The 230,686-nt window shown below is 43.0% G+C and carries 187 protein-coding genes, 1 tRNA gene and 8 pseudogenes (1 of these 196 cut by a window edge); 126 read left to right on the top strand and 70 right to left on the bottom strand.

What is annotated here, in order from left to right; translation table 11 throughout:
* The first annotated feature begins 13 nt into the window (after positions 1–13).
* The 37 genes and pseudogenes from C9991_RS10245 (at position 14) to C9991_RS10065 (ending at position 42,099) form a co-directional block, all read left to right on the top strand.
* Positions 14–4,630, top strand: a complete 4,617-nt coding sequence (locus C9991_RS10245) for an Eco57I restriction-modification methylase domain-containing protein (RefSeq protein ID WP_106812421.1) — start codon at positions 14–16, stop codon at positions 4,628–4,630.
* Positions 4,631–4,707: 77 nt separating this feature from the next.
* Positions 4,708–5,145 (top strand): DUF6078 family protein, encoded by a 438-nt coding sequence (locus tag C9991_RS10240; RefSeq protein ID WP_106812420.1) that lies wholly within the window; start codon positions 4,708–4,710, stop codon positions 5,143–5,145.
* A gap of 161 nt (positions 5,146–5,306) precedes the next feature.
* The gene (fic, locus tag C9991_RS10235) at positions 5,307–6,197 is read left to right on the top strand and encodes a protein adenylyltransferase Fic (RefSeq protein ID WP_106812419.1); all 891 of its coding nucleotides are present in this window, start codon (positions 5,307–5,309) and stop codon (positions 6,195–6,197) included.
* 3 nt (positions 6,198–6,200) lie between these two features.
* Entirely contained in the window at positions 6,201–6,992 is a 792-nt protein-coding gene (locus C9991_RS16890) for an HNH endonuclease (RefSeq protein ID WP_198643785.1), read from the top strand.
* A 6-nt stretch (positions 6,993–6,998) separates the two neighbouring features.
* Positions 6,999–8,432, top strand: a complete 1,434-nt coding sequence (locus C9991_RS10225) for an RNA-binding domain-containing protein (protein ID WP_106812418.1) — start codon at positions 6,999–7,001, stop codon at positions 8,430–8,432.
* 32 nt (positions 8,433–8,464) lie between these two features.
* Positions 8,465–11,443, top strand: a complete 2,979-nt coding sequence (locus C9991_RS10220; RefSeq protein WP_157949441.1) for a hypothetical protein — start codon at positions 8,465–8,467, stop codon at positions 11,441–11,443.
* A gap of 11 nt (positions 11,444–11,454) precedes the next feature.
* Positions 11,455–17,850: a DEAD/DEAH box helicase gene (locus C9991_RS10215; protein WP_106812416.1), complete on the top strand. Its 6,396-nt coding sequence runs from the start codon at positions 11,455–11,457 to the stop codon at positions 17,848–17,850.
* On the top strand, positions 17,847–19,853 hold the full coding sequence (locus C9991_RS10210) for an McrB family protein (protein ID WP_106812415.1): 2,007 nt from the start codon (positions 17,847–17,849) through the stop codon (positions 19,851–19,853). The genes C9991_RS10215 and C9991_RS10210 overlap by 4 nt, the downstream gene beginning before the upstream one ends.
* The gene (locus C9991_RS10205; protein WP_106812414.1) at positions 19,843–21,171 is read left to right on the top strand and encodes an McrC family protein; all 1,329 of its coding nucleotides are present in this window, start codon (positions 19,843–19,845) and stop codon (positions 21,169–21,171) included. Before C9991_RS10210 ends, C9991_RS10205 begins: the two co-directional genes overlap by 11 nt.
* A 147-nt stretch (positions 21,172–21,318) precedes the next feature.
* On the top strand, positions 21,319–21,567 hold the full coding sequence (locus C9991_RS16885) for a hypothetical protein (protein WP_198643784.1): 249 nt from the start codon (positions 21,319–21,321) through the stop codon (positions 21,565–21,567).
* A 52-nt stretch (positions 21,568–21,619) separates the two neighbouring features.
* Complete coding sequence (locus tag C9991_RS10195) at positions 21,620–21,844, top strand: hypothetical protein (protein ID WP_106812412.1); 225 nt, start codon at positions 21,620–21,622, stop codon at positions 21,842–21,844.
* A 317-nt stretch (positions 21,845–22,161) separates the two neighbouring features.
* A complete protein-coding gene (locus C9991_RS10190) occupies positions 22,162–22,770 on the top strand; it encodes a YqiA/YcfP family alpha/beta fold hydrolase (protein WP_106812411.1) in 609 nt (202 codons plus the stop codon).
* Positions 22,767–23,045: a DUF1294 domain-containing protein gene (locus C9991_RS10185; protein ID WP_106812410.1), complete on the top strand. Its 279-nt coding sequence runs from the start codon at positions 22,767–22,769 to the stop codon at positions 23,043–23,045. The genes C9991_RS10190 and C9991_RS10185 overlap by 4 nt, the downstream gene beginning before the upstream one ends.
* A 28-nt stretch (positions 23,046–23,073) precedes the next feature.
* On the top strand, positions 23,074–23,307 hold the full coding sequence (locus C9991_RS10180; RefSeq protein ID WP_106812810.1) for a hypothetical protein: 234 nt from the start codon (positions 23,074–23,076) through the stop codon (positions 23,305–23,307).
* Positions 23,308–23,319: 12 nt separating this feature from the next.
* A complete protein-coding gene (locus C9991_RS10175; protein WP_106812409.1) occupies positions 23,320–23,988 on the top strand; it encodes an AlkZ-related protein in 669 nt (222 codons plus the stop codon).
* 2 nt (positions 23,989–23,990) lie between these two features.
* Positions 23,991–24,506: a pyridoxamine 5'-phosphate oxidase family protein gene (locus C9991_RS10170; RefSeq protein WP_106812408.1), complete on the top strand. Its 516-nt coding sequence runs from the start codon at positions 23,991–23,993 to the stop codon at positions 24,504–24,506.
* Positions 24,507–24,668: 162 nt separating this feature from the next.
* A complete protein-coding gene (locus C9991_RS10165) occupies positions 24,669–25,559 on the top strand; it encodes a helix-turn-helix domain-containing protein (RefSeq protein ID WP_106812407.1) in 891 nt (296 codons plus the stop codon).
* Positions 25,560–25,568: 9 nt separating this feature from the next.
* Positions 25,569–25,667, top strand: a pseudogene (locus C9991_RS17085) (carboxymuconolactone decarboxylase family protein); the annotation flags it as partial.
* A 21-nt stretch (positions 25,668–25,688) separates the two neighbouring features.
* Complete coding sequence (locus tag C9991_RS10155) at positions 25,689–26,549, top strand: aldo/keto reductase (RefSeq protein WP_106812406.1); 861 nt, start codon at positions 25,689–25,691, stop codon at positions 26,547–26,549.
* 45 nt (positions 26,550–26,594) lie between these two features.
* The gene (locus C9991_RS10150) at positions 26,595–27,341 is read left to right on the top strand and encodes a DNA alkylation repair protein (protein ID WP_232823305.1); all 747 of its coding nucleotides are present in this window, start codon (positions 26,595–26,597) and stop codon (positions 27,339–27,341) included.
* A gap of 293 nt (positions 27,342–27,634) precedes the next feature.
* Complete coding sequence (locus C9991_RS10145) at positions 27,635–28,153, top strand: GNAT family N-acetyltransferase (protein ID WP_106812405.1); 519 nt, start codon at positions 27,635–27,637, stop codon at positions 28,151–28,153.
* Between the two features lie 81 nt (positions 28,154–28,234).
* The gene (locus C9991_RS10140) at positions 28,235–28,999 is read left to right on the top strand and encodes a YaaA family protein (RefSeq protein WP_106812404.1); all 765 of its coding nucleotides are present in this window, start codon (positions 28,235–28,237) and stop codon (positions 28,997–28,999) included.
* Between the two features lie 5 nt (positions 29,000–29,004).
* Entirely contained in the window at positions 29,005–29,244 is a 240-nt protein-coding gene (locus C9991_RS10135; protein WP_106812403.1) for a VOC family protein, read from the top strand.
* Positions 29,245–29,851: 607 nt separating this feature from the next.
* On the top strand, positions 29,852–30,085 hold the full coding sequence (locus C9991_RS10130) for a hypothetical protein (RefSeq protein WP_157949440.1): 234 nt from the start codon (positions 29,852–29,854) through the stop codon (positions 30,083–30,085).
* 99 nt (positions 30,086–30,184) lie between these two features.
* On the top strand, positions 30,185–31,063 hold the full coding sequence (locus tag C9991_RS10125) for a YeeR family protein (RefSeq protein WP_106812401.1): 879 nt from the start codon (positions 30,185–30,187) through the stop codon (positions 31,061–31,063).
* Complete coding sequence (locus C9991_RS10120; protein WP_157949439.1) at positions 30,994–31,314, top strand: glycine zipper domain-containing protein; 321 nt, start codon at positions 30,994–30,996, stop codon at positions 31,312–31,314. The genes C9991_RS10125 and C9991_RS10120 overlap by 70 nt, the downstream gene beginning before the upstream one ends.
* Positions 31,315–31,344: 30 nt before the next feature.
* Complete coding sequence (locus C9991_RS10115; protein ID WP_106812399.1) at positions 31,345–31,977, top strand: hypothetical protein; 633 nt, start codon at positions 31,345–31,347, stop codon at positions 31,975–31,977.
* A 151-nt stretch (positions 31,978–32,128) separates the two neighbouring features.
* Positions 32,129–32,791, top strand: a complete 663-nt coding sequence (locus C9991_RS10110; protein WP_106812398.1) for a hypothetical protein — start codon at positions 32,129–32,131, stop codon at positions 32,789–32,791.
* 10 nt (positions 32,792–32,801) lie between these two features.
* Entirely contained in the window at positions 32,802–33,971 is a 1,170-nt protein-coding gene (locus C9991_RS10105) for a hypothetical protein (protein ID WP_106812397.1), read from the top strand.
* Between the two features lie 17 nt (positions 33,972–33,988).
* A complete protein-coding gene (locus C9991_RS10100; RefSeq protein WP_106812809.1) occupies positions 33,989–35,089 on the top strand; it encodes a helix-turn-helix transcriptional regulator in 1,101 nt (366 codons plus the stop codon).
* A 288-nt stretch (positions 35,090–35,377) separates the two neighbouring features.
* Entirely contained in the window at positions 35,378–35,563 is a 186-nt protein-coding gene (locus tag C9991_RS10095) for a hypothetical protein (protein WP_106812396.1), read from the top strand.
* Positions 35,564–35,671: 108 nt separating this feature from the next.
* A complete protein-coding gene (locus C9991_RS10090) occupies positions 35,672–36,802 on the top strand; it encodes a YeeR family protein (RefSeq protein ID WP_106812395.1) in 1,131 nt (376 codons plus the stop codon).
* Positions 36,803–36,863: 61 nt separating this feature from the next.
* Positions 36,864–37,727, top strand: a complete 864-nt coding sequence (locus C9991_RS10085; RefSeq protein ID WP_106812394.1) for a hypothetical protein — start codon at positions 36,864–36,866, stop codon at positions 37,725–37,727.
* Positions 37,728–37,764: 37 nt separating this feature from the next.
* Positions 37,765–38,397: a hypothetical protein gene (locus tag C9991_RS10080; RefSeq protein WP_106812393.1), complete on the top strand. Its 633-nt coding sequence runs from the start codon at positions 37,765–37,767 to the stop codon at positions 38,395–38,397.
* Positions 38,398–38,420: 23 nt separating this feature from the next.
* Complete coding sequence (locus C9991_RS10075; protein WP_232823304.1) at positions 38,421–39,026, top strand: DUF4112 domain-containing protein; 606 nt, start codon at positions 38,421–38,423, stop codon at positions 39,024–39,026.
* Positions 39,027–39,081: 55 nt separating this feature from the next.
* A complete protein-coding gene (locus C9991_RS10070) occupies positions 39,082–40,086 on the top strand; it encodes a WYL domain-containing protein (protein WP_106812392.1) in 1,005 nt (334 codons plus the stop codon).
* 285 nt (positions 40,087–40,371) lie between these two features.
* Complete coding sequence (locus C9991_RS10065; RefSeq protein ID WP_106812391.1) at positions 40,372–42,099, top strand: alpha-amylase family glycosyl hydrolase; 1,728 nt, start codon at positions 40,372–40,374, stop codon at positions 42,097–42,099.
* Positions 42,100–42,289: 190 nt separating this feature from the next.
* On the opposite strand, the gene C9991_RS10060 is transcribed toward C9991_RS10065, so the two are convergent.
* Positions 42,290–43,621, bottom strand: a complete 1,332-nt coding sequence (locus tag C9991_RS10060) for an MATE family efflux transporter (protein ID WP_106812807.1) — start codon at positions 43,619–43,621, stop codon at positions 42,290–42,292.
* A gap of 153 nt (positions 43,622–43,774) precedes the next feature.
* Here C9991_RS10060 and C9991_RS10055 point away from each other — a divergent pair, with 153 nt between their 5' ends.
* On the top strand, positions 43,775–44,464 hold the full coding sequence (locus C9991_RS10055) for a DUF2461 domain-containing protein (RefSeq protein WP_106812390.1): 690 nt from the start codon (positions 43,775–43,777) through the stop codon (positions 44,462–44,464).
* A gap of 32 nt (positions 44,465–44,496) precedes the next feature.
* On the opposite strand, the gene C9991_RS10050 is transcribed toward C9991_RS10055, so the two are convergent.
* On the bottom strand, positions 44,497–45,636 hold the full coding sequence (locus tag C9991_RS10050) for a site-specific integrase (protein ID WP_106812389.1): 1,140 nt from the start codon (positions 45,634–45,636) through the stop codon (positions 44,497–44,499).
* A gap of 1,105 nt (positions 45,637–46,741) precedes the next feature.
* Between C9991_RS10050 and C9991_RS10045 the strand changes: the two genes are divergently transcribed.
* From C9991_RS10045 to C9991_RS09975, 15 genes are all read left to right on the top strand, one after another.
* A complete protein-coding gene (locus C9991_RS10045) occupies positions 46,742–46,981 on the top strand; it encodes a helix-turn-helix domain-containing protein (protein WP_232823302.1) in 240 nt (79 codons plus the stop codon).
* Positions 46,982–47,063: 82 nt separating this feature from the next.
* On the top strand, positions 47,064–50,204 hold the full coding sequence (dnaG, locus tag C9991_RS10040) for a DNA primase (protein WP_106812388.1): 3,141 nt from the start codon (positions 47,064–47,066) through the stop codon (positions 50,202–50,204).
* Positions 50,205–51,163: 959 nt separating this feature from the next.
* Positions 51,164–51,757 carry an antirestriction protein ArdA gene (locus C9991_RS10035; protein WP_106812387.1) on the top strand — a complete coding sequence of 198 codons (594 nt, stop codon included), beginning with the start codon at positions 51,164–51,166 and terminating at the stop codon, positions 51,755–51,757.
* A 295-nt stretch (positions 51,758–52,052) separates the two neighbouring features.
* Complete coding sequence (locus C9991_RS10030; protein ID WP_157949438.1) at positions 52,053–52,496, top strand: hypothetical protein; 444 nt, start codon at positions 52,053–52,055, stop codon at positions 52,494–52,496.
* 1 nt (position 52,497) lies between these two features.
* The gene (locus C9991_RS10025; RefSeq protein ID WP_106812386.1) at positions 52,498–52,911 is read left to right on the top strand and encodes a hypothetical protein; all 414 of its coding nucleotides are present in this window, start codon (positions 52,498–52,500) and stop codon (positions 52,909–52,911) included.
* 373 nt (positions 52,912–53,284) lie between these two features.
* Positions 53,285–54,349: an ATP-dependent Clp protease proteolytic subunit gene (locus C9991_RS10020; RefSeq protein ID WP_106812385.1), complete on the top strand. Its 1,065-nt coding sequence runs from the start codon at positions 53,285–53,287 to the stop codon at positions 54,347–54,349.
* 33 nt (positions 54,350–54,382) lie between these two features.
* Entirely contained in the window at positions 54,383–55,345 is a 963-nt protein-coding gene (locus C9991_RS10015; protein WP_106812384.1) for a hypothetical protein, read from the top strand.
* A gap of 23 nt (positions 55,346–55,368) precedes the next feature.
* Positions 55,369–55,935, top strand: coding sequence for a hypothetical protein (locus tag C9991_RS10010; protein WP_094881873.1), 567 nt, complete (start codon positions 55,369–55,371; stop codon positions 55,933–55,935).
* A gap of 30 nt (positions 55,936–55,965) precedes the next feature.
* Positions 55,966–56,613 carry a phosphoribosyltransferase gene (locus C9991_RS10005; protein ID WP_106812383.1) on the top strand — a complete coding sequence of 216 codons (648 nt, stop codon included), beginning with the start codon at positions 55,966–55,968 and terminating at the stop codon, positions 56,611–56,613.
* Positions 56,614–56,618: 5 nt separating this feature from the next.
* Positions 56,619–57,299: a hypothetical protein gene (locus C9991_RS10000; protein WP_106812382.1), complete on the top strand. Its 681-nt coding sequence runs from the start codon at positions 56,619–56,621 to the stop codon at positions 57,297–57,299.
* Positions 57,299–57,835 carry a C4-dicarboxylate ABC transporter gene (locus C9991_RS09995; protein ID WP_106812381.1) on the top strand — a complete coding sequence of 179 codons (537 nt, stop codon included), beginning with the start codon at positions 57,299–57,301 and terminating at the stop codon, positions 57,833–57,835. The genes C9991_RS10000 and C9991_RS09995 overlap by 1 nt, the downstream gene beginning before the upstream one ends.
* A gap of 66 nt (positions 57,836–57,901) precedes the next feature.
* Entirely contained in the window at positions 57,902–58,177 is a 276-nt protein-coding gene (locus C9991_RS09990) for a hypothetical protein (RefSeq protein WP_106812380.1), read from the top strand.
* Between the two features lie 92 nt (positions 58,178–58,269).
* Positions 58,270–58,890, top strand: coding sequence for a hypothetical protein (locus C9991_RS09985; protein WP_106812379.1), 621 nt, complete (start codon positions 58,270–58,272; stop codon positions 58,888–58,890).
* Positions 58,874–60,598, top strand: a complete 1,725-nt coding sequence (locus C9991_RS09980) for a hypothetical protein (protein WP_232823301.1) — start codon at positions 58,874–58,876, stop codon at positions 60,596–60,598. The genes C9991_RS09985 and C9991_RS09980 overlap by 17 nt, the downstream gene beginning before the upstream one ends.
* An 84-nt stretch (positions 60,599–60,682) precedes the next feature.
* Positions 60,683–61,636 carry an Abi family protein gene (locus tag C9991_RS09975; RefSeq protein ID WP_106812378.1) on the top strand — a complete coding sequence of 318 codons (954 nt, stop codon included), beginning with the start codon at positions 60,683–60,685 and terminating at the stop codon, positions 61,634–61,636.
* A gap of 525 nt (positions 61,637–62,161) precedes the next feature.
* Here C9991_RS09975 and C9991_RS16730 read toward each other — a convergent pair.
* Positions 62,162–62,341 (bottom strand): hypothetical protein, encoded by a 180-nt coding sequence (locus C9991_RS16730; protein ID WP_157949437.1) that lies wholly within the window; start codon positions 62,339–62,341, stop codon positions 62,162–62,164.
* A 366-nt stretch (positions 62,342–62,707) separates the two neighbouring features.
* Here C9991_RS16730 and C9991_RS09970 point away from each other — a divergent pair, with 366 nt between their 5' ends.
* The 3 genes from C9991_RS09970 (at position 62,708) to C9991_RS09960 (ending at position 64,540) form a co-directional block, all read left to right on the top strand.
* Entirely contained in the window at positions 62,708–62,935 is a 228-nt protein-coding gene (locus C9991_RS09970; RefSeq protein ID WP_007901489.1) for a hypothetical protein, read from the top strand.
* Positions 62,936–62,967: 32 nt separating this feature from the next.
* Positions 62,968–63,297 carry a hypothetical protein gene (locus C9991_RS09965; RefSeq protein ID WP_157949436.1) on the top strand — a complete coding sequence of 110 codons (330 nt, stop codon included), beginning with the start codon at positions 62,968–62,970 and terminating at the stop codon, positions 63,295–63,297.
* 190 nt (positions 63,298–63,487) lie between these two features.
* A complete protein-coding gene (locus C9991_RS09960) occupies positions 63,488–64,540 on the top strand; it encodes a hypothetical protein (protein WP_106812376.1) in 1,053 nt (350 codons plus the stop codon).
* Between the two features lie 245 nt (positions 64,541–64,785).
* On the opposite strand, the gene C9991_RS09950 is transcribed toward C9991_RS09960, so the two are convergent.
* The 8 genes from C9991_RS09950 to C9991_RS09915 all read right to left on the bottom strand — a co-directional run bounded on the left by C9991_RS09950 (position 64,786) and on the right by C9991_RS09915 (position 74,329).
* On the bottom strand, positions 64,786–65,289 hold the full coding sequence (locus C9991_RS09950) for a hypothetical protein (protein ID WP_106812374.1): 504 nt from the start codon (positions 65,287–65,289) through the stop codon (positions 64,786–64,788).
* Positions 65,282–66,487, bottom strand: a complete 1,206-nt coding sequence (locus C9991_RS09945; RefSeq protein ID WP_106812373.1) for an ImmA/IrrE family metallo-endopeptidase — start codon at positions 66,485–66,487, stop codon at positions 65,282–65,284. Before C9991_RS09945 ends, C9991_RS09950 begins: the two co-directional genes overlap by 8 nt.
* A 108-nt stretch (positions 66,488–66,595) precedes the next feature.
* Positions 66,596–67,621 (bottom strand): virulence RhuM family protein, encoded by a 1,026-nt coding sequence (locus C9991_RS09940; protein WP_106812372.1) that lies wholly within the window; start codon positions 67,619–67,621, stop codon positions 66,596–66,598.
* 4 nt (positions 67,622–67,625) lie between these two features.
* Entirely contained in the window at positions 67,626–70,016 is a 2,391-nt protein-coding gene (locus C9991_RS09935; RefSeq protein WP_106812371.1) for a restriction endonuclease, read from the bottom strand.
* 4 nt (positions 70,017–70,020) lie between these two features.
* Positions 70,021–72,321 carry a hypothetical protein gene (locus C9991_RS17080; RefSeq protein WP_232823300.1) on the bottom strand — a complete coding sequence of 767 codons (2,301 nt, stop codon included), beginning with the start codon at positions 72,319–72,321 and terminating at the stop codon, positions 70,021–70,023.
* Positions 72,318–73,367 carry a DNA cytosine methyltransferase gene (locus C9991_RS09925; protein ID WP_106812370.1) on the bottom strand — a complete coding sequence of 350 codons (1,050 nt, stop codon included), beginning with the start codon at positions 73,365–73,367 and terminating at the stop codon, positions 72,318–72,320. Before C9991_RS09925 ends, C9991_RS17080 begins: the two co-directional genes overlap by 4 nt.
* Entirely contained in the window at positions 73,364–74,056 is a 693-nt protein-coding gene (locus C9991_RS09920) for a DNA-methyltransferase (protein WP_232823299.1), read from the bottom strand. Before C9991_RS09920 ends, C9991_RS09925 begins: the two co-directional genes overlap by 4 nt.
* Before the next feature lie 69 nt (positions 74,057–74,125).
* Positions 74,126–74,329 (bottom strand): helix-turn-helix transcriptional regulator, encoded by a 204-nt coding sequence (locus C9991_RS09915; protein WP_198643810.1) that lies wholly within the window; start codon positions 74,327–74,329, stop codon positions 74,126–74,128.
* A 167-nt stretch (positions 74,330–74,496) separates the two neighbouring features.
* On the opposite strand from C9991_RS09915, the gene C9991_RS09910 reads away from it, so the two are divergent.
* From C9991_RS09910 to C9991_RS09890, 5 genes are all read left to right on the top strand, one after another.
* Entirely contained in the window at positions 74,497–75,816 is a 1,320-nt protein-coding gene (locus C9991_RS09910) for a hypothetical protein (protein WP_232823298.1), read from the top strand.
* A complete protein-coding gene (locus tag C9991_RS09905) occupies positions 75,797–76,651 on the top strand; it encodes a DUF6712 family protein (protein WP_106812368.1) in 855 nt (284 codons plus the stop codon). Before C9991_RS09910 ends, C9991_RS09905 begins: the two co-directional genes overlap by 20 nt.
* 73 nt (positions 76,652–76,724) lie before the next feature.
* On the top strand, positions 76,725–77,171 hold the full coding sequence (locus C9991_RS09900; RefSeq protein ID WP_232823297.1) for a DUF4097 family beta strand repeat-containing protein: 447 nt from the start codon (positions 76,725–76,727) through the stop codon (positions 77,169–77,171).
* 145 nt (positions 77,172–77,316) lie between these two features.
* Complete coding sequence (locus tag C9991_RS09895) at positions 77,317–77,973, top strand: hypothetical protein (protein WP_106812367.1); 657 nt, start codon at positions 77,317–77,319, stop codon at positions 77,971–77,973.
* Entirely contained in the window at positions 77,970–78,467 is a 498-nt protein-coding gene (locus C9991_RS09890; RefSeq protein WP_106812366.1) for a hypothetical protein, read from the top strand. The genes C9991_RS09895 and C9991_RS09890 overlap by 4 nt, the downstream gene beginning before the upstream one ends.
* A 2-nt stretch (positions 78,468–78,469) precedes the next feature.
* On the opposite strand, the gene C9991_RS09885 is transcribed toward C9991_RS09890, so the two are convergent.
* On the bottom strand, positions 78,470–79,426 hold the full coding sequence (locus C9991_RS09885) for a hypothetical protein (RefSeq protein WP_106812365.1): 957 nt from the start codon (positions 79,424–79,426) through the stop codon (positions 78,470–78,472).
* 258 nt (positions 79,427–79,684) lie between these two features.
* Here C9991_RS09885 and C9991_RS09880 point away from each other — a divergent pair, with 258 nt between their 5' ends.
* From C9991_RS09880 to C9991_RS09860, 5 genes are all read left to right on the top strand, one after another.
* Positions 79,685–80,116: a hypothetical protein gene (locus C9991_RS09880; RefSeq protein WP_106812364.1), complete on the top strand. Its 432-nt coding sequence runs from the start codon at positions 79,685–79,687 to the stop codon at positions 80,114–80,116.
* A gap of 57 nt (positions 80,117–80,173) precedes the next feature.
* Complete coding sequence (locus tag C9991_RS09875) at positions 80,174–81,325, top strand: hypothetical protein (protein WP_106812363.1); 1,152 nt, start codon at positions 80,174–80,176, stop codon at positions 81,323–81,325.
* Between the two features lie 157 nt (positions 81,326–81,482).
* Positions 81,483–81,752 carry a hypothetical protein gene (locus tag C9991_RS09870; RefSeq protein ID WP_157949435.1) on the top strand — a complete coding sequence of 90 codons (270 nt, stop codon included), beginning with the start codon at positions 81,483–81,485 and terminating at the stop codon, positions 81,750–81,752.
* A gap of 77 nt (positions 81,753–81,829) precedes the next feature.
* A complete protein-coding gene (locus tag C9991_RS09865; protein WP_106812361.1) occupies positions 81,830–82,240 on the top strand; it encodes an N-acetylmuramoyl-L-alanine amidase in 411 nt (136 codons plus the stop codon).
* 10 nt (positions 82,241–82,250) lie between these two features.
* Positions 82,251–82,910: a membrane protein FAM174 family protein gene (locus C9991_RS09860; protein ID WP_106812360.1), complete on the top strand. Its 660-nt coding sequence runs from the start codon at positions 82,251–82,253 to the stop codon at positions 82,908–82,910.
* Between the two features lie 170 nt (positions 82,911–83,080).
* Here C9991_RS09860 and C9991_RS16880 read toward each other — a convergent pair whose 3' ends face one another.
* Both C9991_RS16880 and C9991_RS16725 read right to left on the bottom strand, forming a co-directional pair.
* On the bottom strand, positions 83,081–83,269 hold the full coding sequence (locus C9991_RS16880; protein ID WP_198643783.1) for a hypothetical protein: 189 nt from the start codon (positions 83,267–83,269) through the stop codon (positions 83,081–83,083).
* A 100-nt stretch (positions 83,270–83,369) separates the two neighbouring features.
* Positions 83,370–83,513 (bottom strand): hypothetical protein, encoded by a 144-nt coding sequence (locus tag C9991_RS16725; RefSeq protein WP_157949434.1) that lies wholly within the window; start codon positions 83,511–83,513, stop codon positions 83,370–83,372.
* A gap of 317 nt (positions 83,514–83,830) precedes the next feature.
* Here C9991_RS16725 and C9991_RS16720 point away from each other — a divergent pair, with 317 nt between their 5' ends.
* From C9991_RS16720 to C9991_RS09850, 3 genes are all read left to right on the top strand, one after another.
* Complete coding sequence (locus C9991_RS16720; RefSeq protein ID WP_157949433.1) at positions 83,831–84,415, top strand: hypothetical protein; 585 nt, start codon at positions 83,831–83,833, stop codon at positions 84,413–84,415.
* A 280-nt stretch (positions 84,416–84,695) separates the two neighbouring features.
* Positions 84,696–88,793: a phage tail tape measure protein gene (locus tag C9991_RS09855; RefSeq protein WP_106812359.1), complete on the top strand. Its 4,098-nt coding sequence runs from the start codon at positions 84,696–84,698 to the stop codon at positions 88,791–88,793.
* Positions 88,793–90,718: a hypothetical protein gene (locus tag C9991_RS09850; RefSeq protein WP_106812358.1), complete on the top strand. Its 1,926-nt coding sequence runs from the start codon at positions 88,793–88,795 to the stop codon at positions 90,716–90,718. Before C9991_RS09855 ends, C9991_RS09850 begins: the two co-directional genes overlap by 1 nt.
* Here the strand turns inward: C9991_RS09850 and C9991_RS09845 are convergent.
* From C9991_RS09845 to C9991_RS09835, 3 genes are all read right to left on the bottom strand, one after another.
* Positions 90,707–91,861: a site-specific integrase gene (locus C9991_RS09845; protein WP_106812357.1), complete on the bottom strand. Its 1,155-nt coding sequence runs from the start codon at positions 91,859–91,861 to the stop codon at positions 90,707–90,709. The two genes, C9991_RS09850 and C9991_RS09845, sit on opposite strands and share 12 nt — an antisense overlap.
* Positions 91,862–92,251: 390 nt before the next feature.
* Positions 92,252–92,326 (bottom strand) — tRNA-Arg (locus C9991_RS09840).
* 66 nt (positions 92,327–92,392) lie between these two features.
* Positions 92,393–93,859: a PepSY-associated TM helix domain-containing protein gene (locus C9991_RS09835; RefSeq protein ID WP_106812356.1), complete on the bottom strand. Its 1,467-nt coding sequence runs from the start codon at positions 93,857–93,859 to the stop codon at positions 92,393–92,395.
* A 287-nt stretch (positions 93,860–94,146) separates the two neighbouring features.
* Between C9991_RS09835 and C9991_RS09830 the strand changes: the two genes are divergently transcribed.
* The 4 genes from C9991_RS09830 (at position 94,147) to C9991_RS09815 (ending at position 101,287) form a co-directional block, all read left to right on the top strand.
* Entirely contained in the window at positions 94,147–99,240 is a 5,094-nt protein-coding gene (locus tag C9991_RS09830; RefSeq protein ID WP_106812355.1) for an FG-GAP repeat domain-containing protein, read from the top strand.
* 176 nt (positions 99,241–99,416) lie between these two features.
* The gene (locus tag C9991_RS09825) at positions 99,417–99,851 is read left to right on the top strand and encodes a DUF6078 family protein (protein ID WP_106812354.1); all 435 of its coding nucleotides are present in this window, start codon (positions 99,417–99,419) and stop codon (positions 99,849–99,851) included.
* 146 nt (positions 99,852–99,997) lie between these two features.
* Complete coding sequence (locus C9991_RS09820; RefSeq protein WP_106812353.1) at positions 99,998–100,207, top strand: hypothetical protein; 210 nt, start codon at positions 99,998–100,000, stop codon at positions 100,205–100,207.
* A gap of 669 nt (positions 100,208–100,876) precedes the next feature.
* Positions 100,877–101,287, top strand: coding sequence for a GxxExxY protein (locus C9991_RS09815; protein ID WP_106812352.1), 411 nt, complete (start codon positions 100,877–100,879; stop codon positions 101,285–101,287).
* Positions 101,288–102,106: 819 nt separating this feature from the next.
* Here the strand turns inward: C9991_RS09815 and tsaA are convergent.
* Both tsaA and C9991_RS09805 read right to left on the bottom strand, forming a co-directional pair.
* Complete coding sequence (gene tsaA / locus C9991_RS09810) at positions 102,107–102,772, bottom strand: tRNA (N6-threonylcarbamoyladenosine(37)-N6)-methyltransferase TrmO (RefSeq protein WP_106812351.1); 666 nt, start codon at positions 102,770–102,772, stop codon at positions 102,107–102,109.
* Between the two features lie 34 nt (positions 102,773–102,806).
* The gene (locus C9991_RS09805) at positions 102,807–104,090 is read right to left on the bottom strand and encodes a DUF3078 domain-containing protein (RefSeq protein ID WP_106812350.1); all 1,284 of its coding nucleotides are present in this window, start codon (positions 104,088–104,090) and stop codon (positions 102,807–102,809) included.
* 139 nt (positions 104,091–104,229) lie between these two features.
* Between C9991_RS09805 and pyrG the strand changes: the two genes are divergently transcribed.
* The 4 genes from pyrG to C9991_RS09785 all read left to right on the top strand — a co-directional run bounded on the left by pyrG (position 104,230) and on the right by C9991_RS09785 (position 111,620).
* Positions 104,230–105,840 carry a CTP synthase gene (pyrG, locus tag C9991_RS09800; protein WP_106812349.1) on the top strand — a complete coding sequence of 537 codons (1,611 nt, stop codon included), beginning with the start codon at positions 104,230–104,232 and terminating at the stop codon, positions 105,838–105,840.
* A 122-nt stretch (positions 105,841–105,962) separates the two neighbouring features.
* Complete coding sequence (yidC, locus tag C9991_RS09795) at positions 105,963–107,861, top strand: membrane protein insertase YidC (protein ID WP_106812348.1); 1,899 nt, start codon at positions 105,963–105,965, stop codon at positions 107,859–107,861.
* Positions 107,862–108,005: 144 nt separating this feature from the next.
* Entirely contained in the window at positions 108,006–110,174 is a 2,169-nt protein-coding gene (gene dpp5 / locus C9991_RS09790; protein WP_106812347.1) for a dipeptidyl-peptidase Dpp5, read from the top strand.
* A gap of 30 nt (positions 110,175–110,204) precedes the next feature.
* Entirely contained in the window at positions 110,205–111,620 is a 1,416-nt protein-coding gene (locus C9991_RS09785) for an MFS transporter (RefSeq protein ID WP_198643782.1), read from the top strand.
* 207 nt (positions 111,621–111,827) lie between these two features.
* Here the strand turns inward: C9991_RS09785 and C9991_RS09780 are convergent, their stop codons facing one another.
* The gene (locus C9991_RS09780; protein ID WP_106812346.1) at positions 111,828–112,955 is read right to left on the bottom strand and encodes a hypothetical protein; all 1,128 of its coding nucleotides are present in this window, start codon (positions 112,953–112,955) and stop codon (positions 111,828–111,830) included.
* A 186-nt stretch (positions 112,956–113,141) separates the two neighbouring features.
* On the opposite strand from C9991_RS09780, the gene C9991_RS09775 reads away from it, so the two are divergent.
* From C9991_RS09775 to C9991_RS16875, 11 genes are all read left to right on the top strand, one after another.
* On the top strand, positions 113,142–114,407 hold the full coding sequence (locus C9991_RS09775) for a sugar MFS transporter (RefSeq protein WP_106812345.1): 1,266 nt from the start codon (positions 113,142–113,144) through the stop codon (positions 114,405–114,407).
* A gap of 208 nt (positions 114,408–114,615) precedes the next feature.
* Positions 114,616–115,803, top strand: a complete 1,188-nt coding sequence (locus tag C9991_RS09770; protein ID WP_106812344.1) for an ATP-binding protein — start codon at positions 114,616–114,618, stop codon at positions 115,801–115,803.
* A 112-nt stretch (positions 115,804–115,915) separates the two neighbouring features.
* A complete protein-coding gene (nifJ, locus tag C9991_RS09765) occupies positions 115,916–119,512 on the top strand; it encodes a pyruvate:ferredoxin (flavodoxin) oxidoreductase (RefSeq protein ID WP_106812343.1) in 3,597 nt (1,198 codons plus the stop codon).
* 209 nt (positions 119,513–119,721) lie between these two features.
* The gene (gene greA / locus C9991_RS09760; protein WP_106812342.1) at positions 119,722–120,186 is read left to right on the top strand and encodes a transcription elongation factor GreA; all 465 of its coding nucleotides are present in this window, start codon (positions 119,722–119,724) and stop codon (positions 120,184–120,186) included.
* A gap of 48 nt (positions 120,187–120,234) precedes the next feature.
* A complete protein-coding gene (locus C9991_RS09755; protein ID WP_106812341.1) occupies positions 120,235–121,527 on the top strand; it encodes an alpha/beta hydrolase family protein in 1,293 nt (430 codons plus the stop codon).
* A 141-nt stretch (positions 121,528–121,668) separates the two neighbouring features.
* Complete coding sequence (locus C9991_RS09750) at positions 121,669–122,145, top strand: RNA polymerase sigma factor (RefSeq protein WP_106812340.1); 477 nt, start codon at positions 121,669–121,671, stop codon at positions 122,143–122,145.
* Positions 122,146–122,237: 92 nt separating this feature from the next.
* Positions 122,238–122,846 (top strand): hypothetical protein, encoded by a 609-nt coding sequence (locus C9991_RS09745; protein WP_106812339.1) that lies wholly within the window; start codon positions 122,238–122,240, stop codon positions 122,844–122,846.
* Between the two features lie 161 nt (positions 122,847–123,007).
* Entirely contained in the window at positions 123,008–123,547 is a 540-nt protein-coding gene (locus C9991_RS09740) for an LOG family protein (protein WP_106812338.1), read from the top strand.
* Between the two features lie 38 nt (positions 123,548–123,585).
* Positions 123,586–124,746 (top strand): hypothetical protein, encoded by a 1,161-nt coding sequence (locus C9991_RS09735; RefSeq protein ID WP_106812337.1) that lies wholly within the window; start codon positions 123,586–123,588, stop codon positions 124,744–124,746.
* Positions 124,747–125,126: 380 nt separating this feature from the next.
* Positions 125,127–125,267, top strand: a complete 141-nt coding sequence (locus C9991_RS16715; RefSeq protein WP_157949432.1) for a hypothetical protein — start codon at positions 125,127–125,129, stop codon at positions 125,265–125,267.
* A 154-nt stretch (positions 125,268–125,421) separates the two neighbouring features.
* Positions 125,422–126,159: a hypothetical protein gene (locus C9991_RS16875; protein ID WP_198643781.1), complete on the top strand. Its 738-nt coding sequence runs from the start codon at positions 125,422–125,424 to the stop codon at positions 126,157–126,159.
* 54 nt (positions 126,160–126,213) lie between these two features.
* On the opposite strand, the gene C9991_RS09725 is transcribed toward C9991_RS16875, so the two are convergent.
* The 4 genes from C9991_RS09725 to C9991_RS09710 form a co-directional block, all read right to left on the bottom strand.
* Positions 126,214–126,903, bottom strand: a complete 690-nt coding sequence (locus C9991_RS09725) for a putative polyvalent protein kinase domain-containing protein (protein ID WP_106812336.1) — start codon at positions 126,901–126,903, stop codon at positions 126,214–126,216.
* Positions 126,904–127,011: 108 nt separating this feature from the next.
* The gene (locus tag C9991_RS09720; protein ID WP_106812335.1) at positions 127,012–127,614 is read right to left on the bottom strand and encodes an HU family DNA-binding protein; all 603 of its coding nucleotides are present in this window, start codon (positions 127,612–127,614) and stop codon (positions 127,012–127,014) included.
* A gap of 399 nt (positions 127,615–128,013) precedes the next feature.
* Complete coding sequence (locus C9991_RS09715; RefSeq protein WP_106812334.1) at positions 128,014–128,433, bottom strand: putative toxin-antitoxin system toxin component, PIN family; 420 nt, start codon at positions 128,431–128,433, stop codon at positions 128,014–128,016.
* The gene (locus C9991_RS09710; protein ID WP_106812333.1) at positions 128,426–128,644 is read right to left on the bottom strand and encodes a DUF8507 family protein; all 219 of its coding nucleotides are present in this window, start codon (positions 128,642–128,644) and stop codon (positions 128,426–128,428) included. The genes C9991_RS09715 and C9991_RS09710 overlap by 8 nt, the downstream gene beginning before the upstream one ends.
* Positions 128,645–128,887: 243 nt before the next feature.
* On the opposite strand from C9991_RS09710, the gene C9991_RS09705 reads away from it, so the two are divergent.
* Positions 128,888–129,673 (top strand): AAA family ATPase, encoded by a 786-nt coding sequence (locus C9991_RS09705; RefSeq protein ID WP_198643780.1) that lies wholly within the window; start codon positions 128,888–128,890, stop codon positions 129,671–129,673.
* Here C9991_RS09705 and C9991_RS16870 read toward each other — a convergent pair.
* The gene (locus C9991_RS16870; RefSeq protein WP_198643779.1) at positions 129,657–129,896 is read right to left on the bottom strand and encodes a hypothetical protein; all 240 of its coding nucleotides are present in this window, start codon (positions 129,894–129,896) and stop codon (positions 129,657–129,659) included. The genes C9991_RS09705 and C9991_RS16870 overlap by 17 nt on opposite strands.
* Positions 129,897–129,901: 5 nt before the next feature.
* Positions 129,902–131,408, bottom strand: a pseudogene (locus C9991_RS09700) (RNA/DNA-binding domain-containing protein).
* Positions 131,409–131,710: 302 nt separating this feature from the next.
* Between C9991_RS09700 and C9991_RS09690 the strand changes: the two are divergent.
* Genes C9991_RS09690 through C9991_RS09680 form a run of 3 tightly spaced genes read left to right on the top strand, consistent with a single transcriptional unit; the run spans position 131,711 to position 137,737 of the window.
* The gene (locus C9991_RS09690) at positions 131,711–132,970 is read left to right on the top strand and encodes a DUF6361 family protein (RefSeq protein WP_157949431.1); all 1,260 of its coding nucleotides are present in this window, start codon (positions 131,711–131,713) and stop codon (positions 132,968–132,970) included.
* Between the two features lie 3 nt (positions 132,971–132,973).
* Positions 132,974–134,722 carry a phospholipase D-like domain-containing protein gene (locus C9991_RS09685; RefSeq protein WP_106812330.1) on the top strand — a complete coding sequence of 583 codons (1,749 nt, stop codon included), beginning with the start codon at positions 132,974–132,976 and terminating at the stop codon, positions 134,720–134,722.
* A 12-nt stretch (positions 134,723–134,734) separates the two neighbouring features.
* Entirely contained in the window at positions 134,735–137,737 is a 3,003-nt protein-coding gene (locus C9991_RS09680; protein ID WP_106812329.1) for a helicase-related protein, read from the top strand.
* Positions 137,738–137,800: 63 nt separating this feature from the next.
* Here C9991_RS09680 and C9991_RS09675 read toward each other — a convergent pair whose 3' ends face one another.
* The 5 genes from C9991_RS09675 to fabD all read right to left on the bottom strand — a co-directional run bounded on the left by C9991_RS09675 (position 137,801) and on the right by fabD (position 142,942).
* The gene (locus C9991_RS09675) at positions 137,801–138,223 is read right to left on the bottom strand and encodes a hypothetical protein (RefSeq protein WP_157949430.1); all 423 of its coding nucleotides are present in this window, start codon (positions 138,221–138,223) and stop codon (positions 137,801–137,803) included.
* A 187-nt stretch (positions 138,224–138,410) separates the two neighbouring features.
* A complete protein-coding gene (gene pdxT, locus C9991_RS09670; RefSeq protein ID WP_106812327.1) occupies positions 138,411–138,977 on the bottom strand; it encodes a pyridoxal 5'-phosphate synthase glutaminase subunit PdxT in 567 nt (188 codons plus the stop codon).
* A gap of 20 nt (positions 138,978–138,997) precedes the next feature.
* The gene (gene pdxS, locus C9991_RS09665; protein ID WP_106812326.1) at positions 138,998–139,873 is read right to left on the bottom strand and encodes a pyridoxal 5'-phosphate synthase lyase subunit PdxS; all 876 of its coding nucleotides are present in this window, start codon (positions 139,871–139,873) and stop codon (positions 138,998–139,000) included.
* Between the two features lie 38 nt (positions 139,874–139,911).
* Entirely contained in the window at positions 139,912–142,047 is a 2,136-nt protein-coding gene (locus C9991_RS09660) for an alpha-amylase family glycosyl hydrolase (RefSeq protein WP_106812325.1), read from the bottom strand.
* Positions 142,048–142,054: 7 nt separating this feature from the next.
* Positions 142,055–142,942 (bottom strand): ACP S-malonyltransferase, encoded by an 888-nt coding sequence (gene fabD, locus C9991_RS09655; protein WP_106812324.1) that lies wholly within the window; start codon positions 142,940–142,942, stop codon positions 142,055–142,057.
* 186 nt (positions 142,943–143,128) lie between these two features.
* Here fabD and C9991_RS09650 point away from each other — a divergent pair, with 186 nt between their 5' ends.
* A complete protein-coding gene (locus tag C9991_RS09650) occupies positions 143,129–144,013 on the top strand; it encodes a glucosaminidase domain-containing protein (RefSeq protein ID WP_106812323.1) in 885 nt (294 codons plus the stop codon).
* Positions 144,014–144,151: 138 nt separating this feature from the next.
* On the opposite strand, the gene C9991_RS09645 is transcribed toward C9991_RS09650, so the two are convergent.
* The 3 genes from C9991_RS09645 to C9991_RS09635 all read right to left on the bottom strand — a co-directional run bounded on the left by C9991_RS09645 (position 144,152) and on the right by C9991_RS09635 (position 148,233).
* Positions 144,152–146,578: an ATP-dependent helicase gene (locus C9991_RS09645; RefSeq protein ID WP_438269198.1), complete on the bottom strand. Its 2,427-nt coding sequence runs from the start codon at positions 146,576–146,578 to the stop codon at positions 144,152–144,154.
* 57 nt (positions 146,579–146,635) lie between these two features.
* Positions 146,636–147,376, bottom strand: a complete 741-nt coding sequence (gene mtgA / locus C9991_RS09640) for a monofunctional biosynthetic peptidoglycan transglycosylase (RefSeq protein WP_106812322.1) — start codon at positions 147,374–147,376, stop codon at positions 146,636–146,638.
* A 182-nt stretch (positions 147,377–147,558) separates the two neighbouring features.
* Positions 147,559–148,233, bottom strand: coding sequence for a YiaD family glycine zipper/OmpA-like lipoprotein (locus C9991_RS09635; protein WP_106812321.1), 675 nt, complete (start codon positions 148,231–148,233; stop codon positions 147,559–147,561).
* Positions 148,234–148,434: 201 nt separating this feature from the next.
* Between C9991_RS09635 and proS the strand changes: the two genes are divergently transcribed.
* Together proS and C9991_RS09625 are read left to right on the top strand one after the other, a co-directional pair.
* Positions 148,435–149,916, top strand: a complete 1,482-nt coding sequence (gene proS / locus C9991_RS09630; RefSeq protein ID WP_106812320.1) for a proline--tRNA ligase — start codon at positions 148,435–148,437, stop codon at positions 149,914–149,916.
* A gap of 168 nt (positions 149,917–150,084) precedes the next feature.
* On the top strand, positions 150,085–151,782 hold the full coding sequence (locus C9991_RS09625) for a putative transporter (RefSeq protein WP_106812319.1): 1,698 nt from the start codon (positions 150,085–150,087) through the stop codon (positions 151,780–151,782).
* A gap of 77 nt (positions 151,783–151,859) precedes the next feature.
* Here C9991_RS09625 and C9991_RS09620 read toward each other — a convergent pair whose 3' ends face one another.
* Both C9991_RS09620 and C9991_RS09615 read right to left on the bottom strand, forming a co-directional pair.
* Positions 151,860–152,585: a 16S rRNA (uracil(1498)-N(3))-methyltransferase gene (locus C9991_RS09620; protein ID WP_106812318.1), complete on the bottom strand. Its 726-nt coding sequence runs from the start codon at positions 152,583–152,585 to the stop codon at positions 151,860–151,862.
* 16 nt (positions 152,586–152,601) lie between these two features.
* Positions 152,602–153,870, bottom strand: a complete 1,269-nt coding sequence (locus tag C9991_RS09615) for an MFS transporter (RefSeq protein ID WP_106812317.1) — start codon at positions 153,868–153,870, stop codon at positions 152,602–152,604.
* A gap of 267 nt (positions 153,871–154,137) precedes the next feature.
* Between C9991_RS09615 and C9991_RS09610 the strand changes: the two genes are divergently transcribed.
* The 4 genes from C9991_RS09610 to C9991_RS09595 all read left to right on the top strand — a co-directional run bounded on the left by C9991_RS09610 (position 154,138) and on the right by C9991_RS09595 (position 157,456).
* Positions 154,138–155,010: a sigma-70 family RNA polymerase sigma factor gene (locus tag C9991_RS09610; RefSeq protein ID WP_106812316.1), complete on the top strand. Its 873-nt coding sequence runs from the start codon at positions 154,138–154,140 to the stop codon at positions 155,008–155,010.
* A gap of 234 nt (positions 155,011–155,244) precedes the next feature.
* Positions 155,245–155,691 (top strand): PepSY-like domain-containing protein, encoded by a 447-nt coding sequence (locus C9991_RS09605; protein WP_198643777.1) that lies wholly within the window; start codon positions 155,245–155,247, stop codon positions 155,689–155,691.
* Between the two features lie 213 nt (positions 155,692–155,904).
* The gene (locus C9991_RS09600) at positions 155,905–156,930 is read left to right on the top strand and encodes a CNNM domain-containing protein (protein ID WP_106812315.1); all 1,026 of its coding nucleotides are present in this window, start codon (positions 155,905–155,907) and stop codon (positions 156,928–156,930) included.
* A gap of 7 nt (positions 156,931–156,937) precedes the next feature.
* A complete protein-coding gene (locus C9991_RS09595; RefSeq protein WP_106812314.1) occupies positions 156,938–157,456 on the top strand; it encodes a methylated-DNA--[protein]-cysteine S-methyltransferase in 519 nt (172 codons plus the stop codon).
* 233 nt (positions 157,457–157,689) lie between these two features.
* Here the strand turns inward: C9991_RS09595 and C9991_RS17075 are convergent, their stop codons facing one another.
* The 4 genes and pseudogenes from C9991_RS17075 to C9991_RS09580 all read right to left on the bottom strand — a co-directional run bounded on the left by C9991_RS17075 (position 157,690) and on the right by C9991_RS09580 (position 161,381).
* Positions 157,690–157,983: a phospholipase D-like domain-containing protein gene (locus tag C9991_RS17075; protein ID WP_232823295.1), complete on the bottom strand. Its 294-nt coding sequence runs from the start codon at positions 157,981–157,983 to the stop codon at positions 157,690–157,692.
* A gap of 305 nt (positions 157,984–158,288) precedes the next feature.
* Positions 158,289–159,146, bottom strand: a pseudogene (locus C9991_RS09590) (TOTE conflict system archaeo-eukaryotic primase domain-containing protein); the annotation flags it as partial.
* A complete protein-coding gene (locus C9991_RS09585) occupies positions 159,125–160,036 on the bottom strand; it encodes an Abi family protein (protein ID WP_106812313.1) in 912 nt (303 codons plus the stop codon). The pseudogene C9991_RS09590 and the gene C9991_RS09585, both read right to left, overlap by 22 nt.
* A gap of 529 nt (positions 160,037–160,565) precedes the next feature.
* Positions 160,566–161,381, bottom strand: coding sequence for a DUF6261 family protein (locus C9991_RS09580; protein WP_198643776.1), 816 nt, complete (start codon positions 161,379–161,381; stop codon positions 160,566–160,568).
* Between the two features lie 768 nt (positions 161,382–162,149).
* On the opposite strand from C9991_RS09580, the gene C9991_RS09575 reads away from it, so the two are divergent.
* The 3 genes from C9991_RS09575 (at position 162,150) to C9991_RS09565 (ending at position 165,467) form a co-directional block, all read left to right on the top strand.
* Positions 162,150–162,917, top strand: a complete 768-nt coding sequence (locus C9991_RS09575; RefSeq protein WP_198643775.1) for a leucine-rich repeat domain-containing protein — start codon at positions 162,150–162,152, stop codon at positions 162,915–162,917.
* A gap of 349 nt (positions 162,918–163,266) precedes the next feature.
* Positions 163,267–164,217 carry a helix-turn-helix domain-containing protein gene (locus C9991_RS09570; RefSeq protein ID WP_106812311.1) on the top strand — a complete coding sequence of 317 codons (951 nt, stop codon included), beginning with the start codon at positions 163,267–163,269 and terminating at the stop codon, positions 164,215–164,217.
* Positions 164,218–164,345: 128 nt separating this feature from the next.
* A complete protein-coding gene (locus C9991_RS09565; protein ID WP_106812310.1) occupies positions 164,346–165,467 on the top strand; it encodes a site-specific integrase in 1,122 nt (373 codons plus the stop codon).
* A 339-nt stretch (positions 165,468–165,806) separates the two neighbouring features.
* On the opposite strand, the gene C9991_RS09560 is transcribed toward C9991_RS09565, so the two are convergent.
* Positions 165,807–166,814: a hypothetical protein gene (locus tag C9991_RS09560; protein WP_106812309.1), complete on the bottom strand. Its 1,008-nt coding sequence runs from the start codon at positions 166,812–166,814 to the stop codon at positions 165,807–165,809.
* Positions 166,815–166,820: 6 nt separating this feature from the next.
* Positions 166,821–167,501: a hypothetical protein gene (locus C9991_RS09555; protein WP_106812308.1), complete on the bottom strand. Its 681-nt coding sequence runs from the start codon at positions 167,499–167,501 to the stop codon at positions 166,821–166,823.
* Positions 167,502–167,650: 149 nt separating this feature from the next.
* Between C9991_RS09555 and C9991_RS09550 the strand changes: the two are divergent.
* Positions 167,651–167,923, top strand: a pseudogene (locus tag C9991_RS09550) (IS1380 family transposase); the annotation flags it as partial.
* A 597-nt stretch (positions 167,924–168,520) separates the two neighbouring features.
* Positions 168,521–169,267 carry a hypothetical protein gene (locus C9991_RS09545; protein WP_106812307.1) on the top strand — a complete coding sequence of 249 codons (747 nt, stop codon included), beginning with the start codon at positions 168,521–168,523 and terminating at the stop codon, positions 169,265–169,267.
* A gap of 127 nt (positions 169,268–169,394) precedes the next feature.
* Here the strand turns inward: C9991_RS09545 and C9991_RS09540 are convergent, their stop codons facing one another.
* Positions 169,395–170,015, bottom strand: coding sequence for an HAD family hydrolase (locus C9991_RS09540; RefSeq protein ID WP_106812306.1), 621 nt, complete (start codon positions 170,013–170,015; stop codon positions 169,395–169,397).
* 12 nt (positions 170,016–170,027) lie between these two features.
* A complete protein-coding gene (locus tag C9991_RS09535; RefSeq protein ID WP_007897099.1) occupies positions 170,028–170,654 on the bottom strand; it encodes an NUDIX hydrolase N-terminal domain-containing protein in 627 nt (208 codons plus the stop codon).
* Between the two features lie 256 nt (positions 170,655–170,910).
* Between C9991_RS09535 and C9991_RS09530 the strand changes: the two genes are divergently transcribed.
* The 6 genes from C9991_RS09530 to C9991_RS09505 all read left to right on the top strand — a co-directional run bounded on the left by C9991_RS09530 (position 170,911) and on the right by C9991_RS09505 (position 177,673).
* Positions 170,911–171,282, top strand: coding sequence for a helix-turn-helix domain-containing protein (locus C9991_RS09530; RefSeq protein ID WP_007897100.1), 372 nt, complete (start codon positions 170,911–170,913; stop codon positions 171,280–171,282).
* A gap of 4 nt (positions 171,283–171,286) precedes the next feature.
* A complete protein-coding gene (locus C9991_RS09525) occupies positions 171,287–172,651 on the top strand; it encodes a DUF3987 domain-containing protein (protein ID WP_106812305.1) in 1,365 nt (454 codons plus the stop codon).
* A gap of 122 nt (positions 172,652–172,773) precedes the next feature.
* Positions 172,774–173,796, top strand: coding sequence for a DUF6371 domain-containing protein (locus C9991_RS09520; protein WP_106812304.1), 1,023 nt, complete (start codon positions 172,774–172,776; stop codon positions 173,794–173,796).
* Between the two features lie 189 nt (positions 173,797–173,985).
* A complete protein-coding gene (gene mobV / locus C9991_RS09515; RefSeq protein WP_106812303.1) occupies positions 173,986–176,019 on the top strand; it encodes a MobV family relaxase in 2,034 nt (677 codons plus the stop codon).
* Positions 176,020–176,228: 209 nt separating this feature from the next.
* Positions 176,229–176,813 carry a type IV toxin-antitoxin system AbiEi family antitoxin domain-containing protein gene (locus C9991_RS09510; RefSeq protein WP_106812302.1) on the top strand — a complete coding sequence of 195 codons (585 nt, stop codon included), beginning with the start codon at positions 176,229–176,231 and terminating at the stop codon, positions 176,811–176,813.
* Positions 176,810–177,673 carry a nucleotidyl transferase AbiEii/AbiGii toxin family protein gene (locus C9991_RS09505; protein ID WP_106812301.1) on the top strand — a complete coding sequence of 288 codons (864 nt, stop codon included), beginning with the start codon at positions 176,810–176,812 and terminating at the stop codon, positions 177,671–177,673. The genes C9991_RS09510 and C9991_RS09505 overlap by 4 nt, the downstream gene beginning before the upstream one ends.
* A gap of 187 nt (positions 177,674–177,860) precedes the next feature.
* Here the strand turns inward: C9991_RS09505 and C9991_RS09500 are convergent, their stop codons facing one another.
* Positions 177,861–178,754: a radical SAM protein gene (locus C9991_RS09500; protein ID WP_106812300.1), complete on the bottom strand. Its 894-nt coding sequence runs from the start codon at positions 178,752–178,754 to the stop codon at positions 177,861–177,863.
* A gap of 132 nt (positions 178,755–178,886) precedes the next feature.
* On the opposite strand from C9991_RS09500, the gene C9991_RS09495 reads away from it, so the two are divergent.
* From C9991_RS09495 to C9991_RS09470, 6 genes are all read left to right on the top strand, one after another.
* Positions 178,887–179,234, top strand: a complete 348-nt coding sequence (locus C9991_RS09495) for a winged helix-turn-helix transcriptional regulator (RefSeq protein ID WP_106812299.1) — start codon at positions 178,887–178,889, stop codon at positions 179,232–179,234.
* A 93-nt stretch (positions 179,235–179,327) separates the two neighbouring features.
* Positions 179,328–181,019, top strand: a complete 1,692-nt coding sequence (locus C9991_RS09490) for a sigma-70 family RNA polymerase sigma factor (protein ID WP_106812298.1) — start codon at positions 179,328–179,330, stop codon at positions 181,017–181,019.
* A gap of 76 nt (positions 181,020–181,095) precedes the next feature.
* On the top strand, positions 181,096–181,890 hold the full coding sequence (locus C9991_RS09485; RefSeq protein WP_106812799.1) for a class I SAM-dependent methyltransferase: 795 nt from the start codon (positions 181,096–181,098) through the stop codon (positions 181,888–181,890).
* 475 nt (positions 181,891–182,365) lie between these two features.
* A complete protein-coding gene (locus tag C9991_RS09480; protein WP_106812297.1) occupies positions 182,366–183,622 on the top strand; it encodes a leucine-rich repeat domain-containing protein in 1,257 nt (418 codons plus the stop codon).
* 196 nt (positions 183,623–183,818) lie between these two features.
* Entirely contained in the window at positions 183,819–185,105 is a 1,287-nt protein-coding gene (locus C9991_RS09475; RefSeq protein WP_106811463.1) for an IS1380 family transposase, read from the top strand.
* A 377-nt stretch (positions 185,106–185,482) separates the two neighbouring features.
* Entirely contained in the window at positions 185,483–186,148 is a 666-nt protein-coding gene (locus tag C9991_RS09470; RefSeq protein ID WP_106812296.1) for a DUF3223 domain-containing protein, read from the top strand.
* A 260-nt stretch (positions 186,149–186,408) separates the two neighbouring features.
* Here the strand turns inward: C9991_RS09470 and C9991_RS17070 are convergent.
* The 4 genes and pseudogenes from C9991_RS17070 to C9991_RS09450 form a co-directional block, all read right to left on the bottom strand.
* Positions 186,409–186,857 (bottom strand): annotated as a pseudogene (locus C9991_RS17070) (hypothetical protein); the annotation flags it as partial.
* A gap of 542 nt (positions 186,858–187,399) precedes the next feature.
* A pseudogene (locus C9991_RS09460) lies at positions 187,400–187,678 on the bottom strand (site-specific integrase); the annotation flags it as partial.
* A gap of 103 nt (positions 187,679–187,781) precedes the next feature.
* Positions 187,782–187,890, bottom strand: a pseudogene (locus C9991_RS17345) (DNA-binding protein); the annotation flags it as partial.
* Positions 187,891–188,094: 204 nt separating this feature from the next.
* Positions 188,095–189,615 (bottom strand): DUF4301 family protein, encoded by a 1,521-nt coding sequence (locus C9991_RS09450; protein ID WP_106812295.1) that lies wholly within the window; start codon positions 189,613–189,615, stop codon positions 188,095–188,097.
* A gap of 147 nt (positions 189,616–189,762) precedes the next feature.
* On the opposite strand from C9991_RS09450, the gene C9991_RS09445 reads away from it, so the two are divergent.
* Both C9991_RS09445 and C9991_RS17060 read left to right on the top strand, forming a co-directional pair.
* The gene (locus C9991_RS09445; protein WP_106812294.1) at positions 189,763–191,985 is read left to right on the top strand and encodes a RelA/SpoT family protein; all 2,223 of its coding nucleotides are present in this window, start codon (positions 189,763–189,765) and stop codon (positions 191,983–191,985) included.
* Between the two features lie 419 nt (positions 191,986–192,404).
* Positions 192,405–192,527, top strand: a pseudogene (locus C9991_RS17060) (cupin domain-containing protein); the annotation flags it as partial.
* 109 nt (positions 192,528–192,636) lie between these two features.
* Here C9991_RS17060 and C9991_RS09435 read toward each other — a convergent pair.
* The 8 genes from C9991_RS09435 to ileS all read right to left on the bottom strand — a co-directional run bounded on the left by C9991_RS09435 (position 192,637) and on the right by ileS (position 202,532).
* Positions 192,637–193,920, bottom strand: a complete 1,284-nt coding sequence (locus C9991_RS09435; protein ID WP_497006750.1) for a histidine phosphatase family protein — start codon at positions 193,918–193,920, stop codon at positions 192,637–192,639.
* Positions 193,921–194,025: 105 nt separating this feature from the next.
* Positions 194,026–195,669, bottom strand: coding sequence for a dipeptidase (locus C9991_RS09430; RefSeq protein WP_106812292.1), 1,644 nt, complete (start codon positions 195,667–195,669; stop codon positions 194,026–194,028).
* A 2-nt stretch (positions 195,670–195,671) separates the two neighbouring features.
* The gene (gene nadC, locus C9991_RS09425; RefSeq protein WP_106812291.1) at positions 195,672–196,520 is read right to left on the bottom strand and encodes a carboxylating nicotinate-nucleotide diphosphorylase; all 849 of its coding nucleotides are present in this window, start codon (positions 196,518–196,520) and stop codon (positions 195,672–195,674) included.
* Between the two features lie 26 nt (positions 196,521–196,546).
* Positions 196,547–196,753, bottom strand: coding sequence for a hypothetical protein (locus C9991_RS09420; RefSeq protein WP_106812290.1), 207 nt, complete (start codon positions 196,751–196,753; stop codon positions 196,547–196,549).
* Between the two features lie 24 nt (positions 196,754–196,777).
* Entirely contained in the window at positions 196,778–197,803 is a 1,026-nt protein-coding gene (locus C9991_RS09415) for a DUF4296 domain-containing protein (RefSeq protein ID WP_157949428.1), read from the bottom strand.
* 5 nt (positions 197,804–197,808) lie between these two features.
* Positions 197,809–198,447 carry a lipoprotein signal peptidase gene (locus tag C9991_RS09410; RefSeq protein WP_106812288.1) on the bottom strand — a complete coding sequence of 213 codons (639 nt, stop codon included), beginning with the start codon at positions 198,445–198,447 and terminating at the stop codon, positions 197,809–197,811.
* A gap of 2 nt (positions 198,448–198,449) precedes the next feature.
* Positions 198,450–198,830: a TraR/DksA family transcriptional regulator gene (locus C9991_RS09405; protein ID WP_106812287.1), complete on the bottom strand. Its 381-nt coding sequence runs from the start codon at positions 198,828–198,830 to the stop codon at positions 198,450–198,452.
* Between the two features lie 78 nt (positions 198,831–198,908).
* On the bottom strand, positions 198,909–202,532 hold the full coding sequence (gene ileS, locus C9991_RS09400; protein WP_106812286.1) for an isoleucine--tRNA ligase: 3,624 nt from the start codon (positions 202,530–202,532) through the stop codon (positions 198,909–198,911).
* Positions 202,533–202,804: 272 nt separating this feature from the next.
* Here ileS and C9991_RS09395 point away from each other — a divergent pair, with 272 nt between their 5' ends.
* The 3 genes from C9991_RS09395 to uvrA all read left to right on the top strand — a co-directional run bounded on the left by C9991_RS09395 (position 202,805) and on the right by uvrA (position 210,196).
* A complete protein-coding gene (locus C9991_RS09395; RefSeq protein ID WP_106812285.1) occupies positions 202,805–205,051 on the top strand; it encodes an inorganic phosphate transporter in 2,247 nt (748 codons plus the stop codon).
* Between the two features lie 332 nt (positions 205,052–205,383).
* Positions 205,384–207,381 carry a transcription termination factor Rho gene (gene rho, locus C9991_RS09390; RefSeq protein WP_106812284.1) on the top strand — a complete coding sequence of 666 codons (1,998 nt, stop codon included), beginning with the start codon at positions 205,384–205,386 and terminating at the stop codon, positions 207,379–207,381.
* 1 nt (position 207,382) lies between these two features.
* Positions 207,383–210,196, top strand: coding sequence for an excinuclease ABC subunit UvrA (uvrA, locus tag C9991_RS09385; protein ID WP_106812283.1), 2,814 nt, complete (start codon positions 207,383–207,385; stop codon positions 210,194–210,196).
* Positions 210,197–210,295: 99 nt separating this feature from the next.
* Here uvrA and galK read toward each other — a convergent pair whose 3' ends face one another.
* From galK to C9991_RS09350, 7 genes are all read right to left on the bottom strand, one after another.
* A complete protein-coding gene (gene galK, locus C9991_RS09380) occupies positions 210,296–211,456 on the bottom strand; it encodes a galactokinase (protein ID WP_106812282.1) in 1,161 nt (386 codons plus the stop codon).
* A 90-nt stretch (positions 211,457–211,546) separates the two neighbouring features.
* Positions 211,547–212,848 (bottom strand): MFS transporter, encoded by a 1,302-nt coding sequence (locus C9991_RS09375; protein ID WP_106812281.1) that lies wholly within the window; start codon positions 212,846–212,848, stop codon positions 211,547–211,549.
* 163 nt (positions 212,849–213,011) lie between these two features.
* On the bottom strand, positions 213,012–214,103 hold the full coding sequence (locus C9991_RS09370; protein WP_106812280.1) for an aldose epimerase family protein: 1,092 nt from the start codon (positions 214,101–214,103) through the stop codon (positions 213,012–213,014).
* Between the two features lie 161 nt (positions 214,104–214,264).
* Positions 214,265–215,560, bottom strand: a complete 1,296-nt coding sequence (locus C9991_RS09365) for a bifunctional folylpolyglutamate synthase/dihydrofolate synthase (RefSeq protein WP_106812279.1) — start codon at positions 215,558–215,560, stop codon at positions 214,265–214,267.
* A 140-nt stretch (positions 215,561–215,700) separates the two neighbouring features.
* A complete protein-coding gene (gene dnaJ / locus C9991_RS09360) occupies positions 215,701–216,870 on the bottom strand; it encodes a molecular chaperone DnaJ (protein ID WP_198643774.1) in 1,170 nt (389 codons plus the stop codon).
* An 82-nt stretch (positions 216,871–216,952) separates the two neighbouring features.
* Positions 216,953–217,522, bottom strand: coding sequence for a nucleotide exchange factor GrpE (locus tag C9991_RS09355; RefSeq protein WP_232823292.1), 570 nt, complete (start codon positions 217,520–217,522; stop codon positions 216,953–216,955).
* A gap of 103 nt (positions 217,523–217,625) precedes the next feature.
* Positions 217,626–219,242 carry an ABC-F family ATP-binding cassette domain-containing protein gene (locus C9991_RS09350; RefSeq protein WP_106812276.1) on the bottom strand — a complete coding sequence of 539 codons (1,617 nt, stop codon included), beginning with the start codon at positions 219,240–219,242 and terminating at the stop codon, positions 217,626–217,628.
* A gap of 201 nt (positions 219,243–219,443) precedes the next feature.
* Here C9991_RS09350 and C9991_RS09345 point away from each other — a divergent pair, with 201 nt between their 5' ends.
* Positions 219,444–220,250, top strand: coding sequence for an MBL fold metallo-hydrolase (locus tag C9991_RS09345; protein WP_106812275.1), 807 nt, complete (start codon positions 219,444–219,446; stop codon positions 220,248–220,250).
* Positions 220,251–220,283: 33 nt separating this feature from the next.
* Here the strand turns inward: C9991_RS09345 and C9991_RS09340 are convergent, their stop codons facing one another.
* On the bottom strand, positions 220,284–220,979 hold the full coding sequence (locus C9991_RS09340) for a tetratricopeptide repeat protein (protein ID WP_106812274.1): 696 nt from the start codon (positions 220,977–220,979) through the stop codon (positions 220,284–220,286).
* Between the two features lie 344 nt (positions 220,980–221,323).
* Between C9991_RS09340 and C9991_RS09335 the strand changes: the two genes are divergently transcribed.
* Together C9991_RS09335 and C9991_RS09330 are read left to right on the top strand one after the other, a co-directional pair.
* Positions 221,324–221,557 carry a DUF3791 domain-containing protein gene (locus C9991_RS09335; protein WP_106812798.1) on the top strand — a complete coding sequence of 78 codons (234 nt, stop codon included), beginning with the start codon at positions 221,324–221,326 and terminating at the stop codon, positions 221,555–221,557.
* A complete protein-coding gene (locus C9991_RS09330; RefSeq protein WP_106812273.1) occupies positions 221,554–222,060 on the top strand; it encodes a DUF3990 domain-containing protein in 507 nt (168 codons plus the stop codon). The genes C9991_RS09335 and C9991_RS09330 overlap by 4 nt, the downstream gene beginning before the upstream one ends.
* 374 nt (positions 222,061–222,434) lie before the next feature.
* Here the strand turns inward: C9991_RS09330 and leuB are convergent, their stop codons facing one another.
* The 5 genes from leuB to C9991_RS09300 form a co-directional block, all read right to left on the bottom strand.
* On the bottom strand, positions 222,435–223,496 hold the full coding sequence (gene leuB / locus C9991_RS09320; protein WP_106812271.1) for a 3-isopropylmalate dehydrogenase: 1,062 nt from the start codon (positions 223,494–223,496) through the stop codon (positions 222,435–222,437).
* Between the two features lie 185 nt (positions 223,497–223,681).
* Positions 223,682–225,211, bottom strand: a complete 1,530-nt coding sequence (locus C9991_RS09315) for a hydroxymethylglutaryl-CoA lyase-like TIM-barrel protein (protein ID WP_106812270.1) — start codon at positions 225,209–225,211, stop codon at positions 223,682–223,684.
* Positions 225,193–225,780, bottom strand: a complete 588-nt coding sequence (gene leuD, locus C9991_RS09310) for a 3-isopropylmalate dehydratase small subunit (RefSeq protein WP_106812269.1) — start codon at positions 225,778–225,780, stop codon at positions 225,193–225,195. The genes C9991_RS09315 and leuD overlap by 19 nt, the downstream gene beginning before the upstream one ends.
* A 44-nt stretch (positions 225,781–225,824) precedes the next feature.
* On the bottom strand, positions 225,825–227,219 hold the full coding sequence (leuC, locus tag C9991_RS09305; protein WP_106812268.1) for a 3-isopropylmalate dehydratase large subunit: 1,395 nt from the start codon (positions 227,217–227,219) through the stop codon (positions 225,825–225,827).
* A 39-nt stretch (positions 227,220–227,258) separates the two neighbouring features.
* Positions 227,259–228,761, bottom strand: coding sequence for a 2-isopropylmalate synthase (locus tag C9991_RS09300; RefSeq protein ID WP_106812267.1), 1,503 nt, complete (start codon positions 228,759–228,761; stop codon positions 227,259–227,261).
* A 500-nt stretch (positions 228,762–229,261) separates the two neighbouring features.
* Here C9991_RS09300 and panB point away from each other — a divergent pair, with 500 nt between their 5' ends.
* On the top strand, positions 229,262–230,083 hold the full coding sequence (gene panB, locus C9991_RS09295) for a 3-methyl-2-oxobutanoate hydroxymethyltransferase (protein ID WP_106812266.1): 822 nt from the start codon (positions 229,262–229,264) through the stop codon (positions 230,081–230,083).
* A protein-coding gene (locus C9991_RS09290; protein WP_106812265.1) for an MFS transporter crosses the window boundary here: on the top strand, positions 230,083–230,686 show its 5' portion. 593 nt of this gene lie beyond the right edge of the window; the window shows 604 of its 1,197 coding nt (coding positions 1–604); it begins with the start codon at positions 230,083–230,085; its stop codon lies off the right edge, out of view. The genes panB and C9991_RS09290 overlap by 1 nt, the downstream gene beginning before the upstream one ends.

The following is a 230,686-nucleotide window of genomic DNA, read 5'->3' as shown; positions in this document are numbered from 1 at the left end:
ATATTACGACTAAATGAAATACACTATAACCCAATCACGCCTCCTGTACCTACTCAGCCAGGGCGACAGGAAGCACCAAGGACTTCTCAAAATAGGTGAGGTCTTTGTCGATAATGATATAGCCGATTCCCATAGCAGCCAGGAGTTGGGTAAGGCTGTTCGTGCTGTACTCGATGCTCGTTCTTACATGCAGGGAGTTTCATACCATATAGAATATGTGGAATGTACCACATACGACCAGGACTCCAAATGCTATAAGGCTGATGATGTCTATCGCACCCTGCGTGCCATGGACATTCCTTCAAAGACTCTTGGCAAGTATAAGGATCCAACTACAGGACAGACAGAAGATGCGGACATCTGGTTTGCCTGTACCATCTTTGACATACAGGATGTTATCAGCAAGATAAAGCAAGGCAAGGGTGCTGGACATGGAGCCATCAAGTTTCGCCCGGAGCAGGAAAAGGCTATCCATGACACCGTGGAATACTTTCAGAAAGAGTTCAAAGACCCTAATAAGGGTAAGCACTATCTCTGGAATGCCAAAATGCGCTTTGGCAAGACTCTCTCGGGTCTTGAAGTGGCTAAGCGTTGTGGCTATCGCTCTACGCTCATCATCACCCATCGCCCTGTTGTAGATAAAGGATGGCATGATGACTTTGCTAAGATTTTCCGTACCCCGGAAGCCCTTGCTGACTATCATGCAAAAGGACTTGAACCTGCTTACGGTCGCCGAATGATGGATGACAACGATTCTCAGGGTGATTTCTATACGCTTACCCGCGAGGTGGATGCTGGCAAAAAGATACTCGTATTCTTTGTCAGCATGCAATATCTGCGCCTGTCACAATTTGTTGGTGGTAAGGAGCGCAATTTTGATCCATTGAAACGTGCCATTATGGAGTATGATTGGGACTTCGTAATGGTTGACGAGGCACACGAAGGCATTGATGCTGCTGCCGGTGTGCGTGTAATGAACAAGTTGAAAAAGGAGAATACCCGAATTCTTTCACTTTCGGGAACACCTTTCAACTTGCTCGACAAATATGAGGAGAGTGAAATCTATACTTGGGACTACGTTATGGAACAGCGTGCCAAGCAGTTCTGGGATGAGCATCATTATGGCGACCCTAATCCTTATGCCGACCTGCCACGTATGCAGATACTCACCTTCACGTTGCCTAAGATGCTACGCGACCAAGCCATCGAGAATAATGAGGTCTTCAAGTTCCACGAGTTCTTTCGAGTATATACTGAGGAAGACAAGCTTCGGCTTCAGAAGTTGATAGACAATGAGCCTAATGCTATCAAGAAGGCTGAATATCAGGAAAAATTGAGTGAGGTGGAGATAGACAAGTTCGTACACGAGAAGGCTATCAATCGCTTCCTCGATAAACTTGTTGAAGAATCCGACACAAGTCTCTACCCTTTCTCCACTGAGAATTTCCGTGAGCACTTCCGCCACACCTTCTGGCTCTTGCCTGGTGTGAAAGAAGCTGCTGCTCTCGAACAGCTTCTTCGTAAACATGAGGTATTTAGCGAAATATTCCATATCATCAATGCCGCTGGCGACGGCAATATCGAGGATAAGAATGGTAGTGCTTTGGCTGATGTGCTTGACAATATCCGTGGCAATGCCAAGAAAAACATCACCAAGAAGGATTATACCATCACCCTCTCTTGTGGTAAGCTTACCACGGGTGTAAGTGTTCCTGAATGGACTGCCGTGCTCTGCATGAAAGGCTCTGAGAATACTCCTGCTGCCAACTACATGCAGACCATCTTCCGTGTGCAGACTCATGCTGTACTCGAAGGCCGACAGAAGTCAGACTGCTATGTGTTTGACTTTGCACCGGATCGTGCCCTTACAGCTGTAGCTGAAACTGCAAAGATGGCTGTATATGCGCAGACCGAAAAAGGTAAGAAGCAGATGAAGCTTACCCAAAAGAAGGAGGAAGAGCATCTTGCTGCCTTCATCAAACTCTGTCCTGTCCTCTCTATGGACGAAGGCGAAATGGGCAAGCACTTCTCTGCTAATCAGATATTCGAGAAACTCTCTAATGTATATATTGAGCGTGCCGTGCGTAGTGGCTATGCCGACAACTCGCTTTATAATCCTGACCAGCTGATGAATCTCAGTCCTGAGCAGGAAAAGGCTCTTGGCGATGTACACGACCTTCTTGGTTCTATGCCAAATGCCTGGAAACCAGAGAAAATCAATGTCAACAATAATGGTTTAAGCAATTCTGATGCCGACCATACCAAATATATCTACTATCTTTCTGCAAGCGAAGCTCTTCCTGCTCGCCCTTCTATGGCTGCCGAATTTGATGAAAACGGCAAGCCTACTACCCACGATGATGGATGGGACGATGTGATGTGTGCTCCTTCCGAACTGTTTCCTTATCTATACATTAGCCATAGCCAACTGCTCGAAGGCGAATGGTGTTTGTTCTCCAATCCTGTGCTTTGGAAGAAATGGGAGAACAAAGATAAGGATGATAAGACTGACGAGGCTAAGAAAAAACGTGACGAAGAGAACAAGGAAAAGCGTGCTCGTATGTCTGTGCTCCGTGGTGTGGCTATCCGTATTCCTTTGTTGGTTTATGGAGCAGAAATCAACGATGAGGTTGGCGAAGAGATTACTATCGACAACTTTGCCAGCGAAGAAATCGTTGACCAGGCTTCATGGGAAGAGTTTATGCCTAAGGGCTTTACCAAGCAGACGTTCAACACCTTGAAAGACTGTTTCGATCGTAGCATCTTTACAGGTGCAGCCAAGCGCATACGCCAGATGGTGAAGGAGGCTGACAATCTCAATACCGAGGACCGTATTGCAAAGATTGCCACCATCTTCTCTTACTTCCACAATCCTGACAAGGAGACCGTGCTTACTCCATGGCGTGTGGTCAACATGCACATGAGCGATACTGTGGGTGGCTGGTGCTTCTGGGATGAGGATTTTGTTGCGCCTTATACCGAGGAGAACCAATATGGCGAGAATGTGAATGCAGCTCGCTTCGTCGATCGTGGCGATGTGACAAAGGACGTGTTCACCGATTACAATTCCCGCATTCTTGAAATCAACTCCAAGACGGGTCTCTACCCTCTCTATATGGCTTACTCTCTTTTCAAGGGAGCCAAGGAGCCTAACTATCGCAAAGTGCATCTTACTGGCGAGCGTGGCAAGAGCCTGAATGCAGAGCAATATTATCATCAGGCAGGCGACGACCTCGAAATATGGAAGGATGTGTTGCAGGACAACATCTTTGTGGTTTGCCGTACCAAGATGGCTGTAAGCATCACCAAGCGAACATTGGCAGGTTTCCGCACAGACATCCGCATGAACATTCGTTGCTATGAGCATGATGTACCTGTAACCGACCTTGTGTCTGCTGGTGTACTCAAAGCTGCAGACGAGCATGTAACCAAAGAGGGCAAGACATACTTCTTTAATGGTCACGAGTCGTTGAACTGTGACATGATCAACGTGCTCCGTGCAAAGCCAGAACTATTCCAAAACGACATCGTTCGTGGCAAGGACTTCTGGCATGTATATAATTCTATTCCAAAATCAGAAAACGAAGATATAAATAATATGAAGTTTAAAGCAATTGTGGGAAATCCGCCATATCAGATAGAAGGAGAAAGTACAAGAAAGACTCCTATTTACAATTTGTTTTACGATACAGCCTTTGAATTGTCACCATTGGTAACATTTATTACTCCTGGCAGATTCTTATTTAAGGCTGGACAAACACCTATGGAATGGATGGAGAAGATGTTATCTGATACTCATTTCAAAGTGGTTGATTACTTCCAAAAATCAAGTGACGTATTCCCAACTGTAGACATTAAGGGAGGAGTAGCTATTGGACTAAGAAACGCAAATAAAGAATTTGGAGCAATTGGGTTCTTTTCAGATTATCCAGAATTAAAATCCATAATGGCAAAAGTATTTGCAAACCCTTCATTCCAGTTTGGGCAATTTGCCAGTTTAGTTTCCTCCCAAGGCATTTACCGCTTCTCAGAGAAAGCTTTAAGTGAGTTTCCAAGAATATATGAAGTACAAGGAAAAGGAACAGCTTCAAAGATAACGTCAAATGCTTTTGAAAACTTATCAGAGATATTTGTCAACACAGAAAAAGAGTGCAAAGGTGAAGGTGTTCAAATTATCGGAAGAATAAAGGGCTCTCGAGAAACAAAATGGGTAAATGCATCATATCTTCAGCCATGTGAATATCTTAATTATTATAATGTTCTCGTTCCTGAAGCAAATGGTACTGGTGCTATAGGCGAAGTGCTCAGCACGCCGGTAATCGGCGTGCCGGTAATCGGACATACGGATACCTTCCTAAGCATCGGCAAGTTTGCCGATGCCCAGGAGGCATCCGCATGTTTGAACTACGTCAAGACAAAATTTGCCAGATGTTTATTGGGTACACTCAAAGCAACGCAACATAATCCACGTGATACTTGGGCTAATGTACCTCTTCAAAATTTCACTGCCATCTCAGACATCGACTGGACTCAAAGCATTGCAGACATAGATAAACAACTCTATCGTAAGTATAAACTTGATGAAGATGAGATTGAATTTATCGAGAAGATGATCAAGCCAATGGAATAATCGCATTCATCCCGAACGAATCCCGAAGGCATCCCGAACAAATCTAAAAGAACAACGTTGTCAAAACAAAGTAGATTATGCAAAAGAAAGAATATACATCACTACCAAATGACTATCCAGTATGTGAGCATAGTAGCTGCCCAATGGCAGCAACCTGCTTGCATCATATTGCTTACACCATGATGATGGAGCAGAATGAAGAGTATCTGCGTCTGATCAATCCAACCAGATGCAGCAAGGACGAATCGTGTACATACTATCGCGACAAAAAGCCAGTGATATTCGCTAGAGGATTCACCAACTTCCAAAAGCGGATGTTCCCACAGCAGTATGACCAGTTCATGACTACCCTCATTCTCCACTTCGGACGCAACCAATATTTCAAGCGCAGACGTGGTGACATTCTAATCTCTCCTGAGGAACAAGAAGTGATACGCCAAATGCTCAAAAAGGTAGGACCAGACTCCAAAATGAAGTTCGATAACTACGAGGAGCACATCAATTGGAATGCCTGATTTATGCATATAATGTTTTTGCCAGTACCACATAAGTAACACTCCAGTACCACATAAGTGAAACTCCAGTACCACCTGAGATAAACTCCAGTACCAGTTAGGTGGTACTGAAAGTGGTACTGGGTGTATGGCCGATAAAGAAGTAATCAAAACAGAAAACAATGAGCAATAACAATATACAGAAGGTATCCATCCGTTTCTTCAACGACCGCGAAGTGCGTGCCGTTTGGGACGAGACACTATCCAAATGGTGGTTTTCCGTTTTGGATGTCGTTGGTGTGCTCAACAACCAAGACGATTATACCAAGAACCGCAACTATTGGAAGTATCTGAAAACAAAACTGAAGAAGGAAGGAAACGAGTTGGTTAGTGCCACTAACCAACTGAAACTTCTGGCACAAGATGGTAAACGTTATAAAACTGATGTTCTCGACACAGAAGGCATTCTGCAACTGGCATCCTGTTTTCCTAACACCAAGGCTTCTCGCTTTGTGGCATGGCTCACGAATAGTGAAGAGAGCATCGACGGCAAAAGCAAATCGAAGGCATATGCCTTGTTCGAGAGCAGTATGATAGAGAGCATTGAGGTGGGAACAGTAAAGGGACTGCAACAGATTCACGCTTACCTATTTGGCGGTTTGTACGACTTCGCTGGACATATCCGCACGGTGAATATAGCCAAGGGTGGATTTCAGTTTGCTATGGCTGCCTATTTGCCAGCTACGCTCCGACAGATAGAACTGATGCCCGAAGAAACGTTTGAGCAGATAGCCGACAAATATGTTGAAATGAATGTGGCACATCCTTTCCGTGAGGGCAATGGCAGAAGCACACGTATATGGCTCGACCTCATGCTGAAGAAACATCTCAAGAAATGTATCGACTGGAGCATGGTGAACAAAAAAGACTATTTGGCGGCAATGACCGCCAGCGTAGCTGAAAGCACTCCTATAAAACAGTTGCTGAAAGCAGCATTGACAGACAAGATAAATGATAGAGAAACCTTTATGAAAGGTATCGACTACTCGTATTATTACGAACAGGAAGATTAGAATATGCATAAAAGTGATTTCACATACGAGCAACTTGGCAGAGTATTCCGAAGTTATCTATCGGAACGCTTTGATGGTGATGCCAAAGAAGTAAGTCTGACCGTTGAAACGGCAGAGCGTATTATTCCCAATACGCTCAATGACTACTTTGGCACCAAATACGAGTCTATCTATGATATTACAGAAATAGATGACGTAGAAGAATTTCGCAGAAAGATCAAGACGCACCCTATCTTGAAGAATCTCGACATGAGTGTGGAACCACGATACACAGAGGTTCTGAAATGGTACCGGCTATTCTTGAAAGCCCTGAATGCAAATGCTGTGCCGATGCCGGTATATGGTGAATATGATGATACCAATCATTCTTCTGGAACGAAGACTGCAGAACCGCCTGTTACACCCAAGCCAACGGTAGAAAATACCATATACTTGGAAGGTGAAGCTGGCGAAGCACAACCTGCAGAAATCAGAAAGAGAAACAAGATTCTCCGACAAGCCTGCATCAACTATTACAAGGCTTTACATAGTGGTCACATCTTCTGCGAGTGTTGTGGTTTTGATTTTGCCAAGGCATATGACATAGATGACGAATATATTGAGATTCACCACCTCAAACCATTCTCACAAACAGAAGGAGAACATCCAGTGAACTCTCAAACCGACCTTGTACCACTTTGTGCCAACTGCCATAGGATGATTCATCATGGGCAGGGAGGCAAAGGAAACTGCATGAGTTTGGAGGAACTAAAAAGAATATACAAAGGTATACGTTATAAAAACACCCATAATTAAAAAATAATGACACAAGAAGAATTAAAAGATATTGCCCGTTGTGGTGAGACCACCACAATCCAGTTTAAAGAGCAGTTTACAGGGCAGAAAGAAATCGCCAAGGAGATGATTGCATTTGCCAACACCCTTGGCGGACAGATATTCTTTGGCATTAAAGATAAGACAGGCGAACTGGTAGGCTTGTCTTACGATGAAATACAAACCATCAGCCGAGAACTAGGCAATGCTGCCAACGAACAAGTACGCCCTACCATCTATATCACCACCGATGTGATACGAGCCGATGGCAAGCATTTTCTGGTATGCAGTGTAGCACAAGGAAAGAACAAGCCCTATAAAAATCTGAATGGTGAAATATGGGTAAAACAAGGGGCAGACAAAAGACGCATAACAGAGAACTCTGAAATATTGTCTCTATTTCAAGACTCAGGTAGCTATCAGGCTGATGCAGCAGGGGTTCAGGAAACAAACTTCGATGACCTCGACCGCTATGCACTTAATGATTATCTGAAGAAAGTTTATGCCCTGAATCTTGATAAACTATCTGACAATGCAGAGCAGATGTTAAAGAACATTCACGTGCTCAATCACAATGGAATCCCAACGCTCGCAGGCTATCTCTTTTTCGGTAAACATCCGGAATACTACTGTCCTACATTTATGGTGAAAGCCGTATCATTCTTTGGAAACGAACTTGCCGGTACTCAATATCGTGACACAAAGGAGATTGTCGGTAATATGCCACAGATATATGAAAAAAGCATGGCTTTCTTGAAATCAAATTTACATAACATACAAGAAAAGGGAGCTTCGTTCAACTCGCTCGGTAAATTGGAAATCTCAGAGGAAGTACTGGAGGAAGTATTACAGAATGCGTTGGTACATAGAGACCTACTCCGTTCTGCACCAATAAGAATATTTATCTTTGACAACAGAGTTGAGATTATCAGCCCTGGTGCATTGGCAGGAGGTCTGACCGAGCAGGATATTCGTAATGGAAAAACCTATCAACGTAATCCATATTTGGCAACATTTGCCACCAATGCCTTGCATTATAGAGGCATCGGTTCAGGCATCGTGCGAATATTAGCAGAATATCCAAGAATCGAGATAAATAATGACGCCAATGGTAAAGAATTTAAGGTAACAGTTTGGAGAAAAGAAGATCAGAAAAGTACCCAGAAAGCAGACTATAGTACCCTGATAAGTACCCAGAAAGAAGAAAGAAGTACCCAGAAAGTGGAAAGAAGTACCCAGAAAAGTACCCAGGAACAGATTCTCAACATTCTTAGAATTCATCCACAAACGGGCAGAAAGGAGTTGGCTAAAATTATCGGCATTACCGAAGATGGAATAAAGAAACAATTAGCCAAACTAAAGAAAGAAGGGATGATAGAGCGTATTGGCGCTGATAATGGTGGTTATTGGAAAGTAAAATAGCAATAAAGTGTCAAACAAAATAGGTAAGGATTATGGCAACAACTCCCTATACAGAAGAGGATAAAAAACTGCTGGCATGCCTACCTAAGTGTCAAGAGCAACTTAGGAAGCAAATAGACGTAGGTCGCCCCTACGTCTGGGAGCTCAGACTCTCTTTAGAGCAGTTCTATATCCTTGAAACGGCTATAGCAAATAGCATCTCCTCACATAGCAATGATTATCATCATCTGCTAAGTGAGGATTTCGCCGTTATATTAGTGATGTATCTGGCAGAGTGGTACAAACGTTTTTATAAGGGTGCAGACACCATGGACGACAACAAGGTGATAACCCTTACCACCGATGAATTGAAGATGTTGTACCAACTGGCAAAGATTGATGCTAATACCTTCGTTTATAACGCATCAACTAATCCGGACAAGACCTCTTACCGATGGCTGGAATCATTGCAGGTATTGGGTGGACTGGCTGTACAAGCAGAGCTTAAACGAGATAAGAATGATGCGCTCCTACCCCAGCTTTGCAAGATATTCCATGGTGAAGAAATAGAACTGGATGATTTGAAAGACCGTAACCGTGCTGTTGCCTTCCAAGAGTCAATAGCACGCAAGCATAGTCTCTATGAATACCTAGACTGTATTCTCAGCAAGGAAAAAGAGGCTCCTTTTGCTAAGGAAGACATGAATCGTGAAGAAACCTGCATACCGCAGTTACTCCACAAGATTCTGGAAGCTGACGAGGTGGCAAAGAAAAATAAATTTGACTTTGAATGGGTGATTGCCTATACTGCAAGCAGAAACCAGATGGTTCGCCACCTGAGAGTGAAACTGAAACCTGAAGAGATTGGTGGAGGTAAAAAACAATACATAGGCTACGACAGACTGCAGAAACCGGAATGGGGAATCGAACATCCTGAGGAAGTGGGTAGAATACGCTTTTATCTGCGATTCAAGGATAATGGTCGCTATGTACAGAAATTAGATAAAACGGAGGAACCTCTGTTTAAATATGATAATACAGGAAGTGAAAAGACCGGCTTCTTATCGGTAAACAAAATCGACGAGAATACCTATACCGATATTCCTGTATGCCATTTCGACAAGGTTGAGATGGTGATGAAGTACGACGAAAATCAGGCTGACGGCACAAGTATTGCCGTGACAAGAGTTGTGCAGGAACTGCATGTGGCAGACTATATGCAGGTGTATGCCCTGCCTAAGACAAGCAACAAGTTCAGCACGAGAAAGAATGCACAGGCTGCAACAGCCGTGATATTCTCTTCGGCATATCATCTTGCAGAACCTTACAGAGAGTTGCCAGTGGTGTATGCACATTATAGAAATGGAGAAAAATGCGGTACTGACTATTGCTGGTGTCCTATCAATGATAAGGTGATACTGGTTGGTCCGGATGGCAAGGAGATATTACCACCCTTCTTCAACCGTAATGGACTATACCAGGTTGTTACAAAGAAATATCTGAAGACCATCAAGTATAAGGATAATGTCTTTGTGCTCTACAAGTATATCGATACAGACTACGATGACGAAGAAATGCAGGAAGATAATCTCCCTGTTCTTTTCGGACGCAGTGGTCTGGAAGTACGACATTATGCTACAGGTGCTTCAAAGGAAGGCGAACCTGTAACTGACTATGATCTGGAATGGCTGAAAGGATCACGCTATGTGGATTGGAACGAAGAAGAACCAGAGCAAGGTGCAATTCGCCTAAGAGTGACGGTAAAAGGCATCGTATTCAAACCGCACGTGTATTATGTACCTTTCACTCCTGTCTCTGCCGGACAGCAACCAATCTGGCGAGATTTCGAGCACATGCGTATCTGTACAGCTTTGGAAGGAGTAGATGACATACAAGATAACTTTGAAAAGTTGCTGGGTGTGCGTGAGCCTGATACCAAACAGCTGAAAATAGGAAATGACCAGGCACAAATATTGGTGGACGTATATCGTCCTATCATTATGCGTGAACTATCGCAGAAGGATAGCAATAGGAAAAGTCATATTGTGAGTTACGCTGGCAAAGAAGAGGATATACACATTCCTCTCATCAACTGCAACCAATTCTCTATAAGAGATTTCTCAGAAAATGGCGTGAAGGAATATCAAATCAAAAAGAACAGTAGAATGTTCTATGGTTTCCCTACCTTCAATGACCCTAACCTTTCTGTAGATAACTACAAACTGGAAATGCCGGTAGATGAACTTACAGAAGAGTTTCCTCTGGATTATCTGAAAGTATATATATCGAAGGCTATGGATGCACCGAAAGATTTATATGCATGGAACTACAAGACGGATCCAGTGGCTGTAGCTAACAGCAACGAACTATCAGGTGACGGCATTGTATTCCAAAGCATGAAATTCAATTCGTTTCCACGGCATTATGCCTTACCTTATATAAAAAAGGTAAAGTCTGGTTGGGGAGGTAAGAAATCGCAGATAGTAGTCGATGCATTATATTGCTTTGAAATCGTGGCTGAGCATAAGACATACTTCTTTCTCTTCAATCCACTCATAAAAGTGGTGAAAGCAGGCAGACAAATTGGAGATATATTTCTTCCTCTTGTCAAGAAGCGTGGTTATCAGCTAACCGATACAGACATTGAAAATCTGTATCAGTTTGCCGTAGAGTTCCACTTCGACTGGATGCTTTTACCAAGAGAAGCGTGGATCAGCCAGATTGAAGATTTGGCAGAAGATGCTGACGAGGTAAGCAAGATGAAGGAAGCTGTAACTGAATTCTTTCTGAAGACGCCAAAATGTTCGGATGAACGAGAGGAGAGTTGTCTGAAAGAGTTTCTTAAAAGATACTGGTCTTTTGATGTCTGGCCAAAGATAGAGGAAGATGCAGATAAAGCTCTCAAACTCATACAAGATAACCCAGATGCTTTGGGAAAATATGAAAACTTGAAAGAGTTTCTGATAGACTTTGATGAGTGCAGATATAAATTCAGCGAGATGAATCACGCTATAGTTTCAAATGAAAATTAGAATATCGAGATATGAAGCAAAAATTCAGATTTGCAGAACTATATAAGAATAACCGCACAGCAGTAGAGAAAACTCTTGCAGCCATGTGGTGCGGTGAAGCAAGGAACAAAAGCCAAAAGGGATATATCAATCAGTTGAAGATGATAATCCCTGAGGTATTCGCTCCTAAGGATGCCATGCCATTGGTACAATGCATGAACAGCTACGAGACTGTTTATCCTGAACACGAAGCCGAGGCTAAAGAAATGGTGGGTACACTCTGGCAGAAATGTATGCCTAATGCAGATTCTTACTATCCACCTTATGAGCACCAGTATCAGTGCTGGAAAACTTTGCTGAAGGAGAAGACTCCTGACGGCAAAAATATGAGTATCGTTGTAACAACAGGAACTGGTTCGGGTAAGACTGAGTGTTTCATGCTCCCTCTTGTACAGGATCTGATAGAACATCATATACCTGAACAGGTACAGGCCATCTTCCTCTACCCTCTCAATGCACTGATGGAGGATCAGAAGGCACGTATGGAAAAACTGCTGGCAGGAACAAATCTCACTTTTGCTGTTTACAATGGTGATATGCCAGAGTTTCTGCCTAATGAAGAGGATAAGAACTACAAAAAAGTTCTCCGTAAGATTGATGCCATCCGTGGTATAACCAGGGATGAAGCTGGAAATGTCATTGAAGAAAAATACCCTCATGTCATAGCCACTCGTGCCGAATTGCGTCAACACCCAGCCAACATACTGTTGACAAACCCAACCATGCTGGAGTATATCTTGCTGCGTGATAAGGATAGAAAGCTGATTCATGAAAAGCAGGAAGAGGAAGGCGAAGGCACACTGAGATGGATTGCTTTGGATGAGACTCATACCTATACTGGTGCTGGAGCCGCTGAGATTGCCATGCTGATCAGACGTGTGCTCATGGCCTATGGTGTGACTACTGACGAGGTACGCTTTGCAACGTCATCCGCTACCATCGGCAATGGTAGTGAGAATGCCAAGGAAGAACTGAAGGATTTCATTGCCGGAATTACCGGATTGCAGACTAACCAGGTGAAATATGTGGATGGTAAGCGTAAAGGCATCGATGTCATTCCTGAAGAGGACAAAGAGTATTGGCTTAAGCTTATCAACGATAATCATGACGGATATAGCAAACTCGATGACTTGATAACGGAAGGTGAGACTATCGAGGAGAAGCTGGTGCGACTGGACGAAATGTGCCAAAAAGCAGAAGATATGGGTCTGGAAGACTTACGTGTGAAAGTACATTACTTCTACCGTGTACCAAACCATGGCCTGTATGTTGACCTTGCAGACTCACACTATACCGAGGATGGTAGTTTCCGTGTCTATTTGGAAAACAAATCGGGACAGAGGAGCAAAGACGATGCACCCTTATTGGAAATGAGCCGTTGTAAGCATTGCGGTGAGTATGTTGCCATTGCAGAAGAAGTGAAGTATGATGACGGCATTGGCTATCAACCTATTACTATGGATGATAGCGACATGTTCGATCTTGTCAATACAGAAGATACAGGTAAAACTCTCTACGTATTTGGTACTACAAAAAGTGAGAATGCAGAATATGACAACAATATACCTTATATTATCAAGGGTAACAGACTGCTAAATGTTACAGCAAGCAATCCGGCACCAAAAGGTTGGAGAATCATAGCCAATGCTCATTGCCAATGCCCTTATTGTGGTACGAAGCTGACAAAACAGGCAAAGCAGGACGAAGACAATGCCGATGTGATACAAACTGATGAAGAAGATGCTAAGAAACTTCAGAAGTTCCGTGTTGCTCCAGATTTTATCTCCAGATTGATAGCTCCTTCTACTCTCGACTTGATGACAGAAGGAAAGCCAAAGGATGAATCTAAGATATATCTGCATAAAGGGCAGCAATATATCAGTTTTGTAGATAGTCGCCAGATGGCAGCTCGTAGTACCATTAAGCAGAACTTGGAAGAAGAACGTCTGTGGGTCTATGGCACTTTGTACCATGAGTTATGCAGAATGGCTACTGCTGGCAGTATGACAATGGAAGAGGCTATTAAGCACTTCGAAAATATTTACGATACTACAGGTAGAAAAGACCCTCAGCACAAGGATGCAGAAGAGAAACTGGACATTCTTGAAGGTAGCGATGAAAAAGCTATTCAGGCACTGCTCAATGAGCTGAAGCCTAATCAGTTCTTGTCATGGCAGGACATTTTAGATGTGCTTATCAATGATAGGCTGGCAGATATTTTCTGTCAGCAGTTTGCCGAACGCTCTGAACTGAGCCCAGAACTTGATGAAGATGGCAATATAAAACCAGAGACGAAACGTAAATATATTCTATCCCTCATGGTGGAATATCTGTCTCACAGACCTTTGTCTGCAGCAACTCCAGAAACAATGGGTTTGTTCGCCTCTTACTATGACGACTTACAACCAGCATTGACTTCAAAGTTGCCTGATGCTGTAGAGGAATTCAATGGTAAGCTATCACCTGAAAATCAGATTTCTAAAAAGGATTGGCACGCCTTAATGCAGTTATTCCTGGACTATACTGCTCGTCAGAGTGAGTGTGTATTCTTGACAATGGATGACCAGGACTCTGTTGACATATTCCAAACGGTAAGATTTGCCACCAAAAAAGAAATGCGTCGTCCTGTCCACAAACCAGTCATCAGAGACAAGGCAGCTAATCCATCTCGTATCATCAGATTGTTAGCAAAACTGATTGCAAATGAGAAGCATATTTCAATAGTGAATGCTATCAACAGTTATAAGCAAGACATTCAGGATGTTATAGACTGCATGTGGAATGAGCTGACGTTAAAATACGAATTACTGGAACATGGTAAGCATTATGACACGGAGTTACACAAACAAGTTAAAGACAAAGACGAGGTAAAAGATGGAGTTCATTTTACTCCTTATCGACTCAATCTTGCCAAACTTGGTTTCAAACTCTATGATGATGTATATTTGTGTGACACAAACCAGTCTGGTAGCAGACATCATGTAGAATGTCTGCGTCCCGTAGAGATTACCTTCCATGGTTATTCACCATACGTCATCGGCGGCGAACCAGTAGCTTTGAAAGAAGAGCTTCATGAAAAATGGGTTCCCTACCCTTATCATAACCATAGCATGAATCCAAATCCTGCTGATGAGGTGATAGAAGAATGGGCTAAAGATAATCGAAAGATTCTCTGGAATAATGATTTATGGGGAGAAAACGGTTCGTTCTCAGATCGTCTCCTTCAAATTCATCAATTCCCTCAACTCTTCATTCAGGCTGAGCATACAGCACAGGTGGATAAGATGATTAGTCGTCAGGTACAAGAAGATTTCAAGGATCATAGACTCAACATCCTTGCTTGTTCTACAACAATGGAGATGGGTGTTGACCTCGGTGACTTGGAATTAGTGATGATGACTTCTGTCCCACCAATGCCTTCAAACTATAAACAGAGAGCCGGTCGTAGTGGACGACGCGGCCAGGTTCGTAGTGCCTGTGTTACACTGTGTGGATCTGACGCTGTAGGTATAAGGACATTGCTGAATCCTATGGAGAATGTCATCATGCGCAACGTCAACTCGCCTACTGTTGATCTGAATAGTGCCCAGGTGATTCAACGTCATATTAACTCTTTCCTCATTAGAGAATTTGGCGTTTTTGGAATGGCTGGTGGCAGTATCACTGAGCAAGTAATCAGTTACTATACTAATTATCAGATAGTTCCTGATGGTGAGAGCAACCACTTTAAGGTAAAGAAAAAGGCTGATAATGCTCCTATTAGTCCATTGGATGGATTGGGTGACGAGACTGGTACACCTTATGAAGCATTCAACAATAAATGCAGCGAGTCGCTGAGTGATGATTTGAGAAGAAAGATTCGAATTTTGTTAGACGGCACTATCTTTAGTAGCCGTCCGCCTCAGTATGTCGTTTCCAAAGCTCGTGAAATGAACGAGAAATGCTATTCTGAACTGGAATTGCGCATTCAGGATTATGCAGAACCATACAAGAAGGCAAAGAGTGCAAGACAACAGGCATTCTTTGAAATGAAGTTCATTGAACCATTAGCTTCCCGTTTGATTTCATATTGGGCAACTCATCGCTTTACGCCAAATGCCAATATGCCAGTGAACGTGGTAGAGTTTGATATAAATGCTTCATCACAGACATCATATACATTGGTTACCCCATCGAACCCATCATACCCTCTTCGTACTGCATTGTCTCAATATGCACCGGGCAATCCTATTGCAAGAGACGGTATGGTAAGAATCGTACGTGGAATCAGATACACCAACTTCTTCAAACCAGAAGTAACGTTCAAAAAGCTGTACTTCAACCGTGAACAAGTGGTGATTGATACAAAAGAGGAATTGGACTCTTTAGAGAAATGGAGAGTTAGTGCAAGTACAGAACTCGACCTGTTGCAACCTGCAGAATTTATTCCAGACATGAATGAATCGGCAAGTCGAATTCTTGACCAGAATGTATATACTCGTGTAAGTGCTCAGTTGATTGGAGCTGATGAATGGAAGCAGGATCGTATTGAACCACACCTTTTTGATACCCGTAGCAGTAGAGAAAGTGGCAACGGTCAGATACTGTATTATAATGAAGGTACAGGATTTGGCTATTGTCATTGTACCAAATGCGGAAAGACCGTACTTGAAAGCTGGCCTGCAGCCTCATCAAGTGACCCTGATAAGCTGCCAAACGAAATGAATCCTATCGCATCAAAAGATACGGATAAGCCAGATTATCACTTTGCACTCGTGAAAAAAGGTCCGAAACCGAATAAGTGTTTGGGATGTGGCAGTACTGATTACATCAAGCGAAACGTAGTTTTGGGAGATACCATCCAAACAGATTATACAGAGATTAGAATACGCCATTTCCAGAAAGACTGGATTAACAGTCGTAATGAAGAAGAAGATCTGCTCATCACTCTTGGATTGCTCTTTGCAAGAGCCTTGTCTGAGGAATTGAATGTTGAGCGTACAGACCTCGACTTTACCATTACACCTAATGGACATATTTGCATTTTCGATGCTAATCCTGGTGGTTCCGGCTATTCTAACCAGCTGGCTGCTATGGACTTGATGAAGTCGGCTATAGAACGTGCCTATACAATCATTGAGGCTGCAATACGTTCAGGCAACAAGGAGGCATTGATAGACAAGTTCACACTACACTATATCAATCATATCGATATAGATGCAGCAAAGGCATGGATAGAAGAGGAACGCTCTGCAAGAAAAGTTCTGCCAAATGCTGTATCGAGCGTATTCGGAGAAAGTGCTACAGAAACATCTCTTGCCAAGATGGAACGTACATTTGCATTGTCACAGAACGAGAAGTTCATTTTCGTTGATGATGACTATGCAAGCTGGGAATATGAAGGCACAGACCATTGTTGGAAAGGTCAGTTCTTCAACTATTTTGCTCCTCATGGTCAGCAGACTTCTTTCTGTGTAGTTAAGAATACGGATATAGCTATACCTACACCGGCGATGAGCATGATCCGCTCTGTTAAGGGATGGACAAACGAAGTGATGGAAATAAAGAATCCATTTGCAGGGAATGGGCTTTACCCGTTGGCATACATTGATGGCAGATTGTATTTTACAAACAACCCTAACCATATCACAATGAATGACAAGTGGGGAAATGGTACCATATACTATATCCGTACCAATAACTTCGCATGCAAGGCAAAGTTTATAAAGACGGATATTGTGGATGCTACAACGAAGATATTCAAACTCGTGGATGGTGACCCAACAATCATCAAGACATCTGGGCTTGCCGGTATCATCGACAATAGAGCATCACAGATTGTTCAGGCATTTGTAGCTCATTGTCAGGCTAACAGAGAATCTGTAGTAAATGTGTCTTATCAAGATGAGCACATGAAGAGCATCCTGTCTATCATCTTGTGTTCACAAACTATCAAGTACTTCATTAAGAAGATTGGTTCTCCTTATAACTTGGAGTTCTTGGTTGAGCGATACAATAGTGACAACGGAAAGCGTGATAATCTTGGAGCCAATCAGCCTACATCAGAAGACCGTGACTCATGGCTTGAAAACCTGGCAAACGAATTGGTTGAGGGATTGGAATACGAGGATGGAATAAAAGGTGCTCTCTCCCCTGTCGTATCAGCACCAAGACGTAGTCTAACGCATTGGCGTGTCCTCACATTTGAATGTGCTGGAAAGAAACTATGTATCTATCCTGATGGAGGTTTTATGAACGGATGGTTTATCTACAACGCTCCAGGTGAGCGAAAGATGTACGATCTATCCACTATCACCTACGATACAGAAATAGACATCTGCAGGAACCAGGATATAAAATTTGATATAGCAATAGAAGATACGAAATGAATTTAAGAGATATAGTCACATTATTCAAGAATCACCAAATCCAATATGGGCTAAATGGTGATTCTAATTTAGAAGAATTATATAAATGGGAATTGGTGTCCAAACAAAATGGACACCCAGACCCTAATGCTGTAGATTTTTCTAAAGAGATTAATTCTCTAGAATTTAAGAATCTATGTTTTAGTTCACAGATTACCACAATTAGAAATTTTGTGAAATATGAACCAGAAGAGTATAGAAAACTCTTTAGAGCACTGTTTGATGAAAACATCCTTCTACAAGAAAGAATAGAAAACTTTACTGAAAGCTGCAAAACATTATGGGATGATAAGATCAAAGCAAAGTTTACCAATCATACGAGTGCAATGTGCGATGAGCGACTTATCAGTTGTTTCTTGGCATTCCATAATCCTCAGAAATATACTTTTTATAAAAATGACGTATATAAAAATTTATGCAAGCTTTTAGAAGTTAAGCCACGAAAGGCTGGTCTGAAGCTTGTCCATTTTTACGAATTACTAGATCAATACGTTATTCCAGAGATTGAGAAAGAGAATGAATTGATTTTGTCCATCAATGACGAAATAAAGAATAATGGATGTATTCAAAGTATGCCACTTACAGCCCAAACTGTATTGTGGTACTATAATAGGACATTATTAAAAAATACAGATACTGATAAGGAAGATAATGAAAATGATCTTGTTGAAACAAAAATAGACAGCACTATGATGTATCAAAAATATATTGACTTGCTTAAAGAGAGCAAGAACTTAGTTCTGACTGGTGCTCCTGGTACCGGTAAGACCTTTATGGCTCAGACCATAGCAAGAGAAATGGGATGTGGTAAGGACGAAATGTGCTTTGTGCAGTTTCATCCTTCTTATGACTATACAGATTTTGTAGAAGGGTTCCGACCTATTATGATGTCTGATGGACAGATGGGATTTGAGCGTAAAGATGGCATTTTTAAAGAGTTTTGCAAAAAAGCTATCAAGAATTTGGAGGACAGCAAAAAAACTCTCACTGAGTTATCGGAAGAAAAATCACTGAATGATAAATATAATACAGTTATTGATAAAATTAATAATGGTGATTTGAATGAATTTAAGCTTAAAACAAACGGAAAATCCATGGAGGTGGTTAAGGTTACAGACTTTAATAATATAGAACTGAAAACTCCTGGAACTAGTAGTAATCGTACATATACCGTTTCTTTTGCCAGATTAGCAAAACTTGCAAAAGTATATACTACAACAGAGGCTTTGGACAATATTTCAAACATTAGCGATGCTGTAAAGAATGCTATCGGAAGTTGTCATGCTTATGCGTACTGGGCTGTACTTAAAGAAGTGTACAAACAAAAGAACATTTCAATATTAACAGCAAGTAACGTAGTCAAAAAAGATTTTGTCTTTATCATTGATGAAATCAATCGTGGAGAGGCATCAAAAATATTTGGTGAACTATTCTATGCCATTGACCCTGGTTATAGAGGCAAGAAAGATATACGAGTAAAGACTCAATATCAGAACCTTGTCCCTAAAACAGATGTATTTGCTGAAGGATTTTATATTCCTGAAAACGTATTCATTCTTGGTACAATGAATGATATAGACCGTAGTATCGAGAGCATGGACTTTGCTATGCGTCGCAGATTCACATGGAAGGAAATAAAGCCTGAAGACACACAATCTATGCTCGACACACTCGAATGTGCCACTAAGGCAAAGAATGTAATGGTAAGATTGAATAATGAGATATCCAAGATTGAAGGGCTTGGTCCAGCCTACCAAGTTGGCCCATCATACTTCTTAAAGTTGGGTGATAATGGTGGAAACTTTGAAAAGCTATGGAATATGAATATCGAACCATTGCTTAGAGAATATATACGTGGTTTCCGCAAATCAGACGAAATCATGGAAAAGTTGAGAAATGCTTACTTCGATACCAAAGAAAGCAACTCAAATATTAATGATAATGAATTAGTCGATGAGAATTAACTTAACAGACAATAATATTGGACAGGTGAAAGCTGGGACATTTCTTCGCAAAGATGTTTCAGCTTTATTCCCTATTGCCGACAAGACAATAGCTCAATTATGTCATGAAAATGAAAATCTGCTAGTATTTCCCTTTAGTATAGAGGATTCAGACGACAAAGTCGGTGAAGCTTCAGTTATGACCATTCTAAATACAAGTGACTCTGAAAAGGTACGTATTACCACAGGAAATGTGATGGGGTTTATCGGTGTTGGAAACCTGCAGATAAAAATCAAATCCCGCTTTGACGAAGGACGCGACGACTATCTCTTACATTACATGCTTCAAAAGGTCTTTTCATTCAATCTCTTTGACCTTAATCACAACAACGAAAAAGAGGATGTATTTGACTTTATCATGTTTATGTTCCCTCACTTGCTAAGGAACGCAATGCGCCAGGGCATATACAGAGAGTATCAGAACTTCAAACATAACGACTCAAAATTAAAAGGTACGATTGACTGGGGACGCCATATTGCCCAAAACATTCCGTTTGCAGGAAATGTGGCATACTCCACTCGTGAATATACCTATGACAATGACATGACAGAGTTAATCCGTCATACAATTGAGTTTATGAAGTCAAAGAGATATGGTCAATCCGTATTAGGTTTAGACCAGGAAACTATAGACAATGTAAAATCTATAATTTCACTAACTCCTTCATATAACAAAAATGAGCGTGGTGCAATTATTGGTAAGAACCTTAGACATAAGAGTCATCCTTACTATACGGAATACCAGCCCCTGCAATGCCTTTGCTTACAGATTCTAAGAATGGAAGAAGTAAAGTACGGAGAAACAGATGAGGAGATTTGCGGTATTCTGTTTGATGGAGCCTGGCTTTGGGAAGAGTATCTGTATACCATTCTACAAAAAGAGGGCTTCAAGCATCCAGAAAACAAGAAACATAAAGGTGGCATCTATTTGTTTGAAGATCATAGTGGAATCCGTTATCCAGATTTCTATAAAGATGATATTGTTCTCGATGCAAAATACAAGAAGCTTGAAAGTTATGAAAAAGTTTCAAAAGTAAATCGCAATGACCTTCATCAGTTAATTACATACATCACTAACTTACAGGCCTCGAAAGGAGTTTTTATAGCTCCTTTGTCTGAGAGACAGCAGAAAATTCCAAAATCACGGTTGAAGGACTCATCTGCATCACTATATATATTAGGTATTGAGATTTGTCATACGTCCACTTCTTATGCAGACTTCTGTAAAAAGATGAAAGCAAAAGAAGCATTCTTTGTAGATACATTAAGACAATTATAATTGGTCAAATTACATATATTAAAGCAGGAAGAAACAGTTCTTTCTGCTTTTTTTCTTTCATTTTTGCACATTCTTTTGATTGTGCAGATAGACTGCACAATCAATTCATACCTTTGCACCAGAAGTTAAACATTAATAGAAAAAGGTATGGGACTATTCGATTTTTTATTTTCAAGCGGCGTTTCTAACAGCCAAAAGAAAGCGCATCGCAACGCTGGTAATAATACAACCTCAGACCATGAAAACTATGCTCGTGGCTATGAAGATGGTTATGACGATTGCTGCTGCGACCATGATTGTTCTTATGAAGACTATCATGATAGTAGTTATTGTGATCGTGATGAGTATGAAGGCATCGAGAATGATGGGGGCTATGACGGTAATTGTGGTTGGTAGTCAGCTTCTGAAAATGGATTATTCACATTATTATATTATAAAGATATAGAAAATGAAAAAGATTATTTTAGTTGCACTTGCTGCATTGTTTGTATGCAGTGCTGTCAATGCTCAAATTCTGCGAGCAGAAGAGTTGGAAAAGTACGCAAAAGAAAAGTATGGAGAGAAATGGGTTGATGCAGCAACCAATCTCGGTACCCAGTTGACATTGGATAAGAACAATGCCATCACCTATACTCAGGTAATCCCTGCTGAAGGCAAAACCAAAGAAGTGTGATATAAACGACAATAAGGTTCGTGTTACCTACACAGTACCATTCTATTCTGTCAATGTTGCCGTTGGTGGCGGTTGGATGGGTGCAATGGGAGGCATTATTAACACCTTGCCATCCTTTTTGTTTTCACGACACTATAATCATACTTTATGATATTTTAAGTTTCATACTCTTTATAATATTAATCCATTTCTGAATTTAGTTTGTATCTTTGTAGTTGAAAGCAAAACAAGAGATTTAACCGACGGAGGAGCGAGAACCATCAAGCTCGCTTGAATGGCCGAGTCGCGAAGAAGTAAGGTGAAACTAAGATTAGAGCATGAAGAAGATATTATTCCTACACGGATTCTTCGCCACGGGTAGTTGTCCGATGGCGAGGGCATTGATAGAGGCATTCGAGGGGACGGCGATAGTGCTGACTCCCGACTTGCCATTGCATCCCAAGAAGGCGTTGAATGAAATACGTTCTATTATAGACAAAGAACAACCCGACTTGCTTTTGGGCAACAGTTGCGGAGCTTTCCTTGCCCAAATGCTTGCTCCTACAGTTGGCATCCCAGCCTTGCTGGGCAATCCGTATTTCATGATGACGGAGTTTCTGAAGGAACGCATCGGCGAGCATGAATATAAGGCACCAAGAAGAGACGGCAATCAACGATTGGTTATAGATGAGGCGCTGATTGAGGAGTTTGCGGAGTTGGAAGCCGTGCAGTTTGACCATTGCAACCCATATTATAAGGATCGTGTGTGGGGACTTTTTGGTGAGCAGGACACTCTGGCTCACTTCTCCCCTCTCTTCCTGGAGCATTACAACCAAGCCTTCCATTTCCCAGGCGGTCATACGCCTACAGAGCAAGAGGTGAAGACATGGTACGCTCCCCTTGCCCAGAAAATGTTGATGGAGTTTTCAAGAAAGGAACAAGAATGAACACATTACATAGTTGCCTCGCCTACTATCTCCTTGCCATCAATGCAGTTACATTCATCATGTATGGCATTGACAAATACAAGGCGAAGAAAGCCAAGTGGCGCATTTCCGAAGCCACGCTTTTGTTGCTGGCTGTACTTGGAGGAAGCATCGGGGCATGGATGGGAATGAAAGTCTGGCACCATAAGACGATGCACAAGAAATTCAAATACGGCATTCCTGCCATTCTGCTGATACAGATTGCGCTGATGGCGTATTTGCACATAAATCTTTGAAAACTAATAGTTTGAAGAAAATATGGCAATAACTATTGATACAACAAACCTCTGTTCGCATCTTCAAAAGAAGTTGTTTGAACCTGGGGGAATATATTATCCTATCTGGAAAGACATGCAGAATGATGAGGAGCTGACAGCCGTGGTTCGCTCACGACAGCTTCATATTTATCGTAACGGCAAGAAGATTCTAATTCTCGCTGGCAAGGCTCAGCCGAAGATTATCAGAGAGGATAAACTAAATGAATTGATAAAAATATAAAGAACGAAGCTTATGAATTTTCCAGAAATATATTCAGCAACAGGCATGATGGAGCTGATTCAGAAGATCGGCTTCCTCCCTCTCCTTGATAGTGGCATTGAAGGATTCTCTGCCGAAGACATCGTGGCGGAAGACTGCGGTTACGTAAGACTTCCTGAAGGCGGCTGGGACTGGCCGCTATGGAAATGGAAAGGCGAAATTGTGCAGGAAATGCCGTGTTTGTACGGAAAGTTCTTCAACAAGAAAGCGGGATTTATCAGCCAGGAATGGTGGCCGGATTTCTGCAACTACAGAAGAAGCAAGTTCCCTCGCCCAGATGATGAATCGATAGAAGGAGCCATTCTCAGTACGCTTCAATCATCTGGCAGTCTCATCACAAGAGAACTTCGGGCAGCCTGCGGTTTTACGGGTAAGGGAATGAGAAGCAAATTTGACGGTTATCTCACCCGACTGGAAATGGCGACTTATATCGTGACCGAGGATTTCATCTATCCTCGTGACAAGCATAATCATGAATATGGCTGGGGCTGGTCGCTGCTCAATACTCCCGAAGATCTCTATGGCAGGGAGTCTTGCCAATGCAACCGCACTCCCGAAGAGTCTTATCAGAGGATTTTCGAACATCTGAAAGAAATCCTGCCCGATGCTACGGATAAACAGATCATTAAATTAATTGGATAAAAATGAGAAAGAAATCAAGAGCAATGGATAGCCAATGGGCATTGGAAGTAATGCACAAGGCTCCATATGTAACAGTAAGTTTCATTGACGAAGACGGCAAACCTTACGGTTTACCTCTTTCACTTGCATCAGATGATGATGTGAACTGGTATTTTCATGGTGCCTTGGAAGGCAAGAAGTTGGAGGCAATCAAGGCTCATCCAGAGGTCAGCCTTTCAGCCGTAACCCGTTGTGCGCCTACGATTGGTCCGAAGGACGGCAGTTTCACCCTGCAATTCAAATCAGCCATTGCATTCGGCAAGGCAGAAATCGTGACAGATGAAGCAGAGAAAATTCATGGTCTCCGACTAATCTGTGAGCGTTTCCTTCCTCACCACATGGATGCTTTCGACCAGAGCATCGCCCGTTCCCTATCGCGCACGGCTGTTGTTCGCATCACACTTACTGAGCCGCCAACCGGCAAGCGCAAGCAATATGATAAGGAAGGCGTAGAAATGAAATATGGCAGAATGGAATAAATCTCCGATAATGGTAACATCTTCCGAAAACCAGGTATAAGCTCATTAGGAGAATGTGCGTATCTTTGCAGAAGATAAGCTGCACTCGGCAATTTGAAAGCAAGCTTTCATTGCGCTCATTTGCATTATCTTTGCACCCAAGAAATGTTAAAGCATAGGATTATGAAGGAATTATTCTTTAATACGATACAGGAGTTCAACGACTACATAGGGGTAAAAACGCTTCATCCCTTAGTAAGTGCTGTGCGTGTGGAGAATGCCTCTCCTATACAGGAGGCTGTGCATCACTACGGACTTTACGCCCTCTTTCTGAAGGAAAACAAGGGATGCAAATTGTCATACGGCAGAACAGAATATGATTTTGACGAGATGACCGTAACCTCATTTGCTCCGGGACAGTCGATTAAGGTTGAACCCATTCCAGGTGTTCCGTTTGCCAAATATACGGTATTGGCTTTCCATCCCGACTTGCTCAACCGCACCCAGCTTGGCAAGAACATCTCACGCTATGAGTTCTTCGACTATACAAGCAACGAAGCACTACATCTATCTGCTGCCGAGGTAAACATCTTCCGTGATGTGCTCACAATGATTAAGCAGGAATTGCAGCATCCTATAGACAAGCATTCGCGTGAACTCATCGTTTCAAACATCGAGTTGCTGCTGAACTATTGTCTGCGCTTCTACGACCGTCAGTTTATCACACGCGAGGAGATTAATCATTCGGTGGTAAAGAAGTTCATCACTCTGCTCGATGAATACATTGCCCAGAAGGCGGAGCATGAAGGTCTGCCTACCGTAGCCTACTTTGCCGACAAATGCTGCTATTCTACCAAATATTTCGGTGAATTAGTCAAGACAGAGACAGGCAGAACCGCAAAGAGTCTGATCAACGACCGACTGCTTTCTGCAGCCCGCCAACTACTTGTAGATGAAACCTTAACCATTACGCAAGTCAGCCAGCGCCTCGGCTTTGAATATCCTCAGCACTTCGTCCGCTTTTTCAAGGCTCAGACAGGGAAGACTCCAAGCGAGTATCGCAAAACAGCGTAGATATAATAAAGCATATTTGCCCACCTCGCCTTTGAAATACCTGGCGAGAACACATCCAACGAGTGGCAGGAGGCTGTGAGCGATGAGGAATATAACAAGATAAAATAACAACTATAAGATTTTACAAATATGAAGAAGATAAAGTTAAGCAATGGCGTGGAAATGCCGCAACTGGGATATGGTGTTTATCAGGTGGAACCTGATGAGTGTGAGCGTTGCGTGCTGGATGCTCTCAGCGTGGGCTATCGGATGATAGATACGGCACAGGCTTATCTCAACGAGGAAGCCGTGGGCAACGCATGGAAGAAGAGCGGTGTGAATCGTGATGAGATTTTCCTCGTTTCCAAAGTCTGGCCTTCCAACTATGGCGACGGACAGACTATGAAGAGCATCGATGAGAGTCTGCGCAAACTGCAGACCGACTACATCGACCTGATGCTCCTCCACCAGCCTTACTGCGACCGCTATGGTGCCTATCGTGACTTGGAAAAAGCTTACAAGGCAGGAAAGGTTCGTGCCATCGGAGTGAGCAACTTCTTCCCTGATCATCTTATAGACCTGGCTTCCAACATGGAGATTGCACCGATGGTTAATCAGATGGAGACACACGTGTTCAACCAGCAGCACGAGACCCGAAAATTCATGGATGAGTTTGGCACCAAGCTCATGGCATGGGCTCCTTTGGCAGAAGGACAGAACGGACTGTTCACCAACCCTACCCTCACCCAGATTGGCGAGAAATACGGCAAGACTGCCGCACAGGTAGCCTTGCGCTGGCTGCTACAAAGCGACGTAATCATCATCCCAAAGACTGTTCATAAGGAACGAATGCAGGAGAATCTGAACCTCTTCGACTTCGAACTTGATGCTGAGGACATGCAGGCGATTGCTGCGCTCGACACCACCCACAGTCTTTTCCTCGATCATCATAGCGGAGAAACCACCAAGCAGTTTATGGAATGGAGAGCTGTGGTGAAACCTACAGAATAAAGAGGCAATTACTCCTTCTATGTTGCATTATAAAGCAAAGAACGTATGACTTCACTTCAAGAACGGCTGTTCGCCATGCAGGATAAGCAGTATGCTGCTTTCCAGGCCAAACTGACACCGGGAGTGCCTGTGGAGAGTTTCATAGGCATTCGTGTGCCCGTGCTTCGCAAGTTCGCAAAAGAGTTTACAAAGGAGACAGAATGCGAGGAATTCCTTCAGCTGCTTCCTCACGAATACTACGATGAGAATATGCTTCACGGTCTACTCATTTCCGAGGTGAAGGACTACGAGGAATGCATCCGTCTGACAGACCGCTTCCTGCCATTCGTGGACAACTGGGCGGTTTGCGACATCATGTCTCCGAAGGTATTTGCCAAACACAAGGAGGAGCTGTTGGCGAAGATCAAGACTTGGAGTAAATCATCACACGTCTATACTTGTCGCTTTGGAATAGGAATGCTCATGTCGCATTATCTGGATAAAGACTTCAAGGCAGAATATCTTGAAATTCCAGCCTCTGTAAGGAGCGAAGAGTATTACGTAAAGATGATGGTAGCCTGGTTCTTCGCTACCGCCCTTGCCAAGCAATGGGACCAGGCGATTCCCTACATTGAGCAACGCCGCCTTGCTCCATGGACGCACAACAAAACCATCCAAAAGGCCATCGAGAGCTACAGAATCACGCCCGAGCAGAAGGAATATCTGCGGACATTGAAGGTTTTCGTTAAGCCAAATGAGCAGAGTCAAATTTATTTGAACTCTGCCATGGCGAGAAAACGTGTCACGAAGTGAAAGATAAAATAATTATGACACAAGACACTTCTACATATCCATCCCTATAATCACATTTCTGAATATTTTTTTGTATTTTTGCAGATATATTGCGCTGATGGCGTATTTCATAAGAATTGATAACAAAATAAATAACTAAGTATATGAGCATTAAAAAGAATGGGATATATTGGAAGGGCATCAAGCGCCGGATAGGGAAATTCTTTGAGAAGGTGCACGAATGTATACTTATCTTTACTGATTGGCTGGGGTAAGCGCACATAGTAAATAACTGCAACCATTGATATAATCTGATGGAAACAGAAAGAATTTTACTTCGCCATTGGCAAGAATCGGATGCAGAGGCGCTCTTCAAGTACGCCTCCGACCCTGACGTAGGACCTCGTGCTGGATGGCCTGCACATAAGTCTGTAGAAGAAAGTCTGGAGATTATCCGGACATACTTCCATAATGACACGACATGGGCAATTGTTTTGAAAGAGACAGGCGAGGCTATCGGCTGCATCGGCTACTACACCCATGAAACCAGCAACATCCCTATCGGAGAAAACGATTGCGAGGTGGGCTACTGGGTAGGAAAGCCTTATTGGAACAAGGGAATCTGCACCGAAGCCTTGAAGCTGATGCTTGACTACTGCATCCAAGTAAAGCATTTCGAAAACATCTGGGCAGACCACTTCACCGGAAATCCTGCATCTGGAAAGGTCATGGAGAAATGCGGTTTCTCAGACACCGGAATGCTGAACCGATGCAGTCAACTCGTGGGTGGCGACAAGGATATGGTCAAGATATTTAAGTACAAAGGATTATAAACTGCAATAAAGGTAATATAAGCATTTGGCTTAACTTCTATTATGAAAGAATCTTAAGAAAAAGGTCATCATTTTCTAATCATGCAGATATTATTAGCAAACGCCAAGATAATGTTCGGCAAGACGAACAGAAAGCCCATCTCCACCCCACTCTTCCAGACCGTGGCAGACACCTTGGCTGCGGAAATGGCAAGAATGGACGTGGACGATTTGGCCCGACAGCTTGATTGCAGCCAGAAGATAGCGGCAGAGAACTGGAAACGCTATCAAAACTTTATGGCAACCGAGAAGATGCCTGCCCTGCTTGCCTACAATGGGCAGGCATATAAGCATCTGCGTGCCGACACCTTGAGCGACGAGGCATTGGAGTATGCCCAGAAGCATCTCTGGATAACGTGTTTCCTCTATGGTCTGCTTCGCCCTATGGACGGCATTGTGCCCTATCGTATGGAGCATTGCGTCACGATAGAAGCCACAAACGACAAGCCCATTAATCAGTTCTGGAAAGACCGGCTGACGGATGTGCTAATAGATAGCGTGAAGGCAGACGACGGCATCCTCCTGCATCTATCCACGGAGGAATATGAACATCTGTTCGACTGGAAGAGGGTTTGTAAGGAGGTGACGGTCATTCAGCCTCTCTTCTATGTGCTCCAAAAAGACGGCAGACTGAAGATGCAAGCTGTTTGGGCAAAGTCGTGCCGCGGAGCAATGGTACGCTTCATTCTTAACAACCGCCTCGTCACTCCCGAAGAGCTCTCCGCTTTCAGCTACGAAGGCTTTGAATACGCTCCACAATTAGGCGATGCAAACAATCCGCATTTCGTAAGAGAATATATCAAATAAAATATATGAAACTAAACAAAATACATCATGTAGCCGTGATTTGCTCTGACTATGAGCAATCAAAGCAGTTCTATACAGAAGTGTTGGGCTTGAAGATCGTGAGCGAACATTATCGTGAGAATCGCCAATCATGGAAGGCAGACTGTATGAAAAGTAAAATACATTTAAATTATATTTGCTTGCAATCATATCGACATTTGAAAGCAAGCAAAAATACGTTTGCCAGAAAGCATAGATACGTTTGATAGAAAGCATAGATTGCTCGAAGTATAACTTCGAAAACGAAATAAGATAGTTAACTTGTTGAATGAAAGCTACTTACTTAGTTGCTATACCTATAATTCTTAAATCTGATTCTAATATTGGTTTTTTCTTACGATTATTAAGAAAATCTGCTACAAATACTTTTTTTCTTAGTTATGACACTATTTGTCATCTCTTGGGCTATATCATTTGGCCACTGGATTGGTTCACTGTTCTAAAGAGAAATATAATAGCTCACTGGGGTCATGTCAATTATGGACACCAGTGAGCTATCGTACTATCAAATCGATTTCAACTTCGAATTATTGCTACTGAAATAATATATAGGCAAGTCTTTTGTTATATGGTTGTTGTGAATGGTGCCGAAAATATCTTTAACTGGTACCAATATTATTGTTCGAATGTTTGGTCATTAAAGGATAAATGAGTAATTTTGCATCAGAAATCCAGTCGTAACAGACTGTAGAGTTCTTTGACATATTGAGGATATTCAGAATGGCTGACATTAACGACATCTGTGTTGTATGGATACATGAAACGTTGGGTTCTACTATTTATATTTAATTAATTTTTTCTAACCCGTTGGCAATGAGTGGGTATATATACATGCTTAAGCTGACACAAAACCAACAACTCATGAGAAAGAACAAGAGAAAACAGAGTGTAGTTAACAGTGAGAATGTGATGACAGCCGTGCATGTAGCCTGTGCTTGCGCAGCAGTAGCTAGCGTACTTGTCCCAGCAGTTCCGGCGCTCGGAGGCATTGGTATAGTCTGTACCAAGACTATTCCGTCATTGCTAAGAGGTCACATTTTCTTCTAAGTCATCTTGCATGGCTTCTATGCATGTGTATGCTTGTATGGAAGCTATGTAGATAGATTTTTCATCTTGAATACTTGAATAACTCAATACATTATATATATGGCAAAGAACAACATCAATACAGTGATTAACCGCGCATCTGCTACCAGCAGCGCACAGTCTACTAACAACTATATGCAGTATCCGTGTTACCGCAACAAGCAGGGACATGGATGGGCTGCAGAAGATGCCAATGCTATGGCTGACCGCCTTTCTGGAAAAAGGGTGGATCAAGTAGGCCGTGACAACAGCCTGAACGGTGCAGACCGTATCAGTAACGGCATAGAGATTCAGACGAAGTATTGTGCATCTCCATCAAAGACTATTGGTGCAGCTTTCTCCGACGGGTCATATCGTTATGGAAAGATGAAGCTGGAGGTACCCAAGGAACAATACGATGAGTGCGTTCGGCTGATGGCAGATAAGATACGTTCCGGTGAAGTTCCTGGTGTAAGCGACCCTGCAATGGCGAAAGACATTGTAGTTAGGGGAAACTGTACCTATGACCAAGCTGTTAATATAGCCAAGGCTGGTACGTTGGATTCTGTCAAGTTTGACTTAAAGACACAATCTGTGTCGTGTTCCATCACATGTGGCTTTTCTTTCGCTTTAGGGTATGCCAATGCTTTGCGTAGTGGCAAGAGTCATGCTGAAGCATTGAAGTGTGCTTCTACGCAAATGGTGAAGTCGGGTGCTACCTCATTAGCTGTGGGAGTAGGTACTCAACAGTTGTTGCGTACAACAGTAGGCCGTTCCATAGCTGCTACCGCTACACATTCCGCTCGAACCATAATTGATGCGACTTGTAAGACGCAAGTGGGTCAACAAGTAGTGGAAAGGCAGCCTCTGCTCTTGTTGGTAAGGAGGTTGTGGGACAAGCAGCTAAGAATGTATTGGCTAAGGGAATGCGTACCAACATGGTTACTGGCGGCATTATGATGGCTGCACAAACCATACCTGATGCTGTGAAACTATGCAATGGCAAGATGTCGGCAGGTGAGTTTGTGGAGAACACAACCAACAATGCCGCAGGTATAGGTGGTGGTTATGCCGGAGGAACATTCGGTGCTGCTGTTGGTACAGCGTTACTTCCTGGTGTAGGTACTGTTGTCGGTGGCATGGTAGGCGGTATAGTAGGTGGCATTGCTGGATCGTCAGTTGTACGTGGTATATTCTCATTATTCGATTGAAAGTAAATCTTTCCTAAAACAGACTCAACGATGGAAAACAACATTTTCTTCATGCCTTATATTGGTAAGGATTATGCCAATGGAGGCTTGTTCGGTAAGCGAACAATGATATTGGGCGAGAGCCACTATTGTGACGGAGGTTGCTGCGACTGCGGCAACTGCCGTCTATATAAGCAGTGCGCCAATTTTACTCAGAATGTCCTCTGCGACTTTCTCGATGAGAGTAAGGAGCGCCAGAAATGGATGCGTACTTTCGTGAAGTTCGAACGGTCGCTTGTTGGAGAGAAGACCGATTGGGCGTTGAGACGGAAGATATGGGATTCTGTTATGTTCTATAACTATCTGCAAGTGGCGATGACAGGTCCTCGTAAGGCTGGTACGTCAGCGCAATACAAACAGGCAGCTAATGCTTTCTTTGATGTCATTAATGAGAACGAGCCTGAATGTATTATTGTTTGGGGTAAGCGACTATGGAACAATATGCCAAACGAACGATGGCAGGATGGTGACGACATAGTAGTCGATGGTTACCATGCAGCTACAGGATATTATCTCTTACGCAATGGCAAGCGAGTGAAGGTCGTAGCTGTATACCATCCTTCTGGTGGATATTCCTGGAGTTATTGGTATAGAGTGATAAAACGTCTGCTTTCATCAATCTGACAGACTATTGGTGCTACACATTTGTATGGCATTAATATAAGGATATAATATTTTGTTAGACCGACAAAATGTTATATCTTTGCAATTGACAGAGGTAATAATCTCTGTATGTTATAAACTAACATTACTAAATAAACAACATATATAAGATATGATTAAAGACGAACAGATAGATAAGGAGTTGCAAGGGAAAGGTGTTAAATTCCTACCTTTTGTGGGCGACCAGTATTGGTACGGCATATCCTTTAACGATAATGGCGAGCTTGTGCTTGGGACGAAAGAAAAACCGGGAAAGAGAGTGTTAGTTCTTGGAGAAAGCCACTATTGTGATGAAGATTTAAGTGACGAAGAACTATCATCGTTTACAAGAAAAGTTCTGGATTGCTATTTAAATTCTGAAGAACGGTATAGTTGGATGAGAACCTTCGTTAAGTTTGAACGTGCATTGTCTAATACAGTCACAAAATTTGAAGATAGTAAAAACATTTGGAACCATTTAATGTTCTATAATTATCTCCAACGTCCATTGCGAGGAACACGAATGTCAGGTGATTCGGAAGATTATGAGGAAGCGAAGACTCCCTTCTTTGCCATTTTAAAGCTATATCAACCTGATTATATTATAGTTTGGGGACGTAGGCTTTTTGAGAATTTACCTAATGGAAAGGAAGGTAAATACATGCCTATTATAGGTGGAAATTCTTGGATTTATAGGATAAACGCCAAACAATCTATAAGTGTTTTATCTGTTGCTCATCCTTCTGTTGGTTTCTCTTGGAGATATTGGCATGAAGTTATTGTCGAATTTTTTTAAGTTAACAGTAATGAAACTAACTATTTTTGAAAAAGATTACTTGGGAATAAAAAATAATTCATATGTCATACGCCTATTTCATACACTACTTCAAAAAGTAGAGAGAGATCCTCATAGACAATGGACGCATAAATTGTTGCGTAATTATGTGAATGCTACATATGAGTTATGTACCTTTATAGGTAAGAGGAGTTCTGAACAATTAGGTGATTCATCAATAAATATTTGTGAAGATGATGATAGTGATTTGAAGATTTTTTTTACAGGTTTATATACTTCTGATACATATAATGGATTAAAGAACGGATTGTATTTTGTTGGTAATCCTACGGAAGGTTTTTCTGTTATGACAAGAAAGGATATCTTTGAAACAGCTAGTTCTGATGTAAAAAATGCATTAATGCAGATTAACCATAGAGATTCATTTGAAAATGAGTTGGTTGGTGAAGAGTCTTTGTGTATAAATGCAATAAAACCACCAAAAATAATGGATCCTAAAACAGCAAACTCAATAATAAAAGAACATAGAGCGAAAATAGATAAGATTTCAGAAATACTAGATCGGATTAAACAAAAAGAATCTTTTGATGAGATATTGAAAGAAGATGTTATCAAAGGTGTATTAGAAGAAAATAATAAAAAAATAGATTTATGTAAGAAATCAGAAATTATTGATGTGTTAAAAGAATTTGAAGACACATTAAAAGGAAACAGTTGGCTGCATATATTAAGAGATGGCATAGACAACCTTCCAACAGATTTTGTAAAAAGTTTCTTCAATAAGTCGTATGAAGTTTCAAACCCCCAAGCCATATATGAAAATAGAAAAAAATGGATTGAGGATTGCATAAAAAAATCTGCAGAGGATAGTACGGTTAATAGTTTTAAGTATTATCAAGAAATAATGTTAGAAACGATGCAACTAATGTTAGACGAGTCGAAAATTCATAATTTACCAGTTATGTTTTATAAAAAACAAAGATCGTATAACTATTTGTTGCCCATGTATTTGCAGAATTATGGAAAACCTGACTTTTGTATAGTATTGAAACATAAGAAAGAGAATGGTAAATATACTGGCGACTGGGAACCTGTTACCTCTTTAGACATGGATGAGGTATATTGTGATATTCGAGTGTTTGGAAAGGATGCGATAGAACGTGTCCGTGACTGGTGGTAATTAAAATAGGTGGTGAAATGCGTCAAGTAAAAGGCAATATTTTTAATGGAGATAGTTATAAAGCGATTTTTGCACGGGTAATCTACAAGCGGCTCATGAGTCGTGAGTGGGTTACTCTTGCAGAGATAATGAGTGACTATCATCTTGGAGAACCATGCGAGAATCCATCGAAAGAAGAGCACTATGGAGAGCTTAAAAAAGCTTTCGGCGAGATAAAGAAACTTGTTACTGAAAAAGTGGGTAAAGACAGCATTGAGGTAGAAGGTAACAATCGCAATCAACGTTTTCGATATAAAGGCAATATAGACGATCCCTTGTCCGACTTGTACAATTATGGTAGGGTTATCCGTGATTTGAAAACGTATTGGCAATTCTGTCAAGACTCAGCTGGCTTCTTTCCAATTACATGGTTGGATTATTTCTTTAAAGATAGTCTGGATTTACTGGAGATTAAAGATACGCAGAATAGAGGTCAACAGATATTAGAAGCAAGTGAAGATAGAAATCTCACCAATATAGAGTTGCTTCCATTTCTTTATGAGGCAATAAAAAGGAAGCAAGTTCTTGCTATCTGTTATATACATTATACTGATAGTATTAAGGAAGAACTGTCTTTGATAGTCTCTCCTCATTATTTAAAAGAATTCAATGGTAGGTGGTATTTGTTGGGTCATACAATAAATCATGAGGGAAAGGTATGGCGGCATCATATTGCTCTCGACCGTATTGTTGCTCGACCAAGAGAAATCTCGTCTGGGGTAACTTATGTGGAACCACAGGCTCATTATTATGAAAATTATTTCAAAAATATAGTTGGAGTTACTCATCCCAATAATGCCGAAGTAGTAAATGTGCATGTACGGGCCCACAATCATTATATGTTTATGCTTACGGAGACAAAAAAAATACATCTTAGTCAAAAAGTAGAAATACCTTTTGGTGAGTATATGGATGGTACATATGGAGAGTTTTCTGTTCAAGTCGAAGTGAATGACGAATTTGTAGGGCGCATCTTGCAAATGGGAGCAGGTCTAGAAATAGTTTCTCCACAGAATGTTCGAGAAAAGTTCAAAAGAAGAGTAGAAGCACTTGCAGATTTATATAAAAAACAGAAATAGGCTATAAGAATTGGTTCCTTTCTTCTTGGAACCAATTCTTTTTCATTTTTTCTTGCTAGTTTTGAAAAGTTTGCCCATCTTTGCAGCGCAATTCCAAACATAGGGAGTGCAAAGGTCTTTGACATATTGGAGATATATTCAGAATGGTGGACATGATTTGACATTTGATGTTGTCTAACACATGATGCGTTGTGTATATTATTTATTATTATTTTTTAATTTCATTAACCCGTTGGCGAATGACAGGTAATAATACTTGTTTGCAGCTGACACAAAAAACAACAAGTTATGAAACAGAACAACAGAAAAGAAAGTGTCATCAATGGTAAGAATGTGTTGAGAGCTGTAGCGTTGGCTAGTTCTTGTCTTGCAGTAGCAGCAATGCTTGCACCTGCAACTCCTGTAATCGGAGGAATTGGACTTGTTTGTTCTAAGACAATCCCATCTTGGTTGCGAGGACACGCATTCTTTTAATGCCCTCATTTTGCATCGCTTCTATACAGACGATGTTTGTGTAGAAGCATGCAAAAGATGGTAAGTGAGTTATGTGACATTTTGAAGAATCTTTAAAAAATCAAAGACATGAAAAAAGTAAACGACAAAACAGTAATCAATAGCGCGTCAGCAACTTGTAGCGCTCAGTCAACAAACAACTACATGCAGTACCCAAAGTACCGTAACAAGCAAGGACATGGCTGGGCTGCAGAAGATGCTAATGCAATGGCAGACCGTCTTTCTGGAAAGAAAGTAGAACAGGTTGGTCGTGACAACTGCCTTAACGGTGCAGATCGCATTAGCAATGGTATCGAAATTCAGACGAAGTATTGTTCTTCCCCATCTAAAACTATAGGGGCTGCTTTTTCTGATGGCTCGTATCGCTATGGTGGAATGAAACTTGAAGTTCCAAAGGAGCAGTACGATGAATGTGTTCGATTGATGGCTGATAAGATTCGTTCTGGTCAAGTTCCAGGTATAACAGACCCAGCAGTGGCAAAAGATATAGTCATTAAGGGCAATTGTACCTACAATCAAGCGGTGAACATTGCCAAAGCTGGAACTTTGGATTCTGTTAAGTTTGATGTAAAGACACAATCGGTTTCTTGTTCTATCACCTGTGGCTTTTCCTTTGTGCTTGGATATACTAATGCTATCCGTAGTGGTAAAAGTCATGGTGAAGCACTCAAAACAGCGTCTGTGCAAATGGCCAAGTCTGGAGGAACTTCTTTGGTTGTAGGTGTTGGAACGCAACAGTTACTCCGTACAACAGTTGGTCGATCCATGGCAGCTGCTGCAACAAGCTCTGCCAGGACCATACTTGATGTTGCAACAACAACTCAAGTCGGAAAGACTGTTGTCGAGAAGACGGCTTCGGCGTTAGTTGGCAAGGAAGTCGTTGGACAGGCTGCGAAGAATGTAATCGCTAAGGGTATGCGAACTAACATGATAACAGGTGGAATCATGCTGGCAGCACAGACGATACCTGATGCTGTGAAAATGTGTAAGGGAAAGATGTCGGCTGGCGAGTTTGCCGAAAACACAACAAGTAATGCAGCCGGAATTGGTGCAGGCTATGCTGGTGGAACCTTTGGCGCAGCGTTAGGAACTTTTGTTTGTCCTGGAGTTGGAACAGTTATAGGTGGACTTGTCGGTGGAGTTGCAGGTGGCCTTGCTGGTTCTTCCGTTGTACGTGGAGTATTCTCGCTTTTTAAGTGAGAATACTCGCAGTAAAGCATAAGGTTTTGAGTTTTTTGTAGAACACTTAGAAGGATAAATTATGAGCAAGATAGATTTAGTGAGCATATTAGTAAGACAACTTTGTGAGGAGGATGACCATGAGAGCGATTTGGCGGAAGATGCTTTGTACGATTTTGTAAGTAATCCTAATACATCACTTTCTGAAAAACAAGATGCATTAGCTTTGATAGAACGGAAAATCAAGCATATTGCTGAAGAGATTGGTTTCTTCGAGGAAGAAGATATTACAGTTAGGATAAGTGATAAGGATAAGCTTGCGCTATATTCGCTTCTTGTAGCTCGACGTTATCTGATGGATCAGATGATGGGTGAGCCAAGCAAGGATTACGTGGAACGTGTCTCTTACCAAAGTGATAAGTTGGCAATACTGATGGGCGAATGTTTGAAGCAAGGTACTGAGATGTGGAATGCTGTTAAGAATTCTTCATCTTTTAAGGCGAATGACTATTTGCAATATGGGGAGTATGTCTTAGAATATAAGGCTGATTCTTGTCAGGCGGTATTGGCTTTGGAAGACGATGATGTCTATGGTTCGGCTTTTCCTTTCATACATCGGCTGATTTACACTCTTGGTGAACAGATAAATCTGTTTGACAATAACTTGATGAAGAAAAAACTGATATTGGATGCTCTTGCAGATAAAGGTTGGGCTGCGGAGGATTTGCCATCTGAGGTCACTAGTTGGGATAAAAGTGTACTCTTTACTCCAGCTTTTGAAAAGATCAAGATATGTCCAGCACTACTTGCTTTGCATTCTTCTTTGCCTTACAGTATTCCAGATATTGTGAGAATGAACAACTTTGTTTGCAGAACAGCCATTACGTGCGAGAAAAGCTTTAGTGAAGATACTTACCATGTCAATGATGATATGATTGATATGTAAGTGTTTTGGGAGTAATAACAAATAAAAGATAGAAATTATGGAAAAGAATATCAAGAAAAGAGTATGTAGAGGGGCATTGGTATTGAGTGCCGTGTTGGTGGTAATATCGGGTTATGGGTTCTTCTTTAGCTCAAATGGCTATTGCCACAAGAAGAAGGAGGCTGCCAAGTTGGAATACCGCGAGAAGCAGCTGCTTTGGCGGAAATCGGAGAAGATGACCGAACAAGAGATGTTGAAGGACATGACCTTGATGGCCAATGGCGATACGGTATTAGTGTGTTGGGTCGTAAACATGCCGATAGCAGTATACCGTGACTTTATTCATGGAGCGGCTCAACCGAAAAGGTTCACTTGGGCCTATACGAGGTATTGGTATATGAAATCGCTCAGTGGCGGCAGAGAGTGGATGCGAGAATACACCAAAGACAGAAGCTACAGGGCTTCAATCTTTTGGGACAATGGTCGCTACCTTGTGCAGGAAGATACATTGAAGGACTATCGCAAGGAAAAGCCCATTCAGATTGAAGTGAAACAGAACGCATTGTACCCGGCTTTAGGAAAGCCATCGGATGAGGCTTTCGAGAAGTGGATAAGGGAATATAAATCGGGATTTGCGTTTCCACAGATAAACAATTCCAAACGCTGGATGAAGATACCATTCTTAGAATAACGTATACTCTAAATATTATTACTATGGACAAATTAGAAATATACAAGAACATCAAGACGATTGCTGATGAGCTCTGCAAGGAGGACAAGACGTATCTTCGTGCAGATTTGGCTTTTGAACTGAAGAAAGAACAGTCGAGGGCTGATAAAAAAGCTGCAAAACGTGAGAAGATGATGAACATGCCATCATATCGTCTGATGGTAGGTACGGCGAAGTATATGGACAAGTATTTCCTGGATCCTATTCTTGGCTTCATCCTTCCTGTCGGTATCGGTGATGCTTTGACGAGCGTGTTTGCATTCCCATTCATCTATTACAGTCTTTGCGTGGTTAAGTCTATTCCGCTGACTTTGGCTGTCATCTATAATATCTTGATGGATGTGCTGATTGGAGCCATACCTTTCTATATTGGTGACGTGCTGGATGTATTCAAGCGTTCGTATGTAGAGAACCTGAGATTGGTTACCGGGTATATCGAGGATGATAAGGAGATTATCAATAAGGTGAATAAGAAGGCATTCTGGACGGCTGTGTTCATTGTCGTGCTTTGCTGGTTGATTTATGTGGTAATTTCGTGGGCCATCAGTTTGGGAACCATGGTTTGGGATTGGATAGTTTCATTGTTCTAAAATATGAGCAGTAACATTTACAAAGATTTTTGAAGTAATAAGCAAAGAACGTGCAATGGACAATCGTGTAAAATTCTATAGTTGGCTGATTGGCCACTTGGATTGTAAGCATCTTACCTTTGAGGAGATTGCTGATGAATGGAAGGAGGCCCGTGCTAATCAGAATAATGATGTGCTAGACAAGCGTACCTTCCATCGTTATCGTGATAATATCCAGTCGCAGTTTGGCATTACTGTGAAATGCAACAAGAGCGACGGCTATCGGTATTATCTGAAGCGTGACCCCGTGGAAAATGACGATGTGACGGAATGGATGCTGAGTTCCTTGCGGTTGGCTTCGCTTGGTGATATGCTGAAATTTCACAATAAGGTGATGCTCGATACGCCGCCATACAACACGGAATATCTGGATGATATTCTTGCAGCGATAGATAAGCAATATCTGCTGAAGTTTAAGTATGTTTCGGGGTTCGGGGCAGAGAGCGATATCGTGCTGCAACCGGCTTTCGTGAGATACTTCAAACAACGGTGGTACGTGATTGGAGTGAAGAGTGAAGAACGAAGAGTGAAGAAACAACGTTCGGCGTCAGAAGGGAAAGCCAATTCAAGTGCTGAGGTTGATGAGAAGAAGCTCGTTCGCTGTCTTCCTTTCGACCGCATCAGTTTCCTTAAGCTTATTTGCGAGAAGCATCCGTTGTCGGCAATAATGAAGAAGTTCCTGACTCCAGAGAATTTTTATGAAGATTGCTTTGGCATCTATCGGATGGAAGATGTGCCCGTGGAGAAAATCCGCATCCGTGCCTTCTATCCGGAATACAACTACATCGAGGAGGTTCCGCTGCACGAGAGTCAGCAAAAAGTAAAGGAGTCGAAAGATGGAATGTATCGGGAATATACCCTCACCATTCGTCCCAGCCGTGATTTCCTTCAGGAACTGTTATGGCATGGCAGAAATATCATCGTACTGAAACCCGAGAGTCTGAGGCAGGAGATGATTGGTATCTTAAAGGATATGACGAAGAGTTATGAGACGGGCGAATGCCTGAATGGGGAGGAATAAGGGCTTAATATATGTAAGGAATGATATGGGCAATGACCCACATAGGATGAAGGGTGAAAATGTGGATTGTTTTTTCTGTTAAAGAAGAAAATTGTTTGATAATGAGGTGGTTATTGCGTTTTTTGTCGTTTTTGTTCCACTATTTTATTAATAAGGTTAGGAGATCTTGAAAAAAAACTATTAAATTTGTAATCGCAAAAATGCCAACTTGCACAATAAAATGCAGGATTTTAAGTTGTTATGAAAGAAATTTTTCTTGAATTAATAATAATGCTCATGAAAAGAATGAATAAAATGTTGTTGGTTGCTGCCTTGGCGGCAACCACACTTTCTGTTCAGGCAGAACAGAAGAAGGGACCGGCTTGGTTGAGTGATGCACTTTTCTATCAGATTTATCCATCTTCCTATATGGATACTGATGGCAATGGTATAGGCGACCTGCCTGGTATCACTTCCAAGTTGGATTACATCAAGTCTCTGGGTGTGAACGCCCTCTGGCTCAATCCGATCTTTGAGTCGGGATGGTTTGATGGGGGCTATGATGTCATCGATTTCTACAAGGTGGATCCTCGATTCGGTACCAATACCGATTTGGTTACTTTGGTCAATGAGGCCCATAAGCGTGGGATCAAGGTTTGTCTCGACCTGGTGGCAGGACATTCCAGCACCAAGTGTTCCTGGTTTAAGGAGTCTTCCGAGAAAGATCCTAACCAGCGTTACAGTGATTATTATATCTGGATGAATGATATCCCTGAGAGTGAGAAGAAAGAAATAGAAGCCCGTCATCAGGAGGCAAGTCCGGAGTCTAGTACCCGAGGAAGATATGTGGAGGCTAATGCTCCTCGTGCCAAGTATTATGAGAAGAATTTCTTCGAGTGCCAGCCTGCCTTGAACTATGGTTTTGCTCATCCAGATCCAAATCATCCTTGGGAGCAGGGCGTAGATGCTCCAGGACCACAGGCTGTCCGCAGGGAAATACGTAACATTATGGCTTTCTGGTTTGATAAGGGTGTGGATGGCTTCCGTGTAGATATGGCGTCATCGCTTGTCAAGAACGACCCTGACAAGAAGGAGGTTTCCAAGCTTTGGAATGAGATGCGTGCCTGGAAGGATAAGTATTATCCAGAGACCGTCTTGATTTCAGAGTGGGCTAATCCGCAGCAAGCCATTCCTGCCGGCTTCAACATCGATTTCTACATCCATTTCGGTCTCAAGGGATATGCCTCTCTGTTCTTCGACCGCAAGACTCCATGGGGCAAGTGGGAGCAGAGTTACCAGAACTGCTATTTCGACAGGCAGGGAAAGGGTTCGCTCAAGGAGTTTAGCGAGAACTATACCAAGGCATTCAATGCCACCAAGAATCTCGGCTACATCGCTGTTCCATCTGCCAACCACGATTACCAGCGCCCTAACATCGGTACCCGCAATACGCCAGACCAATTGAAGGTGGCGATGACTTTCTTCCTCACCATGCCAGGTGTTCCGTTTATCTATTATGGTGATGAGATTGGTATGAAGTATCAGATGAATCTCCCTAACAAGGAGGGTAGCAATGAGCGTTCGGGTACCCGTACTCCGATGCAGTGGACCAAGGGCAAGAATGCCGGCTTCTCTACTAGTGCACCTGATAAGCTCTACTTCCCTGTAGATACGGAAAACGGAAAGTTGACCGTTGAGGCTCAGCAGGGTGATCAGAATTCTCTGTTGTCATATACCCGTAAGCTGACCGCTTTGCGTCATTCTGCAAAGGCTCTTGACAATGAGGGAGATTGGAAGCTTCTGAACCAGAAGGGTCAGGAATATCCGATGGTATATGAGCGCACTTTGGGTGAGGAGAAGTATGTTGTTGTCGTGAATCCTGGTGCCAAGGCAGCCTCTCTCAATATCAGCTCCGTTGGTGGTAAGGCTGTTTCTGTTCTTTCCACAGGAAAGGTTGTGTATAAATCAGGAAAAAAGACTGATGTGATTAAAGCTTCTGGCATAAGTGCCGCCATATTCAAGGTGGAAAGATAGAGCTCTATCTCTATGGAAATGCGTCCGTATTGTGCGGGCGCATTTTTGTTTTACGGTCACGAATCATCTTCATCATACAGTTCTTACTACACGTCGTTGACCTACTTTTTACATGATTCTCATAACAAACAAGCAGCCTAAACGTGCCGATCATTACTGGTTTATAAATATGGAATCCGCATTGTGAAGCCTATGCCATATTCATCTCCCTTAAAGCTGTCCACACAATCGGAATGGTCACAACAAGAGAGATAATATCGCTCACAGCCTGGCAAATCTCCACTCCCAACAACCCGAAATAATGAGGAAGGATGATGATGAGAGGGATGAAAAACAATCCCTGACGCGAAGCTGCAAGTATGTTGGCACGTATTGTATTTCTGCACGTCTGCATCATCATGTTTGCCATCATCATAAAACTACATGCAGGGAATACTATCATCTGGTAACGCAACGCTTTAATACCTATAGCTATCACGTCCGGGTCGTTACGGAACAAAGCTACAGCCTCCTCGCTGAAGATGATTAGAACCACAGACCAGAACAAAAGAAATACTGTACCAATCTTTGTACTAAACCAAAATCCTTCCTTTACCCTATCATAGAGTTTGGCACCGTAGCAGAAGCCGCACATAGGTTGAAATCCCTGACCTAAGCCAATAATGACGCTAAAAATAAACATGCCTATACGCGTAACGACACTCATCGCAGCAATGGCAGCATCGCCATAGTTACCGGCAACGCTGTTCAGAGCGATGCTGCTAATACTTGCAAGTCCCTGGCGAGAGATGGAGGGTGTTCCTCCGGCGATTATTTCCTTCACAAATCTTACCTCAAAGGAAATCTTGCGATGACTGTAATGAATCACGCCCTCCTTTCTACTCATAATAAGCAGAATTACAAATCCACAAAACTGACCTATAACAGATGCCAATGCCGCTCCGCGAACGCCCATGGAGAAGCCGAAGATGAAGAGCGGATCCAGCAGACAATTGATGATAGAGCCGCCTACCACCCCATATACCGAATACTTGGCAAATCCCTGAAATCGCATCTGGTTGTTGATACAGAAAGTACCCATGATAAAAGGCGTGCCCAGTAGACTGATGCCCAGATACTGACATGTATAAGGCAGAATGGTGGGTGTACTGCCCAGAAGAATGCTGATAGGTTCAAGGAAAAGTAAGCCTGTCAGCATTATCCCGACGGAAAACACCAATGTGTAAAAGAGCCCCGTACTTGCCATCGTCTCTGCATCCTCCGTATTCTGAGCACCAAGCTGTCGGGAGATATAGTTGCCCGAGCCATTGCCGAAGAAGAAAGAGAACGCCTGTATGAAGAACATCACGCTGAACACTATACCTACGGCTGCTGTTGACTGCGTGTCTATCTGCCCAACAAAAAAAGTGTCGACCAGATTATACACACTGGTCAACAACATAGATATGATTGTAGGAATAGCCATTGCGCCTATCACTCGATGGACTGGCGCATGGGTAAGAAACTGATATTTTTCGTTCATATTGTTTACTCCATTGCTGTTTGTCTTCATAAAACTACTGCAAAGATAAGCACTTTCTTTCATCTAAACAAACAAGAATTTTGTATTGTCTTCGTTTTACACTATCTTTGCACACATGAAGAGTAGAAACGGAATAATAAAAACACATACATCATGAAAGAAATACTGAATTTCCTTCGCGATTTAGAAAAGAACAACAATCGCGTATGGTTTAACACAAATAAAGAGCGATACCAAAAGGTATTAAAGAAATGGAACGCATTCTGCGAAAGCCTCATTACTGAAATCGGACGTTTTGATGCAGACATCGCTCCTCTGACAATCAAAGACTGTACGTATCGCATTTACCGCGACACAAGATTCAGCAAGGACAAGTCACCATACAAAACTCATTTCGGAGTGTTCATGGCAAAAGGGGGTAAGAAGTCAATGCATGCAGGATATTATTTCCATATCGGAACAGGCAATGGCCAAGAATATCCACATGCCCACATGCTTGCTTCAGGCAACTATTGCTACGACAATAAGACTGTCAAGATATTGCGTGAAGATATTAGCGACGAATGGGAAACATTCAGCACCAGCATATTAGGGAAAGCCGACAGCCTGTTTGTTCCTGACATGGAAGGAGCACTAAAGCGCATACCAAGAGAATACGACCCGAATGCGCCATACGCAGATTGGATGCGAATGAAAGCCTATTGTTTGACTGTCAAAACCGACGACAACTTCTTGCTTGAAGATAATCTTGCTCAGCGTGTGGCCGAACTGTTCAAAACCACCAAACCTTTTGTAGATTATATAAACCGTGCCGTTGACTACGTGAAAGAAGAAATAAAATAAGGTAGCGACTATAAAGCCACTACCCAATCATATTAGATTTTATCCTCTAGAGCATCAAAAGCAGAACGAACGTCACGGCTGAGAGTGCGTGCATAGCGTTGAGTCTGACGAAGATTAGTATGCCCGAGAATTTTGGAGATAACATTGATAGGCATACCCTTGGAGAGAAACATGGTGGCAGCTGTAGCTCGTCCCATATGGCTGTGAAGGTTATCAACACCTACCATTGAGCCTATAACCTTAAGAAAGTCGTTGTACTTCTGGTTGCTAATCTGAGGCAGCTTGTTGTTGTACTTATTTAGTATCTCCACTACCTGGGGAAGGAGTTGGAGAACAAAGTCGACATCGGTCTTAACACGGCGGTTGTGATAGAAGAACTTTCCGTCTATAAGGTTGCATTTGCAGAAATCAAATGCCATAAGGTCGGAATAGGCCAAACCGGTGTAACATTGGAATAGAAAGAGGTCGCGTACCTTAGCGAGGTGAGGATTGGTAACAGCGAGTGAACGAATAGACTCGAATTGTTCAATGGTGAGGCAATCGACGTAATGTTTATCGCCGCGAGGTATTTTGAAGCTAAGACGACGATACGGATTGTCTTGCACAAGATTGTCTATTACTGCATCGTTGATGAAAAGTTTAAGAGACTTGTGGTAGTTGTATATAGTAGCCAATCCCATCTTGCGAGTATGCAAGTATTCATCCATGGCACGAATCTTGGCTACGGTAAGGTCTGAGAAAGAGATTATCTTACCCCATGAGCGCAAGAAGCGAGTAAAGACACGATAACGAGTCCTTGTACTTTCTGAGACACAACGTGCTGCTGTACGCTGCTCACAATAGGTAGGGAAATCTATTTTCTTGGCAGGTTCACCCCGGAACATACGAGTAAGTAGGTTAAAGTCAAAGCCATCCTCGTCATCATAGGCTTTGTTTACAATCTTATAAGCTTTGGCCCTGATTGCAGTCAGACATTGGTTTAATTCCATTCTGTCGGGATGGCGAATAACCTTACATTCCTGATAATCCCATTCGTCTGCAAACACCTTAATGCCTGTAGAAAAATACTTCTGTTGGCGATTCATACAAAAACGAACTTCAACATAACCTTGCTTTCCGCTCTTTGTAGCGTGTTTTCTGTCATAAATAATATTAAATCTTAAAATTGCCATAATGTATATAAATTATAAAATGTATGTAATGTTTCCGTAATACACGTATTTGGTAATACATTTTAGACGATTTGATAATACATTAGTAAATTTTTATCAAAAAAAGTTTTTAAAGGTGCAAGAAAGCCGATAAATGCAAGTATACCTGACCTTTGTGACGTAAACTTGTTTATAAATAAGGTATGCAGACTTAACTTATTAATTATCAATGATATGCAAAATAAAACACCGATAAATGCTTGTTAGATAAGCATTTATCGGTATTAATCAAATTTGAAGCATTTTTTCGTTGTGATTCCGTTGGAATCCAAGTGATCCGCTTGGAATCCAAATTCTAACGCCGTTGTAATCCTATGTAAATCACATCATTACAGGGCTTTAGACGGAAATTTTTATCTTCTACAAAACAAACGTCAAAGTAGTTTTTTTCAAAGTGTCACACAAGTGTCACACATTTTACCTACTTACGTGCCTACATACATACTGAAAGCAGACAGACGTTTAGATTTTGAACTATTATTTTAAAGAACTCTTTTTATTGCTTTACTATCGACAAGTATCATTATGTCGCATAGAAAGTGTTAAATAGTAGGTATGTAGGTACAAATAGTTTACATTTTGCGAATTTATCTTTCTTTTTCCTTATAATTTTGCCGACGAAAGTTCGACAAGTGATAAGGCAGGCTGCAAAAATTCGGGTGATGTTCTTCTCGTAGAATATCCTCTATATAACAATGCAAAGATACGAAAAAAGTGCGATATTACCAATGGTTTTCACGCTTTTAACCTTTACTTTGATATAGGTCTAACCCGACATGGAATTCATTACAGACGGACTAATTAATAAAACAGCAAAATTAGTTATCTATGAAAATAGAAAGAGTGACAAATATCACAGAGTGGGTTAATAGTATCAACCCCGGAGAGGTGAAGTCTGCCTACCTCCCTTGTGACAAAGTGCAGTCGTTGAACTGCCTTGCTTCACGTCACAATCAAGGCAGAGGCAAGCAGAGAGGCAAGTTCGTACACTATCATTATTGTTCTGACTTAGAGGTTGCGACAATAATTTGTGAAACAAGAGAAGATTATCTAACAAATAGAGAAAATGGAGAAGAGAACAGTTGGAAGACCCAAATCCCCAAGGATTTCAGATGATGACATGAAGAAGATTGTCATTGACCAGGAAGAGACCGTCATGAGTGTCGCAGCACTGGCTAAAGAGCTTGGCATATCGACACAAGCAGTAAGAAAACGGATTGAGCGAAAACTAATCCCTGCTCATAAAAAGGGTCGCTTATGGTACATTCTGAAGAGTGAATACATAAGCGCTATCAGAGCACTGTAGAATCATCCTCAATATAACTGTTAAGTCCCTATATCCAGTGTCGGGAGACAGCGGATATAGGGCATTATTTCAACACCAAATTATGATACGACAAGAAACCATCGACACCATCTTGGAGCGCACGGACATCGTGTCGCTCATCGGCGAACACGTCCACCTACGGAAGTGTGGCACGCGCTATGTCGGCTGCTGTCCGTTCCACAACGAGAAGACGCCTTCTTTCTATGTTTCTCCACAGACCGGCAGATTCAAGTGCTTCGGCTGTGGTGAGGGTGGCGATGCCATCCACTTCATAGAAAAGGTGGAGAACAAAACATTCATTGAAGCCGTCAAGACGTTGGCACAAAAGGCTAACGTGGAGATTGAGGAGAAGCAGGAATCAGCGGAGGCAAAGCAGAAAAGACTGCATAAAGAGGCTCTATGGATAGCCAACAAGCAGGTAGCCGACTTCTACCGCAAGCAGTTCCTTCAGTCGAAGGAGGCGCAAGCGTATGCCTACAGCCGTTGGGGAAAGGACTACTGCACTCTCAAAGAGATTGGCTATGCGCCAGCTGACGGGCACGCCCTGCAGCAGCTTCCAGTAAAGGCGGACTTCCTGAAGGAGTTGGGGCTTCTCAATCGTGGTGGCTATGACTTCTACCAAAATCGTATCGTTATACAGATACATGACCGTTTCGGGCATGTAATCGGCTTCACCGCTCGCTGCATGGATGAGCAGCAACCCAAATACCTGAACAGCTCGGACTCGCTAATCTTCCACAAGTCTACGGTACTCTTCGGCATCGAGGATGCGTGGAAGACGGCGGCGAAGCAGGATAAGATGTTTCTCGTCGAGGGGGCACCGGATTGTATGCGCCTACAGTCTATCGGCATATACAACACGGTGGCTGCGCTCGGATCGGCGTGGAACGAAACGCATTTCTCCACCATCAAGCGCATCGCAAGCAAGGTGTGTTTCCTTCCTGATGCTGACCCTCCCAAGAACGGAGAACCGTTTGGTCATGGCATACAAGTCGTCATGGAAGCTGGCACACTCGCTATGGAGTCCGGAATGTCGGTGAGCATCAAGGAAATCCCGGACACGGACGACAACAAGAAGCAGGATCCGGACACGTTCTTCAAAAACGCCAATATCTTCAACGGCACGGAGGAGACGGACTTCATTCTTTGGATGGCTGACAAACTTTTTCCGCAGACGAACACCACGGAGGAGCAGCGACTGACCATCAAGAAGATTGCTTATCTCCTGTCGCTGATTGACGATGAGACGGGCGTGTCCATGTATATCGGCAAGCTCACGAAGTATTACCAGGGCAGACGGTTGTGGCTCCAGGCGGTGGATAAGGAGCGTAAGCTGCGTGAGGAGCAGGACAAGAAGCATAAGGAGCAGGACGAGGATGACCTAAACCACAAATACGGCTTTTACATTGACCACGGCTGCTACATGTCCATAACGGAGAAAGGCAGTGTCTACGAGTGGTCGAACTTCACGATGGTTCCGCTGTTCCACATTAAAGATACAACAAATCCTAAACGTCTATATAAAATAAAGAATGCAATGAAACATGAGGAAATCTTGGAACTGAAGCAGGAGGATCTTATCGCTCTCGCTAAGTTCAAGCAGAAAATTGAGGGCTTGGGCAACTTTATCTGGAAAGGAACAGAGAAGGAACTGACAAAGCTGAAGTCTTACCTTTATGAGAAGACGGAGACGGCAACGGAAATCACTCAAATGGGATGGCAACGTGCCGGATTCTACGCTTTTGGCAACGGTGTTTTCCACGACTGTCATTTCATCCCTGCTGATGAATTTGGCATAGTACGGCTGAAGGATAAGGGCAACTTCTATCTGCCATCCAGTTCGACTATCTATAAGAACGACCCGAAGCTCTTTACGTTTGAGAAGCAGTTTGTGCATCTCAATCTTTCTTCGGTCACTCTGAAGGAGTTTACAGAGCAGCTGTTCAAGGTGTATGGGGACAATGGACGTGTTGGCTTCTGTTTCTATCTCGCCACGCTCTTCCGCGACGTGGTGACTTCTACTTCTGCCAACCACTGGTTCCCTATCCTCAATCTATTCGGTCCGAAAGGTAGTGGCAAGTCGGAGCTTGGCCACACGCTGCTTTCGTTGTTCACTATCAGCTACACGGCACCGAATATCCAAAACTCTACGCCATCGGCTCTGAACGACACGGCGGCGCAGTCGGCTAATGCCCTGGCGCATATTGACGAGTACAAGAACGATATCGACCCGAAGATGATTGAGTTCCTGAAGGGTCTGTGGGACGGCACCGGTCGCACTCGCATGAATATGGATCTTGACAAGAAGAAGGAGACGACTGCGGTTGACTCCGGCATCATCCTTTCTGGTCAGGAGATGCCGACATCGGATATCGCTCTCTTCACCCGACTCGTCTTCCTGCAGTTCCCTCGAAGTGAGTTCTCGGACAAGGAGAAGCAGAATTACAAGGTGCTGCTTGAAATGCGCTCGCTGGGACTGACGCACCTGACTCTCGAAATTCTCAAACAGCGCAAGCACTTTGAACAGACGTGGTCGACGGCGTTCCATGACACGCAGAATATCGTCGGCAACGCTCTCGGTGGCGAAAAGGGCGAGGACCGTATCATGAACAACTGGTGTGTGCCGTTGGCTGCGCTTCGGGTGCTCCAAAAGATCATCCCTACGCTGACTTTCGACGAGATGCTGCAGGTCACCATCGAGGGGATAAAGAAGCAGAATGGTGAGTGCAAGACTAACGGTGAACTGGGCAACTTCTGGAACGTGGTGCAGTATCTTGCAAGCGACGGCGAGCTGATTGAGGGTGGCGACTTCTTCATCCGCTATTGCAGCAAGTTCAAGACGGACATCATCAATGCCACTTGGCAGACTGAACGTCCGGTGCTCTTCCTGCAGAAGACGCGTATCTTCAACCTCTACCGCAAGGAGGGACGACAGGCTAACGAGAAGGTGCTACCTACTGATGCACTGAAATACTATCTTCAGAACAGCCGTGCCTATCTGGGCGAAAAGGTGGCGCGATTTGATGTGTATAAGAAGGGCATCATCCAGTACGACCATACCAGGGCTGCTATGGGTAGCACGCCTCCAATTCTTACCATGACACAGCGTGCCTACTGCTTTGACTATGACTTGCTTTGCGAGACGTTTGGCATCAGTCTGTGGACTGCGCCTGACCATTCTGACAGCGACGAGCCATTCTAAAAAGCGGTAGCTTACTACGAATATATTTCTTTTCAATAGGTATCATAATCAGGTGGACTGCCGGGGCGATTGCATCGTCTCGGCGGTTTTTATTTTGCGGAAGACATGGCCATCCTCTGCGATGTACTCCGTTTTTTCAGAGGTCTTGCACACGATTTGTAATCTACCTACATACATATTGGTAGCCCATCACACACTCCAAAAGGCATAAAGTGGTAGTCATTGACTATATATATGGAGAAATCCTCATTGTTTTTGCCCTCATTCATTTTTCAGAAGAGAAATGCTGTAATTGTTGTAACTTAATGTAACTTTCTGTATGTCATTTATTTAGGTAGGCTATTATCTTGTAATTTCTTATAACTTCTTGTAACATTTCATTATGCTTTCTAAATACCAAAAGGGAAATAGGTACTGAAAATCCTTATTTTTAGTTGTAGTCCGGCTTCTCCTCCTCTGCTACTGCTTGCTTTCTAAGCGGTATCGTAAGTGTCACCATGCTTCAGGAGAACGTGCCTGGCACTCGTGAGCCTTTTCGTCATTGTTCTTCTTTGATGTATGTGCCACATGCCAGGCTTTACCCATCGATAATCAAATGAAAGAGGTATTGCTGACTCCTTTTTTATTGCTCCGCTCTTGTGGACATAGGTGATGGATTTCTACTGCATAACATTCAAATTGTCAGACATGCAGCCCTGGTTTCGTTCATGGGATTTTTCCGCGTGCAAAGTTAGCGCAAGCGACATTCTGCAAGGGCACGGTGCAGCCTTAGCTCGAATATTTTTTCAAGATTTTGGGGTGCGGTAGCTCCTGGTCCAAATTCTCGTTCCGCCAAAGGTGAAAAATTATTCGGCTATCTCTTGCCTTAAATGTCTTCTTCTTGCGCTGGGTAAGGCAGCGTAAAAAGTCCTCATTCCGAGGGCTGCATCTAAAAGTCTAACAATTTAAATTTCTAAGTTATGCAAGAAATGGTTTTAACATCACCTAAGTCGGCTCACAAGAGCATGAAGGAGCAGTTTGAGAGTGTCAGCAGCTATATCGTTGATTATCTCTGGGATCAGCCTGCCATCTACTGTGGCACATACAAGAAGTACAATGAAGGCTCACTCTTCGGTGCCTGGCTCGATCTCCGCACGTTTGACTCTTACGAGGAGTTTATCGATGTATGCAAGCAGCTTCACGCTGATGAGGAGGATCCGGAGCTTATGTTTCAGGATTATCAGTGCTTCCCTGCTGAGTGGTATTCAGAAAGCTGTATGGATGAAGAGGTTTTCGACAAGATAATAGCTTTCATCCAAATGGATGATGACAAACAGAAAGCGTTTAAGGCTTATGTTTCCGCCACAGGCGATGACAGCATTTCGGATTTTGAAGATAGTTATGAGGGCGAATATGATTCGGAAGAGGATTTCGCCACACACATCGTCAATGAGAGCTATGATTTGGAGCGCATGATGGGCAATCTCTCATATTACTTCGATTACAAGGCGTTTGCAAGGGATTTGTTCATCTCGGACTACATCTTCGAGGATGGCTACGTCTTCCGCAGATAAAGGTGGAAGCCGGACGAGGCAATCGCCTCGCTCCGGCAGCCCACCTTTTTATGGCGCAACCTTTGAAATATATTCTCCGTAATGGGTGTTCCATCTGAATAGTGTCTATCTATCTACCTACCTACCAAATAACAAACCTTAAACGTTCCATCCTTTCCATACAGCCTACACAAAACTATAGTATCTTTGTGCTCGTAATCAATTTACAAGTATTATGAGCGACTATCACATCTATATCAAAATGCCTTCTTATCTGCGCCAGTGGTTCGTACATCGGCACAGTGGCACGGAACCAGTGCGTCTAAGAAACGGCAGCATCGAGTCAAAACTTATAAAGCTCGCTGTTGTCAAACCGCCTGTTTCTGCTGTTCCTACAAGGCAACGTGAGGATGAAGTCGCCATTTGTATTCCGTATTCCAAGACTCGCGACCCTCGTATTTACAATCATATCACGGACACTGGTAAACGTGCGCTACTGGAAAACGTGAAGAACTCATTTGATGTAGACTGCTGGACGTTCCTGCATGACTTCGGCAGGATCGGCAAACAGCAGAAAGACCTCATTTATCTCTACATGGAGCAACGGGGCATCAAGGAGGACGGCACTTGCTGGGACTCCATCGCGAAAATATACCAACGCTTGCGTAAGAATTATCTTACTAACCAATGCAAGCGAAAAAACAGCACGATAAAAAACGGTAGCAATAACAAGGTTGAAACTGAAGAAATAGTAGAATAATATGCAACGTCTTCCCGGAATCATCAATATATATTACGTGCTTGCCTCGTCGCTCATGGCAAGCATCACACAGAAAGCGTTGGCGGATGCTCCTGTCGGAGTGTTCGCTGACACTTTCCTTGTGCCACATATCGGGGACGCAATTTGTGAAATGGAGACGCAGTTTGACAATAACGACACTTTGGAAAAGGTGAAACTCTCTTTCTCTACTACTTCGCAGCTGCCAACTCATGAGCATCTTGCTTTCGTCATCCAGACGGTGGATGGAAAGCAGTATCTCATCGGCACGGCTGACAAACCTTATCCTGTTATCAAGGTAGACGACTCCACAGGAAAAGTGGATGGTGATTCGGCTGCTACGAAATACACCATATCTTATACAAATAAAGTGGCACTGGTGCCATGCACGGCGTGATGAGCGCTTTTTTTTATGCCTTTTTGTAACATTTTGTATGCAGTTGAAACATTGCCCAAAAACTTAAAACATTGATAATCAACATTTTCTTTCTTTGTTTACAATGTTACAAAAGATACAGCCGAAATCGGTTCAATTTTCAAAATCACGTTTTTTCTTCCTCAGCCAAGTGTATGTTTTTGCCAACAGCAACACAACTCCTATGAAAAGCAATCCAAACATAAGGACTATTGCACTAACGACAAGCAAATATCCTAACGTAAATAATAGTTTCGCCCATGGTTCCATAACTTTACTTTTTTGCAAAGTTACACCTTTTCTGTCTTTCTACCACTATATATAACAATGTATCTTTGCCTAAAAATGAAACATCATGGCAAAGACAAAATACAATCTCCATCTTAAAGGCTACGTCGGTGGTTGGGACTTCGATTCTGACTACGTCGATTTCGTCCTAAACAAGAACACCGACAAGGAGGTTGCTGTTCTCATCGACTCTCTCGGCGGACAGCTCAACACCGCTCTCTCAATATCATCTGCATTCAGGCGACACGGCAATGTTCACGTCCACTTTGTGGGCATGAACGCCAGTGCCGCCACCATCGCGTCTATGGGCGCAAAGCGCATCACCATGGATCACTCGGCTATGTATCTCGTGCACCAATGCTCACAATCGTTCTTCGAGTGGGGCAGCTTGAACGCTACGGATATGCAGAATCTCATCGACAATCTGGAGAAGCAGAAATCTGACCTTAACAAACTGGATGCCAACGTCGCAGAAATGTATGCCGGACGATGCAAGAAGAAATCTGCCGACTTGCTGGAACTCATGAAAATGGGTGGATGGCTGACGGCACAGGAGGCACTGGCTTGGGGATTCGTTGATGAACTCACGGAGTTTGATGATGAGTCGGCTCCAGTTCTTACGGAGGCTATTGCTGCGGACTTTACCGCTCACGGCATACCGCTTCCTAAGATGCTGACCGACACGAAGTCGGAAGACATCACGGCGTTCAGACGATTCCTGCAGGCTTGTGCCTCTGTTTTTCACTCGCAAGAGAAACCAAATAAAATTGTTCCAACCATATCTTCTGAAGAAAAAATGAAAAAGACCTATTCTAACATTTGCAAGACTCTCGCTTGCGACTCGCTGGAAGCTAACGACGACAAGGTTACGCTTACCACGGCACAGCTCGACTCTATCGAGGCGGACATCACAGCGAAATACAAGGAAATCACCACTCTCTCGGCTGACGTTGACCGCCTGACTAAGGCTAACAGCGATTTGGAGGAGAAACTGAAAAAGCTCCCTGCTGACACCACTAACACGGTTGTTGATGACAAGAAGGACGGTGGCACCAATACCGAAAAATCTGACATCGAGAAGTTCTACGACACCACCAACTCCGCCCAGGCACTCTTTGACTCATTACCATAACAACTCAAAAATCATAATTCAAAACTCCATATCATGGCAGGAAAACTACAATTTACCCTACAAGAATACAAGGATGCTGCTCGAAAGTGGCGTTCTGACTTCCTTCGTCTGCCGATTATCGGCTGCGACGAGACTCTTAAGTTTATGACCGGTCGCCCTGGCATCCGCTACAAGGAGAGTGTGGGCACGCTCAACGCTTCGGCCCAGTTCGCTCCTTACTCGCCAACTCGCTCGGAGGACGTGAACTTGCAGCTGGACTTCCGAACGCTTGAAACGTTCTTCGGTTCGGTGGTCGCGAAGTTCGAGCCTAACTCGGCTATCTCTACGCTCCTCGGCACTGGTGCCACTAAGGGCGACGGACAGAAGTCTGTGCCTACGGCTCGCGAGGTGCTTGGACTTATCGCCAAGTCGCTCTCCGAAAAGCTCAATGATGCTATCTGGAGCGGTGTGCGCAACGCAAGCGGTACTACCACCCAGGATCTTTTCGATGGCTTCGACACCATCACAAAGAAGGAGGTTACTTCCGGTGCTCTCGCTAAGGAGAACGGCAATTACCTCAAACTGACGGATGCCATCACCTCTGCCAACGCCGTGGACGTGGCTAAGGAGATTCTGTTCTCGCTCGACCCTCGTCTTCGCTCGCAGACTCTCTTCATGTTCTGCTCGCAGGACTTCGTGGATAAGTATAACGAGGGTTATCTGCTCACACACAGCGGTATTCCATATAACACGCAGTACAATCAGCCTACTGTCGAGGGTTCTAACGGCAAACTCATCTTCTGTCCGCTTGCTAACAAGACGGACTCGAAGTATATCCATATCTCGCCAAAAATCAATATGCTTTATGGATATGACCAGATGGGCGACGTGGAATCTGTTGACGTTGAGCGTTTCGATGCGTTCCTTCTCTCGTACATCGCCACCATGTTCTTCGGTGTACAGTTCGAGTCTATCGACAAGCGACGCTTGAAGGTCGTTGAACTGGCTGGCTTATAGTCTAACTCTTAACAATAGTAATTATGGCAGCATCTAATACAGACGTACAAAAATCTCTTGCATGGGCGATGGGCACACCGGAACTTCCTGGTGTGCGTCGCCGTGTGTATTATACATCCAAGAATGACATTCTTGTTTGGCCTAAACTTCCTCATAACGAGGTCGGACGTGTTACTTCTTCTGTCTATGACGGCTCCTTCACGTTGAAGGAAAACGCTGTATGGAAATACATCGACATCCTTCCTGAGAAGTCGCAACTCACAAGTGAGGCACAGGGTGAACTGCCGTCACAGACGCAGCTCAACAAACTCGTGGCGGTGCATCCATCGGTAAGCGAGGCGGCATCGGCTGCAGCTGCTTACCTCAATAACAACGACAACGTCTTCATCGTCGAGGACATGAAGGGCAAGCATCGTGTCGTGGGTTGTGACAAGTGGACTACCAAGACCACCGTCACGCAGGATCTCGGACAGGGTGCCACTGGCACCACTGGCACCACTATCAACGTGGAGGCATCGGACGAGTGTCCGGCTCCGTTCTACACTGGCACTATCACCACTGAGGACGGCGACATTGATTGCGCAGCGTAACGGCGAGTAAAGTTATAATCATAGTTGACCATGGACAAGCGGACTCCGATAGACATGCAGGAATTCTTGAATGACATTTCCGTGCCGGACTTATCGGGTCCGCTTGATCTGTCTTCACCCACTGCAGCGCATGAACAGAAGGATATATTCGCCATCGAGAAGCGTAAGGCATGGGATAAGTCGGTCGAAGCGCGGTGCGACTTCATCCGACGCGTCCGGCTTACTCGACGGGCGGACACGTTCTTCATCTCTCTATGGCAGAAGTCGCTGTATGGCAGAACGCTGACGGATATCAAGGGCGACGATAGTATGGTGGCGTTCTTTGCTGATAGCATCTCGCCACTTATCCGTGACATCCTCGGTGAGGAGCTGAACACGGGGGCATGGTGTATTGTCACCACTCCCAAACGTCGCCATCTCGTCAAGAACTTCGCCACTCGCATCAGCGAAATGATTGCTTCCCAACTGAACATCCCGTTCTACGAGGATGTTGCTTTCTGCCATTCAAAGCAGCGTATTGGGGCGGTATTCACCATGAACAATCTCCCAAAAGAGCCTAACTGCATCGTCTTCGACGACTTCGTTACTACAGGCTCTACGCTGAAGGCAATGCGCAATGTGCTTACCGAACATCACAAGAATTGTGTGTTCTTTACTGGTATCAATAATAAATTGTAATCATTATGAACAATCTGACTGACAAACTCCAGCAATGGCTCGACACGCCATTTGCTGAGCGTGACTGGAACGAGGGTGCTATCCTCCTTCTCCAACTCACCAATAACACTATAATGTATCGTAATCTCAGCATCAATCCTAAGGGAAAGGCTGAGTTCATCGAAGGCAAGCTCCGTGCCTTCCTCAAAGCTCGCCGTGAGGTCGAAGCCCACGACGAGGTGAACATCATGCAGGAGCAAGTGGATGCTATCGTGGCAAGTCGAACAGAGTTCAAGGAACACAACGAAGCGAAGGACTTTAAGGCTGGCAAGCGTGCGGATCACGACTCGCTGCCTGAGGATATCCAGGCGCTCTATGTCGAGAACCTTGATATCACTCATCGTATGCGTGAACTCCATTTGCGCCTACGCTTGTTGTCGGACTCTACTAAGCAGATGCCGGCTGCAGAACGCAAGCCGTTGCTCGACGAGTTTATAAATCTCGATAAAAAGTTGCACGCAAATTGGGACACTTATGACCATTATGTAACAAAGGCAGAAAGTGCAGCCAATACCGAAACCAACGAAAGCGAAGAGGAGCAGACTAAGGAAACTGAAATTAGTCCATCACCAACGGACCAATTAGCTGAGCAGCCTGAGGATGCCACTCCTTCCAAGCCGAAGTCCAAGTCTAAATCCAAGAAGTAGTGAAGCGCAACATCAATATAGATGACATCCTAAAGCCACTCTCTGAATGTCCGCACCAAGCGTATCTCTCCAATGCTCTTCAGGTGGCGGACGTCTTAGAGTGGATTTTGGGGCAAGTCGGCAAAGCGGAGATTTGGCAGACATCGTTCTCCATCTCCGAGGAGTTCCTGCGTAGGCTCTTCTTCATCGAGAAGTCCGGAAACATATCTGCCTTTAATCTTGTTCTCGACCATAAGGCTACGAACAAGACTCTGAAGCTATGGGCGTTCATCACGCAGACGATGAAGCGTACCTATCTCGCTGACAACCATTCTAAAATCCTTCTCGTGCAAGCGGAGTCTGGAGAACAGGTTAGTGTTGTCACCTCGCAAAACCTCACACGAGGCAACCGCCATGAGTCCACCTTCATATCCACTTCGCCCGACATCTTTAATACTCTTCATGCGTCCGTCATGGATCTTATAAAGAACCATTCCGTTCCGCTAACCGACCTTTTCCAACAGCGCATCACTGCAGCCGGAGGAAATAACTCTTAATTGAATAACTCAAAATCGGCGCAGCCGACAATTCAAAACTCAAAAATCAAAACTCAAAATTCGAGTATGGATTATTCAGAAGAAACCCTCACGCAGATTGAGCAGTATGCTTCAATCTACCTCAAAATAAGCGATATGGCTGTCATTCTTGGCGTACCGCCTGAGACACTACGCCGTGACATCGCAGACCGAAGTACCGCCGTTTCGCAGCGTTACCACCGTGGCAAGGCTGCTTCACGTGTTAAGCTCCTGCATCAGGAGATGCAGCTCGCCTACGTCGGCTCTCCTCTCGCTCTTGAAAACACCCGTAACAACCTCCTCGATATGGAGGATGATGAATAGCTCACCAAAATTGCCCACAAACAGCCCTCATACCCAAGGCTTAAAAAGGCTTAGGAAGGCTTAGTGAGGCTTATCCCATAACATTAACAATCATGTCTCAGCTCAGTATCATCGATATCGCCAAACAGGACCTTTACACCTCCCAATCGGAATTGGAAGGCAAATATCCTGTTCCCCAAATCGAACATCTTCTTCGATTAAGGGACATGGTCACATGGTCAATCGCCAACCCTGACATGAAGGATCGTCAGTTTGTCGATGAGCTGCGCAGTCGCTACGGACTGTCGCAAGTCACGGCGTATGCAGACTTGAAAATCGTAAAGGCGCTGCTCCCGAACCTATCTGAGTGTACGCGCGATTTCCACCGTTGGCGGTATAACGAGATGATTATGGAAACGTACCAGATGGCGAAGAAGCGTAAGGACACGAAGACGATGGAGAAAGCGGCTACTTCTTATGCGAAGTTCAACCGCATTGACATCGAAGACGAGCAATCTGTGCCGTATCACATGATTGTCGTCCAACCGTTCTTCCCGACTACGGACCCTCGTGTTGTGGGTATCACGCCAGTTCCGAACATCGACGACCGCATCCGAAAGCTCACCCAGGAACTTACCTCTTCGCATCCGGACACGGAGAATATCGAATACGAACAAGCGGATCTTGTTCTTGATGACATCTTTAAGCCTGAAGACAATGACGAACAAAGTTGACACTTCCCTTTGGGATATCGAGGCGAAGCAACACTCTAAGCGTGTGTACTTCAACAAACCTCAGCTCCTTACGCAATACATCGGCGCGAAGACTACGGTCATCGTGGCCGGACGACGCACTGGCAAGACGGACTCCATCGCCTCGCCGTTTGTGCTGCGTAACATGCAGCGTATGCCTGGATCTACTGGTGGTATCGTCGTGCCTACGTTTAAGCACGGACTTACCAACACGCTCCCTGGTCTGCTTGCAGCGTGGAAGCGTTGGGGCTATATCAATGGCGTTCACTATGTGGTAGGCAGAAAACCGCCGAAGTCATTCGCGAAGCCAATCACCGAACCGGCTGACTATGAGCATGTAATCACGTTCTATAATGGCTCGGTGGCTATCATCATCAGTCAGGACCGCCCGGGCTCTTCCAACTCGCTTACGCTCTCGTGGCTGCTCATTGACGAGGCGAAGTTCATTGATTATAACAAGCTGAAGGACGAGACTCTGCCTGCTAACGGTGGCATACGCTCGTACTTCGGGCACCACAGCTTTAACCATAGCATGATGGTGCTTTCGGATATGCCTCAGACCACCAAAGGTTCTTGGTTTCTGCACTATGAGGACAAGATGGACACGGAACTGATTGACACCATCAAGGGCACAATCTATAAAATTTGGCAGACGAAGGAGCGCATTGCACAGCTCAAAGAGCAGCGCAAGCCCATTCCGTCATATCTGCCTAACTACCTCAAATGGCTCGACCAGTCGCTTAACAAGATGCGCTCGGTGGCGGTCTACTATAAGGAATACTCCACCCTCGAAAACTTACAGCTTCTCGGTGAAGAGTACATCCGGCAGATGAAGCGCGACCTCACGCCGAAGACTTTCCAGACGTCAATCCTCTGTCAGAAGATAGGCATCTCGCACGATGGATTTTATTCGTCTATGCAGGAATACCACAAATATGATGCATCGGATTTCGACTACCTCGACTCGCTCGGCTACGACAAAATTATCAAGGAGGCGCAGCAGGACTTGTACACCATCCACGCAACTAACCAGTTCTCCACGCTCAACAGCTCGCTCGACTGTCGCACGGACTCGGACATCGACCCTATGCAGCCTCTATGCATCGGTATGGACTACAATGCCAATATCAATTGGATTGTGTGCGGTCAGCCTCGTGCCAACCGCCTGAACATCCTCAAATCGTTCTATGTGAAGTTCGAGCGCAAAATCCCTGCGCTCGTCGCCGACTTCTGCACCTACTACGCCCCGCATCCTAACAAGACGGTCATCTACTACTATGATGCCACCGCCCTCGGCTCTAACTATGCCGTGAACGACCAGGACTTCCACTGGGTGGTAGTCCATGAGTTTGAGCGTCATGGTTGGCAGGTCATTGACGTGTACCTCGGCAACCCGATGCGACACGATGAGAAATACCTTCTCATCAATCAGGGTTTTGCCGGGAAGCAACGCCTGATGCCGTACTTCAACCGCCAAACAACGATGACCTTATCCTCGCCATCCAGTCCGCAGGAGTGGAGCGAGGTCGCAACGGCTTCCGCAAGAACAAGTCTATGGAGAAGCAGCCGGAGTCCGAAGAAGACCTTCTCGAACACCGTACCGACGGCACCGATGCCTTCGACACCCTCTATATCGGCTGCGAGAAGTTCCCACAGCACGATTTATATCCAATTGCGATTGGTGGGGTGAGATAAATAAATGTTGCAGTATTTAGCTTTGAAATAATGAAGTACGCCATTTTTATGTTATCTTTGCAGTCTAAATTTGATTATCATGGTAAAATATAATAAACCGGCCCTAACATTCTCGCAACAAGTGGACTTGCTTATTGCCAGGGGGCTTGTTGTAAACAATAAGAAAAGAGTGGAGAAAACTCTTGCCAACATCAGTTATTACAGACTTAGTGCATATATGCTTCCATTTAAGGAATGTCAAAATGGTGTTGTTATTGACAGATTCGTTCCTGATACCACTTGGGAAATGGTCTATGATTTATATAAATTTGACCGCAAATTGCGTTTGCTTTTATTTGATGCCATTGAACGCATTGAAATAGCAATACGAACCCAAATCGTTAATCAGTTAAGTTTGAAATACGGCTCTCATTGGCAAGACAATCGTAGTATTTTCAAAGGTCCAATAACTCGTAGACGTAGAGATGGATCTACTTTCACTGATGATGTTTTTGCAGATATGCAGCAACATATTAAGGATAGATTGCATAACGACCGCTCTGAAACATTTATCCAACATTATCGTGATACTTATTCAGAACCGGAAAATCCGCCTTCTTGGATGAGTGTCGAAATAATGTATTTCAGCCAGTTGTCTCGTATTTGTGACGGATTAAAGAGACGTGCTGACATTGTTGGCATTGCTAAGTATTTTTCTTTGCCACCGCAAACATTTCTATCGTGGCTTCATGCTTTGAATTTCACAAGAAACTTGTGTGCCCATCATTCAAGAATGTGGAATAGAGATATGAATATTGTGCCAGAGAAACTGGAGTTTTCAAGAAATCTCAAATGGATATCCAACCCAGATACGGCAAAAAGAAACAAGGTGTACTATTCTGTGTGTATGATATACTACCTGTTGCAGACAATAAACCCACGAACGTCATTTAAAAAGCGACTGGTTGATTTGCTCGAAAAATATTCGCACGTAATAAACCTTAATTCAATGGGATTTCCTGCAAATTGGAAAGACGATAATTTTTGGAAATAACATTTTTTTGCTTGAAAAACTTTGTTATCACAAAAACTAATCGTAATTTTGCAGCAGAAAATTTAATAGATAGTTTTTAAACTTAAAGATAATAGGCCTCCCAGGCGAGCTTTCGAGCAGCATACTTGGGGGGCGTTACTTATTTTATAGGGTATAGTCATATAGAGTTACTTTAACTCTGTTGAAGCGGAACACTGCCTAATCACCCTTTCCTATACGCCTTTGTCTTGCGCCCAACGCAGGATGAAGGCTTTTCTTTTTTTCAGCGGTAGACTCCGCCTTCAGCACCTCCTTCGCTATTTGCACCTTTAGCTTTTGCAATCTCTCAGGCGTGAGAGTCAATAACGTAATGTAGCCAATCCCGATTTTCAAAGGAGTAAGGCGTGGCACACCACCTTTCCTGCACTTTGTGCATCTTTCCTATGCTGTTATCTTGATAGCTTGTTCCACCGTCCCTGTCATTGTCTGTGGAGTAATTGGCTTTTGTTCGCCACCAAAATGACAAGTATTCATATTAGCCTTTTCTCATCCGTTCCACACTCTCATTAGTGAATTGGCTTCGATATTACTGATGTCCGTTTCATTATGCAGCAAGCACATCCACCTTTCTGCTTGCCTAAAAGATAGGTATCTGTCTGACACGATTTCATCATGGAAGATGTAGTCATCCCATCCTATGATGACAACAGAGATTGCACAATTCATATCACCAGTCTTCTTCTTTTATTATTCCGGAGTAATATTCTGAAGTGGTGTTTTTCGTACCAAATCATTTTATTTGTTCGACGTGAAGCACTTACCAAATGTAATGCTTATGATTTTTCCTTTGCAAAGTTAGCGCAAGCGGCATTCTGAAAGGGTCGCGCAACACGCTTATCCTAAGATTTTTTCAAAAGTTTTTGGGGCAGGTTTGCCTCATTCCAAAATCTTTCAAGCCCTGAAGGATGAAATAATCTTGGCTATCCCTTGCATTTACATGCCTTCTCCTTGCTGCTACTTGTATGCACGTAAAAATTACAAAAGCACTTCGGTGCTTCACTTTTAAGTCGAACAAATAAAATTTTAAAGATTATGGTACACACCACTTTTAATTCAGAATATCACTTCGGTAAAAGAAGTTCAAGACAGGTTGAATTGTCAAGCAATCTCTATCAGGTTGTCATCAATGGAGAGGATGGCGAGTATATCGAATATGAAATCGAGGCTGACAGCCATTCTGAGGCAAGCGCCAAGGCGGAAGCACTCGCAGCAGACAGCTTTGTAGACATCAGCTATATCGAAGTCTATCTCATTCACTAATCAGATTGTTTCACTCTTAAAATAAGAAAGTTATGAATACTTCAAATGTCATTTTAGCAGCTAAAGCCAATTCCGGCAAGTCCACAAACAATGTATGGGTCGTTTACACAAGCGATAACAGCTCAGATAAGATGTATTGCACAAGTGCATACAAGGCTATGCGCCTCGCCTTCCTCCTCAAAAAGAGGTTGGGATTGAACATCTCTGATAATTGCCTCGCACGCCTCTCGCAAGAGATTGCAAAAGCTAAAGCCCCACAAGGGGCTGCGGTGCAGGAGGTGCAGAAGCCGGAGCCAGCTCCAGTAGAGGAAAAGCCAAAGAAGAAAAGAGGGCGCAAGCCAAAGGCTGAAAAGGCTGCTTAGGCAGTCTTCCACTTCCGCCCGGCTCGAAGGAGTCGGGCTTTCTTCTGTCGCTGCTGCAAGATCGTAGCAAGTCCGCACTTGCCTACACTCCATACTAAAGCCCTTTGTCCTTCGAGCCGTGCAGAGCAACGCTGCGGTTGGGTCTTTTCTTATACAGGCAAAGCCTGTTATCTTTGAAAACAAAAAGGTCATGCTGAAAATCAATTATAATCCTTCTCTCTACGTCTTCACTTGCAACATCCCATCGGAGATAGAAATATCTACTGATGCTGCTTCGGTATATGTCACTATCGCATGTGGTCCTGACACTATCTTTGAAACTACGCTTTACCCTTACAACAACATCGCCATGCTCTATGATGCTCGCTCCATCATCGAGGGTCACTTGTTGGATAAGCAGCGTGTCTTCTCCAACTTCGTCATCACGGCGGACACAAAGACAGAGGAGGCGACCACGCCGGAGCGCCATTTCATTTACTCTCGTCTGAGCCTCGCTACAAATGCCATGGGCTTCGTACAGCTGTTCTTCCTCACCACACGCTCGATGTTCACTATTCCACGCAATTCGTTTCAGGCACTTTCAGCGTTTTACTTGCCTGATGTCACGTTGCAGGGCTACACCGAGTGTCTGGCTCTCTTCGATGGCGAGTCAATACCTCGCATGGTTCGCATCGAGGATGCTAAGGTGGACACCAAGAACTCCACCTTGATACGTAACATTATAAGTCCTATTGCTATAGAAACCCGCATCGGCAGCAAGTGCCGACTGCTCCAGTTTACCGTACATCGTGGCTTTCTTGCCAAGACGTTCTATGTCACTGACCGTACGCCGAACCTCACGCTGCTCGTGCGCAATGAATTCAACTGCGATGAATACATACACCTCACTTGCGTCACCAAGAGCAAGCTCGACCTCGACCGTTCCACTGCCACCTCGCTCGGTGTCACCACCTTCTATGATGACAAGTCAGCCTACGAGTATGACGTAGAGTCCTCGATGCTTACCTTCGAGGAAGCCAAGCACTTCTCCCACCTCCTCCTTTCTCGCCATGTCAACATCGTGGAGAAAGGCGGTGCCGTGGCACCCATCACCATCACTGACATAAACAGTGAAATCTCCGATGCCGACAACGCCACGAACAGCATCAAGTTCAAGTACAAGTACAGCAGCCATCATTTCCCATTCACCATCGACTACGGCAACAACATCTTCGATGATCCTTTCTACCGCACCTTCGACTAATCCACATCGCTATGCAATCAATATACATCACCACACTCCGCAAAATCCTATCCAGTCCCGAACCCATCGACATCCGTCTCTGGACTCGCAGCGGTGAAATCCAGTCCTGGCACCGCTGCATCTCCCTCAAATATGACTTCTACAAAGGCACAAGAAGAATGAAGCTGCTGGACTCCAACGAAATCCGGCAGCTTCGCGATGTGTGTATATTTGAGGTGAATGGAATTGAGGTATATATGTAAAATTTATTTTTCCATATCAGAAACTCCATATCCCTTAGATTTGTTCAAATCTCTAAGTCTATCGTAAAGTCCATAAACATTACGGCTATTAGCAGCCCATTCGCTAAGAATATTAACTAATTCTTTATAGTCAACACTGTAGGCCATACGACTATCAGCATGGCGATATCCTCTTTTATCCTTTCTTTGACCACGCGTTAAATATGTATTAATTTCTTCATAGATGGGCTTTCTGGCCACCTCATTATTTTTACCTTTAGGGAGGTATTTTCTCAAAAGCTTACGTACCACATTGTAATAAAGATCATATTTCTCTTTAGGATTATCTATTGGTTTATCCAATATAGTATCAATTTCATTACGAATTTCTATATTGCCGTCACTCGTGAAGAGAAGTGATTCCTCTTTACTTTCATTTGCTTTTAACAACAACAATTCAATCTCTCTCTCTTTAGCTTGCTCCTTTTTTAAAGCAAGTTCCTCAAGTTCTAATTTTTCTTTACTCATAATTATTTACAATTAAAAGTTTTTTTATTTGTTTTGCGTTTTGGACCAACTCTGAAGACTCAAAAGGATTCATATTTATAGTCTTTAGTGCTTTTGTTGTATTGGGGATATATTTGTTAAATTTAGCCCATGCATCATACTTATAACAATATGTTGAATAAATAATAGACGGATGGATACCCCATTGTTGCGCATAAGATAACACGTTTATATGTGAATTTATATATCCTTCTATAAAATTTAGTTTGTCATCACTCAACAAAATTTGCTGAGCAAAGTAATCTGCTCTATCCTCGTTCGTCAACATTAAGTCGCCATAATCACTGCTTATATGGTAGCATTTTCTGGAAATATCCTCTAAATCATAGAGAACATGATACAATTCATGCATAAGTGAAAACCATAAAGTTGGGTATTTTTTCCCTAAGTCAGATATAACGATACATGGCTTTTCGTTTATGCACAAAGTCGCCCCTCGAACTTGTTCTTTGCTTAAACAAGGTTGATAAATTACCGTAACTCCAATTGAATATAATGCTTTTGCAACTGTTATTAATCCATATTCTTCATTTCTTGAATACGGTTTTATTTTAGGTATTATTTCTATTAATTTTGAACGACTATATTTATTGGGGTTGTCTATTGAAATAAATTGAGTGTAAGCCGAGCGGATCCAAAACTCCCTCATCTTCTCATTTGAGGTCTTCTTTGTCCTACTAAATGCACGTCCTAAATCATCAGATGCAAAATCATACAGGCTTTTTAGATTAAAGAACTTCTTTATTCGAGAAACTATATTTTTGGTACTATTTTCAGATGTTAGAAAGCCACATTTCTTTAATGTCTGCAAATCAAACATCTCTACTAAATATCCAGCATCTCGCGCATCTTGAATTTCGCCAATAACATCAGCGTCCATTGTTGGCAAGTATGATGATGCCAACTGTTCAAACTCAATGCCAATGAAATTCGCTAATTTTATGAAATTAACCAAATTAATTTGTTTCGCCGTTCCCTCAAGAATAGGTTTTAGGCTATTTAATTGAATACCCAATAATTTTTGTATTGCTCTATCAGAAAGCCCAAGCCTGTTTTTCTTTATCTCATATAACTCCTGCAAAGAGTGCGATGCTATATTTTCATCACACTCTCTTATTGCAGGTCGTAATATGGGAGAAAAGTTATTGTCTATTTTCATAACGATTAAAATTTTATGCAAAAATACATATTTATCTTGATTACACCAAATTTCCGCATAAAAATTTAATCGCTTTATCTTAAATAATTCTGTAATTATATAGTAATACTATATTTTGTCACTATCATCAAACGGCAGCAGATTATTGAACTTATCAAAATCTGAGCTGAATAATTTGTCTTGTATAACTCTATATTTTTCAAACTCTGACTCCGCAAAACTCTTTGCAAACTCAGCCGTCACCTTCCCGGCATCATGCAAAACGGCATCACCTCCAGCTTCAAGGATGATGTCTATTCGTTTTGCCCAATCTTCCATTGACATAGGGATATGTCGCTTAGCCATACGTTCTGCCATGTCAAGAACAGAGTTGACGAGTCTGCCCATGTCTTCCAGCTCAACTTGTTTCAGATAATTCTTGGCAATGCTCACATCAGGTTTAACAATCTTTCCATCTGGAGCATTTTCCCATGTCGTCAACCCCATGTGCTCCTTTTCTGCGTTCGCACGCTCAACAATAAGTTCTGCAGCAGTGTGCCCATGAACGGCATAATGCATCTTATTCTGAACTTTCTTATAGAAAAGCCGAGTGGTTGGGGCATCCTTGTTGTAATCAATGGCCGTGGCATATATATCCGTAAGTTTCTGATAAAAGCGACGCTCGCTCAATCTTATCTCACGAATTTCTGCCAACAAGTGCTCAAAGTAATCTTCTCCAATGAATGAGCCGTTCTCCATACGTTTCTTGTCTATGATATATCCACGCAATGAAAATTGGCGGATGACGTATGTACACCATTGACGAAATTGTGTGGCACGTATAGAATTAACGCGATAGCCAACAGAAATGATAGCATCGAGATTATAAAACTGCGTATTGTATTTTTTACCGTCCTCGGCAGTATGTGCAATTTTTGCACATACTGAATCTTGTTGCAGTTCTTTTGTTTCAAAGATGTTTTTCAGGTGCTTGGTTATCACACTTCTATCAACATCAAAGAGTACAGCCATTGCCTTCTGCGTAGCCCATACCGTTTCGTCTTTATACAATACCTGTATTCCCTGTTCCTTACCTTCTGCAACAAAGGTCAGAAACTCTGCCGTACTATTTCTTATTTCAAATTTCTTTGCCATGTCTTTACTTTCTATATTTTATCATTTCACTTCCTTTCAAATATATAGGCATACCCTTGTCATACGCAGCAGACTTTAATTTCTCTGCCTGAATAATTCCGTTTATGTCGAACTCTCCAAGAGTTATTTCCTCGTCAAAGAAATAACAGAAATACCGATCATGTCGAGGATTAACATATCCTTGATTAATCATCTGCTCACGACTCAGTTCACCAGTATTTTTTACACGAAACGCCTTGTACACTTTCTTCTCGCCATCCATATACAGAATAACAAACTTAGCGTGTTTCACATAGTCACGGCTCTTCACAACACCGCCATGGACATCCTTGCCAAGACGCACATTATAGGCATCGTCGCGCTTGCCACCCTTTCGACTGAATATCCAGTGCAAATGGTCAAGTCCGTTTACTATGCCGATAAGAATAGTAGTATATGCGTAGTTCTCCAAATAGTGCATCGTAAGAAACTGTTTGGGAATCTCGTCATGCGACCGTGGTTCCACTATCGGCATGACATCCTCTGGAAGACTCCGAGGGTCCACACCTAACTCACATGGTGCTACATAGAAAGCTTGCTTTAGGTCGAACATCACTTGTTCGTTTTCATCAGCTATTAGCCTACGTGCTTCTTCTGCCCGTATAGCGTCATGCTTCACATTCTTGTAATACTCATATTCTTTATCAGGATTGCGCAAAGCCAAAGAATAATACTGCTGGTCGCTGCCTTCTCTGTTTTCAAACGGATGGAACACCTTGCCGAGCAACAACTGGAAATTGTCTTTTATGTATTCTTCAGCGTTAACATTGGCATGTGCCGTCATAGCATAGAACGCGAAGTTCTTCTTCAGCATCTCCTGTATCTCTTCACGAAACATCATGCGCACCTTCTTTCGCCATTCCGCTTTTCTTACTGTATTGTTCCTGCCGTACAATGACACCACAAACAGAAAGTTGACATCATAATGTGCCAGAAGGAACGTGTCACGGTCGAAGAGACGATTGTCAAACTGACGGCTTAAGTAATATGCTTGCCTCCGTTTATCCTCCGGCTTTGAGCTGTCCAGCAGATGTATGTCGTCATCTGCGCTGAGTACATTCTGGTTGGCAGAAATAAAGAAGTTCGGGATAACATTATATCCCTCAGTGACGTCATCACGCAGTTTAACGTGTCCGTCTTGGTCTTCCTTCTTTCCATCATTAAAGAGGTCAAGGTTCCACTGTATCACATTACGTGCATAAGTAAACTGCTTGTATACACTCTCTACACCGAGAGCATTACCTCGTTTGTAATACTTGGAGTCACCAATATAGTAGATGTTGTCATCGTTATCGTTATTGGTCAACTCTTTGTATTGATACATGTGGTCCACACGCTTGCCGTCGGGCTGATCTTTCAAATCCTTTGGCAGTTGTTTTCTTTGGTCTCCTGCTATCAATTCATCTATGATTGCTTCAAACACTATATGGAAACTCTTGACCAAAAGATATTCCTTCTGGTCTATATTAAGAGTAATGTTTTCAGGACGGTCAAAAAAAGCATAGCACAATTCCCATAACTCCAGTGCTTTGTCTGAAAAATATTTATACTTAATTTGTTTCAGACGACGCTTCCCAAATCCTCTAACATATCGTTTAAACTTTTCACCTCTTATCAAAGGGAAGTTTACATTGATGCGTACGGGGAAACCATACTCGTCCTGCATGTGCTGAAGGATGCTATAGTAAATGACAAGAAGTTCCTCGTCAAAGTTTATCTGACGCTTCTTGTTCACGGGGTTTAGATAGCTAACGTCTTGGCGGCGTGAGCCTCCCGTGCCGTCCTGTATGATGGCTTGGCTTTTCGATATGGTCCGTGTCCAGTTTATCTTGTTCACGCCGGAGTGCAAATTCTTGACCACGAACATCACGAAGCTCTCGTTCTTACGGTTCCATTCCTGCAAGGCAAGCAACACGTCCAAAAAAGTGTTGGCACGGCGCTTTTTCATGTGTCCCATCATCGGGGCTCGCCGATAGAGCACGATGCTTGGCTGATTCTTCGGACTGTCCATGCGGTCGAACTCATGGTCTTTAAAAACGCAGATGGCACGATATATCCAAACGCTCAGATTATAGATGAAGGTATATTCCTCCGTTTTCAGCTCTTTGCTGTCGTCCGCATTTATCAAGTCCTTAGGTTCGATATGACCGAACACCTTTTCATGCCCGAACGCACCCTCAAGCAAGACCTTTGGCAGAATAAACACACAATCGTTAACGTCGGGATCTGGATTGAAGAAGTAGCCCACATAACTCAGACTAACTTTTCCTTCCACGTCCTGAAGCACACCAAGACCCTTGAGAACGTCAGCGACGTCCTCATAGTCATATTGGTATTCTTCGATTAGTATGCGCATATTCCTATTCCGTTTCTTTTTCTACTGACCAACCTTGTTTCTTAGCAAAGTTTATGATGAAATCAATGTTATACTTGTTCCACCAAGTCAGAACTTTATAATTAACACTATCTGAAGAAGTTTGTTCATCGCCAAAGCAATCCTGATAGCTTCCATTTATGTCTTCGACTTTTGCCAAAACACCCTTGTATCTATACTTGTTATCTACACTTTCATCAAAAGCGAGATCTTTCTGAAGCTCTTCAAAAGTTTTGTCAGAATGTTCATTGATGTACTTCATGACAATTTTATATCCGAGGTCTTTCTTTGACAAACGAGTCTCACCGTTGAATGAGTATTTTGTGTAATCTATACCGTTAGAAGGATTACCATCTAAAGATGGTCCTTCTTCGTTTCCGCTCTTAATGTTGTTATCTCCGACTACAGCAACTAAGAACTTGCGGATAGCTTCTATGTTAACGGTGTTATCATCCTTATAGAATGCCTCAAACGTTGCTTCTTCAGTGTCTTCTCCAACTTTAAACAAAGAAGTGTCGCCGTCCTTGAACACGTCATTCCACAAATAGAATAGCACTTTGCCGATAAACTTATCCTCTGATATAATAAACCCTAAAGTGTCAGGCTTGCAGAAGAAATAGCCCAGCTTCTTGTCGTCGCTACTTGTTTCCTTGGCAATCTTCTTGTTTATCTCGGTAACGAAAGTCCACCAGTCACATTCCTCAGAACCGCACTTTATCTTCCAGTCCTTCTTGGCATCCGTAATCTTCACGTATTTCCAGTCCCAACGGCGCTTAAATGCAGAGTCTATTGGGAACAAGCTCTGATCACTTGTATTCATAGTCGCCCAAATATACAAGTTGTTTGGCAATAACAATACTCGGCCTTCTTTTACCGCCTCTGTAATACCTGCGTATCCAGAAACTACACCATCAATATTGAATCCTTCACCAAGAGAAAATTCTCCATCTTCACTGAAAGCTTTGCTTATCTCTGTCTGCAAATCTGTGTCAGACTCTATTGGATATGTGGAAAATCCATTATCTGCACGATCAAGCAGCTGGAATAAGTCGCCGAATATCTGCGCACAGTTACCTCTATTTATCTCCTCAATGATAAGAAACTGTACATCTGTAGTCTCACCGCCAATTGCGAACTTCTGCCATGCAGCAAGGTAAGCTTTCAGAAACGCCTGCTTCACATACTTATACGTAATACGTTCTTCCTTCAGTTTCTTACCATCCTCTATAACCACATGTCCAGACACGTCACGCAAATCCACTTGCGACATTACAGGCTTATATGCTCCCACAAAAGTAGAGTAGTCGCTGTCTGGATGAAACGTGGTACGTATTGCAGAATACGATCTGGTAATTTCGTTTATCTCATACGACTTTCCGGTGCCTGGAGCACCATAGTAAATCTGCTGCAAAGCTAAATGATGGTTAGCATGATCATTGACTTCCAATTCTTTTGAAGCTACTTCATCATTGTTTTCAACTTTGATATCCCTAATACTTAGAGAAGTATTTAATATCTCAGAATACTCCTTAATATTAAAATTATAGTTCTCGTTAACAGTTACTAAAGACTTCTTGTAATTAAGCCAAGGAACAAGATTTTCTCTCAACATACTATTCAGTATCCGTGTTGGCCCAACAATTTCATCTGACTCCAAGGAAACTTCATTGCTAGAAATCAAGCTTTTGTATATTCCCTCAGTCTGGAAATACAAATCATTTTCTCCATGTCTGAGTTTGAACAAATTATTCTCTATACATATATTTAAGAATAGACAAATACGTTGTTCTATATTGTTTCCTATTTGCTCGTTTTGCAGCCATGCTAAAAGCGTTTCTTTAACAGACTCCTCTGAGTTAGAATCAAGAATTAGATCAAAAGTCATCATATTACTTGCAAAATCAATTCTCTTAGGATACCTAACTCCACCAGTACGTTCTTTTGTCATAGACAAAGAACTGTTTTCAAAGCCTAAACGTCCCAAAGCAAACATCAATGTAATGCCAACATACAAAGACTCAATTTGGCTAGTTAACAGAGGGTTTTCATCTATTTTCTCAATAATATCTTTATTATTTAAGAAATTCTGAATAAATGATTTGTATTCTTGCTTTAACACAATTCCATTTCCTTTACTCTCAGCATACAATATTGAAGATTTCTTGTTGTTAGCCAAGTAAAGTAAATATGTAAGTGCTATAACTTTTCGAAGATTGCTAAGTGATGATTTTATCCCTGTTAAGGAATTAATAGCATCTCTTTGTATGTACTCTTTAGGATTTATCATATCTCATTATTTTTAATTACATTTGCAATAGCCTTCGCTAATAATGGAGGAACAGCATTACCTACTTCTTTCATTTGAATAGTTTTAGAACCATAGAAAATGAAGTCATCAGGGAAAGACTGAATTCTAGCTGCTTCTCTTACTGTTAAACATCTATTCAAAAAAGGATGTGTAAATCGTCCAGACGATGGCGTGTCAAAACGAGTAGTAATCGTCGCAGCGACATCATCTTCCAGTAGGCGACAATAAGTTCCACTATAAATGGATTTCGTTCTTTCTTCTTCTGGTAAGACCTTACCGCCTTCGCCAACAGGTACCATAGCCATTCGACGCAAAGCTGTTGCATTATGTTTGGTCGCAACATGGTTATACAGAATTTTACATTCCCCTCTTAATTCTTTTTGATAAGGAGTTATTGCTTCCTTGTCGTAATCTGAAACCTCATGCCCTTCACCCGAGTTAATGAAAGGGAGGTCATAGATTGCATCCTTTATAGTTGTGCGTACCCCTAAAGGCTTAGGCAATTCAATCTCAATATTACCCATTTGCCCAATAAACACAGCTCTATGTCTGTCTTGTGGAACGCCAAAATCTGTGGCTTTAAGAATGCCGTATTTTACTTCATACCCAAGTCTATTGAACGCACCAACTATTTCATCCTTAAAATATCCACTTGATGTTGTTATAATCCCTGGTACATTTTCTAGAACAAAATATTTAGGTCTAAACTCTTCAACAAATCTTACATATTGATGGAATAAGAAGTTTCTAGGGTCGTCAAGACTTAATCGTTTCCCTTTTTGGGAGAATCCTTGACATGGAGGTCCTCCTATTATAACATCTATATGAGGATGTTTTTTATGGAGCTCATTAATATTAACGTCCCTAATATCGCAAGGATACACATCTGTTTCAGGATGATTCTTTTGATAAGCTGATGCAATGTCTTTGTCGAATTCAATTGCAAAAGCAACAGAGAAATCTCCAGCCATTCTAAATCCTTCCGACATACCTCCTACACCAGCAAAAAGGTCTCCTATAATCATTTTGATAATTCTTTTATATTTAATATTCTATCGTTAGCAATTTGGTAATATGATTGGTCAAGTTCAATACCAATGTAACGTCTATTATTGAGGGCAGCAGAAACACATGTAGAACCACTTCCCATAAATGGATCTAAAACAACATCACCAACATTTGTTAACACATTGATTAGTGTATTCAATATGGATAGTGGCTTTTGTGTTGGATGCTTGCCATATTTTTTTTCTGAACTTGGACATACTGATGACTCAAGAAAATCATGCAGCACTTCTCCGTTATTATTGAACGTTCCAGAAGTCCCATTATTGATAAAATATATCCAACATTCTGTTGAATTAACAAAATGTATATTCATATTTCTAGGCATAGGATTGGTCTTATGCCAAATTCCTGTGGTTTTATAATAAAACCCATGTTTTTGAGCAAGCTCTATGATATCTGCCACTTTAAGAACGGACATAAATACTATTAGCGTTCCTCTTTTCTTTAAGACACGCGAACACTGAAAAAGGAACTTATTCATGTTCGTTTTCCATGCCTTATACTCCATATTGTCCCAGCCAGCATAAGCAAACTGGTTATCACGCATTTTCCCCAAATTGGTATTACGCTTATGCATGAAAAGCCCAAGATTATAAGGAGGGTCTGTTATGATACAATCAATAGAACCGTCTGGTAATGTCTTCATAACTTTAAGACAATCACCATTTAACAGTTGTGACTGATTAACGTCTATATTTATTTTTGTTACCATGATTTATTTCTTAGTTGACCACAATAACTCCTTTACGTCAACCTCCAATAATTCTGCAACTTTTTTCAAAGTTGGTAAATCTGGTTGCGAACTATTCGTACACCACTTTGAAACAGTGGCTGGATTCTTACCAAGTTCGTTTGCAAGCCAGCTATTTGTTCTTTTCTTTTCTGCAAGAACAACCTTTAATCTATTTATATCTTCCATTTTTAAAATCATTGCGTTCAACGCAAAATTAATCATTTTATTTTTGAAAACAATGAAACCAACTGTTTATTTTAACTAATTTTTACACAATATCAACTATACATGATGTTATTTGTCTTTTCCGCCTCATTTAATCAACTGTATCTTTGTCTCAAAAACAACATATTATGCCCGATACACTAACATTTACATCCGTCCATACTATCCCCAGAACCCACGCCTCCGCAGCCTTCACCTCCAAGACATCTGAAGTCTTCAAGGAGGAGCACAACATCGCACCAATCATCATCAACGACAAGATGAAGTACATCCCGTGGGGAGGCGACAATCAGATGCCGTACAACATTATCGACCTCATCGAGTCTGACGAGACAATGAGCACTTGCCAGATGTTCAACGCTGAAGTCTGCTATGGCAGCGGACTTGTCTATGACACAGGGCTTGCCACCGCACAAGTCCAGTCGCAAGTTGATGACTTTATGCTTGACAACGACCTCGCAAGTTACTTCCTCGGTGTGTGCCAGGACTTCAAGCACTTCGGATTTTGCGTCAGCGTGATCATCCTCAATGAGGATGCCAGTCGCATTGTCCGTATCGTTCGCAAGCAAGCGTGCTACGTCCGCTTTGCTCCTGCTGACAAATCGGGCGTGATACCTTATATCCTTTATGCCAACTGGCGTAATACGGTCAGTCCGGATGACATCGAGCGCATCGAACTTCTCAATCCACAGTCGCCATTCACCGACCTTCAGAACAGAGGAAAGAAAATCAAGAAGTTCGCTGTCGTCAGCCGTATTCCTACGCCCGACAATACGTATTATCCAATACCGTACTACGCAGCTCTTTTCAAAGGCAAGTGGTTCAACATCAAGCAGCTCATCGGCATCGCCAAGGAAGCGAAGCTCCGAAACTCGGCTCCCATAAAGTACCACATCGAGATTGCCAACTCCTTTTGGAACAACATCTTCAAGGTCGAGGGCATTACTGACCGTGTCAAGCAGCAGGAACGTGTCAACGAGGAGAAGGACAACATCATCAACTTCCTTACTGGCATGGAGAACAGTGGAAAGGTGCTCTTCTCCACGTTCTATGTTTCACCCAATGGTGAGGAGCAGCATGACGTGGTCATCAACAAAATCGAGACGGACAAGGAGGGTGGCGACTGGGCTACGGACATTGTCGAAGCCATCAATATGATGTGCTTTACCATGCGAGTCCACTCCAACCTTGTAGGCTCGGTGCCTGGCAAGTCGCAGACCAATAACTCCGGCAGCGACAAACGCGAGCTTTACACCATCGCCCAGGCTCTGCAAAAGCCTTACCACGACCTTCTTTTTTCCGTTCACCGACTGATCATCCGTTTCAACAAATGGACAGCGGTCAAGCCGGACTGCCCATTCATCCAACTCACCACGCTCGATGAGAATAAGGACGCAAAGCAAGTTTCAATCAATAAATCCAAAGACAATGAGCAATCTGATAAATGACAACGAAACTCTAAGAAAGTACGTTCCCAACACGCTCAAAGCGGTTGCTGGTGAGCTTTCTCTTTTCAACAAGATACAGTATCACCTCTTACAGGCGGAGCAATGGCTTACCGCCACTTTCGTTTCGTCCGACACGATGAGTCGCATCCGCACGTACTCTGACAGCACACCGCTCCTGCATTACTGCCGTATCATCACGGCTGCAGAGGCGATGCTGCACGCCGTGCCACAGCTCGACCTCATCCTTACGCCTAACGGTTTCGGCATTGTCAGCAATCAGAATGTGATACCGGCATCTAAGGAGCGCATCGAGAGGCTTCTTCTTTCTCTTGAAAAACAGCGCGACGATGCGCTTGCCGTTATCCTCACCTTGCTTCCGGATGCTCACCATTGGACGGCTTCGGAGCAGTTCAATTACTTCGCTGCCACGATGTTTTCCACGCTCGACATTGTGCACCAACTGGGCTTCGCTGACCATATTTGGCTGCGATACCAGGACACTCGTGCCAAGTTGCTCGCCATTGAGCACCGCCTCGAAACGGAGTTCTTCAGTCCGGAACTCATGGACATGCTTCGCACGGCCAACGCTCTCAACAAATGGGACATGACTCTCGACACCGCTCAATACAAGCGGATGTATCAGCGCATCTCTGCCATTGAGTTTTCTATTCTCCGCATCGGTGAATATCCGATACCAAGCATCATCGACATAGTGAACAGCATACGTTTAGCCAAAGGCAACGTATTCGCTGAATGGAAACAGTCTGACACCGCCAAACTCTTTGAAGACCATGGATATAAAAATAAAAAAGGAGCAAGTGGGTATTTCTTCTGAAAAAGTTGCATTTTCCAGGCAACATTTAAAGAGGTTGTGCGTTTTATAATTAAAACCATTAAATATATAACAAATGAAAAAGAGACTATTTGCAACCATGTTGCTTTTTACTTGCATCTTGTCTTTAGCTTCATGCAGCAAAGACGATGGTGATTGGGATGCCATGAAATGGGAAAAGAACAATTATGAAGTAGCGCTAACACCAAGTTTTGGCAAGGCTATTGGCGTGCCAAAGTCTGGCGGTACATATACTTTCAAATGCAAGAATTACAAGAATTTTTGGATTGAATACGTTAATGAGTCGGTGGGTGATAAAACTAAAACCATTATAAACGTTCCTGCGTATGATGACAAACTTTATTCCGAAGTTAAAGGCAACTTTACATCTTCAAAGGTGGAAGGAAATACGCTCACTGTTACATTTGCTCCCAACGAAACACAGAATGGACGTTATGTTCGTGTAAACGTTTCTGCAGGTGATATTTTTGATAAAATCATGTTTGTGCAGAAACCAGAATAAACAATTTGTCTTTTCCCCCATACAAATGCTTCCGTACTTTCGCAGTATGGAAGCATTTTTCAATTTATCCCTACCCACTGATTGGCAGTCACTATCTGACAGCCAACTCCAATATTTCTTCACGCAGCTCTCGCATGATCTGCCAATGGAAGAAATACTCACTCTCTGCCTGTTCAAATGGGCAGACCTAAGGGTGTTGTGCAAGACGCATGACGGCAGCTATCTCGTAAAGCACCGCCAAGCACCCAAGCATGAAACAACGCTGACCATCAGACAAGTGCAAGCAGCCACGGCTACATTGGACTTCTTACGACAGTTCGCACCATTGCCGGTTCGCATCTCCAAAATCGGAAGAGCCACTGCCATCGAAGCCGACTTCCAGGGCGTGCCGTTCTCGACGTTCATCTCTGCCGACAACTACTATCAGGGCTTTCTCCACACCAAGAACGATGCCTTATTGAAAGACCTCGCCACGCTTCTGTACCCAAAGGTAAAGTCGCGTCACCTCACAACACCGCTTTTGCTCAACTCTTTCTATTGGTTCTCGTCGCTGAAGCATTACTTCGCCCATCTGTTTCCGCACTTCCTGCAGCCAGTGTCCTGTTCTTCTGAAGACCTACTTGGCTATGCACCGCCCATCGGCGAGGTGCTACGGACTGCCATGAACGCACAGATCCGTGCGCTTACTAGAGGTGACATCACCAAAGAGGAAGCGGTGCTCTCTATGGACACATGGCGAGCACTCACAGAACTCGACGCTAAGGCTAAAGAAGTTGAAGACATCAAACGACAAACGAAATGACAGACAAGAATATCAATTGGGATGCATCATCTTTCTTTGAAAGACTTGCATCCAAAAACAAATTAGCTAAGACAGAAGAATTTCGATTCTGCCGTGTTTCCGGACTGGAAGGATTTGAAGAAGCTATTCAGCATCTCCAATCCACAGCCAACTTTATTGCCGTTTCTGATATATCACAAGGATATACAGAGCTAAACACAACACCGCACACACGAAGAGTAAAAACAGTATTCTTCGCTATGCGCCATGCACTCGACGATATGCAAGCACGCCAGGAGTGCATGGATACTATGCGTGAGCTATTCCGACAATTCATGTCGGTGCTCATACAAGAGAAAACGAGAGTCGAGGAAGAACACATCTACCTCGACCCTCGTATCTCTTTTCAGGAAATAGACAAGTATTTCCTTTCAGGCTGTGCCTGTGCCTTCTTCCAAATAGCTACGGACGTTTATACTGACCTACGCTATAATGAAGAGGAATGGGAATTATAATATTAAAATCCAGCAAATAGATTAAAATCTATCGGGACATCATCATTACTATGCTGATTCTTGAACTCTATAAATCTCATTTTTGTTTCTTCTGGTATTTTATTATATAGTTCCTCTGACATTCCAAAATTTTCGATTTTTGTTGCAAACAAATCTGTAAGCATATAACCTAATGAATTAGCATCTAGATTTCCCCATAACTCTGTATATTTCCGGATGTGGGAATTTACATGATTTTGGGGATATCCAACAATTATATCCAATGTATTCTCACGTGGTATTATATGGATAAACAATATTGATTCTCTAATCATTATTCCATCTGACAAATCATAGTGATCATCTTCTCCATATATTGCTGATGCATAAATATCAAGTTTCGGATAAATATAATGTTTGAAATAAAAGAGCCCACTATTATGGTTTATTTCTTCTGTCAATTCGTCCTTTAATCTACGAAGAAAAGTTCCAGTACATAAAAATTTGTATATATGCTCAGATACCTCATCATTGACAGATATATTTAATTCTTCATTATTCGATATAATTTCTAACCATTGATTAGCGACTATTTCAATTTTTACTAACTCACCACATAATGCTCTATAACTATATAAAAGTTGGTTTCTATAGTTATCAAGATTGAAGTCTTTTACTTCAATACTGCGAAACAATTCTGTGTCATGCTTAGCACAAAATATAGGATATGACAGTGCTTCGTTTATACCTATAGACTTAAACTCCCAATTATTATCATCTGCAAACCAATAGAGAGGATATCTGTATTTTACCTCTCTAAACTTGTGAGAACATGAAATGTTATTTAAAATGCCATGTCTCTGTAGAAGGTGAGAGTTTATTGCAAACTCTGTACATCCAGGACATTGACATTTTATTTCTTTTAATACCTTCCTTTGTATTTTTGCCAATAACGCCAGTTGTTGTTTGGTTGCTGTCATATTTATTATTTTTCAGAAATAAACCTATAATTACCTTTTATTAGAAAGGGTTTCTATTGTTCACATCTTCTGTTTTTATTATAATCTTGATTTATATAATATTAATTGCAAATATAATAAACTCTCATAGAATAACTAAATATTTTCATAATTATCTTTAATCTATATCCTATTTTTGTTACATGTTAGATTACATATGAGAGATTTATAAAACAAATGTCTTTTTATTAATAGATGATTGAAATTTATCTTTGCATTATGAATCAGCAAATTACCGAACAACAAACATTTGAGCAGAGGCAAAAGTTCGTTCTTGCCTTCAACGATACGATGCTCAAAATATGGCGTGAGCAAATGACTCTCCTCGGTGTAATCGACACCGGACGTTTGCTTCACAGCCCCAAGTCCCTACCTGTCCGTGCGGATGGTCGTTTCATTGAGTTAGGACTAAGCCAGTCCTTCCTCGAATATGGCCTTTGGCAGAACTTCGGTACTGGCAAGGAGATTCCAAGAGGTAATCATGGCGACATCGGCCGTGAACGCAAGCGCAAGAAGAAGCCCTGGTTCTCCCGTAAGTACTACGCTTCCGTCATGAACCTCCGCGACTTCCTTTCCGACAACATCGCTCACGAGTTCGTCGGTGTCGTCGCCCAGGCTCTTGACGACAAGTATGTGCGCTATAATCACTAACAATGTCTTTTCTCCATCTAAAAGTCAGCCATACCTTTGCTAAAAACAAGCAAAAGTATGGCTGACATTTCATCTATCACATCTCTCATCACCTCATTTCGCAGCGAGACGCGCGAAGAGGCTATAACGCCCGAAGTTCTGGGCGCACTGTTGCAGAAAATCGCTGACCTTTTGGGCAAAGCTGCTCTGCAGACGGATATGGGTCGCCTTGATAATTGGCGCTCGGATCTTGCACGCATCGGCTATGTGCTGACATCGCTCACCATCGGTTCGGATGACCGCAACAACGTGTATTTCACGTTGGGAAAGGCGAACCTCTCTACTGGCATCAATCAAATTGCAAACAATTCCATTCTCATACGCCAAGCCACTACCGAGCGTGCCGGAGTCATGCGTGCGCAGCAGGTGCAGGACTTGAACAAGTGCAAGGCTGATATCTCCAAGTATTTCTCTTCGCTTTCAACTTTGGAGGAAACAATCTTAAATCTACAAAAGGGTATTGCAAATATCAGTCTCCGTGTTTCCAGAAACACCAAAGCAACCACTGTCAACGCTGAAGATATCCTAAAGATACAGACGGATATCAAATCGCTTGCGTCGCAGATAAAATCGTTGCAAGCTGACATTCTGAAGTTTGCCACGATGAAGCAGGCTACGCAGATGCACATTGAATGTATCATCACTGACAGCACTCTCGTGATACAGGATGCCCACCATTATATCCGGCAAGGGCTTACCCCAGTCATTTTCCGACACTCGGTACGCACAAGTCGCAAACAGAAGGATGAGAATGGTGTGCGTGAGTATCTTCCACGGCGACGTGGCTGGAACCGCTTTTATGACGACCGAAAGATTAGTGTAAATAATGGCGACGAGATTTCTTTCCGTTTTGATAAGGAGGGCGACCCGAACAGAGGTAAGTATTTTACGAAACCTGATGTGTTGTTCAGTGACTGCCGTGCCATCATCGACCCCGAAACGCAACAGCTTTCGGAAGTGCGCATTGACTTTGGCAAACGCTCCTATAACATTCTCGGCATCAACCGCCATTTCCGCTTCGCTATCGGATTTTACAAGAAGTCTAAAGATTATGGTCCGTTCCAGTTCAGCGAACTCCGAACTAACCTCGCTGAGTTCAAGGTTATCGCTAGGGCTGATACATTAGATAGTAGCAACAATTACGAACTCACCTTCAATTTCAGTATGTAAACGAAAAAAGCCATGGTTTCTCCGCAAGGAGTCCACCACAGCTCGGAAGAAAAATGGTGCTCAAGACACCACAATGCAAAAGAGCAATGGTCCAATCGAACCACAACTCAATCGCGAAGATAACAACATTATATTAACTCTCAAAAGACAATTCATTATGACTAAAGAAACTAAGGAAAACGTGCAGATTATCTCTGCCATAGCTATGCTCATCGGTGGATTCCTCCTCGCTGTCGCAGGATTCATCGTACCGCCCACCGGACAAATCCACGAGTCTGTTCTGGGTGTATTCGCTGAGTGTCTAATCTACGCTGGCTCCATCTTCGGTGTCACTATCTACATACAGACTAAGTATGCAGAACTACGCTCGTACCTCGACGACAAACTGAAAGATAAAGAGCGAAAGAAACCAAAACCTCAAGAGTAAAATTCTAACTCAAAATTGAACAATTCAAAATCGGCGTAGCCGACAACTCAAAACTCAAAATTCAAAACTCAAAATTCATGCGCAGCATAAATTTTATAATCGTCCATTGCTCTGCCACGCCTGAAGGCAAGGACTTCACCACGGCAGACATCGACCGCTGGCACCGGCAGCGAGGCTTTGCCTCCATCGGATATCACTTCGTCATCTACCGCGACGGCTCTGTGCATCATGGCAGACCGCTCGCACAAGTGGGAGCGCACTGCCATGGGCACAACGCCCATTCCATAGGAATCTGCTATATCGGTGGTTTGACCGCCGACGGCAAACACCCTAAGGACTCTCGCACGGAAGAGCAGAAATCCGCACTGGTGGCACTTCTTCGTAAACTAAGAGTGCAGTTCCCCAATGCCAAAATCCGAGGACATCGAGATTATGCAGCTAAGGCGTGCCCATCATTCGATGCCACGGCAGAGTATGCAAACATCTAAACCCTACGATATGAAACATATCCTAATCCTAATCCTTATTCTTTGTGCATTTGTACTGGCGTGCAAGAGCACAAAGACAGCATCATCCTCCAATGAAAGTGAGCGAAACGCCGTTTCGCAAGCTCAATGGCGATCCGCTCAGAATCTTTCATTCAGTTCTCTACAGAGGCTTACCGCCCTTTCATTCGATAGCTGCGTCTTCACATTCGGGGGTGTCGACACGTCGGCAACCCCTCAATGTTCCGACCTCAGCTATCCATCGGGCAAGCCCCTGTCCTATGACAAGGCAAAGCCTCCATCTTACCACGGCAAGCCTTCTGCAATAAGTCACGGCAAGCCGTCCTCTCTCAGGCTCTACGGACTTCACCTTTCCCAAGAGGAAAAGGAGGAGTCCGCAGCTGCACAGCAGGTGGAAGACAGCATCGCAATAGCGAAGCAGTCTTCATCCGACAAGTCGCACGACATCATCAAGTCAAGGTCTTCAGTACCTTTCACGGCAAAGCTCGCTATTGCCGTCCTGATGATGATAACGGCAGCAGCCGTCATCTTCTTTATCCGTCGCTATCTCGCCGGCAGACGACGACACTTCGGTCACAGGCTCCCGAATTCATTACCTGGCAGCTCCGGCGGTGCATTGTTCGGTGGCGAGGACAAGCCATTGCATGGCTAAGTGAAATTGTGGGGTGTTCCATTGCGTTCCGTCGCTTTGGGCTTCTGTTGCAAAATAAGTATGCCACTTCCCTGATCCGCACCATGTCTCTTTTTCTCGGATGTGAGGAGGACAAATCGCCTGAAGTCGAATAGTCCTCCATACATTCGAGAAAAGTGCAAGCACACGAGTCACAGTACGGGGTAAGCAACATACACATTTCTCCACGGCAGCCCAAAGCCCCTCCACTTCATTGCACGCCCCACAATTTCACGGCTACGCCAGTCCTCGCCACCGAACAATGCACCACCTACGCACATGATTGACGCATCACCCAGACAAGCAACGCTTGCAGCGAGTTTGTCTGACCTCCTCGTCAATCATCAACACGCAAGCGCCATCCGTCTTCCACGTCATTTCATTCCGTCATTCTTCTCCACATCTGCGATGTCATTCTGTTTTTTAGCACATCAAAGATGTCTATCTATCATCATCAAAGGTGAATAGTGTTGCACACCCTTCACCTTTCTTAATAGGTACGGACACACGCTCCATTGCATTGCGCATAAGTCCGTGCAGCTGCGCTCTATTGTCTATCATCTCGCTATGCTCAATCCCTTTCATTCGCTTCGCTCAATCTTCTCTTCTTCAGCCGAAAGGCAGTGGCTCTCCACTCCCGTATCCGTCCGTTATGTGCCACATCCTTTCGTCCACTATTGCGAAAGGATATTGCGCTACATTCCATTACGTTATCATTCCGGAGTTTCTCTATGACTCTGCGAGCCATGGAGAAGTCCTACATTACCACTTCATTTCATTCCACTTCATATCCATTCGCTTCGGGTAAGGCAGTGCCTTCTGTTTCCTATAAGGCGATGCCTTCATGGTTTGGTAAAGCTGCGCTTTCTATTATCTATCAATGCGAGAAAGCTGTCTGACTTATGGCAATCAAGATTGCTATAAGTCTGACAGCACTCTCGCTTATTCAAATAGGTATGGCAGAGGTATGGGATAGAAAAGGTAGTGCGCCTAATGTCGGGCAAGACCGACAGGCGCATTACCTTTTTATCCCTCACCACTGCCGCATTACCGCCCGATGGGTCGGGCGTGGCGTGGTCGCTCGCCTATATCGCCACATCCGCAAGCCATTGATGCCCATCCGATACCCAATAGCCTTTCGTAGTACGGCAAGACCCTCGGTTTGCTCGGCTTGGAGGCTTAAAGTGCCGAAAATAGAGCATTTGACGCATCCGAAACCCAATATCGTGTCAAAACCCGATACTTTGCCGAAACCTTATGTCGTGCCGAAACTCGGTGCTTTTCCGAAACCTTTTGCTTGTTTCAGCCTTATTTCCCCAATCCGAAACCCTCGCTTTTCGTGGAACTCGGAGCGTTTGTGCATCAGCGTGAAACCTCGGCTCACTTTTGTCATCAGCGAAACTTGCAAGCCTTTTTCGTCACTTTCTGCCTTTTCGCTTTTTGGCGCAACTAAGGCGGTTTTGCGTGTGCGAGAAACTAAATATTAACATTCGTTTACATATTCCGCAAAGGTCGGGCGGTCGCAGCCGTCAGCAAGGACAGGGCGGTCGGGGGGTCTTTATCAAGACGGGTTAAGGGAAAATCCCTTAACAATCCCTTAACGGCTTGATACACAAGCCTTTTGTTTTTCTATCGCTTAAATTTCGTCGGTTTTTGTCGGCGCCAGTGTGCCTAAATCGGGCGAAACTGCCTTATTTCTCGTCTTTTGCGTGGTGTTTGGGCGGTGCTATTTTTGCGTATCATTAAACCATAAAAATTGAAAGACGTATGTCGAATATAAACACCAATGCGACCGTTACGCTTACTGTCAACGGAAAACAGGCGGAAGATATGCTCCTGAAACTGAAATCTCAGGCTGCAAACCTCGAAAAAGCCATTGAGAAAGCGGCAGCAGCAGGAAACAAGCAGCAGCTCACGAAGCTAAAGCGTGAACTGAAGGAAACCAATCGCCAAATCTCGCAGATTGAAAATGCTGCAAAAGGGGTCGAGCATGTTCTGCAACGCCTCGATGAAACTTCGCCAAAGGAACTGAACCGCACGTTGGCACAGCTGAAACGAAACCTTAATGGGCTTGAACGTGGAAGCAACGAGTGGAACCGACAATGTGAGGCGATAAAGCGTGTAAAGGCGGAGATTGCCAAAGTGAACTCGCAGCTGCGAGAGAATGAGAGTCTGTGGGAACGGATGAACCGAAAGTTGAACGACTGGCAGACTGCTCTTGCCGGCATCGCTGCTGCCATCACGGGCATCATCATGGCAGGACGCTCGGCGGTGAACGCTTTTGCGGATATGGACCAGGAGATGGCGAATGTACGCAAATTTACGGGAATGAACGCTTCGGAGGTGGAGCAGCTGAATGAGGACTTCCAGAAGATTGACACCAGAACGGGGCGTGAGGAGTTGAATAAGTTAGCGCAGGAGGCGGGTCGATTGGGCAAAACCTCGCAGGAGGATGTCTTGGGATTTGTGAAAGCTGCCGACCAAATCAATGTGGCTTTGGACGACCTCGGTGATGGGGCTACGCTGACTCTTTCAAAATTGACAAACATCTTCGGTGACGAGGAACGCCTCGGCACTGAGAAGGCTCTGCTTGCCGTGGGTTCTGTGATTAATGAGTTGTCGCAGAACTGCACGGCTTCGGCTCCTTATCTCGCCAACTTCACACAGCGCATGGCTGGCGTTGGTGCCCAGGCGAAGATGACTATCCCGGAAATCATGGGGTTCGCTGCGGTTCTCGATAGTCAGGGACAGGCGGTGGAGATGTCGGCAACTGCTGTTTCCAAAGTCATTATGGATATATTCAAGGAGAACGATAAAATCATCAAGGCTACGGGGCTTAATGCGAAGGAGTTCAACGAAACGCTGAAGAAGAGCACCAACGAGGGACTTCTCATGTTGCTGGATCGTCTTCACGAACTCGGCAACATCGACGTACTGGCACCAGTCTTCAAGGACATGGGCGAGAATGGTGCTCGTGCTGCGCAGGTGATTTCGGCTCTTGCTGGCAACCTCGATATGGTGCGTTGGGAGCAGGAGGAAGCTACTAAGGCGTTTGCGGAGGGTACATCTGTCACGAATGAGTTTAATGTACAGAACACGACGGTACAAGCAGGACTTGACAAGGCTCGCAAGGGTGTGACGGAGATGGCGGTGGCACTCGGTGAGCAGCTGCAGCCGATAATGAAGCATGTCATATCTTCCACAACATTGTTGCTGAAGTTTATGTCTACTTCTATCACGTTCATAAAGGAGAACGCTTTTACTTTGGCTTCGCTGACTGCTGCTTTCATTGCCTATAAGATTGCTGTGAACGCTTCGAACATTGCTTTCAAGGCGCATTATGCGTGGCTTGTTATCTGCAAGACGGCAACGGCTGCGTACAAGACTACGGTGGCTACCTTACATGCTGCGCACTTGCTTCTACAGATGGGACTTGCCAAATTACAGGGCAACTGGGTCCGCCAGTCGTGGCTGATGTCGGACCTCAAAAAGCAGGGTGCTCTGCTCGCATCTGGCTATGGTGCGATAGCAGCCGGAGCCATTGCTCTCGGTGCGGTTCTGTATAAGCTATACAAGAAGATGACGGAGGTGTCGCAAGCAGAGAAGGACTTGCAGGAGATACGCAAGCGTGGGCAGGAGGGCATCATCGACGAGAAGAACAAGATTGATGCGCTTATTGCGGTGGCTCGTGATGAAACGCAGTCACTGAAGGACAGACACACGGCGATTGATGCGCTCAACCGTATCATTCCGGAGTATAATGGACAGTTGGATGATACTACGGGCAAGTATAAGGAGAACAAGAAAGCTCTTGATGATTACTTGAAGTCGTTGACTCGTAAGTATGAGATTGAGGGTGCTAAGGATAAGTTGCGTGATATCGGAAAGCAGCGTGTCGACCTTAATCTGGAAAAGCAGAGGCAGGAGCGTGTCGTTGCTATGGATGAGATGGAGGCAAGGACGGAAACGGTTATGCCTGGTCAGGAGGGAAAGGTGGTGCAGTTGGGTGTCAACTCGTTGCGTGCCTCGAACAAACGTGCGCTTGCCAAGACGAATGAGAAGCTGGCGGAGCTTGACCAGCGTGAGGATAACATCTTAGGAATATATGGCGAAGACATCAAGAAGGATGCTCTCAATGATGCGAAGAAAGAACAGAAGCAGGAACAGCAGACGCAGAACCCTCCTTATACGCCTCCTAAGACGGACAAGAAGACGAAGACAGAGGATGTGCTTAAACCGCAGAAGGACTGGAAGACCAGGGAGCAGGCTCTCAACCGCATTGCGTATGCCAAAGGTGAGAAGGACTTCGAGGAGTACACGAACCGCATGACGGAAATTGATATCGAGTATAATCAGAAGGTCATGGCGAACAAAAAGGCATCAACGGAGCAGAAGATGGAGGCTGAAGCATCGTACTATGAGGCAAAGAAGAAACTCGCTGATGACAAGAACACGCAATCGGCGAAGCAGGAGAACGACTACTATAATGAACTGGTTGCTACAGAGAAACAGCGGTACATTGATGGTAAGGTGGATCAAAAAACGTTTGATGATGCACTCGAACTCATGGAGTTGGAGCATCTGCGCCGTCTGACTAAGGTCTACACGGACGGCTCAAAGGAGCAGCTGCAAGCGCAGAAGAACTACCAGAATAAGCTCGTTGAAAACCAAAAGCGAAATCAGAAGACCATCGAGGACAACGAGAAGAAGCATCAGAAGGAGCTTGCCAAAATAAAAGAGGACTACTTCGGGGATAACAAGTCGGAGAAGAAAGAGAAATACACCAAAGATAGTGCTGCCCTCGATGAGGTTTTCAAACAGGAGATAAAGGCTGCTGGCGACGATGCCAAAGAGAAGTTGCGTATCGAGGAAGCGTATCAAAAGGCAAAGGTAGCACTGGCGAAGAAGTACGGCCAGGAGTACAACGACACGAGCAAGAACTTCCTCGAAAACATGACGGAGGACATCACGGAGTGGCTGAACTCGGACCTCGGACAGGCGGTGCAGGGTTCTTTCGACACGCTCACGTCGGGCATGTCTTCAATATTTTCGGGCATGACTTCACTCATTCAGGCAGAACTGGAGATACAGACTGCTGCCATCGAGAAGCGGTATGACAAGGAGATATCGCAAGCGGAGGGTAACAACTACAAGGTGAAGAAGCTCGAAGAACAGAAGCAGAAGGAGCTGGCAAAGAAAAAGAACGAGGCGAACAAAAAGATGTTTGCCATGCAGGTGATACAAGCGGTGGCGCAGACGGCACAGAACGCCATATCAGCGTATGGCTCGGCAGCGGCCATCCCTCTTGTGGGTTATATTCTGGCACCAGTGGCTGCTGCAATGGCGGTGGCAGCAGGAGCAATTCAGATTTCTGCAATCAAAAAGCAACAGCAAGCGAGTGAAAGCCAGGGCTACGCCAAAGGTGGTTTCACACCTAATGGCAGTAAATATGAGGAGGTGGGCGTGGTTCATGCCGGGGAATGGGTGGCTTCGCAGGAGATGCTTGCCAACCCGGTTGCGCGTCCTATCATCAACGCCCTGGACTATGCGCAGCGGACTAACACCATCGGATCCTTACGAGCCGACGATGTGAGCCGGACTATTGCGCCTGTTGCATATAGCACGCCACAACAGCAACAGCCTATCATCGTGCAGCAGCAGTCGGACGGACTGGCAACAGCTGCAATCGTGCAGAACACAAAGGCAATGCAGAGTTATACCGATACGATGAAGCAGTTGGAGAAGCGGTTGAGTGAGCCGTTTGTCACGGTGAACACGGTCACGGGTGACACTGGCATCAAGCAAGCGCAGGATGAGTATAGTATTTTAATGAGAAACAAAACTCCTAAATCAAGACGTAAGTAATGGAAATTATTATCAATGGCAAACAAGCCTATCTGAAGAAGAACACTTCGTTTGACTTCATCTTCGAGAACCGTCTATTTACGGGTAGCGACAGCTACACCTTGACAATTACGTTCCCACTAAAGGGATGCGCCCGGAACATTGCAATCTTCGGGCACATCCACAGAGCGGATGTTATCAAGGCGAAAGTGGTATTTGACTGCGACATCCGTGACGGTGCCTTCCTGAAGTCTGGCTCCATAACTATCACGGAGATTTCTGACGTGGAGGTGAAGACGCAGTTTCTGGAGGGACGTAGTGAGCAGAACTTTGATGAGACGTTTGACGATATCTATCTCAATGAAATGGATTTGGGTTATCCTACCAAGCGCGATAATCTTATAGCAGCAGAAGCGTTCAAGCCATATCCAACGAACAACTGGGTGCCGTTGCCGTGGGTAAACAACTATTCCGGCAATCTGCAAAATGCTGTTACTACATCTGTCCATTTCATCACAGGTTTCGAGAATGCCAAAAGCACTCTTTCGTTCCAGCCATACTTATTATATATATTGAAGCGTATCTGTTCGCAATTGGGGTATGAGGCGAACTTTGCTGAACTGGAGCAATCGCAATATAAATTTCTATTGATTTGCAATACGCTTCCTGCTGCATGGGCTGCGTGGAACTTTGCCATTGCATTGCCTCATTGGACATTGAACGAGTTTTTTGAGCATCTTGAAAACTTCCTTTTCGGAGATTTTGATATAAACCATAAGGCTAAGCGCATCGAATTCCATTTCTCTAATAGTCTGGCAAAATCGGCAGGAGAGGTAATCTTAAATAAGGTGCTGGACGCTTACACAACGGAGGTGTCGCAAGAAGATGAAAGCAAGTACATCGCTTCGGCTAACTTGAAATACGCTGACAATGATGCGCTTCTGTGGTCATATTACTCGTGCGACTGGTTTATAAGAGCCAACAAGTCAAAGGCTTTGGTCTATGATACATTTCGGGAATTGATAGACAAGGCTATGACGTTGAAGATAAGCGGTTATTACAAGTCCACGGGGCATAGCGGACATGGATACAGCGAGTCTTTCTGCCGTGGCTATCCAGTAGGAAGTGATGGAAACAGACTGTTTTATTGCAAGGAGATTGATACCTATTTTATAATGTACTGCTACAAATCTGAATTTGTCAGCAAGAACAATGATATGAAGTGGTACAAATATTATAACCGTCTGATGCCTGTAAATCAGTTCGGAGATTATTTTGTTGATAATGATGCAGACGATATTGAACTGAAAATCGTTCCTGCATGGATAGAGGGTACTGACGACAAGTATGGCAATTGTATGTTTCTCGACTGCGGAGAGTTGGGCAGTAGAGAAACATGGACTATATCGGAAGACGGTACGGGCTCTTCTGGCTCTGCATCGTCTGGCATATATATTGGACAGCGACCGAGCAATGAAGGCCAATTATCATCGGTACGCTATCACGATGATGTCGACTATGATGCAGGAGACTTGGCACAAGGCACTGCAAGCTATGTGATTGGCAAAGGAGAAACCGAGAAGTCATCTGCATACTTTGATGTTATATATGTCGGCTTTTGGAGTGGACATTATCTTTTCGGCGGTAATCAGCCACATCCTATAATAGATAAGGTGGAGGTTACTGACTCATTTGGGTATAACAGAACTCAATTTACCTTGCGATTGAAAGACGGAATAGCCAATTCTATGCGCTTGTCAATGCACAAAATTGACGGAAAGCAGAAGTTCCATTTCTCTTTCCTCTCTGACACAATACCCAATCCTCGTGCATTGTTCTACATACGTGGCCAAAGGTATATATGCGAAAAAATAACTGCCACCTTCCATGAGTCGGGAAAGTCGCAGTTATTAAAGGGGATATTCTATCGTGTCTTAGCTGATTGAACGCTGCAGGGCTGTGGCATGGCGCTCGATGGTGGTGCGCAGCACTTTGGCGTAAATCTGTGTGGTCTTGATGTCCTGGTGCCCAAGCATACGAGCCACATTCTCTATAGGTACATCGTGAGCCAATGCCATTGTAGCGAAGGAGTGGCGAGCCACGTGGAAAGTCAACTTCTGCCTGAAGTGCAGCTCCATCTGTATCACATGAAGGTAGTCGTTGGCTTTCTGATTGCTTATCTTAGGCAGTTGGTAGTCGTACTTCTCAAGCACCTTCATGGCAGGAGAGAGGATAGGCGTGAAGAACTTCGTTTCGGTCTTGATACGGCTACCATCGATGTAGTACATCTTGCCTTCCTTCTTCGTCATGCTCTCGAAGTCGAAGGTCTGTGTGTCGCAGAACGACAGACCGGTGTAGGCAGCGAAGATGAAGAGGTCACGCACTCTGGCAAGTTTGCCCTCGAACTTGTAGTTGCGCATGAGCTTCAGTTCAAGTTCGGTGAGCGGTTCACGTTCACGGCACTTGCCTCGCTTCAACGTCACCACTTGATAAGGATCCTGTGGAATTTCGCCCATCTGATAAAGCTGACGAACCCACTTGTGGATTTTCTTGTGGTAGCCGTAACACGTCACATCGGTACGGGTGCCATCATGCAGCCAGTTGTCAAAGGCGATGATGTTCTTCGGGGTCAAGTCACCATAGGTGTTGAGTTTCCCGAATGTGCGCACGGTTTCGATAGCACATATCTTGTGCTTGCGTGTACCTTCGCGCAAATCCTCATTGGCAAGCGCTTCCTCCATAAAGTCAAGAAAGCTCTTTTCACTTTTCTCCGGCTCTTTAGGCAGTTCCTCCTTCACTTCCACCTTAGGCTTTTTGTCTTCGCCATTGAAGTGATACATGAAATTGTCGTAGGTACGTTCTTCATCAAGAACGTCCATCGCAGCAATGATTTTCTTACACTTCGCTACCAGAGCTTGTGTTTCGGGCGAAGCTGCTGCTGCTTGCCAGTCGTCGGGTGAATATTTGCCAATCATAATATATTTACGAGTGGCACGTCCAAGATAAACTTGAACTTCCAAAAATCCGTAACCCCTCTTCTCGGAGTTTTTTCTACGGTCGAAGACGACCTCTACCAATTCCTTCTTCATCGTTAAAGTAGGTTTTAGTACAGCGGACAAATAAGTGGAGAAGATGAGAATAATGGGAGTTTAACAATTTTTAATTGGTAGTTTTACCAATTCCAGCTATTTAGTGGCTGAAAGTGTCACACGTTTTTAGAAAGTGTCACACATTTCAGAAAAGTGTCACACAAAGTGTCACACATTTATGTATCGTTGTGTCCCGTTATGTCATCATCAAAGCACCAGGTTCAAATCCGCTGCGTTAATTAGACATTACGCTCGTCCTCTAAATAACTGTCTGAATTTCAAGCTACTCGCTCGTAACTATCTGTATATAAGCAACAAAGAGGATACTACCGAAGTAGAATCCTCTTTGACGTTGTTTTGTTCCGATGTGACCCGCATGGGGTCACAAAGTGATTCCGTTGGGGTTCGAACCCAAGACCCACAGCTTAGAAGGCTGTTGCTCTAATCCAACTGAGCTACGGAACCTCCAAATCGACTGCAAAGGTAGTCTTTTAAATTTAAACTACCAAATTTTTAACAAGCTTTTTTACTTCATTTCCCCTTTTTCTTTGCCAGTCTGATGTTATATCCCGACCATAAGCACCAAATGGCGAGGATTCCCATAACAAATATAAATATGTATGTGGCGATATTTCCGATGAAGAATCTGCCACTATGAATCTCCAGAGCCACATTCCATAGCGACATTGGCAAATAGTTCATGCTTGATGGTTGTGCTATAATAGTTGTTCCATCATAATAATCTGCTATAATAGCAGATCTATTATATGTCATGCTTGCTTCAGATGACTTATGAACAAAGTCCTGACTCATGCCAGCAATAGCCTTCTTTCCAAATGGAGCTCCTGCTTTCTTGGGTGCAGGCTTATGCGTGAAGTAGTCAATAGCCGTACCTTTTTGTCTATCCCAAACGAATAGTCCACTGAACGAGCCGCAGTACCATTTGCCATTTGCGTCTTTTTGCAGCACGTTAAGTCCCATAACGCTTACGGGCGGAGCAGACTCAATCTTTTTCATGGCACCATTGTTGAGCTTTAATGAATAGAAACCTTCTGATGTGGACACAAGCCAATCGTGTTCATCCTTGTCGTATCTAATCATGCGCAGTTTGTCGTTCCATGGATTATCGCTTCGTAGTGTTGTGCCTGGTATTGCCGGAATCTTGTTTAAAACCAATGCTATCATAACAGGTGGACGAAGACACCAACCCGTCAACACTATCAATAGTGTTAAAGCGATAGTATATCTGCCTATCTTGTCGTGCAGTTTCAGCGACAATCTTAGCAACGCCTTCTGCTTTGGTCTTAATGCAAACACAACTCCAGTTATGCAGAGCAATACAAGGATAACTGCAATGAAGTCTACTGCCACTTTTCCTACACTCCCGAACAGCTCACCACTATGCAACAGCCAAATGGTACGGAATAATGTTACTCTTTGCTTGTAATTCTTAGGAGCGCCAAGTTGTATACGTCTGAAGTTTTTATATGGAGGAAGAGAGATGTATGCGTACGATCTGCTTAGCACAACAAGCGTATCGCCATGCGAGGCAATATCCGTCAACTTCTCGTCATCCTCCAAGGGCAACTCCATTTTATGCCAAGTCTCGTGCTTGCCATAATTGTATAGGGCAAAGGGCGAGACTGTCATTATATCTCCGTTATTCGTCTTTATAATGTTTCTTATCTGTCTGTTGTCGGCTCCTTCAGGCAGTCCTTTGTTCAAATCAGCGAAGAACGAAGCCGTTGAGTCAGTCTGCCATATGCCACCATTTCCATACAGCAACACCTTGTTGTCCAAAGCAAGTGTGCCTCTTAGCAATCCCCCACTCCAATTTTCGTATTTATAGTTGCTTGGTAGATATTTTCTGCTTACATCCACATCTTTTATTAGCGACCGATGATTAAGCAAAATCCCCGACACACAAAACATCACTAAGAAGAATGTCATGCCAATACCTATCCACTTATGTTGTTTTCTCCAAGTTCTTTTATTCATATTATACCATTATTTATACAAGAAGTGCAAAGGTACAGATATATGCTTAATTGCGAAATACCTATAAATTAGGATTTTTTATTTACAATTAATGGACTTTTTTATTTGAAATATTGGTTATTTTTTCTAATTTTGCCATTGATAATAAATAATAGATTCGTGTGCGTTAGATACACACAAGAACTTTGTATTAACCATTTAACTATTTTTCTTATGAAAAGTATCTTTTTTACCCCCCCCCACGACGATATTTTCGTAGGTTAGGGATTATTCTATTTCTGTTGTTGATGACAACGGGAATCAAGGCAGACAACATTCCCAATCAAGAGCCGGTAACATTAGCCTCAAGTGTGTCTTATAAGAACAAAAAGTCGGACAACGGATTATATTCGTTGCCTTCCAATGTGCATCCTACCAGTGGTGAGATTACGCACAACAATTATTATGACGTTAACGGAGATGGCATAATGGAGGTTATCGGAACAAGTTCCAACAATGGCAATTACCTCCATCTTGTTTCCACACCTACTGGCAATGTGCTGCAATCTATTTCGAACAAGGAATATCGTGAACTCAAAAAATTTATAAAGTTAGACAACACAGAAGCTGTATATGCTTACACGGGAAATGCAACCTATGGTGCCGTACATTACATTGCTCCGTGGAACAACCTCGCCCAAACAACAGCCATATCTGTAGGAGATTGTGTGTTTGGCGACCTAAATGGTGATGGCTTGATCGACTATATTGATTGGAACGATTACAATTCGTTTGACTCAAAGAAGAATGTTATTAATGCATACATCCGCAAGGCTGATGGCACTTATGAGCAGCAACAGCTTGCCATTACCGATGATGCAAACGAACTGACAACAATAGCTTTGGGCAACTACACTCCTGGCTCAAGACTGCCTTCACTCTCAGACGGAATGTTTGTAAAAACTGGCGAAAGAGAATATATAGACGAAACGGAGGAAACAGATGCTGAAATGTCTTCAATGATGAAGAGCGTTGCATCAGACTCAGAGGGTTACGACTCTGCCGACAAGATATATTTTAAGGACATGAACGGTGATGGGCTGCAAGATATTGTAACCCAGAAATATGTTTTCTATAACCTCGGCAACAACCGCTTCTTCCGTAGCGCTCATGTAGGTAAGATATTTTCTGCCGACGTTAACGGCGATGGCATCAACGATTATGTTGACTTTGGCGCTGGAAAGGTGACACTATATCTCACAAAAGCTGACGGTAGCCTTGGAGATGGCAAAGAGTTGTTTGAGAACTCAGCCATGCAGAACGCCTTTTTCGGCGATTTCGATCGCGATGGCGATGTAGACTTGCTGTTCTTCATACCTAATAAAGACATCACATACATTGTATTCTATCGCAACGACGGCAACGGCGAGTTCAAGCGCAAAGAGACATATATCGACGGCAAGTACACAAGCTACACCTGTAAAGACTACGACGGCGATGGCTTGTATGAAATTATTGCAAGCTTAGCAGATGATAATTATGGTACTTACGACTATCTCTTAAAATGCGACCTAAAGAAAGTAGAGGTTACTGTAACCGCCTTGGACTATGCCAATATCGTTGTAGGCGATTTCAACAACGACGGATTTACCGAGTATGGTTATAGTACTGGTTATCCCTTATATACCTTTGTTTATGGTCCTATACCTAACGCAAAGAAGAACACAGCACCTTCAAAGATGCAGAAGCCTCAAGCGCAATTCTTTGCCGATGCCAACAAGTTGCGCATAACATGGCAACGCGGCTCCGACGCACAAACATCAGCATGCGACCTAACCTACGAGCTACGCATAGGCACACAGCCTGGCAAGGGTGACATTCTTTATGCAAACTCATTGGCAGACGGTAGACGCCGCAACCTTTTCGGTGGCAATATGGGCATGGCATTAAGCTATATGTTCGATGCCGAACGACTTGACGCTGGCAAATATTATATCTCTGTACAAGCAATAGATGCTGGTGGCTTGGGCGGAGCATGGTCAGACGAATGTGTGTATGAGCATAAACAGACTGCACCATCTATTGCACAGTTGCCTGTTAACATCACAGCTGCTGATACTCTGCAGCTACGCGTCAACAATCCACGTTCTGATGCAAAATATACATGGAATGTAGAGAACGGAACCATCATCAGCCAAAGCAACAATGGTAGCACAGCACAAGCCATTCTGCATGCTGCAGGCAACCTAAAGGTAAGTGTTGCAATGGAACTTGGTGGACAGACATACAAGAGCAAAGAAAAGACTCTCAGCGTGTTGCCGTTTACCAAAATCTTTGATTACTACACATTAGAATTTTATAACGTTTTTGATGCCAACCAAGACGGCAAACCTGAGATTTACAATAGAAACAACCCCATCTTCAACTTCAACGCAAAAGGAGAAAAGACAGAGATAAAGAAGAGCTTTAACTCAGATCTATCAGACAGAATGACTCCGTTTGATTACAACTACGACGGCTACCCCGATTTCTTGTTGGACAGAAGTTCAAAGAACGTATATCTCAATAGCGGCGAACAAGACAATGATTTTGAGTATATAACAGACGCTGGAGTATATTCGTCGCCGTCATACCCTGCCACAAAGCCTATATTAGACTACAATAATGACGGAAAAATCGATTTCGTAGGCTATCTTAACACAACTAAAGAAAGCGACACTTCACTGAAAACAACAGAACAAAATTTCGGCTATTATAAGAAATCAGGCACAATATGCGATTTCAACAGAGATGGCTATTGGGACATTGCTTTGGACGAGTATGGGAAGATTAACGTCTATATGAAAACCGCTTCGGCTAATTTCGCTAACGATTATGAGCAGAAGCTGGCAGTGAAAACAATTGACGATGGAAATGGACATCTTGAAGGCATTGCTGACCTGAACAATGACGGCTACCCTGACTTTTTGTTGAAAAATAACAACAACGAGCATGTTGTCATTAAAGGAAAGCCTGTTGACCAATGGCCATGTGACGAAGTGGTGATGACCATTCCTTCATCGTATTCACTAACTGTTTCAAATGATTTGGACAATAACGGCTTTGTTGATTTAGTAACACGTCTTAAGTATCATCCAGTAGGTGGCGATCAAACCCAATATTGTGTTTATCTAATCCAACCCGATTTCAAGTATACAAAGGTAAACTATCCTTATAGTACAGACTTTATTTCCGATCAACTTCTCTGGCAGCCACTATTCTCTGGCGACTACGCCAATGGTCTAAAGTCGAATATCAAGAACGAGGCACCTGCAGTTCCAGATAATCTACGTGTTGGAATTACCGATAAGGGTATGCTATTAAAATGGGACGACGCAAAGGACGACCGCACACCAGCGACACAGATGCGCTATAACGTCAGCGTGAAATATAAGAACAAGAAGGTTGGCGAAAAGAATGCTTTCCTCATCTCACCTCTCAACGGACTCGCAGACGAGGCTACGATATGTTCTAACGTTTTATACCGCAAGGCTACACAAATGTACATCCCGCTCGATGTTCTCAAGTCGGGCGAAAGCTACGAGGTTCAGGTGCAAGCCATTGACCTTATGGGTGCACATTCGCCAATGACCAAGCCCGTAGAGATAAAAGTAAATACCAATGGCTATCTTAGTGCCGCACACGAGATGGTGGCTAAGGGTGAGACTTGCAACGTGCAGTTTGTAGGAACACAGCCTTCTAACTACACCATCAAGGCAGGAACCGACGCCACTATAAACGATAAGGGCAACGGAAAACTTAGCATCTCATGGAGCACCAGTGGCGAGAAAACTATAGATATGATTGCAGACGGCTGCACATTCAGTACCATTGTAAAGGTGTATGCACCCGAAGATTTTGCTCTCGCCATTCCTTCTAAGGTGATGAAAGATACGCCTATAAGCGTGAAACGACCGAAGACCATGTTCGACAACGACATCAGCTACTTCAATGTTAAGGGTGTTACAAAGAGCCAGACAACCAACGATGGCTTTATCCTTACATTAGGAGATGCGGGCTACAATGAAGTTATTTCTTCGGTTGGCTTCAACGACGGAAGCGAATGTACATTCGTCAACAAGACTACTGTAACCGAAGAGACTATGCCTGATGCCAACATTACGGGCGTGCTTGCAGATGGCAACCATTACCGCGTAAACTGGAATACAAGCGTGCCACAAATGGTAGACCGTGTTGAGATATTGCGAGAAACAAACCGTTACAACGAGTTTGAAGTGGTAGCAACAATGCCTGTAAGCCAAGGTTCATGGCTGGACACAACAAGCGACAACCGCATACAGACACAACGTTACCGCATTCGTTTGCTTGCCAATAACAATATACAGACAAGCACATTCTCGGAGACACACAAGCCTCTTCATGTTACAATTTACAAGTCAGCCACAAAGGGCTATAGCCTTGTATGGAATGCTTATGAGGGAATGGATATTGAGAGCTACCGCATCCTGCGTGGCACCTCTACCGACAACCTTACACAGATAGCCGAAGTGGCAGGCAGCCTGCAAAACTATACCGATATCTCGGCTCCTGCAGGAACATGCCTCTATGCCATAGCCTACGTGCCCGCTTCTACACAACAGCTTGCTGAATCGTGTGCAATGCGTAGCAACACGTCAAACGCATACATGCTGTCTAATGCAGTAAGCACAACAGAGGCTACAGAGGCGGTAGCAGCAACAAGCATCGAGATAGGCATACTTGAGAAATACGATTCTAATACTCTATATGGTGGCGATTGTCGCTTCCATCTCACAGCAACGATGCTGCCTACCAATGCTTCTCTGTCGGGCGTTAAATGGTCGATAGTATCGGGCGACAACATTGCCCATCTGTCTTCTGATGGTGTACTCACATCTAAAGGTCTTGACTGGGGTGACGTTGTGGTTAGAGCTGAAGCAACAGATGGTTCAGGTCTATATAGCGAGAAGAAAATCTTCATTAAAGGCACCTACCACTACGAGGACATAGACCTCTACATGCCTAAGACCACCATCGAGGTTGGCGAGAAGATGCAGCTAACACGTGTTGCCTATCCAAGCTATCTGAAGGCTAGCTCCATTCTTGTCAATGCAACGAACAACTGCATCTATATTGACCACGACAACTATGTTGTAACGGGAGTAGAGCCAGGCTCTGGCATTATAGCGTTGACAACACGCGACGGATCAAACATTTCGAAGCAAATTACGCTCAAAGTGGTACAGCCTTCAGGCATTGAACAAATAAGCACAGCAACATCTAACACAACCAGATATTATAATTTGGAAGGTGTGCGTGTGCAGTCGCTTCAAAAGGGACATATCTATATCACAGATAAAGGCAAGAAGATATTTATCAAGTGATAAGCATTAACGTTTGCGGTCAAACAAAATTTTGTTTGGCCGCATTTTTTTATTTGCCATAACACATATTTATCTGTTTTTGGCGATTTTATTGTTATGCAACATGCCTGTTTTTCCAAGAAAAAACATTATTTTTGCATATTAGGAAACTTACAATACCAAAAAACAATAATATTATGCCTATAAAAAACAAGCTAACCGTACCGCACAACTACCCCGTTTGCCTACATCACGACTGCTCCATGGCTGCCTCTTGCCTGCACCACATTGCATTTGACAATCTGATAAAGCAGGAAGAGTTTCTGCGCCTTATCAGTCCTAACAAGTGCACCAAGGACGATGGATGTCCCTACTACCGCTGCTCTAATCCCGTGAGATACGCCCGCGGATTCACCGGATTCCAAAAGCAGATGTTCCCTCAGCAGTATGAACAGTTCATGACAACTCTTGTTATGCAATTCGGACGCAACCAATACTTTGCACGCAGACGTGGCGAAATTATCCTTCCACCCGAGGAGCAACAAATAATACGAACGCTTCTGCAGCAGATAGGAGCCGACCCCTCTATGGACTTCGACAATTATGAGGAACACATCTGCTGGAATGTCTAACCAGTAGCAATTATTCGACACGTCCAAGCCATTTATTCGCCCCGTCCAAATAATATAATATACTTGCCAGTACCAGTAGTAATAAACTGCAGTACCAGTTATATGAAACTCCAGTACCATATATATTAAACTGCAGTACCAGTTATATGGTACTGAAAATCGGTACTGGCAACTTACAAAGATATATAAATATAAAGTTAGGACACAAGTATCTGGGACTTATTTTCTATAACTTCCTATCTGACAATGAGGTGAACTATATTCTGAAGGATATGAAGGAAGCATCGGACGAAGACAATTTACTGAGGAATGAGATTAATCTGTATTCAATAAATAGGGAATATGGATTGTGCTGATTGAACTGAGGAATCAGATGAATCTGGATTCAATTAATAAAGAATACGGATTGTGCTGATTGAACTGAGGAATCAGATTAATCTGATGAATCTATATTCAATTAATAGGGAATACGGATTGTGCTGATTGAACTAAGGAATCAGATGAATCAGATGAATCTATATTCAATTAATAGGGAATACGGATTGTGCTGATTGAACTGAGGAATCAGATTAATCTATATTCAATAAATAGGGAATATGGATTATGCTGATTGAACTGAGGAATCAGAGATATCAGATGTATCTGGATTCAATAAATAAGGAATACGGATTATGCTGATTGAACTGAGAATCAGATTAATCAGATGAATCTATATTCAATAAATAGGGAATACGGATTATGCTGATTGAACTGAAGAATCAGATAAATCTGGATTCAATTAATAAGGAATACGGATTATGCTGATTGAACTGAGAATCAGATGAATCAGATGAATCTATATTCAATAAATAGGGAATACGGATTGTGCTGATTGAACTGAGAATCAGATGAATCAGATGAATCTATATTCAATTAATAAAGAATACGGATTGTGCTGATTGAACTGAGGAATCAGATTAATCTGGATTCAATAAATAGAGAATCAGAAATATAAGATAAATCAATATTCAATAAATAAAAGAGTTATGGAATATATCTACGAAAAAGAAACATATAAGATAAGGGGCTGCATGATGAACCTTTATAATGAACTTGGCAGCGGTTTCCTTGAAAAAGTATATCAAGAGGCTTTGGGTATAGAGTTTAATAATAATGGAATCCCCTTTCAAAGGGAAGCTCCATTAAAAGTCTATTATAAAGGTCAATTATTGCAGCAAGAGTATTTTGCAGATTTCATTTGCTACGATAAAATAATAGTAGAATTGAAAGCTGTATCGGAACTAACAAACTCTCATCGTTCACAGGTGTCAAATTATCTGAAAGCAACGAATTATGAATTGGGGCTGTTGGTAAACTTTGGCGCACCTGAATTGCAGATTGAAAGGCTCTATAATTATCATAAGCATCGAAATAAGAATAAGGATTGTGCTGATTGAACTGAGGTATCAGATTTATCAGTTTAATCTATATTCAATAAATAGGGAATCAGAGATTTCAGATGAATCTATATTCAATTAATAAGGAATACGGATTATGCTGATTGAACTGAGTAATCAGATGAATCAGTTTAATCTATATTCAATTAATATGGAATCAGAGATTTCAGATGAATCTATATTCAATTAATAGGGAATCGGAGATATCAGATGAATCTATATTCAATTAATAAGGAATATGGATTATGCTGATTGAACTGAGGTATCAGATTAATCAGTTTAATCTATATTCAATAAATATGGAATCAGAGATATCAGATGAATCTGTATTCAATTAATAAGGAATACGGATTGTGCTGATTGAACTGAGGAATCAGATTAATCAGTTTAATCTATATTTAATAAATAGGGAATCAGAGATATCAGATAAATCTATATTCAATAAATAGAAAATACGGATTGTGCTGATTGAACTGAGGAATCAGATTTATCAGTTTAATCTATGTTCAATAAATAGGGAATCAGAGATATCAGATGAATCTATATTCAATAAATAGAGAATACGGATTATGCTGATTGAACTGAGTAATCAGATGAATCAGTTTAATCTATATTCAATAAATAGGGAATCAGAGATATCAGATGAATCTATATTCAATTAATAAAGAATACGGATTGTGCTGATTGAACTGAGAATCAGATGAATCTGGATTCAATAAATAAAGAATACACAGATAAAGGAGTAGAAATAGAAAAAGCCGTATATCTGCCAAACTGCATCAAATGGTGCATGTATGGGCAGATATACGGCTTTAGTTTTTAATCCACAACAGTAAGCACCCCGTCGGCAACGCAGAACTTGACGTCTATGCCAGCATACATCATGCCGTAAATCTTTTTAGGGTCGTCGTGATATTGCGGACGCGGATCAAGCTCAAGTACCTTGCGCAAGGCTTCGAGTTCGGAATCATTAAACTTAGACGATACTGACTGTGGAATGATTACCGTAAGACGCCGTATGGCATGCTTGTCAACAAAGCCACTACGAGCGTCGGGATGACAATCGGCATAAGCCACATATGGCTTTATGTCGTATATGGGCGTGCCATCCATAAGGTCGGCACCAAGGACGTGGATAAGTGGACCACGAGTAGTATCGAGCTCTACATTGGCTATACGTACAGAGGAGAGTCCTAAACGATTAGGTCTGAATGGCGAGCGTGTGGCAAACACACCCATCCTAACATTGCCGCCAAGCAAAGGAGGACGTACAACGGGACTGTTTGCCGCATGCTTGTTGGCCGAGAATTCCCATACAAGCCATAGATAATCAAACTCGTCGATGCCGCGCAAAGCATCTGCATTGCGGTATTGAGGCACAAACTCGATTGTACCTTGCAGGCAATCGACAAGTCCACTTTGCTTTGGCACACCAAACTTTGTGGCAAATGGCGAGCGGAAATAGGCTATTGGTTCTATCTGCATAATTCAAAACTATAAACTTGCATTGTGTCATGGACTAAAAACCATAGCTGAATCCGAGCGATATATACTCCTTCATCTGCCAGTAACCAAGATCGCCATCACGTGACACTCCGTCGTCGAAGCGTGGATATAGGAAGAGGTTGCTTGAGATGTACTTGTTGACAACAAAGGTGAATGTATTCTCCCACTCCATTATAGCACGCTTGTATGTGGTGTAACCGTAGAAGCGAGTCTTCCAGCGCACATCCTTTGTAATCTGCCAGTTAAGATCGATAGTTATCTCAGAACCGAAGTCGGACTTTGTATGTTTGCCTGCGTCAATTCCAAATCGGGAGCCCAGATTCTTGTCGCGCACATACGTCAGGTTGTAAGCTATAGGAGCCAAGTGGGCAGAACCCTTAAGCTTGCCTTTAAACCAATTGACATTATAATCCATACCAAGCGAAGGATTGACATAGAGCGGAGCGAGGAACTTGGAATATACATGCGGGTCATTGCTCTTAAGACCGCGCATAAACTGGGTGCTGGCAATGAGCTGAATAGTGTAATACCACTTCTTTGAGGCTTGCAGTCCCACCTTGCCGGTATATCTAATAAGGTCCTCGGAAGCGCGAACTGTGTGTAACGTGTCGCCTTTTGTATTTTGGAAGCCAAGTCGCATCTCGAGCTTGTTGTCCCAACGGAAACGTTGCTTATTGTTGTAGTTGGCCTGAAGTGTTACGGTAGTAAGCATAGAGTAGTTGCTCTCACCACCCTTGTACCAGTTGTCCGAAATGTAATTCTGGAACAGCTGCAAGCTATAGTCGCCGCTGAAGGTCCAGAAGTTAGGTTTTTCCACATATATATTAATAGGTAAGGTCTCGGCCATGTCGTTGACCTTAGGCGACACCTTTTCTATAATATCGATAGATGTATCGACAGTCTCTTGCTTGGGTTTATGTACAGAACCGGCAAGGTCGAGCTGGTTTTGCGTGCCAAGCACAAGGTCGGGGCGATGCAGATATACATCAAGCAGCACCTTGTTGATGTCCCCCATCCTATTGTTGGACGACATACTGAACGCTGAACCCGCAACATCATGATAGAAAGTAAGCGGCACAAAGAGGCGACTATACTTGCCATCGGGTTCGGCTACAGAATCAGCTACATAAACAGAATCAACTCGGGCGCGAGCTACAGCCAGTGAGTCCATATATGACTTTACAAGCACGGGCACCGTGTCGGCAACATGCACCCTGTTGCGACGATAACGTGTTTGCGAATTTGCCGATAAGGCAAATAAAACGAACGAAAATATGATTATACTCCTTATATTCATAATACCTATATATTTTTTTGCCCGACAAAGGTAATAATAAAATTTGTAATTGTTTGTGGATTTCGCATTTTTATACTAACTTTGCAACTTGATTAAGTGGATATCGTAGAATATTAATTCTTTATAATTTTTTATCACCGTGGCTGAAACAAAGTACATATTTGTCACTGGCGGCGTAGTCTCTTCACTTGGTAAAGGTATAATCTCGTCGTCAATCGGTAAACTCTTGCAGGCAAGAGGTTACAACATCACTATCCAAAAATTTGACCCGTACATCAACATTGACCCTGGAACACTAAACCCCTACGAGCACGGCGAATGCTACGTGACTGTAGACGGAATGGAAACAGACCTCGACCTTGGTCACTACGAGCGATTCACTGGAATACAGACAACCAAAGCCAACTCGCTTACAACCGGCCGCATTTACAAGGCTGTTATAGATAAGGAGCGAAGAGGCGACTATCTGGGCAAGACAATTCAGGTTGTGCCTCACATCACAGACGAGATAAAGCGCAACGTAAAATTGCTTGGACAGAAGTATCACTACGATTTCGTTATAACTGAGATTGGCGGAACCATTGGCGATATTGAGAGCGCACCATTTATGGAGGCTATACGACAGCTGAAATGGGAATTGGGAAAGAACGCCATTAACGTTCACTTGACATACGTGCCTTATCTTAAGGCAGCTGGCGAGCTGAAGACCAAACCTACACAACACTCTGTAAAGGAACTGCAAAGTGTGGGTATACAGCCGGATGTGCTGATATTGCGTACAGAGAAGCATCTGGACGAGGGCATACTGAAGAAGGTGGCAAGTTTCTGTAACGTGGATATCGACTGCGTGATACAGAGCGAAGACCTACCAAGCATCTACGAGGTGCCAGTAAACATGCAGAACCAAGGACTCGATACAGCCATTCTGCGCAAAATGGATGAGCCTATTGGCGAAAAGCCTGCACTTGGCCCGTGGAAAACTTTCCTTGACCGCAGAAACAAGGCTACTGAGGTGGTAAACATTGGCATCGTAGGTAAGTATGACTTGCAAGATGCATACAAGAGCATACGCGAGAGTCTGTCGCATGCCGGAACCTACAACGACCACAAGGTGAAGATAACCTTCATCAACTCAGAATTCTTGACAGAAGATAATGTGGCCGAGAAACTTGCAGGACAAGACGGAATACTTATATGCCCGGGATTTGGACAGCGTGGTATTGAGGGCAAGATTGTGGCAGCCCACTACTGCCGTGTACACGACATTCCAACATTCGGCATTTGTCTTGGCATGCAGATGATGGTAATAGAATTTGCACGCAACGTGCTGGGATATGCCGACGCCAACAGCCGCGAGATGGACGAGAAGACTCCACACAACGTGATAGATATCATGGAGGAGCAGAAGAACATAACAAATATGGGTGGCACTATGCGTCTTGGCGCTTATGAGTGTGTACTTAAGCAAGGCTCGCGTGTGTTAGACATATATAAGAAGGAGCACATACAGGAACGCCATCGCCATCGCTATGAGTTTAACAGCGACTTCCAAAAGGAATACGAGCGTGCTGGTATGAAATGCGTAGGACGCAACCCTGAGAGCGGACTTGTAGAGATTGTGGAGATACCAGGTATGAAGTGGTATATAGGAACACAGTTCCACCCAGAATATCAAAGCACGGTATTGCATCCACATCCTCTGTTTGTCGACTTCGTGAAGACGGCAATAGAGAACCAGAAGAAGAAGTAATAGAATAAAAATAATAAGAAGAAAACAATTAGGGAGTTAACGGAAGTTGAAAGATTTTCCGTTAACTCCCGTTTGCGGTAAAAATAAAAATTAAATAACTAACAAATAACAAATTAAAAAAAGTGAACAAAAACAACATCATCGGCTTTGCGCTTATTGCCGCCGTACTGATTGGTTTTGGTATTTGGAATCAGCCGTCTGACGAACAGATTGCTGCACAGAAACACCAAGACTCTATCGAGAACGTGGCACGCCAAAATGCCGAAAATGCTGCAAAATTGGCAGCACAGCAAAAGATTGCACAAGCCAAGGCAGCCGCTGAGGCAGACACTACAGCTCTGTTTCATGCCGCTCTGAAGGGCAACGCTACCAACGTTGTGCTGAAGAACAAAGACTTGGAGCTGACCATTAACTCGAAGGGTGGCGTAGTGAGCAAGGCTGTTATCAAGAATTTTGAGGACCGTAACGGCAACAAGGATGTAACCCTGTTTGACAGTTCTACACAGAGCCTCAACTTTGCCCTGGCTGCAAAGAACGTTAACATCAACACAGCCGACCTTTACTTTACACCATCCAACCAAACAGACTCTACTGTGACTATGACAGCAGAGGCTGGTAAAGGCAAGGCACTTGTTATCAACTATGTTCTTGGCAAGGACTATATGCTCCATACACAGATGCAGGCTGTAGGCATGGCCAACGACTTTGCTCCATCCACATCACAGATGGATGTGCAATGGAAGGACCTTGTACGCCAACAGGAACGTGGCTTTACATTCGAGAACCGCTACGCCTCGCTCACCTATCACAAGACAGATGGTGGCACAGACTATCTATCTGAAGCTAAGAACTTGAAGGACGAGACTATAGAGGACAAGATTGATTGGGTAGCTTTCAAGAACCAGTTCTTCTCGGCTGTGATGATTGCTAAGAATGATTTTGCAGAGAATTCGCAGATGACAAGTATCCCGCAAGAGAAAGGTTCGGGCTATCTTAAGCAGTATGAGGCAAAGATGAAAACATCTTTCGACCCAAGCGGAAAGACTCCTTCGGAGTTTGACTTCTACTTTGGTCCTAACGACTTCCGTCTGTTGAACCGTGTGGAGAAGGAATGCCAGTTCAATAAGGACTTGGAGATGCAACGCCTCGTTTATCTTGGATGGCCGCTCTTCCGCATCATCAACCGTTGGTTTACTATCTATGTGTTCGACTTCCTCACTGGTCTGAACATCAACATGGGTATTGTGCTCATTCTCATCACCCTGCTCCTCAAGCTCATAACATATCCTATGGTGAAGAAGAGCTACATGAGCTCGGCAAAGATGCGCGTGCTGAAACCGAAATTGGAGGAGGCAACAAAGCACCTAAACAAGCCTGAGGACCAAATGCAGAAGCAGCAAGCTATGATGGCAGAATATTCAAAATATGGTGTATCGCCACTATCGGGCTGTCTGCCTATGCTTATACAGATGCCTATCTGGATTGCAATGTTCAACTTTGTGCCTAACGCCATTCAGCTTCGTGGCGAGAGCTTCCTTTGGATAAAGGACCTCTCTACCTACGATCCTATACTTGAGTGGAACACAAATCTATGGCTTATAGGTGACCACCTCTCGCTAACATGTATCCTCTTCTGTGTAGCCAATGTACTATACTCGCTTATGACCATGCGCCAGCAGCGTGACCAGATGGTAGGACAGCAGGCTGAGCAGATGAAGATGATGCAATGGATGATGTTCCTTATGCCGGTAATGTTCTTCTTCATGTTCAACGACTACTCGGCAGGCTTGAACTTCTACTACTTTGTTTCGCTGTTCTTCAGCGCAGCCATCATGTGGACTTTGCGCAAGACTACAAATGACGAGAAGCTTCTGGCAATTCTCGAGAAGAAGTATGAGGAAAACAAGAACAACCCAAAGAAGCTTAGCGGTCTTGCAGCACGCCTTCAGGCTATGCAGGAGCAGCAGATGGAGCTACAACGCAAACGCGAGGAACTTGAGCGCAAGCGCAAGGGATTGTAATTATATAATATAATGTAGAAGGGTGTATCAAGACTTGCAAATTGGGGAAAGCCTTCTTTTGTAGAGTATTGACACACCCTCCTTACGTTTATATTTAATATATACATCTTTTTTATTGTGAATCATTACTCTTAACAATAAACAATGAACAAAACATTAACATTAGCTGTCGCTGCCGCAATAGGTTGCGCCAGCGTCAATGCAGAGGCACAGACTATGATTGGCAAAACTACTGACGTGGCTGCTATCAGCAAGGGCGACCGTATGACAGCCGAAACCCTTTGGGCTATGGGACGTATTGGTGGAGCAACAGCTTCGCCAGACGGTAAGACTATTGCCTATCAAGTGGGCTACTACAGCGTTAAGGAGAACAAGAGTCACCAGATGCTGTACACCGTGTCGGCCGATGGAAAGCTTCAACGTACATTAACAAATACAGCCGCAAGCGAAACTGATGCCGCATGGATTAATGGAGGCAAGCGCATTGCTTTTCTTTCAAAGGGACAGTTGTGGACAATGAATGCCGATGGATCTGACCGCCGTCAGCTTACAAAAAGCGACATAGACATCGAGGGCTTTAAATTCTCGCCAAACGAGAAAAAGGTATTGCTTATCAAGTCGCTACCCTATCATGAGAGTATAAAAAAGAATCCAGACGACCTTCCATTGGCTACAGGTCGAGTTGTTACCGATCTAAACTACCGTCATTGGGACCATTATGTTGAGACAGTTGCCCATCCCTTTGTGGCTAATGTTACAGAGAACGGTGTAGACAACGGTAAAGACATTATCGAGGGTGAGCCATACGAATGTCCAATGGCTCCGTTTGGAGGTGTAGAGCAATTGGCTTGGAGTCCCGACTCAAAGACCATTGCCTATACTTGCCGCAAGAAGACGGGTGTAAACTATGCCATCTCTACCGACTCGGACATATTCCTATATGATGTTGCGGCTGGTTCTACCAAGAATCTTTGCAAGCCCGAAGGCTACAAGGCACCAGAGGTAGATCCTACAACATCTATGAAGAACCAAGCAGTGAACCATCAGGAAGGTGATGTAAACGTAGGATATGACACAAATCCTCAGTTCTCGCCCGACGGCAAATATGTGGCTTGGCAGTCGATGAAGCACGACGGATATGAGAGCGACCGCAATCGCCTTTGCGTATACACATTGGCTACTGACGAGAAGAAATATGTTGCAGAAAAGTTCGACTCGAATGTTGACGCATTCTGTTGGGCAGCCGATTCGAAGACTCTATACTTTATCGGATGCTGGCACGCTTGCGTAAACATGTATCAGACCAACATCAACGGCGAAGTAAAGCAGTTGACAGACGACTGGATGGACTTTGGCTCTATACAGATGCTTGGCAATACTGGCAAGATCCTGGCATCGCGTCACAGCATATCACAGGCCGACGAGCTATATATCGTTACTCCTGGAAAGGACGTAAAGAAAACAAAGGTACAGCAGGTGACATGGGAGAACAAGGCCTTCTACGACCAGCTTGAAATGGGTAAGGTTCAGGAACGCTGGGTAAAGACTACAGACGGCAAGCAGATGTTGGTATGGGTTATACTTCCACCACACTTCGACGAGAACAAGAAATATCCAACATTGTTGTTCTGTGAGGGTGGTCCGCAAAGTCCTGTAAGCCAATTCTGGAGCTATCGTTGGAACTTCCAGATAATGGCAGCACATGACTATATCGTTATTGCTCCAAACCGCCGCGGTTTGCCAGGGTTCGGTTCGGAATGGAATGAATCTATTTCGGGTGACTGGACCGGTCAATGTATGGACGACTATCTATCGGCCATCGACGATGCTGCCAACAATCTGCCTTATGTAGACAAGGACCGCTTGGGATGTGTAGGTGCAAGTTTCGGAGGTTTCTCGGTATACTATCTTGCAGGTCATCACAACAAGCGTTTCAAGGCATTCATTGCACACGACGGAGCATTCAACCTTGAGTCGATGTATACAGATACGGAGGAGGCATGGTTCTCTAACTGGGAGTATGACGACGCCTATTGGAAGTATGTAAAGACAAACCGTGCCAAGCGCACCTATTCGCACTCGCCACACAAATTTGTAGACAAGTGGGATACACCTATCCTTTGCATACACGGCGAGATGGACTACCGTATCAATGCAAACCAAGGTTTTGGAGCCTTTAATGCAGCACGCCTGCGTGGCATACCAGCAGAACTGCTTATCTATCCAGATGAGAACCATTGGGTATTGAAACCACAAAATGGTGTATTGTGGCAGCGCACATTCTTTGGATGGCTAGACAAGTGGCTGAAGTAAATTCAAAAATCAAAATTAAAAACTTATATTATGGTTCAAAAAGTAAATCAACTGTTGAACGATAAGGCATGGGCACGTTGGACAGCCCTTGTACTTATCGCTTCAATGATGTTCTTCGGCTACATGTTTGTCGATGTAATGTCACCAATTCAGGCTCTCATGGAGAGCGAGAAGGGATGGGGTCCTGACACCTTCGGTACCTATGCCGCATCCGAGTATATTGTTAACGTGTTGGGCTTCCTCATCATCGCAGGTGTAATCCTCGACAAGATGGGCGTTCGCTTTACTGGTTTGCTGTCGTCGTCAATGATGTTCATTGGTGCATTAATCAAGTTCATCGGTATTACCGACTGGTTTGCAACAACAGCTTTCTCTCATTGGCTCGACTCATGGTGGGTAACACTTCCTGCAAGTGCCAAGATGGCATGCTTCGGCTTTATGCTCTTCGGATGTGGCTGCGAGATGGCAGGCACAACTGTATCAAAGGCAATAGCTAAATGGTTTAAGGGTAAGGAGATGGCTCTTGCTATGGGTCTTGAGATGGCAATTGCCCGTGTTGGTGTGTTTGCTATCTTCTCAATATCTCCAATTATCGCAAGCCACTTCGGCACAGTTGTAGCTCCAGTTGCATTCTGTACAGTATTGCTGCTCATCGGACTTATTACATTCACCGTGTTCACATTCATGGACAAGGCTCTCGACAAGCAATTGGGCGACACAGAAGAAAGTGGCGAATCGGAGGAAGAGTTCAAGTTCAGCGACCTTGGCAAGATATTCTCTTCACAGGTATTCTGGATTGTAGCCCTCCTCTGCGTGCTATACTACTCGGCTATATTCCCATTCCAGCGTTATGGAGCAAACATGCTACAATGTAATCTCGACGGCATCTCGCCAGAGGATGCAGCCAACATCTTCCGTTGGTTTCCTATCGGAGCTGCTGTAATCACGCCGTTCCTTGGCAACTTCCTTGACCGCAAGGGTAAGGGTGCCACAATGCTTATATTTGGTGCCATGCTCCTTATCTGCTGCCACCTTGTATTTGCCTTTGTATTGCCAGAGACAAAGAGTGCACTTATCGCCTACTCTACCATTGTGCTATTGGGTATCTCTTTCGCTCTCGTACCTGCCGCTTTGTGGCCAAGCGTACCAAAGATTATTGACGAGAAGATACTTGGTTCGGCCTACTGTCTTATCTTCTGGGTACAGAACATTGGTCTTTGCTTCGTGCCGAAACTCATCGGCAACCTCCTTGCATCTACCAACGAAAACAACCCGGCAGTTATCGCAGCCAAAAATGCTGGCGCCGACTTTATCCCTTACGACTACACAGTACCACTCATTGTATTCGCAAGCTTCGGCGTGTTGGCATTGCTCTTCGCCATATATCTGAAGGCTCTTGACAAGAAGAGAGGTTTCGGACTTGAGGAGCCAAATATTAAGAAATAGCAAGTAGAGCAATTATAGAAGTCCTTGCTAAGCATATTATAAAACATAGCAAAAGCAAAATACTTTAGGCTAAACAATCAGCAAATAACTTCTACACTTGCAAGACTTGAATAAACAGAGAAAGCCATAACACAAATCCCAAAACGGATTATGTGTTATGGCTTTCTCTGTTTTATTATGTGTCAATAATTATAGTATTGAAAAAACTTAAGCAAGGCCTGTATTTAGAAGATTGTCGTTAACAGTCTGAATGCGCACACGATACTTGTCTGCATAATAAATGTTCATCAGTCGACGTGCCTCAAATTGTGTAGGTGTTAGCGCCAATGCCACATGTCCCATGGTTCTACGAAGGTTAAGTTCTACACACGGATGCAACCAGAAACCATCTTCACCATCCTTGGCTATCGACATCATGTCAATACCGAAAGGTCCTACATACTTGTCTTTAAACTGATTGGCAAGTATTTTCTTTATCTGACCACAAATCCGGTCGAGTAACTTCAAGTCGACATAATGCGACAACATCTCGCGCTTATCAGACTCGGTAGCACATATGCTACCAGTATAAGCTCCGCCACGAGTGGCAAACAACGACAAACCACAATACTCAATAACGCCTTCGGCTGTGGCATAAAACTCCATACCAAAGTCGTATACCTTTGGATAAAGAGGCTCAACCATTATTCCACCCTGCTGACGCAGAATATTGCGCACCCAACCCAACACATGATCGTCTGGTTGTTTTGCAGGAACATAACGCACACCTCTGCCACTACTGCTCCAAGGCGACTTAAGCACACTTGTGCCATAACGCAACATTACAGCCAATACATCAGCCTCTGTCTCGCAATAACTACTCTCGCCTACAACCTTACAATTGGTGTCGTGCAAGATAGGAAGCAAATGCTCGGAGGCAAAACGTCGGTTGCTAAGCTGTCGCATAATATCGATGGAAGCATCATCTGGCATGAAAGCCTCCAGACGGCTGTCGGCACGCAACAACTGTTCTTTTATGGTGCAATCCCATCCCCATGGCATAATATGTACATGCACATTATCAGATAGCTCAAGTTTCTTTAAGTCGGAAAGCGTTATAAACTCCACCTTATGAGCATTTTTCCTAATATGTCGCACGGCCTCTAATGCAGCCTCAACGTCATCAACAATCACAAAGTCGGAATCATTGGCCCATAAAGCTGGGATAAAGCCAAGGTCAGCACGCATCTGTCTACCAGCATGAGGTGCCGTGAAACGCTTCTGATTGGCAGCAAGGGCAATGTCGTGTTCAGGATTAAACACATGAATACGTATCTCGTTGGAATCTTTCATCATTTAAGCATTTATATTTATAGTACAAAATTACCTATTTTTTCTTATCCACAAGCAATCTTCAACCAAAACCATATAACAGAACTGTAAAAAACAGCCTACTTCAATTAATTTGTTGTACCTTTGCATATGCTTAACGGCACAGACACTGGCTGTGCACATTTATAAATTATTATATTAAAACTAATAATGGAAACCAATAAGAAGCTTTTCAAAGATGCCAAAGGCAGAAACTATCTACTGCCATTCATTCTTATCACTACCTTATTCTTTTTATGGGGATTTGCCCACAGCATACTCGACGTGCTAAACAAGCACTTTCAAGAAACCATGGGCGTAAGCAAAACCGAATCGGCTTTTGTGCAAGCCGTGGTTTACGGAGGCTACTTCCTTATGGCCATACCAGCTGGAATGATAATCAAGCGATTCGGCTATCGAGCCGGTGTTATAACTGGCCTGCTTCTGTACGGAGTTGGTGCTTTGCTGTTTATACCAGGTGGCAAGTTGCTGTCATTCCCGTTCTTCCTATTTTCGCTCTTTGTCATTGGTTGCGGACTGACATGCCTAGAGACCGCAGCCAATCCTTACGTAACAGTACTTGGCAACAAGGATGGAGCCGAACGCCGTATCAACCTTGCCCAATCATTCAATGGTCTTGGATGGATTGTTGGCCCACTTGTAGGCGGATTGCTTCTATTCTCAGACAACAACAGTAACAACAACATCTCTATACCTTATATTATAATAGGTATAGTGGTACTGTGCGTGGCAATGGTGTTCGCTAAAATCAAGTTGCCAGAAATTGGCAATGATCAAAAAAGCTCAGAATCTGCATCCAAAGAGGATTTATCATCTAAAGAGACTCCATCACTTGACAAGACACAAGCAACATCCTTATGGAAAAGCCGTACATTTACTTTCGGGCTTCTTGCCCTATTCCTTTATGTAGCTGCACAAACTGGCATCAATAGCTTCTTCATCAACTACGTAACCGACAATGCAGGCATCAGCAACCGCACTGCTGCATTATTGTTATCGTTTGGAGGCATGGGACTATTTATGGCAGGCAGATTGGGTGGAAGCTGGATAATGGCCCGTATCAAAGCCGAACGCGTGCTTCAACACTGTGCCATGTTAGCAACATTATCCATGGCAATACTACTAACCGGAGCAGGAACACTTGGCATAGTAGCCTTCTTTGTTTGCTATCTTTGCGAGAGCATCATGTTCCCAACAATCTTCGCTATAGCATTACGTGGAGCCGGAGAGCATATAAAGCAAGCATCCTCATATCTTATAATGTCAATTGTTGGCGGAGCAATAGCCCCCGTACTTATGGGATTGATAGCCGACATGACAAATATGAGCAACTCCTTCATTGTTCCCTTATTGTGTTTTGCATGTATAACCGTCTATGCTAAAAAGACAAGGCAAGTATATAATGCAAAAAAATAAAAAAAATAGATATTTTGCAACATAGAGTTTGCAAATAAAGAAATAAATGCTAACTTTGCATAGTTAATAATGAGGGTTAGGCAGTCGTTGTGTATTTGTCTGCAACACATTGGCCATAATACATGTAAAAGACATCGCACATTGACACACAAACCGCCCACATTCAATCATAAATAACAAACTTTAAAAAGAAACAAATCAAAGCGAAATGGAAGCTTTCTTTAAAACACATAAATACCTCGTCGAACACACCGACGCGCCAGTCAGACGTACTTTAATGGACGAAATTGACTGGAGCGACCGTATGATTGGCATCAAAGGTACGCGTGGCATAGGAAAGACCACATTTCTGCTGCAATACGCCAAAGAAAATTTTGATGCCGACAACCACCGTTGTCTCTACATAAATATGAATAACTTCTATTTTCAGGGACGCGGAATAGCCGACTTTGCAGCCGACTTCTACAATCGTGGAGGACGTGTGTTGCTTATCGACCAGGTATTCAAGCAGCCAGATTGGAGCCGTGAATTACGATTGTGCTACGACAAATGTCCAGGACTTAAGATAGTATTCACTGGCTCAAGCGTTATGCGACTGAAAGAAGAGAACCCCGAGCTCTGTGGAATAGTGAAGAGCTACAACCTCAGAGGATTCTCCTTCCGCGAATACCTTAATTTAATGACCGGTAATGACATACCTATATACACCCTCGACGACATCATTAAACGACACGAACAAATTGCCCACTATTTGGCACATAAAGTAGACATACCGCTTCATTTCGAAAACTATCTCAACCACGGATTTTATCCATTCTTCCGAGAGCACCGCAACTTCGAGGAGAACTTACTGAAGACGATGAATATGACTACAGAGGTGGACATACTTTTGATAAAGCAGATAGAGTTGAAATATCTTACAAAGATAAAGAAACTGTTCTACCTACTTGCATTGGAAGGGCCAAAGGCTCCAAATATAAGCAATCTCGCTAACGAGATAGAGACAAGCCGAGCCACTGTAATGAACTACATCAAGTATCTTTCGGATGCTCGCCTGATAAATATGATACACCATGTAGGCGACGAGTTTCCAAAGAAACCATCAAAGATAATGATGTACAATCCCAACTTGATGTATGCCATTTACCCAATCGTGGCAAATACTCAAGACATTATGGAGACATTCTTTGTTAACACCATATGGAAGAACCACAAGGTAAACCAAGGCAACAAGGACGCTTGCTATATTGTTGACGAGAACAAGACATACCGTATCGTCGACTCGCAGCAAACAACAAAACAGCGCTATATGCCAGACTCTATATATGCCGAATACAACTCAACCATCGGTCACGACAACCACATTCCTCTATGGATGTTCGGATTGCTATATTGATACTATGGTTGCTATATTAATAAGGTAAGGAGTCTGTGCTTTTCAACATAGCATTAAAGAAGTAAAAATACTTATTAAGTAAACTATACACTAACATTTTATTTATATCAAAATGGCTAAAGAAAAAAAGTTTATCACATGTGATGGTAACACAGCTGCAGCTCACGTGAGCTACATGTTCACAGAGGTCGCTGCTATCTATCCTATCACTCCGTCATCTCCGATGGCTGAGCACGTAGATGAATGGGCTGCCAAGGGTCGCAAGAACCTCTTCGGTCAGCGAGTTTCTATCCAGGAAATGGAATCAGAGGCTGGTGCTGCTGGCGCATTGCACGGCTCTCTTCAGGCTGGTGCCCTCACTTCAACTTACACTGCTTCACAGGGTCTGTTGTTGATGATTCCTAACATGTACAAGGTTGCAGGCGAGTTGCTGCCATGTGTATTCAATGTTTCAGCACGTACATTGGCTTCACACTCACTCTGTATCTTCGGTGACCACCAGGACGTAATGGCTTGCCGTCAGACTGGTTTCGCTATGTTCTGCTCAGGTTCAGTACAGGAGGTTATGGACCTTTCGGCTGTTCCTCACCTCGCTACACTTGAGACTTCTGTACCTTTCATCAACTTCTTCGATGGTTTCCGTACATCACACGAGTACCACAAGATCGAGGAGATGGATATGGAAGACATCCGTCCATTGGTAAACCCAGAGTATATCAAGCGTTTCCGCGACCGTGCTCTTACACCAGAGCGTCCTGTAACACGCGGTACTGCTGAGAACCCTGAGACATTCTTCACACACCGTGAGGCTAGCAACGAGTACTACGACCGCATCCCTGAGGTAGTGGAGAAGTACTGCCAGGAGATGACTAAGATCACTGGTCGCGAGTATCACCTCTTCAACTACTATGGTGCTGAGGATGCAGAAAACGTAATCATCCTTATGGGTTCGGCTACAGAGCCTGCACGCGAGGCTATCGACTACCTCAACAAGCAGGGCAAGAAGGTTGGTATGGTTGCTGTTCACCTCTACCGTCCGTTCTCTGTTGACTTCTTGAAGAAGACTCTTCCTGCTACTGTTAAGCGCATCGCTGTTCTCGATCGTACTAAGGAACCAGGTGCAGAGGGCGAACCATTGTACCTTGACGTTAAGTCAGCTCTCTACGATGATGAGCGCAAGCCATTGATTGTTGGCGGTCGCTATGGTCTCGGTTCTTCTGATACAACTCCTGCTAAGATCGTTGCTGTATTCAAGAACCTCGAGCTCCCGCAGCCAAAGAACCACTTCACTGTTGGTATCGTTGACGACGTTACATTCACTTCACTTCCTGAGGAAGAGGAGATTCCAATGGGTGGCGACGACTTGTTCGAGGCTAAGTTCTATGGCCTTGGTGCCGATGGTACTGTAGGTGCTAACAAGAACTCTGTACAGATTATCGGTAACAATACTAACAAGTACTGCCAGGCTTACTTCTCTTATGACTCTAAGAAGTCAGGTGGTTTCACTTGCTCACACCTTCGTTTCGGCGATAGCCCAATCCACAGCGCATACCAGGTAAATACTCCTAACTTCGTGGCTTGCCACGTACAGGCTTACCTCCACATGTACGATGTAACACGTGGTTTGCGTAAGAACGGCTTCTTCCTGTTGAACACTATCTTTGATGGTGAGGAGCTCGTTAACTTCATTCCTAACAAGGTAAAGCGTTGCTTCGCTCAGAACAACATCACTGTTTACTATATCAACGCTACTAAGATTGCTCAGGAGATAGGTCTTGGCAACCGTACCAACACTATCCTCCAGTCGGCATTCTTCCGTATCACAGAGGTTATTCCTTTGGATCTCGCTGTAGAGCAGATGAAGGCATTCATCGTTAAGTCTTACTCTAAGAAGGGTCAGGACGTTGTCGACAAGAACTTTGCTGCTGTTGATCGCGGTGGTGAGTACAAGCAGCTTACTGTTGACCCAGCATGGGCTAACCTTGCTGACGAGGAGACTAAGGAGGATAACGCTCCTGCATTCGTTAAGGAGCTCGTTCGTCCTATCAACGGTCAGGCAGGTGACCTCTTGAAGGTTTCTGACTTCGTTAAGCACGACACTGTAGACGGAACATGGCAGAATGGTACTTCAGCATTCGAGAAGCGTGGTGTAGAAGCTTTCGTTCCAGTATGGAATGTTGAGAACTGTATCCAGTGTAACAAGTGTTCATTCGTTTGTCCTCACGCTGCTATCCGTCCGTTCGTTCTTACCGACGACGAGCTTGCTGGCATTGAGGGCTTGGATACTCAGGAAATCAAGGCTCCAGCTGCTCTCAAGGGCATGCACTTCCGTATTGAGACATCTGTACTCGACTGTCTTGGTTGCGGCAACTGTGCCGATGTTTGTCCAGGCAAGAAGAATAAGGAGACCGGTGAGCTCGAGAAGGCTCTCAAGATGGTTCCGTTCAACGTTGACGCTGAGGACATGCAGAAAGAAGCACAGAACTGGGAGTACCTCGTTCACAACGTATCTTCTAAGCAGGATCTCGTAGACATCAAGCAGAGCCCGAAGAACTCTCAGTTCGCTCAGCCTCTGTTCGAGTTCTCAGGTGCTTGCTCTGGTTGTGGTGAGACTCCTTACGTTAAGCTCATATCTCAGCTCTTCGGCGACCGTCAGATGATTGCCAACGCTACTGGTTGCTCTTCTATCTACTCTGCTTCTATCCCTTCAACACCTTACACAAAGAACGCTAAGGGTCAGGGTCCTGCATTCGACAACTCATTGTTCGAGGACTTCTGCGAGTTCGGTCTTGGTATGGTACTCGGTAACAAGAAGATGAAGGAGCGCATCTGCCACCTCCTTGAGGAGGCTAAGGCTGATGAGCATGTTCCTGCTGAGTTTGTAGCTGCTGCTGATAAGTGGATGGCTAACATGAATGATTCTGAGGGTTCTAAGGAGGCTGCTGCCGAGCTTAAGCCACTCATCGCTGCAGGTGCAGAGAAGGGTTGCCCAGTTTGCGCAGAACTCAAGACTCTCGACCATTATCTCGTAAAGCGTAGCCAGTGGATTATCGGTGGCGACGGTGCTTCTTACGATATCGGTTACGGTGGTCTCGACCACGTATTGGCTTCTGGTGAGGACGTTAACATCCTCGTACTCGATACTGAGGTTTACTCTAACACTGGTGGTCAGTCATCTAAGTCTACTCCTCTTGGTGCTATCGCACAGTTCGCTGCTCAGGGCAAGCGTATCCGCAAGAAGGACCTCGGTCTGATGCAGACAACTTACGGTTACATCTACGTAGCTCAGATTGCTATGGGTGCCGACAACGCTCAGACATTGAAGGCTATCCGTGAGGCTGAGGCTTATCCAGGTCCATCACTCATCATCGCTTATGCTCCATGTATCAACCACGGTCTGAAGCGTAAGGGCGGTATGGGTCGCTCACAGAACGAGGAGAAACTCGCTGTTGATTGCGGTTACTGGCACTTGTGGCGTTTCAACCCAATGTTGGCTGATGAGGGCAAGAACCCATTCACACTCGACTCTAAGGCTCCTAAGTGGGAAGACTTCCGCGACTTCCTCCTTGGTGAGGTTCGTTATCTCTCTGTACAGAAGGCATTCCCGAAGGAGGCTGACGAGCTCTTCACTCAGGCAGAAAAGATGGCTAAGCTCCGTTACCAGACTTACGTTCGTAAGAGCCAGGAGGACTGGAGCGAGCAGATCTAATAATCTCTAAAATCATAGAAGGAGGGGTAGCTTGCTCTACCCTATCCATCTAAGATATACAAAACGGCAGCAATAATGTTAAAGCATTACTGTTGCCGTTTTTATTTTATAGACTTAACTACATTTTAATAAACACAAACAGCATAGCTCACATATATTTTTGTACCTTTGCAGATTGAAACGATTATAAACATAATATAATATATAGAATGGAATATATGTCACAAGAGTGCTACGACAATCTCGTAGCCGAACTTCGCCATATGGAGCAGGTGGAACTACCACAAGTGCGCGACGCTATAGCCGAGGCACGCGATAAAGGCGACCTTAGTGAGAACTTTGAATACCATGCAGCTAAACGCGAACAAGGTCGTCTGTTGGGACGCATTAGCTACAAGCAGAAGGTATTGGAGAACGCGCGTGTCATCGACAAAACTCGTCTTAAGAGTGATGTTGTGGGAATATTGAGCAAGGTAAAAATCACCAACCTTAACAACAACCGCAGCATGTCGTACACCATTGTCAGCGCATCCGAAGCCAATGTTGCCGAATGCAAGATTTCTGTCAAGTCGCCTATAGCACAAGCTCTTCTTAACAAGAAGGTTGAAGATGTGGTTGACGTTCGTGTTCCTGCAGGAACAATTAAACTGCGTATCGACAGCATAGAACTTTAACTCGCCCCCTACTACACCTATAGAACATATTACTTAATACATACAATTATGAAAGCTACAAGAATCATCACAACAGCGTTTATTGCGCTTGCCTCACTTGTTGCCAATGCACAGGAAGGAGCATGGAACGGCGAACTAAACGTCATGGGAACAAAGCTCCCATTAGTATTCAACTTCTCTAACGAAGGTTGTACCATGGATTCGCCTTCGCAAGGTGCTAAAGGAATACCAGCCGAGAAGACTATTAAGGACGATGGTACAATAAAAGTTTCGGTTGCGATGATTGGAGCCACATTTGAGGGAAAGATGGAGAATGGCGAAATTAAAGGTACATACACCCAAAATGGTTTCCCCATCCCTCTTACACTAAAGCCCGGCAAACTTGTAGTTAAACGTCCGCAAACTCCGGTTGCTCCATTTCCATATAAGGAAGAGAGCATAAGCTTCACAAATGCAGGATACACTTTCAACGGTACCCTCACCCTACCACAAAACTATTCTAAGCAGACTCCCGTAGTGCTGATGGTTACCGGTAGCGGACAGCAGAACCGCGACGAAGAACTATTTGACCATAAACCCTTTGCCGTAATTGCAGATGCCTTGGCTCGTCAAGGCATTGCTTCCTTACGTTATGACGACCGTGGTTGGAATGATAAGAATATTGATTTCGGTCAATTCACAACAGCCGACTTCCTCCAAGATGCCACATCTGCCTTACCTTTATTGCGCAAGCGCTTCAATAAGGTTGGAATATTAGGACATAGCGAGGGAGGCACAATAGCCATGCTGCTTGCCGCTGAAGGCAAAGCCGACTTCATTGTGTCGCTCGCTGGCATGGCTATATCAGGTAAAGAAACTCTCATGATGCAGAACCGCCAGGCAATGTCATCCTTAGGCCTGCCTAAGGAGATGGTGGATTCCTACTGCAATAAAATATCAAATATTCTCGACGAGATTGCCAATGGCAAGAAGACAAGTGAGATAACCATCGACGGAGTGCCAGACAACTTAAAGCCTATCCTAAAGAGATCATTAGAGCAAGCCAACTCGTCATACATACGCCATTTCATAACTATAGATGCTGGCAAGCAGTTGTCCAAGATTAAATGCCCAGTGTTAGCACTTAACGGCACAAAAGACACTCAAGTGGACTGCGCCGCCAATACAACTATACTTGAAACTGGACTCTCCAACTGCAAGCACACTATAAAGAAGATTGATGGTGTAAACCATATGTTCCAGCATTGCTCAACTGGCAGCATTGTGGAATATCAGCAAATAGAAGAAACCATTGCACCTGAAGTGCTGGAGACAATAGCCAAGTGGATTAACGAACTGTAATAATAATTATAAGTGGGTCGGGCGAAGAGCGCTCGACCCAAACTGTCTATACCTATTAAAAACATTTTTTCTTTTTCATGTAGCAAACCATTCCAACCCTTAGTCTAAAGAGTAAAGGAAATACCAAATAAGACATAAATTATGAAAGAAAACGAACAACAATTCACCGACATTGTTCGTCGCAACCGTAGCACCATATATACCGTGTGCTATATGTTCTCAAAAGACAACGACGAGGTTGCCGACATGTTTCAGGAGGTGCTCATAAGACTGTGGAACGGCATGGAATCGTTTGACGGACGCAGCAACATCAAAACATGGATTTACCGTGTAGCACTTAACACTTGCATCACCATCGACAAACGCAAGAAACGCAACCATAAGGCACAGCTGTCTATGGACGTAGACTATTTCAACAGCCGTGAAGTGAAATCAGAACAGGCTCAGTTTCTGCATCGACGCATAAGCCGCCTGCAACCTCTCGACCGTGCAATAGTGTTGTTATGGCTCGAAGATATCAGCTACGACGAAATTGCTGCTATCATCGGCATTACGCCAAAGAATGTTTCTGTCAGATTGGTGCGCATCCGTGAACAACTGAAACGAATGAAGGAATAACCATTAGCGTTAATATTTTTATCTATTATTCCACAAGATAATGGAATACCTTTATATTATCATCAATATTCAACCTACAAAAATCATTCTATATGGAAAAGATAAACAATAACAACGAACTCGAGATTATGCGTTCGCAGATGGCATCGTTCAAGAAACAACTTGAACAACAAGAGATTATCAACAGCCGTATTATGGCTGAATCGATGAAGAAGAAATTCTCATGGATTAAGAAGATGATCATAGGCGAGATTATTCTCATCCCTATATTTCTATACTTAGCTTTTGCCGCCAAATACTACCTCGACTTGTCTTGGTGGAGCACAAGCACGTTCATCATATTGCTTCTATGTGATGTTTGGTGCGACTACGACATCAATATGCGGGCTATCAAAAACAGCGACTACAGCCGCGACAACCTTGTCAACACAATGGAGAAATTGCTAAGAATGAAACAACGTCGCACTAAGCAAGCCGCCGTAATGTTAATAGCCTTAATAGGCTTAATCATATGGTTCTCAATAGAAATAAGCTTGCACCTCATGTCAATAGATGCCGACACCGGCATGTGGGGTGTATTCTACGGTGGTGTCGTGGGCGGTGTAATAGGAATAGCAGTTTCTTGGTGGATTTATCGCAAGATGCAAAAGACCAATGACGAAATGATAAAGCAGATTGAGGAAATCAGCAAAGAGCAATAAATGAAGCTCAAAAATAAAGATTAATAAATTGAGAGTAGCCTATCACAATAATACCCAATTACCAAGGAGTTTTGGGGATAATTATTTTGTATAAAGACTTTGGCATACTATTTTTTATTTGTAACTTAGCAAATTAAAAACGCTAAGTTACAAATAAAGCTATGAAAATTGCAGTATTCTGCTCTGCTAACGAGCATATCGACCCCGACTTCTTTAGCCTTACCGATGAGTTTGGCAAATGGATGGCACAAAACCATCACGACCTAATATTTGGAGGTACCAACCAAGGACTTATGAACTGCATAGCCAAGGCTATGCACCAAGGAGGCGGACGTGTTATAGGTGTTGTACCATCACTTGTGGAAAAGGGCGGACGTATGTCCGATTATATCGATGTACACTACCCTACCGACAATCTATCCGACCGCAAGGACTTGATGATTAACCAATGCGACATTGTTGTTGCCCTTCCCGGTGGTGTTGGCTCATTAGACGAGATATTCAGCGTTGCTGCCTCAAACAGCATTGGATACCACTCCAAGAAGGTGATACTTTATAATATGAAAGGCTTTTGGAACGCTCTTATTGCTCTTATGGACGACCTCGACAGCAAGGGCATGATTCGCGGCAATTGGCACAACATGATTGAGGTTGCCAACAATATTGACGAGCTTACGCAACTCATACAGCAAGAATCCTAAAACAAAATACACACATCATCTCTAAAAACACATCTATTATGCCACTAACCTACAACACCCAACAAGTGCTCTCGTGGGACGAGCTACTTGAATCCATTAACAACGGCGCATCTCATCCCGATGAAACCCAATGGGCAATATACCGATACCTTAAAGAGAACTATAAGAACGAAGGTTCTGTAATGTCGCGCACTCTACTCGCTGCCTATATGAAGTTGCACGTCAACGAGCCTTCGCTCATCAACTCTCTCATGTTAGGCATTGCTGCCAAGGTAAGCGAGGAATATCCCGACTTCCGATTTCCACAATTCTTAAAAGCATGGGGATATAAAGGCAACTTGCGCAACCAAGACAAGGAACGCCAAACAAGCAAGGACGGACGCACATACCTGGCACTTGTAGAGCGCGTTGAACGAGCCTTACAGTCGTATCTGCTTCATCATCCCGAAGAAGAGCGCGAGGATTGCAACCTTATAGTTAGTATGTATGCCGTAAAGGTTTTCGAGAAGATATCAGATGGCAAGAAGCGTAGATACGTCAAGCTCGTAGCCGCCAATGGTTCCGAGTTTATAGCCGACAGCCATCAGTTTCCTTGCAAACCTTGGGAGATATGCGGACGATTGTTCGATGTTCTTACCCGTGTGTCGCGTCAAGGCAAGGAGCGAGCCTCAGAGATTGTTGTCTCAAAGAAACGTGTTGACGAGGTTTTCAGCACACAAGTGGGATATGTTGACGGCATAGACGAGTCGCATAACCATGTACACATATACAACGCTCAGTCGCAACACTTCGTGGCAGAAAAGTCTACACTATCCACACAACCATCCATACAGAACATCTCAAACGGCAGCTTCGTTCTCTTTTGTCCCATCATAGCTAATGGCGACCACTTTAAGTCGGCTGCCATAATCCGTATACTCAACAAAGACGAAGGACGTAAAGCCTTCGGAATGTACGAAGCCGAAATTACATTTGTCAACCACCAAGAACAATTCATACGCTATGCCATAACCCAAGACATACGCCCAACAAACGAAGGAACAATAAGCAAGGAAGGATTTGCCTCAATCGCAGCTATTAGTAATGAGGACAAACAGAAGATTGCTGTGGGCAAACACGTCTGGCTGCTCCTTTTCCTGAAGCGTGGAAAAGAAGGAACCAAACGAAACCATGTGGCAGAAATAATGCCAGACAGATAGACCGTCTTGACACTTTACTACTTTGTCACAATATTTCCTCAACCACAGTCAACTCATGCACTCCCATAAAGAGCCCGCCAATTGTATCGTAGTCAAGCGTTCTCTTTATGGAAACGAGTTTGTTGTAACGTATTATGATCAATAAGACGTGTGCGACATGAGCTGAAAAATCACGCAAGGAGCAATTCGCAAGTCCTAGCAGACGCTTGTGTCAGAGAAAAATACTCTTCCTTTCGCTTCAATATATGGGAGTCCTTGTCGCGTTCACGTTCGTAGAGCTGTCTTCTTTGCATGATGTAAGTCCCTGCTCCGAAAAAGCTTATTTAAAATGATACGACTTTCCGAATTATTCATTACCTTTGCATTTGAGTTGGAGCAGCATGAAAAGACTTGCTGTGATGAAGGCTCAATTTAGTATAGAGCGTTTTGATATTATCCAAGGACTGAAATGTGGAAGTTTCAAGCTAAACAAGGATGATGGCAATGCTGCTCACGCATGGGATAATTGTACCCTTTTGTGAAGGGCATAATATACCTCATAGCGTGGGCTATTGTCTGTTATCGTTTAGCAGGTCCTTCCACAACCTCAGTCTTGGTAACGGCAATAGTTCCCACGCTTTTCCTTTTTATTAATCGCTTACTTCTGGGAAACAGTTGGCAAAATAGTTGGAAACAATGTCTTTATCGTATAATGAATTTGTAAGCATATTATCTAAGGTTACTAGAGCGACAAGTGTGACTGGTCAGAAATATTATGATATTCATATCATCGATAATTTGATCTGCGGTAAAAGAGGGGGCGGAACCTCTTTTCAAATTAATATGGCAAATCTATATAATGCCTATATGGATTTACCTCTTATCAACACAACGACTCTCAAGCCTTATGTTGGTGGTGTGCAATCTCCTGCACTAGCTATATTAATGGAAGCAAATCTGGTTAAAACTCCAGCATCGGATGATTTTGTGTTAAATGATAGAGCTAAAGGAGAAATAATAAGGCCTACAGGTGATAATGAAAAGTCAACAAATGGTAAAAGCAAAAGTAACAATAAAAAGTTTTATTTGATAGTTTTACTATGTATTGCATTGGGATTAGTGATAAAGTTTTCTGGTAGACCGAGTCTGGAAGCAAAAGGTGATATGGAAGAATTAATTCCCAACAAAGAATATGTCATACAGCATAATACAATAGCTACTTATGATAAGGAAGACAATGAGCTTTTAACACAATATTCCGTGGATCAAAATGATATGGGTGTTACCCAGATGTTACTTGATGGTAGGGCAAAAATGATACCTGCAGGACGTCGTGCAAAATTTATTAAAATTATACGGGGAAATGCTGTTGTTTGTATAGAGGGTGAAGCTTTCAATATGATAATTCCAACATCTGCCTTAAAACCACAATAATTTGTTTAGTAGATTGCAATATTGATATCTCATGAAATGGTAATGAGTACAGTTTTACTCCTTACTTTTTCTATAGTTCGGGGAGAATTTCTTGTAAGTATCCAAACCATCCGTATCTGATTTGAAGATGATGGTGTCTATGAAATAGTAGTTGCCGTCATCTCCAACCATTACATTATTAGGTACGGCATCGAAGATGTCGTGAATGCCATTGGTGAAATATTCTCCATTGTCTTCTGCGTGAAAACCGATACGCTCAAGCTCAGCCTTGATTTCTTCGGGAGTAGCTTCCCGCGCATTTACAACAAGTTGTTGGCGAAGGACAGCACAAACTTTACCGTCTCGATTCTGTGAGAAACCGATGAAATCGTAGGCGCAATCTGGAAAGTATTGATTATGGGCAGGAATGCGTTCAAAGAAAGGAGTAAGGTTGTCGTCTGAATAACGGAAGTCGTTAAGTTTATAGACGTGTATTCCATCATAGCACATATAAACCTCGTTCTCTGAACCTCGGTCAGAGAACACTCCTAATGATTTCGGATCTTCAATCCAGCAATCATTCTCCTTAGCCCTGTCTTTTAGCCTTGCAATTTGGACTCCCTTGCAAGCCGTTGTTCCCGCAAGCGCTTGAATTGAGCTAAGCACTGCTCCAGCGAAAGCGGATGCTCTCGCCAATAAGCCATGGAAGCCATCTTCTGAGCATTGACCTTCTTGTGATATTCGTTCAGCTGTATCTCCATTCATTATTAATATTATATGGTTCGATATTTCGTTTGCAAAGTTACGCCTTTTTTGTGATATATTGTGCAACTCATGCTAAAATATGTACAAGTATCCATATTTGCACATATTTTACACCACCAGCATATACAGCAGCACCCTTGCCGAATGTACCTTTCTTAGTTTGCCTTCTTGTTCGAAGAGGGCAAGTTCCTTGCGTGCCGTATAATCGGTGCATGATGTAAGGTGGCGGTATATAGATGGAGAAACGAGGACGTCTTCGCGTTGCAGAAAATCGGTATTCATCTTCTCGAGAATATAGTTGTAAAGAATAACCCAGCGGTCGTCGGTGGTAATATTGCGTCTTTGCTTGTCGCCTTGCTGCAGGTGAATTTCCTGCTTGTCCAATTCAAGTCGAAGCTGCTTTGAAGGCTTAAAGCGCACACCCTTTACTTTAATGTCATTGGTATGTACACTCTTAAAATCCTTAACACACTTCTTGCTCATTCCCAGTCGTATGGAGAATGAGCCGAATTCTTCGAGAGAGACAGTCTTGCCCTCTCCCAACTCATGTGCTATTATACTGAAAGCATCGTCAAGAACAGCTGCAGATATTGCGCCATAACGCTTCTTCAGTTTTTCTTTAAGGTCGTTTGAACAGAATGGTTGCGTCTCCACTTGCTGAGGAAACACATCGCCCGTAAGCTTTGCCTTGAGTAGTTTGTATCTTATCATAATTGTAATAGATTATAGACATGCAAAGGTAATACATAGTTGAACATTTTAAAAGGATTTATTGAAATAAAATTTCATTTTACAGCAAGCAAATCTACATTTGATAGCAAGCAAATCCATATTTGACAGCAAGCAAATCTACATTTGATAGCAAGCATAGATACATTTGACAGCAAGCAAACGTCGGACGAAGCTAATATCTACGGCTTGTGAATACGATATAAACAGCACAGCAATACACTTGGTTACTTTTTTTCTCGACTTGGAATCCGACAGTCTCCCTTTGAACAGTACTACCAACGGTTATCTTGTTTTGGATTGTTCTCTCTCTTAATAATTATGCAATCAATAGCAATCGACAAGACATAAAAAGCCTTTCAGCTTGTTGAGGCTGAAAGGCTAATTGGAAAGCATATTTAAGAAATAATCTATATCTACTGCTGTAAAATCAAACTTGGGTTTGAACCTCACCACATCATAATGTCTGTCTTGAGTAACAATATACTTTGCTTTTGCATTAATAGCACAATCTACGAATTTATTGTCGTCAGGATCTGACTCTATCAAATGATAACGATTTTGAGGATTTATAAATACTGTATATTGTGAAGCCAAGATAGCATTTATTATATTATTTGCCACAACGGCACCAACTTTTGAAATCAAAATCTCTTCATATTCGAGAACTACTTCATTTGACACGCATAATAAATATTCTCCTTTAAAAAAATCTTCCAAAATTTTATGATAAGGGCTTCTTCTCGGTATTGCCATTAATAAGCAATTTGTATCAAGCACAATTCGTTGCTTTCTATTCATAGTATGGTGTTCTCATGTGTTCGTGTTTCCATTCCTCGATTGTTTGTTCACCAATCATACCTTTGTCCCACAACTCATCAGCTGCGTCAAATGCTTTTTTAGCAAAATAATTTGCAATCAAATTGGAGATCTCAATTTGTTGCGCCTCGTCAACATTGGACATTATATCGACCACATGTTTCTGGTATTTATTTAACGCCATTGCTTCCATATTGTTCCTTTCTTTTAGAGTGTTTTACTTTTGTTGACAAAGTTACGATAACTTTCTTAAAAATGCAAGAGAACCATCCAGATTTCTTAATGACCTTCGTGACCTTCATGACCAATGTCTCGATGTGCATAAGTTCCACCATTTTACTGGTTACTTGCAGAATTATTGCGATTTTCTTGTTTATCTCAGAAAAAAATGATTAGCTTTGTAAATTATAATATTGAGTTTAAATAAACAATGGCAATGATTACAAAGATTAGGTTACAAAACTGGAAGAGCTTTAAGGACTCTACTATATATATCGATTCTTTGGGTATCCTTATCGGAACCAATGCTAGTGGTAAGTCAAATGTCTTAGATGCGTTTGCCTTTCTCCGTGCCGTGGGGGAAGGTAAGAACCTTCTTGATGCTATCCAGACAGTTAGAGGTGGGGAAGACTGGATTATCCGTAGAGGTGAGGATTCTTTCTGTATTGAGATAGAAATAGAAATTGATGGAAGTTCCTATCTTCTTGATTTGAGAGTGATTAAAAGGAATTCTGTTTTCAGTTTTGGTTCTTGTGAAATCCACCGTTTGGGTATAGAAGACGATGATATCGTTCCTGGTAAGTTTATTGATTCTGCTCGTAATATCACATGGAAGACGTATGATGTTCCAATACTTCTGGATTTTTGGGCAAAGATATATGCTACTTTTAGAAATATCATCATTATTGATCCTGTTCCAGCTAAGATGCGTGATTACTGCAAGATTTCAAAAGAGTTGAAGTCTGATGGTAGTAATGTTGCTGGCGTTTTATGTGCGTTGGCACCTGAGGAAAAGAAGAAGGTGGAAGCACTGGTGTCTAGCTATGTTCGACCACTTCCTGAGCGTGATATTAACAGAAACAAGATGATTCCGTTTATCAGCTATGTTACCCGTGATGAGAATGGTGATAGCCATGTCAATCTCTTGGAAGAAAAAGAGAATCTAGCCAAATTGATGGCTTCAGGAACAATTGGTAGAATGATGGTTAATGATAAAATATAATGAAAAAGGTATTGGTGATTGATACGAGTGTACTTTGCGTTTGGCTCAAAGTACCTGGCAAGGAAACTTGTGGTCCAAGCATACCTGCAAGTATCAGCCAGCGTGACCACTCATAGCGTCGGTTGGCCCACTTCATGTGCAGGTGGGTGATGCCGAGGATAAGGGCATTGATGAGCATGAAGATGAAACATGCAAACTGAAGGAAATATAAAGAGTCCATCATTCTTACTATTTTGTTGTTACTTTCTTGTATTTCTGGTTGCTTGCCGTAGGATTTTTAGGGTTGGTCATCTGCAAATATCCTGCTGCAACAAGGGAGGTGATGTATTTAGCTATATTTTTTGTATGATAGACAACACCGGCTCTTTCCAGAATTTCCCTACTTGTTCTTGGCACGCTACAGAAGTTTACTATATCCTTCTGTTTATTCGTCAATGGCACTCTTTTAGTGTCATGGTAACTATGTATAGTGTCATGGTCTTCGGCAAAAGTATCATGGTCGGTGTCTAAGTCAGTGTCAGAGTGTCTAAGTTGAGTGTCATGGTCTTCGGCAAAAGTGTCATGGTCGGTGTCAGAGTGTCTAAGTCCAGTGTTATGGTCTTCGACTTGGTTACTTTTTTGTTCGACTTGGTTACCGACTTGGTTACTTTCCCCCTCGACTTGGTTACTTTCTTCTCTCCAAACCGTGATGACAAATTCCTGTGCCTTGTCATTATTCATAAACGTGACATTGATATCTTCGTCGAGTGCACGAGTGATGCCACTACCCACACCAGTGTATGGAAGCAAGTATATAGCATTGTTAAAAAGGAACATATTGCGAGGCATAGAGGTTCCTGCCTTGATGTCATCAATAGTGAGTCCGTTAGGCAATGCACCAGGACTGTGAATCTCAACACGATTGTCGAAAATGAAAATGCGAACAGGGGCTTTCATGTCCCTCCATATCCGCATCATTCACCTTGTCACGAAAAACCTTGCTGCCGACACTGTTGCCTACAAAACAGATACACTTGGCTGTCATCATTGGCATCCAGCGTTGGGTGTATTTGCCAAACAGAAGCATAGCAGCAACTGTCAGTGTACCATCAGGACGGATAAATCGCAGATTGCGAAGTATCTTCTCACAGTCATGCCCCTTAGCTATGGCAGAGCATATCATATCAAGTGATGCTTCATTAAAAGCGTCACCTGTCAAGCCTTTCTTTTCCAAAACTCTTTCAAAACGGTTGCCAAGAAACTGCTTGATAGTCGTTGCATCAAGGTCGTTGACAGTTGCATCCCTAACAGCTGCCTCGTCTGGCGCAAAACTACCGCAGTCGGTCATCATTTCTGCAAGTTCAGCATTATCGAACACTTTGCGCTTGTCGGCACCATTCTTCACCCATACGATTCCCTTGTTGTCATGATAAGGCTTGTTGAGTCCTTCCTTTACAGTAGCAACAACCAAGTTGCCATCCTCGACCTCAACAGTATCTATCTTTATCAGAATGGATGGCACTACGTTTTCTGAAGCAATGTCACTCAACAAGTTGGTTGTTTCTTGTACCTCAGAATACGACAAGGCATTGGTTTCTCCGGTCTTATCCTTTATACCAACTACTAATTTGCCACCATGTGAATTACTGAAAGCTACTAACTCACAGGCAATATCATATTTGTCGAGAATGCGTTCCTTGAACTGCACCCCCGACACCTCGCCAGCGTTTATCTGTTTCAATATATCGTTCATCATTCTTTGATACATTCTTTGTTCAACAAATCGTTTACATCCACTTTCAGGAAATCAGAAATCCGTATTAAGGTATCCAAGTTTGGTTGGCAAGTGTTTGTACACCATTCAGATAATGTAAATACGCTTGCAAAAATACGATAATAATTTCAGAAAAGGTAAAATATACTCAAAATGTTTACGAAAAGTGTTTTGCCTTGCATTTTTTGCGTACATTTGCAAGTCTTTATAAACGTTGTTGTTATCAACGTTCCTTACTCAACAGTATAGACACACAACAGTATTTAAACCTTAAACAGAATAACGTGCAGATAGGATTTGTCAACTTCAATACAGAGGAGAAGAAACGTGTTGCCAAGATGATGCAACTACTTCAAGAGTCGGAAGCTATAGAGGAACTTGGCATAGGAAGGGTGAGAGATCATTTTTCCAATACTCTATTTCCTGGCACCTCTACCCTTCAGCATCATGCCAAATACTTTGTTCTATTGCCTTCGCTTTATTATCAAGCGGCATTCAAGAGCCGCAGATTCCAGAACACTTCTGAAGTGAGCCGATACATCAAGGAGGCTGAAGTGCAGATAACCAGGCAATTAGCCAAGGATGAGAATGGAAAACTCAAAACAGACGTGACTGGCATTACGGGCATCAACACGTACAAGGATGCGTTGAAAGACTATACCAAGTACGTAAAATACGATCCTGCCTACATCTATGGCAGTGGATTGGCAAGATATGGCATCATACCTGATACTGGTGTGGAAAGACTTATACTTGAGTTGAACAGAAACCACTTTGACAGTCCACACAATAAAAGTTTGATTAAAAGCGAAGACTTAACGGGCGACGCTGACGACATGAATGGCGACAAACAGCCTATAAAAACATGTGGCGAGAAGTATGATTTCTTTGATGGGCACACAATAAACATGGCTTTATCAAAGACAGAGGCTTCATGGCTTAGGGACAGGATTATTGCCACATGCAAAGGCTCAATGCTGTCATGTCTTATTGAGGGCAGCCATGACATTCCTCAGAATATTGGCTACCTGAATATCGGGGACATATTAGAAGACATGCCATCTGACGTGATTGACATCTACAAGAAATCGGTGCTCTTTGCCAAGCTTATGCACCTGATTGACTGGAGATTCAACTATTCGTATTATAAGAGTTTTAGCAATACTGAGAATACAGATGATTGTGACGAGCAAAAATCTCTTCAGGCTCTATACAAGGATTGTGACGAGCAATACAACTTGCTCCTGACTCTATACAAGGAAGATATTGAGAACCAAGAGGCATACAACAATCTGTTTGACTACATCAGACCGATAGACATTATGCTGACAGAGTTTTGCAAAGCATGTTATGCAGCCATCGTCGATGGACAGCCTACAAGAGTTGACGAACTTGTTAAATCGCGCGAACGTACAATAAAGCGCGAGCGAAGCAAGATTGGTAATAATGCTTACAAGAACCAGAGACGCAGCAAACCATTGCCTAACAGCTTCCGCTGGGAAACTGTACGCACGATTGTAAACGAAATAAGAAATCCACAATAAGCTATGGCCGAAAAAATACTAAAAGAACATCTGTATGGCGACTTGCTTTCGCCAACTTATGGTTATACAACAGACTTTGCTATGGGCATGACCTATAGCCTCAGTTTTGATGCCATGCTTACAGCTTATCTTGCGTTTGGCATGCTTGGCGATATGGATGAAGAATCCATGCAATCTCCTTATCTGCTGCTTGATGCCATTACCAAGTGTAGCGACAAGGTTGTTGTATTCTGCAATAAAGGTGGCATTGCTGTGCCTCCGTCTATAAGGAAGGTTTATTCGATGATGGAAAAAAACATCTTCGAAGTGTTTGACAAGTATAATATCAAGGCAAATTTCCATCCTAAGCTTTGGTTGATAAGAGAAATAAGCAACGACGACAAGCGGGATGTGCTGTTGAAACTTATCGTAACAAGCCGAAACCTGTCTTATACAGATACTATTGACTGTATAGCCTGTCTTACAGGCAAGGTTGGACCTGCATCTGTAAGAAACAAGAAACATCTGCCATTAATACAGTTCATCAAATCGGTTGTTAAGGAATCCAACATTTGTGACGGGCAAAAGAAATTGGTATTGAAACTTGCTAACGACTTGGAGCGTGTTGAGGGTTTTGATGTTGACGCCCCTTTTGACGATTATGACTTCTTCCCATACCTCTTTGATTATGATTTTGGGGTGGGTTCGGTGGAAGACTATCTTGTTGGCACAGAAAGCATAATCGTCTCGCCTTTTGTTGACAAAAAAATGCTCGCAAGACTTAACCCCGAAAACAAATGCAAACGAATACTTATTACAAGAAAAGAGTATGTGGACAAAGACATATTTAACATGTTTGCCAACAAAGGAGGCATCTACGTTACGCTTGATGATTTGGCAAGCAGAGGTATGGATCTGCATGCCAAGATGTATCAGATATGGAACAACCGCAATGAACAGTATTTATATCTGGGTTCGGCAAACGCCACTACTACGGCATTTGAAAGGAATGGAGAATTTCTGCTAAGACTGAAGTACAGATATGGCAATACACGCTCTGCCCAGTTACTTGGCGACTTTTACGAGAAAGACAATAAAGACAGTAGGTTCATGCCATTGAATGAGCCTAACGACAATGCATCGACAACAATGAAATGGGATGCGGCAGAATCGGCTATGAAGACTTTGATGTGTGCCGAGGATATTAAAGCTCGTATCACACACCATCGTCATGGTGGATATTCAGTTACGGTTGTATCTAACGAAAGAGAATTGACTAATGATGTGTTTATTGCTCCTCTTCAAAAGAAGGAGATGATGCAACGATGGACTGGCAAGGTGGTATTCGAAGACATGAATATCGACGAACTGTCTGAGTTCTACATACTTGCAGCAACGTCGGCAGATGGAGTAAGGCACGAGGCTATAGTGAAAATAGAGACATCGGGCATGCCTGCAGAAAGAGACAAAAATATAGTAAAAGGCATAATAAAGACAAAAAATGACTTCTACAGATACATAGAGCTTATGCTTACCGATGCTCCTTTGCAATATATCTCAAGCGAACTGTTGCCTAAGATAACAGGAAGCACGGGAAACAAATCGGATGAGAAAATGGATTTTCCGAATCTATATGAAAAGATGTTGAGGATAGCGGCAACAAATCCTAAACAGATTTATGAGATAGAAGCATTGGTAGACAGATTGGGCGATGATGTTGTGCCTTCCTCATTCACCAAGATGTATAAGCAGTTTGTAAAAGCGCTAAATTAAGGATGACATACAATGAAGAATAAGCCATTGGATTTTCAGGTTGCAACAGCCGAACATGTACTTGACGCATATAAAAAAGGACAGAGACGTGTGCTTGTAGCCGATGAAGCTGGTCTTGGAAAGACAACAGTAGCATCAGAGGTGGTGCGTAGGGTAAAAGAAGAGCTGGCTAAGGAGGTTCTTGAGGACGACGGTCTGTATTGCATAGTATATGTATGTTGCAACCTTCAGATTGCACAACAGAATATAGACACATTATCAGACGATGGAGAAAAGGTGGATTTGTCGCAAAGCAGACTGTCTATGCAGCATTTTGTGTATTATCACAAGAAAGCAAAACTGCAAGCAAAAGGCAAGGACACTCTTGTTCTTTCGCTCACTCCCGCCACGTCTTTCCAAATGACATGGGGTACGGGTAGTGTAAACGAAAGAGCCTTGATGTATGCATGCTTGTCTCTTCTTGATGAGTTTAAGTCACAAGAGATGCTTGATAGTCTGTCTGAATTGTTGGTAGGATTTGCACCTAAAGCATGGAAAGGGATGAGTGTGTACTATTATAAAGAGGTGAGCAAACCTAATATGGAAGAGTATAGAGAGGTTATTGTTAAGGCTATGACCTCAAAACTATCCCAATCTTTTTATGGCGAAGAAACCTTATTACAACATCTTGTCAATCTGTGCAACGCAGAACGCAACCTGCAATGGAAGAACGATGTGTATGATTTCACTATCAAGCTTCGCAAAATGTTTGCAGACATCAGTCTTGAGATAATGAAACCCGACCTGGTTATCATGGACGAATTTCAGAAATTCAGTTCATTGATTGATACAGACAAAGATGCCGAAACTGAGGAAAACATGATAGCACGTAAGTTCTTTGCCAAGGAAGACACTTACATTCTATTGCTTTCGGCAACACCATACAAGCCATACACTACACTTGAAGAACTCAACGACAGCAACAACGACGAACAGTATAGGGATTTTCATCATCTTATGAATTTCCTAAATGCAAGTAATGAGGAGGGCAAGAAGTTTAAGATTATTTGGCGCAACTACTCTTCTGTTCTAAAGAATCTTGATAAGGAGACTGACGAAACAATCTGCCATACGCATCAAGAGGCTGAGAATATGCTATACAATGTAATGGGTAGAACAGAACGTTCGAACAATGGCATCATCCATGAAATACTCCCTCAGATTGACGATTATCTTTCTGTAGGCGACATAACTTCATTTCTACAGATGCAGCACTTGATAGACAACTGCAGAAAATTGGGCAAGAACATTTACTCAGCTCCAGTGGATTACACTAAGTCGTCGGCTTTTCAGCTTTCGTTTATGGATAATTATAAACTGAAAGATGTTATAGCCGAGCTATGGAATGATGGTGCAAGAAAAGGAATAAAGAAAGACTGCCTGTTGCTCAATGGAGATGATATAGAGAATTATAATCTCGAGAACTATAATAATGCAAAACTTAGTTTCACCATTGACACTATCTTCGGTAAAGGGAAAACATCAACAGGAGTGGAGTCGATGCTATGGGTATCCGCCTCTCATCCATACTACACACAACAACCAAATGTTTTCACGAGAAACAAATCATTTTCTAAGTATTTAGTTTTCTCGTCATGGGGTATGGTGCCAAAGATGCTTTCGTGCCTTATATCGTACGAGGTAGAGAGACGGTTGTTGCGCAGAAGCAACATTACATATGACAGCAAAGGAGACTCGCAGCGTCTGAGAGATAGCGATAACGCTAAGGGAAAAACCAAGGCTCTTTCTATCATGCATACTGTATCAACCGTATTGGCAGATATGTACAATCCTGAAGAGTGTTATGGAATGTCTTTGGGCAATATAAAGAAAGATGTAAAGAGGAAGGTTGGCAATAAACTGAAAGAATATAACGGAAAGGAAATTAGGAGGGTTAGCTCACTGGATATTTACCAATTGCTTTTGGCCTTTGACAATGCTGATACAGAAATCAGAAATATTCCGAAAAACGCTGAGGAAGTATTAGCAGAAATGGCTATCGGCTCACCAGCCATGTGTCTATACCGTACATTCAGGAGAATTGGTGACACAGATGCAAAACAACATGCCGAGGAAGTGGCAAAAGAGTTGATTAAGATGTTCAACAATCGTCAAGGTATTGCTGCCGTAACCACCAATTGCAAGTCGCACAGCAATTATTTCCAAAATGTAGTTGACTATTGTATAATGGGCAATCTTCAGGCTGTACTCGACGAATTTGTACATATGATTGACGAGAGAAGGAAACCAGACTACATTGTGGAGAGAATGATAGAGTCTTTTGCATCTGCCATACCTCAACCTGTAAATACCATTCAGACATTCGGGACAGACAAGAAATTCTCTATGCGCAAACACTTTGCTGTAGATTTCGGAAGCGCAAGACAAACCGAGAAGGATGTTAATAGTGCCACCAATATACGTTCAGCCTTCAACAGTCCTTTCCGTCCATTCGTTCTTGCCTCTACGTCTGTTGGACAAGAGGGACTTGATTTTCATTGGTATTGCAGGAAGATGATACATTGGAACTTGCCATCCAATCCGCAGAGTTTGGAGCAACGTGAAGGACGCATCAATAGGTATAAGTGTCTGAGTGTGCGCAGAAATATTGCAAAACTATATAAAGATATATTCAATTGGGACGACATGTTCGTAAAGGCGTCATTAGAGTTGAAAGGCAATAATCCCGAAATGGTTCCATTCTGGTGGTTGCCTCTAAACGATGAGCGGTTTAAGGATATTGACACAGAAAAGATAGAACGCATAGTGCCAATGTACCCGATGAGCGAGGATGTGGCAAAATACAATCGCCTTATAAAGGTACTTTCGCTCTATAGGCTTACTATGGGTCAGCCCAGACAGGAGGAACTGCTGCAAATGCTTGAAGGAAAAGTGAACAAGAATCAAATAAACAAATTACTGTTCGACCTTTGTCCCTTCAACAGAAATAATAATATGTCTAAAAACAAAAAATAAATAGAAAAGCAGTTAGGCTTCCTTTCAAGCGTTACAACTTGAAGGAAGCCTATCTGCATAATATTAATACGACTGCTTGAAGCAAAAATCATCACCGACATCACCTGCTTCTATCGAGAGTTTGAAGAAGCGACAACATTTAGATGTTGTTGGCTGTATCGTTACTGTCAGCTTACTGCCTTCGCACTTTGCTGTAAGCCAATCAGACTTTATAGATGTGATTTGGCTATTGTTGTATTCGGATCTAAAGCTCTTTTCGATGCCTCCTTCTTCGGATTCTTTAACCTCAATAGGCCAAAACAGACTGTAGTTCTTGCATTGGAAAACAAATGTACCGCCATCTCGCGACACCTGATAATAGCCATCACTTGATTTCTTAACCTCACTTCTCCATTTCATGGGCTCCCATTTGCCATCTTCTTCTGTACAAGACGACAAGAAAAGCGGAATGATAAATAGTAACAGCAACCAAATTTTTCTTCTCATAATTATTTGTTTTATGTTTATCACTACTATTAAAATGCAAAAGTGCAGCGAATATTGCACAGTATGAGAATAAAAATATAAGAAACTTTGACAATAAAACAAAGTAATACCAACACATAAGGGTGCGCCAAAACTCACGGGAATTTGAGTTTGGGCGCACCCTTTTTATGTTATTTACACCTAACCATTACTTCATCATATCAACGAAGTACTGGTGTATGCGAGTATCATCATTGAGTTCGGGATGGAATGCGGTAACAAGCTGTTTGCCCTGCTGTGCGGCAACAATATGTCCGTCAACAGTAGCAAGCACCTTAGCATCGCCCGATACACTCTTGATAAATGGGGCACGGATAAATGTCATTGGCACATCATCGCCAACACCTTCTACCTTGCTCTCCACATAGAAGCTTCCAAGCTGTCGACCATAGGCGTTGCGGCGCACATCTATATCCATTGTGGATATACGACTGAACTGCTGGCCTTCAACAGTCTTAGCAAGAAGTATAAGTCCGGCACATGTACCAAATACTGGCAAACCGTTCTTTATGTCAGATACGATAGGCTCAAGCAACCCCAGATCCTTAAGGAGCTTAAGCTGAACTGTACTCTCGCCACCCGGAATAATAAGACCATCCTTAGGCTGTTGCCAATCAGACAGCTGGCGTATCTCAAAGGTTTCGACACCGAGACGCTGGAGCATACGCTCGTGCTCTATGAAGGCACCTTGAAGTGCCAATACAGCAACTCTCATTATACTGTCTCCTTTAAGAATTACTTGCCACGCTCGGCCATGAGCACCTCAATCTCGTGCTCGTTGATACCTACCATAGCCTCGCCAAGGTCCTCAGACAACTCGGCAAGCTTCTTCGGGTCGTTGAAGTTGGTAACTGCCTGAACGATAGCCTTAGCACGCTTTACTGGGTCGCCGCTCTTGAAGATACCAGAGCCAACAAATACGCCCTCGGCACCAAGCTGCATCATAAGAGCAGCATCGGCAGGTGTAGCTACACCACCGGCAGCAAAGTTTACTACAGGAAGCTTACCGTTTTCGTGTACATACTTTACAAGCTCGTAAGGAACCTGCAACTGCTTTGCAGCCTCGTACAACTCGTCCTCAGACATAGATGTAAGACGACGAATCTCGCTCTGCATCATACGCATATGGCGTACAGCCTGAACAACATCGCCAGTACCCGGCTCGCCCTTTGTACGAATCATAGTAGCACCCTCGGCAATACGGCGCAAAGCCTCGCCAAGGTTCTTGGCTCCACATACGAAAGGAACATCAAACTTGTTCTTGTCAATGTGGTAAACATCATCTGCTGGAGAGAGAACCTCGCTCTCGTCGATATAATCAATCTCAATAGCCTGCAGAATCTGTGCCTCGGCAAAATGACCAATACGGCACTTTGCCATTACTGGGATAGACACAGCTTTCTGGATGCCCTTGATCATCTTAGGGTCGCTCATACGTGACACGCCACCTGCTGCACGGATGTCAGCGGGGATACGCTCAAGAGCCATAACAGCACATGCTCCTGCTTCCTCGGCTATCTTGGCCTGCTCAGGAGTTGTAACGTCCATGATAACACCGCCCTTAAGCATCTGAGCCAAGTTGCGGTTAAGTGTTTGTCTATTTTCTGTCATGATAACTTTAAATAAATTAATGTATAAATATAGGTTTCTTAAACAATTTTGAATCTGATGCGGAAGGCATGTTTCATCTCGTCCCAGTTGGTACCAAGCATTACGAAGCGTCCTATCTGCGATGTTGACCTAACGTGTTTGCCTATGCATGGACACACATCATAGTCGCCAATGTATACAAGGCGCACTTTCTCGGACACGTCAGCAGGCAGACGGTTGGCATCCACTTCCTTAGGAAGGTTGTCACGGTCAACCACCTCGTATCTTACAGGCAGGTCGGCATCGATAAGCTCGTTCATACGATCCTCGATAGCCTTCTCTTCCTTGCGCGACGGTTTGTGGTCGATGATGAAGGTTATCTTACTCTTCTTGCGCTCTATGTGCGCATTGTCCGAACGCTTGCATCCGAACATCCTGACCATAGTCTGGTTGAGAAGGTGCTCGGCAGTATGTGCAGGGGGATACTCTTCCTTATTGTGTTCGTTGAATGTAATATCGCTATCCATCTTCAAGTTGAATTTAATGATTTTACAATCGTTGGCACCAATCTCCACATCCACAAAGTCGTCTGTCTTGAAGTTAGCCTTTACCGTAGACTGTCTTACCATATCCGTGCCTAAAATGTCGCTCTTGGGTATGCCCAAGAAATTGAAGGCATGCTCAGGAATGTTTACCTTGACGCTTACAGCCTCATTGGCAAAGTTGGCTACAACAAGCAACATCTCGTTGTCGGCCTTGCGTATGAAGGCATACTGCTTTTGTGCTATATGCCCATTTACGTACATAAGGTCGAAGAACTGTCCTTCGCCCACTGCCTTCTCTGTGCTTGCTATAGACAATATGCGGTCGTACATGGTAGAAAGCTTGTGCTCGTCTGCAGTAGACTCCTTTGCTACAAGTGCACGATGAAGAGAAGGAACGGTCCAATAGTCGAATATGGTGGTACGTCCATCCTTACCACTGAATCCCTCGCTGTCCATACCACGCTCGCCATATTCCTGTCCGGCATACACCATGAATGGATTAGAACGCATAAGCATATTGACAGCCAATGCAGGATAGGCTCTGAAGCCATCGCCGGCAAAATAGTCGCTCGCTATGCGTTGCTCATCATGATTCTCGAGGAAGTAGAGCATGTGGTTGCTAATTTTGTCTACCCATTGCCATGCTGTGGTAATCTGCGATGTTGGGCAGTTGCCGCAAATCACACCACGCATTGTGTCGTACATTCCCACCTTATCATATAGATAGTCGAAGCCTGCCTCTACATAGTGTTTATACTCCCATGGATTGTAAACCTCGGCAATGAATATCATTGCAGGATGAGCTTTCTTGACTTGCTCTATAGCCCAATGCCAGAAGGCAGTAGAAACCATTTCTGCCATATCGCAACGGAAACCGTCTACACCCTTTGATGCCCAATATAGCAGAATGTCAAGCATCTTGTGCCATGTATTGGGTATTGGGTCGAAGTGTTCGGAGCGTCCGCCTGCGTCGCAATAGTCAACACCATAGTTCAGCTTAACGGTTTCGTACCAATCGTTGCAACTTGGAGATGCACAGAATTGATCATTACCTGTAGCTTTAGCAGGGAACTCGCTATATGGTTGAGCCTCTCCGCCATATAGGTCTATGTTTGGAGAGAAAGGTGTATTGACGCAATAGTAGAAGTTGTTGTTTGCATCAAAAGCCTTTGTCTTGTCATCATCCTCGCCAAGATCGCGCACTCCCTTGCCTTTGGCAATCGACTTATACTGACGTGCCACATGGTTGGGCACAAAGTCCATAATAACCTTCAGGTCGTTGCGGTGGCTATTGTCAACAAGTTTAAGGAACTCGTCCATACGCTTGTCAACATTCTCTGCAATATCGGGGTCGATATCATAGTAGTCGGTAATGGCATAAGGCGAGCCTGCCTTGCCCTTTACAATAGCAGGATGCTGGCGTGGAATGCCGTACGACGAATAATCGGTAGCAGTAGCATGACGTATCACTCCAGTATACCACACGTGTGTATATCCCTTGGAACGTATCTGCCGGAGAACATCATCGGTAAAGAAATTCATCTTTCCACAGCCGTTTTCGGCAATCGTACCATTTTGCTTGCATACATTGGTACGGTTGCCAAAAAGACGTGTGAAGATTTGGTATATTATTATCTTCTGATTGCCCATATTTTATTTAGAGGATACCATGAGCACTAACAGTCTTGTCAATACGGCCAATCATACCCTGAAGAGCCTTGCCTGGTCCACATTCTGTGAAGTCATCGGCGCCATCCTTAATCATATTAAGCACACTTGTTGTCCAACGAACGCTGCTTGTGAGCTGAGCAATAAGATTTGCCTTTATCTCTGCAGGCTCGGTATGTGCCATACCATCTACATTCTGGTAAACTGGGCACTTAGGAGCCGATACTGTTGTAGACTTGATAGCCTCCTCAAGCTCCTCCTTTGCAGGCTGCATAAGTGGAGAGTGGAATGCGCCACCTACCTTCAAAGGCAATGCACGCTTTGCGCCTGCTGCCTTAAGCTTCTCGCAAGCAACATTGATAGCATCAATATTACCACTAATAACAAGCTGACCAGGGCAGTTGTAGTTGGCAGCTACAACGATGTTGCCATCTGTACTTGACTCTGCACAGATTTCCTCAATCTTCTCGTCTGGCAAACCAATAACAGCAGCCATTGTACCAGGAGCAGCCTCGCAAGCCTTCTGCATTGCCAAAGCACGCTTGTAAACAAGCTTCAAACCATCCTCAAAGCTTAAAGCGCCTGAAGCTACAAGAGCAGAGAACTCGCCAAGAGAGTGACCTGCAACCATAGCTGGTGCAAAGTCGTCGCCAAGACAGATGGCAGAGATTACGCTATGAAGGAACACAGCTGGCTGTGTAACCTTGGTCTGCTTAAGCTCATCATCAGTTCCGGCAAACATAATATCGGTAATACGGAAGCCAAGAATCTCGTTGGCCTTCTCGAAAAGTTCTTTTGCTTTGTCGTTAGAATCGTACAGGTCCTTGCCCATACCTACAAATTGTGAACCTTGTCCAGGAAAAACAAATGCTTTCATAATTTTTTTTTATATATTATAATTTGTTATATGTTTCTAATTGCAAAGGTACAAAAAAATGTTTCAAAACATAATATATGAATGATGTTTTGTTGATGAAAAGCATTAACTTTGCATTTAGTTCAGAAAAATACATTAAATATGAATAGAAGAGCAACAAGTATATTAATTGCCCTATTGTGCACAATGATTAATGTGCAAGGCGCTTTGGCGCAGATTAAGTGGAACTCGGCATACCAAACATACATTGACCAATATAAGGATTTGGCGATAGAGCAAATGCTTAAATATAACATTCCTGCCAGTATAACACTGGCGCAAGGCTTGCTTGAGAGTGGAGCTGGAAGAAGCGATTTGACACGTTCGGGCAACAATCACTTCGGTATTAAATGTCATGGTTGGACTGGTCGCAGAACTTATCACGACGACGATGCTGCAGGCGAATGCTTCAGAGCTTACGACAACGCAAGGCAAAGCTATGAAGACCATAGCCGCTTTTTGGCAACACAGACAAGATATGCAAGGTTGTTTTCTCTGTCAAGACGCGACTACAAGGGATGGTCGCGCGGACTTAAGCAATGTGGATATGCCACTAATCCTCAATATGCCACAAAACTGATACAGATTATTGAGTTGTACAACCTCAACAAGTATGATGTGGCTACACGCTACGACCATTTTATGGCAAAGCACGCATCTGAAGACCGACCTGGTCCGAGCGGAATGCTTCATACTATAAAGGCTTACAACCGCAACTATTATGTCATAGCTGTAGCTGGCGACTCTTTTAAGTCGATTAGCAAAGAGGTAGGTATATCAAGTGGGAAACTGGCTCGATATAACGAAAGAAACAAAAAGTCGGTACTACAGCCTGGTGACGTGATTTATCTTAAGAAGAAACGCAAGAAAGCAGAACGTGTATACAAGAACAGACCGCATGTGGTTAAAGCTGGCGAGAGCATGTACACTATCGCTCAAAGATATGGCATACAGCTTAAGAGTCTGTACAAGAAGAACAAGCTGTCGCCTGATTATGAGATAAATGTAGGCGATAGACTGATTGTATATTAATCAATTGTTCTAATCAGAATAGGAAATAAGAGTTACGGCTTGCATCCGTTTCACGCAATAATTAGCCTCTGATAATTTGGCATTTGCGTGATACTGATGCAAGCCGTAACTGATATACCTTATATAATAATATGTAGTTTATTTTTCGGTTTTACCAACAATCTTATATTTAGCGAATTTAAGCAGCAACGTCTTTGTTCCCGCATTCTCGAAATTCACCATTGCCTTTTCGTTCTCTCCACTACCCTCCACACTTGCAACTGTGCCTATGCCAAAACGCATATGCTCTATAACCGTGCCTATAGCAAGCGTTGGATTAGAGGGTTTGCTGCTTGTGCTTGGCTTAGGAGCCGAAGAGTTTATTTTCCTAAAACTGCCATAACTTATGGTTGGCATGGGTCTATTACTGTTAGATGTCGGTCGATTGTTGCCCGACATCTGTCTATTGCCAAATGGTGAAGGCTTGACATTAGCAGATGTTTGCCTTTCGTCGCCAAACGAACCACTATATCTATCGCTTCCATCATCAATTCTGTTAGACCCAAGTCTTCCATTAACCAGCATATAGTCGGAATTTATCTCTCTCAAGAATCGGCTCGGCTCATTAAACATCATATTGCCATATTGATAACGGCTCTTGGCACAAGAGATAAAACAGAACTTTTCTGCACGTGTTATGGCTACATAGAATAGACGACGCTCTTCTTCCAACTGCTGAGGAAACTCGCATGAGCGTGGACTTGGAAATATGTTCTCCTCTACTCCTACAATAAATACCGCCTTAAACTCCAAACCCTTTGAGGCATGTATCGTCATAAGCGTAACTCTATTGCCTGCATTATCCGTATCATCATCATCCTTGTCGGCATCACTCATAAGAGCCACTTCCTGCAGAAAGTTAGATATAAATATCTCGCTCGTATAACCTTCTTCCAATTTTGTATCAACAAAGTCGCGCAATCCTGACACAAATTCCTCTATATTATCAATACGCTCATTGGCATCATCATCGCCATCTGCCATTATGGCCTTTGCCAATCCGGTTTCTTCAATGATGCGCTTGCCAAGAACATAAGCATCTATTGTCTGCGCCAATTCGATATACTGATCAATCATATCGTGGAAAGCCACAACCTTGCGCGCTACAGCCGGACCTATACCTGCGACATATGCAGTAGGATTGTTTACTACAGACCACAGCCCTACCCCATAACTACGCGCCGAAGCAATTAGTTTGTCAACTGTTGTGTTACCTATGCCTCGCTTTGGATAGTTTATGATACGCTTCAAAGCCTCCTCGTCGTCAGGATTGGCTACCATACGGAAGTAGGCTATAATATCCTTTATCTCCTTACGCTGATAGAAACTCATACCACCATATATACGATAAGGTATATTCTCACGACGAAGCTCATCCTCAAACAATCGGCTCTGTGCATTTGTGCGGTAAAGCACAGCTATGTCTCCATAAGCAACTTGCTCGCGCTTGTCGAGACGTTTAATCTCATTACACACAATGGCAGCCTCTTCTTTGTCCGAATAGCTTATATTAAGCACAACCTTGTCGCCTTGCTGGTTCTCGCTAAACACATTCTTCTTTATCTGTCGACTGTTGTGCTTTATCAGACAGTTGGCTGCATTCACAATATTCTGTGTGCTTCGATAGTTCTGTTCAAGTTTGAACAACTTCGAGTCGCGATATATATTCTGGAAGTTCAGTATATTGTCGATATTGGCACCTCTAAAGGCATATATGCTTTGGGCATCATCGCCAACAACACATATATTGGAATGGTACTGCGTAAGAAGTGTTATTATGCTTTGTTGGGCATAGTTGGTATCCTGATACTCATCTACAAGGATATACTTGAATCGCTCGGCATACTTCTGGCACACTTCAGGATGGTTTCTAAAGAGCATGTATGTATACATCAACATATCGTCAAAATCCACAGCGTTTGCGCTCTTGCAACGTATTACATACATACGGTAGATTTCGGACAATTTAGGCATGTTGCTACGGTGGTCGCGTTCAAGCAAGAACGTGTCCACACTATACGATTCGGGAGTGATAAGATTGTTCTTAGCCATTCCGATACGCGACAACACATTAGCAGCCTTGTACGTCTTGTCGTCAAGGTGCATCTCCTTAACAATAGAGTTGATTAGGGTTCGCGAATCGGAATCGTCGTATATGGTAAAATTTCTATTCAAACCCAATAACTCTGCCTCGTTTCTCAATATACGCAGAAATATCGAGTGGAATGTGCCCATATTAAGATAATGTGCATCATTGGCACCAACAAGTGCGGCAATGCGCTCCTTCATCTCCTTTGCCGCCTTATTGGTAAATGTCAGCGCCAATATATTCCACGGCTTTATGCCTTGACTTAGCAAATAGGCTATCTTATATGTCAAGACACGCGTTTTGCCTGAACCTGCTCCAGCAATTACAAGTTCGGGACCACTGATATATTCTACTGCAGCTCGCTGGCTTTCGTTGAGAGAAGAGAGTAAGGAATTCACTGTTGTTGTTTGTTTGTTATAGTCTCGCAAGTGATACATTAAGTTGTTCTTTAAAAAAACATCACTTGAGAAAGTACTGTTATTTACTTATAGAAACTATTTTTTGTGGTAGATACCACCAGATACTGTCGACGGGTCGTAATCGGTTCCTTCTTTCGGGAATGAGGGAATAAACTTCATCTCGCGCTCAATCTTGCCACGACGTGCACGTATATAAGCACTCGGACTACTGCTGTCGAACTTACGAGGATTAGGAAGTGTGGCTGCAATCAATGCACATTCCGAACGCGACAACTCACTTGCTGTCTTGCCAAAGTGATGCTTTGCCACAGCATCAGCTCCATATATGCCATCGCCCATCTCTATAGAGTTGAGATATACTTCCATTATACGGTGCTTTCCCCATAGAATCTCTATAAGGGCTGTGAAATAAACCTCAAAACCCTTTCTTGTCCAACTACGGCCTGGCCATAAAAATACATTCTTAGCGGTTTGCTGAGATATTGTGCTTGCTCCCATCTTTCTGCCTTCGCCCGAACGGTTATGACGAGCGGCATGCTTAATGGCATCAAAGTCGAAACCATGATGTATCAAGAAACGCTGGTCCTCGCTTGCCATTACAGCAACAGGAAGATGTGGCGAAACATCATCAAGCGACACCCAATGATGGTGCATCTTGATAGTCTGACCATCAGCCATTTGCTGAAAGCAACGTATAACCATAAGCGGTGTTATGTATACGGGTATAAATCGGTAGGCTACAACTGCAAGAATTGTCGAACTAAAGAACAATGCCAACGCCCATCTTATAACTTTGGAAACAATACCAAATTTCATAGCTTATTACTCTATTCATATTAGTCGGTTCTGACAACAAACAGAAAAACCGACCAACTTTCTTTATATCAATTAAGGCAGTGTGCACAAACACGCTGCCTTAATCTTTAAGTTCATATCTATCCTAAAAGGATATATAATCAAGAAGCAAACATTTAGAGCCTGCCTCTCGTTAAGTTGATTTAATTCAATGTACCGTTGTTGGCTGCATCAACCATAGCCTTGCTTGCATAGAGATAAACCTCTACACGACGGTTCTGCTGCTTACCTGCTGCTGTAGAGTTATCAGCAACTGGCTCTGAGCTGCCCTTACCTGCTACATTCTTGAACTGTGATGAAGAAACACCACACTGCTTAAGATAGTTGGCTACGCTCTGTGCACGCTTATTGCTCAAAGGAATATTGATGCCATCGTTACCAGTAGAGTCTGTATGACCATAAATATCAACCGACAGAAGGTTGTTGTTCTTCAATGTATTAGAGAACTTAGCCAAAGCGCTCTTAGAAGAAGCGTTGAGGTCAGCCTTGTTTGTAGCAAAAAGGATACCCGAATCGAAAGTAACCTTAACAGCCTCAAGACCATTTGCATCCTGAACCTTCTCAACCTTTGCATTCTCAATCTGCTTAGCCTGCTCGGCTACCTTATCCATATGACGACCAATAATAGCACCAGTACCAGCACCTACAGCACCACCAATTGCAGCACCTACGGCTGTATTACCTGCCAACTTACCAATGATACCACCAACAATGGCACCACCACCAGCACCTATCAATGCACCTGTACCCTGATTTGTTCCACAGCTGACAACAGCAAGCATGCCCATTGCCAATGTAATTCCTGTAACTTTATTCATTTTACTATAATCTATATGTTAAAAATGTATTATCAATGGTTATTGCACCATATTTTAATGCTGCAAAGATAATGGTTTTTTCGATAGTGTGACTATATTACAACATTTTTTTGTATTTTTGCACCGTAAATTATGACTTTATTGATATAAACTATAAAAAGTCAAAGTCAAATTGCATAAACATTCAATATAATATATATAATGGCAAAAGAATTAAAACATCTGACAAAACGTTCGGAGAATTACAGCCAGTGGTATAACGACATCGTTGCCAAGGCTGATCTTGCAGAACAGTCCGCAGTACGCGGATGTATGGTCATCAAACCCTACGGCTATGCTATTTGGGAGAAGATGCAGCATCAGTTGGACCTTATGTTTAAAGAAACAGGTGCACAGAACGCTTATTTCCCTCTACTTATCCCTAAGTCATTCTTTAGTCGTGAGGCCGAGCACGTTGAAGGCTTTGCTAAGGAGTGTGCCGTAGTAACTCACTATCGTCTGCGTGTTAATGACGATAAGACTGGCATCGAGGTTGACCCTGCAGCTAAGCTTGAGGAAGAACTCATTGTACGTCCTACATCCGAGACTATCATTTGGAACACATACAAGAACTGGATTCACTCTTATCGCGACCTGCCTTTGATGTGCAATCAGTGGTGCAACGTTATGCGCTGGGAGATGCGTACACGTCCTTTCCTCCGCACATCTGAATTCCTTTGGCAAGAAGGCCATACAGCACATGCCACACGCGAAGAGGCTGAGGAAGAAGCACAGAAGATGCTTCATGTGTATGCCGACTTTGCAGAAAAGTGGATGGCTGTACCAGTAGTACGGGGTGTTAAGAGCGAGACCGAGCGCTTTGCTGGTGCCTTGAACACATATACTATTGAGGCTATGATGCAGGACGGCAAGGCTCTACAGAGTGGTACATCACACTTCCTTGGACAGAACTTTGCAAAGGCTTTCGACGTTACATTCCTCAATAAGGACAATAAGCCTGAATATGTATGGGCTACTTCATGGGGTGTTTCTACACGTCTTATCGGTGCTCTTATCATGACCCACTCTGACGACAATGGTCTTGTACTTCCTCCAAAGCTCGCTCCTATACAGGTTGTTATAGTTCCTATATCTAAGGGCGATGAGCAGTTGGCTGCCATTACAGAGAAGCTCACTCCTATCATCAACGAGTTGAGAGCTAAGGGTATCAGCGTTAAGTATGACGACGCTACCAACAAGCGTCCTGGATTCAAGTTTGCCGACTACGAGCTTAAGGGTGTTCCTGTACGCCTTGTTATGGGTGCGCGCGACCTTGAGGAAGGTACGCTTGAGATTATGCGTCGCGATACATTGGAGAAGGAGACACGCTCTATCGACGGCATCGCAGCATATGTTGAGAACTTGCTTAATGATATTCAGGACAATATCTATCAGAAAGCTCTCAACTTCAGAAACGAGCACATCTACGAGTGCGACAACTACGAAGAGTTTAAGGAGCGCATCAAGGATGGAGGTTTCTTCCTTTGCCATTGGGACGGCACTGCAGAGACCGAGGCTAAGATAAAGGAGGAAACTCAGGCCACTATCCGTTGCGTGCCTTTCATGTTCGAGCAGACTCCTGGTGTAGATATGGTTTCTGGCAAGCCAGCTACACAGCGTGTGCTTATTGCACGTAGCTACTAATTAATAGTATACATAATGTATAGTTGGGACAATACCACAAACGGTATTGTCTCAACTTACACATTTTTATATTTATATATGGTACACATACCTATATAAAGATATAAAAATCTATTGCTATTAACCCCAATAACCACTACTAATTCTTTAATATTAAATTTATAAACAATGGATTGGATAATCAATTTATTTACGAATACCGAGTCCGTTGCCCACATCGCCCTACTCTACGCCATAGTTATCGCTGTCGGCATATTGTTGGGTAAGATAAAGATTGGAGGCATCTCGCTCGGAGTTACATTCGTGCTTTTTACCGGTATTGTGGCAGGCCACATCGGCTTTACTGCCCCTACCAACATCCTAAGCTTTATTCAGGATTTTGGACTTATTTTGTTCGTATTCTGCATTGGTTTGCAGGTAGGTCCTGGTTTCTTTGAAAGTTTCAAGAAGGGCGGTGTAACGCTAAACTTGCTCTCAACATCATTGGTACTGCTTAACGTGGCAGTGATGTTTGCATGCTACTTTATCTTCTTCGACACTAACGACAAGACCAACTTGCCTATGATGGTGGGTACAATGTATGGAGCTGTAACCAACACTCCAGGTCTTGGTGCTGCCAATGAGGCTCTTGAGTCGGTATGGAAAGCAACAAATGGCAATATACCACAGATTGCCGCAGGCTATGCTTGCGCTTATCCTCTTGGTGTACTTGGCATCATTGGCGCTACCATCGCAGTACGTTTCATTACAGGTACTAAGCTTGCCGATGAGGAAGAAGAACTTAATGAGGAAGAGGGCGAGAATGTTCACACCAAACCTCTACAGATGCACCTTAAGGTAGACAATGCCTACCTTGCAGGACGTACAGTTAAGCAGATTAACGAGTTCTTGAACCGCGACGTTGTATTCTCACGTCTCTTGCACGAAGGCAATGTTTCTATTCCAAGCTCTAATGATGTATTCCAGATGGGCGACGAGGTTCTTGTTGTTTGCGCTGCTGTTGACGCCGAGGCTATCAAGGCCTTCATTGGTCCTGAGACAGAACAGACATGGACAGAAGACCAGAGCAACCAGCCGCTTATATCTAAGCGTATCGTCATAACCAACCCGTCAATGAACGGTAAGGAGCTCGGCAAGATGCACTTCTCAAGTGTATATGGTGTTACCGTTACACGAGTATCTCGTCAGGGTATGGATATGTTCGCATCACGCACCTACCGTTTCCAGGTAGGTGATAAGTTACTTGTGGTTGGTCCTACAGACAACGTAAACCGCATTGCCGACTTGATGGGTAATTCTGTTAAGCGTCTTGACACTCCTAACATCGCCACTATCTTCATTGGTATCATTGTTGGTATTCTCTTTGGTAGCATTCCTTTCGCTATCCCAGGCATGCCTGTACCTATGAAGCTCGGTATAGCTGGCGGTCCGCTTATCATCGCTATCCTCATTGGCCGATTCGGACACCGCATGAAGCTTAATACATACACCACAACATCAGCCAATATGATGCTTCGCGAAATTGGTTTGGTGCTATTCCTTGCCAGCGTAGGCGTTAAGGCAGGCGCACACTTCTGGGACACAGTAGTAGAAGGCGACGGCTTGATGTATGTATTCACTGGTTTCTTGATAACAATCATTCCTATCATCATCATTGGTGTGATAGCCCGAATTAAGTTCAAGTTCAACTACTTCACTATTATGGGTATGCTTGCCGGTACATGCACCGACCCACCAGCACTTGCTTACGCCAACTCTGTCTGTTCGCGCGAGGCTCCTGCTATTGGCTACTCAACAGTTTATCCATTGAGCATGTTCCTGCGTATCTTAACAGCCCAGCTCATTGTGCTTTTCTGCTGCGGATAAAAATATAAATCATACAAACAAAAAACGGGAACCATCCATAAAGGAGGTTCCCGTTTTTTTGTTTGTATAAATAAGTATTACATCTGTCGTTTAGAAAGATTAGCCATCATCACAGCACTAAGACCCGCTGTCTCAGTACGCAGTCGGCTGCGTCCAAGACTTATAGGTTCGTATCCATGCTTCATAGCAAGTCTAACCTCTGTTATAGAGAAGTCGCCTTCAGGTCCTACCAATATCGTTACAGGCTCTTCTACCGGAGTGTTCTGAAGCTCAAGCCACAAGTCCTTACGTTCAATCTCCTCATAACAGTGAGCTATAAACTTACGTCCCTCGCGTGGTTCTGAAACAAACTTGTCAAACGACATCATCTCGTTTACCTGAGGTTTCCATGCCTTATGACTTTGCTTCATAGCCGATACCACAATACGGTCGATACGGTCTGTACGTAATGTCTTACGCTCGGAGAACTGACAATCAAGAAAACTAATCTCGTCAAAACCAACCTCAGTAGCTTTTTCTGCCATCCACTCTATGCGATCCATCATCTTTGTAGGAGCAATGCCCAAGGCTATACGGCCATTCCACTCACGCTGGCAAGGCAATGTCTCCACAATATTATAAAGGCAATGCTTGTTTGACACCACGCTAACTTCTGAGTTAAACAAGCCACCCTCACCATCAACAAGAATCATCTGGTCGCCACATTGCAGGCGCAACACACGTGTTGCATGTTTGGCTTCTTCCTCTGGCAGTTCGCCAGCGGAAGAAGCATTTGGGACATAAAAATATCTAATTTCCTTCATTTACCAATATCTATCATTAAGCCTTCACTTCCTTCTTGGTGCGGAAGATAAAGGCAAACAAAACAGCTACGGTAAGGGCATACGCTGCAAATATAAACCAGCATGTCTGCCACTCGCCAACTGTGTAGAACTGTCCATCGATAAGCTCGCCATGTGTAAAGTGGTTTATTATCTTCTGTGCGGCTATAGTACCGATTGTGGCACCAATACCGTTGGTCATCAAGAAGAACACACCTTGCGCACTCGAACGGATATCGTCTGTGGTATTCTGTTCAACAAAGAGCGAACCGCTGATATTGAAGAAGTCGAATGCCACTCCATATACAATCATAGACAGAACAAACATCCATACACCCGAGCCTGGATTACCTACGCCGAACAATCCAAAGCGCAATACCCATGCAAACATTGCAATAAGCATCACATTCTTAATGCCATAGCGCTTCATAAAGAACGGAATAAGCAATATACAGATTGTCTCGCTTATCTGCGACAACGATATAAGGATGTTGGCATGCTGAACGCCAAACGTGTCGGCATACTCCTTAACAGCAGCAAAACTGCTGATAAACGGATTGGCAAAACTGTTTGTTATCTGCAAGCTTACACCAAGCAACATCGAGAATACAAAGAATATAGCCATTCGCTTCTGTTTGAACAGAGCGAAAGCTTTCAATCCGAAAGCCTCGGCAACCGACTTCTTCTCACCCTTAGCCGCAGTCTTGCAAGCAGGGAGTGTAAACGAATAAGCACATAATATAAAACCAAGCACACCTGATGTAACGAACTGCATCTGATTGACCTGGAAGCCCATTAGGTCGACAAACCACATTGTGCATATAAAGCCGATAGTACCAAACACACGTATTGGCGGAAAATCCTTAACAATATCCATTCCTGCCAATGCCAAACCATTATAGGCAACCGAGTTGGCAAGCGAAAGCGTTGGCATATAGAAAGCTACCGAAAGACCGTACAACAAGAAGGCGGTAGCAAAGGATGCATTTTGGCCCTCAGTATAGCCATACCACGACAGCATGAGCATAAACACACCAGCAAGAAGATGGCATATGCCGAACAACTTCTGTGCCTGAACCCAGCGGTCGGCTATAATGCCCATGATGGCAGGCATAAAGATAGACACAACGCCTTGCAAGGAATAGAAATAGCCGATTTCGGTACTCATTCCGATGTTTCCAAGATAACGGCCCATAGATGTCAAATAGGCTCCCCAGACAGCAAACTCCAAGAAGTTCATCACTGCCAAACGTACTTTCAAATTCATAATAGGTATTTAAGTAATTTTATTATCTTGCAAAGATACTATCTTTTTCAGAAAAAAGACAACATTAGACAATAAAATACACAAAATCAAAATGGGTGGAATAGGCATATTGATTAAAAATATCAAAAATAAATCTGTATCTTAGCACATATACGCATTTTAGCTTTGTCAATTCAAAAAAATATCGTACCTTTGCAAGGTTTTCGGGATATTACCGAAAGCATAATTCATGTTTATCACGCCGTAGAAAGTTTTAAGGTATACAAGATGAGACAACTTAAGATTCAAAAAAGTATTACAAACCGTTCCAGTGAAGCACTTGACAAGTATCTCGTTGAGATAGGTCGTGCCCCTCTGATTTCAATAGACGAAGAGATTGAGCTTGCGCAGAAGATCAAGAAAGGCGGTCCTGAAGGCGAACGTGCCAAGGACAAGCTTGTTACTGCTAACCTCCGTTTCGTTGTGTCTGTGGCAAAGCAATACCAGCATCAAGGCCTCACCCTTACTGACCTTATCGATGAGGGCAACATTGGTCTGATAAAGGCAGCACAGAAGTTTGACGAGACACGCGGTTTCAAGTTCATCTCATACGCTGTATGGTGGATTCGTCAGAGCATACTTCAGGCTATTGCCGAGCAGAGTCGTATTGTGCGCTTGCCACTCAACCAGGTTGGCTCTCTTAATAAAATCAACCACGAGATAAACAAATTTGAGCAAGAGAACCAGCGTCATCCGTCTGTATCAGAGCTTTCTGACGCAACAAAGATTGACGAGGAGAAGATTGGACAGAGCCTTATGGCAGATGGACACCATGTAAGTATCGATGCTCCTTTCCAGGATGGCGAGGACAATTGTATGCTTGATGTTATGCCTAGTGGTGATGACAGCCGTACCGACCGTCAGGTAGACCACGAGTCAATGGCACTTGAGCTCAACTCTGTACTTAACAAGGTATTGAAGGACCGCGAGATTACTATTATACGCGAATGTTTTGGTATTGGTTGCCATGAGAAAGGCCTTGAGGAAATAGGCGACCAACTTGGACTGACACGCGAACGTGTACGTCAGATTCGAGAGAAGAGTATTGCCAAGTTGCGCGATAGCGGCAACGCAAAAATACTCATGAAATACTTAGGCTAAATTTTAATTGTTCCCGTAAGTGCCGAACAGTTAGCTTCCGAACTGATTGTCACTTACAATATGAGCGCCATCGAAATAGGGATACACTCCCTGTTTCCTTGGCGTTTTTTTTATTCTCTTGAATCATTTATTGTAGTTCTTTTAAACCAAATCATATTTTTTTCGTCTATATATAATAAGGTGTACAAAACACCAGTATTAGCAGATTTTATTTAACTTAAAAACACCAGAATTATGAAAAGAACCATGAGAATTATGATGATTGCCATTTATTGCATTTTATCTTGCAATATCTTGGCCAGTGCTGGCAACGACAAGCCCATTTCTGTAACAATACTTCCAACAAAAGCACAGATCTTGCTAACCAACTATTTCGGCAATCAGAAGGTGGCGCTTGCTACTATTGAATCGGGCATTGTAAATAGAAGCTACGATGTAGTGCTGCAGAATGGTACAAAGCTTGAGTTCAACAAAAAGGGTGAACTTACAGAAGTTGACTGCAAGCAAGGAGTAGTGCCAGTTAAGTTGATACCGCTATCCATCAAGAACTATTTGCGGAACAACTATCCCGGGCAATCAGTAAAAAAGCTTGAGATAAAGAAAAACGAATACGAGGTAGAACTATCCAACGGCATAGATTTGACCTTCAACAAACATTTCCAGTTGATTGACATTGATTAGCACGTGCCAAAGTAAAGTCTTTATAAAAAGTAAGACGTTTTAGTTAAAGATTCGCAATAATTGGCTCGAAAAGCAGCGAAATCATAACATAATCTATATCTTTGTGTCTGAGATATGACACATAGATTATACTTATACCATAAGGCCCTTCGTTTATAGTAAGTTGTCTGCACCCCTCTACTGACAACTTATTATAAACGAATTATATATTTAATGGGCTTAATAATTTTATATTTTTTAGGTGCTCTGTCACTATCCTTTTTATGTTCCGTCCTTGAGGCGGTACTTCTATCCACTCCAATGTCGTTTATCTCGATGAAGGAGAGCCAAGGCAACAAGACTGCCTCTTTGATGAAACAGTACAAGAACAATGTAGACCGTCCTGTGGGCGCTATTCTTTCGCTCAACACCATTGCACATACCATAGGTTCGGCAGGTGTGGGTGCTGAGTCGATGAAGCTTTTTGGCGAAGAATACTTTGGATTAATATCCGCAATCCTTACATTATTGATTTTGGTACTTTCCGAAATCATACCTAAGACTATTGGTGCTTCATATTGGCGTTCGCTCGCCATACCATCCACAAAGGTAATACGAGTTCTCATCTTCATCACCTATCCATTGGTTCTGCTTTCCGAACTCATCACCAAGGTATTTACACCTAAGAACCATCAAGCTTCGGTTAGTCGTGAGGAAGTATCGGCAATGGTAGATGTAGGTACAACGGAGGGCATCTTCCGCGAGTCGGAAAGCAAGATTATCAAGAGTTGTATCCGTTTGGCTGGAGTAAAGGCAAGGGAGGTTATGACACCTTCCATAGTGGTTGAAACAACCAATGTAAACATGACCATCAAGGAGTTTTACGAGCAGCAGACATGGAACTTCTCTCGCATTCCGGTATACGACAAGAGCAAGGAATACATCATAGGTTATGTGCTTAAGGATATGGTTCTGAAACAACTGTCGGATGATAAATTCGACACCAAGCTATCCGACCTTATGCGCCCTATCCTATCTTTCAACGAGGATGACTCTGTATATCAGATATGGGAGAAAATGCTTGAGAAGCGCGAGCATATCTCCATAATCGTTGACGAGTATGGTTGCCTACGTGGTGTTGTTTCTATGGAAGACGTGATAGAGACAATGACAGGCGTGGAAATAGTTGACGAAGACGACGTGGCTGTAGACATGCAGGCTTTCGCTAAGGAAAAGTCGCGCATGATGTTAAAGAAATAAGCGATATATGAAAAATGTTATCTGCATACAACATTACAGTTCCCCATGTGGAACGCTTGTTTTAGCATCTTTTGCCGATAAACTGTGCCTTTGCGATTGGAGCAACAATTCTCTTGCCGAGCGTAACAAACGTCGGATAGCAGAATATCTACAAGCATCTTTCAAGACAGAGACTTCCTCTGTCTTGGAAGAAACCAAAAGACAACTCAACGAATACTTCTTAGGCCATCGCACATCTTTTGACATTCCATTACATCTGATAGGTACTGATTTTCAGCAACGAGTATGGAACGAATTGCTTAATATACCATACGCAACAACAAAAAGCTACAAGGAAATAGCCTTAAGCATAAGTAAGCCTAAAGCCATAAGAGCTGTGGCTGGCGCAATAGGAGCCAACGGCATAAGCATCCTCATTCCTTGTCATCGCGTTGTTGGCAGCGACAATTCCTTGACTGGATATGCTGGAGGATTGGGAGCTAAGAGAATGTTGCTTGGATTAGAAAATGCCAAGTCATTTTACTAAAGCGCAGAAGTTGTAGGATGTAAACATTACGAGTACTCGCCCGCATTAAGCAAGACTTAAGAGGTATCTTTTGTTCTTAAAACAGCTAACTCATTACAATCCAGCAAATCTGAAAGATATAAAATACATATAGTATCTGTTATTAGTTGATTGTCAGTATTATACGCTCTAAACGATAGAAAAGTGACAGTGTGGATTCTGTGTAGATACAAAAAAGTGAAGATTTAACGTATTTAACCTCCATTTACATCATTTCCAGTGTCTGAGTATAGTATTTCTATCATTTCGTTGGCTATTTTGTGGTCAGCGATTCGCATAACATTGTTTGTTTCCGAATTGTAACCAAAGAAGTTTATGTTCCCATACCAGACAATAGATTTGTCAATGATGGCGCATTGCAGAGTTTGTTCCTTGTTGCACACCACATCCATTCCTGTATTTTTAAGTTCTATCTCATTAACCCCTTCCTCTTTGATATGTACAGCCACAGTAACGCCATTATGAATAATGTTTGCAAGTGTTGACATGATAACTGGCTTGTATTTGAACTTTACTTTTGGGACTGCGATGATGACAGAGTACTGGGCTTTTGCCAAATCATTCCGAAATGTCGCTTCGTAATTGTTTCGTTCGTATATCAGCTCTTGGGGATTTTTGTCAAGTGTGGATGATGTCACATACTTTCCGTATCCTGCTCTTAAATACCCTTTCAGCCGTTTACGATACATAGAGTCACAAAGTGGGACATGAACATCCACATAATCATAAATACGCACTTCGTTCTTTCCTGCGTATTCCCTATGCAAACGCCCAGCATATTGCTCCACATTTCCCATTGGTCGGCATACGCATTGAAGTCTTCATCAACGAACACACTGTTCCCTTTGCGTCGAGCCATACCTTGCAATGGCAAGGCTACAAGATTGCCCAGTCCTCCTTCGGGCAAGGTATCTTGGTTTGGAAAGAAACGGTCGTATGACTTGAAAGACAGATGAGCGTCACAACTCATCGCCTCTGTAAGAATGGCATTTTCCAACTTGCGTGCCTTGAAAGCAGTTACTGGTGTATCAAAGAAAATCCATACGTGAGCACCATTGCCAGAACGTGAGCGTTCGATGTAGCAAGGTACATTCCAAGTTTTGCAAACATTTACAAAGGCAAGTACATCATTCTTGTAGCCATGCTCGCAACTCTTGTCATCAAAGTCTGTACAAAGGAAACTGCAAGTGTTGTCCTTTCGTATTGGATAAAGTCCTATAACATCACGTCCCCATGCATCCTTTCCTGCAAGATGATTGAAAAAGTCGTTGTATGCCAAAGGAGCGAATTGCCTGTTGGGACAATCCGCACATTTGTACTTTCGCTTGTCGCAAAATTCACGATTCCATTCACTCGTGCATACAGGTTGGTAGCCTGACTTTTGAGTCGTACTACTGTACCAACGCTTGGCAAAGACATCATCACGACCTTGAAAAACACTACGAAATAGCGCAACCTTTTCCTGTAGACTCAGCTTTGAATCTGTATGGAATATGGCATGTAGGCTTTCTTTCGTTGTGACATTAGGCTCGGTTACAATGTATGGTATTCCATGCACATCAAGAATTTTTCTTAACCTGGCATTTTCTTTCTCTAATTCTTGAAGCTTGGCAATAAGCTCATTTGCATTTATTTGTTTGCCTGTATCCATAGCGGTTCTTGTTCCCAACCAACAGGAAATCCAAGAGCTGCCAGGTCTATCTCTGGAAACTTGCTGAACAAACTGTGCATTTTGTCAAGCAAGTCATTGTTGGGAGAGATGATGTCAAGGAAATACTTGATGATGCACATGTTATAATAGATTCTTCGCTTGTCCGCAGGAATAGTAATCCAAGGACGAGTCATGCCTCTCATATCATTTGGAATAATCTTGTTGACTTTGTTCCAAACACGAGCGTGATGACAACAAGCGTTGCGAGTAAGCGTAAGCACAGAAAGCCAAGACTCAAACACTGGAGCATGAAGGCAGAAACGCTTGGCGATCTGCTTTTTGAGTCCTTTATCTTTCAAGTTCCTGTAGTACATATTCACGTTACCCATTGGGAGAAGTTCACCAAGAATCCATGCTGGTGGAAAAGGTTCTGTATATGTTCTTTTGAAGTGTTCTATAAAGTCTTCAGTAGAACGTTCATACTCCTTCGACAACATTGCCATACTATTGACGAAAATGGACTGATCACGAAAATGTGCTGAATTGGTAAGCCAATATATATCACCAGTCCGTTCAGCCGTCATATTCATTACGGCTTCTCTTACAGCAATTTCGATCTTCTCAATCTCGTTAAAAAGGAGTAAGCGCAACTTTTTGTCAAAGCGATAAAGCATCATCACTTTGTTAAATGTAGCACCTTCCTTATACAGATGAAGAATCTTTGGAGTCTTCAACAAAGGATGCATATACGCAGACAATCGATAATAGCCAATGCTCTCCAAATACAATTGAGCCTTTTGCCTATCATTGATTATCAATCCACGATTTTCCAATAAGGTTACAAGTTCTCGTGGAGTCTTGAAATCTTTTCCAAAAATTCTCTTTGTCATAGCTTATAAACAAAAAAGCCCAGCCTATTTAAGCATTGTAAAGAGGCTCGGCTGGAACTAACGCTGCAAAAATACAAATAATCGTTGAGAATATAAACTTTTTGGCAAGAAAAATTATGCCAAAGTGGAATCCTTTGATATATTTATATTTAATAATGTTAAATCGGGACTTAAAATCATACTTTACCAGCCAAACAAAGTGGTTTCCAATATAAAAGTGTTACCTTCGTAACGTCTATACCCATACCGAAAGCCCCGATGGGCAGAGGTTGGGCAGACATATATACATATAAGGCGTAACTGTACGCTTTGGTTTTGACTGTGTAAGAACTTCGCAAACTCTCAACTGCTAGTCAAGAACAAAGCAACGGGAACGCCTCATGAGGTGTATTGTATACAGCCCTTATTGGCTTTGAATGATTCTAATTCGTAAGTTGGTCAGCACATCCGTTTGAGCCACTGAGCGAAACATATGTGCTATCATAATAATATACACTTAATGGGATTGGAAAAACCTAACAAAGTTTGTTTAGGCTTCAATTTCACTGCTCGGTGGAGTTGTGCCACCACTGGTAGTACCTCCTGTTGAGCCTCCAGTAGAACCTCCACCTGTCGTTCCGCCTGTTGTACCACTTGTCTGAGTAGAGCCAGGCTTCTGACCTATAACTTCGCGTTTGTAGTGAACAATCTCTGTATTTACATAGTCAATAAAGCCAAGATACTTGCTGTCGCCCTCTATCAAAGCATAAGCATTCACAAACTTCACCAACTGGCGGTAAGCCTCATCGCTTGCCTTGCGTGATGCTTTTAATGCACCAACAGCCTTTGCCATACGTTCGTCTGTGCGTGTTGCTGTCAATGTGCGTACTTTTTCGTTGGCTGCTTTCAGAGCTGTAACGAACGCACCAAGTGAAAGTGTCTGAACTTCGCTTGAATACTTCTTTTCCAAGTCATCGATAAAATTCATCAACAATCCCGTTTCCTTGTCGAGTTGCATCTTTGGGTCGATGGCATAGTCCTTGATGTGTTGCGTCAGTACCTTTGCTGCTTTTGCTATATTCTCCACAGGCAGATTCCTGAAGCCATTAACAGCCTTTTTGTAACCGCTGTAAAGTCCGTCACGCTCAGCATCGACTGTAGCGATATCATCGGTCAGTATACTTTTTTGCGAGATTTTCAAGTCCTCGTCCTCTTTTTCCTTGGCGGCCTTTAGCGAGACAATCTGTGCGCTGAGTTTACTCTTTACAGTCGCATCGGCCTCAGCACGTGCCAACACGTTTGAAATGAACAGAAAATGTGCGCCGTTGTTTAGACGCTCCAAGCTAAGAGTTCCTATTTCGCTCATAGTTTGATAAAAGTTTTAAGATGAAAACTGTGGAAACTCCGTTTTCTGTTGCGTTAAATAGATTGTTTATGCCATCTCTACGTTGTTTCCGATAATAATTCTCATGGAATCAGTCGTGCACGTTGTTTCCTTACTCTCTCCTTTGGGTTTGGTCGCAAAAACAGCGTTTCTTGCACCATTCCGTATGGAGTAATGCAAGAAACGCTGTTTCTGCCGTCTTCCGATAATGAATTATACAATCTTCATGCCACAAACCCTTACCGACATATTTCATGCCATCGTTGACACGGTTTCTTGTATCATGCACTATGGATTTGACATATTGTCTGATGTTTTCGGTCATTATAGCGGCATCATTGGACTAAAATTTCTGTTTTTTGAAAACGATAACTAATAATGTCTTTATTCTTATTGATTTTTAGTAACTTTGCAACGCATTCGCAATAAATGCGTTTGCAAAACATACATAAGGCGTCATCAACGCTTTGTTCATTGATTGTTCTGAACGTAGGAAATTCAAAATGGTTATCAATGACATTGCAGAGAAGATGTCACGGGTAGGTTGTATAATCAACCCTCGTAGTGTGCCAAGGAGGATTTACCTCATCGGCACACTTTTCGGGGTTATGTATAACATTCAGCGTGAGATTCTATCTGTTCGTCATTAACCATAGGTTTCCTACGACCAAGAATGAGTGGCGAGCAAGTGTAGAGTCTCACGTTTTTGTTATGATTGATAATCGAGTATTAACCCTAAAATTATTCCTTATGAGAAAATTTTTATTAACTTTTGTTCTAAACTTATTTACCATAATAGTAACAGCCTCGGTTCAATATAACGGACTAAATTATGAGCTTAATTGTTCAAAGAACACTGCTACAGTTCTTAAAAGCGAAAGTGCAGAGAATCTAATTATTCCTGAAACTATTATTATTGAAGGTAAAGAGTACATTGTTACTGGTATCGATAATAATGCTTTCCAAGGATGTAGCCAATTAGTGTCTGTCACAATTCCTAAAACTATAAAAAATATAGGAACAAGAGCTTTTCAGACTGGAAAGGTTGTTGACATATACATTAAAGACCTTTCGGCATGGTGCAATATTACACATAAATATCTGCATCATACTACAAGTGGTCAATATATATATGAACCTATTGCTGACTATCGTCTTTTCTTAAATAATTCAGAAATAACTTCACTTGAAATTCCAAGCGAGATAACATATCTTAAAACTAACTGCTTTTCTGGTTGCAAAAGCATTTCTACAGTTGTAATGAACGACAAACTAAATTATATTGGAGATTATGCATTCTATAAATGTGATGGATTATCGACAATAGAGTTTAGTAATAATGTCACAAATATTGGAGAGTACTGTTTCTGCGATTGTCGTTTGTTAGAAAACATAAAGCTACCAAGATTCTTAGAAACTCTAAAAATAGGAGCACTACAAAACACAAACATAAATGAAATAACGATACCTGGTAGCGTAACAGAAATAGGTTCTGGATGTTTTCGTTTTTGTATTTAGCCCCTTATAACTAACCACAACTTACTATGACTAACCAAACATAAAGCCTTGATTTTCAATACTATTTGATTTTTTAACACTTTCTGAGTGTTTTTTGGCAGTTCCCGATTTTCCACATATTTTTGCAACGTATTTCTACCGTGGAGAATTTGCGGAGCTTTTATTTTGTCATATCGTGAACGTAGTTGACAAGGGTTTACGAGTGACTACAATGGATGACATATTTGAAGCTGATAGGCAAAAAGCGTAATATCGTGGACTGGGTTGACAAAGGTTGTCAATGGTTCACTTCCGTTTACTCCATCGGTGGAATACTCAAAGTATGTAGAACATAGCAATATCAAAGAGTATGAGACCGACAAGAAAATGTGAATTTTGTGGCAAGACATTCGTGCCAAGGAGCGGTATGCAGAAATACTGTTCCGAGGAATGTCAGGCAGAGGCAAAACGTCTTAGGAAGAAAAGACAGCAGGACTTGATTAACGGTATTGAACCTATCATGGATCTGCAACATCAGGAGTATCTTACCTTCTCCAAAGCTGCCATTCTGATGGGATGCACCCGACAGTATATCTACAAACTTGTGGCTAACGGCAAGTTGAAGGCTTCACGGTTGAGCAACCGAATGGCATTCGTAAGAAAGGCTGATATAGAGAAAATGTTTGAGGGTAATCCTTACAAGCGTGTGGTTCCAGCAAGCAAGAGTAAGCCCAGTAAGAAGGCAAAAAAAGAAAAGCCAACACAAAACCTGGAACCAATAAAAGGGAAAGTGGAGAATGAGGTGCTTGACTATTATTCGGGCGAGGAAGTGATGTCCATTTATAAGGTCAAGAAGTCTTGGCTCTACACTTCCGCCAAGCGCAACCAGATACCGATGTGCCGTATCGCTGGCAAGAACTATTACAGCAAACGACATATTGATGAGTTCTTCGGTACTGCCGTTGACCTCAACAGTATCACGGAATGGGTGACGGCTGATGATGTAGAGGAAGCCTTTAGCATGAGCAAGTCGGCACTCAGGGCATACACTTACCGCCATAAGATACCGACCAAGCGAGAATACGGACGTACCTATTATTCCAAGGAGCATCTTGAAGAACTGCGCAGGACTGACCTCATGAGCGATGACAACTATTATACCACCGAACAGGTGCAGCAGTTGTATGGTCTGGCAAGTGCCAACATCTGCCATATCGTGAGAGTTCACCATATCAGTAAGGTAAAAGTGGGTGTAAAGAACCTGCTTTTGAAGACGGATGTGGAGCGTGCAATGGCAGAAAGGACAGCAAAAGGACTGTGATTTCAAATGATTTCAGCATTATCCATCAATGACTGCAAATAATGGGAGTCACGGAAGTATCATTCAGTTATTTTGCAGCCGTGAAGATACACTTCACCACGAATAATCATCAATAATACATATCAGTTATGAGCAACATTTGCAAGACCGTATCATTGCGTACACGCAAAATCAAGGACGGACACATGCTGTCCTATTATCTTGACTATTATCCAGGCTATCGTGACGAGAGCACGATGAAAGTCATTCGCCATGAGTCGCTTGGCATCTACATCTATGCCAAGCCAAAGAACCAGATGGAACAGAAGTACAACCTCAACCTTATGGCAAGAGCCGAGGCGATACGCTGCCGTCGCTTCGAGGCTATCGTCAACGAGCGTTACGACTTCTTCGACAAGGAGAAAATGAAGGGAGATTTCCTTGCCTACTTCAAGAGACTGGCAGACAAGAAGAACTCCAAGTGGCAGCACGTCTATATGCACTTTCGTACATTCACGCAAGGCAAGTGTACCTTCGGTGAGATAAACGTGGACTTGTGCAACAGATTTCGTGAGTATCTGCTGACAGCACCACAGGGACTGCATAAGAACAGAAAGCTACATATCAACTCGGCAGCCAACTACTGGTCAACTTTCCGTGCTTCAATACATACAGCCTATCGTGACCGCAAGATAAAGGAAAATCCGAACGGCTTCTTGGAGCGTATCGAGACAATCCCGACAGACAAGGAGCATCTTTCACAGGACGAGGTTATCCGCTTGGCATCCACACCATGCTCCGCCCCAGCATTGAAGCGAGCCTTCCTGTTCTCTTGCCTAACGGCATTGCGAAAGAGCGACATCAAGAAACTCACTTGGGAGGAAATACAGCCATACGGCAGCGATGGTGTGATGTATGTCACCACACGAATGCAGAAGACAAAAGACATCGTGCATAACCCAATCAGTGAGGAAGCCTTGGAACTGATAGGCTATTCACCAGATAAACGAGGCAAGGTGTTCCCTGATTTCAAAGACTCCATGACGCAGGCACCATTGAAGAACTGGCTGAAAGATGCAGAGATAACCAAGCATATAACTTTCCACTGCAGCAGGCACAGCTTCGCCTGTCTCCAGCTCGACGCAGGAACAAGCATTATGGTGGTGCAGCGTTACCTCGGTCATAAAAATGTTACGACAACAGAGGTCTATGCCAAGATTTCCGATGCTCAGAAGCGTGCTTCGATGGGCTGCATCACATTGAAGAAATAAGGTTCATCCGACATTTCGAGTGATACAAATAGTAACTCAATATTTAACAGTCAGCATCCGAAATCAAAAAAACATTCTGTTTTAGTCGAAATACTAAAACAGAATGGACTGGTTGATGCCTATAATTATTGCCGTGGAGAGGACGAAGGTCTTGAAAGCATTCCAACTTTCTATTTGCAAAGAAATAAAGAGAAACCGTACCATTTGGATCATGACTATTGGCTGACTTTAAGTGACCATATTCCAGTAATTGTTGAAATAAAATAAAGAAGCAATATGAAAATAGTTTTGATTGTTTATGCCGTATCATGGCTTATCCTTCTTGCCATTTAAGGTGTACTAATGTGTCCTGTAATCACGTTGTAGTTCCAAGTCGTAGGGAATATAACCTCCATTGCACACAACACGTTCATGTATACCTCGTGTGTGCAATTTCTGAGAAGTTATTGATATTCGGTAATATCCGTTTGGAATAGAGATTGATTTTCTTGAATTCCCAGATATACTCACATAACCTTTTGCAAAAGTTCCATCGTAGTTTAATTCTGCTGGATAAGAGGATCGGTTAATTACCTCAATGGTTGTAGTCCCATCAAAATTTGAGGTGATTCTATACGAATCATACTTAGGGTCGAAGTCATCATTAAGAATTATTCTACGCGCCTCATATTCATGTAAGCCACGGGGGAATCTGCTTAAATATACATTAGAGAGGTATATGGAGTCCAACAATATTACACGATTCCATGCGCTATCATCAGTATCCCATTTTGAGAATTCTTTATCTATTGTCTCTTGTGGAGCATGTTCTAAGAAATTCTTCAAGGTTACAACCGACTGGAAATTTGACCAGCTATTAATATCCGCAGATTTATCATAAATGTTATAAATAGACGCAAGCTCTCTTTTAACATCCTTTTTTATTTTGAGGACAAATTCCAAATTTTCATCATTATATTGGTTTAAGAATGCACATTTACCATTGAGGGATGAATCATAGAACTTTTCAAAAACGATTTGAATTTGTTCTTCTTTATCTTTTTCTGAAAGATCCGAAAAACTTCCACAAATTCTCATTAGAGATAAGTTGTTCGTTTCACTCTTGGAAGATTCTTGTTTTACAATTTCTTTAAATTGCAGAAGTTCTTTTTGGTGTTGGGCAAAATCCCGTATGCAATAACCTAAGATTGGAGATAAAATAAGAATAGATAATACAAAGGACGTTGATTTCCATTCTTTCTTATTGAAAAAATAATCGTATGTACATAAAGCACGAATTGCAGCGAATCCTGCTGCAATATAGAAAAGGAATCCTACCAAATTTATTACTGAATAAAAGAAATTCATATTAATTTAAATGCATGAAACTATGAATGAGGCACATGCTGTAAACAGCATGATGCCGATAACAACACCTAAACATCCTGTTTCGGATTTTCCAGCAGGTTCAATATTAGACGCTTCTGATCCGGAAGAACGGTTGTCTTCAACTTGTCTATTCCAGAATTGTTGAACTTTTATAAAGTTCTTATGTTTTCCTTCTTTGTCAATTTCTATTTCTACATATTTCTTCTCGATTGTCTTCGGATCCCAGAAACCAATCATGAGATAGTCAGAATTGTGATGTTTCTTTCCTCTGCCGAAACTCGTTGCTAATCCGACTGCCGCTCCCAATGGTCCCGCTAATAGTAGTCCAGCTCCAACTCGCGCCCCCCTCGAATCACACCTATTATACTCTATAGTACCGTCAAAAGTCCATCTTTCAAATAGAAAAATCTGAGAGTTATGTATGTTATATCGAAAACTGCCGATATGCAACTGAATACCATGAGAATGGATACGTAATTCGCTGTAGTTTGGGTATCTTCTTATTTCATCGAAGGCAGAGCTATTGGAGGATCCTGGGTGAAAAATGATTCTCACATTGGCATCATCATGCAGGTATTCCATGCTTTGACCAATATTCAAATTATTAGGCAGGGAGGGAGGAGGTACTGCGTCATCAAAAAGTTTATCTATCTCTTCTATATCCATAACGTGTCAGTTTAACCTTAATTCCGCAACACTATAAATTTTAACTTTTATAATATCCTGAGCAACAAAAAGTTGCCCGGGATTTTGCCATGTCAGAGGATTCACTTAATTTAGTGTTGCTGTAATAATCAAACAAAACCTCATCAGGCATGGCAAAAATACAAATAAAATCCGAGAAACTCACATCTATTGGTGGTATATTTCCAATTATGGAGAAATTCGACAGGATGTTGTCTCATACAATAGACTCTACTTTAGGTTTGCGTAGCAAAGTGTATGGCTATCAATATAGCGAGATAATCCGTTCTCTGATGTGTGTATATTTCTGTGGAGGGTCATGTGTCGAAGACGTGTCCTCACACCTTATGGAAACACTTTGCTTGCATCCACACCTCCGTACATGCAGCGCAGACACAATACTTTGGGGCTATATTTAGGCAATAAGAGGCATTTTTGACGCTGTATAAACAGGTCGTTTGCCAACTTGTCGCCAAAGTTAGTTAACGCCAAGGATTGCGTAAAAACTTTCCAAGGCATATATTTAATTCAAATTTAACCCACTTTTTAAAGTGGAGTCAAAGATACAAAAGTTCAGTGTTTTTCTTCTATCTTATCTTGACTTTATCACTCGAAATGTCGGATGAACCAGAAATAACTCTCACACAACCTTATTCGTGTAGTACTATTGGAATGAAGTGTTCCAGCAGTCCTTTTCCGTTTTTATTGGTTCTATTTGCTGTTACAGATAGAACCAGTCCACCAAACGCACCCTTATATCTGTCGATATTGAAAAACAACAGCAAGTTTCTTGTTTCTTCCCTATTATCTTTGCGACAAGCAATCAGCTATAACTGACACTAATGAGCAGTTTAAAGTATGATTCAGAGTATGATATCATATTAGAACGCTAATAAAGCGTAAAAGAAAGAGTGCCAGAGAACGTAAATGCGGTTTTTACATGCTTCTGCATCTAACTTTGTGGAAGTTTTTGAACGAATAACAATAAAACGAATACAATAATGATAGAAAACAAGACAACTTCAGATTGTACCATCTACGCTTTTGTTGGTACTGCAATTCTCGCCATCTCTCTTGTCGTGGCTATGTATGTAGGCAATGACTTTCACCAAAGTCTGTTTGTCGAGTCAATCATCTTTGTAGGAAGCAACATCCTGCTTTGGGCGATATTCATTTCCATGGTGAATTATCCCTATGAACTGATGACCATTGGTAGCAACAGCAAGACAAAGAAAAACGTTGTAGAAGCAGAGCCAGCAACAGAACAAGAACAGCCAAAGCAAACATTACCACAACCAGAGTCAGCACAATACAGTCATGAGGACTATGCCAAGTGTGTAGAGGCACAAGAAAAAGAAGCACAGGAGATAAAGGAAAAACGAACGAGAGCCGTACTTGACTATGTGCATCGTACCATGTCACGTTTCCTTTATGAGGAAGATTTGTACAAGGTAATAGAGGCTGTCAAGGAATGGAGCAACGACACCAACTATACCCCGACAGCAATAAACCGCTTCAAGGAAAATGTTGAGAATATCCCTTTAAGGCACTTCGTGTGGAATATCGCAGAACGTTTGGGTAAACGTGATTACACAATGGCCATGCGAATAGCTTTTATCAAGGCATTGTTCCCCAAACCGTTTGAAGGCTTGGACTACAGTACATTGAAGAACCTGAAAGCACCATGCTCCAATGATATAATCCCTATTGACGAGCCTGCCAATGGTGGATATGATTTCCATGGATGATAATGTAGCCTTTGGCAAAATCGCTTTTCTTCCCTATTTCCTTATAATTGGATATTACAACTAAAAAAGCCGTATCTTGACCAAATGGTCTTGATGCGGCAGATTTCATAATTAGTCAGTTCGTCTTTTATAGAATTTTACTTATATCATGGGGTGTCTTAAAATAATAGTCTGCACGTATAGGATTAGATACATTGTTGCTCCATAAAACCAATCCGGAATCAACACCGGCATTGTCAGCACATTGAATATCATAAATACTATCACCAATATAGAGAGCATTTTCGGGGTTTATATGGGCTTTAGCCAAATATGCTACTAAGGGTGCTGCTTTGGGCTTATGTTCATCAGTATCATCTGCACATACAATTGTGGAAAAAAAGTCCGCTAACCCTAATGGTTCAAAATCAGAATGATATTCTTGATATGTTTTGGAGGTTACAATGCCTAAAAGATAGCCTTTTGATAAAAGGGATTGCAAGCATTCTTTGATACCTTGAAAAGGTTGAATAGTGTGCTGGAGCAATTTCACATTCCTATCCCATCGTTTCAAAGCATCTTCTATGTCGGGTATTTTGAGTAATTCCAACGCATTTCTTCCGGTAATACCTAAAGCAAATTTCAGACTTTCATATTGAGGTGCACGTCCCGTTATTTCTGTAATTGTTTTTATTAAAGAGTTGATGACTGCATATTCCGTATCTATCAATGTACCGTCTATGTCGAATACGATATGTTTATATTTCATATGTTTTATTTATTAGTCAAATAATACTTGCCAGTTTTTATCAGAGTAAGCAGAAAAGCACATTTTAATTTGTTCTTCGTTATTTTTCTCTTTTGCAAGAATAGGTAATTCTTCCAATCCGAAATAGGCACTCTCATCCGTTTCAATATTGGGTCGGAAAGATCCGCTTTCAATCTCACAAAGAACAAAAACTTTACAAACATTGTAGGCATATGGGGGAATATTATGTAAATTTCTATCCTGTATGGCTATTACCCGGATAGCTTTTACATTTAACCCTGCCTCTTCTTTTACTTCTTTTTCTGTATTAGTTTTGATACTCTGATTTATATCGACCCAACCACCGGGCAAAGACCAAGTTCCATTTTTCTCTTTCACAAGCAATATTTTATCATCTTTGAATATCGCAGCTCGTGTATCTAATTTAGGAGTTTGAAATCCAGTTTCATTGCAAAACAGATTCTTTACTTTTTCTATGGGTATTCCACTTTGCAGGCTGAGCATTTCTGCTGCAATTTCTCTAATGCGTTCAAAGCGTTCTATATCAAATACATCCTTGGAGTATGTCAATCCCCCTTGGGCAATGAATTGTAGTTCTTTTGCCCATTCAAGCCATTGTGGTTGTACTATTTTATTCATATAGTGAATGTTTGTATCGTTATATTGATATGCAAAGGTAATGTTTTGTTTCTAAACAATGACACAAAACACGTTCTCTTATACGGGTTCACCTTTATTTTAACAATATCATTGATAGATAGTTTCGGATAGGTAACTATCCAATAATCCCCATTGTTAGAGTTATTCCTTCGTGAATGACAAATGACTGTCACGGATGGGAGTAACGGAAGCATCATTCTGTTCCTTTGTCCCAGTTTTTTAGAACAACTTGTATATGACAAAGGAATTAACTTTCAACGACCTTCCAATGGTCGTTGCCCAGCTTCGGGATGAAGTGGTGGGCATGAAGCAGATGATCATCAGTCTGCAATCACAGAACAAGCCACACAAGGCTAATACGCACATACCTATGAGTGTGGAGGAAGCATCGGCATACCTGAAAATGCCGATGGCTACCCTCTACATGAAACTTGGCAACGGCAGCATTCCTGCCACCAAGCCGGGCAAGCGTTATTGCCTTTATCAAGACGAACTTGACAAGTGGCTGGAGACTAACCGCAAGAATCCTGTACCTCTCACTGCTGAAGAGGAGAACGCTGCCATTCTTGCAGGAAACAAGCGCAAGCCCAAACCCTTAAACTGGTAATGTAATGGATGCGCTTGAAATTTGTAACAAGCTACGCTCGGAGGCTTCGGGCGTAGCCACTTCTGGAATTCCGCTTGACGTATTCCCCCAGAAGATGCAGCAGATGATTCTTGATTTGGCAAGGACGGAGAACTATTCCATTGAGTTTACCGCTACTTCCCTTATATCCGCTATGGCAGCAGCCGTCGGCAACTCCTGCTATATCCGGATTAAAGGCAATTGGATTACTTCACCTATCCTATATGTCATTCTTGTTGGCAGACCAGGAGTCGGCAAGACTCCACCATTGAACTTTGCCTACAAGCCGTTGCACGACATTGATACTGAGGAGCACCATAAGTTCAAGGCTCTAAAGAATGAGTATGCAGCCATTGTGGAGAGAAACAAGGGCAAAAAACGGACGGAATGGGAATCGTTACCTCCAGTACCAGTCCTGCATAAGAATATCATGAATGACTTCACGCCAGAGATTCTTATGCGCAATCACGATGCCAACCTCAGAGGTGTGGCAGTTGTGGTGGATGAGATAATGGGGCTGTTCAATACCATCAACCGATACAACAACAGTTCTTTTGTACAACAGATGCTGTCGGCTCACAATGGCTTGCCAGTAGATGTTTCTCGTTGTAATCTTGATTGTCCTTTACGCATTGACTATCCTTGCATACAGATTGTAGGAACTATCCAGACTGGTATTGTGCATGAACTTTATGATATGGGATTCAAGAAGAATGGTTTTCTTGACCGTTTTCTGATCACATGCCCAAAAGGTTTGAAGATTGCTCCTTGGGTTAAGGTTCCAAAACAAGATGCTGCAATCATTGAAAGACCATTCCGTGTATGGAAAGAGATCATAGACAAGGCTGTGGCTCTTCCTTTTACGGAAGGCATCTTCAATGTTCTTGACTTCTCTGATGAAGCCATTGACATATTCTATGATTGGCAGAATGAGGACATAGAACGGCAGAATGCCATTACGGATGAAAAAATGATAGACTCACGTGCTGCAAAAGTTCCTTTGAACACTGCTCGACTTGCCTTGATATTCCAACTGTTCCGATGGGCTTGTGATGAGTCTCACAAGGATTTTATTGATGCGGAGTCCGTGAATGCAGCCATACGGATGAGCGATTACTTTGAGAAGTCATACAAAAGGATGGATGACCTCGTTTTAACCGAGGCTACCGACCCTGTGAAAAAACAGGTACTTGACTCGTTGGGAAACAAGTTCGTAACTGCTGAAGCAGTAAAGGCTGGAGCGGATTTCGGTTTTGCAAGACGTACTGTCATGTATATGCTCAAAGACTTCTGTCAGAGAAACTTTATCATCAAAGACAAGCAAGGCAATTATGAGAAAGTTCAGAAGTAGAACCACCACCTTGCACCGTTTGCACTTTGCACTTCTTGCACTCTTGCACAAAAGATGCTGCATTTTGTGCCAAACAAGTGCAAAAGTGCAGAAAGTGCAAGGTGCAATAAGTGCAGAGCCTTATGAGTGAGTATAGATTCCATCTACAGAAATACAAGCTGGGCAACCGATATGCTTGCCCTCAATGTGGGCGTAAGCGTTGCTTTGCAAGATATATTGACGAGCAAGGACAGATTGTATTCCCTGACAATGTGGGGCGTTGTGACCATGAACAGAGTTGTGGCTACCATTATTCTCCATCTGATTATTTCAAGGACAATCCCGATGCCAACTGCAATGATGATTGGAGATATAAAACACCAATCAAAGAGTGCAGGAAAGAGAAACCTCTTCCAACTTTCATTGAAAATAAGTTGATGGAGCAAACACTGCATGGCTATTCTGTCAATCCTTTGTACCGATACATTTCAACGGTCTTTGGCAAAGAGGAGACAGAACGGCTGTTTGCCTTGTACAAGGTCGGCACTTCAAAGAAATGGGGCGGTTCAACTATCTTTTGGCAGATAGATGTCAATGGAAATGTGCGCACTGGCAAGATAATGAAGTATGATGACAAGACAGGACACCGCATCAAGGAACCTCACAGCTTGGTGACTTGGGTACACTCGGAACTAAAATTGCCAGACTTTACACTTCGGCAGTGCTTCTTTGGCGAACATCTGTTGACAGATAAAACCACGACCAAGACAATAGCCATCGTGGAGAGCGAAAAGACAGCCATCATTGCCACCCACTTCATGTCTGATTTCGTATGGTTGGCTACTGGAGGCATGAACGGATGTTTCAATAAAGATGCTGTCGAAGTCCTAAGCGGTCGTGAGGTTGTTTTGGTTCCAGACCTTGGGGCAACGGATAAGTGGAAAAGCAAACTTCCGTTGCTGCAATCAATATGCAAGCAAGTTCTTGTCAGCAACATCTTGGAAGACAATGCCACCGATGAACAAAAGACCAATGGTCTTGACATTGCCGACTTCCTTCTGATGACGGAAACACCGCAGATGGCGCTACAAAGGCTGATAAAGCAACATCCGCCACTCCAGCATCTGATAGACTGTCTTGGATTGGTGTTGGTGGAAGAGTCATAGCAGAGTGGGTAAGGATCTGCGAGCACGCTTGCGTGACGGACTTTCACAAAAGTCCTAAACATAATAGGGACTTTTAGATTCACCTGCTGACGCTGTTCACTTAAAAAGTCCTTCTATTATGCTCAAGCTCCGCCCGAGACCTGTCACCAATTATACAAGAACTACGTTACAAACTCAAACAAGATACTTATGGAAAGAAACATACCACGTGCCGCCATCCATGTAGGCACAGACAAGAAATCGTTCTCGTCCCAAGTGGGCAACGAGGCGGAACGCAGAGGTTGGGACGAGAAACGTTACCAACTCAAAAACGCGGACATAGACAAGAACAACCATTATAACTACTCACGCAAGAGACTCAACTTTGAGATAGTCAAGGGTGGAAAGATAGTGCCTCTTGGTTCCCAGTCTGTGCCGTTGCATGAACGCTTGCAGCACAGACTTGATGAACTTGGCTTCAAGCCGTATATGGATGCCAAGCGTCCCGACCAAGTTTCAAGGAACAGTCCGAACTGCACTGTCGGCATCATCTTCAGTGGTGACCATGATGTGCTTAACAGGCTTGCCTTTGGTGAACAGAAACTCAACACGTCAGATCTAAATGCTGACCACAGCAAGGTTGTATTGCAAAAAGGCATCTATGACTGGGCATTGGACACCTACCGCTTTGCATGTGAGAAATGGGGAGAAGAGAATGTCATCGGCTTTGATGTGCATTGTGACGAGACAAGCATCCATGCCCATGTGCAGACCGTGCCTGTTGAACAAGTAAAGAAACGTGGGCGCATCGGAAGCCAGTACATTCACAAGGATAATCCAGAAAAGGTTCTCTCTACCAAGGAATGGAGAGCACTTCCAAAAGAAGAACGTGACAACTACACAAAAGCGGAAGTGGCAAAGGGTGTTGTGGAACGTGTGTCATATGCCAAAGTGTGGGGAGAGCGAGCAAAGGACAAATCCAAATACCTTTCCCAACTGCATACTGACTATTACAACAAGGTAGGGCATAAGTATGGCTTGGCAAGAGGCTTCTCCTATGATGAACTTTCAGAGGAAGAGAAGCGAGGACGCAAGCATAAGAACAAGGTGGTGCTTGAAGGTGAACGTCAGGCGAAAGTTGCTCTTGACAAAGTGGAGAAATATGCAGTACTTGCCACAATCGACAAGAAGGAGTTGACCATTCCTTTTCTCAACATCAAGGCTCCTGTTCAAGAAGCGATGAATGCCGTAAAGAAAGAACTTGCCATCCCTATTCCTGCACTTATAGGACAAAAGGCGTGGCGTGAGGAGCGTGTAAACAACATCAACGCTGTTATTAAAGCTCTTGTCGTAGCCATCAATTCAGAACGTGACAAGCAGAATGAAGGTGTACGCAAGGCTGTCAACAAGACATACACTTACTATATGCAGAATCTCAATAAGCAGATAGAAGAGAACAAGTCGCTTCGTGCCGAGAATGATGCGCTAAAGACTGAAAACAACAAAGTCAAACAACGCATCTCTCAACTTGACGAGAAGGCTGTGGAGCGAGTGACTACTCAACTTGTCTATGCGAAGGAAGAACTCGCCAGTGCAAAAAAATATAATACTACACTTATGGAAATGTACAATGATTTGAAGGCTCGTTGGAATGCCATTTGGCAAGAGCCTGAAATGACAGACGCATGGAGACGAGTGGAAGCACGTAAGGAGGAAGATGCAAAAGAGAAGGCTCGGCAAGAAGCCGAAGCCAAACGTGAAAGCATGGCTCGTCAAAATAGATCCATAGGAGTGCTTGACAAGTTCATCCATGAGGGACATGAAGCTTTATCATCCTTTGCAAAAACAGACAGAGTCAACTTCAACGAGAAAGAATCGGCTTCCATATACTATGGCATTATGGCATCTGCTGTAAAGCATAATATTGGATTGGACTCTAAAGCCTGTATAGAATCGGCAGCAAAAAGGTTCTTATCTGGCATATCGTGGCATGGTTTTACAGACTTCAAGCAAGAATGTATCACCAGTTGGACAAAACTCTTCGCCACGAATGAAGTTCAATTCACAGACAAAGCCATTGACAACTTTCTCGCTTTTGTTGACCATATGTCATGTAGTGCAGACACATACGTTTCACTTGGAGGTTCAAATGGGTGCGCTGACCAACTTACGAATTGGGACGGAACACAAAAAGTGGGATTGGGTGCGGTTCTAAGAAAAAAGCCAAGAGGCTTCTCACTATAAGTTAAAATAATGAGTATAAGAACTTGTTGACATGGAATTAAGATTTGATTAACACATTTATGAATGTAAGGTGACTTGTAAGGCAAACGGTCAAAGTTTGATGAAACGTAAAATATTACGGATATTATTTGTATTCTCCGTAACTTTTAACACAAGACATTCTTTATTCTCAACAAGTAGTTGTATCTTTGCACGCAAATAAGAATAACATGAATAGAAATACAGTCATTGACACGCTAAAACAGCGAGGTGGATTCATAACCACAGGTGAAGTGAAAAGCCGTGGTGAATATGAGCAACTTCGCCGTGCTATAGAAGATGGAACGCTTATGCGGCTTCGTAATGGTGTCTATGTGGAAATATCAGCGTTGGCAAACAACATGATAGATGTGGAACGTATAGTTCCGCATGGGGTGCTTTGCCTGTATAGTGCTTTTGCTCATTATGGACTTTCCACACAAGTGCCTTCCGCTACTTGCATAGCCATTGAAGCCAAGCGAAAGGTGCGTTTGCCAGACTATCCTCCTATTGACCTCTATTATTGGAAAAAGGAGAATTTGGAGTTTGGTATAATCAAAAAGAATATATCTGGCTATGATATACACATTACAGATATGGAGCGAACGGTCTGTGATGCTGTAAAGTACCGAAACAAGATAGGACTTGATGTGTGCGGTGAGGTGATAGACAACTATCTCAAAAAGGAAAACCGCAATATATCTCTACTCCATGAATACGCACAGAAACTAAGAGTGAAAAATATATTGACTACATATTTGGAGACAAGACTATGACAAAGAATATAGGGAAGTCCATTAGGACACGTTTGCTGAACCTCGCCAAAGAGGAGAAGCAAGAGTATATGAAAGTGTTGGTTAGATACTTGCATGAACGCTTGTTGTTCCGTATCTCTGCAAGTCCTTACAAGAGCCACTTTCTTCTAAAAGGCAGTTCGCTGTTGTTTGCCTTGGATGGGTTCAAGGCTCGTCCAACCATTGACATTGACCTGTTGGGAGAACGCATCAGCAATGATAGAGATAACCTAAAAGAGGTTTTTCAAAAAGTGTGCGCCATTGAATGTGAGGACGATGGAGTTAGATTCGATGCAACTTCACTTGAATTGGAGCCAATAGCCGTTGAAAAGAAATACCCAGGCACTTGTGTAAAAGTGGTGGCACACTTAGATACAATAGTGCAACAAGTGTCAGTTGACATAGGCTTCGGTGATGTGGTAACACCTTATCCTCTTTCTTTGGACTATCCGTTATTGCTGTCAGATGTTCCTGCCGTTGAACTGTATGCCTATTCATTGGAAACTTTGATAGCAGAGAAGTTTCATGCAATGGTTGACCGTGACGAAAGCAATAGCCGCATGAAAGATTTCTTTGATGTGTATCAGTTGTTCACCAACCATGAGATAGACAAGGAACTTCTTGTGGAAGCCATTGTCGGTACGTTTAAGAACAGGAATACACCTTACCGAGAGAACCTTGCCCTTTTCACAGACAAGTTTGCAACGGATGCCACACGCAATATTTGGTGGAAAGCATTCTTGAAAAAGATACGTTGGAAAGAGCCGATAGACTTCTCTGTTGTGATGAAGTGCATCAAAGAGAACCTACAGGCATATTGGAACAAAGAAACATTAGGATGATAGCGAAAGGGAATATTTGATTTTGGATGGTGCCAAAGAACACCATATTCTTGATATAGAGCATCGTGACAAGGCAATTGAGATTATTGAAACTCTTTTGCCTGCGATACCTTACCCTAAGAAGAAAAAGAAGCGAGACTGAAGGCAGAGAGTGTTTTGTGTACTCTCTGCCTTTTCTTCGGACTGCTTACAACGATTCGATGCTGTCACGATAACTTCTCAACTGTTCTTCGCTCAATTCCGCCTTCGCATCTCTCAGTTCTTGCAGCAACGAAACTCTGTCATGAGGCAAGGAGCCGGTAAATGGTACAGGATTGCTAACAGTTCGCCCCAGAATATGCGTTTGGATATGCAGATGCTCTATGAGTGTTATCATTTCATCGAAACGCTCATGCTCTGTTGCCTCCTCAAACTTACCTTCTTGAATTTCTTGGTAGAGTTGGCTTTCTGGAAACAATGTTAGCGAGAGGAAGCCTATGCTTACTGGGTGAAGCTGGTTGAAAACTCCTGCCGAACGCAGAGCGTTTCTTTCACCATTTCCATGCCCACCTAATCCTACGAGATAGAAGAAGTGATAATGTGTATCTGCTTCTTCAAGTTTACGGCATTGTTCAACGATGTCTTCGGACAGATACCCTTTGTTGACCCTTGTTAGAGTTTCACTGTCGCCACTCTCTACGCCAATGGTAAGATAATCGAAACCTAAGTGGTGGAGCTGTTGCAGATCCTCTACCGTCTTGTTGCGAATATCCGTGATTCGAGAGAAACAACCGATGGTAGGGTATCCTTCGCCTACGTATTTTCTGATGAGCAGTGCAATGTCAGTCAGGCGGTTCGTGGTGAGTACAAAAGGATTGGCACCTGTAAGAAATATACGGTGAGCTCTTGGTTGGAAAGCATGGACTACTTTTAAGTCTTCCTCTATTTCAGACATCGGAGACATACGGAACTTCTGCTTGCCATAGAGCGTGCAGAACTTGCAGCGATGCCAAGTACAGCCAGCTGTGACCTGCAAGAGTTGTGAAGTGGCTTCATAAGGAGGTCGCCACACCGGACCGTCAAAATGTAATGTGGGTTGCATACTATTTCCTTTCTTTTTTACGTTATTATAATGGTATCATCAAAATTGATGGTGCAAAGGTAAGGAGATACCGACAAAAGAAATCATCGTATTGGCTTTATGCCCCTAACCAAAAGGTAAGTATTGAAGATTATGAAAAAGAAACTCAATTATGATTATTGCCAAGCCGCTCCTGTCTTGGAATGGATGAGTCAGAAGTGGGCATTGGTCGTGATGCTCCGTATAGAGGAATACGAAAAGGAAAGCATCCGTTTCAGCGAACTTTTCCGAACTATCCCCCAGGTTTCTGAAAAAGTACTTGCGTCAACGCTTGATTATCTACTGCAAGAAGGACTTGTTACAAGAGAGAGATTTGAAGAAATTCCTCCAAGGGTGGAATATTCTCTCACACCAATAGCCAAGGACTTCTTGCGAGAAATCAGCTACGTCATAGAATGGGGGCAGCTGCATTTTGAGCAGATAGTGAAGGGCAGAAAATAGTTATACATATTTATATTCTTTAACTAAACTTTGTGCAGTCATCAAGCCTTCGGCGTATCTATATCAAGATAGATAGTACGAAACAATTCGCTCATGGCTTCAAATATAACAACATTAGTAGAAAAAGTAAAACAAGGTGACGCTGACGCTTTCAGCACATTATACCAAATGTATTATCCTAAGATGAAAGGGATATGCATCAATATTCTTAGAGAGGACAAGGCTGTCGTTGACGACCTTGTCCAAGATGCTTTTATACTTGCGTTTGTTTCATTAAAAGACTTAAAGAATACTCATAGGTTTAGTCAATGGCTTACAAGTATCACTACTAACCTTGTATTGAAATATCAGGAGAAAGGTAAGAGATACGATTTCATTTCCTTGTCTGATATAGAGGATGAATTTAGTTCCGTATTGGAAGATGACAACACTTCCAAGCAATCAATTTCGTATGAGGAAATTATGTCAGCTATAGACAGTTTGCCTGAAGGGTATAAGAAAATATTCAATATGTCTGTTTTGGATGGCTTGTCCCATCAAGAAATCAGCGAATTACTTGATATTGCTCCACATAGTTCTTCCTCACAATTGTCAAGGGCAAAGGCAATGTTGCGAAACATTTTGTCTCCAAGAGCTATGCTTATCATCGTATTGGCGTTGATAGTCATCCCTGTATATAGATATTTTACAGCAAAGAAAAAAATAGTTTCAGAAAATGATGTGAATATAGTTCGAACTCGAAAGCCTAATGAAGACATTACGCCTATACAAAAGATGCCTAATGTTTCTGTTAGTAGAGCGCAAAACGCTGTTTTGTGCTCTAATTATCGAAGTGTTCAACCGGGAAAGAACATTGTAATAACTGTTGGTGATTCGATTAAGGCTGGTCAAAATGTAATACTCGAAATATCCGATTCTTTGCAGGAGAACCAACATGTTTTGGCTGATAACAAGCGAGATAGTATCATCACAAAAGATACTGTATATACACCTATTCCAAACGAGGAAAGATGGATTGCGGATGATACAAGGACGTACAAGAAAAGTAAATGGCAGTTGCTCGCAGCTGGTTCTTTGGGTACTACTCTTGTGCAAAATGTTTATAAAATTATAACAAGTAACGGTAATGATATTACGAGTGAACAACCTTCAAAAAAGAGTTTTACTACATGGGAAGAGTATTCTGAATATCTACATCGCTTAACTCCAACTGACCCAACGGCGGAAAATGTTGCAATGATGGATATTGCCGATAATAACAAGGGCAAAATTGAAGAGGTAGAACATCATGACAAACCAATAATATTAGGATTGGCTGTGAACAAGAGCATAGGAAAGCATTGGAGTTTAGAAACAGGACTCCAATACTCTTACTTGAAGTCATATTTTACTTTAGGTACTGGCAATTACCGTGTTGACAAGGAACAAAAGTTGCATTACATCGGTATCCCGGTCAAGCTCTCGTACCAATTCATGGCGTACAAGAGACTGTCGGCTTACGGTTCTGCAGGAGCAAGCATTCAGATACCATTGTCTGGAAAGACATATGCAGACTATGTAATAGGAGGAAAGTCTGGCTATACAACGGATTGGAAGACAACACCTTCTATACAGTGGACTGTAAACACTAACATCGGAATACAATATCAAATTGCACCAAAGTTAACTTTGTTTGTTGAGCCAACGCTGAATTGGTACATTCCGAATGAAAGCGAAGTCAAGAACACTTGGACAGAACGTCCATTTACATTGACTGTGCCTTTCGGTATTAGGCTCTCTTGGTAAGAAAGTATCATTTTGCATGCAGTCTTTATGAATGACCTGTATCTATATATACAGAAAAGTCAAAAAAATAAGATACATGCAAAAAAGACATACAGACAGAAAGATGTATTTCCGTGACTTGGAGATAACATCTAAGGAGTTTTACATCAGCTACTTGTCAGATTTTACGGAACTGACACCAAAGAGTAGAATCTTGGAGGTAGGCTGTGGTGAAGGAGGAAACTTAGTTCCCTTTGCACAGTTGGGCTGCAGAGTGACAGGTATAGATATTGCCGAATGCAGAATTAAAGATGCCAAAGCATACTTTTCTGAAATCAGCAATCATGCCACATTTGTATGCAGTGATTTCATGCAATATCCTGTTCCATGTAATGAAGAGGATAAATATGACGTAATACTATTACATGATGTGATAGAACACGTTCCTACAAAAGAGCCATTTCTTGCACACCTAAGAAAGTTTATGAAAACAAAAGGCGTGCTGTTTGTCGGATTCCCCGCATGGCAAATGCCTTTTGGAGGACATCAACAGATTTGCAGAAGCAAACTTTGCTCACATCTGCCATTCATTCACTTGCTGCCAAACCCTTTATACCGGTTGTTGCTAAAAACATGCAATGAAGAGAAAGGAACTATGAATGAACTTATGAGCATAAAAGAATGCCGAACAAGTATAGAGTTGTTTGAAAGACTCATACACCAATGTGGCTTTTCGGTAACAGATCAAAAACTCTGGTTCATCAACCCACATTACAAACAGAAGTTCCACCTTACCCCACGGCTCTTGCCACATTGGGTCTGGAAGGTGAAGTATATCAGAAATTTTTTCACCACTTCATGTTGGTATATATTGAACATAAGCCATAAATAGAACTTACGTTCTTTAGGCAACCATTAAATCTATGAAACAATAAATAAGATATACTTAACCATTTCGGAAAAGCAGACTCCAAAAATCAGTATTGGAATCTGCTTTTCTACTTATATAAAAATGTAGGAAAACAGTATGAGAGGCTACATTTCTATTGGTTCTTATAGAATAAAAGGGGATGATTGGCAATCACATCCTTTAAGGGAAGTCGTTTCAACCCTACCCCTCTAAAATATCATTGGATAACTTTTGTTTGCCACATTTTGAGTTCTGTTGAAACATTCCTATTCAAACACTATTTGGTAGTTTTTAATGTAATCGAAAGTTAAATACGTTAAATTATTACCTTTTCGTATCTAAACAGAATCCACACAGTCACTTTTCTACCGTTTAGAGCGTATAATACTGATAATCAACTAATAATAGATACCTGAATTGCAATAATTTAAAAACTGTAGAATTTGAAGATTCTGATTTGGACTTAACATTAGGGTATGGACAATACAATAGGCAACCATTGTTCATAGGAAACCCTATCCAAAAATTGTACTTAGGAAGAAATCTAAAAGAAAAAACCATGACATCTAACATCGGTTATTCTATCTCGCCATTTATGGATCAAACTAAGCTAACAAATGTAACTATTGGTAACAATGTTAAGATTATTGGTCCATATCTTTTTAGTGGATGTTCTTCGCTTTCAGAAATTAACACACCTAATTCTCTTGCACAAATAGGAAATGGAGCATTTGAAGGCTGTACAAACTTACCTATAATTGATAATATTCAATATGCGGGAAAGTGTGCTGTTAGGGTTGTTGATAAAGATTTAGATAGCTACAATCTAGCAAATGAAACTAGATTTATCCTATCCGCTTGCTTCTCTGGTTGCGTCAATTTAAAAAAGATAGATTTGCCAAATAGTATTATCTATTGGGGAGATTATGTCTTCGAGGGTTGTACAAATTTGAAAGAAATAACTATTCCCGATAAAGTAGAAACAATAGCAAAAAATATGTTTTCTGGATGTGAAGAACTTGAAAACATATCAATACCTTCTAACATAAAGATTATTAATTCCGATGCTTTTTCTGGCTGCAAATCTTTGAAAGAAATTGTTATACCACGAAATGTTGTTAGAATTGAAGATAATGCCTTTTATGGATGCTACTCGCTAAAAGAAGTCGTTTTGGAAGATTGTTCAAACAGTATAGGAATGGGGACTAGTGGATACGACAAGAAATCTCTTTTTTATGATTGTCCATTAGAAAAAATTTATATTGGTAGAAATATGGCAAGTTCTTATTGGGTAGGAAATAGAAATGATTATTTACCTTTTTATGGAAAAGAAACCATAAAAGAATTAACCATAGGTTCTGACGTGACTAGTCTTTGGGCATACTCGTTCTATGGTTGTAATGCAATAGAAGATATAACTGTTAAGCATGATATTCCAATAATGCTTGAAAACTATACATTTTCAAGTGAATTATATTCAAAATGCAGATTGAATGTTCCTGTAAATTCTGTTTCATTATATTCATCTGCAAATATTTGGAGTAATTTTGAAAAAATAATTGGAGTTACAACTGGAATACAAAACGTATTTTTGCCATCTGATAATATTAATACAAAATATAATCTGAATGGGACTATTAGCAATGATAATAATGGAATTAAAATTATAAAATGTAAGAATGGTCAATACAAGAAAATAATAAAACATATGTAAATGCTATCTACTATTTTTATTATATAGTGAAAAAGGCTATCGGTATATATTTTATAAAACCTTAATTCCGCAACACTATAGTTTAACATTATTTATAAGTGCCTGAGCAACAAAAAGTTACCCAGGATTTTGCCATGTCAGAATTTTCACTTACCTTAGTGTTGCGAAAAGAAGACAAGCAAAACTCTAATATGACATGGCAAAGATACAAATTAAATCAGAGAAACTCACTCCTTTTGGGGGAATTTTTTCGATTATGGAGCAATTTGATGCTCTTTTAGCTCAAACCATAGATTCCACCTTGGGATTGAGATGCACTATGTTTGGTTATCAATATAGCGAGATTCTACGCTCTCTGATGTGCGTATATCTTTGTGGTGGCTCATGCATTGAGGATGTTACAACTCACCTGATGAAACATTTGTCTCTTCATCCAACTCTTCGCACTTGCAGCGCAGACACCATATTACGTGCTATCGAAGAACTGACATTTAAGAGCATCACCTATAAGTCTGCTTCTGGCAAATCCTATGATTTCAATACTGCAGACAAGATGAACTGCTTACTGGTCAATGCCCTGCTTGCTACTGGTCAATTGAAATCCGGTCAAGAGTATGATTTTGACTTTGACCATCAGTTCATTGAAACAGAGAAGTATGATGCAAAACCAACCTACAAGAAGTTCTTGGGCTATAGTCCAGGCGTAGCTGTCATTAACGACATGATTGTTGGTATTGAAAATAGAGACGGCAACACAAACGTACGCTTCAACCAAAAAGAAACTTTGGAAAGAATCTTCAAGCGATTGGAGGCTTCGGAAATATATATTTCTCGTGCCCGCATGGATTGCGGCTCATGTTCGGAGGAAATCGTAGATATGGTAGAGGCTCATTGCAGGCATTTTTATATTCGTGCCAACAGATGCTCTTCTTTCTACGATTCCATGTTTGCCTTAACTGGATGGAAAACTGTTGAAATCAACGGTATTGAGTTTGAGTTGAATTCTATCCTTGTTGAGAAATGGAAAGGAAAACCGTATCGTCTTGTCATACAGAGACAAAGGCGAATAGATGGAGACCTTGACATTTGGGAAGGCGAATATACCTACAGATGTATACTGGCTAACGATTACAAGTCGAGTGCAAGAGACATCGTGGAATTCTACAATCTTCGTGGTGGCAAGGAACGCATCTTCGATGACATGAACAATGGCTTTGGCTGGAATCGATTGCCAAAATCGTTCATGGCACAGAATACTGTATTCCTGCTTATGACAGCTCTCATCAGAAACTTCTACAAAGCTATTATGCAGAGATTGAAAACCCATGAATTTGGATTGCGTGCCACCAGCAGAATCAAGACCTTTGTTTTCAAGTTCATCTCTGTTCCTGCGAAATGGATTAAGACATCACGTAGGCATGTATTGAACATTTACTCAGACAACAATGCTTATGCCAACCTGTTCAAGACAGACTTTGGTTAAAGACCATGCTTTTCTGGTTAAACCAGCGTATTACCTCAAGTCGCTTTATGGGGTAAGGGGATTTTGTGTCTGCGACATTTCTGTTGTGCAAGAAATATGTACAATAAAATGAATTTTGTCGCTTTGCAAGCAAAATCCCACTAAACCCTATAGGTTGCGGATTTGAGGTAAAATAATAAAAGAGTCCACTTGAAAAAGTCATGAATCGAGTTCCATTTCAAAACATGCTTACATTTTGTCATGCTACATTATCAATAAACATGTTTATAAAGATAGAACATACGACATAATAACAGAAATAAGGTCATTGATTTACAAAATGAAAGTTATTTTTTGAAGAACCACTTTTTCAAGTGGACTCATAAAAGCATTTTTATATGGGAAAGTTTGTTATTACAATTCAAGACGAAACTTTTTTCACAAAAAAAAGTTTGGCTCAAAAATGTAAAGGGATACTTAATTCATACAAGGATGGTGATAGGTTAAATATGTTTGATGAGGAGTTTATGATAGATTTCTTTACTCAGTTAGCAAAAAGCCACAAGTTAAAAGGAAAGAATATTGTTGAGGTTGATGTAAGAAAATCAAAGAAGTATCGGAAGAATCTGCAATTTTGGATTAAAAGAGAAGATGGAACAAAAACAGACATTTCATACATTAATTGCATTTGGCCTAGAAAAAAGATTGATGAAATATCAGATGCATGCAGAAGGGCTGTTGAAGACATCGTTACAAAGTATAAATTTAACCATGTTTATCCAACAATTAGTGACTTGAGTGGACAAATAATTGCTAGTTCTGATGAAGCTGAAGTTGATCATTACGATATGGACTTTGTAGATCTTGTAAATAATTGGGTTTACCTAAATGGTGGGGAAGAATATATTTATTCTAAGATAAATGAAACAGAAGATGGATCGGAAATAACAGAATTTACGGATTCTGAACTTACTGATAGCTTTATTAAATATCATAACTCGCATTCTCATTTGCGAATTTTGACAATAGATGAAAATCGAAAACGAAAGAAGTCTAAAAGATAAAAGCACGAACCGATTTTCATAGATATACTGATTTTTCTCAATAAAAACATGAATAAAGAAGAAGACATTGATTGGTAATGCTTTCTTTAGGAAGTACTAAAAGTTCTATAATCCACATACTCAGCTATGGAACTTTGTCTTTAACGCGATTGTCACAAAGTTGTTAGCGTAAGACACGTATATCAATGATTTCAGGCCATTTGATCATACAGCATAGAAAAAAGGCTAAGAAATATGGGTGGATTGATGAAATAGAATGGGTAAGTGAGCTTCTTGATGTCGCCCTTTCTTAATGCCGTAAGGCAGGAGAACAGAAACGCACGTTTCAAGGCAGGTGCTGAGCATGGAGTGGAAGCCAAACGAATAACCTCGTCCTGTGAAAGATGCTCTCTGTCTGTCGGGATTATCTCGATACGTTCCAAGAAACCATTTGGATTCTCCTTAATCTTGCGGTCACGATAGGCTGTGTGTATTGAAGCACGGAAAGTTACCTTTCGGTTTCCTCCTTCGCACCTCGGCAATTCAAACAAGTTTGATTGCGCTCGGTTTGTCGTCGGTTGACCAATAGTTGGCTGCTGAGTTGATATGTAGCTTTCTGTTCTTGTGCTGTCCCTGTGGTGCTGTCAGCAGATACTCACGAAATCTGTTGCACACACTCGCCAAAAGTACATTTGCCTTGCGTGAATGTGTGAAAAAGCATATAAACGTGTAACGACAACCATTTTACACGAAAATAGCATTATCACTTAGAAAAACTACATAAAATAATATCAAAATATTAATAATATTCAAAATAATTTGGTAAAGCAATATAAAAGTATTATCTTTACACACGAATAATACAAAATAACACATTATGAATATAGTACTCGACGTGCTTCGTTATCTCAACGAACACAACATAACTCTTGTTAAGGCCGCCGAAGCAACTGGCGTTGCACAGCAGAATATAAAGAAAAGTATCGGAAACAATCCAAAGGCAAGCACGTTGCTCGCTTTGGCGAAAGGACTAGGCGTAGACCCACGAGAGTTTTTCTATGATTTGGACGAGAATATAGACGCTTTTAGCAAAATGGATTCAAAAAAACTTTTTGATTTGGACGCAGGCAAAAATATAGCCGACACAGCCGCCCAGATCTCGGAGCCGATGGAGATAAAGACCACTGCGTTCTGTCCGCACTGCGGAGCGAAAGTAAGGGTGGGCGTGGTACTGCTGGCGGAATGAAAAAAGTCAATAAAGAAGAATATCACCCACTTGGAGTTCTTCTTGTCCGCCAGTTTCTTGAAGTAGGCAAGGAAATCGCCTTTCATCTTCTCCTTGTCGAAGAAATCATAACGCTCGTTGACAATAGACTCAAAACGACGGCAGCGTATCGCTTCTGCCCTTTCAGCAAGGTTCTGATTATACTTTAGCTCTGTCTGGTTCTTTGGCTTGGCATAGATGTAGATGCCAAGTGACTCATGGCGGATGACTTTCATCGTGATTTCGTCACGATAGCCTGGATAATAGTCAAGGAAGTAAGACAACATGCGTCCGTCCTTGATTTTGCGTGTACGCAATGAGTAAGATACTCCTAATGTTGCAGATCCACGATTGTCTCAATACCATTAATCAAGTCCTGCTGTCTTTTCTTCCTAAGACGTTTTGCCTCTGCCTGACATTCTTCGGAACAGTATTTCTGCATACCGCTCCTTGGCACAAATGACTTGCCACATAATTCACATTTTCTTGTCGGTCTCATACTCTTTGATATTGCTTTGTTCAAATTTATTTGAGTATTCCACCATTGGAGTAAACGGAAGTGAACTATTGACAACCTTTGTCAACCCAATATTTACATTTAGTTATTCATGGTAAGTTATAGTTAGTTATAAGGGTCTAAATACATTAGCAAAAACAATTAGGGGTATCGCCTTTTGCGATACCCCTAATTATATATCGGTTATTACTGATGCTGCTCACGCAACAAATCATTAACAGTCTTAACTGGGTTGAATGTGCCGATAGGAACTTCTACGAATACGGTGTTCCAATCGCTCATTGCGCCATTCCACAAGCCAGGCAACTCCAATGCCTTAAGTTCCTTGCCGTTCTTACTCTTAGAGCTGATAAAGCCAGTTGAGCGGTCAACATACTTAGGAAGATTGAATTTATTGCCCTTATAGTCCTTAGTTGCACATACAAGGTCAACTGGATTGAAGTGTGTGCCTTCCTTAAACATCTTGACATACTCGGCATTATTGGTGTCAATCTGACTTGACTCAAGAATCTGCGGGCTAACAGTACCGTCTGCATTATAGCAAAGGAATGGACCACCACCAGGCTCGCCAACATTCTTAACAACACCACAAACGCGAATTGGACGGTTAAGCTTGTTCTTCAAGTAGATTACGAGATCGGCATCCTCAAGCTCCTTAATATCATGCTTGCGGCAGCAGAGAGTGTGCTGTACAAAGCGAATCATCTCCTCAATCTTCTCGTGTGAATATTTGCCCGACTCAAGAACGCGCAGATACTCGAACACTTGCTTCTGAACGTCAACAAGTATACCGGCGATAAGTTTCTTGTAAAGCACAGTCTCGTCCTTAATACGATCTGGCACAACATTGTCGATGTTCTTGATAAATACAACATCCGAGTCAATCTCGTTAAGGTTCTCGATAAGTGCGCCATGTCCGCCTGGACGGAACAACAATGAGCCATCCTCGTTGCGGAACGGAGTATTGTCTGGGTTGGCAGCTATAGTATCTGTGCTCGGCTTCTGCTCAGAGAAGCTTACATTAAAGTGTACATTATACTTCTTTTCGTAGTAAGCCTTCTTCTCCTCCACCTTCTTCTTGAAGAGTTCAAGATGATCGTGCGATACTGTAAAGTGGATATTAGCCTCGCCATCTGAGCTTGCATATAGAGCAGCTTCCACAAGATGTTCCTCCATAGGTGTACGTGGACCATCCTCATACGAGTGGAAAAGCAACAAGCCCTTAGGCAACTGGCCATAGTTAAGACCCTTAGCCTCAAGCAAATTGGCAACAACCTCCTTGTAATTGCCAGCCTTAATTAGGTTGCAAACACAAGCACCGTCGTTGTTTTCCTTGCACTTGCCGCAAAGCTCGTGCTTGAAAGCAAACTTCTTTATCTTGTCGAAGAATTCCTTCTCGAAATCGGTTGTAGGAACATCATAATCGGCAGTAAGGAATGCAAACAGATTCTTAAACATACGGCTTGCAGCACCACTTGCAGGAACAAACTTTACTACCTTGTGGCCTTCTTCCTGATACTTGCTCCATTCTTCTACATACTTGTCACGCTCTTCGGGTGTAGGCGAGAAAATGCCATTGCCTACAGCCGCAGCAGCTTCTATTTTTAAGAAAGGAAAACCTTTCTTGATTTCGTCCAACTGATGTTCCACCATTTCTGGAGTAATTCCTCTTTGTGAGATTTGGTTTAAATCTTGGATAGTTAACATAATTATAACTTATTAGTTTTTAATTTTGATTATATCGCTTGTTCGTGGTATATTGTCTACAAATATAAAGACTTTTTCTTTAAATAGGAAATATTCTGCCATTTTTTTGTAACTTTGCGGTAGATTTTAATATGAAACATGTGAATTATGGAGGAAAAGTTCAAATTTACAGATGAGGAGAAGCTGCAATTAGGCGAGATAGCAACACGCTTACGCAAACTTATGGGCGACTCATTAAAGCCCGAAGACGAGTCAAACCTAAGACAGCAGCTGGAAGCAGAAATAAGCGACAACAAGATAAGCAGGGACATATTCGGGTTGAATCCGATACTTCTGAGCTTTCAGACAGCCGAGCTCGAACTGGAAGAAATAGGTATGAAGCGCGAATGTGTGCTTGCCATTATGCTGTACAACAGCATAATCAGCGGCAACCTGTCCTTAGAACGCACCGAGCAGCTTTTTGGCAAAAGCGTTGCACAAATTATTCACGGTTTGGTGCGCATACACGAACTTTACACCAAGACACCGGTAATAGAGAGCGAGAATTTCCGCAATTTGCTGCTATCTTTTGCCGAGGATATGCGCGTCATTCTTATTATGATTACCGACCGTGTTAACCTTATGCGCCAGATACGCGATACAGACAACACGGAGGCTAAGCTACGTGTGGCCGAGGAAGCAAGCTATCTATATGCCCCACTTGCCCACAAACTGGGCTTGTACAAGCTTAAAAGCGAGCTGGAAGACCTTAGCCTGAAGTATCTTGAGCACGATGCCTACTATATGATTAAGGATAAGCTCAACGCTACAAAGCGTTCGCGCGACGCTTATATAGAGAAGTTTATCACTCCTATTGACGAGAAACTTAAGCAGATGGGCATTAAATGCCATATCAAAGGCCGCACCAAGAGCATACACTCTATCTGGCAGAAGATGAAGAAACAGCAATGTGGATTTGAGGGCATTTACGACCTCTTTGCCATACGCATCATCATCGACTCGCCATACGACCAGGAAAAGATGCTGTGCTGGCAGACTTATTCGCTCATTACTGATATGTATCAGCCTAACCCTAAGCGTCTGCGCGACTGGCTATCCGTACCTAAATCAAACGGATACGAGAGTTTGCACATCACTGTACTTGGTCCTGAACAGAATTGGGTTGAGGTACAGATACGCACCGAACGTATGGACGAGATTGCCGAACGCGGTCTTGCCGCACACTGGAGATATAAAGGCATAAAGGGCGAATCGGGTCTTGACGAGTGGCTTAACAATATACGCACGGCTCTGGAAAACAGCGACGACATGCAGCTGATGGACCAGTTCAAGATGGACCTTTATGAGGACGAGGTATTTGTGTTCACTCCTAAGGGCGACTTGCTTAAGTTTCCTAAGGGCGCAACTATACTCGACTTTGCCTACCATATCCACTCGGGTGTGGGCAACAAATGTGTTGGCGGCAAGATTAACGGTCGCAATGTGCCTATACGCGAACCCCTACGCTCGGGCGACACGGTTGAAATCCTTACGCAAAACAACCAAACGCCTAAGCGCGACTGGCTTAACATTGTACAGACATCAAGAGGAAAAGCCAAGGTGCGCCAGGCCCTGAAAGAAACTCAAGTAAAAGATGGTCTCTTTGCCAAGGAGATTCTTGAGCGCCGATTCAAGAACCGCAAGGTGGATGTGGAAGAAAGCATCATGTCGCACCTTATAAAGCGTATGGGATTTAAGGAGACATCCGACTTTTACAAGCAGATTGTGGACAACAAGCTTGATGCCAATGATGTTGTAGACAGATATATAGAGGAACGCGACCGCGAACTTAATCAGAAGATGGCGGGTGTGGTAAGGTCGGCAGAAGAGTTCTCGTTTGACGCTCAAAGCGGACAGGCAGTAAGCTATAATAATATAGGTAATGACGACGAGCTGGTGATAGACCAGAATCTGAAGGGTGTAGACTATTCGTTGGCTCAATGCTGCCACCCTATCTACGGCGACCCAATCTTTGGTTTCGTAACTGTGTCGGGCGGTATAAAAATTCACTGCCAGAATTGTCCTAACGCTCCCGAGCTGCGCAAACGCTTTGGTTACCGTATAGTAAAAGCAAGATGGAGCGGCAAGGGACAATCTCAATACAACATTACCTTGCGCATAGTGGGCAACGACGATTTAGGAATTGTAAACAACATTACAAGCATAATATCCAAAGAGGAGAAGATTGTAATGAAATCGATTAACATCGACAGCCATGACGGATTGTTCAGCGGCAACCTTAATGTGCTTGTCGACGATACATCCAAGCTGGAATCGCTGCTGAAAAAGCTGCGCACGGTTAAGGGTGTAAAGTCGGTTGCTCGACTGTAATATGCTCCTTGTATTATGAATGAGGGTGTGTCATGACACACCCTCATTCATTTTTTTTGCTTAAAAATGGCAAAAACCGCCATATTATCCTCTCCCGAAAAGTAATATAATATACTTTGCCATTTAATATTATTTACTTTGCCATTTAATATAATATACTTTGCCGTTGAATATATATTACTTAAGGACGGAGGTTTTCTGCGCACACAAGAACCACGAGGAACTCTACATTTTCCTACGAAATATATGGCAACAGTTTCCACTGAACTCTGAAGATTATATAGTTCCCACAGAACTCACAGAAAACACAGAAGCCTACGGACCTAAAACGTTTCGAATACACAGATTAGCCTACGCTTCGCGAGGCAAGAATCCACAGAAATGTGTGGTACAAAGTTACGTATTACAGATGTATATAGCGTGCCATTAAGAATACTAGATCAGAAGAGTTGCTTATGTTATGCGTGCAATATAAGGGCAACTCGTTCAGTGCTGAGGATGCCACAGATGGCGTAATTCTGAACGAGCAATTGAAATGGTAATAACAAACTATGTGCTGAAAAGCAGAATGTTGAACACACAAGAAAACAAAACGAGGCTACGGAATACTCTGTAGCCTCGTGTAGATTTATATAATGTAGATTTGTCTGATTAAGACGGAAGTATAGCCAGACGCTTCTGATAATAGTCCTTAACAGCATTCCAATGATAATAGGGCCAAATGTCGGTCTTTACGGGTATATGCACCTCCTTCTCGTTGTGCATAATCTTAACCAGCACGTCGCCATTCTTGTTCTCGTAGAATACAAACTGAAGGTTCGAGGCCATAGGAGCTGCCTTGAAGTCGCACCAATGCTTGTAGATACCAGCCGATGGTTCAATGGATACGTCAAAGTTCTCTACCTGAAGCAAAGCCAACAAAGGAATTATGTTGCCGTCATGTCCAAAGCGTAGCGTTGCAGCAGTAGAACGATCCTTGATGGCATTGTCTGCCGACTCGATGATATTCTCTACCAACGACTTGGCATTAGCCATTACGATGCCCTTGCTTGCAAGAGGATTGGCATTGCCCATATAAAAACGATAGTTGACACATTGCCACAAGTCGAAGAGTTCTTGAGTTAGGAAGATGTCGTAGAACGACACCTTGGTCTCTATATCCTGCATACCCACTGCAATCCAATACATTCCCCATATAAACTCACGCGGATTAACATTGCAACGAACAAAGTCGGCATCAGAGAATATTGACTCTACAAGACGGTCTGGATTGGTATGTTTCTCCTCAAACTTGCGATATTCCTCTGCCCATGAGCCTTTCTCGTTGTTGGTAAAGACATTCGACTTGGGTGAGTGATAGCACAAATAAGACATATACTTGTGGCTCATCTCGTAAGTGATGTCGAGTTGGGGATTTAATCCTTTAAGTCTATCGCCAAAAGCCGCCATACTCATGGCGCAACGGTTAACCAATGTAGAACGTGCAGAGATATGACGTTTGCCGCGGAACACTTCAGGAAAGTTGTTGAACATACGCTCGGCAATGCCTTGATGCTGGCGTATGCCAAGTGGAGTTAAGTCGCCACCATGTCCTTCGGCTTCTGCCCAAACCAGATTAAGACGTTGGAATACGTCCTTACCCAATGGAGTAAGGGCATTGGCATCGGATGCCTTCTGCATAACCTGGATTACACCCTGATAATCCTTGTCAGAAATAAGATAGCGAGAGCCATGACGTCCATAATGGCTAACATAAAAAGGCTTATAGCCCTTGGGAGCTGGTGTAAGCTTGGCTTCCACCTTAGGATAAACCAGATAAACACCACCTGCCTTGTTAATATCGGCAGCAATTTCCTCAATTGTAGTCTGTGCCTGTGCACCCAGGCTAAAAGTAGCCATAAGTATGGCCAAGGTTTTAATTCTTAGGTTCATGATATTGTTGTTTTGTTAGATATAGTAAAAAAGGGCTGGATATCGATTAAGAAATCCAGCCCTGTATAATATGTCCAAATAGCTTTGATAGACAGCTATCGTTGACTTTTACTTCTTTGCTGGCACTGCATACCAGTCGCCAGTCTCCTTTACAAGTTTCTTAGCAAAGCTTGCAGGATAGCCTGGTCGTACCACAGAGCGCACAAGCTTGCCATCCTTAGTCTTCTTTACAGCCATGTCGTTGTACTTAACGATGATAAGTCGACCAAGGTCTTGCCATGACGCAAGCATCTGCTGAGCCTTCTCGTTGCTGTAGTCGTTAAGATACTTCACTGCAGCAGCCTTGTCGGTAGCATACAAAGCCATAGCCTTGTCTTCCACTTGTTTCTGTGCTGCAAAATAGCTTGTCTCAAGCGAGTCGCGTACTGCCTGCAGTTCGGGGAACAATTGCGAGTAGCGTGGATATACCATATTGCTAACCCAGTTGCACACCCAGAATGCATTCTTATCCGAATAGGTAACAGCGTCGGCACCAGGAGTATTATAGCATTCAGGCTGTACTGTGCTGCCACAATAAACCGGTGTGTAAGCCACCATGTTGGCATCGTCGTTGCCGAACCATATAATGCCACCTATCTCATTAGGCAACCATGATCGCAGCTGTGACACAAAACTGAAAGCAGTCTGTTGTGTAGAGATAGGACGCTCATTGAAGTATTCCTTGCCGTCAACCTTGAATGTAAGCGGTGTCGGGCGATATGGCATTTGGTAGATACCGCCACCAATATTGGTAGAATCTATAGCCATAGCAGTGCCTTCATAATGGTCGCGCATGCACATCTCCACGTCGTGAACGCTAAGTTTGCGGTCTGGAATAATCCACAAAGGCATATCCTCGGCCTTTTCGTCCTTGCCAAGAGCCCAAGGCAAATAGCGGTCGAAGCCTTTCTGCCAGTGGTTGAAGAAGCTCCACACACGTGCATCACAGAAACGACGGCCCGAGAAGTCGGGGGCCGCATATGTATGCTTCCAAGAGAAATCGGCATCCTTACCGGTGAACCAACCCATCTTACGTGCATAGGCAATCACATTCTTAGAGTGCAAGACATTCTTCTTGTCCTTCATGTTGAACTTGCCTATACGGCTCTGGTTTGCATGTGCGCAGATAGCGTCATCGGGGATACGTTGTGCTACCCATACAACACCCTTAGAGCCTTTGCCTGTACCTTGCATCTCCATAATCCAGGCCTCGTTGGGGTCGCATATTGAGAAAGTCTCGCCTTCTGAACAATAGCCATACTTTTCTACAAGCGATGTCATAACCGAGATAGCCTCGCGCGCTGTCTTTGAACGCTGTAGTGCCAAGTAGATGAGCGAACCATAATCGATAATGCCAGTTGGGTCTACCATCTCCTCGCGTCCACCATAAGTGGTCTCGCCAATTGATAGCTGGAACTCGTTGATATTGCCAATAACATTATATGTTACCGGTGCCTCGGGTATCTCACCGTGATATTCGCCCGAGTCCCAATCGTATATCTTGCGCATCTCGCCCTGCTTGTGGGTGCCAGCAGGATAATGGCACAGATAACCGAACATACCATAGTCGTCGGCATTATATGTCACCATTACCGAGCCATCCACACTCGCCTTCTTGCCTACGATGAAGTTGGTGCAAGCCGAAGCTGAAACAGCAGCTGTAGAAAGAACGGCTGAAAGCGCAAGAGTCTTGAAATTATTAGATATGTTCATTATTAGCAAGCCTTAAACGACATGTCAAGACCCTTAACCGAGTGGGTAAGAGCACCTACAGAGATAAAGTCGACACCACACTCAGCATAGTCGCGGATAGTGTCGAAAGTGATACCACCACTCGACTCAGTCTCGTACTTGCCTGCTACAATCTCTACAGCCTTCTTTGTATCCTCTACAGAGAAGTTGTCGAGCATAATACGGTTGATGCCACCACACTCCATAGCCTGACGAAGCTCATCAAAGTTGCGCACCTCTATCTCAATCTTAAGGTCCAAGCCTTTCTCCTTAAGATACTCGTGACAACGGTTGATGGCATTGGCAATGCCGCCAGCAAAGTCAATATGGTTGTCCTTGAGAAGAATCATATCGAACAGACCTATACGATGGTTCATACCACCACCTATCTTTACAGCCTGCTTCTCGAGCATACGCATACCAGGTGTAGTCTTGCGAGTATCAAGCACGTGAGTCTTTGTACCCTTAAGACGCTCAACATACTTTGCTGTCATAGTGGCAATGCCACTCATACGCTGCATGATGTTAAGCATAAGGCGCTCGGTCTGGAGCAATGAGCGCACCTTGCCGGTAACAACCATAGCGATGTCGCCCTTCTTTACATGTGCGCCATCGTTGATGAGTACTTCAACCTGCATAGTAGGGTCGAAACGTGCAAATACACGCTTTGCAACCTCTACACCAGCGAGGATACCATCCTCCTTAATCAACAAGTGCGACTTGCCCATAGCAGTATCAGGAATACAACAAAGGGTTGTGTGGTCGCCATCGCCTATATCCTCTGTAAAAGAGAGGTCGATAAGGCGGTCTTCCAATTCGTTTACACTAAGCATAATCTCTTTTTATTAATTTTTATTAGTTATATCATTTTATTGTCCTTATAGGCATGCATAACGCCGTCTGCCGTCTTTATTGTTATTGTTCCTCCTATCCATTCGGTGAACGGCTGCTCGCCTTGCAGACTGTATACACGAGTAACAATGGTATCGTCAAGCTCGACAACACCCAACTTAATCTCTGTATTGTCAGAGGTTATTATCCTATTAGCTGCTACCTGACGCTTCATATACCTTATTTAATATACTATATATTAACGTGTAGGCTTCAACTTGAGCGCTCGTTGTGGCTTTTCAGAAATAGGCGTGAGCGACTTGTCGGATAGAGGCTTTATTGATTGATCAGAAACTCGTCTTAACGGCTGACCAGACATTGGCTTGCGAGGAAACGTAGACACTTGTCTCTGCTGACCAACAACCATGCTGTCCTTAGATGACTTGGTAGAATCGGCTGTTTCACCATTGTTCTGACCAGAGTCCTCAATAGGTTTGGTGTGCATACGAATAAGCTTGACATTGCTTACAACAAGCAGCTTCAATGTAGTCTGCGAAGACGAAGGCATAGAACGATCGCTTGACAAAAGCCAGAAACCTCGTACCGACTTGATAGGCAAGCGTCCTGTATTGTCTATCTGAAGATGGAAGTGCGAAGACGACATTACACTATTGTTGACATACTCGGTACTGTCGTTGGCATAGGTAACGGCAAGCACCACCGAAGCATCGCGCATGCCATCTTGATAAATAAATGCGGCATCAAAGTCAAGCATAAACCGGTCGCCTGCATAGAAAGAAGAGTCGGCCTGTAGGTTGAATGTCAATCTATTGGCAGCTGCAAATGGAGTAAGCACAAAAGAAGAAGCCTGTCCCCAGATATTTGTTGTGTCGCTGCTTGCAATATCGTCGCCAAACTGCATAGAGGCACCTCCAAGAGCCACCGACTCCGAATTGAATCGGTCGACAAGTTTGGTATATATATCCTCAAGAAGCTTGGTATGACGCGTATAGTAGACAAGCGACAAGTCGAAATCGGCTTGCGACACGCCGTGCTTGCGCAATATGCTGGCACGAAAAGTGCGCAAGGCGATAGTATCTCTGGTGTCTTGCATTGAACCATTGGCAATACCCTCGGCAAGATGATAGTCGTACAATATGTCTGCCATCTCGTCGGGCTGTAGGTATTTATCCGGAATACCAGGCTTGCAACCTACAATAGACAACACGGCAAATACAACGACAACAAAAGACTTACAGATGTTCATCCAATTGTTTGTTTTCATCTTATTTATTTTTTCCATGCCAAGGACATTCTCTCAAGATCCTTACGGAAGAAGAGCAATAGCAATACAACGCCTACACTAATACATGAGTCGGCAAAATTAAACACCGGAGAGAAGAAGACAAAATCGTCGCCACCCCACACCGGCACCCAATCGGGCCACTGTGTATGTATTATCGGGAAATAGAACATATCCACCACCCTTCCATGCAGAAATGTGGAATAGCCTTCACCAAAAGGCACAAAATGTGCTACATTGAATGGTGTTGAAGCATTGAATATGAGTCCATAAAATAGACAGTCAATAAGGTTGCCAGCAGCTCCAGCCAATACCATAGAAAGACATACGATATAGCCTTTGCTGAAAAGACCCGACTTAACCACACGCCATATATACCAACCAATTCCACAGATAGCGAACATACGGAACAAAGACAGCACAAGCTTGTTGATAAACGTCATGCCATATGCCATGCCATTATTCTCTATGAACTCTATATAGAACCAATCGGTTATGCGCAAGGCTTCGCCAAGCGACATATTTGTCTTGACTTCTATCTTAATGATTTGGTCGACAATGAGGATTGCAGCGATGATAATCACTGCAATCCATCCCATGCCGACGGTTTTAGTTGTTTGTTTCATCTTTATTTTTTACGTGCATTCTTTGACGCAACACTGAGTGTAGCGTGCGGAACAACGCGCAAACGTTCCTTAGGAATAAGCTCTCCTGTCATACGGTCTATTCCATATGTCTTGTTCTCAATGCGCACAAGTGCGGCCTCAAGACCTGCAATAAACTTCTGCTGACGGTTTGCCATTTGGGCAATCTCTTCCTTTGACTGTGCAGCGCTGCCTTCTTCAAGGGTCTTGTATGTTGGCGCTATATCGTCAACACCATTATTGTCGGCATTGCGAAGTTGTTCCATCATTTGTGTGAAATCGCGTCGGGCGAGTTTCAGCTTTTCGTTAATTATCTCCTTAAACTCCTGAAGTTCATCATCAGAGTAACGTGTCTTTTCTGCCATGATTGTTGTAGTTTAATTGTAGTTAGGTAATTAATTATAGGAGGTTCGGCTAAAAGCCGCCCCTCCTATTGATTTGTTTTATGCTTTAACGACCTTGATGTTAATCTTGAAGTCGTCTATTTCTGTCTCAGCTCCGTCGTTGTCGGCAAGAGTGATGTCGAGAGCAAGTACCTGCGACTTGATATAGTCGGCAAATCCTGCTACGGCCTTCTCTATCTTCTCGTTAGGTGTAAGTGTAACGTAGATGCGATCGGTTATCTCAAGACCAGTCTCCTTACGGAGGTTCTGTATACGTGAGATAAGCTCGCGAGCCATACCCTCATTGCGTAACTCGTCGTTAAGTTCAATCTCGAGAGCCACTGTAAGCTTGCCCTCATTGCTAACGAGCCAGCCTGGGATATCTTCTGAGATAATCTCTACATCAGCAGCCTCAACCTCAACAGCATTGCCTTCTACCTCAACAGCAATCTTGCCATTGGTTTCGAGCTCAGCAATTTGATCTTGATCGAGAGCCGACATTGCAGCGGCAATACCCTTCATCAGTTTGCCAAACTTCTTACCCATTGTACGGAAGTTGCACTTAACCTTCTTGACAAGCACTCCTGAGCCCTCGACAAAACGAAGTTCCTTAACGTTAACCTCAGAGAGGATAAGGTCTTTAACAGCTTCTATATGGCGGCGCTGCTCGTCGTCAACAGCAGGAATCATTATAGCCTGCAGTGGCTGGCGTACAGCAATATTAACCTTCTTGCGCAAAGCGTGAACCATAGAAGTTATCTTCTGTGCCATACCCATACGCTCCTCGAGTTCACGGTCTATAAGTGACTCATCGGCTACGGGGAACTTAGCAAGATGCACAGATGTAGTATTCTCGAGCTGTGCAGCACCAAGATCGCAGAAAAGCTGATCGGCAAAGAACGGTGCGAAAGGAGCTAGAAGCTTGGCCACTGTAGTAAGACATGTATAGAGTGTCTGATAAGCGGCGAGCTTGTCTTGCGACATTTCCTTGCCCCAGAAACGCTTACGGTTAAGGCGTACATACCAGTTAGAGAGGTCGTTGTTAACGAAGTCCTCTATCAGTCGGCCAGCACGTGTGGGGTCGTAGCTTTCCATTTCCTTCTGTACACCCTTAACAAGTGTGTTTAGAACAGAAAGTACCCAACAGTCGATTTCCGGGCGCTCTGCCACTGGTACCTGGGCTGTCTCGTTGTCGAATGCATCCACATTGGCATATCCAGAGAAGAACGAGTATGTATTATATAATGTGCCGAAGAACTTGCGACGAACCTCGTCGACACCCTTCTCGTCGTACTTGAGGTTGTCCCATGGCTCCGAGTTGGTCATCATATAGAAACGCACGGCATCGGCGCCATACTTCTCAATCTGGTCGAATGGGTTAACGGCGTTGCCCAAGTGTTTAGACATCTTGTTGCCCTTAGCATCCAGAACGAGACCAGAAGAGATTACATTCTTGAATGCTACAGAGTCGAACACCATTGTTGCGATTGCGTGCAGTGTAAAGAACCATCCACGTGTTTGGTCAACTCCCTCGTTTATGAAGTCAGCCGGATAGAACTTAGGCGCGATAGCAAAACCTTCGTACTGGCTATTGACAAGAGCCTTGCGGTCTTCCTCGGTACCACGTGACATTTCGCCCTCAAACGGATAGTGGAGTTGTGCGTAAGGCATAGAACCAGAATCGAACCAAACGTCGATAAGGTCGGATTCGCGGTGCATTGGTTTGCCTTCATCGTTTACAAGAACGATATAGTCTACATACGGACGATGAAGATCTATCTTGTCGTAATTCTCCTTAGAGTAGTCGCCAGAAACGAAGCCCTTGTCCTTCATCGGGTTGTTCTTCATAATACCAGCAGCTACCGACTTCTCTATCTCTGCGTATAGTTCCTCGAGTGAGCCAATACACTTCTCGCCACGATTCTCGTCACGCCATATAGGCAGCGGTGTTCCCCAGAAACGAGAACGTGATAGGTTCCAATCGTTAAGGTTCTCAAGCCAGTTGCCAAAACGACCAGTACCGGTAGACTCAGGCTGCCAGTTGATAGTCTTATTGAGTTCTACCATGCGTTCCTTGCGTGCCGTGTCCTTGATAAACCAGCTATCGAGCGGATAGTAAAGGATAGGCTTGTCGGTACGCCAGCAGTGAGGATAGTTGTGCACGTGCTTCTCGGTCTTGAAAGCCTTGCCTTCCTGCTTAAGCTCATAGCAGAGAACAACGTTGAGGTCCTCGGCCTTATCAGACGCTTTCTTGTCCCATACACCGTCCTTATTGAACTGTGGGTCGTAGGCATTCTTAACGTAGTCGCCTGCATGGTGTCCATACTTCTCGGCATCAACACAAGCCTTGACAAAGTTGTTGTCAAGCTCGTCAATGAGATAGAACTTACCCTGGAGGTCAACCATAGGACGGGTCTCACCCTTCTTATTAATAAGGTATAAAGCAGGGATATTGGCATCCTTAGCCACCTTGGCGTCGTCGGCACCAAATGTAGGAGCGATGTGAACGATACCTGTACCATCGTCGGTAGTAACATAGTCGCCGAGTATTACACGGAAAGCCTCGCTCTCCATCTCGACAAACTTGTCGCGACCATCCTCGCTTGTGAATACCTTTTCGGGATGTGCGGCAGCATATTCGATGACAAACTTCGGTGCAAAGTCATCTACCTTCTCGCATGGTTTAACCCATGGCATAAGTTGCTCATAGTGCATACCCTCGAGCTCTGTTCCCTTGAAATGGCCAGTAATGCGCCATGGGCACTGCTTCTTCTCCTTGTCAAACGGAGAAAGTTCGCCCTCTGTGCACTCCTGCTCAGGCTTAAGATATGCCTTAACAAGATTTTCTGCCATAACGAGAGTCATTGGCTCGCCATTATAGAGATTGTATGTCTCTACAGAAACATAGTCGATCTTAGGACCAACACAAAGCGCAACGTTAGAAGGCAATGTCCAAGGTGTTGTAGTCCAAGCCACGAAGTAAGGCTTGCCCCACTTGGTCCATTCGGCCTTAGGATCCCTAATAAGGAACTGCACAGTAGCTGTGAGGTCCTTAACATCACGATAGCATCCAGGCTGGTTAAGCTCGTGCGAAGACAAGCCTGTACCTGCACCTGGCGAATAAGGCTGGATAGTATAGCCTTTATAAAGCAAGCCCTTGTTGTAGAGCTGCTTTAGAAGCCACCACAAAGTCTCAATGTACTTGTTGTCGTATGTAATATAAGGATGGTCGAGATCTACGAAGTAGCCCATCTCCTCGGTAAGTTTACGCCACTCGGCAGTAAACATCATCACATTCTCACGGCACTTGTGGTTGTAATCCTCTGTAGAGATGTACTTCTCGGATGCCTTGTTGTCGATATCCTTCTTTGTTATACCGAGTTCCTTCTCAACGCCAAGCTCAACGGGAAGTCCGTGTGTGTCCCATCCTGCTTTGCGGTGAACTTGGAATCCCTGCATAGTCTTGTAACGGTTGAATGTGTCTTTAATAGCGCGCGCCAGCACGTGATGGATACCCGGATGACCATTAGCCGAGGGAGGACCCTCGAAGAATACGAACTGTGGACAACCCTCACGCTCGTCGATTGACTTATGGAAGACATCATCAGCCATCCACTTGTCTAAAACCTCCTTGTTGGTTTCTACAAGATTGAAACCCTTGTGTTCAACAAACTTGTTTGACATTTTATATTATCGTTTTATATTAATTTCTCAGAAATGTTATAACGGATGCAAAGTTAATGAAAAACGAGGACATACGTGCGATATTGGTAACAAAAAATGTTGTCAACTAATATGAAACAAATCATTTCGTAACAGGATTGTAATATGTGTTTAAACATGGTGTAATATGCACAGCGTAATTTTGCAACATCAAAATGAGACAATGACTATACTTTTAAGATAAGATGCAAAATATAGCAATCAAGATTATATACAAAACATAATAATAATAAATGGAAACAATTTATCTTTGTATCGTCGTATTCCTGCTGTGTTTGGCGGTATTCGACCTGTTCGTAGGTGTCAGCAACGATGCCGTGAACTTTCTTAACAGTGCCATTGGAGCTAAAGTGGCTAAGTTTCGCACGGTAATGATCGTAGCGTCGGCCGGTGTTGCACTGGGAGCAGTTATGTCGTCTGGCATGATGGATGTGGCAAGACATGGTATTATGCAGCCATCTAACTTCACATTTTACGATGTAATGACAATATTCCTTGCCGTAATGGTTACGGATGTCATTGTGCTCGACATGTTCAACACATTAGGAATGCCTACATCTACAACCGTTTCGCTTGTGTTTGAGTTGTTAGGCGGAACCTTTGTTATTGCAGCACTGAAGATAGCAACAGACCCATCGCTTCAATTCGGCGACTTGCTTAACACCGACAAAGCACTTAGCGTTATTGTAGCTATATTCGTGAGTGTAGCCATTGCCTTTGTATTCGGTTGTATAGTGCAGTGGATATCGCGCGTTGTCTTCACCTTTAATTATAAGAAGCACTCTCGCTATTCTATCGCATTGTTTGGTGGCATTGCCTTCACATCACTCGCCTATTTCATCTTCTTGAAGGGCATATGCAAGAGCCATTATCTTGACGACAACATTAGGGATTGGGTACAGGCCAATACGAGTATGCTGCTTGTTTATACATTTATTGGCTCGTCTATAGTAATGCAGATATTCCACTTGCTGCGAATCAATGTGTTCAAGTTTGTTGTACTGATGGGTACATTCGGCTTGGCTATGGCATTTGCTGGCAACGACCTTGTAAACTTTATCGGTGTGCCTCTTGCCGGACTCGACTCTTATAATGACTTTATGGCTAATGCCAACGGAGCAGCCGACACAGCTTTCTATATGGACTCGCTTAAAGGTTCGGCACAGACTCCTCCATTCTATCTATTCGCTGCTGGTGTAGTAATGATTATTGCTATGGCAACATCGAAGAAGGCACGCAACGTAATCAATACAAGTGTGGACCTTAGCCGTCAGGATGAGGGTGACGAGATGTTTGGCACAAGCCGTGCGGCTCGTAGCATTGTTCGTGTGACACAAGACACCAACAGCTGGATTATGCAGTACATGCCGGAATGTATAAAGAGATGGATTGACAGTCGATTCAACAAGCAGGAAGTAGAGCTTGAAGACGGAGCAGCTTTCGACGTTGTACGTGCTGCCGTAAACCTTGTACTTGCATCTATGCTTATCACAATAGGTACAAACTTCAAGTTGCCATTGTCTACAACATACGTAACATTTATGGTGGCTATGGGTTCGTCTTTGGCTGATAGAGCTTGGAGCCGCGAGAGTGCTGTGTTCAGAGTAACTGGCGTGATAAGCGTTATAGGTGGTTGGTTCATTACAGCTGCTGTTGCATTTGGTGCTTGTGCTGTGGTTTGCCTCATTATGTTCTATGGTGGAATTGTTGCCAAGATTCTTTTCATAGGCTTGGTTATCTTCCTCCTCATCCGCAGCAACCGCCAGTATACCAAGAAGGAGAAAGAGGCAGACAAGAGCAATGTGTTCCGCCTCATGATGAGCACACACGACCCAGAGATTGTATGGGACTTGCTCTCAAAGCATGTAGCACGCACACAGAGCTTTACTGCAAGATTTGCTATCAACGAGTTTAACAATATATTGGACGGATTGGAAAATGAACGTCCAAGAATATTGCGCAAGGTTGCAAAGGAATTGTCTAAGGAAAAAGACATGCTCAAAATATTCAGACGTCAGGAGTTGCTCGCCCTAAAGCGCGTACCAACCGACATCGCAATAGAGCGCAACACTTGGTTCCACCTTGGAATAAACTCTTCTGAACAGTATATATATTGCTTGCGAAGAATTCTCGACCCAGTTAAGGAACATGTTGACAACAACTTTAATCCGCTACCACAGACATACATCGATGAATTCAGACCGATACGTGCCAATATAAACGACCTTATGCAGCAGACTGAGGCACAGATTTCTACTGGCAGATTCGAACATTACCGCGATACTCTTGCTATGGCCGACCAGTGCAAAGACGAGTTGTCTATTGTAAGAAAGCGCCACATTGACAGAATACAGCAGGCTAAGGGCAATAATAATCTGCAAGTATCACTGGTATACCTCAACCTCTTGCAGGAGAGCCAGCAGCTATTAAGCAACATGCGCCACCAGTTGCGCGCTGCCAAAAAGTTCTCTGAAAGCTAATTAAACATAAATACATTATTATATAGAGGAGTGTCGAAACTTACAATATAGGGTTTCGACACTCCTCTTTTTCATAGAATTTCTTTTGAATTATATTACAATATCTTTTGAATTATGCACCCTAAAAAGCAAAGAAAAAGAGCATAAAGTAATAAACAGAATTCACCACTGTTATAATTCGCCACAGTTAAGATGTGTTAATTAACAAAATCATTTACTTTGTTTGACTATGTAATCAGAATAATATTTGTAACTTTGCAGCACAATTATAATTTCAAGTTATATACGTTTCAATTCAGAAACGTACCTCTTACATTATTTTATTAATTTCCATGTATAGTAAAGACGAATTATCAGCCAAAAATATATCGGAATTGCAGGCAATTGCAAACGAGATGGGTGCAGAGGCGACTAATGGCTCGAACGAAGAGAGCCTAATGTACGCTATTCTTGACAAGCAGGCAGAGATAGGAAGCATGAAGAATCCTCTTGCTGCCAAGCGTCGTCGCACCCGAATAGTAAAGAAAGACACAGACAGAGTATATACTGTTAGTGGCAAAGAAGGAGAAAACTTTGATGTCAAGAAAACAAAAACAACTCAGACAAACGGCGTGACTTCTGAAGAAGACCAACAAGAAGAGATAGAAAAGAGAGAACTAACTCCTGAAGAAATGCTAATGGCTATACCAAAGCATAGAGGACGCAAATCGAAGAAAGAGTTGGAACTTCTTTCGGCTATAGAAGCACGCAAAAAACAAAACGAATTGTTAGCAGGTAACAAAGATACCGAAACAACAACCGAAGAGCCAATTAACACAAATGTTACAGAAATGGACAATAGTGAGAATACTGAGATAGCCCCATCGTCAAACACGACAGACGAAATACCAGAAGCTTCGTTCACCCCAAAAAGCGAAAACGAAAATGATAACGATTCAAACAAGTCGGAACTTATAGCTAAGCTTCAAGAAAAAATAAATGCTCATAACGAGAACAACGATTATGCTGAAGACAAACAACAGCCTATCGACAATAGCGTATGGGAGGGAGATCCAGGTGATGGTACCGACTTCATTACCGTTGTTGACCTTCCTATTGAAGACCAAGGTGTTGTGCCAAACTATGATATGTTTGACAACCCAACAATGCAGCCAAACGACCAGCACGACAATTATGAGCAGCCTGAAGAGGAAGAACCTATTTACGACTTTACAGACCTTATAACTGCCAATGGTGTACTTGAAGTAATGCCTGACGGATATGGTTTCTTGCGTTCAAGCGACTACAACTACCTCTCGTCTCCTGATGATGTATATGTATCAACACAGCAAATCAAGAACTATGGTTTGAAAACTGGTGACGTAATAGAATGTCATGTTCGCCCACCACATGATGGGGAAAAGTACTTCCCATTGACAAGCATAGACATGATTAACGGTCGTGAGCCAATGGACGTTAGAGACAGAATTGCATTCGAACATCTAACACCATTGTTCCCAGAAGAGAAGTTTAACCTTTGCGGTGAAAAGAAGACCACAAATCTCAGCACTCGCATTGTTGACTTGTTCTCGCCTATAGGCAAAGGACAACGTGCACTTATCGTGGCTCAACCTAAGACTGGTAAAACTATCCTTATGAAGGATATTGCCAACGCTATAGCTGCAAATCATCCAGAGGCTTACCTTATGATGCTGCTTATCGACGAACGTCCTGAGGAGGTTACCGATATGGCTCGCACTGTAAACGCTGAGGTTATCGCATCTACCTTTGACGAACCGGCAGAACGTCATGTGAAGATTGCAGGCATAGTGCTTGAGAAAGCCAAGCGTATGGTTGAATGCGGACATGATGTTGTGATATTCCTCGACTCTATAACTCGATTGGCACGTGCATACAACACAGTGTCGCCTGCATCTGGCAAGGTGCTTACTGGTGGTGTTGATGCCAATGCATTGCAGAAACCTAAGCGCTTCTTTGGTGCTGCACGTAATATAGAAGGTGGAGGCTCACTTACTATTATTGCCACTGCTCTTATCGACACTGGCTCAAAGATGGACGAGGTTATCTTCGAGGAGTTCAAGGGAACTGGCAATATGGAGCTTCAACTTGACCGTTCACTATCTAATAAGCGTATATTCCCAGCTGTCAATCTTGTTGCGTCAAGCACTCGTCGTGACGACTTGTTGCAGGATAAGACTACACTCGACCGCATGTGGATATTACGCAAATATATCGCAGACATGAACCCGATAGAAGCAATGAATTCTATCCACGATCGCATGAACCATACTCGCGACAATGAAGAGTTCTTGCTTTCCATGAATTCGTAAAATGGATAAATACATTGAGATTAAAGGCGCACGTGTAAACAACCTTAAAAACGTGAGCCTTAAGATACCAAGAAACCAGCTAATTGTTATTACTGGCGTATCTGGTTCTGGCAAATCATCGCTGGCTTTCGACACTATTTATGCCGAAGGTCAGCGACGTTATGTTGAGTCACTATCATCATACGCACGCCAATACCTTGGAAGGATGTGCAAACCCGAATGTGATATGATAAAGGGATTGCCTCCAGCCATTGCCATTGAGCAGAAGGTTATATCACGAAACCCACGAAGCACAGTAGGTACATCTACCGAAATATACGAGTATATGCGATTGTTGTTCGCAAGAATAGGACGCACATTCTCGCCTATAAGCGGCAACGAGGTTAAGGTGCATACCGTAGAGGATGTTATTAAATGTACACAACAATATTCGGAAGGTACAAAGTTTGCCCTATTGGCTCCTCTCGTCATTAACGAAGGACGCTCCTTGGAGGTTCAACTTAATATGGAACTTCAGCAAGGCTATTCGCGCATTTTCTATAAAAAGGAATTTTACAGAATTGACGATTTTGTATCTGACACCGACTTAGACAAGGTAAATCCAAAGGACATATTCATACTGATTGACAGAATGAGTACAAGCTCCAACAAGGATGCCATATCACGACTCACCGATTCGGCAGAAACAGCCTTCTACGAAGGCAATGGCATTTGTCGTATTGTTTTCTTCCCTTCTAATATCACATACGACTTCTCTACCAAATTCGAGGCAGACGGCATAGAGTTTGAACGTCCAAATGACAATATGTTTGCATTCAACTCACCTGCTGGTGCATGTCCCGAATGCGAAGGCTATGGAAAGATTATGGGCATTGACCATAAACTCGTAATACCCAATACTTCGCTCAGCGTATACGACGGTTGTGTGCAATGTTGGCATGGAGAGAAACTAGGTATGTGGAAGGAAGAGTTTTGTAGAAGGGCTGCAAAGGATAAGTTCCCTATATTCGAACCTTACTACAATCTTACCAAAACTCAGAAGGATATGCTTTGGCATGGATTGCCATCCGACAAGGCTCCAGATGGAAAGGTATGTATCGATTCTTTCTTCCAAATGGTAAAGGAGAATCAATACAAAATTCAATATCGTGTGTTGCTAAGCCGATATAGAGGTAAGACAACATGTCCGGTATGTCATGGTTCCCGACTAAAGAAGGAAGCTACATGGGTAAAGGTTGGCGGTATGAGCATAACCGAACTTGTAGAAATGCCAGTAAACAATCTTAAACGATGGTTTGACAACTTACAGTTGGAAGAACACGAGGCTATCATTGCCAAACGTCTGCTTGCAGAAATTAAGAGTCGACTACAGTTTCTTCTTGATGTGGGATTGGGATATCTTACACTCAACCGACTATCAAACACTCTTAGTGGCGGCGAGAGTCAAAGAATTAACTTGACAACTAATTTGGGCAGCTCACTTGTTGGCTCGGCTTACATTCTTGATGAGCCAAGTATCGGTCTGCATAGTCGCGATACAGAAAGACTTATAAAAGTACTCCGCGAATTGCAGCAGTTGCAAAACACTGTCATTGTTGTAGAGCATGACGAAGAGATTATGCGCGCTGCCGACTACCTTATTGATGTTGGTCCTGATGCGGGTAGACTTGGTGGCGAGATTGTGTATGAAGGAAGTGTTGACGGAATAAAAGATATTGATGTAGAGACAACACGCAGTCATACCGTACGCTATCTGCAAGGTGTTGACAAAATTTCTGTTCCCCCAACCCGACGCCAATGGAATATGGCTATAGAAATAAAAGGGGCAAGAATGAATAACCTTCGTGGATTGGACGTAAAGATTCCGCTTAATGTATTGACTGTAGTTACGGGTGTAAGTGGATCTGGCAAGTCATCATTGATTAAGGGTATATTATACCCTGCATTAAAACGACATCTCAGCGAAGTGGCAGATCCTCCTGGAGAATATTCGTCACTTGAAGGCGACTGGCAACAAGTTAAGCATGTTGAGTTTGTTGACCAAAACCCAATAGGCAAAAGCACACGCTCAAACCCAGCTACCTACATTAAGGCATACGACTTGATACGTCAGTTGTTTGCCGACCAACCACTTGCCAAGCAAGAAGGCTTTACCGCCCAATACTTCTCATTCAATGCCGAAGGTGGAAGATGCGAGGAATGTAAAGGTGCAGGTGTGATAAATGTGGAAATGCAGTTTATGGCCGACCTTACATTGCAATGCGATGCTTGTCATGGCAAACGATTCAAGAAGGAGATTTTGGATGTTTGCTTCCACGAGAAGAGTATATACGATGTGCTGAATATGACTGTGTCTGAAGCTATAGACTTCTTCACACAATATGACCAGAAACAAATAGCAACAAAACTTAAGCCGTTGCAAGACGTAGGATTGGGATATATAAAACTCGGACAGAGTTCGTCTACATTGTCAGGTGGCGAAAACCAACGAGTAAAACTGGCTTACTTTATTGGACAAGAGCGTCAAGAACCAACCTTGTTCATATTCGATGAGCCTACTACTGGTCTTCACTTCCACGACATACACAAGTTACTGGTATCATTCAACACTCTTATAGACAAAGGGCATTCTATTGTTGTGATTGAACATAATATGGACATCATAAAGAATGGCGACTATATTATAGACCTCGGACCTGAAGGCGGAGACAAGGGAGGCAATATTGTTGCAACTGGAACACCAGAGGAAATCATTAAATGCAAGGAAAGTTTGACAGGCAAATACCTTAAAGACAAACTTATCTTGAGTGAATAACCATTCGCTTAAACAATAAAAATCCGCAATGCTTTAGTTAGCATTGCGGATTTATTTTTTTATTATACCTTTATATTATTAAAGGCAAGAATATTTTTATTAGCAAATCTTACGTGAACCATCGCTGATTACTACATCGATAACCTTAGGCTCCTTGCCATACTTGGCAGAATACTTAGCCTTGGCATCAGCGATAAACTGGTCGTAAAGTTCCTCCTTTACAAGGTTGATTGTACAACCACCGAAACCACCGCCCATAATACGGCTACCAGTTACACCATTCTCCTTGGCAATATCGTTGAGGAAGTCGAGCTCCTCGCAAGATACCTCATACTCCTTGCTAAGACCTTCGTGAGTCTCGTACATCTTCTTGCCTACTGTCTCATAATCGCCAGCGTTAAGAGCATCACATACTGCAAGAACACGGTCTTTCTCACCAAGAACGAAGTGAGCGCGCTTGTAATCTTCCTCGCCTACTTCTGCCTTAACCTCCTCAAGCTGCTCCCATGTGCAATCACGCAATGTATCGAAGTGAGCCTCTGGATGCTTTGCTGCAATATGCTTTACTACATTCTCGCAGCTGTTACGACGATCGTTGTATGGAGAACCAGCAAGTTCATGCTTTACACAAGAGTTAAGCAATACGAGCTTGTAGCCTACTGGACGGAATGGGAAATATTCAAACTCACGGCTGTTGCAATCAAGACGCATTAAGCAACCTTCCTTACCAAATACGCTTGCAAACTGGTCCATGATACCACAGTTAACACCACAATAGTTGTGCTCAGTAGCCTGACCTGCAAGAACCATATCCCACTTGCTAACCTTATTATCACCAAACAAATCGTTCAATGCATAAGCGAAGCAGCTTTCAAGAGCAGCCGATGAAGACATACCAGCACCAAGAGGCACATCACCAGCAAATGCTGTATTGAAACCCTTAACGTCTACACCAAGCTTGCGCATCTCCTGAACAACACCATAAATATAGCGAGCCCAGCTTGCACGAGGACCTTGTGGATCGTCTACCTTAAACTCTACACGGTCCTTCAAGTCGATTGAGTAGCACATAACAGTATTAGTTCCGTTTGGGCGAACCTCAGCCATAATGCCCTTGTCAACAGCTCCTGGGAATACAAAACCACCATTATAATCGGTATGTTCACCAATAAGATTGATACGACCAGGAGATGCATAAATGTTTCCTGTCTTTCCGTCGAAATGCTTGATGAAGCGGCTTCTTACAAATTCAATATCCATAATCAAAAGTGTTTTAGTTAATATTTAGATTTGAAAATAAGGCTTGCTTTAAGACTCAACATCTTTAAAACAAGCCTTTATTATTATTAATTACTCTACTGGAATGTCTGTGTTAACGTTCTTTGAACCCCACATTGCGAAATAGAAAATATATGCGGCACTAAGCAACACCACGATAAAGCTGGTGATATAGCTGTGAGTGAAGTCAACAACCTTTGCCTGAATACCAATCATGATAGCAAATCCTACAACCATCATCATAAATGCGCCAGAAGCCTTTGCTGTATACTTGCCAAGACCCTCAGTTGCAAGGTTGAAAATACCACCCCACATTACTGATGCACACAAACCGATGAGAAGGAATGCAAAGATACCTGCTGGAACCTCACCCCATACAAAGCTCATTGTTGTATAGTCGATGCCAGGACACTTTACTGTCATAGATGTAGGAAGAACCATACCTACAACAACAAGAACCATTGCTGCAAAGCTTACTGTAGCAATCATAGCCTTAGGAGAAATCTTACCTCCAAACACACCGCCAACAAAACGACCGATGAGCATAAAGATAAAGTATACAGCTGCAAGTGTACCACAATAGCCTGCATCCATACCCATACCAGGATTTACAGCGTCCTTTGCTGCAGTAAGATATCCAAGGATATAAGTAGGAGGACCAACCTCTACTGCACCATATACGGCAATAGCAAGCATACCCAACTTGAAGTGACGGAAAGAATAACAGCTATACTTGTCGTTGGCATTCTTTGCCGAATTACTTGAAGCATGCTGAGGCTCTTCGATCTTAGTGAAGAAGATAACCACAAGAGCAAAGATGAAAATAGCAAGTGCGATGAAAAGAGCAGGAGCAGCATCAGCTACCTTTGCCTTAGAAGCATCGCCGATAAGACTACCCATAAGCATGTAAACACATACGGCTGCTGCCGAGTTGAACACGCCACCAATCTGGATAAGCTGGTTACCAGTGCTACCGCCACCACCGAGAAGGTTAAGCATTGGGTTTACTACAGTGTTAAGCATACACATGCAAAGACCTGAGATTAAAGCACCAATAAGGTAAACAACGAAGCCCATTGAGCCGCTAACCCACTGGATAAGCAAACCTATAACGCCTACTACGAGAGCTGCAAGAGCTGTCTTCTTATAGCCAAACTTGTCAATAAGCAAACCAGCCGGAACACCCATAAGCAAGTAAGCACCAAAGTTACCATAGTTGCCTACCTGTGCCAAACTCTCAGGCACCTGAAAGGCATTTTTCAATATGATAGCCATTGGCGAACATAGGTTTGTTACAAAGGCAATCATAGCAAAGAGAAATATCATTGCCAAAATAGCAATAATACTGCCTTGTTTTTTCTTGGAATTTTCCATTGTTTTGTTTGTTGTTTTAGTTATTTGTAATTTATTTAGTCTCAATAGAAGATTTTATCTACTCAATAAGGTTGTTTTACACATTAATAATTGAGAATCGGAAACCGACGCTCCAATCCTCAATTATTGTATTAGACTAATCAAGTATGATTGATTATAACTGTTATTTATCAACTGCAAATCTATAGACAGTCTTCTGTGTATACTGCTCGCCTGGGTTCAATACCACTGACGGGAAGTAAGGACGATTAGGCGAATCAGGGAAATGCTGAGCTTCAAAGCAGATAGCACTACGACGTGGGAATGTAGCCCCATTCTGTCCCTTATAACCATCAGCCCAGTTGTCTGTATAAACCTGAACACCTGGCTCGGTTGTATAAACCTCCATGATACGTCCGCTTACAGGCTCCTTAATTCTTGCCGCAAAGCTAAGCTCGCCCTCTTCCTTCTTGTTAAGAACAAAGCAGTGGTCGTATCCAGCACCATTCTTTATCTGCTCATTATCGGCATCAATGTCCTGACCTACAGTCTTAGGCTTGCGGAAATCGAAAGGAGTGCCTTCTACACGCAGAATTTCTCCAGTTGGGATTGACGTATTATCGATAGGAATATAAAAATCTGCATTAATCTCACATTCCAAGTTCTCGATTGTCGGGGTAGGATTAGCAATTCCTGCAAGCGAGAAGAAGCCATGGCTTGTAAGGTTAATGATAGTCTTCTTGTTTGTTGTAGCCATATACTCGATTACAAGTTCGTTGTCGTCGGTAAACGAATATACAACAGTTGTTTTCATTTCACCAGAGAAGCCTTCTTCGCCATACGGGCTAACATACTTCAGTACCAATGTGTGATCGTTCATCTGAAGAGCATCCCAAACTTTAGCGTTAAAGCCCTTAAGTCCACCATGCAAGCTATTAGGACCATTGTTGATAGGCAACTGATACTCTTTACCATGCAACTGGAAGCGTCCCTTGCAAATACGGTTTCCGTATCTACCAATAAGTGTTGAAAGATAAGGCTCTGGTGAGTTTACTATATCGTTGATATTGTCATGACCCTGAATAACGTTGGCTCTATTACCGTTTCTGTCAGGAACCATAATAGCAACCAAAGCGCCTCCATAGTTAGAGATGGCCACTTCATTACCTTCACTGTTTCTCAAGATGTAAAGATCGGTCTCTTTACCAGCTATTGTAGACTGAAAGTCAGCTCTCTTCAGTCCACAAATGTTTTCTGTTTCGGTTGTGTTCATCATTTATCAAGTTTTTAGTTACACGCCTACTACTTTCAACCATGCCCTATTAATTAAGGACATGGTTGTAAAGCGTTTATTTATGTGTTGCAAAGTAAACAAAAAAAAATGTAATGCCCAAGGTTTTTATAGCAAAAATGTTTCATTTTGCCCGTTAAAAACAATTAATTGTTGTTTTTCTTATATGTTAATAGGTCTGCAACCACATAACTGCTGCCTCCAACAAACACAAAGTCGTCTTTTTCGGCATCTGCCAATGCATGCTCATATGCATCCTCGACAGATGTATAACATGTGCCGTGCAGGCCATGAGCCAGAGCCTTTTCGCCTACTACGTTCACTGGAATAGCTCTATGTGTTGTGGCTTGTGCAAAATAGTAAACAGCATTCTTTGGCAGCATATCCATAACATGCTCTATATCCTTGTCGTCTACCATACCAAAAGCAATGCGCAGAGTCTTACACTCAACAGCCTTTATCTGATGACTTAGATACTGCCAACCGCCTACATTATGACCCGTATCACACACTACCAGTGGCGATGTGCCTAAGGTTTGCCAACGTCCCATAAGTCCTGTAGATTCGCAGACATTAGAGAATCCCACACGCACACAATCGTCATTATCTATCACATGCATATCCTTCAAAAGCTTAACTACATGCAGAACCGTGTTGGTATTCTTTTGCTGATACTCGCCCGCAAGTTCGCCATTGATATCCCCGTAACTTACTGTAGTATAACGTTTTCTTCCGTTAAGTTCGTTTTCTACTTGAATAACCTCTTGAGTATCCTCAGCAAATACTATAGGTGCATTATTCTCAATAGCTTTTGCTTCAAACACGGGTCTTGTATCCGTATTATACTCGCCTATAACAACCGGAACGTTAGGCTTGATAATGCCTGCCTTCTCGCCAGCTATCTTCTGAAGTGTGTCGCCCAAGAACTGAGTATGATCCAAACTGATATTTGTTATAACCGACAAGATTGGCGTTATAATGTTGGTACAATCCAATCTGCCACCAAGTCCCACCTCTATAACTGCTATATCAACCTTTTTCTCGGCAAAGTACTTAAAGGCAAGAGCAGTTGTAAGTTCGAAGAATGAAGGATGCAAAGGTTCGAAGAAACCTCTCTCCTCCTCCACAAAGTCTACAACATATTGCTCACTGATACACTCGCCATTCACTCTTATTCGTTCGCGAAAGTCAACAAGATGTGGCGATGTATAAAGTCCTACCTTATATCCAGCAGCCTGAAGTATGGCTGCAATGGTGTGCGAACAAGAGCCCTTGCCATTTGTTCCAGCCACATGTATAGTCTTGAACAGACGATGTGGATGACCGAAATGCCTGTCGAGTTCGTTCGTATTGTATAAGCCTTCCTTATAGGCAGATGCGCCAACCTTCTCAAAAACAGGTGTCGAGTTGAACAAGTATTCAACTGTTTCTTGATAATTCATAATTGATGATTAAATGTTATAGTAATTAAACCACTTCTGGTTAGAATACCAAAACAGGGTTTACAAGACCATGCAGCCCTATAAACCCTGTCGTCAATATATTCAAAAGCCGACATCGCACGGCTCACATAGAATTATTATTAGTTGAAATAATTCTTAAACCGCTCGAATATAGACTTCTTTGTTTCCTTGTCGCCCTTAAAGTTGTCACTGTCACGGAAGCTCTCAATAGCCTTCTTCTCATCGCGAGTCAATGTCTTAGGCACAAACACACTGATGTTTACAACCAAGTCACCAGTACCATTGCCATAACCTTGAACAGCAGGCAAACCCTTTCCACGCAGGCGCAAAGTCTTGCCAGGTTGTGTACCTGGCTCAATCTTTATCTTCACCTTGCTTCCGTCAATAGTAGGTATCTCAACCTGTCCTCCAAGAACAGCTGTAGGGAAGTCGAGCAACAGATTGTAAATAACGTCATTACCGTCACGCACAAAAGTATCGTTAGGTTCCTCAGAAATGTAAACCTGAATATTTCCGTTAATGCCATTGTGCTGACCAGCATTACCCTTGCCAGGAACATTTACAACCATTCCTTCGGCTACGCCAGCTGGTATCTTGATCTCGACAACTTCGTCTCCTTTAACTACGCCAGTACCGCCACATTCCTTACACTTATTCTTGATGATAGTGCCTTCGCCATGACAGTTAGGACATTCAGACTGTGTCTGCATCATTCCAAGCATAGTTCTGACGGTGCGCATTACAACACCGCTACCATTACATGTTGGACATGTCTCGCTACCGCTGCCGTTCTCGGCACCAGTACCATGGCAATGTGTACATGTAACATCCTTCTTTACCTTGAACTTCTTTGTTGTGCCAGTAGCAATCTCTTGAAGCGTAAGTGTAACCTTTATACGCAAGTCAGCACCACGATATTGTGGTTTCTGACGTTGGCCTCCACCGCCAAAACCGCCAAAGCCACCAAATCCTCCTCCATGTCCGCCAAATACATCACCGAACATAGAGAAGATGTCATCCATAGAGAAACCACCTGCTCCGTTAAAGCCACCGCCAAAGCCACCACCTGGAGCTTCAAATCCAAACTGGTCGTATTGCTGGCGCTTTTGTGCATCATGTAGTACATCGTAAGCCTCAGCAGCCTCCTTAAACTTCTCCTCAGCCTCTTTGTTGCCAGGATTTCTATCGGGGTGATACTTTATAGCAATTTTTCTATAAGCCTTCTTAATCTCGTCATCTGTAGCAGTCTTGCTGACGCCCAGCACTTCATAGTAGTCTCTCTTTGCCATTATATAATAAAATAATGTGTGTGGTTATTCTCCTACTTAGTATTAACTCTGAAATTCAATAAAACGTTGTATCGGCATTTTATTACTGTCCAACGGCAACCTTTGCGTGTCTTATCACCTTATCATTAAGCTGATAACCCGTCTGAACACAGTCGATAACCTTACCTTTCTTATCATCGCCCATACCCGGAACCATAGCAACCGCTTCGTGAAAGTCGACATCAAAGTCCTTCCCTTCTGTCTCTATCTTTGTTACTCCAAGCGACTCCAATGTCTTGTTAAACTTGTTGAAGATAAGCTTCATGCCTTCCTTCATAGCCTCTGCATCATCGGTTTTATTTGCAAGAGCACGCTCAAAGTCGTCCAATATTGGCAGAATGGCACTTACAGCCTTCTCGCTACCGTTAAGTATAAGCTCAGCCTTCTCCTTAATGGTGCGTTTCTTATAGTTGTCAAACTCGGCAACCGAACGGAGATACTTGTCCTTAAGCGCCTCTATCTCTTTCTTGGCAGCATCAAGCTGTTCTTCTACTGTAGGTTCAGCGTTTTTCTCTTCCTTATTTTCTGTAGCCTGTGCATCATTCTCAAGTTCGCCGTCCTTGATTTCGATGTCCTTCTCTACATTCTCATTATCTTTCATATTATTATTCATAATTAATGTTTTTATTTTTTATATCAGCAAAAACCTTGCCAACACGTCCTCTCAAGGATAAGTTGGCAAGGTTTTGTCAGTAAACTATAAGTTATATTGCTTACTATACGTTGTACATCTTAGCCTTAAGGGCCTTGATGTCCTCGTTATAAATATAATCGTCGTAATCCATAAGCTTGTCAATGGTTCCGCTTGGAGTAAGTTCTATGATGCGGTTTGCCACAGTCTGTATAAACTCATGGTCGTGGCTCGAGAATAGGATATTGCCCTTAAAGCCCACCAAATTGTTGTTGAAAGCCTGAATACTCTCGAGGTCCAAGTGATTGGTTGGTGTATCCAATATCAAGCAGTTGGCATTCTTGAGCTGCATTCTTGCAATCATACATCTCATACGTTCGCCTCCCGAAAGTACATTTACCTTCTTCATAACGTCCTCGCCAGAGAAAAGCATACGTCCAAGGAAGCCCTTCATTACAACCTCATTGCCTGGACCATACTGGCTCAGCCAATCTACAAGATTCTTATCACTATTGAAGAACTCGGTATTATCCAATGGCAGATAAGCTGTTGTAATTGTCACACCCCACTTATATGTACCTGCATCAGCCTCGCGGTTGCCATTGATAATCTCGAACAAGGCTGTCATAGCCTTAGGATTATGGCTTAGGAACACAACCTTCTCGCCCTTCTCGATGTTGAAGTTAACATTATCGAACAATACAGTTCCATCCTCGTCAACTGCCTTTAAGCCTTCAACCTCAAGAATCTGATTTCCTGGTTCGCGTTCCATCTGGAATATAATGCCCGGATATTTACGGCTTGACGGACGAATCTCCTCAACATTAAGCTTCTCAAGCATCTTCTTACGACTGGTTGTCTGCTTACTCTTTGCCACATTGGCAGAGAATCGGCGAATAAACTCTTCCAACTCCTTACGCTTCTCCTCTGCTTTCTGGCGTTGGTTTTGTGCCTGACGCAAAGCGAGCTGAGAACTTTCATACCAGAATGAGTAGTTACCTGCAAATACTGTTACCTTACCAAAGTCGATATCTACTGTCTGTGTGCTGACAGCATCGAGGAAGTGACGGTCGTGGCTCACAACAAGAACAGTCTGTTCTACATTGCTAAGATATTCCTCAAGCCACTGTACTGTATCAAGGTCCAAGTCGTTGGTAGGCTCATCAAGCAACAAGTTATCCGGATTGCCAAACAATGCCTTGGCAAGCATAACGCGCACCTTCTCGTTGTTAGATAGCTCGCTCATTTGCTTCTCGTGCAATGTTTCAGGGATACCAAGATTAGAAAGCATCTGTGCAGCATTGCTCTCTGCCTCCCAACCTTCCATTTCGGCAAACTTTAGTTCAAGTTCAGCAGCGCGATTTCCATCTTCTTCGCTCATTTCTGGCTTAGAATAAAGTTCCTCACGCTCCTTCATATTTTTCCAAAGCGGCTCATGTCCCATCAATACAGTATCAAGAACACGATAGGCATCAAATTTGAAGTGGTCCTGCTCAAGCACTGAAAGACGCTCGCCTGGTCCCAATTCAACCGAACCCTTATTGGGTTCCAAATCTCCACTGATAGCACGCAAAAGAGTTGACTTACCAGCTCCATTAGCGCCTATGACACCATAGATATTGCCAGCTGTAAACTTCAAGTTGACATCCTTGTAAAGAACTCTTTTTCCAAACTGAATAGCGAGATTGGTTACTGTTATCATTTTATAATATTGTAAGTTATTTTATTTTTCCCCTTCTGGTTATACTAAACAATGTAGTATACACAAAAACTGGCTGCAAAGTTACTCAATTTATTGCACAAAAATGAAGTTTTTTTGTTTTTTTACTTATTTATCATTGATTATAGCTACTTTTGCATCTTAAAGTCCACAACGGACCAAGTGCTATAATTAAAAATACCAATGTTCAAATTCATTTCATTCGGAAGCGGAAGTAGCGGCAATTGCTACTATTTATATACAGAAAACGGCGGCATCATTATCGACTTAGGTATTGGAACCCGCAAACTTAAGAACCATTTTGTTGACTATGGTCTTAACTATTTCAGTGGCATAAAGGCCATACTTGTTACACACGACCATGCCGACCATATAAAGTCTGTTGGCAGCATATCCAAGAAGTTTGAGATTCCTGTATATGCTACACGTCCTGTACATTCGGGTCTTGACAGCAATGTATGTATGCGCAGCAAGATTACACACGACAGAAGAATGTACGTGCAACCAGGAGTAAGCTTCAAGATAGACGACTTTAACATTACACCATTCGCCGTACCGCACAACAGCACCGACAATGCTGGTTACATGATAGAGCACAACGGTGTGGTGTTCAGTCTGCTTACCGACGTAGGCCACATCACAGACGAGATTGCCTCTGTTATAAGACGCACCAACTATCTTGTGATTGAGGCCAACTACGACCCTCAGATGCTTGAGGTAGGTCCCTACCCTTACTATCTTAAGGAAAGGATAAGGAGTGGCAGCGGACACTTGAGCAACTTGTTTTGTGCCGAAGCTCTTGTTGCCAATCACACCGACAACCTTCGCCACATATGGCTATGCCACCTTAGCGAAGAGAACAACAAGCCCGAGATAGCCTTACAATGCGTTGTCGACGCTTTGGAGAATGCAGGAATAAAGACTGGTGGCAGTTTGCCTGTTGAGGTTTTACGCCGCAAACTGCCTACGGGCATCTTTGACTTGGTATAATGCAACTGCCTTGCTCCACTGCAATTAGGCATCCTATCGACACTTGCGATACCAATCTACAAGAGATGCACGCGACACACCAAGCCTAACCATACGGTCAAGGTCGTCACGTGCTTCTGCTTTGCGTTTCATAATAATGCGCACATTGGCACGGCTAAGCAAGTAGTCGGTATTGCTTGGAGCAAGCTCTATAGCTTTACCATAATCGTATTCGGCAGGAGCATACATCTTGCGTTCTACCTCCATACCAGCTCTTGCCGCATAAGCCACAGCATTATCTGGATGTTGCATTACAAGGAGGTTTATCTGGTTTATCGCATCTGTATATCTGTTATCCTTATCATTGAGAAGAGCCAATCCAAGTCGGGCTTCAAAATGATCGGGCACAGTAGACAGCAAGTTCTCATAATCGAGCCTTGCAAACTTGTATCTTTGCTGTTTTTCGTTTACAAAAGCACGATAAAACAAGGCTGCCAGATTGTAGGGTTCCCGCCTCAACACATAGTCGTATTCATCGTGCGCATACTGCCATTGCTCAAGCTGAAGATTCCATCCTGCCTTTCTTAAGCGCAAGTCAAGCGAGTCGGGATGATAGCTCAATTGCTCTGATGCAACAGCAAGACTATCTCTAAGTTGCTGACGTGTTAACATAGTTGAAGTGCTTGTCTGCGCCGAGACATTGGCAGCAGAAGCAAGGAATAAGAACAAATATACAAATACTGGTTTCATTATCTAAATTTCGTTATTTCTTTAATGAGTGCCTATCAATTATGGCACGGATGCACATTCCATTGAATCCGAGTGCGAAATTAAGAATAAATACCAAAGAACACAAATGTTTTATAGTTAGTTTGGCTTTATTTTTTAATTTTCATCTTAATCTGACAAAGCGGAGTTGTGCCCAAACCGCCTTGAGCAGATACGCATCAGGTCAAAAACCTTTGTGTTTTTTGCACATAATTCCTAAAGTTTTACTATTCAGTTTAAAGAGAAAGTACTATCTTTGTGGAGAGAATAAATCTCATCTAACAAATCATTGTTTTTAAATTATTTTAATATGTAATATGGCTAATATGAATAATATAGATAATGACACCTACCGCAAAGTCCATTTTGCAGTTATGGCAATAGAGAGCGGAGCTAAGAAGCTTGGCATCACCGGCAAGACTATGTTCGACCGTCTACAGAAGCAAGGGCTTATACACAACCGACTTTTCAAGCGTTATGAGGAGCTACATACCCAAAGTTTAGATTGGGTTGCAGAAGACATTTGTGAAACACTTCTAAATTGGGAGGCGGAATCATGATAAATTTATTTCATGGATCATATACGGAAGTACCCACACCGCTTGTAAAGTTGGGAAGAAGCAAGGTTGATTTTGGGCAAGGCTTTTATCTAACGAAATTACAAACGCAAGCAGAAGCATGGGCAAGAGTTATTGCCGAAAGAAAAGGGAAAAAAGCGAAAGCTGTTCTATCCGTATATTCATTAGATTTCAATGGAGTTAAGTCTGACAACTATCGTATTAAGATATTTGAATCTTATAATATAGAATGGTTGGAATACGTTATAGACTGCCGAAGCGGAGGTACCATTCAAAATCAATATGATATAGTTGAAGGTGGTGTCGCCAATGACAATGTTATTGATACTGTAGAAGATTATGAGAATGGCATTATAACAGCAGAACAGGCTCTTGGACAACTAAAATACAAAGCTGTGAATCATCAAATATGTATTCTCAACCAAGAAATCGTAGATAAGTATCTTACTTTCATTTCATCAACTATAATTAACACGGAGGATTAACAATGAGAGATAATGTATTATGGCGCAAACAAAGCCGAATTATAATGTTATTGGCAGAGACGCTACATATAAGCGCAGAGCGAGCACTCGACTTGTTTTATTCAACCGAGGTATACCAGCAATTAACAAATTCAAAGTCCGGGTTGCAGCTGATGAGTGACCAATATATATTGGAAGACCTTATTAATGAATTGAGAAAATAACAAGCCATTTAAATCCATCAACACCTAGCATTTGCTCAAATCAAGATAAACATCGGCAGAGTATGGCATAGATTTAATATTCGAGATTAGATAAAAACGGCTATAATACGTTGGGCGTTTAACGTCCAGCGTATTGATAGCCGTTTCGATTTAAGTTAGTTAAAGTTGCTTTTATGCTTTTGCTATATAGTCGGCAATCCACTGGCCAACTTCCTTTGTGCCATACTGGGCACCACCCTCAACCTGAATCTCAGGTGTGCGTACATTGGCATCGAGCGAAGCGTCAACAGCCTTGCGTACAAGAGCACCCTCTTCGTTAAGGCCGAAATGCTCAAGAAGCATGGCGGCAGAGAGAATCTGCGCTACCGGGTTGGCAAGGTTCTTGCCTGCTGCCTGTGGCCATGAACCATGTACAGGCTCGAATAGCGGAGTGTGCTCGCCAAGCGAACTTGACGGCTGCAATCCCATAGAACCGGTGATACAAGAAGTTTCGTCGGTGAGGATATCGCCAAATGTGTTCTCGGTAACTATTACGTCGAAGAAACGAGGTTCGGTGAGAACGCGCATTGAGGCGTTGTCGATAAACATATAATCGGTGGTAACCTCAGGATACTGCGGTTCCATCTCCTTGGCAATCTGACGCCATAGACGCGACGAAGCAAGCACATTGGCCTTGTCTACAACGGTGAGATGCTTGTTGCGCTTCATAGCAAACTCGAAGGCTACCTTAAGGATGCGCTCAATCTCGGGACGTGTGTATATATCGGTGTCGTATGCCTTGTCGTTGTCTTGATACTTCTCGCCGAAATACATACCGCCAGTAAGCTCGCGAATCACAACAAAGTCGGCTCCCTTAAGAAGCTCGTCCTTCAACGGTGACTTATGCAACAGGCAGTCAAAAGTAGCTACAGGGCGCACGTTGGCAAAAAGGCCAAGCTTCTTGCGCATGGCAAGAAGGCCCTGCTCAGGGCGCACCTTTGCTGTAGGATCGTTATCAAAACGTGGATCGCCTACGGCTGCAAACAATACGGCATCGGCATCCATACATGTTTTAAATGTTTCCTCTGGAAAAGGATCGCCAACTGCATCGATGGCATGAGCGCCACAAATGGCCTCGTTGAACGAGAACTCGTGGCCGAACTTATCTGCCACTACCTTCATTACCTTTACTCCTTCTTTCATTATCTCCGGTCCGATTCCATCGCCGGGAAGTACTGCTATATTTAATTTCATAACTAAAACAATTATTTTTTTCTTTATACTTTTTCTTATGAGATACGGTCTGCAGCCGTACCATGCAAACTGCTTTTCAAAGTAATATATATTACTTGCCCGTTGAATATATATTAATTGCTCATTTAATATTATTTACTTTGCCTTTGAATATTATTTACTTTGCCTTTGAACATATATTAATTTTATTCCACAATGTTCAGCATCTTTATCGTTGCCTTGATAGCCGCCTCGGTTTGGTCGGCATCAAGACCGCGTGTACGCAGCAGCTTGTCGCCATTACGCCATGTTATAACGGTTTGCACAAGAGCATCTGTTCGACCTCCAGGCGGTATGGATACTGCATAGTTTTCGAGTACAGGGAAAGTACGTCCAAGACGCTCACGATATATCTTGCGCATAGCCTTGACAAATGCGTCGTACTGTCCATCGCCCAATGCGTTGTCCTCATATTGCTGTCCATCAATCTCCACCTTTACGCTTGCCATAGGGCGCAATCCGTAAGCAAGCGACACCATATAGCTTACAAGCTTAACCTTGTCTTCTGGTGCCGAATGCTTAAGCACATCGCTCACGATGAAAGGCAGATCGTCTTGAGTAACCATCTCCTTGCGGTCGCCCAGTTCGGTGATGCGCTGCGTTACGCGGCGTGTCTGCTCTGGAGTAAGCTCCAAGCCAAGTTCTTCAAGATTCCTTGCAATGTTGGCCTTGCCGCTGTTCTTGCCAAGAGCATACTCGCGCTTTCTGCCAAAACGCTCAGGCACAAGGTCGTTGCAATAAAGGTTGTCCTTATTGTCACCATCGGCATGAACGCCAGCCACCTGAGTAAAGACATTCTCGCCAACGATAGGCTGGTTGGGAGCAACAGCAATGCCCGAATAGCCTTCTACAAGTCTACTAACCTCGCCAAGTCGGTCCTCGTGTATGCCTGTTTCTACATGCAGCTGGTCTTTAAGTATGGCCTGGACACTTGCAAGCGGTGCATTGCCGCAACGCTCGCCAAGCCCGTTTACAGTAACATGCAGTCCGCTTGCCCCTGCCTTTACGGCTGCCAGTGAATTGCCCACAGCAAGATCGTAATCGTTATGGGCATGGAAGTCGAAATGAGCCGAAGGATAGCGCTCCTTCATCTTGCCAAAGAACTCGGTAACCTGCATTGGGTTAAGTATGCCTAATGTATCGGGCAGTAGAAAACGCCTAATGCCACTCTCCACAAGTGCGTCCATCATCTGGAACACATAGTCGGGCGAGTCCTTCATACCGCTGCTCCAATCCTCAAGATACAGATTGACAACGATGTTCTTCTGGGCTGCATACGCCAGCGAGCGGTAAATGTCGTCGATATGTTCCTCGGGGGTTTTCTTCAGCTGCTGTGTACAATGCTTAAGCGAACCTTTAGCCAAGAGATTCATAACACGGCAACCGCACTCGTCAATCCAATCAATAGACTTATGTCCATCAACAAAGCCGAGCACCTCTACCCTATTTAGCTTGCCCACACTTGCCGCATAACGGCAAACCATACGCACAGCATCCTTCTCGCCTTCAGAAACTCTGGCCGAAGCAACCTCTATGCGGTCGACATTTACGTCGCCTAGGAGCATACGCGCCATCATAAGTTTCTCGTGAGGTAGGAAAGACACGCCGCTGGTCTGTTCGCCGTCGCGCAGCGTGGAATCCATTATCTCTATTCTATTTAATTCTGTTGTTCCCATGCTTCTACCTTATCACGATTCTGGACAAGGAAATCTACATCATCCAGACCATTTTCCAAACAATGTTTTTTATATCCGTTTATCTCGAAATGCTCGCTATTGCCAGTGGCAAGATTGGTGACTGTCTGGTTGGGCAAGTCTACGCGCACCTCTGTCTTATGATCTTTATCAATGCTGTCGAACAGCTCTTTGAGGAAAGGCTCACTAACCACTACTGGCAGAACAAGATTGTTGAGCTCGTTGTTCTTGTGTATATCGGCAAAGAAGGAACTGATAACAACACGGAATCCAGCACCTGCAATAGCCCATGCGGCATGCTCGCGCGACGAGCCCGAACCAAAATTCTTTCCTGCTACAAGAATAACTCCGCTGTACGAGGGATCGTTCATAACAAAGTCGGGCTTTGGTGTGCCATCGGCATTGTAGCGCCAATCGCGGAAGAGGTTGTCACCCATGCCTTCCTTATCAATAGCCTTAAGGAAGCGGGCGGGAATAATTTGGTCGGTGTCCACATTCTCGAGAGGGAGAGGAATGCAGGTGGATGTTATAACGTTGAATTTCTGTTTCATTTTGATTTACTTTCTAATTGTTTACGTTCAGATTGCGCTAAGACTTACATAAATTCTCTTGGGTCGGTTATTACTCCCGTAACTGCCGCTGCCGCTGCTACAAGTGGCGAAGCGAGGATAGTGCGCGAACCAGGTCCCTGACGTCCCTCAAAATTACGGTTGGATGTAGATACCGAGTACTTGCCAGCTGGAATCTTGTCGTCGTTCATAGCCAAACAAGCCGAACAACCAGGCTGTCTAATCTCAAAGCCAGCTGCCTCTACTATTTTGTCAATACCTTCCTCGCGTATCTGTTTGTCTACAAGCCATGAGCCTGGAACAAGCCATGCAGTAACACCCTCTGCCTTATGTTTGCCCTTGACAATAGAAGCAAAGGCACGGAAGTCCTCGATACGTCCATTGGTACAAGCGCCAAGGAACACGTAATCGATTTTATGTCCGAGGAGTTTCTCGCCAGGTTCGAATCCCATGTACTTAAGGCTCTTCTTGAACGAAGCCTGACCTTCCTCGTCAATGGTGTCGAGTGTAGGGATGGTTTCTGTTATGCCAATGCCCATGCCTGGATTGGTTCCGTAGGTGATGCGCGGCTCGATGTCGGCAGCGTTAAATGTAAGCTCCTTATCGAAAACAGCATCGTCGCCACTCTTCAATGTCTTCCAGTAAGCCACGGCCTTATCCCAAGCCTCGCCCTTTGGCGCATATTCGCGGCCCTTGATATAAGCAAAGGTTGTCTCGTCAGGAGCAACAAATCCGCCGCGTGCTCCCATCTCGATAGAAAGGTTGCATAGGGTAAGACGGCCCTCCATTGACATATCGCGAACCACATCGCCAGCATATTCAACAAAGTAGCCTGTGGCTCCTGATGTTGTGAGTTGACTCATAAGATAAAGAGCCACATCCTTTGCCGTAACGCCTTTAGCAAGCTTGCCGTTGATGTTTATACGCATCGACTTAGGTTTGCTTTGCAGGATGCACTGCGAAGCCATAACCATCTCTACCTCTGATGTACCGATACCGAAAGCCACAGCTCCCATTGCTCCGTGTGTAGATGTATGCGAGTCGCCGCAAACAATAGTCATACCTGGCAGCGAGAGTCCCTTCTCTGGACCAACTACGTGGATAATACCATTGTCCTTAGAGTTCATGGCAAAGTGGGCAACACCAAAGTCGGCTGCGTTCTTTGCAAGTGTGTCTACCTGACGCTTAGATACAGGGTCCTCGATAGGCTTGTCCTGGTCGTGTGTAGGTGTATTGTGGTCGGGCATACAGAATATGTGGTCGGGGCGGAACATCTTAAGTCCTCGGGCTCGCATACCTGCAAATGCCTGTGGCGATGTAACCTCGTGACAGTAGAGGCGGTCGATGTAAAGCTGTGTAGGGCCATCTTCAACAGTCTGCACAATGTGCTTGTCCCAAATTTTGTCAAATAGCGTATTCATTGTATTGTATAATTGTTTAATTGTTATTGTATTTCTGTTCTACTTCACACGAAACTTGTTGATACAGTCGATATAGGCCTCAACAGATGCCGATACGATGTCGGTGTTGGCACCAAATCCGTAATACACGCTGCCGTCATATTCTACCTGCATATGCACCTTGCCTACATCGTCAGAGCCCTTGGATATGGCCTGTATGGTAAACTCCTTAAGCGTCATCTGCTTCTGTATTATCTTCTTAAGAGCCTTTATTGCCGCGTCTACTGGACCATTTCCTGTAGAAGCCTCTTCAAACTTCTGTCCAGATATGTCAAGACCAATACTTGCAACACTCTTGACACCAAGTCCGGTTGTAACCTGAAGGAAGTCGAGCTTAACGGCATGAGCTTCCTTGGCATCAGCACCTGCAAGCATCAGTATATCGTCGTCGTTAACCTCCTTCTTGCGGTCGGCAAGCTTTAGAAACTGCTTATAGATGGCGTCTATCTTGGTCTCGTCCTCGATATTGACACCAAGAACACCAAGTCGATACTTCAATGCAGCACGTCCTGAGCGTGCAGTAAGAACGATAGAACCGCTGTCGAGACCAACATCCTTCGGGTCGATAATCTCGTATGTGCTAACATTCTTAAGCACTCCATCCTGATGGATGCCGCTTGAATGGGCAAAGGCGTTACGGCCAACAATAGCCTTGTTGGGCTGTACCGGCATATTCATCAAGCTTGAGACCATGCGGCTTGTAGGACAAATCTTTGTGGTGTTGATGTTGGTGTCGATACCAATATTGTTGTGACACTTAAGAATCATGGCTATCTCCTCAAGAGAAGTGTTGCCGGCACGCTCGCCAATGCCATTGATAGTAACCTCTACCTGGCGTGCACCATTCATTACACCACTAAATGTATTGGCAGTGGCAAGTCCAAGGTCGTTATGGCAATGGGTAGAAATAATGGCCTTGTCGATGTTGTCGACGTGCTCCATAAGGTATTTAATCTTGGCTCCGTACTCCTCGGGCAAGCAATAGCCAGTGGTATCAGGAATGTTAACCACCGTAGCTCCAGCCTTTATAACAGCCTCGACAACACGTGCAAGGTATTCGTTGTCTGTACGACCGGCATCTTCGGCATAGAACTCCACGTCCTCTACATAACGCTTGGCGTATTTCACAGCACGCACGGCACGCTCAATAATCTCCTCGCGATTGGAATGGAACTTATACTGTATGTGCGAGTCGGATGTTCCGATTCCAGTATGTATTCTGCCACGTTTTGCATATTTCAACGCCTCGGCGGCACAGTCAATATCTTTCTCCACGGCGCGAGTCAAGGCACAAATGGTAGGCCATGTAACAGCCTTTGAAATCTCAATAACCGAATTGAAGTCACCTGGACTTGAAATAGGAAATCCTGCTTCAATCACATCCACACCAAGCTGCTCTAACTGTCGTGCCACTTGAATCTTTTCTACTGTGTTCAACTGACAGCCAGGCACCTGCTCGCCGTCTCGGAGTGTTGTGTCGAAAATAAACAATCTGTCGCTCATATCTGTTTCTGTTTTGCTGGTTATTACTTCGTGTTAAGTGTATGTAGCATTAATTAGCTCTTGATTTAACAAAAAAAACCTTTCACACTTCCTATGGGGCAAGTGGGAAAGGTTTAATTGTGTCTTTCAAGCATAAAAGTCAATGCAATCTTGTTCAACCTATCGGCATACACTACCCCGTTCGACATCGCCCTGAAGTCGAATTCGAATAATAATGCTAATAATGTTGTAAGAAACCTTCATATTTATCTACTTTAATGATTATTCATTGTTTCGGTTACAAAGGTAAGAATTTATCGGTATTCCACAAATATTTTATAATAAAAATTACCAAATAAGTTACATTTTATTAGTTTACCACATGTTTAACCAATGCCATGTTTATCTTACACCTTATTTATATATAAGCAACGCCCATATAGCATTAATACCACACATTCCTTTGCCATTTACGTAAAATGTTGTAATTTTGCCATAAATTACAAAACAACAACTTTAAAATGGCAGAATATTTAAGCACAACAAAGAAAAAAATCACAGCACCCCTGTATTTTGAGATGAAGCAAAATGGCGAGAAGATAAGCTGGCTCACAGCTTACGACTACACAACAGCTTCTATCATTGATGCAGGAGGGGTTGACACAATACTTGTTGGCGACTCGGCCTCTAATGTTGCCGATGGAAATATGACAACGCTACCTATAACAGTAGACCAGATGATATATCATGCACGTTCGGTAGCTCGTGCTGTGAACCACGCACTCGTTGTATGCGACATGCCTTTCGGCAGCTATCAAGTATCAGCAGAAGAAGGATTGCGCAACGCTATACGTATAATGAAAGAAGCTGGTGTGGATGCCGTGAAGATTGAAGGCGGTGCCGAGATTGCACCAATGGTTAAGCGAATGGTGGATGCAGGCATTCCTGTTAGCGGACATCTTGGACTTACACCACAAAGTGTACACAAGTTTGGTGGATATGGCCTGCGTGCCAAGGGCGATGCCGAGGCAGAAAAGCTTATTGCAGACGCCAAGGCACTTGACGAGGCTGGATGTTTCTGTATTGTATTAGAGAAGATTCCTGCAGACCTTGCCAAGAAAGTTACTGAGGCTGTAAGCTGTGCCACTATAGGTATCGGTGCCGGACCTCATTGCGACGGACAGGTACTTGTATATGCCGACATGCTTGGCATGAACCGTGGCTTTAAGCCTAAGTTCTTGCGCCAATACGCCGACTTATACGAAATAATAACAAACGCCGTAGGTCGCTACGTTAATGACGTTAAAACCGCGGACTTCCCCAACGAAACAGAATCGTATTAATGGATAAACAATACACTCCAACATATCACCGTATGTGGAACCGCGACTTCTCATTGCTGATAGCCGCGGAACTACTGTTGTGCATCGCTTGCTACATGACCATCCCATTCCTACCCTACCGATTGTTTAAAAACAATTATGTAGACGCAAGTTTGGCAAGCCTTACTATGGTGCTGTTCGTAACCGGCATCTTTGTATCAGGATTCTTTGGAAGCTGGCTTATACAGCGCTATCGACGCAATAAAGTATTTGGTATTTCGGCGTTATGCCTTGCAGCAACTATCTTGGCTTTGTCGGTATTCGACAACCCGCAAAACAAATATGCCGTCGAAAACCATATTATGGCCCTATTGGGTGTATGCACATTTGGAGGTATGGTGTTTGGACAGTCCAAGAGAGTGCTGTCGTGCACATTATTAATAGACAAGACGGAGTCGTGTCATCGTACTGAGGCCAATTATGCCGCTATATGGATTGCCAGACTCACAATTGTAGCAGGACCAATTATTGCTATACAGTTGCGCAACGAGGTGCAAAACACCATGTTCTATGGCATAGGAGCAGCAATGGCTATAGTTGCAGCCGCCCTAGTGATGATGGTAA

Origin of the sequence: Prevotella merdae (genome assembly GCF_900290275.1) — a bacterium.
GTDB lineage: Bacteria > Bacteroidota > Bacteroidia > Bacteroidales > Bacteroidaceae > Prevotella > Prevotella merdae.
This window is presented reverse-complemented; position numbering and strand designations above follow the sequence as displayed.

What these genes read in the sequence shown, in the direction of transcription:
- C9991_RS09780 (WP_106812346.1), bottom strand. Translation starts at nt 112,955, where the DNA reads ATGATGAAAGATTCCAACGAGATACGTATTCATGTGTTTAATCCTGAA.
- C9991_RS09960 (WP_106812376.1), top strand. Translation starts at nt 63,488, where the DNA reads ATGCTGAAAATCAATTATAATCCTTCTCTCTACGTCTTCACTTGCAAC.
- C9991_RS10035 (WP_106812387.1), top strand. Translation starts at nt 51,164, where the DNA reads ATGCAAGAAATGGTTTTAACATCACCTAAGTCGGCTCACAAGAGCATG.
- C9991_RS09605 (WP_198643777.1), top strand. Translation starts at nt 155,245, where the DNA reads ATGAAAAGAACCATGAGAATTATGATGATTGCCATTTATTGCATTTTA.
- C9991_RS09865 (WP_106812361.1), top strand. Translation starts at nt 81,830, where the DNA reads ATGCGCAGCATAAATTTTATAATCGTCCATTGCTCTGCCACGCCTGAA.
- C9991_RS09990 (WP_106812380.1), top strand. Translation starts at nt 57,902, where the DNA reads ATGGATTATTCAGAAGAAACCCTCACGCAGATTGAGCAGTATGCTTCA.
- C9991_RS09300 (WP_106812267.1), bottom strand. Translation starts at nt 228,761, where the DNA reads ATGAGCGACAGATTGTTTATTTTCGACACAACACTCCGAGACGGCGAG.
- C9991_RS10090 (WP_106812395.1), top strand. Translation starts at nt 35,672, where the DNA reads ATGAAAAAAGTAAACGACAAAACAGTAATCAATAGCGCGTCAGCAACT.
- C9991_RS16730 (WP_157949437.1), bottom strand. Translation starts at nt 62,341, where the DNA reads ATGAATTGTGCAATCTCTGTTGTCATCATAGGATGGGATGACTACATC.
- C9991_RS10135 (WP_106812403.1), top strand. Translation starts at nt 29,005, where the DNA reads ATGAAACTAAACAAAATACATCATGTAGCCGTGATTTGCTCTGACTAT.
- C9991_RS10100 (WP_106812809.1), top strand. Translation starts at nt 33,989, where the DNA reads ATGCGTCAAGTAAAAGGCAATATTTTTAATGGAGATAGTTATAAAGCG.
- C9991_RS10140 (WP_106812404.1), top strand. Translation starts at nt 28,235, where the DNA reads ATGCAGATATTATTAGCAAACGCCAAGATAATGTTCGGCAAGACGAAC.
- C9991_RS09720 (WP_106812335.1), bottom strand. Translation starts at nt 127,614, where the DNA reads ATGATAAGATACAAACTACTCAAGGCAAAGCTTACGGGCGATGTGTTT.
- C9991_RS09370 (WP_106812280.1), bottom strand. Translation starts at nt 214,103, where the DNA reads ATGATGAACACAACCGAAACAGAAAACATTTGTGGACTGAAGAGAGCT.
- C9991_RS09910 (WP_232823298.1), top strand. Translation starts at nt 74,497, where the DNA reads ATGCCCGATACACTAACATTTACATCCGTCCATACTATCCCCAGAACC.
- C9991_RS10050 (WP_106812389.1), bottom strand. Translation starts at nt 45,636, where the DNA reads ATGGCAATTTTAAGATTTAATATTATTTATGACAGAAAACACGCTACA.
- leuB (WP_106812271.1), bottom strand. Translation starts at nt 223,496, where the DNA reads ATGAAATTAAATATAGCAGTACTTCCCGGCGATGGAATCGGACCGGAG.
- C9991_RS10065 (WP_106812391.1), top strand. Translation starts at nt 40,372, where the DNA reads ATGAATAAAATGTTGTTGGTTGCTGCCTTGGCGGCAACCACACTTTCT.
- C9991_RS10010 (WP_094881873.1), top strand. Translation starts at nt 55,369, where the DNA reads ATGGCAGCATCTAATACAGACGTACAAAAATCTCTTGCATGGGCGATG.
- C9991_RS09365 (WP_106812279.1), bottom strand. Translation starts at nt 215,560, where the DNA reads ATGAATTATCAAGAAACAGTTGAATACTTGTTCAACTCGACACCTGTT.
- C9991_RS10095 (WP_106812396.1), top strand. Translation starts at nt 35,378, where the DNA reads ATGAAACAGAACAACAGAAAAGAAAGTGTCATCAATGGTAAGAATGTG.
- C9991_RS09635 (WP_106812321.1), bottom strand. Translation starts at nt 148,233, where the DNA reads ATGAATAAAGTTACAGGAATTACATTGGCAATGGGCATGCTTGCTGTT.
- C9991_RS09510 (WP_106812302.1), top strand. Translation starts at nt 176,229, where the DNA reads ATGAATAGAAATACAGTCATTGACACGCTAAAACAGCGAGGTGGATTC.
- C9991_RS09505 (WP_106812301.1), top strand. Translation starts at nt 176,810, where the DNA reads ATGACAAAGAATATAGGGAAGTCCATTAGGACACGTTTGCTGAACCTC.
- uvrA (WP_106812283.1), top strand. Translation starts at nt 207,383, where the DNA reads ATGGATAAATACATTGAGATTAAAGGCGCACGTGTAAACAACCTTAAA.
- C9991_RS09535 (WP_007897099.1), bottom strand. Translation starts at nt 170,654, where the DNA reads ATGAATAAAATAGTACAACCACAATGGCTTGAATGGGCAAAAGAACTA.
- C9991_RS10240 (WP_106812420.1), top strand. Translation starts at nt 4,708, where the DNA reads ATGCAAAAGAAAGAATATACATCACTACCAAATGACTATCCAGTATGT.
- fabD (WP_106812324.1), bottom strand. Translation starts at nt 142,942, where the DNA reads ATGAAAGCATTTGTTTTTCCTGGACAAGGTTCACAATTTGTAGGTATG.
- C9991_RS09805 (WP_106812350.1), bottom strand. Translation starts at nt 104,090, where the DNA reads ATGAATATAAGGAGTATAATCATATTTTCGTTCGTTTTATTTGCCTTA.
- C9991_RS10170 (WP_106812408.1), top strand. Translation starts at nt 23,991, where the DNA reads ATGAGAAAGAAATCAAGAGCAATGGATAGCCAATGGGCATTGGAAGTA.
- nadC (WP_106812291.1), bottom strand. Translation starts at nt 196,520, where the DNA reads ATGCTTAGTGTAAACGAATTGGAAGACCGCCTTATCGACCTCTCTTTT.
- C9991_RS09855 (WP_106812359.1), top strand. Translation starts at nt 84,696, where the DNA reads ATGTCGAATATAAACACCAATGCGACCGTTACGCTTACTGTCAACGGA.
- pdxS (WP_106812326.1), bottom strand. Translation starts at nt 139,873, where the DNA reads ATGACAGAAAATAGACAAACACTTAACCGCAACTTGGCTCAGATGCTT.
- C9991_RS09745 (WP_106812339.1), top strand. Translation starts at nt 122,238, where the DNA reads ATGGAAAAGATAAACAATAACAACGAACTCGAGATTATGCGTTCGCAG.
- C9991_RS16715 (WP_157949432.1), top strand. Translation starts at nt 125,127, where the DNA reads ATGAAAAGACTTGCTGTGATGAAGGCTCAATTTAGTATAGAGCGTTTT.
- C9991_RS09565 (WP_106812310.1), top strand. Translation starts at nt 164,346, where the DNA reads ATGAGCAACATTTGCAAGACCGTATCATTGCGTACACGCAAAATCAAG.
- dnaJ (WP_198643774.1), bottom strand. Translation starts at nt 216,870, where the DNA reads ATGGCAAAGAGAGACTACTATGAAGTGCTGGGCGTCAGCAAGACTGCT.
- C9991_RS10195 (WP_106812412.1), top strand. Translation starts at nt 21,620, where the DNA reads ATGAAAAAGATTATTTTAGTTGCACTTGCTGCATTGTTTGTATGCAGT.
- C9991_RS09415 (WP_157949428.1), bottom strand. Translation starts at nt 197,803, where the DNA reads ATGAAAACAAACAATTGGATGAACATCTGTAAGTCTTTTGTTGTCGTT.
- C9991_RS09350 (WP_106812276.1), bottom strand. Translation starts at nt 219,242, where the DNA reads ATGATAACAGTAACCAATCTCGCTATTCAGTTTGGAAAAAGAGTTCTT.
- C9991_RS09540 (WP_106812306.1), bottom strand. Translation starts at nt 170,015, where the DNA reads ATGAAATATAAACATATCGTATTCGACATAGACGGTACATTGATAGAT.
- C9991_RS10145 (WP_106812405.1), top strand. Translation starts at nt 27,635, where the DNA reads ATGGAAACAGAAAGAATTTTACTTCGCCATTGGCAAGAATCGGATGCA.
- C9991_RS09420 (WP_106812290.1), bottom strand. Translation starts at nt 196,753, where the DNA reads ATGAAGCGTCAGGTAGCAGCTAATAGGATAATAACCTCTGACAATACA.
- C9991_RS09715 (WP_106812334.1), bottom strand. Translation starts at nt 128,433, where the DNA reads ATGAATAGAAAGCAACGAATTGTGCTTGATACAAATTGCTTATTAATG.
- C9991_RS09815 (WP_106812352.1), top strand. Translation starts at nt 100,877, where the DNA reads ATGGAATATATCTACGAAAAAGAAACATATAAGATAAGGGGCTGCATG.
- C9991_RS10155 (WP_106812406.1), top strand. Translation starts at nt 25,689, where the DNA reads ATGAAGAAGATAAAGTTAAGCAATGGCGTGGAAATGCCGCAACTGGGA.
- C9991_RS10150 (WP_232823305.1), top strand. Translation starts at nt 26,595, where the DNA reads ATGACTTCACTTCAAGAACGGCTGTTCGCCATGCAGGATAAGCAGTAT.
- C9991_RS10190 (WP_106812411.1), top strand. Translation starts at nt 22,162, where the DNA reads ATGAAGAAGATATTATTCCTACACGGATTCTTCGCCACGGGTAGTTGT.
- C9991_RS09705 (WP_198643780.1), top strand. Translation starts at nt 128,888, where the DNA reads ATGATTACAAAGATTAGGTTACAAAACTGGAAGAGCTTTAAGGACTCT.
- C9991_RS09620 (WP_106812318.1), bottom strand. Translation starts at nt 152,585, where the DNA reads ATGAAGGAAATTAGATATTTTTATGTCCCAAATGCTTCTTCCGCTGGC.
- C9991_RS09970 (WP_007901489.1), top strand. Translation starts at nt 62,708, where the DNA reads ATGGTACACACCACTTTTAATTCAGAATATCACTTCGGTAAAAGAAGT.
- C9991_RS09330 (WP_106812273.1), top strand. Translation starts at nt 221,554, where the DNA reads ATGATAAATTTATTTCATGGATCATATACGGAAGTACCCACACCGCTT.
- C9991_RS10085 (WP_106812394.1), top strand. Translation starts at nt 36,864, where the DNA reads ATGAGCAAGATAGATTTAGTGAGCATATTAGTAAGACAACTTTGTGAG.
- C9991_RS09675 (WP_157949430.1), bottom strand. Translation starts at nt 138,223, where the DNA reads ATGAGAAGAAAAATTTGGTTGCTGTTACTATTTATCATTCCGCTTTTC.
- C9991_RS10080 (WP_106812393.1), top strand. Translation starts at nt 37,765, where the DNA reads ATGGAAAAGAATATCAAGAAAAGAGTATGTAGAGGGGCATTGGTATTG.
- C9991_RS10045 (WP_232823302.1), top strand. Translation starts at nt 46,742, where the DNA reads ATGGAGAAGAGAACAGTTGGAAGACCCAAATCCCCAAGGATTTCAGAT.
- leuC (WP_106812268.1), bottom strand. Translation starts at nt 227,219, where the DNA reads ATGAATACGCTATTTGACAAAATTTGGGACAAGCACATTGTGCAGACT.
- C9991_RS09850 (WP_106812358.1), top strand. Translation starts at nt 88,793, where the DNA reads ATGGAAATTATTATCAATGGCAAACAAGCCTATCTGAAGAAGAACACT.
- C9991_RS09575 (WP_198643775.1), top strand. Translation starts at nt 162,150, where the DNA reads ATGAGAAAATTTTTATTAACTTTTGTTCTAAACTTATTTACCATAATA.
- C9991_RS09625 (WP_106812319.1), top strand. Translation starts at nt 150,085, where the DNA reads ATGGATTGGATAATCAATTTATTTACGAATACCGAGTCCGTTGCCCAC.
- C9991_RS09470 (WP_106812296.1), top strand. Translation starts at nt 185,483, where the DNA reads ATGGGAAAGTTTGTTATTACAATTCAAGACGAAACTTTTTTCACAAAA.
- C9991_RS10175 (WP_106812409.1), top strand. Translation starts at nt 23,320, where the DNA reads ATGAATTTTCCAGAAATATATTCAGCAACAGGCATGATGGAGCTGATT.
- C9991_RS16890 (WP_198643785.1), top strand. Translation starts at nt 6,201, where the DNA reads ATGCATAAAAGTGATTTCACATACGAGCAACTTGGCAGAGTATTCCGA.
- C9991_RS09740 (WP_106812338.1), top strand. Translation starts at nt 123,008, where the DNA reads ATGAAAATTGCAGTATTCTGCTCTGCTAACGAGCATATCGACCCCGAC.
- C9991_RS09560 (WP_106812309.1), bottom strand. Translation starts at nt 166,814, where the DNA reads ATGAATTTCTTTTATTCAGTAATAAATTTGGTAGGATTCCTTTTCTAT.
- C9991_RS10225 (WP_106812418.1), top strand. Translation starts at nt 6,999, where the DNA reads ATGACACAAGAAGAATTAAAAGATATTGCCCGTTGTGGTGAGACCACC.
- C9991_RS09870 (WP_157949435.1), top strand. Translation starts at nt 81,483, where the DNA reads ATGACTAAAGAAACTAAGGAAAACGTGCAGATTATCTCTGCCATAGCT.
- C9991_RS09680 (WP_106812329.1), top strand. Translation starts at nt 134,735, where the DNA reads ATGAAGAATAAGCCATTGGATTTTCAGGTTGCAACAGCCGAACATGTA.
- C9991_RS09915 (WP_198643810.1), bottom strand. Translation starts at nt 74,329, where the DNA reads ATGGAAGATATAAATAGATTAAAGGTTGTTCTTGCAGAAAAGAAAAGA.
- tsaA (WP_106812351.1), bottom strand. Translation starts at nt 102,772, where the DNA reads ATGCAGATAGAACCAATAGCCTATTTCCGCTCGCCATTTGCCACAAAG.
- galK (WP_106812282.1), bottom strand. Translation starts at nt 211,456, where the DNA reads ATGGATATTGAATTTGTAAGAAGCCGCTTCATCAAGCATTTCGACGGA.
- C9991_RS10185 (WP_106812410.1), top strand. Translation starts at nt 22,767, where the DNA reads ATGAACACATTACATAGTTGCCTCGCCTACTATCTCCTTGCCATCAAT.
- dpp5 (WP_106812347.1), top strand. Translation starts at nt 108,006, where the DNA reads ATGAACAAAACATTAACATTAGCTGTCGCTGCCGCAATAGGTTGCGCC.
- pdxT (WP_106812327.1), bottom strand. Translation starts at nt 138,977, where the DNA reads ATGAGAGTTGCTGTATTGGCACTTCAAGGTGCCTTCATAGAGCACGAG.
- C9991_RS09345 (WP_106812275.1), top strand. Translation starts at nt 219,444, where the DNA reads ATGTTCAAATTCATTTCATTCGGAAGCGGAAGTAGCGGCAATTGCTAC.
- C9991_RS09725 (WP_106812336.1), bottom strand. Translation starts at nt 126,903, where the DNA reads ATGAATGGAGATACAGCTGAACGAATATCACAAGAAGGTCAATGCTCA.
- C9991_RS10205 (WP_106812414.1), top strand. Translation starts at nt 19,843, where the DNA reads ATGAGAATTAACTTAACAGACAATAATATTGGACAGGTGAAAGCTGGG.
- C9991_RS09710 (WP_106812333.1), bottom strand. Translation starts at nt 128,644, where the DNA reads ATGGAAGCAATGGCGTTAAATAAATACCAGAAACATGTGGTCGATATA.
- C9991_RS09965 (WP_157949436.1), top strand. Translation starts at nt 62,968, where the DNA reads ATGAATACTTCAAATGTCATTTTAGCAGCTAAAGCCAATTCCGGCAAG.
- C9991_RS09735 (WP_106812337.1), top strand. Translation starts at nt 123,586, where the DNA reads ATGCCACTAACCTACAACACCCAACAAGTGCTCTCGTGGGACGAGCTA.
- C9991_RS09875 (WP_106812363.1), top strand. Translation starts at nt 80,174, where the DNA reads ATGGCTGACATTTCATCTATCACATCTCTCATCACCTCATTTCGCAGC.
- C9991_RS09475 (WP_106811463.1), top strand. Translation starts at nt 183,819, where the DNA reads ATGGCAAAGATACAAATTAAATCAGAGAAACTCACTCCTTTTGGGGGA.
- C9991_RS09395 (WP_106812285.1), top strand. Translation starts at nt 202,805, where the DNA reads ATGGAAACAATTTATCTTTGTATCGTCGTATTCCTGCTGTGTTTGGCG.
- C9991_RS09520 (WP_106812304.1), top strand. Translation starts at nt 172,774, where the DNA reads ATGAGTGAGTATAGATTCCATCTACAGAAATACAAGCTGGGCAACCGA.
- C9991_RS09935 (WP_106812371.1), bottom strand. Translation starts at nt 70,016, where the DNA reads ATGCGCATACTAATCGAAGAATACCAATATGACTATGAGGACGTCGCT.
- C9991_RS09530 (WP_007897100.1), top strand. Translation starts at nt 170,911, where the DNA reads ATGACAAAGGAATTAACTTTCAACGACCTTCCAATGGTCGTTGCCCAG.
- C9991_RS09845 (WP_106812357.1), bottom strand. Translation starts at nt 91,861, where the DNA reads ATGAAGAAGGAATTGGTAGAGGTCGTCTTCGACCGTAGAAAAAACTCC.
- C9991_RS10075 (WP_232823304.1), top strand. Translation starts at nt 38,421, where the DNA reads ATGGACAAATTAGAAATATACAAGAACATCAAGACGATTGCTGATGAG.
- C9991_RS09335 (WP_106812798.1), top strand. Translation starts at nt 221,324, where the DNA reads ATGAATAATATAGATAATGACACCTACCGCAAAGTCCATTTTGCAGTT.
- C9991_RS09585 (WP_106812313.1), bottom strand. Translation starts at nt 160,036, where the DNA reads ATGACAAAGAGAATTTTTGGAAAAGATTTCAAGACTCCACGAGAACTT.
- C9991_RS10125 (WP_106812401.1), top strand. Translation starts at nt 30,185, where the DNA reads ATGGCAAAGAACAACATCAATACAGTGATTAACCGCGCATCTGCTACC.
- C9991_RS09775 (WP_106812345.1), top strand. Translation starts at nt 113,142, where the DNA reads ATGGAAACCAATAAGAAGCTTTTCAAAGATGCCAAAGGCAGAAACTAT.
- greA (WP_106812342.1), top strand. Translation starts at nt 119,722, where the DNA reads ATGGAATATATGTCACAAGAGTGCTACGACAATCTCGTAGCCGAACTT.
- C9991_RS09545 (WP_106812307.1), top strand. Translation starts at nt 168,521, where the DNA reads ATGATAGAAAACAAGACAACTTCAGATTGTACCATCTACGCTTTTGTT.
- C9991_RS09430 (WP_106812292.1), bottom strand. Translation starts at nt 195,669, where the DNA reads ATGAACATATCTAATAATTTCAAGACTCTTGCGCTTTCAGCCGTTCTT.
- C9991_RS16720 (WP_157949433.1), top strand. Translation starts at nt 83,831, where the DNA reads ATGGCAATCAAGATTGCTATAAGTCTGACAGCACTCTCGCTTATTCAA.
- C9991_RS09940 (WP_106812372.1), bottom strand. Translation starts at nt 67,621, where the DNA reads ATGGCAAAGAAATTTGAAATAAGAAATAGTACGGCAGAGTTTCTGACC.
- C9991_RS10165 (WP_106812407.1), top strand. Translation starts at nt 24,669, where the DNA reads ATGAAGGAATTATTCTTTAATACGATACAGGAGTTCAACGACTACATA.
- C9991_RS09895 (WP_106812367.1), top strand. Translation starts at nt 77,317, where the DNA reads ATGGAAGAAATACTCACTCTCTGCCTGTTCAAATGGGCAGACCTAAGG.
- C9991_RS09945 (WP_106812373.1), bottom strand. Translation starts at nt 66,487, where the DNA reads ATGAAAATAGACAATAACTTTTCTCCCATATTACGACCTGCAATAAGA.
- C9991_RS09610 (WP_106812316.1), top strand. Translation starts at nt 154,138, where the DNA reads ATGAGACAACTTAAGATTCAAAAAAGTATTACAAACCGTTCCAGTGAA.
- C9991_RS09770 (WP_106812344.1), top strand. Translation starts at nt 114,616, where the DNA reads ATGGAAGCTTTCTTTAAAACACATAAATACCTCGTCGAACACACCGAC.
- leuD (WP_106812269.1), bottom strand. Translation starts at nt 225,780, where the DNA reads ATGAAACAGAAATTCAACGTTATAACATCCACCTGCATTCCTCTCCCT.
- mobV (WP_106812303.1), top strand. Translation starts at nt 173,986, where the DNA reads ATGGAAAGAAACATACCACGTGCCGCCATCCATGTAGGCACAGACAAG.
- C9991_RS10210 (WP_106812415.1), top strand. Translation starts at nt 17,847, where the DNA reads ATGAATTTAAGAGATATAGTCACATTATTCAAGAATCACCAAATCCAA.
- C9991_RS09835 (WP_106812356.1), bottom strand. Translation starts at nt 93,859, where the DNA reads ATGAATAAAAGAACTTGGAGAAAACAACATAAGTGGATAGGTATTGGC.
- C9991_RS09975 (WP_106812378.1), top strand. Translation starts at nt 60,683, where the DNA reads ATGGTAAAATATAATAAACCGGCCCTAACATTCTCGCAACAAGTGGAC.
- C9991_RS09615 (WP_106812317.1), bottom strand. Translation starts at nt 153,870, where the DNA reads ATGAATTTGAAAGTACGTTTGGCAGTGATGAACTTCTTGGAGTTTGCT.
- C9991_RS09375 (WP_106812281.1), bottom strand. Translation starts at nt 212,848, where the DNA reads ATGGAAAATTCCAAGAAAAAACAAGGCAGTATTATTGCTATTTTGGCA.
- C9991_RS09445 (WP_106812294.1), top strand. Translation starts at nt 189,763, where the DNA reads ATGGAGGAAAAGTTCAAATTTACAGATGAGGAGAAGCTGCAATTAGGC.
- C9991_RS09645 (WP_438269198.1), bottom strand. Translation starts at nt 146,578, where the DNA reads ATGTATCACTTGCGAGACTATAACAAACAAACAACAACAGTGAATTCC.
- nifJ (WP_106812343.1), top strand. Translation starts at nt 115,916, where the DNA reads ATGGCTAAAGAAAAAAAGTTTATCACATGTGATGGTAACACAGCTGCA.
- C9991_RS09580 (WP_198643776.1), bottom strand. Translation starts at nt 161,381, where the DNA reads ATGAGCGAAATAGGAACTCTTAGCTTGGAGCGTCTAAACAACGGCGCA.
- C9991_RS09555 (WP_106812308.1), bottom strand. Translation starts at nt 167,501, where the DNA reads ATGGATATAGAAGAGATAGATAAACTTTTTGATGACGCAGTACCTCCT.
- C9991_RS10060 (WP_106812807.1), bottom strand. Translation starts at nt 43,621, where the DNA reads ATGAACGAAAAATATCAGTTTCTTACCCATGCGCCAGTCCATCGAGTG.
- C9991_RS10105 (WP_106812397.1), top strand. Translation starts at nt 32,802, where the DNA reads ATGAAACTAACTATTTTTGAAAAAGATTACTTGGGAATAAAAAATAAT.
- C9991_RS17075 (WP_232823295.1), bottom strand. Translation starts at nt 157,983, where the DNA reads ATGTCAACACTTGCAAACATTATTCATAATGGCGTTACTGTGGCTGTA.
- C9991_RS09785 (WP_198643782.1), top strand. Translation starts at nt 110,205, where the DNA reads ATGGTTCAAAAAGTAAATCAACTGTTGAACGATAAGGCATGGGCACGT.
- C9991_RS09570 (WP_106812311.1), top strand. Translation starts at nt 163,267, where the DNA reads ATGAGACCGACAAGAAAATGTGAATTTTGTGGCAAGACATTCGTGCCA.
- C9991_RS09490 (WP_106812298.1), top strand. Translation starts at nt 179,328, where the DNA reads ATGGCTTCAAATATAACAACATTAGTAGAAAAAGTAAAACAAGGTGAC.
- C9991_RS09595 (WP_106812314.1), top strand. Translation starts at nt 156,938, where the DNA reads ATGAAAAATGTTATCTGCATACAACATTACAGTTCCCCATGTGGAACG.
- C9991_RS10000 (WP_106812382.1), top strand. Translation starts at nt 56,619, where the DNA reads ATGAACAATCTGACTGACAAACTCCAGCAATGGCTCGACACGCCATTT.
- C9991_RS09525 (WP_106812305.1), top strand. Translation starts at nt 171,287, where the DNA reads ATGGATGCGCTTGAAATTTGTAACAAGCTACGCTCGGAGGCTTCGGGC.
- panB (WP_106812266.1), top strand. Translation starts at nt 229,262, where the DNA reads ATGGCAGAATATTTAAGCACAACAAAGAAAAAAATCACAGCACCCCTG.
- C9991_RS10015 (WP_106812384.1), top strand. Translation starts at nt 54,383, where the DNA reads ATGGCAGGAAAACTACAATTTACCCTACAAGAATACAAGGATGCTGCT.
- C9991_RS09485 (WP_106812799.1), top strand. Translation starts at nt 181,096, where the DNA reads ATGCAAAAAAGACATACAGACAGAAAGATGTATTTCCGTGACTTGGAG.
- C9991_RS10020 (WP_106812385.1), top strand. Translation starts at nt 53,285, where the DNA reads ATGGCAAAGACAAAATACAATCTCCATCTTAAAGGCTACGTCGGTGGT.
- C9991_RS09825 (WP_106812354.1), top strand. Translation starts at nt 99,417, where the DNA reads ATGCCTATAAAAAACAAGCTAACCGTACCGCACAACTACCCCGTTTGC.
- C9991_RS16870 (WP_198643779.1), bottom strand. Translation starts at nt 129,896, where the DNA reads ATGATGGACTCTTTATATTTCCTTCAGTTTGCATGTTTCATCTTCATG.
- C9991_RS09820 (WP_106812353.1), top strand. Translation starts at nt 99,998, where the DNA reads ATGGTACTGAAAATCGGTACTGGCAACTTACAAAGATATATAAATATA.
- C9991_RS09340 (WP_106812274.1), bottom strand. Translation starts at nt 220,979, where the DNA reads ATGAAACCAGTATTTGTATATTTGTTCTTATTCCTTGCTTCTGCTGCC.
- C9991_RS09405 (WP_106812287.1), bottom strand. Translation starts at nt 198,830, where the DNA reads ATGGCAGAAAAGACACGTTACTCTGATGATGAACTTCAGGAGTTTAAG.
- C9991_RS16725 (WP_157949434.1), bottom strand. Translation starts at nt 83,513, where the DNA reads ATGAAAGGGATTGAGCATAGCGAGATGATAGACAATAGAGCGCAGCTG.
- C9991_RS09920 (WP_232823299.1), bottom strand. Translation starts at nt 74,056, where the DNA reads ATGAAGACATTACCAGACGGTTCTATTGATTGTATCATAACAGACCCT.
- ileS (WP_106812286.1), bottom strand. Translation starts at nt 202,532, where the DNA reads ATGTCAAACAAGTTTGTTGAACACAAGGGTTTCAATCTTGTAGAAACC.
- fic (WP_106812419.1), top strand. Translation starts at nt 5,307, where the DNA reads ATGAGCAATAACAATATACAGAAGGTATCCATCCGTTTCTTCAACGAC.
- C9991_RS09890 (WP_106812366.1), top strand. Translation starts at nt 77,970, where the DNA reads ATGACAGACAAGAATATCAATTGGGATGCATCATCTTTCTTTGAAAGA.
- C9991_RS09650 (WP_106812323.1), top strand. Translation starts at nt 143,129, where the DNA reads ATGATTAATGTGCAAGGCGCTTTGGCGCAGATTAAGTGGAACTCGGCA.
- C9991_RS10115 (WP_106812399.1), top strand. Translation starts at nt 31,345, where the DNA reads ATGGAAAACAACATTTTCTTCATGCCTTATATTGGTAAGGATTATGCC.
- C9991_RS09860 (WP_106812360.1), top strand. Translation starts at nt 82,251, where the DNA reads ATGAAACATATCCTAATCCTAATCCTTATTCTTTGTGCATTTGTACTG.
- C9991_RS09980 (WP_232823301.1), top strand. Translation starts at nt 58,874, where the DNA reads ATGACGAACAAAGTTGACACTTCCCTTTGGGATATCGAGGCGAAGCAA.
- C9991_RS10025 (WP_106812386.1), top strand. Translation starts at nt 52,498, where the DNA reads ATGCAACGTCTTCCCGGAATCATCAATATATATTACGTGCTTGCCTCG.
- C9991_RS10055 (WP_106812390.1), top strand. Translation starts at nt 43,775, where the DNA reads ATGAAAGAAATACTGAATTTCCTTCGCGATTTAGAAAAGAACAACAAT.
- C9991_RS10215 (WP_106812416.1), top strand. Translation starts at nt 11,455, where the DNA reads ATGAAGCAAAAATTCAGATTTGCAGAACTATATAAGAATAACCGCACA.
- dnaG (WP_106812388.1), top strand. Translation starts at nt 47,064, where the DNA reads ATGATACGACAAGAAACCATCGACACCATCTTGGAGCGCACGGACATC.
- C9991_RS09450 (WP_106812295.1), bottom strand. Translation starts at nt 189,615, where the DNA reads ATGTTAACTATCCAAGATTTAAACCAAATCTCACAAAGAGGAATTACT.
- C9991_RS09905 (WP_106812368.1), top strand. Translation starts at nt 75,797, where the DNA reads ATGAGCAATCTGATAAATGACAACGAAACTCTAAGAAAGTACGTTCCC.
- C9991_RS10110 (WP_106812398.1), top strand. Translation starts at nt 32,129, where the DNA reads ATGATTAAAGACGAACAGATAGATAAGGAGTTGCAAGGGAAAGGTGTT.
- mtgA (WP_106812322.1), bottom strand. Translation starts at nt 147,376, where the DNA reads ATGAAATTTGGTATTGTTTCCAAAGTTATAAGATGGGCGTTGGCATTG.
- C9991_RS10245 (WP_106812421.1), top strand. Translation starts at nt 14, where the DNA reads ATGAAATACACTATAACCCAATCACGCCTCCTGTACCTACTCAGCCAG.
- C9991_RS09755 (WP_106812341.1), top strand. Translation starts at nt 120,235, where the DNA reads ATGAAAGCTACAAGAATCATCACAACAGCGTTTATTGCGCTTGCCTCA.
- C9991_RS10220 (WP_157949441.1), top strand. Translation starts at nt 8,465, where the DNA reads ATGGCAACAACTCCCTATACAGAAGAGGATAAAAAACTGCTGGCATGC.
- C9991_RS09495 (WP_106812299.1), top strand. Translation starts at nt 178,887, where the DNA reads ATGAAAAAGAAACTCAATTATGATTATTGCCAAGCCGCTCCTGTCTTG.
- C9991_RS09315 (WP_106812270.1), bottom strand. Translation starts at nt 225,211, where the DNA reads ATGGGAACAACAGAATTAAATAGAATAGAGATAATGGATTCCACGCTG.
- C9991_RS09985 (WP_106812379.1), top strand. Translation starts at nt 58,270, where the DNA reads ATGTCTCAGCTCAGTATCATCGATATCGCCAAACAGGACCTTTACACC.
- C9991_RS09880 (WP_106812364.1), top strand. Translation starts at nt 79,685, where the DNA reads ATGAATCAGCAAATTACCGAACAACAAACATTTGAGCAGAGGCAAAAG.
- C9991_RS09925 (WP_106812370.1), bottom strand. Translation starts at nt 73,367, where the DNA reads ATGATTATAGGAGACCTTTTTGCTGGTGTAGGAGGTATGTCGGAAGGA.
- C9991_RS09900 (WP_232823297.1), top strand. Translation starts at nt 76,725, where the DNA reads ATGAAAAAGAGACTATTTGCAACCATGTTGCTTTTTACTTGCATCTTG.
- C9991_RS16885 (WP_198643784.1), top strand. Translation starts at nt 21,319, where the DNA reads ATGGGACTATTCGATTTTTTATTTTCAAGCGGCGTTTCTAACAGCCAA.
- C9991_RS09830 (WP_106812355.1), top strand. Translation starts at nt 94,147, where the DNA reads ATGACAACGGGAATCAAGGCAGACAACATTCCCAATCAAGAGCCGGTA.
- C9991_RS09500 (WP_106812300.1), bottom strand. Translation starts at nt 178,754, where the DNA reads ATGCAACCCACATTACATTTTGACGGTCCGGTGTGGCGACCTCCTTAT.
- C9991_RS09355 (WP_232823292.1), bottom strand. Translation starts at nt 217,522, where the DNA reads ATGAATAATAATATGAAAGATAATGAGAATGTAGAGAAGGACATCGAA.
- C9991_RS17080 (WP_232823300.1), bottom strand. Translation starts at nt 72,321, where the DNA reads ATGATAAATCCTAAAGAGTACATACAAAGAGATGCTATTAATTCCTTA.
- C9991_RS10070 (WP_106812392.1), top strand. Translation starts at nt 39,082, where the DNA reads ATGGACAATCGTGTAAAATTCTATAGTTGGCTGATTGGCCACTTGGAT.
- C9991_RS09685 (WP_106812330.1), top strand. Translation starts at nt 132,974, where the DNA reads ATGGCCGAAAAAATACTAAAAGAACATCTGTATGGCGACTTGCTTTCG.
- C9991_RS10130 (WP_157949440.1), top strand. Translation starts at nt 29,852, where the DNA reads ATGAGTGGGTATATATACATGCTTAAGCTGACACAAAACCAACAACTC.
- C9991_RS09950 (WP_106812374.1), bottom strand. Translation starts at nt 65,289, where the DNA reads ATGAGTAAAGAAAAATTAGAACTTGAGGAACTTGCTTTAAAAAAGGAG.
- C9991_RS09410 (WP_106812288.1), bottom strand. Translation starts at nt 198,447, where the DNA reads ATGAAACAAACAACTAAAACCGTCGGCATGGGATGGATTGCAGTGATT.
- C9991_RS09885 (WP_106812365.1), bottom strand. Translation starts at nt 79,426, where the DNA reads ATGACAGCAACCAAACAACAACTGGCGTTATTGGCAAAAATACAAAGG.
- C9991_RS09660 (WP_106812325.1), bottom strand. Translation starts at nt 142,047, where the DNA reads ATGGGCAATCAGAAGATAATAATATACCAAATCTTCACACGTCTTTTT.
- C9991_RS09750 (WP_106812340.1), top strand. Translation starts at nt 121,669, where the DNA reads ATGAAAGAAAACGAACAACAATTCACCGACATTGTTCGTCGCAACCGT.
- rho (WP_106812284.1), top strand. Translation starts at nt 205,384, where the DNA reads ATGTATAGTAAAGACGAATTATCAGCCAAAAATATATCGGAATTGCAG.
- C9991_RS16875 (WP_198643781.1), top strand. Translation starts at nt 125,422, where the DNA reads ATGTCTTTATCGTATAATGAATTTGTAAGCATATTATCTAAGGTTACT.
- C9991_RS09600 (WP_106812315.1), top strand. Translation starts at nt 155,905, where the DNA reads ATGGGCTTAATAATTTTATATTTTTTAGGTGCTCTGTCACTATCCTTT.
- C9991_RS10005 (WP_106812383.1), top strand. Translation starts at nt 55,966, where the DNA reads ATGGACAAGCGGACTCCGATAGACATGCAGGAATTCTTGAATGACATT.
- proS (WP_106812320.1), top strand. Translation starts at nt 148,435, where the DNA reads ATGGCAAAAGAATTAAAACATCTGACAAAACGTTCGGAGAATTACAGC.